The sequence below is a fragment of the Kaistella sp. SH40-3 genome (genome assembly GCF_030686865.1).
Lineage (GTDB): Bacteria > Bacteroidota > Bacteroidia > Flavobacteriales > Weeksellaceae > Kaistella.
The window spans coordinates 1-230,686 of sequence record NZ_JAQYUS010000002.1 but is presented as its reverse complement, the minus strand read 5'-3'; the positions used below and the strand labels follow the sequence as shown (position 1 = coordinate 230,686).

201 protein-coding genes, 7 tRNA genes and 2 pseudogenes (1 of these 210 cut by a window edge) are annotated in these 230,686 nt (G+C 34.6%); 126 read left to right on the top strand and 84 right to left on the bottom strand.

Going from position 1 to position 230,686, the window contains the following annotated elements; all coding sequences use genetic code 11:
* Together PUH65_RS04830 and PUH65_RS04825 are read left to right on the top strand one after the other, a co-directional pair.
* On the top strand, positions 1-381 hold the 3' portion of the coding sequence (locus PUH65_RS04830) for a hypothetical protein (RefSeq protein WP_305518650.1). The gene continues 162 nt to the left of window position 1, outside the view; the window shows 381 of its 543 coding nt (coding positions 163-543); the start codon falls outside the window, past its left edge; it ends in the stop codon at positions 379-381.
* Positions 382-517: 136 nt separating this feature from the next.
* Entirely contained in the window at positions 518-1,333 is an 816-nt protein-coding gene (locus tag PUH65_RS04825) for an alpha/beta hydrolase (RefSeq protein ID WP_305518649.1), read from the top strand.
* Positions 1,334-1,415: 82 nt separating this feature from the next.
* On the opposite strand, the gene PUH65_RS04820 is transcribed toward PUH65_RS04825, so the two are convergent.
* Positions 1,416-2,030, bottom strand: a complete 615-nt coding sequence (locus PUH65_RS04820) for a pyruvate decarboxylase (RefSeq protein ID WP_305518648.1) — start codon at positions 2,028-2,030, stop codon at positions 1,416-1,418.
* Between the two features lie 174 nt (positions 2,031-2,204).
* Between PUH65_RS04820 and rpsO the strand changes: the two genes are divergently transcribed.
* On the top strand, positions 2,205-2,474 hold the full coding sequence (gene rpsO, locus PUH65_RS04815; RefSeq protein ID WP_305518647.1) for a 30S ribosomal protein S15: 270 nt from the start codon (positions 2,205-2,207) through the stop codon (positions 2,472-2,474).
* 73 nt (positions 2,475-2,547) lie between these two features.
* Here the strand turns inward: rpsO and PUH65_RS04810 are convergent, their stop codons facing one another.
* Positions 2,548-2,790 (bottom strand): GlsB/YeaQ/YmgE family stress response membrane protein, encoded by a 243-nt coding sequence (locus PUH65_RS04810; RefSeq protein ID WP_305518646.1) that lies wholly within the window; start codon positions 2,788-2,790, stop codon positions 2,548-2,550.
* Between the two features lie 334 nt (positions 2,791-3,124).
* On the opposite strand from PUH65_RS04810, the gene PUH65_RS04805 reads away from it, so the two are divergent.
* The 3 genes from PUH65_RS04805 (at position 3,125) to PUH65_RS04795 (ending at position 5,980) form a co-directional block, all read left to right on the top strand.
* Entirely contained in the window at positions 3,125-5,389 is a 2,265-nt protein-coding gene (locus PUH65_RS04805; protein WP_305518645.1) for a polyribonucleotide nucleotidyltransferase, read from the top strand.
* A gap of 62 nt (positions 5,390-5,451) precedes the next feature.
* On the top strand, positions 5,452-5,784 hold the full coding sequence (locus tag PUH65_RS04800; protein WP_305518644.1) for a HopJ type III effector protein: 333 nt from the start codon (positions 5,452-5,454) through the stop codon (positions 5,782-5,784).
* A gap of 70 nt (positions 5,785-5,854) precedes the next feature.
* Positions 5,855-5,980 carry a hypothetical protein gene (locus PUH65_RS04795; RefSeq protein WP_305518643.1) on the top strand — a complete coding sequence of 42 codons (126 nt, stop codon included), beginning with the start codon at positions 5,855-5,857 and terminating at the stop codon, positions 5,978-5,980.
* Positions 5,981-6,023: 43 nt separating this feature from the next.
* Here PUH65_RS04795 and PUH65_RS04790 read toward each other — a convergent pair whose 3' ends face one another.
* Positions 6,024-7,013 carry a nitronate monooxygenase family protein gene (locus tag PUH65_RS04790; protein WP_305518642.1) on the bottom strand — a complete coding sequence of 330 codons (990 nt, stop codon included), beginning with the start codon at positions 7,011-7,013 and terminating at the stop codon, positions 6,024-6,026.
* A 134-nt stretch (positions 7,014-7,147) separates the two neighbouring features.
* Positions 7,148-8,098: an ADP-ribosylglycohydrolase family protein gene (locus PUH65_RS04785; protein WP_370692014.1), complete on the bottom strand. Its 951-nt coding sequence runs from the start codon at positions 8,096-8,098 to the stop codon at positions 7,148-7,150.
* Positions 8,099-8,762: 664 nt separating this feature from the next.
* Between PUH65_RS04785 and PUH65_RS04780 the strand changes: the two genes are divergently transcribed.
* The 5 genes and pseudogenes from PUH65_RS04780 to PUH65_RS04760 all read left to right on the top strand — a co-directional run bounded on the left by PUH65_RS04780 (position 8,763) and on the right by PUH65_RS04760 (position 12,353).
* Entirely contained in the window at positions 8,763-9,092 is a 330-nt protein-coding gene (locus tag PUH65_RS04780) for a single-stranded DNA-binding protein (RefSeq protein ID WP_125023517.1), read from the top strand.
* A gap of 80 nt (positions 9,093-9,172) precedes the next feature.
* On the top strand, positions 9,173-9,619 hold the full coding sequence (locus tag PUH65_RS04775; protein ID WP_305518641.1) for an HRDC domain-containing protein: 447 nt from the start codon (positions 9,173-9,175) through the stop codon (positions 9,617-9,619).
* Positions 9,620-9,745: 126 nt separating this feature from the next.
* A complete protein-coding gene (locus tag PUH65_RS04770; RefSeq protein ID WP_305518640.1) occupies positions 9,746-10,228 on the top strand; it encodes a GNAT family N-acetyltransferase in 483 nt (160 codons plus the stop codon).
* A 92-nt stretch (positions 10,229-10,320) separates the two neighbouring features.
* Entirely contained in the window at positions 10,321-11,670 is a 1,350-nt protein-coding gene (gene hisS, locus PUH65_RS04765) for a histidine--tRNA ligase (RefSeq protein ID WP_305518639.1), read from the top strand.
* Positions 11,671-11,936: 266 nt separating this feature from the next.
* Positions 11,937-12,353 (top strand): annotated as a pseudogene (locus PUH65_RS04760) (EamA family transporter).
* 7 nt (positions 12,354-12,360) lie between these two features.
* Here PUH65_RS04760 and PUH65_RS04755 read toward each other — a convergent pair.
* Positions 12,361-12,579, bottom strand: a complete 219-nt coding sequence (locus tag PUH65_RS04755; RefSeq protein ID WP_125023508.1) for a hypothetical protein — start codon at positions 12,577-12,579, stop codon at positions 12,361-12,363.
* A 147-nt stretch (positions 12,580-12,726) separates the two neighbouring features.
* Here PUH65_RS04755 and PUH65_RS04750 point away from each other — a divergent pair, with 147 nt between their 5' ends.
* The 23 genes from PUH65_RS04750 to PUH65_RS04640 all read left to right on the top strand — a co-directional run bounded on the left by PUH65_RS04750 (position 12,727) and on the right by PUH65_RS04640 (position 40,289).
* Complete coding sequence (locus PUH65_RS04750; RefSeq protein ID WP_305518637.1) at positions 12,727-13,518, top strand: class I SAM-dependent methyltransferase; 792 nt, start codon at positions 12,727-12,729, stop codon at positions 13,516-13,518.
* Between the two features lie 88 nt (positions 13,519-13,606).
* A tRNA-Ala gene (locus PUH65_RS04745) sits at positions 13,607-13,680 on the top strand.
* A 462-nt stretch (positions 13,681-14,142) separates the two neighbouring features.
* Complete coding sequence (locus PUH65_RS04740; RefSeq protein ID WP_034716917.1) at positions 14,143-14,418, top strand: hypothetical protein; 276 nt, start codon at positions 14,143-14,145, stop codon at positions 14,416-14,418.
* Between the two features lie 99 nt (positions 14,419-14,517).
* Complete coding sequence (locus tag PUH65_RS04735; protein ID WP_305518636.1) at positions 14,518-15,747, top strand: primase-helicase family protein; 1,230 nt, start codon at positions 14,518-14,520, stop codon at positions 15,745-15,747.
* Positions 15,748-15,971: 224 nt separating this feature from the next.
* A complete protein-coding gene (locus PUH65_RS04730; RefSeq protein WP_305518635.1) occupies positions 15,972-16,850 on the top strand; it encodes a toprim domain-containing protein in 879 nt (292 codons plus the stop codon).
* A gap of 245 nt (positions 16,851-17,095) precedes the next feature.
* Positions 17,096-17,554 (top strand): special sigma factor, encoded by a 459-nt coding sequence (locus PUH65_RS04725; RefSeq protein ID WP_305518633.1) that lies wholly within the window; start codon positions 17,096-17,098, stop codon positions 17,552-17,554.
* A complete protein-coding gene (locus PUH65_RS04720; RefSeq protein ID WP_305518632.1) occupies positions 17,547-18,695 on the top strand; it encodes a relaxase/mobilization nuclease domain-containing protein in 1,149 nt (382 codons plus the stop codon). The genes PUH65_RS04725 and PUH65_RS04720 overlap by 8 nt, the downstream gene beginning before the upstream one ends.
* A 22-nt stretch (positions 18,696-18,717) precedes the next feature.
* Positions 18,718-19,266, top strand: a complete 549-nt coding sequence (locus tag PUH65_RS04715) for a hypothetical protein (protein WP_305518631.1) — start codon at positions 18,718-18,720, stop codon at positions 19,264-19,266.
* Between the two features lie 486 nt (positions 19,267-19,752).
* The gene (locus PUH65_RS04710) at positions 19,753-21,312 is read left to right on the top strand and encodes a class I SAM-dependent DNA methyltransferase (RefSeq protein ID WP_305518630.1); all 1,560 of its coding nucleotides are present in this window, start codon (positions 19,753-19,755) and stop codon (positions 21,310-21,312) included.
* On the top strand, positions 21,302-22,528 hold the full coding sequence (locus PUH65_RS04705) for a restriction endonuclease subunit S (protein WP_305518629.1): 1,227 nt from the start codon (positions 21,302-21,304) through the stop codon (positions 22,526-22,528). Before PUH65_RS04710 ends, PUH65_RS04705 begins: the two co-directional genes overlap by 11 nt.
* Before the next feature lie 3 nt (positions 22,529-22,531).
* Positions 22,532-25,444, top strand: coding sequence for an NACHT domain-containing NTPase (locus tag PUH65_RS04700; RefSeq protein WP_305518628.1), 2,913 nt, complete (start codon positions 22,532-22,534; stop codon positions 25,442-25,444).
* Positions 25,445-25,491: 47 nt separating this feature from the next.
* Complete coding sequence (locus PUH65_RS04695) at positions 25,492-25,638, top strand: hypothetical protein (RefSeq protein WP_305518627.1); 147 nt, start codon at positions 25,492-25,494, stop codon at positions 25,636-25,638.
* 89 nt (positions 25,639-25,727) lie between these two features.
* Positions 25,728-26,396 carry a hypothetical protein gene (locus PUH65_RS04690; RefSeq protein WP_305518625.1) on the top strand — a complete coding sequence of 223 codons (669 nt, stop codon included), beginning with the start codon at positions 25,728-25,730 and terminating at the stop codon, positions 26,394-26,396.
* Between the two features lie 102 nt (positions 26,397-26,498).
* Positions 26,499-27,971, top strand: a complete 1,473-nt coding sequence (locus tag PUH65_RS04685; protein WP_305518623.1) for a hypothetical protein — start codon at positions 26,499-26,501, stop codon at positions 27,969-27,971.
* A gap of 50 nt (positions 27,972-28,021) precedes the next feature.
* Positions 28,022-29,818, top strand: a complete 1,797-nt coding sequence (locus PUH65_RS04680; RefSeq protein WP_305518621.1) for a hypothetical protein — start codon at positions 28,022-28,024, stop codon at positions 29,816-29,818.
* A 122-nt stretch (positions 29,819-29,940) separates the two neighbouring features.
* The gene (locus PUH65_RS04675; protein ID WP_305518619.1) at positions 29,941-30,285 is read left to right on the top strand and encodes a DUF3024 domain-containing protein; all 345 of its coding nucleotides are present in this window, start codon (positions 29,941-29,943) and stop codon (positions 30,283-30,285) included.
* A 331-nt stretch (positions 30,286-30,616) separates the two neighbouring features.
* A complete protein-coding gene (locus tag PUH65_RS04670; RefSeq protein ID WP_305518618.1) occupies positions 30,617-31,231 on the top strand; it encodes a DUF6088 family protein in 615 nt (204 codons plus the stop codon).
* Positions 31,221-32,216, top strand: a complete 996-nt coding sequence (locus tag PUH65_RS04665) for a nucleotidyl transferase AbiEii/AbiGii toxin family protein (RefSeq protein ID WP_305518617.1) — start codon at positions 31,221-31,223, stop codon at positions 32,214-32,216. The genes PUH65_RS04670 and PUH65_RS04665 overlap by 11 nt, the downstream gene beginning before the upstream one ends.
* A 6-nt stretch (positions 32,217-32,222) precedes the next feature.
* Positions 32,223-35,363, top strand: a complete 3,141-nt coding sequence (locus tag PUH65_RS04660) for a type I restriction endonuclease subunit R (protein ID WP_305518616.1) — start codon at positions 32,223-32,225, stop codon at positions 35,361-35,363.
* Positions 35,364-35,383: 20 nt separating this feature from the next.
* Positions 35,384-37,417 carry an McrB family protein gene (locus PUH65_RS04655; protein ID WP_305518615.1) on the top strand — a complete coding sequence of 678 codons (2,034 nt, stop codon included), beginning with the start codon at positions 35,384-35,386 and terminating at the stop codon, positions 37,415-37,417.
* A 6-nt stretch (positions 37,418-37,423) separates the two neighbouring features.
* Positions 37,424-38,656, top strand: coding sequence for an McrC family protein (locus PUH65_RS04650; protein ID WP_305518614.1), 1,233 nt, complete (start codon positions 37,424-37,426; stop codon positions 38,654-38,656).
* Positions 38,657-38,803: 147 nt separating this feature from the next.
* Positions 38,804-39,916, top strand: a complete 1,113-nt coding sequence (locus PUH65_RS04645) for a hypothetical protein (RefSeq protein WP_305518613.1) — start codon at positions 38,804-38,806, stop codon at positions 39,914-39,916.
* Positions 39,917-40,070: 154 nt separating this feature from the next.
* On the top strand, positions 40,071-40,289 hold the full coding sequence (locus tag PUH65_RS04640) for a hypothetical protein (protein WP_305518612.1): 219 nt from the start codon (positions 40,071-40,073) through the stop codon (positions 40,287-40,289).
* Positions 40,290-40,427: 138 nt separating this feature from the next.
* Here the strand turns inward: PUH65_RS04640 and PUH65_RS04635 are convergent, their stop codons facing one another.
* From PUH65_RS04635 to PUH65_RS04605, 7 genes are all read right to left on the bottom strand, one after another.
* Positions 40,428-41,387 carry a HipA domain-containing protein gene (locus PUH65_RS04635; RefSeq protein ID WP_305518610.1) on the bottom strand — a complete coding sequence of 320 codons (960 nt, stop codon included), beginning with the start codon at positions 41,385-41,387 and terminating at the stop codon, positions 40,428-40,430.
* Positions 41,377-41,706 carry a HipA N-terminal domain-containing protein gene (locus PUH65_RS04630; protein WP_305518609.1) on the bottom strand — a complete coding sequence of 110 codons (330 nt, stop codon included), beginning with the start codon at positions 41,704-41,706 and terminating at the stop codon, positions 41,377-41,379. The genes PUH65_RS04635 and PUH65_RS04630 overlap by 11 nt, the downstream gene beginning before the upstream one ends.
* Positions 41,693-41,905, bottom strand: a complete 213-nt coding sequence (locus PUH65_RS04625) for a helix-turn-helix transcriptional regulator (protein WP_076388416.1) — start codon at positions 41,903-41,905, stop codon at positions 41,693-41,695. Before PUH65_RS04625 ends, PUH65_RS04630 begins: the two co-directional genes overlap by 14 nt.
* A 261-nt stretch (positions 41,906-42,166) precedes the next feature.
* Positions 42,167-42,619 carry a DUF3853 family protein gene (locus tag PUH65_RS04620; RefSeq protein WP_305518607.1) on the bottom strand — a complete coding sequence of 151 codons (453 nt, stop codon included), beginning with the start codon at positions 42,617-42,619 and terminating at the stop codon, positions 42,167-42,169.
* Positions 42,620-42,627: 8 nt separating this feature from the next.
* Positions 42,628-43,995 carry a tyrosine-type recombinase/integrase gene (locus tag PUH65_RS04615; RefSeq protein ID WP_305518606.1) on the bottom strand — a complete coding sequence of 456 codons (1,368 nt, stop codon included), beginning with the start codon at positions 43,993-43,995 and terminating at the stop codon, positions 42,628-42,630.
* 362 nt (positions 43,996-44,357) lie between these two features.
* On the bottom strand, positions 44,358-46,034 hold the full coding sequence (locus PUH65_RS04610) for a formate--tetrahydrofolate ligase (RefSeq protein WP_305518605.1): 1,677 nt from the start codon (positions 46,032-46,034) through the stop codon (positions 44,358-44,360).
* A 238-nt stretch (positions 46,035-46,272) separates the two neighbouring features.
* Positions 46,273-47,019: an SDR family NAD(P)-dependent oxidoreductase gene (locus PUH65_RS04605; protein ID WP_305518604.1), complete on the bottom strand. Its 747-nt coding sequence runs from the start codon at positions 47,017-47,019 to the stop codon at positions 46,273-46,275.
* A gap of 388 nt (positions 47,020-47,407) precedes the next feature.
* On the opposite strand from PUH65_RS04605, the gene uvrA reads away from it, so the two are divergent.
* From uvrA to PUH65_RS04580, 5 genes are all read left to right on the top strand, one after another.
* Positions 47,408-50,239, top strand: coding sequence for an excinuclease ABC subunit UvrA (uvrA, locus tag PUH65_RS04600; RefSeq protein ID WP_305518603.1), 2,832 nt, complete (start codon positions 47,408-47,410; stop codon positions 50,237-50,239).
* A gap of 187 nt (positions 50,240-50,426) precedes the next feature.
* Positions 50,427-50,945, top strand: a complete 519-nt coding sequence (locus tag PUH65_RS04595) for a DUF421 domain-containing protein (RefSeq protein ID WP_305518602.1) — start codon at positions 50,427-50,429, stop codon at positions 50,943-50,945.
* Positions 50,946-50,970: 25 nt separating this feature from the next.
* Positions 50,971-51,468 (top strand): GNAT family N-acetyltransferase, encoded by a 498-nt coding sequence (locus PUH65_RS04590; RefSeq protein ID WP_305518601.1) that lies wholly within the window; start codon positions 50,971-50,973, stop codon positions 51,466-51,468.
* Positions 51,469-51,580: 112 nt separating this feature from the next.
* A complete protein-coding gene (locus PUH65_RS04585) occupies positions 51,581-53,140 on the top strand; it encodes an NAD(P)/FAD-dependent oxidoreductase (protein WP_305518600.1) in 1,560 nt (519 codons plus the stop codon).
* Between the two features lie 215 nt (positions 53,141-53,355).
* The gene (locus PUH65_RS04580) at positions 53,356-53,868 is read left to right on the top strand and encodes a hypothetical protein (RefSeq protein ID WP_305518599.1); all 513 of its coding nucleotides are present in this window, start codon (positions 53,356-53,358) and stop codon (positions 53,866-53,868) included.
* Between the two features lie 55 nt (positions 53,869-53,923).
* On the opposite strand, the gene PUH65_RS04575 is transcribed toward PUH65_RS04580, so the two are convergent.
* From PUH65_RS04575 to PUH65_RS04565, 3 genes are read right to left on the bottom strand one after another with little or no spacing between them, the layout of a single operon-like run.
* A complete protein-coding gene (locus PUH65_RS04575) occupies positions 53,924-54,172 on the bottom strand; it encodes a hypothetical protein (protein WP_305518598.1) in 249 nt (82 codons plus the stop codon).
* Positions 54,172-54,480: a thioredoxin family protein gene (locus tag PUH65_RS04570; protein ID WP_305518597.1), complete on the bottom strand. Its 309-nt coding sequence runs from the start codon at positions 54,478-54,480 to the stop codon at positions 54,172-54,174. Before PUH65_RS04570 ends, PUH65_RS04575 begins: the two co-directional genes overlap by 1 nt.
* Before the next feature lie 10 nt (positions 54,481-54,490).
* Complete coding sequence (locus PUH65_RS04565; RefSeq protein WP_305518596.1) at positions 54,491-55,129, bottom strand: peroxiredoxin; 639 nt, start codon at positions 55,127-55,129, stop codon at positions 54,491-54,493.
* A gap of 146 nt (positions 55,130-55,275) precedes the next feature.
* On the opposite strand from PUH65_RS04565, the gene PUH65_RS04560 reads away from it, so the two are divergent.
* The 4 genes from PUH65_RS04560 (at position 55,276) to murA (ending at position 58,523) form a co-directional block, all read left to right on the top strand.
* Positions 55,276-55,758 carry a heme-binding domain-containing protein gene (locus PUH65_RS04560; RefSeq protein WP_305518595.1) on the top strand — a complete coding sequence of 161 codons (483 nt, stop codon included), beginning with the start codon at positions 55,276-55,278 and terminating at the stop codon, positions 55,756-55,758.
* A gap of 15 nt (positions 55,759-55,773) precedes the next feature.
* Positions 55,774-56,184 (top strand): thiol-disulfide oxidoreductase DCC family protein, encoded by a 411-nt coding sequence (locus PUH65_RS04555; protein WP_305518594.1) that lies wholly within the window; start codon positions 55,774-55,776, stop codon positions 56,182-56,184.
* 387 nt (positions 56,185-56,571) lie between these two features.
* Positions 56,572-57,213: a DUF4290 domain-containing protein gene (locus tag PUH65_RS04550; RefSeq protein WP_305518593.1), complete on the top strand. Its 642-nt coding sequence runs from the start codon at positions 56,572-56,574 to the stop codon at positions 57,211-57,213.
* Between the two features lie 2 nt (positions 57,214-57,215).
* A complete protein-coding gene (gene murA / locus PUH65_RS04545; protein ID WP_305518591.1) occupies positions 57,216-58,523 on the top strand; it encodes a UDP-N-acetylglucosamine 1-carboxyvinyltransferase in 1,308 nt (435 codons plus the stop codon).
* An 82-nt stretch (positions 58,524-58,605) separates the two neighbouring features.
* Here the strand turns inward: murA and PUH65_RS04540 are convergent, their stop codons facing one another.
* A complete protein-coding gene (locus PUH65_RS04540; RefSeq protein ID WP_305518590.1) occupies positions 58,606-59,262 on the bottom strand; it encodes a GDSL-type esterase/lipase family protein in 657 nt (218 codons plus the stop codon).
* A gap of 593 nt (positions 59,263-59,855) precedes the next feature.
* Between PUH65_RS04540 and PUH65_RS04535 the strand changes: the two genes are divergently transcribed.
* Positions 59,856-61,550 (top strand): tetratricopeptide repeat protein, encoded by a 1,695-nt coding sequence (locus PUH65_RS04535; protein WP_305518589.1) that lies wholly within the window; start codon positions 59,856-59,858, stop codon positions 61,548-61,550.
* Positions 61,551-61,612: 62 nt separating this feature from the next.
* Here the strand turns inward: PUH65_RS04535 and ahcY are convergent, their stop codons facing one another.
* Complete coding sequence (ahcY, locus tag PUH65_RS04530; protein WP_305518587.1) at positions 61,613-62,926, bottom strand: adenosylhomocysteinase; 1,314 nt, start codon at positions 62,924-62,926, stop codon at positions 61,613-61,615.
* A 180-nt stretch (positions 62,927-63,106) separates the two neighbouring features.
* On the opposite strand from ahcY, the gene PUH65_RS04525 reads away from it, so the two are divergent.
* Positions 63,107-63,718, top strand: coding sequence for a 4'-phosphopantetheinyl transferase superfamily protein (locus tag PUH65_RS04525; protein WP_305518586.1), 612 nt, complete (start codon positions 63,107-63,109; stop codon positions 63,716-63,718).
* Here PUH65_RS04525 and PUH65_RS04520 read toward each other — a convergent pair.
* The 3 genes from PUH65_RS04520 to porU form a co-directional block, all read right to left on the bottom strand.
* Positions 63,694-65,955, bottom strand: coding sequence for an FUSC family membrane protein (locus PUH65_RS04520; RefSeq protein WP_305518585.1), 2,262 nt, complete (start codon positions 65,953-65,955; stop codon positions 63,694-63,696). The genes PUH65_RS04525 and PUH65_RS04520 overlap by 25 nt on opposite strands.
* Before the next feature lie 77 nt (positions 65,956-66,032).
* The gene (porV, locus tag PUH65_RS04515) at positions 66,033-67,157 is read right to left on the bottom strand and encodes a type IX secretion system outer membrane channel protein PorV (protein WP_305518583.1); all 1,125 of its coding nucleotides are present in this window, start codon (positions 67,155-67,157) and stop codon (positions 66,033-66,035) included.
* A gap of 25 nt (positions 67,158-67,182) precedes the next feature.
* The gene (gene porU, locus PUH65_RS04510; protein ID WP_305518582.1) at positions 67,183-71,076 is read right to left on the bottom strand and encodes a type IX secretion system sortase PorU; all 3,894 of its coding nucleotides are present in this window, start codon (positions 71,074-71,076) and stop codon (positions 67,183-67,185) included.
* Between the two features lie 160 nt (positions 71,077-71,236).
* On the opposite strand from porU, the gene gldJ reads away from it, so the two are divergent.
* Together gldJ and murF are read left to right on the top strand one after the other, a co-directional pair.
* A complete protein-coding gene (gene gldJ, locus PUH65_RS04505) occupies positions 71,237-72,844 on the top strand; it encodes a gliding motility lipoprotein GldJ (RefSeq protein WP_305518581.1) in 1,608 nt (535 codons plus the stop codon).
* Positions 72,845-72,908: 64 nt separating this feature from the next.
* Positions 72,909-74,183 (top strand): UDP-N-acetylmuramoyl-tripeptide--D-alanyl-D-alanine ligase, encoded by a 1,275-nt coding sequence (gene murF / locus PUH65_RS04500; RefSeq protein WP_305518580.1) that lies wholly within the window; start codon positions 72,909-72,911, stop codon positions 74,181-74,183.
* Here the strand turns inward: murF and PUH65_RS04495 are convergent.
* Positions 74,180-74,785 carry an NUDIX hydrolase gene (locus PUH65_RS04495; protein ID WP_305518579.1) on the bottom strand — a complete coding sequence of 202 codons (606 nt, stop codon included), beginning with the start codon at positions 74,783-74,785 and terminating at the stop codon, positions 74,180-74,182. The genes murF and PUH65_RS04495 overlap by 4 nt on opposite strands.
* Before the next feature lie 32 nt (positions 74,786-74,817).
* Here PUH65_RS04495 and PUH65_RS04490 point away from each other — a divergent pair, with 32 nt between their 5' ends.
* Entirely contained in the window at positions 74,818-75,204 is a 387-nt protein-coding gene (locus PUH65_RS04490; protein ID WP_305518578.1) for an SRPBCC family protein, read from the top strand.
* A gap of 52 nt (positions 75,205-75,256) precedes the next feature.
* On the opposite strand, the gene PUH65_RS04485 is transcribed toward PUH65_RS04490, so the two are convergent.
* The 6 genes from PUH65_RS04485 to PUH65_RS04460 form a co-directional block, all read right to left on the bottom strand.
* On the bottom strand, positions 75,257-75,952 hold the full coding sequence (locus tag PUH65_RS04485; RefSeq protein ID WP_305518577.1) for an ATP-binding cassette domain-containing protein: 696 nt from the start codon (positions 75,950-75,952) through the stop codon (positions 75,257-75,259).
* A gap of 209 nt (positions 75,953-76,161) precedes the next feature.
* Positions 76,162-76,235: transfer RNA gene (locus PUH65_RS04480), tRNA-Arg, on the bottom strand.
* A gap of 80 nt (positions 76,236-76,315) precedes the next feature.
* Positions 76,316-76,390 (bottom strand) — tRNA-Pro (locus PUH65_RS04475).
* A gap of 144 nt (positions 76,391-76,534) precedes the next feature.
* Positions 76,535-76,608 (bottom strand) — tRNA-Arg (locus PUH65_RS04470).
* Positions 76,609-76,690: 82 nt separating this feature from the next.
* Positions 76,691-76,765 (bottom strand) — tRNA-Pro (locus PUH65_RS04465).
* Between the two features lie 23 nt (positions 76,766-76,788).
* A tRNA-Ser gene (locus PUH65_RS04460) sits at positions 76,789-76,875 on the bottom strand.
* A gap of 132 nt (positions 76,876-77,007) precedes the next feature.
* Between PUH65_RS04460 and PUH65_RS04455 the strand changes: the two genes are divergently transcribed.
* From PUH65_RS04455 to PUH65_RS04440, 4 genes are all read left to right on the top strand, one after another.
* The gene (locus PUH65_RS04455; RefSeq protein WP_305518575.1) at positions 77,008-78,024 is read left to right on the top strand and encodes an N-acetylmuramoyl-L-alanine amidase; all 1,017 of its coding nucleotides are present in this window, start codon (positions 77,008-77,010) and stop codon (positions 78,022-78,024) included.
* A 114-nt stretch (positions 78,025-78,138) separates the two neighbouring features.
* Entirely contained in the window at positions 78,139-79,542 is a 1,404-nt protein-coding gene (aspA, locus tag PUH65_RS04450; protein ID WP_305518574.1) for an aspartate ammonia-lyase, read from the top strand.
* Positions 79,543-79,596: 54 nt separating this feature from the next.
* Entirely contained in the window at positions 79,597-82,512 is a 2,916-nt protein-coding gene (locus PUH65_RS04445) for a pitrilysin family protein (protein ID WP_305518573.1), read from the top strand.
* Positions 82,513-82,682: 170 nt separating this feature from the next.
* Entirely contained in the window at positions 82,683-84,053 is a 1,371-nt protein-coding gene (locus tag PUH65_RS04440) for a hypothetical protein (RefSeq protein WP_305518572.1), read from the top strand.
* 289 nt (positions 84,054-84,342) lie between these two features.
* Here PUH65_RS04440 and PUH65_RS04435 read toward each other — a convergent pair whose 3' ends face one another.
* From PUH65_RS04435 to PUH65_RS04420, 4 genes are all read right to left on the bottom strand, one after another.
* Positions 84,343-85,419: a GNAT family N-acetyltransferase gene (locus PUH65_RS04435; RefSeq protein WP_305518571.1), complete on the bottom strand. Its 1,077-nt coding sequence runs from the start codon at positions 85,417-85,419 to the stop codon at positions 84,343-84,345.
* Positions 85,416-86,414: a polysaccharide deacetylase family protein gene (locus PUH65_RS04430; protein WP_305518570.1), complete on the bottom strand. Its 999-nt coding sequence runs from the start codon at positions 86,412-86,414 to the stop codon at positions 85,416-85,418. The genes PUH65_RS04435 and PUH65_RS04430 overlap by 4 nt, the downstream gene beginning before the upstream one ends.
* Before the next feature lie 74 nt (positions 86,415-86,488).
* Entirely contained in the window at positions 86,489-88,630 is a 2,142-nt protein-coding gene (locus PUH65_RS04425; protein WP_305518569.1) for a S46 family peptidase, read from the bottom strand.
* Between the two features lie 74 nt (positions 88,631-88,704).
* Positions 88,705-89,841 carry an alpha/beta hydrolase gene (locus tag PUH65_RS04420; RefSeq protein ID WP_305518568.1) on the bottom strand — a complete coding sequence of 379 codons (1,137 nt, stop codon included), beginning with the start codon at positions 89,839-89,841 and terminating at the stop codon, positions 88,705-88,707.
* A 247-nt stretch (positions 89,842-90,088) separates the two neighbouring features.
* Between PUH65_RS04420 and glgB the strand changes: the two genes are divergently transcribed.
* The 4 genes from glgB to PUH65_RS04400 all read left to right on the top strand — a co-directional run bounded on the left by glgB (position 90,089) and on the right by PUH65_RS04400 (position 95,939).
* Entirely contained in the window at positions 90,089-92,167 is a 2,079-nt protein-coding gene (glgB, locus tag PUH65_RS04415; protein WP_305518567.1) for a 1,4-alpha-glucan branching protein GlgB, read from the top strand.
* A 47-nt stretch (positions 92,168-92,214) separates the two neighbouring features.
* Positions 92,215-93,621, top strand: a complete 1,407-nt coding sequence (locus tag PUH65_RS04410; protein WP_305518566.1) for a glycogen synthase — start codon at positions 92,215-92,217, stop codon at positions 93,619-93,621.
* A gap of 177 nt (positions 93,622-93,798) precedes the next feature.
* Positions 93,799-94,791 carry a DMT family transporter gene (locus PUH65_RS04405; RefSeq protein WP_305518565.1) on the top strand — a complete coding sequence of 331 codons (993 nt, stop codon included), beginning with the start codon at positions 93,799-93,801 and terminating at the stop codon, positions 94,789-94,791.
* Positions 94,792-94,976: 185 nt separating this feature from the next.
* Positions 94,977-95,939: a L,D-transpeptidase gene (locus PUH65_RS04400; protein WP_305518563.1), complete on the top strand. Its 963-nt coding sequence runs from the start codon at positions 94,977-94,979 to the stop codon at positions 95,937-95,939.
* Here the strand turns inward: PUH65_RS04400 and PUH65_RS04395 are convergent.
* On the bottom strand, positions 95,924-96,463 hold the full coding sequence (locus PUH65_RS04395) for a hypothetical protein (protein WP_305518561.1): 540 nt from the start codon (positions 96,461-96,463) through the stop codon (positions 95,924-95,926). The two genes, PUH65_RS04400 and PUH65_RS04395, sit on opposite strands and share 16 nt — an antisense overlap.
* A complete protein-coding gene (locus PUH65_RS04390; RefSeq protein WP_305518559.1) occupies positions 96,460-97,788 on the bottom strand; it encodes a PDZ domain-containing protein in 1,329 nt (442 codons plus the stop codon). The genes PUH65_RS04395 and PUH65_RS04390 overlap by 4 nt, the downstream gene beginning before the upstream one ends.
* An 88-nt stretch (positions 97,789-97,876) precedes the next feature.
* Between PUH65_RS04390 and PUH65_RS04385 the strand changes: the two genes are divergently transcribed.
* The gene (locus PUH65_RS04385; RefSeq protein WP_305518557.1) at positions 97,877-100,420 is read left to right on the top strand and encodes a phosphoenolpyruvate carboxylase; all 2,544 of its coding nucleotides are present in this window, start codon (positions 97,877-97,879) and stop codon (positions 100,418-100,420) included.
* 61 nt (positions 100,421-100,481) lie between these two features.
* On the opposite strand, the gene PUH65_RS04380 is transcribed toward PUH65_RS04385, so the two are convergent.
* Entirely contained in the window at positions 100,482-102,086 is a 1,605-nt protein-coding gene (locus PUH65_RS04380; protein ID WP_305518556.1) for a S8/S53 family peptidase, read from the bottom strand.
* 343 nt (positions 102,087-102,429) lie between these two features.
* On the opposite strand from PUH65_RS04380, the gene PUH65_RS04375 reads away from it, so the two are divergent.
* Both PUH65_RS04375 and galE read left to right on the top strand, forming a co-directional pair.
* A complete protein-coding gene (locus PUH65_RS04375; protein WP_305518554.1) occupies positions 102,430-103,557 on the top strand; it encodes a DegT/DnrJ/EryC1/StrS aminotransferase family protein in 1,128 nt (375 codons plus the stop codon).
* Between the two features lie 3 nt (positions 103,558-103,560).
* On the top strand, positions 103,561-104,580 hold the full coding sequence (gene galE, locus PUH65_RS04370) for a UDP-glucose 4-epimerase GalE (RefSeq protein ID WP_305518553.1): 1,020 nt from the start codon (positions 103,561-103,563) through the stop codon (positions 104,578-104,580).
* A gap of 73 nt (positions 104,581-104,653) precedes the next feature.
* Here galE and PUH65_RS04365 read toward each other — a convergent pair whose 3' ends face one another.
* The 4 genes from PUH65_RS04365 to pnuC form a co-directional block, all read right to left on the bottom strand.
* Complete coding sequence (locus tag PUH65_RS04365; protein WP_305518551.1) at positions 104,654-107,176, bottom strand: outer membrane beta-barrel protein; 2,523 nt, start codon at positions 107,174-107,176, stop codon at positions 104,654-104,656.
* A gap of 111 nt (positions 107,177-107,287) precedes the next feature.
* Positions 107,288-108,325: an endolytic transglycosylase MltG gene (mltG, locus tag PUH65_RS04360; RefSeq protein ID WP_305518549.1), complete on the bottom strand. Its 1,038-nt coding sequence runs from the start codon at positions 108,323-108,325 to the stop codon at positions 107,288-107,290.
* A gap of 22 nt (positions 108,326-108,347) precedes the next feature.
* Positions 108,348-109,124 carry a diaminopimelate epimerase gene (gene dapF, locus PUH65_RS04355; RefSeq protein WP_305518548.1) on the bottom strand — a complete coding sequence of 259 codons (777 nt, stop codon included), beginning with the start codon at positions 109,122-109,124 and terminating at the stop codon, positions 108,348-108,350.
* Positions 109,125-109,210: 86 nt separating this feature from the next.
* The gene (gene pnuC, locus PUH65_RS04350) at positions 109,211-109,882 is read right to left on the bottom strand and encodes a nicotinamide riboside transporter PnuC (RefSeq protein WP_305518547.1); all 672 of its coding nucleotides are present in this window, start codon (positions 109,880-109,882) and stop codon (positions 109,211-109,213) included.
* A gap of 185 nt (positions 109,883-110,067) precedes the next feature.
* Between pnuC and PUH65_RS04345 the strand changes: the two genes are divergently transcribed.
* Entirely contained in the window at positions 110,068-110,634 is a 567-nt protein-coding gene (locus tag PUH65_RS04345; RefSeq protein WP_305518546.1) for a DUF3365 domain-containing protein, read from the top strand.
* 414 nt (positions 110,635-111,048) lie between these two features.
* Positions 111,049-111,349, top strand: a pseudogene (locus PUH65_RS04340) (GIY-YIG nuclease family protein).
* A 186-nt stretch (positions 111,350-111,535) separates the two neighbouring features.
* Here the strand turns inward: PUH65_RS04340 and PUH65_RS04335 are convergent.
* The 8 genes from PUH65_RS04335 to PUH65_RS04300 form a co-directional block, all read right to left on the bottom strand.
* The gene (locus PUH65_RS04335) at positions 111,536-111,742 is read right to left on the bottom strand and encodes a DUF2892 domain-containing protein (protein WP_305518545.1); all 207 of its coding nucleotides are present in this window, start codon (positions 111,740-111,742) and stop codon (positions 111,536-111,538) included.
* Between the two features lie 25 nt (positions 111,743-111,767).
* Positions 111,768-112,073 carry a hypothetical protein gene (locus tag PUH65_RS04330; RefSeq protein WP_305518544.1) on the bottom strand — a complete coding sequence of 102 codons (306 nt, stop codon included), beginning with the start codon at positions 112,071-112,073 and terminating at the stop codon, positions 111,768-111,770.
* 56 nt (positions 112,074-112,129) lie between these two features.
* Complete coding sequence (locus PUH65_RS04325) at positions 112,130-115,375, bottom strand: efflux RND transporter permease subunit (protein WP_305518543.1); 3,246 nt, start codon at positions 115,373-115,375, stop codon at positions 112,130-112,132.
* A gap of 26 nt (positions 115,376-115,401) precedes the next feature.
* Entirely contained in the window at positions 115,402-116,478 is a 1,077-nt protein-coding gene (locus PUH65_RS04320) for an efflux RND transporter periplasmic adaptor subunit (RefSeq protein WP_305518542.1), read from the bottom strand.
* 152 nt (positions 116,479-116,630) lie between these two features.
* A complete protein-coding gene (locus PUH65_RS04315; protein ID WP_305518541.1) occupies positions 116,631-117,926 on the bottom strand; it encodes a TolC family protein in 1,296 nt (431 codons plus the stop codon).
* 284 nt (positions 117,927-118,210) lie between these two features.
* Complete coding sequence (locus tag PUH65_RS04310; RefSeq protein ID WP_305518540.1) at positions 118,211-118,645, bottom strand: OsmC family protein; 435 nt, start codon at positions 118,643-118,645, stop codon at positions 118,211-118,213.
* A 4-nt stretch (positions 118,646-118,649) separates the two neighbouring features.
* On the bottom strand, positions 118,650-118,961 hold the full coding sequence (locus PUH65_RS04305; RefSeq protein WP_305518539.1) for a rhodanese-like domain-containing protein: 312 nt from the start codon (positions 118,959-118,961) through the stop codon (positions 118,650-118,652).
* 249 nt (positions 118,962-119,210) lie between these two features.
* On the bottom strand, positions 119,211-119,819 hold the full coding sequence (locus tag PUH65_RS04300) for a Crp/Fnr family transcriptional regulator (RefSeq protein WP_305518538.1): 609 nt from the start codon (positions 119,817-119,819) through the stop codon (positions 119,211-119,213).
* A gap of 244 nt (positions 119,820-120,063) precedes the next feature.
* Between PUH65_RS04300 and PUH65_RS04295 the strand changes: the two genes are divergently transcribed.
* The 7 genes from PUH65_RS04295 to PUH65_RS04265 all read left to right on the top strand — a co-directional run bounded on the left by PUH65_RS04295 (position 120,064) and on the right by PUH65_RS04265 (position 128,175).
* Positions 120,064-121,749 carry an amino acid permease gene (locus PUH65_RS04295; RefSeq protein ID WP_305518537.1) on the top strand — a complete coding sequence of 562 codons (1,686 nt, stop codon included), beginning with the start codon at positions 120,064-120,066 and terminating at the stop codon, positions 121,747-121,749.
* Positions 121,750-121,910: 161 nt separating this feature from the next.
* Positions 121,911-122,933 carry a glycosyl hydrolase gene (locus PUH65_RS04290; RefSeq protein ID WP_305518536.1) on the top strand — a complete coding sequence of 341 codons (1,023 nt, stop codon included), beginning with the start codon at positions 121,911-121,913 and terminating at the stop codon, positions 122,931-122,933.
* Between the two features lie 2 nt (positions 122,934-122,935).
* On the top strand, positions 122,936-123,856 hold the full coding sequence (locus PUH65_RS04285) for a sialate O-acetylesterase (RefSeq protein WP_305518535.1): 921 nt from the start codon (positions 122,936-122,938) through the stop codon (positions 123,854-123,856).
* A gap of 111 nt (positions 123,857-123,967) precedes the next feature.
* Positions 123,968-125,326: an oxygen-independent coproporphyrinogen III oxidase gene (gene hemN / locus PUH65_RS04280; protein ID WP_305518534.1), complete on the top strand. Its 1,359-nt coding sequence runs from the start codon at positions 123,968-123,970 to the stop codon at positions 125,324-125,326.
* Positions 125,327-125,449: 123 nt separating this feature from the next.
* On the top strand, positions 125,450-125,962 hold the full coding sequence (locus PUH65_RS04275) for a GNAT family N-acetyltransferase (protein WP_305518533.1): 513 nt from the start codon (positions 125,450-125,452) through the stop codon (positions 125,960-125,962).
* Between the two features lie 107 nt (positions 125,963-126,069).
* Complete coding sequence (locus PUH65_RS04270; protein WP_305518532.1) at positions 126,070-126,507, top strand: carboxymuconolactone decarboxylase family protein; 438 nt, start codon at positions 126,070-126,072, stop codon at positions 126,505-126,507.
* Between the two features lie 111 nt (positions 126,508-126,618).
* On the top strand, positions 126,619-128,175 hold the full coding sequence (locus PUH65_RS04265) for a bifunctional UDP-sugar hydrolase/5'-nucleotidase (RefSeq protein ID WP_305518531.1): 1,557 nt from the start codon (positions 126,619-126,621) through the stop codon (positions 128,173-128,175).
* A gap of 3 nt (positions 128,176-128,178) precedes the next feature.
* Here PUH65_RS04265 and PUH65_RS04260 read toward each other — a convergent pair whose 3' ends face one another.
* Complete coding sequence (locus PUH65_RS04260) at positions 128,179-129,465, bottom strand: OFA family MFS transporter (RefSeq protein WP_305518530.1); 1,287 nt, start codon at positions 129,463-129,465, stop codon at positions 128,179-128,181.
* Between the two features lie 530 nt (positions 129,466-129,995).
* Between PUH65_RS04260 and rlmF the strand changes: the two genes are divergently transcribed.
* The 20 genes from rlmF to PUH65_RS04160 all read left to right on the top strand — a co-directional run bounded on the left by rlmF (position 129,996) and on the right by PUH65_RS04160 (position 147,285).
* Positions 129,996-130,988, top strand: coding sequence for a 23S rRNA (adenine(1618)-N(6))-methyltransferase RlmF (gene rlmF, locus PUH65_RS04255; protein ID WP_305518529.1), 993 nt, complete (start codon positions 129,996-129,998; stop codon positions 130,986-130,988).
* Positions 130,931-131,515 (top strand): GNAT family N-acetyltransferase, encoded by a 585-nt coding sequence (locus PUH65_RS04250; RefSeq protein ID WP_305518528.1) that lies wholly within the window; start codon positions 130,931-130,933, stop codon positions 131,513-131,515. Before rlmF ends, PUH65_RS04250 begins: the two co-directional genes overlap by 58 nt.
* A gap of 247 nt (positions 131,516-131,762) precedes the next feature.
* Complete coding sequence (locus PUH65_RS04245) at positions 131,763-132,329, top strand: hypothetical protein (protein WP_305518527.1); 567 nt, start codon at positions 131,763-131,765, stop codon at positions 132,327-132,329.
* Between the two features lie 174 nt (positions 132,330-132,503).
* Positions 132,504-133,145 carry a hypothetical protein gene (locus tag PUH65_RS04240; protein WP_305518526.1) on the top strand — a complete coding sequence of 214 codons (642 nt, stop codon included), beginning with the start codon at positions 132,504-132,506 and terminating at the stop codon, positions 133,143-133,145.
* 133 nt (positions 133,146-133,278) lie between these two features.
* On the top strand, positions 133,279-134,496 hold the full coding sequence (locus PUH65_RS04235) for a tRNA modification GTPase (RefSeq protein ID WP_305518525.1): 1,218 nt from the start codon (positions 133,279-133,281) through the stop codon (positions 134,494-134,496).
* A 157-nt stretch (positions 134,497-134,653) separates the two neighbouring features.
* Positions 134,654-135,229, top strand: a complete 576-nt coding sequence (locus tag PUH65_RS04230; RefSeq protein WP_305518524.1) for a pentapeptide repeat-containing protein — start codon at positions 134,654-134,656, stop codon at positions 135,227-135,229.
* A 203-nt stretch (positions 135,230-135,432) separates the two neighbouring features.
* Positions 135,433-135,858 carry an META domain-containing protein gene (locus PUH65_RS04225; protein ID WP_305518523.1) on the top strand — a complete coding sequence of 142 codons (426 nt, stop codon included), beginning with the start codon at positions 135,433-135,435 and terminating at the stop codon, positions 135,856-135,858.
* A gap of 141 nt (positions 135,859-135,999) precedes the next feature.
* The gene (locus PUH65_RS04220) at positions 136,000-138,282 is read left to right on the top strand and encodes a TonB-dependent receptor domain-containing protein (RefSeq protein ID WP_305518522.1); all 2,283 of its coding nucleotides are present in this window, start codon (positions 136,000-136,002) and stop codon (positions 138,280-138,282) included.
* A 1-nt stretch (position 138,283) separates the two neighbouring features.
* Entirely contained in the window at positions 138,284-138,772 is a 489-nt protein-coding gene (locus PUH65_RS04215) for a thioredoxin family protein (protein WP_305518521.1), read from the top strand.
* Between the two features lie 106 nt (positions 138,773-138,878).
* Positions 138,879-139,376: a thiol peroxidase gene (gene tpx, locus PUH65_RS04210; protein WP_305518520.1), complete on the top strand. Its 498-nt coding sequence runs from the start codon at positions 138,879-138,881 to the stop codon at positions 139,374-139,376.
* Positions 139,377-139,467: 91 nt separating this feature from the next.
* Complete coding sequence (locus PUH65_RS04205) at positions 139,468-139,881, top strand: SRPBCC domain-containing protein (protein ID WP_305518519.1); 414 nt, start codon at positions 139,468-139,470, stop codon at positions 139,879-139,881.
* A 65-nt stretch (positions 139,882-139,946) separates the two neighbouring features.
* The gene (locus PUH65_RS04200; RefSeq protein ID WP_305518518.1) at positions 139,947-140,360 is read left to right on the top strand and encodes an SRPBCC domain-containing protein; all 414 of its coding nucleotides are present in this window, start codon (positions 139,947-139,949) and stop codon (positions 140,358-140,360) included.
* Positions 140,361-140,406: 46 nt separating this feature from the next.
* Positions 140,407-141,267 (top strand): VOC family protein, encoded by an 861-nt coding sequence (locus tag PUH65_RS04195; protein WP_305518517.1) that lies wholly within the window; start codon positions 140,407-140,409, stop codon positions 141,265-141,267.
* Between the two features lie 21 nt (positions 141,268-141,288).
* Positions 141,289-141,714: an SRPBCC domain-containing protein gene (locus PUH65_RS04190; RefSeq protein ID WP_305518516.1), complete on the top strand. Its 426-nt coding sequence runs from the start codon at positions 141,289-141,291 to the stop codon at positions 141,712-141,714.
* A gap of 18 nt (positions 141,715-141,732) precedes the next feature.
* Positions 141,733-142,173 carry an SRPBCC domain-containing protein gene (locus tag PUH65_RS04185; RefSeq protein ID WP_305518515.1) on the top strand — a complete coding sequence of 147 codons (441 nt, stop codon included), beginning with the start codon at positions 141,733-141,735 and terminating at the stop codon, positions 142,171-142,173.
* Between the two features lie 111 nt (positions 142,174-142,284).
* A complete protein-coding gene (locus PUH65_RS04180; protein ID WP_305518514.1) occupies positions 142,285-142,710 on the top strand; it encodes a hypothetical protein in 426 nt (141 codons plus the stop codon).
* On the top strand, positions 142,707-143,351 hold the full coding sequence (locus PUH65_RS04175) for a DnaJ domain-containing protein (protein ID WP_305518513.1): 645 nt from the start codon (positions 142,707-142,709) through the stop codon (positions 143,349-143,351). Before PUH65_RS04180 ends, PUH65_RS04175 begins: the two co-directional genes overlap by 4 nt.
* Before the next feature lie 401 nt (positions 143,352-143,752).
* On the top strand, positions 143,753-146,611 hold the full coding sequence (gene gcvP, locus PUH65_RS04170) for an aminomethyl-transferring glycine dehydrogenase (protein ID WP_305518511.1): 2,859 nt from the start codon (positions 143,753-143,755) through the stop codon (positions 146,609-146,611).
* A 108-nt stretch (positions 146,612-146,719) separates the two neighbouring features.
* On the top strand, positions 146,720-146,971 hold the full coding sequence (locus PUH65_RS04165) for an AbrB/MazE/SpoVT family DNA-binding domain-containing protein (RefSeq protein WP_305518510.1): 252 nt from the start codon (positions 146,720-146,722) through the stop codon (positions 146,969-146,971).
* Entirely contained in the window at positions 146,965-147,285 is a 321-nt protein-coding gene (locus PUH65_RS04160; RefSeq protein ID WP_305518509.1) for a type II toxin-antitoxin system PemK/MazF family toxin, read from the top strand. The genes PUH65_RS04165 and PUH65_RS04160 overlap by 7 nt, the downstream gene beginning before the upstream one ends.
* A 178-nt stretch (positions 147,286-147,463) precedes the next feature.
* Here the strand turns inward: PUH65_RS04160 and PUH65_RS04155 are convergent, their stop codons facing one another.
* Positions 147,464-148,561 carry a hypothetical protein gene (locus PUH65_RS04155; RefSeq protein ID WP_305518508.1) on the bottom strand — a complete coding sequence of 366 codons (1,098 nt, stop codon included), beginning with the start codon at positions 148,559-148,561 and terminating at the stop codon, positions 147,464-147,466.
* 50 nt (positions 148,562-148,611) lie between these two features.
* Between PUH65_RS04155 and dgt the strand changes: the two genes are divergently transcribed.
* Together dgt and PUH65_RS04145 are read left to right on the top strand one after the other, a co-directional pair.
* On the top strand, positions 148,612-149,967 hold the full coding sequence (gene dgt, locus PUH65_RS04150) for a dGTP triphosphohydrolase (protein WP_305518506.1): 1,356 nt from the start codon (positions 148,612-148,614) through the stop codon (positions 149,965-149,967).
* 69 nt (positions 149,968-150,036) lie between these two features.
* Positions 150,037-150,933 (top strand): SPFH domain-containing protein, encoded by an 897-nt coding sequence (locus PUH65_RS04145; protein ID WP_305518505.1) that lies wholly within the window; start codon positions 150,037-150,039, stop codon positions 150,931-150,933.
* 78 nt (positions 150,934-151,011) lie between these two features.
* On the opposite strand, the gene PUH65_RS04140 is transcribed toward PUH65_RS04145, so the two are convergent.
* The gene (locus PUH65_RS04140) at positions 151,012-151,323 is read right to left on the bottom strand and encodes a DUF962 domain-containing protein (RefSeq protein ID WP_305518504.1); all 312 of its coding nucleotides are present in this window, start codon (positions 151,321-151,323) and stop codon (positions 151,012-151,014) included.
* A gap of 5 nt (positions 151,324-151,328) precedes the next feature.
* Complete coding sequence (locus PUH65_RS04135) at positions 151,329-153,017, bottom strand: APC family permease (RefSeq protein ID WP_305518503.1); 1,689 nt, start codon at positions 153,015-153,017, stop codon at positions 151,329-151,331.
* 127 nt (positions 153,018-153,144) lie between these two features.
* On the opposite strand from PUH65_RS04135, the gene PUH65_RS04130 reads away from it, so the two are divergent.
* The 4 genes from PUH65_RS04130 (at position 153,145) to PUH65_RS04115 (ending at position 161,987) form a co-directional block, all read left to right on the top strand.
* Positions 153,145-156,708 carry a gliding motility-associated C-terminal domain-containing protein gene (locus tag PUH65_RS04130; RefSeq protein WP_305518502.1) on the top strand — a complete coding sequence of 1,188 codons (3,564 nt, stop codon included), beginning with the start codon at positions 153,145-153,147 and terminating at the stop codon, positions 156,706-156,708.
* A 297-nt stretch (positions 156,709-157,005) separates the two neighbouring features.
* Positions 157,006-159,969 carry a tetratricopeptide repeat protein gene (locus PUH65_RS04125; RefSeq protein WP_305518501.1) on the top strand — a complete coding sequence of 988 codons (2,964 nt, stop codon included), beginning with the start codon at positions 157,006-157,008 and terminating at the stop codon, positions 159,967-159,969.
* Between the two features lie 76 nt (positions 159,970-160,045).
* Positions 160,046-161,821: a TonB-dependent receptor gene (locus PUH65_RS04120; protein ID WP_305518500.1), complete on the top strand. Its 1,776-nt coding sequence runs from the start codon at positions 160,046-160,048 to the stop codon at positions 161,819-161,821.
* Positions 161,822-161,913: 92 nt separating this feature from the next.
* A tRNA-Arg gene (locus PUH65_RS04115) sits at positions 161,914-161,987 on the top strand.
* 215 nt (positions 161,988-162,202) lie between these two features.
* Here PUH65_RS04115 and PUH65_RS04110 read toward each other — a convergent pair.
* From PUH65_RS04110 to PUH65_RS04100, 3 genes are read right to left on the bottom strand one after another with little or no spacing between them, the layout of a single operon-like run.
* Positions 162,203-162,625, bottom strand: a complete 423-nt coding sequence (locus PUH65_RS04110) for an organic hydroperoxide resistance protein (protein WP_305518499.1) — start codon at positions 162,623-162,625, stop codon at positions 162,203-162,205.
* A complete protein-coding gene (locus PUH65_RS04105; RefSeq protein WP_305518498.1) occupies positions 162,622-163,062 on the bottom strand; it encodes a MarR family winged helix-turn-helix transcriptional regulator in 441 nt (146 codons plus the stop codon). Before PUH65_RS04105 ends, PUH65_RS04110 begins: the two co-directional genes overlap by 4 nt.
* Positions 163,063-163,087: 25 nt before the next feature.
* Complete coding sequence (locus PUH65_RS04100) at positions 163,088-163,720, bottom strand: NAD(P)H-dependent oxidoreductase (protein WP_305518496.1); 633 nt, start codon at positions 163,718-163,720, stop codon at positions 163,088-163,090.
* Positions 163,721-163,892: 172 nt separating this feature from the next.
* Between PUH65_RS04100 and PUH65_RS04095 the strand changes: the two genes are divergently transcribed.
* A complete protein-coding gene (locus tag PUH65_RS04095) occupies positions 163,893-165,317 on the top strand; it encodes a T9SS type A sorting domain-containing protein (protein ID WP_305518495.1) in 1,425 nt (474 codons plus the stop codon).
* A 77-nt stretch (positions 165,318-165,394) separates the two neighbouring features.
* Here the strand turns inward: PUH65_RS04095 and fsa are convergent, their stop codons facing one another.
* On the bottom strand, positions 165,395-166,048 hold the full coding sequence (gene fsa / locus PUH65_RS04090) for a fructose-6-phosphate aldolase (protein ID WP_305518494.1): 654 nt from the start codon (positions 166,046-166,048) through the stop codon (positions 165,395-165,397).
* 172 nt (positions 166,049-166,220) lie between these two features.
* Between fsa and pheS the strand changes: the two genes are divergently transcribed.
* Entirely contained in the window at positions 166,221-167,231 is a 1,011-nt protein-coding gene (pheS, locus tag PUH65_RS04085; protein WP_305518493.1) for a phenylalanine--tRNA ligase subunit alpha, read from the top strand.
* A 100-nt stretch (positions 167,232-167,331) separates the two neighbouring features.
* Here the strand turns inward: pheS and PUH65_RS04080 are convergent, their stop codons facing one another.
* Both PUH65_RS04080 and PUH65_RS04075 read right to left on the bottom strand, forming a co-directional pair.
* Positions 167,332-169,764, bottom strand: a complete 2,433-nt coding sequence (locus PUH65_RS04080; protein WP_305518488.1) for a DUF5916 domain-containing protein — start codon at positions 169,762-169,764, stop codon at positions 167,332-167,334.
* Between the two features lie 121 nt (positions 169,765-169,885).
* Complete coding sequence (locus PUH65_RS04075; protein WP_305518486.1) at positions 169,886-170,653, bottom strand: DUF3108 domain-containing protein; 768 nt, start codon at positions 170,651-170,653, stop codon at positions 169,886-169,888.
* A gap of 141 nt (positions 170,654-170,794) precedes the next feature.
* Between PUH65_RS04075 and PUH65_RS04070 the strand changes: the two genes are divergently transcribed.
* From PUH65_RS04070 to xth, 4 genes are all read left to right on the top strand, one after another.
* Positions 170,795-171,847: an NAD(P)/FAD-dependent oxidoreductase gene (locus PUH65_RS04070; protein WP_305518484.1), complete on the top strand. Its 1,053-nt coding sequence runs from the start codon at positions 170,795-170,797 to the stop codon at positions 171,845-171,847.
* Positions 171,848-171,947: 100 nt separating this feature from the next.
* A complete protein-coding gene (locus PUH65_RS04065) occupies positions 171,948-172,280 on the top strand; it encodes a 2Fe-2S iron-sulfur cluster-binding protein (protein WP_305518482.1) in 333 nt (110 codons plus the stop codon).
* A gap of 126 nt (positions 172,281-172,406) precedes the next feature.
* Positions 172,407-174,932, top strand: coding sequence for a cation-translocating P-type ATPase (locus tag PUH65_RS04060; protein ID WP_305518480.1), 2,526 nt, complete (start codon positions 172,407-172,409; stop codon positions 174,930-174,932).
* Between the two features lie 74 nt (positions 174,933-175,006).
* The gene (gene xth / locus PUH65_RS04055) at positions 175,007-175,783 is read left to right on the top strand and encodes an exodeoxyribonuclease III (RefSeq protein ID WP_305518478.1); all 777 of its coding nucleotides are present in this window, start codon (positions 175,007-175,009) and stop codon (positions 175,781-175,783) included.
* Between the two features lie 68 nt (positions 175,784-175,851).
* Here the strand turns inward: xth and PUH65_RS04050 are convergent, their stop codons facing one another.
* The 5 genes from PUH65_RS04050 to PUH65_RS04030 form a co-directional block, all read right to left on the bottom strand.
* Complete coding sequence (locus PUH65_RS04050; protein WP_305518476.1) at positions 175,852-176,571, bottom strand: DNA-formamidopyrimidine glycosylase family protein; 720 nt, start codon at positions 176,569-176,571, stop codon at positions 175,852-175,854.
* 2 nt (positions 176,572-176,573) lie between these two features.
* Positions 176,574-177,683: a DNA topoisomerase IB gene (locus tag PUH65_RS04045; protein ID WP_305518474.1), complete on the bottom strand. Its 1,110-nt coding sequence runs from the start codon at positions 177,681-177,683 to the stop codon at positions 176,574-176,576.
* Positions 177,684-177,692: 9 nt separating this feature from the next.
* A complete protein-coding gene (locus PUH65_RS04040; protein ID WP_305518472.1) occupies positions 177,693-177,857 on the bottom strand; it encodes a phosphatidate cytidylyltransferase in 165 nt (54 codons plus the stop codon).
* 38 nt (positions 177,858-177,895) lie between these two features.
* Complete coding sequence (locus PUH65_RS04035) at positions 177,896-178,333, bottom strand: DUF6526 family protein (RefSeq protein WP_305518471.1); 438 nt, start codon at positions 178,331-178,333, stop codon at positions 177,896-177,898.
* Between the two features lie 179 nt (positions 178,334-178,512).
* Complete coding sequence (locus tag PUH65_RS04030; RefSeq protein WP_305518470.1) at positions 178,513-180,063, bottom strand: M20/M25/M40 family metallo-hydrolase; 1,551 nt, start codon at positions 180,061-180,063, stop codon at positions 178,513-178,515.
* A 130-nt stretch (positions 180,064-180,193) separates the two neighbouring features.
* On the opposite strand from PUH65_RS04030, the gene PUH65_RS04025 reads away from it, so the two are divergent.
* The 8 genes from PUH65_RS04025 to PUH65_RS03990 all read left to right on the top strand — a co-directional run bounded on the left by PUH65_RS04025 (position 180,194) and on the right by PUH65_RS03990 (position 187,369).
* Positions 180,194-180,538: a phage holin family protein gene (locus tag PUH65_RS04025; RefSeq protein ID WP_305518469.1), complete on the top strand. Its 345-nt coding sequence runs from the start codon at positions 180,194-180,196 to the stop codon at positions 180,536-180,538.
* A 76-nt stretch (positions 180,539-180,614) separates the two neighbouring features.
* The gene (locus PUH65_RS04020) at positions 180,615-182,477 is read left to right on the top strand and encodes a M1 family metallopeptidase (protein WP_305518468.1); all 1,863 of its coding nucleotides are present in this window, start codon (positions 180,615-180,617) and stop codon (positions 182,475-182,477) included.
* Between the two features lie 2 nt (positions 182,478-182,479).
* On the top strand, positions 182,480-182,980 hold the full coding sequence (locus PUH65_RS04015; protein ID WP_305518467.1) for a PH domain-containing protein: 501 nt from the start codon (positions 182,480-182,482) through the stop codon (positions 182,978-182,980).
* 106 nt (positions 182,981-183,086) lie between these two features.
* Positions 183,087-183,701, top strand: a complete 615-nt coding sequence (recR, locus tag PUH65_RS04010; protein WP_305518466.1) for a recombination mediator RecR — start codon at positions 183,087-183,089, stop codon at positions 183,699-183,701.
* 18 nt (positions 183,702-183,719) lie between these two features.
* Positions 183,720-184,259: a hypothetical protein gene (locus PUH65_RS04005; protein ID WP_305518465.1), complete on the top strand. Its 540-nt coding sequence runs from the start codon at positions 183,720-183,722 to the stop codon at positions 184,257-184,259.
* 12 nt (positions 184,260-184,271) lie between these two features.
* Entirely contained in the window at positions 184,272-185,081 is an 810-nt protein-coding gene (locus PUH65_RS04000; RefSeq protein ID WP_305518464.1) for a glycosyltransferase family A protein, read from the top strand.
* Positions 185,082-185,144: 63 nt separating this feature from the next.
* A complete protein-coding gene (locus PUH65_RS03995; protein WP_305518463.1) occupies positions 185,145-186,332 on the top strand; it encodes an NAD(P)-dependent oxidoreductase in 1,188 nt (395 codons plus the stop codon).
* A gap of 26 nt (positions 186,333-186,358) precedes the next feature.
* Positions 186,359-187,369, top strand: coding sequence for a hypothetical protein (locus PUH65_RS03990; protein ID WP_305518462.1), 1,011 nt, complete (start codon positions 186,359-186,361; stop codon positions 187,367-187,369).
* Positions 187,370-187,443: 74 nt separating this feature from the next.
* On the opposite strand, the gene secG is transcribed toward PUH65_RS03990, so the two are convergent.
* Positions 187,444-187,794 (bottom strand): preprotein translocase subunit SecG, encoded by a 351-nt coding sequence (gene secG / locus PUH65_RS03985; RefSeq protein ID WP_305518461.1) that lies wholly within the window; start codon positions 187,792-187,794, stop codon positions 187,444-187,446.
* A 304-nt stretch (positions 187,795-188,098) separates the two neighbouring features.
* Between secG and PUH65_RS03980 the strand changes: the two genes are divergently transcribed.
* Positions 188,099-190,426 (top strand): ATP-dependent helicase, encoded by a 2,328-nt coding sequence (locus PUH65_RS03980; RefSeq protein ID WP_305518460.1) that lies wholly within the window; start codon positions 188,099-188,101, stop codon positions 190,424-190,426.
* Positions 190,427-190,514: 88 nt separating this feature from the next.
* Here PUH65_RS03980 and PUH65_RS03975 read toward each other — a convergent pair whose 3' ends face one another.
* Genes PUH65_RS03975 through PUH65_RS03965 form a run of 3 tightly spaced genes read right to left on the bottom strand, consistent with a single transcriptional unit; the run spans position 190,515 to position 192,626 of the window.
* Entirely contained in the window at positions 190,515-190,796 is a 282-nt protein-coding gene (locus PUH65_RS03975) for a hypothetical protein (RefSeq protein ID WP_305518458.1), read from the bottom strand.
* The gene (locus PUH65_RS03970) at positions 190,720-192,138 is read right to left on the bottom strand and encodes a hypothetical protein (RefSeq protein ID WP_305518457.1); all 1,419 of its coding nucleotides are present in this window, start codon (positions 192,136-192,138) and stop codon (positions 190,720-190,722) included. The genes PUH65_RS03975 and PUH65_RS03970 overlap by 77 nt, the downstream gene beginning before the upstream one ends.
* A gap of 2 nt (positions 192,139-192,140) precedes the next feature.
* Entirely contained in the window at positions 192,141-192,626 is a 486-nt protein-coding gene (locus tag PUH65_RS03965) for a T9SS type A sorting domain-containing protein (RefSeq protein WP_305518456.1), read from the bottom strand.
* 157 nt (positions 192,627-192,783) lie between these two features.
* On the opposite strand from PUH65_RS03965, the gene PUH65_RS03960 reads away from it, so the two are divergent.
* The gene (locus tag PUH65_RS03960) at positions 192,784-193,485 is read left to right on the top strand and encodes a LytTR family DNA-binding domain-containing protein (protein WP_305518455.1); all 702 of its coding nucleotides are present in this window, start codon (positions 192,784-192,786) and stop codon (positions 193,483-193,485) included.
* 165 nt (positions 193,486-193,650) lie between these two features.
* On the opposite strand, the gene PUH65_RS03955 is transcribed toward PUH65_RS03960, so the two are convergent.
* The 4 genes from PUH65_RS03955 to rlmH form a co-directional block, all read right to left on the bottom strand.
* Positions 193,651-194,133 carry a serine hydrolase gene (locus PUH65_RS03955; RefSeq protein WP_370692013.1) on the bottom strand — a complete coding sequence of 161 codons (483 nt, stop codon included), beginning with the start codon at positions 194,131-194,133 and terminating at the stop codon, positions 193,651-193,653.
* A 74-nt stretch (positions 194,134-194,207) separates the two neighbouring features.
* On the bottom strand, positions 194,208-194,591 hold the full coding sequence (locus PUH65_RS03950) for a DUF3037 domain-containing protein (protein WP_305518454.1): 384 nt from the start codon (positions 194,589-194,591) through the stop codon (positions 194,208-194,210).
* Positions 194,578-195,357: a HipA family kinase gene (locus PUH65_RS03945; protein ID WP_305518453.1), complete on the bottom strand. Its 780-nt coding sequence runs from the start codon at positions 195,355-195,357 to the stop codon at positions 194,578-194,580. Before PUH65_RS03945 ends, PUH65_RS03950 begins: the two co-directional genes overlap by 14 nt.
* Before the next feature lie 95 nt (positions 195,358-195,452).
* Positions 195,453-195,926, bottom strand: coding sequence for a 23S rRNA (pseudouridine(1915)-N(3))-methyltransferase RlmH (gene rlmH / locus PUH65_RS03940; RefSeq protein WP_305518452.1), 474 nt, complete (start codon positions 195,924-195,926; stop codon positions 195,453-195,455).
* A gap of 30 nt (positions 195,927-195,956) precedes the next feature.
* Between rlmH and PUH65_RS03935 the strand changes: the two genes are divergently transcribed.
* Entirely contained in the window at positions 195,957-196,952 is a 996-nt protein-coding gene (locus PUH65_RS03935; protein ID WP_305518451.1) for a YihY/virulence factor BrkB family protein, read from the top strand.
* A gap of 50 nt (positions 196,953-197,002) precedes the next feature.
* On the opposite strand, the gene nhaA is transcribed toward PUH65_RS03935, so the two are convergent.
* The 3 genes from nhaA to PUH65_RS03920 all read right to left on the bottom strand — a co-directional run bounded on the left by nhaA (position 197,003) and on the right by PUH65_RS03920 (position 200,962).
* Positions 197,003-198,187 carry a Na+/H+ antiporter NhaA gene (gene nhaA / locus PUH65_RS03930; RefSeq protein ID WP_305518450.1) on the bottom strand — a complete coding sequence of 395 codons (1,185 nt, stop codon included), beginning with the start codon at positions 198,185-198,187 and terminating at the stop codon, positions 197,003-197,005.
* A 22-nt stretch (positions 198,188-198,209) separates the two neighbouring features.
* Positions 198,210-200,414, bottom strand: a complete 2,205-nt coding sequence (locus tag PUH65_RS03925) for a bifunctional (p)ppGpp synthetase/guanosine-3',5'-bis(diphosphate) 3'-pyrophosphohydrolase (RefSeq protein WP_305518449.1) — start codon at positions 200,412-200,414, stop codon at positions 198,210-198,212.
* A gap of 107 nt (positions 200,415-200,521) precedes the next feature.
* Positions 200,522-200,962 carry a hypothetical protein gene (locus tag PUH65_RS03920; protein ID WP_305518448.1) on the bottom strand — a complete coding sequence of 147 codons (441 nt, stop codon included), beginning with the start codon at positions 200,960-200,962 and terminating at the stop codon, positions 200,522-200,524.
* A gap of 164 nt (positions 200,963-201,126) precedes the next feature.
* On the opposite strand from PUH65_RS03920, the gene dacB reads away from it, so the two are divergent.
* The 3 genes from dacB to PUH65_RS03905 all read left to right on the top strand — a co-directional run bounded on the left by dacB (position 201,127) and on the right by PUH65_RS03905 (position 204,738).
* The gene (dacB, locus tag PUH65_RS03915; RefSeq protein WP_305518446.1) at positions 201,127-202,500 is read left to right on the top strand and encodes a D-alanyl-D-alanine carboxypeptidase/D-alanyl-D-alanine-endopeptidase; all 1,374 of its coding nucleotides are present in this window, start codon (positions 201,127-201,129) and stop codon (positions 202,498-202,500) included.
* A 10-nt stretch (positions 202,501-202,510) separates the two neighbouring features.
* Positions 202,511-203,677: a HAMP domain-containing sensor histidine kinase gene (locus PUH65_RS03910; RefSeq protein ID WP_305518445.1), complete on the top strand. Its 1,167-nt coding sequence runs from the start codon at positions 202,511-202,513 to the stop codon at positions 203,675-203,677.
* A gap of 119 nt (positions 203,678-203,796) precedes the next feature.
* Positions 203,797-204,738 carry a hypothetical protein gene (locus PUH65_RS03905; RefSeq protein WP_305518444.1) on the top strand — a complete coding sequence of 314 codons (942 nt, stop codon included), beginning with the start codon at positions 203,797-203,799 and terminating at the stop codon, positions 204,736-204,738.
* Positions 204,739-204,816: 78 nt separating this feature from the next.
* On the opposite strand, the gene PUH65_RS03900 is transcribed toward PUH65_RS03905, so the two are convergent.
* Complete coding sequence (locus PUH65_RS03900; RefSeq protein WP_305518443.1) at positions 204,817-206,430, bottom strand: M1 family metallopeptidase; 1,614 nt, start codon at positions 206,428-206,430, stop codon at positions 204,817-204,819.
* 115 nt (positions 206,431-206,545) lie between these two features.
* Here PUH65_RS03900 and PUH65_RS03895 point away from each other — a divergent pair, with 115 nt between their 5' ends.
* The 4 genes from PUH65_RS03895 (at position 206,546) to PUH65_RS03880 (ending at position 209,490) form a co-directional block, all read left to right on the top strand.
* Positions 206,546-207,571 carry a glutaminyl-peptide cyclotransferase gene (locus tag PUH65_RS03895; protein WP_305518442.1) on the top strand — a complete coding sequence of 342 codons (1,026 nt, stop codon included), beginning with the start codon at positions 206,546-206,548 and terminating at the stop codon, positions 207,569-207,571.
* A 25-nt stretch (positions 207,572-207,596) separates the two neighbouring features.
* Positions 207,597-208,358, top strand: coding sequence for a hypothetical protein (locus PUH65_RS03890; protein ID WP_305518441.1), 762 nt, complete (start codon positions 207,597-207,599; stop codon positions 208,356-208,358).
* Positions 208,359-208,445: 87 nt separating this feature from the next.
* On the top strand, positions 208,446-209,060 hold the full coding sequence (locus tag PUH65_RS03885) for a deoxynucleoside kinase (protein WP_305518440.1): 615 nt from the start codon (positions 208,446-208,448) through the stop codon (positions 209,058-209,060).
* 82 nt (positions 209,061-209,142) lie between these two features.
* A complete protein-coding gene (locus PUH65_RS03880; RefSeq protein WP_305518439.1) occupies positions 209,143-209,490 on the top strand; it encodes an arsenate reductase family protein in 348 nt (115 codons plus the stop codon).
* Between the two features lie 59 nt (positions 209,491-209,549).
* Here the strand turns inward: PUH65_RS03880 and PUH65_RS03875 are convergent, their stop codons facing one another.
* From PUH65_RS03875 to PUH65_RS03865, 3 genes are all read right to left on the bottom strand, one after another.
* Positions 209,550-210,452: a TIGR01777 family oxidoreductase gene (locus PUH65_RS03875; protein ID WP_305518437.1), complete on the bottom strand. Its 903-nt coding sequence runs from the start codon at positions 210,450-210,452 to the stop codon at positions 209,550-209,552.
* Between the two features lie 8 nt (positions 210,453-210,460).
* Entirely contained in the window at positions 210,461-210,769 is a 309-nt protein-coding gene (locus PUH65_RS03870) for a DUF493 family protein (protein WP_305518436.1), read from the bottom strand.
* Between the two features lie 69 nt (positions 210,770-210,838).
* Entirely contained in the window at positions 210,839-211,522 is a 684-nt protein-coding gene (locus PUH65_RS03865; protein WP_305518435.1) for a DUF4197 family protein, read from the bottom strand.
* A 206-nt stretch (positions 211,523-211,728) separates the two neighbouring features.
* Here PUH65_RS03865 and PUH65_RS03860 point away from each other — a divergent pair, with 206 nt between their 5' ends.
* The 8 genes from PUH65_RS03860 (at position 211,729) to PUH65_RS03825 (ending at position 224,639) form a co-directional block, all read left to right on the top strand.
* Positions 211,729-214,542 carry a SusC/RagA family TonB-linked outer membrane protein gene (locus tag PUH65_RS03860; RefSeq protein WP_305518434.1) on the top strand — a complete coding sequence of 938 codons (2,814 nt, stop codon included), beginning with the start codon at positions 211,729-211,731 and terminating at the stop codon, positions 214,540-214,542.
* A gap of 11 nt (positions 214,543-214,553) precedes the next feature.
* On the top strand, positions 214,554-216,020 hold the full coding sequence (locus tag PUH65_RS03855) for a RagB/SusD family nutrient uptake outer membrane protein (protein WP_305518433.1): 1,467 nt from the start codon (positions 214,554-214,556) through the stop codon (positions 216,018-216,020).
* Between the two features lie 21 nt (positions 216,021-216,041).
* Entirely contained in the window at positions 216,042-217,019 is a 978-nt protein-coding gene (locus PUH65_RS03850) for a LamG-like jellyroll fold domain-containing protein (protein WP_305518432.1), read from the top strand.
* 47 nt (positions 217,020-217,066) lie between these two features.
* Complete coding sequence (locus PUH65_RS03845) at positions 217,067-218,458, top strand: glucoamylase family protein (RefSeq protein WP_305518431.1); 1,392 nt, start codon at positions 217,067-217,069, stop codon at positions 218,456-218,458.
* A 16-nt stretch (positions 218,459-218,474) separates the two neighbouring features.
* Complete coding sequence (locus PUH65_RS03840) at positions 218,475-219,851, top strand: glucoamylase family protein (protein ID WP_305518429.1); 1,377 nt, start codon at positions 218,475-218,477, stop codon at positions 219,849-219,851.
* 114 nt (positions 219,852-219,965) lie between these two features.
* Complete coding sequence (locus PUH65_RS03835) at positions 219,966-220,676, top strand: prolyl oligopeptidase family serine peptidase (RefSeq protein ID WP_305518428.1); 711 nt, start codon at positions 219,966-219,968, stop codon at positions 220,674-220,676.
* Between the two features lie 12 nt (positions 220,677-220,688).
* The gene (bglX, locus tag PUH65_RS03830; RefSeq protein ID WP_305518427.1) at positions 220,689-223,019 is read left to right on the top strand and encodes a beta-glucosidase BglX; all 2,331 of its coding nucleotides are present in this window, start codon (positions 220,689-220,691) and stop codon (positions 223,017-223,019) included.
* 99 nt (positions 223,020-223,118) lie between these two features.
* Positions 223,119-224,639, top strand: a complete 1,521-nt coding sequence (locus PUH65_RS03825; RefSeq protein ID WP_305518426.1) for an FMN-binding glutamate synthase family protein — start codon at positions 223,119-223,121, stop codon at positions 224,637-224,639.
* 680 nt (positions 224,640-225,319) lie between these two features.
* Here the strand turns inward: PUH65_RS03825 and rplI are convergent.
* The 8 genes from rplI to PUH65_RS03785 all read right to left on the bottom strand — a co-directional run bounded on the left by rplI (position 225,320) and on the right by PUH65_RS03785 (position 230,411).
* Positions 225,320-225,850 carry a 50S ribosomal protein L9 gene (gene rplI / locus PUH65_RS03820; RefSeq protein WP_305518425.1) on the bottom strand — a complete coding sequence of 177 codons (531 nt, stop codon included), beginning with the start codon at positions 225,848-225,850 and terminating at the stop codon, positions 225,320-225,322.
* Between the two features lie 151 nt (positions 225,851-226,001).
* Positions 226,002-226,304: a 30S ribosomal protein S18 gene (rpsR, locus tag PUH65_RS03815; RefSeq protein ID WP_305518424.1), complete on the bottom strand. Its 303-nt coding sequence runs from the start codon at positions 226,302-226,304 to the stop codon at positions 226,002-226,004.
* A gap of 26 nt (positions 226,305-226,330) precedes the next feature.
* Positions 226,331-226,672: a 30S ribosomal protein S6 gene (rpsF, locus tag PUH65_RS03810; RefSeq protein ID WP_034720398.1), complete on the bottom strand. Its 342-nt coding sequence runs from the start codon at positions 226,670-226,672 to the stop codon at positions 226,331-226,333.
* A gap of 183 nt (positions 226,673-226,855) precedes the next feature.
* Positions 226,856-227,707 carry an urea transporter gene (locus tag PUH65_RS03805; RefSeq protein ID WP_305518423.1) on the bottom strand — a complete coding sequence of 284 codons (852 nt, stop codon included), beginning with the start codon at positions 227,705-227,707 and terminating at the stop codon, positions 226,856-226,858.
* Positions 227,708-228,384: 677 nt separating this feature from the next.
* Positions 228,385-228,750, bottom strand: coding sequence for a hypothetical protein (locus PUH65_RS03800; RefSeq protein WP_305518422.1), 366 nt, complete (start codon positions 228,748-228,750; stop codon positions 228,385-228,387).
* Positions 228,751-228,756: 6 nt separating this feature from the next.
* Positions 228,757-228,903: a hypothetical protein gene (locus PUH65_RS03795; protein WP_305518421.1), complete on the bottom strand. Its 147-nt coding sequence runs from the start codon at positions 228,901-228,903 to the stop codon at positions 228,757-228,759.
* 11 nt (positions 228,904-228,914) lie between these two features.
* A complete protein-coding gene (locus tag PUH65_RS03790) occupies positions 228,915-229,727 on the bottom strand; it encodes a transposase (protein WP_305518420.1) in 813 nt (270 codons plus the stop codon).
* Positions 229,728-230,033: 306 nt separating this feature from the next.
* Entirely contained in the window at positions 230,034-230,411 is a 378-nt protein-coding gene (locus tag PUH65_RS03785) for a hypothetical protein (RefSeq protein WP_305532367.1), read from the bottom strand.
* Between the last annotated feature and the right edge of the window lie 275 nt (positions 230,412-230,686).

Here is a 230,686-nt window from a genome sequence, read left to right as displayed (position 1 = left end):
AAAATCATTAAAATGGAAGTGATGAAATCTCCTAAAAATGGAGTAGACCTCTATGTGAAAACCTATCCGAATTTAAGTCAGTACGGATTAATATTGGTAGATATGACTTTCGATCATTTGGAAACTAAGACTCAAAATGAAATTCGGGAATTCCTGGGAGCAAATCCGAAAACAAAATTCTATGTCGATGGATTCTTAATTATGAACGATGATTTACTTATCGCTACAAAAAGCATTCATGAAATTGAATTGATTAATCCGAATCAGCAGGATTTAGACGAAGAAAAAATTATCAACCTCTGGACTTTACCGAAAGAAACCAGATTAGGATCTTTAAATCTTTCACGAAAAAAGATTCAAGTACAAGAAATCAGTAAATAATAGTTTTCTAAAAAGTGAACTAAAATAAAAAGGCAGTATTTTTTTTAAATGCTGCCTTTTTATTTGTCGAATAATATTTTTATAAATTAGATTCCTAGAAACATAATACTTCAAATCCATCATAAAATCAAAAATCATGAAAACTGTTTATTCTTATCTTGTATTTCTTGTGGTCTTCTTTAATTGTAGCACTACGATTCCACTATCTGTCGATAAAACTCCGACTCACGAAACACTCAATATAGAATCTAAGGTTTTAAAAGAAACCCGCGTAATCAATATTTGGGTTCCATCAGATTATTTTAAAGGTAGTGATTCTTATCCCGTTCTTTATATGCCAGATGGTGGTTTGAAAGAAGATTTTTCTCATGTAGCGAATACGCTGTCTGACTTAATTTTGGCGAATAAAATTCCACCAACAATATTAGTTGGAATTGAAAATACGGAACGAAGACGCGATTTAACTGGACCTACGCAAGTAGAAAAAGATAAAGAGATTGCGCCTGTGGTTGGTGGTTCTGCAAATTTCCGGAACTTTATTAAAACCGAACTGATTCCGGAAATCAATCAAAAATTTAGAACGACCTCCGAAAGAGGAATTATCGGTGAATCCCTTGCTGGACTTTTCGTTACGGAGACTTTGTTTTTAGAACCCAATTTATTCGATTACTATATTGCATTTGATCCTTCAATTTGGTGGAATAATTATGAAATTGAAAAAACTGCAAAAGATCAATTGGCAAAATTCCCGAACACCGAGAAACGATATTGGTTCGCTGGTTCTGATGCGCCTGATATCTACACGCACACTGAAAAATTAGCAAACCTCCTTAAAAATGAAAATCTTCCTAATTTAAAATGGAATTATTCTGCCGAGCCAAAGCAAGATCATAATACGATTTTCCGTGCGACCAAAGAGAAAGCAATGATTTGGACGATGAATAAGAAGTGATTTTATTGTTGCTGTTTTTATCACAGATCTGCATCTTTGAAATTTGAAAATCAGTGAGAGAAAGATAATTATGAGAGATTTCTCAATTCAAAACAAAATTCTGATTGTTCAAATCACTCAAAGCGCCTGCACTATCTGAAGAACGCAGTCGGAATTTTTTGCGCAAAATTTTATTGATGTTTTTCAGTGCACCCGTTGTTCCAATTTTGATGGAATTTTCGGCGGATCCTAAAAGCCGACCATTTCTTTTATAAGTATCGTAAGAGGTTTCGGCCAGCATATCACCAGATGCGTTATAAATCTTCATGCTTACAACCACTTGGTTAGAAAATACGTATTTTCCGATTCCCACTTTAAAATATTTAACCTTTGGAATAACTGCAAACTGCGCATTGTTGTTTTCGCAAAATTCTGAAATCAATTTTGGTACTGGATCATCAAAGGGAATGTTATAATCAACTCGAAGTAATTTATTACTTTTGGCGGTACTCAATTCATCTGATAAGGCAGAGAAAAATGCTGAGTACGTAGGTTCTTTAATTTCTTCAATATCAGGAAATACTTCAGGATTGAAATAAAGAATTTGAGCAGTTTTCACCTCTTTATTAAACAGACTGTTTTGCGCAGAAAGGGTTGCGTAAGTGGTTAACAATAATAATACTGCAATTTGAGTCCGAATTAAATAAAGATTTTTCATGGTTTTGTGTAGTGCAAAGATACTGCCATCCAATAATATAAGCAATATAATTTTAAGATTTTTTAACATTTATTAATTGGTTTCTAATTTATAAAAGCAATACTACTTTTCAGATTAAAAAAATAGTTGTACTTTTGCACCCGTTACATAATAATCATTTAAAATAATATTGGAATGTACTTAACAACAGAAACGAAGAAAGAAATCTTCGCAAAACATGGAAAGTCTCAAGCAGACACAGGAAGTGCAGAAGGACAAGTAGCCCTTTTCACTTACAGAATTAATCACCTATCAGGTCACCTGAAAAAGAATCACAAAGATTACGCAACAGAGCGCTCTTTAGTACTTTTAGTAGGTAAAAGAAAAGCTCTTTTGGATTATCTAAAGAAAAAAGATATTAACAGATACAGAGCAATTATTGCAGAACTTGGTTTAAGAAAATAATCATTTTCCAGTAAAAAATAAAAAGCAACTCAATTTTGAGTTGCTTTTTTATTGCTTAAAGTTCAAGATATTATTATACTTTCCCTCTCGTAAAGAGGTTAATAACTGCAAGTAAAACTATTGATCCCAGTGCGCCAGTTAAAATTTCCCCGACTATTCCATCGCCTAATCTTCCACCTAATATCCAATATCCGATTGCACCACCTATAATACCTACGATAATATTTCCTATTAGTCCGAGGCTTCCACCTTTAAAAATTTGTGCGCCTAACCATCCTGCAACTGCTCCGATAATTAATGTCCATAGAATTCCCATAATGTTAAATTTTTTAATGTTAGTTAATTTATTACGCTGAACGATATTCCAAATTTGTGCCGAAAAAATTTAAAACAAGCAAGATATTTGTTAATTAAAGAAAATAATTTTTATTCTAATTTTTTTTAAAAGTGAAAAGGTGTTATGATCGTTGTGTCGGTTTATTTTATGCACACTTAAAATGTTTGATTTAAAATCGCATCACTTTCTGGACCATATTCTTGTTTTACCATCCTCTTTTCACTCGATAAAATTCTGTATCTTTGCACACGAAAATTTAAATACATTAAATAATAACGCACTCAATACGGAGTGCCCAAGACGAACAAATTTTATGAATGCTCCACAAGCAATTATTGAAAAATTTCAATTAAGTGATGGTAGAGAAATTACCATCGAAACAGGAAAATTAGCGAAACAAGCAAATGGTGCTGTAGTAGTAAGAATGGGCGGAACAATGCTTTTAGCAACGGTTGTAGCCAGTAAAGACGCCAAACCAGGTGTTGACTTTTTACCTTTAACAGTAGATTACAGAGAGAAATTTTATTCAGCAGGGAAAATCCCGGGAAACTTTTTCCGTAGAGAAGCAAGACCATCTGACGAAGAAATTTTAACAATGAGATTAGTTGACCGTGTTTTGCGTCCACTTTTCCCATCCGATTTCCATGCAGAAGTTCAGGTGATGATTTCCCTGATTTCTTATGATAAAGAATGTATGCCGGAATCTTTGGCAGGATTAGCCGCTTCTGCAGCCATCGCAATTACCGATATTCCTTTCAACGGACCAATGTCTGAAGTGACTGTTGCCAGAATAGACGGTAAATTAGTGGTTAACCCAAGTATGGAAAATCTTGCAAAAGCAGATTTAAATATTATGGTGGGTGCAACAAAAGATTCTATCGTAATGGTAGAAGGTGAAATGGACGAAATTTCTGAACAGGAAATGATTGAAGCCATTAAATTCGCACACGAAGAAATTAAAGTTCAGGTAGCAGCGCAAGAAAGATTAGCCGAGAGAGTTGGTAAATCTCTTCCCAAAAGAGAATATTCTCACGAAGACCACAACGAAGAAATTCGTGAAAAAGTTTGGGCTGAGACTTTTGATAAAGTATATGAAGTTGCAAAAACTCCTTCTGCTAAAGAAGAAAGACATGACAATTTCCAGGCTGTTTTAGAAGAATTTTTATCTCAGTATTCTGAGGAAGAATTAGAAACAGTAACTCCATACGCAAAAATCTATTTCCACGATATAGAAAAAGAAGCAATGCGTCAGATGATTTTGAACGAAAAAATCCGTTTGGATGGAAGAACTCCGGAAACGATTCGTCCGATCTGGTCAGAAGTTGATTATTTACCTGGAGCACACGGTTCTGCAATCTTTACAAGAGGAGAAACTCAGTCATTGACTGCAGTAACTTTAGGATCTGTAAAAGATGCAAACATGGTAGACACGGTTGCCATTAACTACGATCAAAAATTCTTCTTACACTATAACTTTCCACCGTTCTCAACGGGTGAAGCAAGACCTTTAAGAGGAACTTCAAGAAGAGAAGTAGGTCACGGAAATCTGGCTCAAAGAGCTTTGGCGAAAATGATCCCTACAGAAAACCCTTACACCATCCGCATCGTTTCTGATATTTTAGAATCAAACGGTTCATCTTCAATGGCAACTGTTTGTGCCGGAACTTTAGCATTAATGGATGCCGGTGTACAGATTTCAAAACCGGTTTCCGGGATTGCAATGGGATTGGTAACGGATCCAAAATCAGGAAAATTCACCGTACTTTCTGATATCTTAGGAGACGAAGATCACTTAGGTGACATGGACTTTAAAGTAACAGGAACTGCAGACGGAATCACCGCTTGTCAAATGGATATTAAAGTAGAAGGTTTGACAATGGACATTATGGAAAAAGCATTAATCCAGGCGAAAGAAGGAAGATTGCATATTCTTAATGAATTATTGAAAACGCTTGACGCACCAAGACCAGACGTAAAACCACACGCACCGAAAATGGAAGTATTGGAAGTTCCAAAAGATTTCATCGGAGCGATCATCGGACCTGGAGGAAAAATTATTCAGCAAATGCAGAAGGATTTCGAAACGGTTATCGCGATTGAAGAAATCGGTGAGATCGGAAGAATCGAAATTTCTGGTGTTAGCAGAGAAAATATCAACGCAACGATTGCAGCGATCAACGAGATTTGTTTCGTGCCTGTAGTTGGAAGTGTTTATAATGGTAAAGTGGTAAAAGTAATGGACTTCGGAGCGTTCGTAGCGATTGCTAAAGGAACAGAAGGTTTGCTTCACATCTCAGAAATCGAATGGGCGCGTTTGGACAAAGTTCCTTACAACGAAGGCGATATGGTAGAGGTGAAATTCATGGGTTACGACGATCGTAAGAAAATGAAGCTTTCAAGAAAAGTGCTTTTAGATAGACCTGCGAGAGAGGAAAGACCGCAAGGTGATCGTCCACAGGGAGATCGTCCTCAATACAATGACAGACCGAGAGGAGACCGTCCACAAGGAGACAGACCTCAGAGAAGAGATGACCGACCGCAAAATAACGGCGGCCAAAATCCTGAAAATAACGGATAAAATAACAGAAACCACTTCAGAAATGAGGTGGTTTTTTTTATATTTAGTGAAATAATTTAACAATGATACTACAGCAATTAATACAAAATCCAGAAAACATAATGTTCAACGATGTTATTTCCTTCATCGATGAACGCTACGATTTCACACCCACAAAATTCACCAACGGAAATACTGTAAATGAGGCAGACAAAAATAATGGTTCCTGTAAAGTTTTCAGTTTTGCAAAATTGAATGATTTATCAAAAGATGAAACCTTGACATTATTCGGAGATTTTTACAGAAATGATGTTTTGAAAAATCCAACTGGAAGCGATCATCAAAATATTAGAAACTTTATGCAGTTTGGTTGGGATGGAATTTCTTTTGAAGGTGAAGCCTTGAAGCAGAAATAAAGAGGACAATTTTTTAAAAGACTTTGGCAAAGTAATTGCAAATAATCCTTCAAATAAAAAAAATACTATTATGAATCCAGCACTTTTAAGAAAAATTTTGATGTGGGTTGCACCACTTGCCATCGGTTATTTCATGAAGAAATATGAAACCAAACATGCTAAAAAACAACAGACAAAAGCAGTAGCCACAAGATAGCAAAACAAAAATTCCGTTTCAGAAATGAAACGGAATTTTTTATTTACAGATCGAAGGAATTAACCTCCCGATATTCTCTTAATAAATTTTCAAAGACTTTTTCGACTGGTAAGATTTCGTGAATTAAAGCAGAGACTTGTCCGATTTCTAATTCACCTTCGTCTAAATCACCTTCAAACATTCCGCGTTTGGCTCTGGCTCTTCCGAGGGTTTCTCTTAATGCTTCGGCATTGCGGCCTTGATCGTAGAGTTTTTCTAAATCGTGGAAGAATTTATTTTTCACCAAACGAACGGGCGCTAATTCTTTTAGGGTTAAATGAGTGTCGCCTTCATTTAGAGAAATAACTTTATTTTTAAAGTTTTCATGGGAACTTGCTTCGACAGTTGCAGCAAAACGTGAACCTATTTGCACACCATCTGCACCAAGAATCATGGCGGCTTTCATTTGTGAACCCAAAGCAATGCCGCCAGCTGCAATCAGTGGTTTTGAAATATGCTGTTTCACATTAGGAATCAAACAGAACGTAGTTGTTTCATCTCGTCCATTATGTCCACCTGCTTCAAAACCTTCAGCGACAATTGCATCAACTCCGGCTTCTTCACACTTTATGGCAAATTTGGTGGAGGAAACTACGTGAGCGACTGTCAAACCTTCTTTTTGTAAAGTGTCTGTATAGGTTTTAGGATTTCCGGCAGAAGTGAAAATAATCTTCACACCTTCTTCTAATATGATTTGAATAACTTCATCTAAATTCGGATAAAGCATCGGTACATTTACCCCAAAAGGTTTGCCGGTTGCTGCCTTACACTTTTGGATGTTTTCGCGCAAAATATCGGGATACATGCTCCCGGCCCCAATTAATCCTAAACCGCCAGAATTGGATACCGCAGAAGCCAGGTGCCAACCCGAATGCCAGATCATTCCGCCCTGAATAATGGGATATTTTATTTGAAAAAGGTTTGTAACCCTGTTTTGTTTCTCATTCATTTCTTTCATCTTTTTTGCTACACCAAAATCTAAAAATTTACTCATGTGGTAAATTTAATTAAATCAGTGAAGAGTAAAAAATGTTCTTAAGAAAATATGGAATTAAGATCACTTGTATTAATTACAAATGATGTTTTTTTAATACAAGAGGTTTTGTTTTCTACGGCGAAATCGAGATTTTAATTAGGGAGGATTTTCCTGGCCAGTCTTCCAGCCAGATCATCAATATCTTCTTTTCTGGCTAACTGTTCAACCCAATTTTCTGGAATAGTACCAAAACCATAAAGCAAGCCGGCAACTCCGCCAGTTATTGCAGCAGTCGTGTCAGTGTCCTCTCCTAAATTAACGGCTTTTAATGTGGCTTCTTTATAATTATCGGTGTTGAGTAAACACCAAATGCTCGCTTCCAAAGAATGAAGAACATATCCGCTGCTTGAAATTTCATATTCTCCTAATTCTGAAATATCATCTTTTAAAAGGCGATCAAAAAATGAGATCTCATACTGATCAATTGAAAGTGAATTTAAAAAGTCTGGGATTTCAGTTTGTAATTTTTGATAGATTTCGAATTTTTCTTTTCCTAAAAGAATTTCTCTTGTAAATTCAAGGTAATAAAAACATGAAATTACAGACCGAATGTGACCATGAGTTATTGAAGAAACTTTTTTCGTGATTTCATATCGTTCTGAAATCGGTAAATCTTTTATATAAAATAGAAGTGGTAAAATACGCATTAAGGAGCCATTTCCATTGGATGAAGCATCTGTGTTTCCAGCGAACTCTGGCACTTCTCCATGGGCAATTCGATTGATGGCTTCTCTTGTGGCGATACCGATATCGAAAACTTCACCGCGTGCTGTCCAAAAGTTTTCATGATACCATTTAACAAAGTTTCGAGCGATTTGGTTTAAATCAAAATCGTTGGTTAATGCTTCTGCTAAACAAAAAGTCATCGAACTATCATCTGAGAAAGTTCCGGGCGGTTGATTATATGTTCCGTACCCAATCATGTCTGTTACCAGGTTTTGAAGAATGGCTTCTCGGCTTTTGAATTCTACCGGAACACCGAGCGCGTCTCCTATTGCAACACCGAATAAGGCGGATTTAATTTGATAAGGTAAGTCCATCATATTTATCTTCTGAACTCAAATATAAAGAACTTTGGCTTATTTTTAAAATCTTGGTTCAAGATTTTAAAATTTAGAGATATGGTGATTATTTTTTTTCGAAATAACTTTGTAGATCCAAGTTCCGAGAAAGTATAATGCAGACAAAAAGGAAATGAGTATTAAGCCTCCCAAAATCCATCCGATATTTCCCATTACAAAAACAAATGAAAAGAAGTAAGTATCTAGACTTTCCATTGGGTTAAAAGAAAAGGGAACATTTTCTGGTTTAGATAGTAAATCTATGGCTGATATGCATAGCGAACTACCGATTATTATGCTCAGTAATCCAGAAAGTATTTTGTTTTTATTCATCTAATAATAAATTTAATTTAGAAAATTTGAATTTACTTGGTATCCCAATTCCGTGCTACATCCATTTTAATCTTGAAAAAATCCCAATTTATTATGTTAAGAATAGTAATTTGTAAAAAGAAATAATCTGAAACTATAAAAAATATAATTTTAAAATATTGGATAACAGGTCTATAAACGATACAAACGAATACAAATGACATTAAGCGGTTCATTACCGACTAAATTTTAAAATGCAGTGAACCTTTGCAACAGAGATTCGAGACAGATCAGTGAGACTCGATTCTAATGTTTAATTATAAAATCTAAAACCATGTCACTAAGAAACAAAGTTACCTTAATCGGTAGAACAGGAAAAGACGTCGAAATCGTACAATTCGAGAACGGAAAATTAGCGAAAGTAAGTTTAGCAACCAGCGATTATTACACCAACGCCATGGGCGAAAAAGTGGAAGAAACGCAATGGCACAATTTGGTCTGCAACGGAAAACTGGCCGACCTCATGGAAAAATACGTAGAAAAAGGGAAAGAGATCGCTGTAGAAGGCAAGATCGTGTACCGCAATTACGACGATAAAGAAGGGCAGAAACGCTATATCACAGAAGTTCGGGTAGATCAACTTGTTCTTTTGGGAAGTAAATAGAGGTGGAGCGATAAGCCGGATTTTATCCCATGGAATTCGGCTTGCTCGCCTTTTCAAATTAAAACTAAAAACACAATACCATGAAAGTTCAAATATTTAAAATACGATTGTCAGACGAATTTATTTACGCTGACCAAAAAGTGCTCGATCGTTTTCTACAGGAAAACAATATTCTAAAATACGAAACTGCCTTTGTAAAGGAGGACGAAAGTTACTGGTCGGTGGTTCTCTATTTCGAAGAATCAAAAGTACAGGTCAACGAACCGAAACCTGAAAAATATAGTGCCGCACTGGAAGAACTCAACCATGATGAAATAAAAATTATGGATTCGCTGAAATTATGGCGCTCGGAAAAAGCGCGTGAAAAAAGTCTGCCTGTATATTTGATTGCGACCAACAAAGAATTGTTTTCCATCGCCAAATATAAACCTGCGAAAAAAGAAGAATTGCTGGTCATCAAAGGTTTTGGTAAATATAAAATCGAAAATTATGGCGAGGAAATCATCGAAATTTTAGAAACGGTGTAAAAACACAAACTCTATATGTTTTTACAGAAACCGGAGAAGTTTTCTTCGGTTTTTTGATTTGTAGATTAGGCAAACTGGAGATTTTTCTTTATGTTTTAATTCCCCAAGTTTTTTTAAATTTATAAAATGGAAATTAATATTAGAAAAATTCAGAAGTCAGATAATACATTGTTGGCAGAAATAATACGCAGTTGCTTTCAAGATTTTAAAGTTCCTACCCCAGGAACTGTTTATGAAGATCCTACGACAGACCATTTATCAGAATTATTTACGGAAGAAAATTCAGCATTGTTCGTTGCCGAAGTCGATGGAGAACTGTGTGGTTGTTGCGGTATTTATCCTACTGAAGGTTTACCGGAAAAATGTGGCGAACTCGTTAAGTTTTATATTCACAAGGATTTTCGCGGAAAAGGTTTGGGCAAAAAATTAATGGAAGAAAGTATTGAGTTTGCAAAAAATGCCGGTTATCAATCAATTTATATAGAAAGTTTACCCGAATTTTCTACGGCAGTTTCCATCTACGAAAAGCAGGGTTTTAGTTACCTTGAAAAACCATTGGGCAATTCAGGACATAGCGGTTGCAACCTTTGGATGATCAAGCATCTTTAGGAGTTTAGATTAATAATTTTGTATTTTTGCAGACTGACGCAAGTTTATTGCCAGCATAATTACTCACTACTTATTATTCATTATCTATATCTATGAAACCCAGTTTAGCCAAAGGAACCCGAGATTTTTCTGCCGAAGAAGTTTACAGAAGAAAATTCATTATTAATATTTTACAGAAGAATTTTGAACTCTTTGGTTTTCAGCCATTAGAAACACCAAGTTTCGAAAATCTTTCTACATTAACGGGAAAGTACGGTGAAGAAGGAGATCGTTTGATTTTTAAGATTTTGAATTCCGGTGATTATGCGTCGAAGACAAAAGAGGAAGATTGGTCGGCTAAAAATTCGCAGAAACTGATTTCGCAGATTTCGGAAAAGGCGCTACGTTACGACTTAACCGTTCCTTTTGCAAGATATGTAGCCATGAATCACGGACAAATGACTTTCCCTTTTAAGCGGTATCAAATTCAGCCGGTTTGGCGCGCGGATCGTCCACAGAAAGGTCGTTTTCGTGAGTTTTATCAATGTGATGCTGATGTAGTAGGAAGTGTAAGTTTGTGGCAGGAAGTAGAATTGGTTCAATTGTATTTAAAGTCTTTTGCGGAATTAAATGTTAAGGTTGCACTTCATTTAAACAACAGAAAAATACTTTCTGGCTTAGCAGAATTTGCCGGAATTTCTGACCAGTTAATTGACTTTACAGTTGCATTGGACAAACTGGATAAAATAGGTAAAGAAGGCGTTGTTAAAGAACTGTTAGAAAAAAATATCAATCAGGAATCAATCGATAAATTAGATTTTCTTTTTAACCAAAGTGAAAATGCTCTTGAAAATTTAGCACAGTTAAAAGAAAAATTCCAGGGAAATGAAATCGGAACAAGTGGAGTAGAAGAACTGGAATTTGTTTTGACTCAATCCTTTGAATTAGGAATTTCCGAAGAAAGTTTAAAATTCGATATCACTTTAGCCAGAGGACTCGATTATTATACCGGAGCCATTTTTGAAGTAAAAGCCACAGATGTTGCCATGGGTTCCATTGGCGGCGGCGGTCGTTATGACAACTTAACCGAAGTTTTCGGCGTGAAAAACATTCCGGGAATCGGAGTTTCTTTTGGTCTCGACCGAATTTATTTGGTGATGGAAGAACTAGGATTATTTCCGGAGGATTCGGTGAAAACGGTGCAATATCTTTTTGCCAATTATGGAGAAAATGAATCTTTGGCCGCGATGAAAATTATCGGTCAACTTCGCGCGAAAGGAATTTCTGCAGAACTCTATCCTGAATCTGCAAAATTGAAAAAGCAATTTACCTACGCCGAAAAGAAAGGAATTCCAAACTTGGTTTTCTATGGCGAGCAGGAAATTTCAGAAGGAAAAATTACCGTTAAGGATTTGAAAACCGGAGAACAAATTATTCAGACAACAGAAGAGTTTCTGAGGTAGTGAACAATTAACCTTGTCAAGGTTCTAAACCTTGACAAGGTTGAGTTCGTAAAATTAAAGGATTAACTCTTGTTTGATATAAAAGCGTTTTTTTTTTAAACTTTGCTAATTGAAATCGAAGATTCGCCGAAGGCAAACGCTTTTGCGTCCAAAAAAAGCGCGAAAACACATTGCTGGAAATTTAATCTTTGTTCGTCATTTAGACGAAATTTAAGATTTTTATATAAGGAAGAATCGCCTTGTAACATAATTAACAACTCAAAAACATGTGGTGGATTTACGCTTTACTTTCGGCTTTCTTTGCTGCATTAACTGCGATTTTTGCGAAAGTCGGCGTAGAAAATGTAAACTCGAATTTGGCGACTGCCATTCGAACAGTGGTTGTTCTGGTTATGATTTGGATGATTGTTTTCTTCCGAAATGAATATAAAGCAATCGGCGAATTATCTTCCCGAAACTGGATTTTTCTAACCATCTCAGGATTCGCAACCGGACTTTCCTGAATCTTTTACTTTAAAGCATTACAAATGGGCGAAGTTTCAAAAGTTGCCGGAATCGATAAACTCAGTTTGGCCTTAACTATTATTTTTGCAGTCATATTTTTAGGGGAAACCTTAACCTGGAAAACAGCCGTTGGCGCAGGTTTAATTATCGCTGGAACTTTATTTTTAATCTGGAAATAATGGAAAATTAATCTTCCCAGCCACAAAGTTCTTTATCTAACGTCTGTGCTTTTTGAAGACTTACCTTGATGATTTGCGCTTTGCAATTAGACAATCCTCTGCAGTTTTTTAAATAATGGTATTTTTTGCCACCGCTGCTGTTGCAAAGATAAACATCGGTTTTTGTAACAAGAGTTCCTTGCCAATTTAAAATGACCATTAAAAAAAGGAGTAAAGATTTTTTCATTGATAGTAATTAAATTTCGACGGTTAGGGGATTTCCACTATTCTAAATTATTGGGTCCAAATATAACTAATACGTGGGAAACTTTTTTACCCAAAATCTTTAACCCAAAATTTGTTTTTAAATTTCTATTTTTACGGAAAACCTATCATGGAAAACTATCTCGACATTAATCGTAAATTATGGAATGCAAAAGTTGAATCGCACCTTAAGTCTGACTTCTATTTTGTAGATGAGTTTTTAAAAGGCCGAACTTCTTTAAACTCAATAGAACTTGACCTTTTAGGAGATATTAAGGATAAAAAAATCCTGCATCTGCAATGTCATTTCGGGCAGGATTCTATCTCACTTTCCCGATTCGGCGCAAAGGTTACCGGAATCGATTTGTCGGATAAAGCCATTGAAGCAGCAAAAGATTTAGCCGAGAAATGCGGAACAGATACCGAATTCATTGTTTCAGATGTTTATGATTTACCAAATGTTTTACAGGATAAATTTGATATCGTTTATACAAGTTATGGCACCATCGGTTGGCTTCCCGATTTGCAAAAATGGGCACAAGTCATTTCTCATTTTTTAAAACCCGGTGGCAAATTAATCTTTGTAGAATTTCACCCAGTCGTCTGGATGTACGATAATGATTTCACTTTTGTTCAGTACAGTTATTTTAATGATCAACAAATTATAGAAACCAACGACGGGACTTACGCAGACCGAACTGCAGATTTAGCCAATGAAGAAGTCAGTTGGAATCATTCACTTTCAGAAGTTTTGAGCAGTTTGTTAGATGAAAATCTGCAACTGCAATCCTTTCAGGAATACAACTGTTCGCCGTATCCATGTTTCCGTCATATCGAAGAAATCGAAAAAGGGAAATATCAAATTCCACAGTTCGGAAATAAAATACCGCTTGTTTACTCACTTGTCGCCGAGAAAAAATAATCTAGCAGAAAATTTCTTTTCAATCACAAAAATTTGTATCATTGCAAATCTAAAATTCAGAAATTAAAATCTAAAATTTTAGAAAAACGGGGGATTAGCTCATCTGGCTAGAGCGTTTGACTGGCAGTCAAAAGGTGGTCGGTTCGATCCCGATATCCTCCACGTTTACAAATTAGAAACTCCTGATAATCAGGAGTTTCTTGTTTTTTAAAAAATTATTTGTCTTGTATTTGTCTTGCAAAAGATAAATTCTCCTAAAAATTCCACAAATTTCCATTTTAGATTTTACTAACAATTAGTAAAATCAAACAGCTTTCAGATTAGCAATTTTCAATTTCAAATTCTTAATTGACTACCTCAAATTTAAAAAATTATTTTTTTTAATATTTACCCATTTTATAGGATTGTATTTCCTTAACATCCTTTAACATTTCCTTGAAACCACCTAACTCTTTTTTAATAGTATTTAATCCACAAGTACAATAGGATAGTTAAAGTTGTAGTAGAACGAATTCCAAAGCATAAAATTCTGGAGTTTCCAGTCTAATTTTGTCGTGTTCAAATCAAAGAAATAGTTGAATTCTCAACTTTTCAATTAATCACAAAATACAAAATTATACTATTATGCAAATTACTTTCGAAACATTACCAATGGCAATTGAAATCCTCATCAAAGAGGTAAGAAGTTTAAAAACGGATATTGATAAAAATAATTCTAAAGACAATGAAGGGAAAGTTGTTGATAGATTAGAAGCACGAAGAATTCTCGGAACGCATGGAAAAAGATTATCTGAAGCACGCTTTGCCCAACTGAAAAATGAAGGACGAATTACCACATACGGTTTTGGTGGCAAACATTTTTACAACGTGGAAGAATTAGAAAGTTTGAAGCGTAAATAATTCTGCCCATCCATTAAAAAGAAATTGATGATGTGAAATTTCATCAAATGTTTAAAGTTTCTTTTAACGATTCCGTATTACCATTAAAACTCCCGAAAAATGAGCAATAAAACTCCCTATTTAAGAGTAGGAACGACCTACTACAAAACCATAGAAAAACCATTGATTTCTGGTGATAAAATTTCCATATTAGTTCGATGGAATCGAGAAACTATAATTAGCGATCACGGAAAAACCTACGTTTCTAAAGTACCGAAATATGATGGATTTTGCTGTATTCCAGAGCATTTAGAATACAGGCAAATCGTTCAAGGTTTCTATAATAGGTACAATGAAATTCCATTTTTACCTTCATCTGGCAAGGAAAATTTAATAAACAGCATTCCATTTTCAATGAATTTTGTGGAGCATATTTTCGGTGAACAACTGGAAATGGGATTGGATTATTTAAAGATTCTACTGCAATTTCCAACACAAATTCTACCGATTTTATGCTTGGTTTCGAAAGAAAGAGTTACTGGAAAAACAACTTTTATTAAGTGGTTAAAAGAAATTTTTGGCTTGAATATGACTTATATTAAAGGAGATTCTTTCGGCAGCCAATTCAATTCCGATTGGGCAGCAATGTTGGTTGTAGCAATTGACGAAGTATTCTTTGATAAAAAAGAAATTACAGAACGATTAAAATATCTATCGACAACCAACAAAGATAAACTGGAAGCCAAAGGAAAAGACCGAGAAGAAGTCGATTTTTTCGCCAAATTTATTTTGTGTTCCAATAATGAAGAAAATTTTATTCAAATCGATGAAAATGAAATCCGGTTCTGGATTTTAAAGATCAATCCAATCAAGACTGAAAACACAGAATTTCTAAAGAATCTCATTTCAGAAGTTCCAGATTTTCTTCAGTTTTTAATTGAAAGAAAATTCTCAACTGAAAAGAAAACAAGAATGTGGTTTTCTGCGGATGAAATAAGAACAAAAGCACTACAGAAGTTGGTTTTCAAGAACAATAACAAGTTAGAATCGAAAACCTTAGAATTACTATACGAGTTCTTTGAAAGTAATGAGGATGAAGAAATTAGTGTAGTTCCGCAAGACTTACTCAACATGATGAACAAAATGTTTCGCCCAACTTATTGGACGAGAAGCGATATTCGAAATCTACTGAAAGAAACCTGGAAATTGGAGCCGCAAAAAAATGGCTTAACCTACATCAGATACGACATCGATTTTGCAGGAATATTCTATCAAACTAATTCAGTTGGTCGCTATTTCACCATAAAAAAGGTGTTTATCCTTAATAAATATGTTGAATTGTTGAATTAATTGATAATGAAAAGAAAATCAAATAGTTACGTCTCAACAAAGTTCTCAACAAACTTTTATATCCTCAATTTTGTTGAGCGTTTGTTGAGCAATAATAATAATCAAGTTTGTTGAATTGTTGAGTGTTTGTTGAGGGGGTAAATATAATATAATCAATAAGTTACACGGTTTCCTCAACAATTCAACAAAAAATCTCTCACCGAAAACCCGGAAAATATACAACAATGAATTGCAACCAATTTAATACAATCCCATTGGAAGAAGTCCTACTTTCTATCGGACACCTTCCAACAAAACAAAATGAAAAAGAAGCTTGGTATCTTAATCCATTTGCAACAGAAAACCACGCATCTTTTAAACTTAATAAACGCCTCAATATATGGTATTTATTTTCAGAAGGTATCGGAGGAAACAACACCAATTTTATGCAGAAATTTCTAAATACTTCCATCAGCGAAATTTTAATTTGGGCAGAAAATCAAAATTTTTCTTCTTTTCAAAATCAAAAAACTCCGAACAGAAAATTTGAAAGCCCATTAAAAACATACGAAATAACTGAAGTAAAAGAAATTGGACATCATGCTTTGTTAGAATATTTGAATAGTCGAAAAGTAGAAAATCAAACTGAATATATTAAAGAAATCCATTATCAAATGAATGATAAAAATTATTTCGGAATAGGTTTTAAAAATGATTCTGATGGTTATGAAATTCGAAATGCATATTCTAAAATTTGTTTGGGTAAAAAAGATATTTCAATCATAAATATTGACTCAAATTCAATCCGGATTTTCGAGGGCTTTTTTGATTTTCTTTCCTTTAAGAATGTTGAGAATTATCTGGAAAAAGAAGCTTCGGATTACCTCATTTTGAATTCAGTTTCTATGATTGTTAAAATTAAAAATACAATTAAAAATTATGAAAATATAGAACTCTATTTCGATAATGACGAAGCTGGAAATCGAGCCGTTGAAATGATAAAAAGTGAAAACGAAAATGCCGAAGATTGTCGGATTTTGTATTCCGATTTTAAGGACTTAAATGATTGGTTGATTCATGAAAATCCATCAAATGAAAGACAGTTGAAATACAAAAGAAGGTGAGGAAAATGAACACAGGTAAAATGAGATATAAAAATTATGGAGATTTCAGCCTGTGTTCTTTTTACGCAGGTGCAACCTAAACCAACCTGTGTAAAATAGATTCAGGTAGAATATGGTAGGATGTTAGTGCAAAAAGTACCCATTGTTTACAATAAGCGTTTCACGCTTTTTATAAAACTGGGATTTTTGATTTCTTCCTATCGTCAGAAATACAATTTACAGTAAATAACAAAAAAAATTAAAACATGAAAGAAGATTTTTTTAAAAAATTTGTACAAAAAGCAACACAGGAAAATGAGCAAAAATTGAATGCTGAAAAAAGAAAAAATCACTTCAAAGATTTAGGTCGAAAAGGTGGTTTGAAAAAGAAATCTAATCCGCAATTAACAAGAATAATTTCCTTCAGAATGACTGAAAATGAATATCAAATCGAGTTAAAAAAAGCCGAGAAAGTCAAGTTGAAATTATCAACTTTTGCCCGAATGGTTTACCAGGGAAAAGTGCTGAAAATTGACGAATTTAAAACCGATGAAATTTTGTTGGAATACGGAAATAATTTTAAAAGAATTAAAAATTTACTGCGCCACAGAGAATGGAATGTTTTCTCAAATAAAAAGAAAATTATTGTAGAGATCGAAGAGATAATTGAACTCATTCGTCAGTATTTATATTCTAAAAACAATCAAAAAATAGCGGATGAATAATTCAGCAGCAACTAGAATGATCTCTAAAATTGCATTGGAATATAATGGGAACGATAAAGGAATGGCAATCGCCGCAGCATCTAATTTTCTTTTGAGCAGCAATGCGGAACATCAATTCCAAGAAATGAAAACGGTAGCCGACAGAAATTCAAAAGTGAAAAAGTGGGCTTTAACTGGATATATTTCACCACCTACTGAAAACACAAAGAATTTATCAGATGAAGAACTAACAGAAATTGCAATTGAAGCACTGCACAAGATTGGAGTTACAGACAAAAACCAATACCGCTTGGACATCCATAACAGCACGAGGCAGAAACATATTCATTTTGTTGTGAATCGAATAGACATTAATGGAAAGTGTACCGTAAAAGCGCACGATGTAGGAAAGCGTTTTGGTGAAGCAGTGCGGCAAGTTTGTCGAGAGAGAAATATAAAAACCGATGTTGAGATTGGAATTGAAAAGAAGGCATTTATGTTGAAAAATCTTACTAAAAGTTTGAAGGGCTCCAATAATTTTGAAGACCTAATTTCAGAAATGAAGAAAAGAGGTTTTTTAACTGAACTTTCTAAAAATGAAAAAATTGGAATTTCGGGAATGCGAATCATTCTGGATAGCGACATCAATCATCAAACTGAGCGGCAATATAAGCCGGGTTATAAACTTTCGGAGATTTCGCCAACTCTAAAAATTGCTGAAATCAAAAGTGTTTTTGATTTAAAAAATATTGTGAATAAGGAATTAAAGGCATCTTCTTGTTTAAAAGAACTTCGGGATAATCTGCATCAGCAAGGCTGGGCGATGAAAGTTCAATATAAAAATGAATTCCGACCCAACCAAATTAATCAAGTTCAGGATATCTGGATCAAAAGAGTTGCAACCACAACTTCCAGTCAGCACAAAGACGGTCTATTTTACAATAAATACGATGGATTTTCTCTTTCTGCAATTGGTGGCAATTTTAAAAACATTGAAAAATTAATAAATGCTACCGTACAATCATCAGTTTTTCCTGTCAGTAGCACGAATGAAAATGTATTAGAAATTGCTTTGGAAACAGTTGAAGAAATCCTAAAACCAAATTACGTTTCACAAGCGGAAGATGAATGGTGGAAAAAAAAGAAAAAATTTAAACGATAAATCAAAATAAAATTTAATAGCAATGGAAAACAATAATCAAATTGAAGAACCAAAATCTGATGGATTTGAACTTTTAGAAAATGTGATCAGATCGAACGAAGACAACATAAAATCAAATAATAGTAGAATTGAAATTTATTCAAAATTAGCATTTGCGTTGGAAGATCACTTAAATATAATGGGTCAGACTCAATTAGATTTTGAAGCGGTTGGCGAGACATACCAAGATGCAATGAAATTTCATGAATTAGAATCTGTAAAAAGAACTGAATTCTTAAAAAATATTCCAACCAAAATCGAAGCAGTTCTTGCACCGGAAACAGTAGGACATTTTGAAAAGATAGATTCAAAAATAAAAGAAATGAAATTCTTAACATGGTCCGGATTTGGAACGATGATTTTAGGAATTCTGCTTTTCGTTATTTCTATCAACTTTGCTACGAATTGGTATAAAGAAAGCATTCGATCAAAAAGTGAACTTCGAGAAAATATTTTAAATGAAATTGCTGGTGAAGGAAAAAAAATATATGATGAAAATGAGGTGAAAGCTTTGAGTGAAAATACTAAATAGATGCAGTTATGGATTAAGAATAATCCTGAAAAAGCGGAAGATTTTTTAAGGTTTAAAGATGGGTATGAGGCGAAAAAGATTGAGAGATAATTGTTTCGCGTTTAGTTTACCACTGATTTTTATATTTATACATAAATGTCCAGTTTTTTAAATAATAAACTGGACATTCTGCTTTAATAAATATCTTTTAAAAAATCTTTAAATATATGTTTATCAATTTCTTATGTTTTATTGTTTCTCTGTAATAACGTGCTCACCTACCAAAATTTTATATAGGTGTGAATTTACGATCGTAGCACCAAAGTGACTGGCTACAGCCACAAATATTAATATTTCTAATTTTTTATTTTGAGTTATAAAATTAACAGGTGGAACAAAACCTTGGTCTATATTTTAAAAAAGATTTTCATTAGGAATATTTTATCCCTTCCGAACTCTTTTTCTTTACTTTCTTTTCGTATTTTTGAAAGATTACGTAAAAATTAAATGGCCAAAAAAATACAAACTAAATCGACCGAAGAAATCCTTTGGGATTCCGCTAATAAATTAAGAGGTTCTGTGGAACCTTCCGAATACAAACACGTTGTCCTCAGTTTAATATTCCTGAAATTTGCCAACGACAAATTCCTTCGTCGAAGAGAAGAACTACTCGCAGATGGCAAAGATGCTTTTCTGGAAATTCCGGAATTCTACCAGGCAGAAAATGTATTTTATTTGCCCGAAGAATCCCGCTGGACTTACATCATCGAAAATGCCAAGCAGGAAGATATTACGCTGAAAGTGGATTCTGCCCTGAAAACCATTGAGCGAACCAATAAATCTTTAGAAGGGGCGTTGCCCGATAATTATTTTTCCCGTTTAGGTTTGGATCAGTCCAAATTCTCTGCTTTGCTGGACACCATTAATAATATCGATACTTTACAAGATGAATCTCAGGATATTGTGGGGCGCGTTTATGAATATTTTCTTAGCAAATTTGCCATTGCCGAAGGAAAAGGAAAAGGCGAATTCTATACTCCGAAATCCATTGTAAACCTAATCGCAGAAATGATAGAACCTTATAAAGGGAAAATCTATGACCCTTCTTGCGGTTCCGGCGGTATGTTTGTGCAGTCGCTGAAATTTATTGACAAACACAAAGGAAATCAAAAAGACATTTCGATTTACGGACAGGAGTTGACCAACACCACTTTCAAATTGGCCAAAATGAATCTGGCGATCCGCGGAATTTCAGCCAATATGGGCAGTAAAGCAGCCGACACTTTTAGCGATGACCAACACCGCGGATTAAAAGCTGATTATATTATGGCCAATCCGCCCTTTAATTTAAAAGACTGGCGCGCCGAAAGTGAATTAACCGATGATCCACGTTGGGCAGGCTACAGAGTTCCGCCAAAATCCAATGCCAACTACGCCTGGATTCTGACCATGATTTCTAAACTTTCTCAAAACGGAGTTGCTGGGTTTATCCTCGCGAATGGCGCACTGTCTGGAAGTGGTGAGGAATATGAAATCCGGAAACAGATTATTGAAAATGATTTGGTAGAAGCGATTGTTATTTTACCCAGAGCGATGTTTTATTCTACTGATATTTCGGTGACGCTTTGGATTCTGAACCGGAATAAAACGGCAAGAACAGTAGAAGTAATTGATGATGTTAAGAAATATAGAAACCGCCAAAACGAAGTGCTGTTTTTGGATTTAAGGCAAAAAGGCGAACCTTTTGAGAAAAAATTCATCCAGTTTGGAGAAGATGAAATTTCGAATATCGCTAAAAACTTTCACAATTGGCAACAGGAAAACCATCAGGAAACCTATCAGGATATTCCTGAATACTCTTATAGTGCAACCTTAGAAGAAATCCGTAAGAAAGATTATTCTTTAGTTCCAAGTAAATATATTGAGTTCGTGAATCGTGATGAACAAATTGATTACGATGTACAAATGGAATCATTGCAAAATGATTTAAAACAATTATTTCAGGAGGAGAAAGATTTAAAAAGAGAAGTAGAAAACGTTTTTAAATCTTTGGGATATGAGTTATAAGAAATTAGGGGAATATATTCGAAAAGTTGATTTAAAAAACAGAGATGGGAAAATACTTAATCTGCAAGGTTTAAGTATGACGAAGGAATTTCGTAAATCTACTTCTAATATTATTGGTACAGATTTATCCACCTATAAAGTTGTTAAAGATGGCCAATTTTGCTGTGATTTCATGTCTGTTATCAGAGTCCATAAATTACCTGTGGTTTTGAACAATTTGGGTGAAGATGTAATTATCTCTCCCGCATATGTTGTATTTGAAATCAAAGATCAATCGCTGCTACTTCCAGAGTATTTAATGATGTGGTTCAGACGTTCAGAGTTTGATCGATATGCTGATTTTAGATGTGACAGTTCTATTCGCGGAGGATTTCAATGGGAAGAGTTGTGTGAGGTAGAACTTCCAATTCCTTCTATTGAAGAACAAAGAGAATTAGTAAAGCAATACCACACGATCAGCGACAAAATAAAAGTAAATGAGCAAATCTGTGAGAAGTTAGAAACCACGGCTCAAACTTTATATAAGCATTGGTTTGTAGATTTTGAGTTTCCTAATGAAGAAGGAAAACCTTACAAATCTTCTGGCGGGAAAATGGTTTTTAATGAGGACTTGGCGAAGGAGATTCCTGAAGGTTGGAAAGTAAAAGAAATTAAAGAGTTTGGTAAAATAATCACGGGGAAAACGCCTTCAAGTAATTATCCTGAAGATTTTGGAGATGATTTTCAATTTATAACTCCAGGAGATTTTTTAAATGAAAAAATAATAATTGAATCAAGTAGAAAGTTATCTTCCCTTGGTTGCAATAGATTAAAAAATAAGATAAATCCCAAAAACTCTATTTTAATAACATGCATAGGTTCTGATATGGGTAAAGTGTCGTTGAATTATGAAGAGTGTATTACAAACCAACAAATAAATAGCATCGTCGGAAATAGTAATTATTATTATGAATACTTATATTATAAACTAGTTGAAATAAAAGATATTTTAAAAAGTATCGCTGTTGGAGGATCAACTATGCCGATGCTAAATAAAAGTTCATTTGAAGAAATAAAGGTTTTAAAACCGTCTAATAATATTATTGAATTATTTCATAGTTCAATTTTAAATAATACTGAATTCTACTCTACTTTAAAACAACAAAATAAAAAATTTACTCAATTCCAATCATTGTTATTGTCGCGATTGGCGACTTTGGGGTATAAGAAACTATAAATTATGACAAAAAAAATTGAATTTACTAATGATATAAATGAGTTTCTTATACTTGTAGAAACTCTCTTGTCTAAGATTGGATATATTGATATTAAAACTTCCATCTCTAAAAAATATGAATTTGGAGTAGTTAGTTATAATGAAAAGACTCTTCTCAAATCAACTGCTCAGAAAATGTTTCTCACATTTTCTGAATTAAATGGGAAGCTTCATATGCTTCATGATGTTATTAAAGAAAGCATCATGCAAGATGATAATTTAATTATAGTTACCTCAAATGAAAAAATTTCTGAATATTTTAAGAACTGGATAAAAAGCGAGTTCCCAAGTAATAACGCTCAATTTTGGAATCATCAAGATTTAATTCAATTATTAGATGAACACTATATTGAGTATTGGGATGATAAAGATATGGTTATGAAATATTTTGAGGAAAAATTCAAAGTTACTCCTGAAAAACAAGATGACATAACAAAGTTTTTAAATTTGGATAAAAAGTATAAAAAATATCTTGATATTTTTATAGAGCCTAAAATTTTTGTTAATAGAGATAACAATGGTCGAAAAAGTAAAATAAAAATCTCACTTAATAAAATTACTGAAGAAAGTAATAATCTTATTCTTTCTGGTGATGCTGGAACTGGTAAGAGTACATTTTTAAAAGAAGTTGGTTTAAAAGTACTTCAAATTAACAAAGGAAATGGAAAGAAAACAATTCCCATTTTTATTAAAGCTATCAATATCAGCGAGAATGGTTTTAGTTTGATTAAAACCTTAAGAAAGCAAGTAGAGGAGAATACTTTAGAATTTGAAAAAATTATTGAAGATTATAATATTATATTACTAATTGATTCAATTGACGAATTTGAACTTGAAAAAAGGGAATTATTACTGAATGAATTAGATAATATTTATAAGTTAGGAATAAGATATTTATTAGGAACAAGAAATAGCCAAAATCTTCTTAAAAATAAGGTTTTAGAGGATTGCGAGATAGCAACATTGTATAATTTTGATCTTAATCAGATACGTCAATACTTAAGTAATTTTTTTAAGCATGACTTAGCTAAATCACAACAGTTATGGCAAAACCTTAAAGAAAATAATATATTAGAAAAAATTCCAACAACTCCGCTCACATTATCACTTATCTCGATTTTGTATGAAGAAAACGGATTTGAAATCCCTGCAACTTTGACAGATATTTATGATAATTTCAATACACTTCTTCTTGGAAGGTTAACAGTTAAAAATAGTTTAGATTTCTTAACAATTACTGTTAAAGAAAAAATACTTTCGTTATATGCGCTCTCCATAATCGAAAAGCCAAATAGAGGTCGATTAAAAAAACAAGAATTTATAACATTTTCGCAAGACTATTTTTCAAGTCAGGGAACTGCGGTTGATGTAAAGCAAATTCCTGATTTAATCATAAATCTTACTGATGGAACGGGCATTTTATATATTGATGAAAATGGTTTTGTAAATTTCACACATGATCATTTCTTAGAATATTACGCATCTCGTGAAATGTTTCTTTCTGAGGATCGCATTAAATTTGAAGATGTTATCATTGAAAAATTCATAGAGTATAATTGGCAAAATGTCGCTATTTTCTATACTGGTAGAACAAAAGATATGAAGTCTTTCTTAAGTAAACTTCTTGATAGAATTGATAAGTATCAATTTATTAATGAATACTTACTTTCTGTTTCAGGATTAGGCTATGTTCTTCAATCGCTTTGGTTGACAAACTCAGTTAATCGAAAAAAAGGAATCATTAAAGGATTGGATTTACTTCTAAAAGCCGATGTAGAGATAAAAAACTTATCGTTGAAAGAAAATCATTTTTTTAATGGAATTAATGAAAATATAATAGCGCTTTTAAATCTATCGTGGTTTTATAATAACTTTAATTCAATTTCTTTAAAAGACCCTCTCGAATTAGCTTTTGATGAAATTTATGCGGAATCTAAAAAATTGAAAGGTACCTTATTTACAAAGAATTATGTTTCAGAAATGTATAAGTTGTTTTGTATTGCAACTGTACTTCAGCACGGTAGAAATGGTAATAATAAAAAGATGGAAATTCTCTTTGAAGAAGAAAAAATATTAACTATTCCTCTATTTGTATATCTATTTGATAATGCGATAGCTCACTTTGAGCTTCATAATAAAGAATCGCTCAAAACAGCATATAAAGTAGAATCTAAAGTAAGAAAGTATACACAAGGAATTAAATATTATTTAGATAATGATACTTCAAAAACATCTTTTACTGATAATGAACAATTAATTATACCGAAAAAAGTTCATCTCATTACTGAGGGGCGATCGGACGCTATCATTATTATGCAAGCTTTTCTCGTATTGACAGAAAAAAGTGAACCGTATTGGAATATTGAATCTGTTGAAGAAAAACTAGGTGCAAAAAGTGGCGGTGCTAATGAATTAAATAAATATTTAACATCTTTAGGAAAAAATATTATTACAGATTATGATAAAGAAAATGTCCTTATAGGTATTTTTGATAATGATGAAAAAGGGTTTCAGGAATTTAACGGTCTCCGTAAAGAATTCGAGTTTGTAAATCCTTGTTTAAGAAAACATGAGAATTTAAATTTGTATGCTCTACTACTTCCAATTCCTAATGAGGAAGGATATGAAAATTATGAACAAGAAAAACAAAATTTAAAATATTTTGCGATAGAGCATTATTTACCGATCTCATTTTTAAAAGAAAATAATATGGTGAAAGATTTGCCTATTCCGGGAGTTTTTGAAATCAAGGATTCAAAAATTGACTTCGCTAATAAAATTAATAACGTTTATGATGTTGAAATTTTTAAAAATTTCAGATATCTTTTTGACGAAATTGACACTTTAAATAAAAGGAAAATAAATTATTGCTGTTAGATTACGCTACGTATAATTATAAAAATTACTGTACAATTATTATAACAGTGTTTTACAAAGCAACCATGACCGAAAACAAATATATCGAAAACAAACAACAAGTAACACCAGAAATAAAAAAAGGAGTGATTGCATTTCTTAATGCTAGTGAAGGTGGCAGTATTTATATTGATATTGAAAAGATGTTGATTTGAAAGTTAGTGTTTGTGAATAAACCAATAACTCTCTGAACTTCATTTTATTATCAAAATAGTCAACTTTGGAGTAGAAATAATTTAAAACTATGATACAATTTTCTGAAACTCATTCTTCATTTAATATTTCTTGGTGCTACAAAATTGATCCTATATTCCGGGTTTTAGGTCAAAAAGAACATCTTGATGATTTTTTTGAAAATGGAAACATTTTCATTTCCAGTTTTGAAAATTTTAAGAGTTATAAAGATGAAATGCAGGGGGATATAAGTGAAGGTCAGAGTTTAATAGGTGGTTTTGATAAAGAAGGTAATGGAAGTCACGTTTTTTATGAAGGTGGTGTGCAAGCTTTTATTTTGTGTACAACTAAAGTTTTATCAGATAAAGTTATTAAGGATTTTAATGGAGTCGGCGCTATAAAGATTGTGAATTCGGTTTTGTTTGCTAAAGAAATTGCCAGAAAATTACCGTTTGTAAATGCGGGAATTGAAGGGAGTTGTATTTATATTGATTCAAAGGTGCAGCATCTTGAAGATGAACAAAATGAACTGTTTCAAAAAATAAATTTTTCTGATCCATCTATGATCAATCAAACCATTACTGCTCTAACAACTGGCGTAGAACTTTTTATGAAATATAAAAAATATGAACATCAACAGGAGCATCGCCTTGCTTGGTTTTCGGAAAGGAAAATTAAAAAAGGAATTGTTGTGCACTGTCCTGAAGCTATTCAGTATTGCGAAAAGATTATATTTTAGTTGTAAGTGACAAAAGAAAAAAAGTTATAGAATTTCATAAATTATTGAAGGAATTTTGGCAATAATGAATAATTAAGAGAAATAAAAATACAAATGAATACAATGACAAATTTCAAATTACTTTTTTCTGATTATTTTAAAATTGATCAATCCGTAGTAAATAATTATGGAGCTTTAAATATCTGTTTAGCAGCAGATATGCCTTTATTTATAGATCCTTTTCTATTATTTGCATCTGATGATGAAGAATATCAAAAGCTACATCGTAGTTTAATTAATCATATTCTCATTCTGAAAGAAATTGCAATTAAAGATGAAGAAAATGCTGTGAATAATGGTATTTTCCGATTTCCAGAAATTAAACAAAATTGGCTAGGACTTTCTAAATTTGGAAATTCAGGAAGAGGATTAGGAAAAGACTTTGCAAAGAAAATAATCAGATCATTTAATGGGTTTTATAATTCATTTGGTGAAGAGCAAATTTCCGCAGAAACACATATTGAAAAATTAACTATTTTAAATCCAGGTATTGGCAGTGATTTTATAAGTGATTTTACAACAAATTTAATTCTGGATTACCTGCTTGAATATACACAAACATTTGCGTTAAAAAACTTATCAAAAGATCAAATTCGAGAATTTAGTATCAATTCAGTATTTGATGAAAAATTTAATAGATGGATGCCGAAAAAATATACTTTACCGTATCTTTATTTAGAAGATAGAGGTGATTTTATAATATTGACACCGTTAGATATTTTAACAAAGGATGAAGCTGCAATAAATAATTCAGAGTTTTATTCCAATTTTTTATCTGTAGCCAATTCTATAAAAAATATGGATTTAAGGAATTCAATTAACACATATTTTAGAAGTCAACTACCTAAAAAACCTACAGTAAAAGACAAAACTGCAGCTGTTAATAAAACAGTAATAAAATTCCCAGAGATTATTGATTATTACATCAAATCTAAAGAAGATAATAAAGAAAATGTTTCTAAACTTACGAAAGAAAGAATTGAGAATTTGACTTCTGAATTCATTATTGCTTTAACTTCATTAGGAGATGCTTTAATAAAGAAAAGTGATTTTTACAAAATATTACCAACTACTACCTATGAAGAATCTTTGAAAAGGGTTCACTTTTTAAAAGATGTAATTGAAAACAATGACGTCTATAAAACATTTTATAAGGATGGGATTGCGATTGCTAAAGAAGAAGTCATCCAAAGAATTTTTAGGCTAACATGGTATGCAACGCCTTTCGATGTGAATTCAGAAGTAAATAATGGTAGAGGTCCTGCAGATTATAAAGTTTCGTATGGAGCAGATGATTCAACGATTGTAGAATTTAAACTTGGAAAATCTTCCTCATTAACAAGAAATCTACAATTTCAAACTGATATTTATAAAAAAGCATCTAAATCGACAAATGATATCAAAGTAATTTTATGTTACACAGTTGGTGAAATTAAGAATGTGGAAAAAACGTTACAAAAATTGCAATTATTAAATCAAGAGAATATCATCATAATAGATGCATCTCCTAAAAAATCTGCGTCGGTGGTTAAATAAAATTATGTAGAAGATCAAAACTTTTACGAAAAACTAAAAAAAATAAACACATGACAAATGACGAAAAATTAAAAAATTTGATATTGCATGAGAATGCTTATTTTTTTAAAAAAGATAATATTGGATTTTTATCAAAAGCAAAAGTTTTACAAATATTCAAAGCTGCGTCAGAAGATAAAAAGAGTCAAAATTTATTAAAAGTAGAACCTATTTTAGAAATATTTGACAATGGTAGGGAAGCAAAATATTCTGTAATTGTTTTTAAATATGAAAAAAAAGCTCCTTTTATTGATGAACCTGTTGATAAATGGGAAGAATGGAAATTAGCATTCTTGTGTATCGTTGATTTTGAAGAATACATCGTTATCTCTCGACGTAACATTTCAAATATTTCTGAATATTTAGAAGATTTTCAACCACTTGATTATAGTGTATTGACATCAATTTTTTTAGATGAAAATACAACTTATGAGAAGTTTACAATGGATAATATTAGTATTGCGCCAAATGCAATGCGGCAAAAGATGTTAGAATCCACAAACTTGCAAGATATTTTATCAGGATTGGGTTTACAAACTTATACATTAAGTAATGCAAGAATTAGACAAGGAGATCAGCAAGTAGGTTTAGCGCTAAAAACGTCAAGAATTAATAATTTAGGAGAAAAAAAAGATATTTTTAGTTTGTTTAGGTGGGCAAATAATATGGTTACATTAATTGAAAATTGTCAACCAACAGAAGGTTTTTTAAATTCTTTTGCTAAACCAATCAATTTTAATGATTACAGCTCTTCTCTAACTCCAAATGCAATTCTTATTACATTAAGTAAATTATACAGTGATTTCGAAGCAAGCAAAATACGCCGATGTTTTATTAAGTATAAAGATAAAGAGAAGAATATTAATCTGTTAAGATTTTTAAAAGGGTTTGAAGCATATATGGAAATTGTGCAAGATGCAGGAGTTTATTCGATTCCTCATTCATCCATTGATGATTTACGTGTATCAAAGAATCTAAAATCAATTACTTTACAATCACAAAAACTTTCAAATATTTATATTGAATATGAAAATAATTTTACACAAAGAATTTTAGCAAGTATAAATTCTAATAATAGTTTTATAGTAACGTTTGAAGATGCTGAATTTATTTATACTAATCGAAAACTTTTTAAAGATAGCAGATTACTTGGTAATATTGATGCTCTACTGCAAATTTTTTTACCATTTACTGGATTACAAACTAAATCGTCGGAAAAGGGTGTATTTAATGCACAAAGTGTAGAATTCAGTACTGACAGTATTTTTGAATTTACAGAAAATGAGTTCTTAGATAATTACGATTATTTTGTATGTGATGACTTATCTCGTGAATGGGCTGATTTTATCGGTATTAGTGATTCGGAAATTGCATTTTTTCATGCTAAATCAAGTGATAAAATATTTTCGGCTTCAGCATTTCAAGATGTTGTTGGGCAAGCCTTAAAAAATTTAGGAAATCTCCTCCCTACAGATAACCAGTTTTCAATAAAAGAAAATATTTGGAATGATAATTACAATAACCACGGTTATAATACTCAGATAGCGAGAATTAGAACTGGGCAGAATTCAGCAGACTTAATTAGCTATTACAAAAAAATTAAATCTTATCCAAATATTGAAAAAAATATATATTTGGTCATAAATTTTATATCTAAATCCGATTTAGAAAATAATTTAATTAAACTGCAAAATGGTGAAGATTTTAAAGAACGTAATGAAGTTATACAAATTTTGTGGTTCATTTCTTCTTTGATCGCAAGTTGTACTGATGCAGGAACGCATGTTTTTATTTGTTGTAAACCTTAGTGATTAAATAGAAGTTAATTAAATGAAATGCACCGAATCAAAATAGAATACTAAATCTGTTATAAATATTTACTAAATTCTAATGCTTTCATTATTAAATAGTTGAATTAAAAAAAATAGAATTGGAGCAAAAAGATATAAATATCCAAGAACAGTATTTAAAAACCTTTGTAGAAACTCTGCGTCCACAGGATCCAGAAATCCGTAAGCAAGTCGACATTGGTTATTCCTGGGAAAATAATACCGCTATTTTATTTGAGATTCGCCCAAAATGGGACCATCCAGAAGAGTTGATGAATACAGAGTTTGCAAAAATCCGCTATACAAAAACAAAAAAAGAATACAAACTATATTGGATGCGTGGTACAGGAAAGTGGGAAATTTACGAACCTTTTCCTACCGCTACTAATTTACAAGAGTTGCTAAACGTAATAAGAGAAGATGCCCATTCTTGCTTTTTCGGATAAGCATCTATTAAATAAAAAGAAAATAAACCATAAAACTTCTTATTTTCCAAAATACGGATAAATAAGCACATTGTGATCTATCTATTTTGTATAGAATATTCAGAAACAGATTTCTTACTTAAAGTAGGTTATAAAGAATTGCAGGAAAGAAAATCTTCTTCAAACATGTTACAAAAAAGCGAAAATCATAACACGTTAAGAAGACGTGTTATAAAAAAGCCAAAAATAGAACATAAAGAAGTTAAGAATGAAGTACACCGAATTTAAAATAGAATACTAGATCTGTCACAAATATTTACTAAATTTGTGACAGATTCATTTTTAAAAAGCAATGGAAACCGCTAAAAGTCAAATAGAAACCAAGATCATAAAATCATCACGCGGCGAATTATTTTTCGCTGATGATTTCTCAAAATATGGTTCATCTGAAAATATTCGTCAGGTGCTTTCCCGTTTGGAGAAAGAAGGTGTTTTAGAAAGAATTGCGCATGGCATCTACTTAAAACCTAAAATAGATTCTTTATTAGGAACTGTTTATCCTAACACCGAAGAGGTTGCCAAAGAAATTGCCAAGAGAGACAAATCTCTAATTGCCCCAACTGGGGTTTTAGCACTTTTCCTTTTAGGATTAAGCAGTCAGGTACCCTTAAAAGCAGTATATCTAACCGATGGCTCACCCAGAGAAATAAAAATAGGAAAACGTACTGTTAGGTTTAAAAGAACAACTCCAAAAAGTTTTGCGATCAAAGATGAATTATTACATCTCATTGTCCAAGCTTTCAAAGAAATTGGCCAAAAAGAAGTGTCAGCTGATTTTCTAAATCGAATTAATCCTGCAGTTAAAAAATTAACTAAAGAAACGATAAAGTCACAATTGAAATACGCTCCGGTTTGGATTCAGAAAAATATAAATAACCTTTATCAATCAGCAGAAGATGTGGATTAATCTCGAAGAAAAACAAAAAATTCAGATTTTAGAACAGGCAGGAGGCGCTTTAGCTTTGCCCGCATTTGTTATTGAAAAAGACTGGTGGGTTTGTATCATCCTTAAAGCTGTTTTCCAATCTCAATACGCAGATTCTATTATCTTCAAAGGCGGAACTTCGTTAAGTAAAGTTTATAAGCTGATCGATCGTTTTTCGGAAGATATAGACTTAATTATCGACAGGCACTTATTGGGATTTGAGGAATTGGATTCAAAATCAAAGATTAAGCAATTAAGAAAAGCATCTGGTGGATTTATTATTAATGAATTCCGTGAAGAACTTATACTTCAGCTGTCAAATTTAGGAATTGATAATAGTCAGTATGAGATAAAATACAATGAAGTAATTGATGACACAAGTGATCCAAATACTTTGGAAGTTTATTATAACTCTGTGGTGCCTGTCAGCAATGCTTATATCCAGCAACGGGTGCTACTGGAAATGGGTGCAAGATCTTTGACTGAACCCATGGAAAAAAAACCTGTACTATCATTTATTGATGAGCAATATGCTGAACTTTCATTTTCTGAGCCAAGTTTTGATGTTCAAGTAGTGATTCCCACCAGAACTTTTATTGAAAAAACTTTATTATTACATGAAGAGTTTTCAAAACAAAAAGATAAAATCCGAACCGATCGTTTTACAAGACATCTTTATGATTTAGAGAAAATGATGGACACAGAATATGGTGAAGCTGGTATACGTGATCATGAACTTTTCGAAACAATCATTCACCATAGAAGAACGATTACGCCACTGCGTGGAATCGATTATTCCAATCACGAAAAAGGGAAATTAAGCATTTTGCCTCCTGCTGAAGTACTCAAAAACTGGGAAGCCGACTACAAAACAATGCAGGAAAATATGATTGTGGGAGAGAGCCTGCCATGGAAAAAATTGCTGGAACGGATAAAGACCATTCAAGATCGATTTAATAAAGTCTAATGAACTATGAAATACACCGAATCTAAACTCGAACAGGCGTTCATCCACCTTCTGAAAACAGAAAGATATACCTACGTTTCTGGTCAGAATATCCAGCGTAGCAACAATCAGGAAGTATTGATTAAAGAAGACTTGCGTAAATTTCTACTGAACCGTTATCCGGATTTAGAGGATCTTGAACTGGAAACAATCATCAACGAACTTTCTTTTCAATCTGCCTCAAACCTATATGAGAGCAATAAATACATTTGCAAATTACTGGCAGACGGTTTAATTTTCAAGCGGAATGATCCATCTAAAAAAGATTTACATATTCGGTATCTGGATCTAGATCCGGAAACTTTAGCAAAAAATAATTCTTTCAAAATTGTCAATCAGTTAGAAATACAGGGCAAAGAACTCCGTATTCCAGATTTGATTGTTTATATCAACGGAATTCCGGTGGTTGTTTTCGAATTCAAAACCACCATCGAAGAAGATATTAGCATCAATAATGCCTTCAAGCAATTAACAAAAAGGTACAGAAGAGATATTCCGGAGCTGATGAAATACAATGCTTTTTGCGTCATCAGCGATGGTGTAAATAACAAAGCCGGAACAATATTCTCTTCCTACCAGTTTTTCTATGGCTGGAATAAAATTACTGGCGACGAGAAAAAAGCTTTAACCGGAATTGATACCACAACTTCTATTGTTCACGGAATGATGAATCAGGAAAGGTTGTGCGATATCATTCATCATTTTATCCTGTTTCCGGATACTTCAAAACATGAACTGAAAATCCTGAGCAGATATCCACAATATTATGCAGCAAATAAACTCTTTAAGAATATATTGAAACACCGCAAACCTGAAGGTGATGGAAAAGGAGGAACTTATTTTGGCGCGACCGGATGTGGGAAAAGTTACACCATGTTATTTCTGGCTCGTTTGCTCATGCGTTCTACCTTATTTTCAAGTCCTACGATTGTGATTATATCAGACCGAACCGATCTTGATGATCAGTTATCAAAAGATTTCACTAACGCTAAGGATTTTATTGGGGATGAAAATATCATCAACATCACTTCTCGTGCGGATTTAAGATCCCGACTGCGAGGAAGAGAAAGTGGCGGCGTTTTCCTGACGACAGTACAAAAATTTGAAGAGGATCTGGAAATACTTTCGGACAGAACCAATATTATCTGTATTTCTGATGAAGCACACCGCAGTCAGGTTAACTTGGACTTGAAAGTAAAAATCGATGAAAACGGAGTGACAAAATCGTACGGTTTTGCCAAATATTTACATGATTCATTACCCAATGCAACCTATGTAGGATTTACCGGAACACCCATTGATAAAACACTCACCGTCTTCGGAGAGGTAGTGGATGCGTACACCATGTTTGAATCGGTAAATGATGAAATTACCGTACGTTTGGTCTATGAAGGACGCGCTGCCAAAGTAAATCTCGATCATTCAAAAGTGGTAGAGATTGAGAAATATTATGAAAATGCAGTAGCCGAAGGCGCTTCGGAATATCATGTGGAAGCAAGCCAGCAAGCTATTGCCAGAATGGAAGTCGTTTTAGGAGACAGAGATCGTATAAAAGCCATCGCACAGGATTTCGTGACCCATTACGAAAATAGGTTGGCTGAAAATGCTACTGTTGCCGGCAAAGTAATGTTTGTATGCGCCTCCAGAGAAATTGCTTACAAATTATTTAAGGAAGTTATTGCACTTCGTCCCGACTGGAATGATGTGAAAACACCTGATCACCTTTCTCCAAAAGAACAAAAGGAAGTGGTGCCTATCGAACGCATCAAAATGGTCATGACCCGTAATAAGGATGACGACGAAGATTTGTGGAATCTATTAGGAAATAAAGAAGGCCGAAAAGATTTAGATTTTCAGTTTAAACAGCTTCATTCCAACTTTAAAATAGCAATTGTCGTTGATATGTGGCTGACAGGTTTTGATGTGCCGTTTTTAGATACCATTTATATTGACAAACCATTGCAAACGCATAATCTTATCCAGACTATTTCTCGGGTGAATCGAAAATATGAAGGGAAAGATAAAGGTCTTGTGGTAGATTATATCGGGATTAAAAAGAACTTGAATCATGCCTTAGGAATGTTCAATTCCAGTGCAGCCGATGATTTCGAAGATATTGATAAAGCCATTATTCTGATTAAAGATCAATTGGATTTGCTTCGTCAGTTTTTTTATCAATTCGATTCCTCAAAATATTTCCAGGGAAATCCTGTGGAGCAGTTGCAATGCCTAAACAAAGCTTCTGAACTTGTTTTGCAAACTGAAAAGTCTGAACAGTTTTTTGTAGAAGTAACCAAGAAATTAAAAAGTGCTTACAATTTAGCATGTGGTGCAAATGATTTTACAGAAAGGGAAATTGATGAGATCCATTTCTATTTTGCCATCAAATCCATTGTCGTGAAATTAACCAAAGGCGAAGCTCCCGATACTGCCCAGATGAATGAAAAAGTTAGCAAGATGGTAGAAGATGCCATTATTTCTGAAGGGGTAGAAGAAATTTTCAAATTGGATGATAATAAAGCCAACGCAATTGATTTGTTTAATGATAAGTTTCTAGAAAAGATCAGCCAACTGGATTTGCCAAATGCCAAAATTAAAATTCTGGAGCGGCTATTAAAACAGACTATTTCGGATTTTAAAAAAGTAAATAAAATGAAGGGTATCGAATTTTCTGCCCGACTACAAAATATCATCAATCGCTACAATGAGCGAAGTGAACGCGATATTTTAGATTATGACGGAATTCAAACCGATACGTCGGAACAAATTTTAGATTTGATTTTAGAGTTGCGAAAGGAGATGGCCTCATTTGAAGATCTGGGAATTGATTATGAGGAAAAAGCCTTCTATGACATTCTGGATGCCATATGCCGTCAGTATGGTTTTGAATTTGACCAAGAGAAAATGTTGGACTTAGCCCGTGAAATAAAACATATTGTAGATGATACTGCAAAATATCCGGACTGGAGTGAAAGAGACGATATCAAAGCGCAGTTAAAAATGGATATCATTGTAAAACTTCATCAATTTGGTTACCCACCAATAACACAAGATGACGTGTATAAAAATGTATTGGAGCAGGCGGAGAATTTTAAGAAGAATAGGTAATTAATATAGAAAATATTAAAATGAGTTTATATAAAGATTTGCAAATAAAAGTTTATGATTGGTTAAAAGCTAAACATGATAGAGATCAAAATTTTACTTTTTCTTTACGCCAGAAAGCGAACAAAGGTGCAGAGTTAAATTACTTTATAGGAACAGAAAAGTCAAAATACTTTTCCACAACTTTTTGGTTTATTCCAGTTGCTTACCCAGGATCTTCAGGTGATCTCATTAATTTAGTAATTGATCTGCGAAAGAAAAAAATTGAGTTTTTTGTACAGTTTAATCAGACTAAAACACCACATGATAAGCAGAATAGACTTGCGTTAGAATTCATCAGAAGCTTAAAAGAAAAAGTTAAAAACGATTTTGACAATGTTTATGTAGGTTCGGATAAAAATAAAATGGAATTCTTTGGTGCTTATTCTACGCCAAAATATTCAGATTTTGAAGAAATGAAAGATGATCTTGAAAATATGATCAATAAAATAATTCCAATGATTGATGAGCAACTTGCACTTTTCAAATCTAATAATCCTGATTTCATTGGAGATAAATTTTCTAAAGAAGATCAAAAGAAAATGATTTCTAAAATGCATGATAGAATTGTGAAATATTCTGACCAAAAATACATTGAAAAAAGTAAGGGTGAGAAAAAGGAAGATGAAGAAGAATTATTTGTTGATTTTATTATAAACCCTAGTATTCCATTGAATCAAATTCTTTACGGCCCACCTGGAACAGGTAAAACTTATAACACTATTAATAAGTCATTGGCAATTATTGAAGGTAAAACAGACGAAGATTTATCAAATGAAGAATTAAATGAGGGAAGAATTACGTTGCATAATAGATTTAAAGATTATGTTGTAGACGGAAGAATAGTCTTTACTACTTTTCATCAAAGTATGAGTTATGAAGATTTTATTGAAGGAATAAAACCGGAAATTGAAGATGGAATAGACGGTTCCCGTACCGTTATTTATAATGTGCATGAGGGAATTTTTAAAAAAATTGCAGAAAATTGCAAGAATGAACATACCGTTTCGGATAATTACGGTTTTACTTTTGAAGATGCATGGGAAAGTCTAATCACAAAAAGTGAAACAAATGATAAATTTTTTCTAAATACATTATCATCTAAGGAGGGTTTTTTAGTAAAAGATTTAACCGAAAATGGAAATCTTAGACTTACAAATAATCTTGGAGAAAAAGAATATGTAGTTTCATTCAATAGAATGAAGAAACTTCAGGAAAAAATACAAAATTTAACTGTTGTAAAAAACATAGATAAAGAGTTTCGAGAAGTGATCGGAGGTATGAATTCTACAGCATATTGGTCTGTATTAAATTATATAAATAATTGGTTGAAAAATAATCACACCAATAAACAATACATTCCGTCTAATCAACCTTGTGTTCTTATCATCGATGAAATCAATCGTGGAAACGTTTCGCAAATTTTTGGGGAATTAATTACTTTGATTGAAGAAGATAAAAGGATTGGGATGCCCGAAGAGCTAGAAATTATTTTGCCATATAGCAAAAAACCCTTTGGTGTACCTTCCAATCTCTATATTATCGGAACTATGAATACCGCCGACCGAAGTGTGGAAGCTTTGGATTCTGCATTACGACGTAGATTTGTTTTTGAAGAAATGCCACCTTTATATCATCTTGAGGATTTGCAAGATGAAATTTTCGGTTTTAAATTATCAGATATTTTAAAAAGAATTAATCTTAGAATAGAAAAATTATTAGATAGTGATCACGCTATTGGACATGCTTATTTTATCAATAAAGATGAAAACGCAATGATCACTTCCTTTTATAAAAATATTATTCCACTACTTAAAGAATATTTCTTTGGTGATCATGGCAAAATCGGGTTGGTTTTAGGAAATGGCTTTGTTCAGAAAACTGAAATTGACTCTATATTCGCAGACTTTGAATATGACGGAAAAGACCAGTACGACGAAAAGGAAAGTTATACAATTATCGATCATTCCGATAATAAAAATACTTTCGAAATCGCTCTTTCAGAATTAATGAAATAAAATTCCGTGGATCTAAAAAGCATCGTAAGATTTGAACATGAGAAATTAATTTTCAACCTCAAAAATGAGGATGAAAAAAAACTGCATGATGCTTTGGAAAATTATTACGGTAATTATTCGCCTTTTTTCAAACTCATCAAAAATGGAGTTCAGTTTAATGAATATGTTGGCGTATTACAAATTGGAAGAACTAAAATTGAAATCCTTCCCAAAGCCGACAAAAATGGTGAAGAAAAGTGGAGGAGTTTACTCATTGATATGATTCGAACTGTTTGGGGGTTTAATGTGAAATCTACTGGATCTTCAACTCTAAAACTTAAATCCAATTCAATTTTGGATTTGTATTTTGAACTTTTCATCAATGAACTAGAACTTATTTTTCATCGTGGTCTCATTAAAAAATACAGTCAGACTGATGGCAACTTACAATCTCTAAAAGGTTCCTTGCAATTTTCTAAACATATTTCAAAAAACTGTACTCATCAGGAGCGTTTCTATGTGAAATATTCACACTATGAGAAAGACCATTTAATTCATCAAATTTTATTTAAAGCGCTGAACCTTATTAATCAAATTAATACTACAAATTCGTTAAAAAGTAAAATTGGAACATTGCTTTTGGATTTTCCAGAGGTATCGAATATAAAAATTTCTGAAACCGTTTTTTCCAAAATAAATTATGACCGGAAAAATATTCATTACAAAACCGCTTTAGAAATTGCAAAATTAGTTTTACTCAACTACCATCCGGATTTGTCAAAAGGAAAGAATAATGTTTTGGCATTAATGTTTGATATGAATTCCCTTTGGGAACAATTCATCTTTATGACTCTTCATAAAAAGATGAAAACGCATCAGATCACCTCTCAAGTGACAAAATACTTTTGGAAACCCACACAGGGTAGTTTATCAAAAATGCGCCCTGACTTAATCTTAAAGAATAGAATAACGCAAGAAACTATTGTACTGGACACAAAATGGAAGAATCTTAACGGTAGAAATCCTTCTCCGGAAGATTTAAGACAGATGTATGTTTACCATCAATATTACGATGCAACAAAAACTGCTCTCGTTTATCCCGGAGAAGAACATTTTATAAAAAGGGGAAATTATTTTAATACAGAAGTAAAAGCCGAGATATCCTTAAAAGAATGCAGTATCGTTCATGTTAAGACCGTAGATGAAATTGGTTTTTGGCAAGATGAAATAGTCGAACAAATTAAATCATTTTTGCGGTAATTGGATATAGCTTGTCTTAAAAGCTACGAACTTATTTTGTTTAGAAAATTTTGAAATAAATAGTGTTATTTTTCTATTTTTCTATTTTTTACGCTTTAAAATTTTTCGCTAATTTTACTATTGTACTTACAATTAATTTAAGGCGCAATGAAAAATTCAATCAAAATTAGCAGACAAGAATTGTACGAAAAAGTATGGTCTTTTCCATTAACGCAGTTGTGTAAGGAGTATAATCTATCAGATAATGGTTTAAGGAAAATATGCATAAAGCATGATATTCCATTGCCTGTTTCTGGACATTGGAGTAAAGTTCGATTTGGTAAAAAAGTTACAAAAATAAAATTACCGGCAAAAGATGAGACTAATATCATAATTGAAATAAAGCCATTTGAAGATAAATCATCACAGAGCTTTAAAGATTCATTATCAGAATTTCCAGATTTAATTCTTGTAATTCCTGATGAATTAAACAATCCTGACAAAATTACTAAAGCATTAAAACAAGATTTAAGCAAGAAAAAACCTTCTTCTCATGGGAATCGTGAAAACGTTATAGCAGCCAGTTATAATTTGGAAGTTCCTGATGTAGTAATTTCTAAAGATAACCTTAGTAGAGCTCTCCTAATTATAGATGTGCTCATAAAAAATTTTAGAATTTTAGGATTTAAAGTGTATTGTACTTTACAAGGACTTATTATTGAAAATGATGAAGGTGAAAAAAAGAAAATCAGTTTAACGGAAAAAAGCACAGCCAAAATAGTTGTGCAAGGAAATTACAATTGGGAGCGAAGGTTATTTTTTCCAAATGGAAAATTAATGTTGAGAATTGGAGAGAGCTATAGAATGGCAGAATTTACTGATACTGCAACCGAACCAATAGAAAACAAGATACGGAAAATACTTTTGCGTGTTTTACATAATTTTGAAAAAGAGAAACAAGAGCGATTTTTATCTGCAATTCACCACGCAGGCCGAAAAGAGGAAGAAGAAATTAGAAAAATTGTAAGAAAACTAAAAGAAGACGAATATCAAAGATTTATCAATTTTTATAATGAAGCCGAAAGGTGGAAAAAGTTTATGGTTCTAAAAGAGTTTTATGATTATAAAAAGCAAGTGAATCCAGAAGATAAAAATTGGTTAGAATGGGCTAAGAAAAAATTAGATTGGTATGACCCTTCAAAAAATGTTGATGATAGTTTGCTTGATGAAGTAGATAAAAATACTTTAGAATTAAGGAAAAGAAATCATTGGGGAAATTAACACTCCTGAATCTTTGAAAGAAATTGATGAATGAGACAACGAATAGTTTTTTACTAAAACGGTTTCCACTTTTCGTAGAAATTCTATATTAAACAAGTTTAAAACTTTTCAATTTTTAAAAATATTTCGGAAATTTACTGTGCAATTATAACCGATGAAAACAGAAAGCCAAATAGAAATTTACCAAGCCACTGATGGCTCTACTCAAATTAATGTGCAATTTGAGAAGGATACAGTTTGGCTTACTCAAGCGCAGATGGCGGAATTGTTTAGGAAAGGAAGAACGACTATTACAGAACATATTCAAAACGTGTTTTCGGAAAACGAACTGGTTCAAGAAGCAACATGTCGGAAATTCCGACACATCATTTAACAAGATTCTGTAGTTGAGAAAATACATACTTAGGAATTAACTTTTTACAATTACCTGTCAAGGTTTATCTGGTATGTTGAGTAAAATCTATTAGTTTTAAATCTATTTTTTTTAAACAATTTGAAGGCAATTAAAATTTTAATGATAAATAATTCCAAATTTTGTTTTCACAAGATCAGTATATCTTGTTTTTTCTTCATCAGGCAAAAAACTATGCTCTATAAATTTTAACCATTTTGGAAGCAATTTTTCAAATTTTTCAAATATATTTTCAATCACTTTCGGTTCTATTCCAGATTTGGCCATAGAAAGTTCAAAATCTTTTCTCGTGATTTTTTTCTTCTTTCCGTTTAGCGTTAAAGCGAGTTCTTCATCATCATCTTCATTTGCCAATTGGGAGGAAACAAGATCATAAGCAGGGCAAAGGGAATATTCCTTATTTACTTTTAAAAGTGAAAAATTTTTAAGGTGCATATCGTTGTTTCCTGTTAAAAAACTGAACAATACCAGTTCGTAGAAATCAACGATATCAAGACCAGAATTTACTGAATATTGCTTTATTTTTTTTGCAATTTGTTCATAAGATCCTTTATATTTCTGCTCGGTAAGCCGTTCTGTTAACTGACACATATCTTCCATGTGCAGTTTCTCTTTTTTGTTTCGGTCAATTCTTTTGGTGATATAGGCTAATTGACCAGACTTTAATTTTATCAAAGAATGTTCAACCGTTTTAATCTTTGAAATTTCAGCCAAATTCATCGTTAAATCTTCATTTTCTGGGAGATTTGCGAACTGTTTAGTTTGAGGTTTTAAAATATAGTCTCCCAAAACACCTACAATGGTAAACCTTCGTGAATTATTTTCATCCAAACTAATTTCAAGAGAAAGTTTTGGCTGTACACCTGTTACAGATCGCTGTGTTTTGATGATTTGTTCAGCAAATTCTTTTATTTTGTCATCTGTAAGATCTAGTAGAGGTGGTTCTAAAGTTCCAAAGAACTTTCTGCTGCATTTCGGGTGATAGTCTGATTTTCCTGCAGGAGTTTTCCGTTCAGTTTCGTCAATGATTTTATAACAGTATAAACATCTAATTTTCATCTCGTGCTATTTCTTGAATTGAAACCGCACCGATACAATCTTGGCAGGTTTTTAAAAGGATTTCCATTCGATCACGTGGATTTAATTTCCAATTTTTTTGTGCAATATCCAGCAACCAACCTTCGGGAATTAAGCCGTCAAAAAATGGAAATAAGTTAAGATCAGTGTATATTTCTTGCTGAATTGGAAGGGTAAGACTAATTGGTTCCGGATTTTTAGAATTAAGATAATCATAGTCGTACTGAAAATGATAACCTTCACTGTCTTCCGTTATTATTCCTGCAAGTTGATTGCGCATAAATACTTTACCGCTCTTCATTATTTACTATTTTGGTTGGTGTTAATTCATGTCCGAATAATGATAAAACCTGGTTCACTTTATCCATTCTCAAAGTTGGTTTGCCTTGTTCTAGTTCACGAATAAATCGCAAACCAACTCCTGCTTTTAAGGATAAATCTTCCTGGGTAAGTCCGGTTGATTTTCTTTTCTGTTTCACAAAATCACTTAAATTATTCATAAGTATTTATTCATTTTTTTAATGTCTTATGCAATCGCTTAACTTGATGAGTATTTGTGTACAAAAATTATAAAAGCGATTTCATAATATACCTTTACGGGTATAAATATAAGAAAATTTTTGATATTGTACCCAAAAGGGTATAAAATTATACAATTTAGCAATTTTATACCCGATAGGTACTTTTTTAGATGTAAATATAAATTGAAGTGGTTTTGTGAAAGTTAAAATTATTAAACAAAACAGTGCAACACTGACAAATTACTTTGAAAAATTCGCCCACAATTTGATAAATTCTTCATCTACGCTTTCCCTCAATTTGAAAGATTTCCAAGGTTTTTTTTTCGGCAAGCAAATTTCCAGTATTTTGTTTTCATCAAAATACAATTTTGATTTTTCATAAATAATTGCTTCCTCAATACTTCCCAAGTTTTTTAATTTTTGAGCCGTTTTTACACTTACGTTAAGAAGGGTTGCTAACCCCATTATTCCTTTAACTTTTTTAGTGATGAAAAGTTGATTTTGTGCTGTTCCTAAAAGATAGAAAAGTGCCTCAGAAGCCACCATGTTATTGCATTCAGTTTTTAAAGCTGAAATGTATTTTTCGGACAGACTTTTATCGGATAAATAAATTTTAATAGTACTAATGTCTGATTTATCCAATGTAGTAATTAATTCCCCGATCTCATCATTAAAGCCTTCAAATGCATTCATGCCTGTAATTATTTAAGGTTTTTAAATATTTGCAAAGCTCTTTCGATGGGTTTTGCTTTGATATATTGCAACAGCATTGCTTCTGTACTGTGTCCGCTGAAATACATAATGTCGGACGTTGGCCAAATTCCATAATGATTGGTGCAAAAACTTCTCCGAGCAGTATGTCCTGCTATTAATTTATGTTTTGGAAAATATCCAGGAACTCCTCTCCAAATTCCACTTTCTTCATCTTTTGGATCTGTTAATACTTTTACTCTCTTTACTCCTAAAACAGTTTCAGTAATTTTCGCTTCTTCGCACACAAGTTTTATATAATCATTGAATTTTTGATCTGATATTCTTCGAGGAAACTCGCCATTTCTCTTCTCAAGTATTCTTAAAACTCTACTGCTTAAAGGTAAAAGCATTTGTTTCTTCGTTTTCTTTTGAATAAAATTGATAAGAGTAACACCATTAATGGTTTTAAGCATTTCCTTATCGAACCGCAAATAATCAGAAATTCTTTGACCAGTTTCGTAACCAATTAGGAATAGATCTCTGGCATTATCTAAATATTCTGGCAGATCTTGTTTCTTTTCAATCTCTTCTATTTCATTTGGAGTAAGGTATGCTTCCAAAATTTCCTCAGGATTATCACGATTATCTGTGAAAGGATTTTTAATTTTTTCTAACTTAAATTTTACCCGATCAAGTTTCTCATAAATTTCTAAATCCAGTTCGTTGGATGCGTAGTAACAAATAGTTCTTAAAAAAGTAAGATCTCGAGAGATTGTCCCAGAAGCGTATTGTTTCTCGTTGGACCATTTTATAAACTCGTCTCGAAAATTGGTATTGATATCCGTGAGTTTTAATTTGATGTTGAGATCACTCTCATATCGCTCCAATTTACTTTTAACAACGCCCATTTTTTTTATGGTATTGAGAGCCAAGTTAGATTTGTAATTTTTATAATGTTCAAGAACTGCAATCAGATCGTTTCCTACTATTTTTACTTGATATTTCTTCTTTTTGAAGCCTGGATGTAAATATTCGCTGATGATATCCTTAAACCATTCTTTGGTTAAAGTTTCTGGGTTTTCAATCGCTCTAAATTCATCTATCACTAAGTTTCTAATGGTATTTTCTTCTGAATCTAAATCTGAAGCAACCTTTCTTTTATCTAAGTTTTTAGAGTTTTTTTCCTTTTCTCTTAAAATTGGGTCTTTATATGTCTTGCTAAAGTACTCCTTGTCAACAAAAAATCTTTTATCCTCCAAAAGTGCGTCAAAGTAGATATCTTTTGGTTTTTCGCCAAAGTCAATCCTATACTGAAACCGCGCGGTTAAGTAGCCTTTATTTTTTGTAGATCTGTATTTATAATGGAGTGTTGACATCGCAAGACAAGTTGTAAAAATTTGTCTTGTAAATGTATAATTAATTGAAATAGTATGAAAGTGTTAAAAATACAAATTATTTAAAATATTGATAATCAGCAATATAATTATTTTCGATTTCGTTAAATTTCATTAAATACAGCAAAAGTGGGGCGATATCCTCCACAAAAAAAGAGTTGCATTAATTTGTAACTCTTTTTTTTATGGCGCACATTTCCGGCTTTCCACTGCAATTCCTCACGCCTTGGCTTTCCCCGCGCTTGTTCCGGGATTTCCGTTGCAATCCGGGGCGCAATTCAGGCTGGAAACAAGATCAGTTTTAAATTCAACGGAAATCTGTCAGTTTTTGATAGATTTGGTTTTTAACTCAACCCTGTAATTTTTCCATTTTTATCGATGTGCATTCCTTCCGCCGCGGGAACATTAGGCAATCCCGGCATTCTCATCATGTCGCCTAAAACGGGAATGATAAAACCTGCTCCGGCAGCGAATTCAAATTCACGAACCGTAATTTTGAAATTCGAAGGCCGTCCGATTTTAGTTTCGTCGTCGCTTAAAGATTTCTGAGTTTTGGCCATGCAAATAGGCAGTTTGTCAAAATTTAATTCGTAAATAGTTTTGAATTGATTTTTCGCTTTCTGGGAATAAACCACACTTTCTGCACCGTAAACTTCTTTCGCAATGGTTTCAATTTTATGTTCCACAGAATCTTCAACGTTGTACAATGGTTTGAAATCGTTGCCACAATGAGCAGCACAGCGTACAACTTCTTCAGCCAGGTCGATCATTCCGTCACCTCCTTTTGTAAACTCATCTGCAACAATTGCTTTCACATTTAGTTTTGCACATGCACTTATTAGAAAATCAATCTCTTCCTGAGAATCTGTTGCAAAATGATTAATGGCAACGATAGGCTGCATTCCAAATTTCAGCGAATTTTCAATATGTTTCTCCAGATTTTCAAATCCATTTTTCAGACATTCTAGATTTGGATGTTCATATTCTCCTTTTTTCGCTCCACCATGATAACGCAGCGCACGAATCGTGGCGACAATAACATATGCATCAGGTTTCATTTTTCCGTAATGACATTTGATATGCAGGAATTTTTCTGCACCGAGATCGGCTCCGAATCCTGCTTCTGTTACCACATAATCTGCGAGGGAAAGTCCGGTTTTTGTAGCAATAATGGTATTGGTTCCTTGCGCAATATTCGCAAAAGGTCCGCCATGAAGAATCGCTGGATTTCCTTCTAAAGTCTGAACCAGATTTGGTTTAATAGCATCTTTTAATAAAATTGCCATCGCATTTTCCGCTTTTAGATCTCGTGCGAAAATCGGTTTTTTATCAAAAGTATAACCCACGAAAATATTTCCTAATCGGTTTTTCAAATCTTCAAAATCATTACTTAAACATAAGATCGCCATCACTTCACTCGCCGGCGTAATGTTGAAACCTTCTTCTCGCGTAATTCCGTTGTTAGAACCACCTAATCCCACGACAATATTTCGTAAGGAACGATCATTCATATCCATAACGCGTTTCCAAACGATGGTTCTTGGATCAATATTTAAAGAGTACACCTTGTTTTGTAAATTATTATCAATTAAAGCAGAAAGTAAGTTATTCGCCTTTTCAATCGCTGAAAAATCTCCAGTGAAATGGAGGTTAATATCAACCATAGGAATCAGTTGCGCATAACCACCACCAGCCGCGCCACCTTTAACACCGAAAACCGGCCCAAGCGATGGTTCGCGTAAAACCGCAATTGACTTTTTACCAATCTTACATAAACCGTCATTCAAACCAACAGAAACGGTGGTTTTTCCTTCACCGGCCGGAGTTGGATTGATGGCAGTAACTAAAATAAGTTTTGCTTTTTTAATCTTTTCTTCGTCGATATATTTTAAAGGAATTTTGGCTTTATACTTTCCGTAATATTCCAGGTCATCATGATCAATGCCTACTTTATCAGCAATATTTTTGATCAGTTGAATGTCGGCGGATTCTGCAATTTCTAGATCGGTAGGGAAACTCATATTCTGGTATTTTTAATTCACTCAAATTTAGTGGAAATCAAATTTTAAATCAATTTTTTATTCATGCTTTATATCAGTAGTTCTGTTTTTTACAAAAAAAAAGAATAGCAAATCTTCCGATTAACTATTCTTTAGCAAAATTTTATTCAGGCAGAAGCAACTAAATCATTTCTGCTCTTCTGATACTTTTTTCGCAGTTTCCCCGAACTTTAGACCTTGGAAAACTTTAAAAACTATTTTATCTTAATTTAATATCTCCGCCATCTGCCATAATGGTCTGACCTGTCATATACTGGCTGTCGTCGCTCAATAGAAAGGCCACAATTGGTGCGATATCGTTTTCAGGATCGCCAAAATGACTCAGCGGAATATGATCGGCAATTTGCTTGTACTGCTCCGGACTGCTTTCTCGCCATTTGATAACACCTTCAGTTAAAGCCAGTGGACAAACGACATTAACTCGAATATTATCTTTGCCCCATTCAGTCGCGGCAACACGGCTTAAACCTCGAATGGCTTCTTTGGCAGCGGCGTAACTTGCCTGCGAAGCCTGTCCGTTCAAGGCGGCACCGGATCCGAAATTGACCACCGAACCTTTCGATTTTTTTAATTCAGCATAGGCGGCTTTCATAAAATGAAGGGTTGCATTAAATCCAGTTCCAAAAGATAGAGCCCAGTCATCTGCCGTCAATTCCATCAAAGGTTTTTGGCGAGAAGCGTGTGCATTGTTGACCAATCCGGTTAGTTTTCCAAATTTTGAAACAGCCAACTTTACCGCTTCTTCTGCGACGGATTCTTTGGATACGTCACCATTTAGGAATACAATGTTTTGCGGACTTTCTTTTACTTTCTTTTGGCCGGCTTCTTCGTTGATGTCTACAGCAACTACAGAGGCACCACGTTTTACGAGAACCGATGTTAAGGCACCACCAATTCCAGACGCTCCACCTGTAACGATTACGACTTGTCCTTTCAAATTTTCCATAACTTTTTAAATTTTAAATGATTATTTCTCCAACTATAATAAATGCTTTTTCATTGCAAATAGTTGGTTTTTTTATTTAAGTAAAGGTAATGAATGATCGTGTTTAAAGAAATGCTGGAAAGGCGGACTTACATGTTCAAATGGAATAATTTCATTTTTTCACCAGAAGAATTTAAATTAAAAGAGCCTTTTTCGGCAATGTTTTTGATAGGTGAAGCGTCAAGAATTCTGCAAGATCGACATCAGTTGAAGAATCATATTCCGAAATTTTTACATCAATCCTCTTTTCGATTGAGTTAAAATACAACTTCGAATACTTACCTTATTATCCTCTAAAAAATCCGTATTTTTGCAGAATTCCAAAAATTCAAATTTTGGAACATTTAAAATGGAAGATCCTAAAGAATATATAGAAGTTTACGGCGCCCGTGAACACAACTTAAAAAATATCGATGTCAAAATTCCCCGCAATGAACTGGTTGTAATCACCGGACTTTCAGGGAGTGGGAAATCGTCATTGGCTTTTGATACGATTTTCGCGGAAGGTCAGCGAAGATATATCGAAACTTTTTCGGCGTATGCAAGACAATTTCTGGGCGGTTTAGAAAGGCCCGATGTTGACAAAATCGACGGACTTTCGCCCGTAATCGCCATCGAACAAAAAACGACCAATAAAAATCCACGTTCTACTGTTGGGACGGTGACTGAACTTTATGACTTTTTACGTTTGCTTTTTGCCAGAGTTTCAGATGCGTACTCGTTAACGACCGGACAAAGATTGGTCAGTTATACCGAAGAGCAAATTTTAGAGGCGGTGAAAAACAATTACAAAGGAGAAAAAGTAATGTTATTGGCGCCCGTAGTTAGTTCACGTAAAGGACATTACCATGAACTTTTTGTTCAGATGGCCAAGAAAGGATATGGCCAGGCGAGAATTGACGGTGAAATTCTCGATATTGAATATGATTTAAAACTCGACCGTTACAAAACCCACGATATCGATATTGTTATCGACCGTTGGATTATCGGCGAAAGTGCCTCTGAAGCCAGAATGGAACAATCGTTGAAAACTGCTTTGCACATGGGCGAAGGAGTGATTGGGATTCAAAAATTAGCAAGTGATAAAATAGAATATTTCTCCAAAAATTTAATGGATGCCGACACCGGACATTCATTGGCTTTACCGGAGCCGAACACGTTTTCATTCAATTCTCCGAAAGGCAGTTGTCCGTATTGCAAAGGGTTGGGAACGGTAAAAAAAGTAAATACTGATTATTTTGTTGAAAACCCAAAACTTTCTATAAATCAAGGTGGTTTACTTCCGTTAGAAGATATTAAATCGAACAAATGGATTCTGGGGCAAATTAAAAATATCTTGGAGATCTATGGGCTTTCGTTGGCAACACCGATCAAAGATATTCCTGAAGAAGCAATCCATTATATTTACAACGGTTGTCATAAAGAAATCAATAAAGATTTAAAACACGCCGGAATTAACAAGAAAATAAAAGTCAATTTTGATGGGCTGATTTCTTTAATTAACGATATGATCGATGACAAAGAAAGTTACGATGCTACTTTGTTGGAACGTCATTTCACCACGGAAGAAATTTGTCCGGAATGTAATGGAGCGCGTTTGCAAGCCTCGAGTTTAAGTTTTAAAATAGATGGAAAAAACATTGCAGAAATTAATGCTTTATCGCTTTTAGATTTAAAGGAATGGCTCATTCAGGTTGAAGATAAATTCAATAAAAACAATAAAATAATCGCTCACGAAATTCTGAAAGAAATCAAAACCAGATTGCAGTTTTTGCTTGATGTCGGTTTAGATTATCTGAGTTTGAGCAGAAGTTCACGAACGCTTTCTGGTGGGGAATCTCAAAGGATTCGTTTGGCAACACAAATCGGTTCGCAATTGGTGAATGTTCTTTATATTTTAGATGAACCTTCGATTGGTTTGCATCAAAGAGATAACGAAAGATTGATCGATTCTTTGAAAAATTTACGTGATATCGGGAATTCCGTTATCGTTGTAGAACACGACAAAGACATGATTATGGAAGCCGATGAGGTTTTGGATATTGGTCCGCGCGCTGGAAAATTTGGTGGGGAAGTTCTTTGGCAAGGAAAGCCAAAAGATTTATTAAATGCCGATACCATCACTGCAGATTATTTGACTGGAAAACGTAAAATCGAAGTTCCGGAAGTTCGTAGAGAAGGAAACGGAAAATCATTAGTTTTAAAAGGTGCGACTGGAAACAATTTGAAAAATGTGAATTTAGAAATTCCTTTAGGTAAACTAGTTGTTGTAACGGGAATTTCGGGAAGTGGAAAATCTTCTTTGATTAATGGAACTTTGTATCCTATTCTAAATCAGCATTTTTATAGAGCAGTTAAAGAACCTTTGCCGTACAAAAAATTAGAAGGAATTGATAATATCGACAAAATTGTAGATGTTGATCAAACGCCGATTGGTAGAACGCCACGTTCGAATCCAGCAACTTATACCGGAATGTTTACCGATATCAGAAATCTTTTTGCGGAACTTCCGGAGTCTAAAATCCGAGGTTATAAAGCGGGACGATTCTCCTTTAATGTAAAAGGCGGACGTTGTGAAACCTGTCAAGGTGGAGGTTTGAAAGTAATTGAAATGAATTTCTTGCCCGACGTTTATGTTCATTGTGAAACCTGTAATGGAAAACGATTTAACCGCGAAACTTTAGAAGTTCGTTACAAAGGAAAATCGATTTCTGATGTGTTGGAAATGACGATTGATGAAGCCACAGAATTCTTCCAGCCGATTCCGAAAATTTACATGAAAGTGAAAACGATGCAGGATGTTGGATTGGGATATATTACGCTTGGACAACAGTCTACAACATTAAGTGGAGGAGAAGCGCAAAGAATTAAACTCGCCACAGAATTATCAAAAAGACAAACCGGAAATACTTTATATATTCTCGATGAACCAACAACAGGATTACATTTCGAAGACGTAAAAGTCTTGATGGATGCGATTAATAAACTGGTTGAATTAGGAAACTCTTTCATCATTATCGAACATAATTTAGATGTAATCAAACTCGCAGATCATATTATCGACGTTGGCCCAGAAGGTGGATTCCGTGGTGGAGAAATTATCGCCAAAGGAACTCCGGAAGAAGTAGCAAGATCGAAAAAATCTTTAACTGCGAAGTTTTTGAAGAGAGAATTGAATTAGTCAAAAATATTTAAAAATGAAAAACCGAATGTGATGTTCGGTTTTTTTATTTTCTTTAATTTGCGAAAGTTTATAAATCTTTGACAAAGTTTTTTAGTTTCAAATAAAAATAAATTTTCAGATTATAACTCAAAGTGAAAAACTGAAAGTTAATTTCTTTTACTTTGTATTATAAAAGTAGAAAATAATGAATCCGTTTCTCGATGTCACTTTACGCAGTCTTGCCGTTTACCTTTTTATGTTTGGTGCAATTCGGATTTTTGGCAAGAATCAACTGTCGCAGTTAAATGCAGGTGATATTGTTTTACTTCTATTAATTTCCAACGCGGTTCAAAATGCAATGGTCGGTTCTAATGTAAGTTTAGAAGGCGGTTTGGTTGCAGCGCTGGTTTTATTTAGTGCAAATTTTATCATCAAAAAAATAATTTTTAAAAATCCGAGAATTAAAAGTTTAGTAGAATCTGATCCGGAGATTTTAATTAAAGACGGTATTGTAGATAATGTAAAAATGAAAGAACAGGAAGTGAGTTTTGATGAACTGGAAGAAGCCGTTCGTGAACATGGCGTTGAGAAAATTGAAGATGTAAAATTGGCGGTCTTGGAAGTTGATGGAAACATCAGTGTTATTTCTATGGATAAGGAAAATGGATCTACAAAATTTTCCCGACGTCGCCGAAAGTTCCCCCGAAAAAGCCATAAATATTAATCAGAAAATTTTAAGATACAAAAAAATGAATTACGAAATACGACCAATGCGCCCCGAAGATGGCGATAAAGTTTTAGAAATTTTTCAACAGGGAATCAACGGTGGAAACGCCACTTTTGATAAAGTTGCTCCGACTTGGGAAGCCTGGGATACCAAGCATTTTAATGTTTGCAGGTTTGTTTTAGAAGATGAAAATAATGAGGTCGTTGGTTGGTGTGCTTTGCAGCCGGTCAGCAATCGGGATTGTTTCAAAGGAGTTGCAGAAGTCAGTATTTATCTCGATGGTTCTGTTCAGGGAAAAGGGTTGGGTACGGTAATGATGAAAAAATTAATTTTAGATAGTGAAGAAAATAAGTTCTGGACTTTACAGGCCGGGATTTTCCCAGAGAATTTAGTGAGTGTGAAAATTCACGAAAAGCATGGTTTTACGATTGTTGGAACTCGGGAGAAAATTGGAGAGATGAATGGAAAGTGGCGGGATATTATCTTGCTTGAACGCAGAAGTAGAATCGTAGGAGTTTAAAGTATAATTTTTAGTTTTATATAATTTATATTGCATAAAAAAAACAGAAATTTGCAGGCTGAAAAATTTTGGCTCTTCAGAATCTTTCAAACTTTGTTCTTAATTATATCCAATGCCAAAAGAATTTCAATTTCAAGTATCGCCCGAAGCTGCAGCCAACGAAGATTTGTTAGCGCAACAAGTCGCCAGATTTTGTAAGATAAGTCTGAAGGAAATTCAGAAAGTAGTTGTTTTAAAACGCTCTTTTGATGCCCGACAAAAAGCGGTAAAAGTAAATGTGAAGGGAAATGTTTTTTTAGTTGGTGAAGATTATATTCCTGCTAAAGTTCGATTACCATATTATCCCAATGTTGCCAACAAGCAAGAAGTTATTGTAGTAGGAGCGGGTCCGGCAGGATTGTTTGCTGCTTTACAATTGATTGAGTTGGGTTTAAAACCAATCGTTTTAGAACGCGGGAAAGATGTTCGCGGTCGCCGTCGTGATTTGAAAGCGATTAATGTAGAGGGAATTGTAAATGAAGATTCAAATTACTGTTTCGGTGAAGGTGGCGCAGGAACGTATTCGGATGGAAAATTATATACCCGTTCAAAGAAGCGTGGCGATATCGATCGGATTTTAGAGCTTTTTGTGGGTTTTGGAGCGACGCCTGATATCATGGTAGATGCTCATCCACATATTGGGACTAACAAATTGCCCAAAATTATTCAAGATATACGCGAACAGATTATTGCTTCTGGCGGAGAAGTTTTATTTGAAACCCGCGTCACTGATTTTGTGGTGAAAAGTAACGAAATCCAAGGTGTTGTTCTTCAAAATGGAAACATCATTTCTGCCAATAAAGTTATTTTAGCAACGGGGCATTCTGCGCGGGATATTTTTGAATTACTGTATAAAAAGAATATTCTGATTGAAGCCAAGCCATTTGCTTTAGGTGTGCGGGCAGAACATCCACAAGAATTAATAGATAAAATTCAATATTCCTGCGACTACCGTGGTGAGTTTTTACCACCTGCACCATACTCTGTGGTGAAACAAGTGAACGGTCGTGGGATGTATTCATTTTGTATGTGTCCTGGTGGCGTAATTGCACCTTGTGCAACGAGTCCTGGAGAAGTCGTTACGAATGGTTGGTCGCCTTCCAAACGAGATCAGTCCACGGCCAATTCTGGAATTGTAGTAGAATTGAAATTAGAAGATTTCAAGCCTTTTCAACAATTTGGACCTTTAGCCGGGATGGAATTTCAGAAAGCGATCGAAAAAAAGGCCTGGCATTTAGCCGGTGAAACTCAAAAAGTTCCGGCGCAACGGATGGTTGACTTTACTCAAAATAAAATTTCACAAAATATTCCAAAAACCTCTTATGTTCCCGGAACCAGTTCGGTGGAAATGGGAGAGGTTTTCCCCGGATTTTTAAGTCAAATTATGCGTCAAGGTTTTTCAGAATTTGGAAAATCGATGAAAGGATATCTTACGAATGAAGCGATTTTGCACGCGCCGGAAAGCCGAACTTCCTCGCCAGTTCGTATTCCCAGAGATCATTATTCTTTGGAGCATCTTCAAATTAAAGGTTTATATCCCTGTGGCGAAGGAGCCGGTTATGCAGGTGGAATTATTTCGGCGGCCATCGATGGAGAAAAGTGTGCTTTGAAAGTTGCTGAAAGTTTAAAATAAATAAGAGATTCAAAAAATTCTAGTTATAAAATAAATGTTATGAATCAATTGTTTATCCTTCAGCAATTTAAATTAAGTAATATAAAGTTTGGTGTTATTTAATTTGAATACACGATTAGAGTTGTAGGAGTCTCATTTTAAATTTTAATAAATTACTATTTTCTCTAAATTGGCACTATCATTGGAAGTGTAGATTAAATCTTTAAATCTTAACAATGAACAATTTATTTAAAATAATATTAGGTGCTGGTTTAGCAATTACGCTAACCTCTTGTGGTGCCACTCAGGATGTTTATGAGAATAATCCCAATACCTATCCAAATAACAGAACGAACAATGGAACGGTTTACAGAGCCAATGATGGCCAAGTTTACAGAAGAGGTGATATTTACAGAGACCGAAACGGAAATGTTTATCAAAACGGTAGAATAATCAGAACTGGTGATGTTTATGGCAATCCTGGAATCTTAGGTAGAAATGGAAACCAAACGGTTTATTATCCAAATCAAAACAGAAGAAATTTACCTCCTGGACAGACCAAAAAAATATATGGTGGTAGCGCAAAAGATTACGCCAAAGGACAACAAAATAAAAGGAACAACCAGTGGAAAAAATATGATGATGACCGTGATGACCACAGAGACCGTAACCACAAAGATTATAAAAAGTACAAAAATAACAGCAATAAGAAATACAATAAAAAATATAAAGATCGTGATGACGATTAAAATAAAAAAGGCGGGAAATAATTTTCCCGCCTTTCTTCTTTATTTTTACTAAATACTACTTATCGATTGAGCCTAAAACTTTTTGTGCAAAAGAATTTAAGGCGTCTCTTTCAGCCATTCCGTTAGCAACATTTGCATGAACTTCGAGTGCGCCACAGATATTGGTAATCAACTCTCCGACCACATTCAAATCTTCTTCCGTTGTTCCCCGGAATTCAGAAAATGCTTCGATAACTTCTAAAGTTTTCTCTAAATTTTCTACAGACTGCGTTTGATAAAACTGTCTGATTACAGGTAATTTCATTAGTTCAGTTCTTTAAAAAGATTAATAAGACTTTCTGCCTGATTCGATTGAACCTGATTCACCAATTTACCGTCTTTGAAAATTGCGAACGTAGGTAAATTATCTACATTTGCTAATTTTCGGCTTTCAGGTAATTTTTCTGCATCAACATATAGAAAAGGAATATCTTCATTTTCCGCTGCTAATTTTTTGAATTTTGGTTTCATGATTCGGCAGTTTCCACACCATGTTGCACCATACTGTACAACTACTTTTTCATTGTCTGCTACAATTTGTTGTAGCGTATCTTCTGCTAATTCTGTGTACATAATTCTTTCTTTAGTTTTTGTGAGATGCTAAGTATTCTGCAGTAGATTCTCTATTTGCTTTCATTGCATCTTTTCCTTCTTCCCAGTTTGCCGGACAAACTTCACCATGTTTCTGCACGTGAGTGTAAGCGTCGATCAATCTTAAGAATTCTTTTACGTTTCTACCTAATGGCATATCATTTACTGCTTCGTGGAAGATTTTTCCGGTTTCGTCAACCAAATAAGTTGCTCTGTAAGTTACATTTGAACCAGTGAAAGATTCGTTTCCTTCTTCATCGTAATCGAAATCCTGATCAACGATTCCTAAGATATTTGCTAATTGTCTGTGCGTATCTGCTAAGATTGGGTAAGTTACTCCTTCGATTCCTCCGTTATCTTTCGCAGTGTTTAACCAAGCGAAATGTACTTCATTGGTATCGCAAGAAGCACCGATTACTTTGGTATTTCTTTTTTCAAATTCACCTAAAGCCTCTTGGAATGCGTGAAGTTCTGTTGGACAAACAAAAGTAAAATCTTTTGGATACCAGAATAAAAGAACTTTCTGTTCGTTTTTAGTTGCTTCTTCGAAGATGTTGATTTTCAAATCATCACCCATTTCAGACATTGCATCAATTGCGATGTTGGGGAATTTTTTTCCTACTAATGACATAATATTGTTGTTTTAAAATTTTCTAGTGCAAAAGTACAAAGTTTTTATCAATCATAAAAACTTTTTCGATTTATAAAATCTATAACTGCTACAGATTTTTCACATTTAAAATTAAAGTTATAAATTCACAAAACAAAATTTTCACCATGAAAAGAATACTGATAATTATCATTGTCGCTTTTATTTTGATTCAATTTTTCCCAATTGATAAGAGTAATCCGGTCGCTACACCTCAAATGGATTTTTTAACCATTAAAAAAACTCCAGAGAAAACTGCTACTTTGATTAGAAATGCGTGTTATGATTGTCACAGTAATGAATCAAAATATCCATGGTATGCAAATATACAGCCTATAGGTTGGTTTTTACAAGACCATATTCAAGAAGGTAAAAAAGAACTGAATTTCTCAACTTTTGCGACCTATGAAAAGAAAAGACAAGCCAAGAAAATGAAGGAAGCAGGTGAAATGATTGAAAAAGGTGAAATGCCGTTGGATTCCTATATTATTTTACATCCAGAAGCAAAATTAAGTGCGGCTGATAAAAAAGAAATGATTGATTATTTTAAAATGGTTGAGCAGGACATTCGAATCACGAATGATTTACCCGATGCTGTACAAAAACCTTAAGTCTAAAAATTGGTAATGACAAATATTGATACAGCGAAACATTATGTTTTCTATGATGGGGAATGTGGATTCTGCAATTTTTGGGTTCACTGGATTCTAAAAAAAGATTCTCAAAATAAATTTCTGTTTGCATCTTTGCAATCTGAATTTGGGCAACAGTTTTTGAGCGATAGAAATTTAGAATTAAAGAATCTGGATACTCTTTACCTCTGGAAACCCGAAAAATATTATTTGCAAAAATCACAAGCCGTTTTCAAAATTTCAGAAGTGATTGGTGGAGTGTATAAACTTTTGTCTTATTTTAGATATCTCCCCACAGGATTGACTGATTTGTTCTACGATAGAGTAGCAGCGAACCGCAAAAAACTGACTGCCGGGAATTGTGAAATTCCGACGGCGGAAGAAAGGAAGAAGTTTATATCATAAATGATATAAGTAGAGATTGCTTTTACGCTTTTCTAAAATAGCAGTTATGGTATCAAGGAATGGGCTTTAGCCCGTTTATCAATTAAGATTTTCCTTTGGATTTAGGCGAAAATTATTGCGTTTCGTGAAATGTTTTTTTTCTTATAATTAAAATTCCTGATTCTCATTTGTAAAATGGGTTTGAATTGATGAACTAGTCTGCGTGAGGGCGTAGGCGGAAATCCTTTTTTTTTGAGAACTTTTCTTTTCTGATAAAGTCTTTCTAAAAAAAAGATTGGAGCCGAAGACCGACCCGAGCGAGGGAAAAGCGGTGGACTAGGGGCACGCCCCAAAAAATAATCAGACAACTAAAACCATTAACCTTAACAAATTCTTATATTTGCACTTATGGAATATAATACGAGCAAAACTCAACTTCAAATGCCGGAATACGGTCGAATTATACAGCAACTCGTTGAGCGTTGCCAGGAACTCGAAAATAGAGACGAACGGAACGAGATGGCGGTAGCGATTGTAGACTTTATGGGTCAAAGAAACCCGCAACTACGCGATGAATCGAACTATAAACATAAATTGTGGGACCATCTTTTTATATTGGCAAAATATGATTTAGATGTTGATTCTCCTTACCATATCCCAACTGCAGAAGAATTGAAGGTGAAACCGAAAAGAATGGAATATCCGAAATTGCAGGGGGATTTTAAATTTTACGGAAAGAGTATTTTACAATTGATCGATAAAGCAATTGAGTTGGAAGCAGGTGATGAAAAAGACGCTTTGATTCAGGTGATTGCTAATAATATGAAAAAATCCTACAATGTTTACAATAAGGAACATGTGCAGGATGAGGTTATTTTCCGTCATTTAAAGGATCTTTCTAATAACAGATTAGATTTAACCGTTTTGGATTCTTTGGAGAAAAGTAAAATTTATTACGCGACCAACAGAAGCAATAAATCGAACCCAAGAAATAATCCGAAAAACCAAAATAACAGAAAGAATTTTCAGAATAATAAAAACCGGAAATAAGAATGAGCGGAAGTTTTCAAATTAAAGGAGGAAAGAAACTGCATGGCGAAATTACGCCACAAGGTGCTAAAAATGAAGCGCTTCAAATTCTATGTGCAGTGTTGCTGACGGATGAAGAAGTTCGTGTAAAGAATATTCCGGATATTCATGATGTAAATCGCCTGATTGAAATTCTGGAAGATTTCGGTGTTAAAATAACTAAAAACGGACATGGTGATTATTCTTTTCAAGCAGATGCAGTGAATTTCGATTATGTAAAATCGCAAGAATTCAAACAGGATGGGGCAAAACTTCGGGGTTCTGTAATGCTGCTTGGTCCCATGCTGGCCAGATATGGCGAAGCTTATATGCCAACTCCGGGTGGTGATAAAATCGGGAGACGCCGATTGGATACGCATTTCCAAGGATTGGTCGAATTGGGTGCAGAGTTTCATTATGACGAAAAAGAATATTTTTATACCTTAAAAGCAAAAGAGCTTCACGGTAAATTTATTCTGTTGGAAGAAGCTTCTGTAACAGGAACTGCAAATATTTTAATGGCTGCAGTTTTAGCGAAAGGAAAAACCAGAATTTACAATGCCGCATGTGAACCTTATCTTCAACAGTTGTGTAAAATGCTGAATAGAATGGGCGCTAATATTTCGGGGATTGGTTCTAATTTGTTGACCATAGAAGGTGTTGATCATTTGCATGGAACAGAACATACAATGCTTCCGGATATGGTTGAAATCGGCTCTTGGATTGGATTGGCTGCAATGACGAAATCTGAAATCACCATTAAAAACGTAAACTGGAAAGAACTTGGAGTGATTCCAAATACCTTTAAAAAATTAGGAATTCAGTTAGAAAAAAGAGGGGATGATATTTTCATTCCAGCACAAGAAAATTATAAGATTCAAAAGTTTATTGATGGATCGATTCTTACGGTTTCAGATGCGCCGTGGCCTGGTTTCACACCCGATTTACTTTCGATTATTTTGGTTGTTGCCACTCAAGCAAAAGGAACAGTACTTATTCATCAGAAAATGTTTGAATCCCGTTTGTTCTTTGTAGATAAATTAATTGATATGGGTGCGCAGATTATTTTGTGTGATCCGCACAGAGCGACAGTGGTGGGTCTAAATCACGAATACCCGCTACGGGGAACAACCATGGTTTCGCCAGATATTAGAGCAGGAAATGCACTTTTAATTGCAGCGCTCTCGGCAGAAGGAACTTCGGTTATTCATAATATTGAACAAATCGATCGAGGTTATGAAAATATCGATGGAAGATTGAAAGCTATTGGTGCTGACATTGAAAGAATTTAATGCTAAAAATATAGAGCAATCGGCTTATAATAAAAGCCATCTTCAGAAGAAGATGGCTTTTATTATTTAAAAATGCTGATGTTTATTTTAAATAAGGGTTCATTTCTTTAGCCCAAATTTCATAACCATTTGGTTTCATATGAAGCATATCTTCTAAAAATAGATCTTTTCGAGTAAGACCATTTTTATCGTTCATTCCTTTGGTAATATCAATATATTCCGCATTTTTTTTCCTATTCATAAACTTTTTAATCAATGAGTTTGTAGCGATGAACTGCGGCCACAACTTCTCCCGACTTGGCGACAACTTAATGGAAACATAATCAACCGGAATGTTCGGATAATACTTTCTAATTTCTGCATAGAAATGTTTGTAACGATTAAAAACCTGTTTGGCAGTAAGTTTTTCATTAGCAGCGAAATCATTTTCACCACAATAAATGATGATTTGTTTTGGGGAATAAGGTTTTAAAAGTTCATCTGAATAAAAATTGAGATTATATAAACTTGAACCACCAAATGCACGGTTAACAATTACCTTTCCCGGAAAATAATCTCCCACATCCTTCCACATTGTAAAAGATGAACTGCCGAGTAGAAGGATTGCATCTTTTTGTGGCGGATTTTCTTTATTGATTTGTTTAAAATGTTCGATGTCATTCCAAAAAGCAGGTTTGTCTTGCGCATTGAAAAGAAAAACAACAAAAAGAGTAACTACTAGAGCGAAGGTCTTTTTCATAAATTTAATTTTGGATCTTTTTTTAAGTCTTAATCGAATATAGATCATATTTCTAACAAATTTACAAAACTGTATTAGGTTCTGGGTAAAGAATCGAGAAAAAGAAATAGCATGAGAAAAATAAATTCCTGAAGTCGAATAAACTTGTAATTAAAAACTCCTTTAAATTGTAGTTAAAGGAGTTTAATCATTTGTGTTTTTAGAATCTCTCAATTTGTAATCATTTTAAATGATATCAAATTTTATTCTGCTTAATTTGTGTTAGGGCAAATGTATTACAATGGGAAAAGTAAAACGAATTTCTGGGGTGGACAAAGGGTGGACAAATTTCATAGCGAAATTATGATCCAGTTAAAAGTTTTAAAAACTTGATAAAGAGTGTTTTGTGTTAAGTGCCTGTTTTTTTTCCTCGTTCATTTTTTTTTAAATTAACTCTTTAATTTAAAACTTTAAATAAGTTACCCATCTAAATTTTTATTTAATGTGATTTTACATCGATGAAAGCGGTGTTTAACCTTATAAAATGGTATCTTTCCAGGCTGTAATTATTTGATCCTATGGATAAAAATTATTTTCTGACTTCACTTTTTTTAATGTTTCCTTTTTTCTTGCAAGCGCAAGAGATTCGGTTAAGTTCATCTTCTACTACCAATATGGAGTGGGAGAGTATTATTAATGACTTTCAAAATATTAAAGGTGATACTGTAGCCGCAAAAGTATTTTTAAAACCACTCAAAGATCGTAACTCAAAAAACGATCAATTTGTTTATAATGTGTTATTAGCGAGTGCTTATGCGAAAAATTTTGATGGAATTAATACGAAAAGCGATAATCTCTATAGCCACTCTATACGTAAAGGTGAAAAAATAAAAAATGATTATTTAGAAATTTGGGCAATCTTAAGTTATGGAGATTATTTGTATAAATTCCGACAAATGACCAAAGCCTTGCCGATTTATATTTTGGGAATCGATAAAATTGAAGAGGTTGACCCGAAGCAGATGTTATTTGCCGCAGAATCTTTTACTAAAATTGGTTTTTATATGGGAACCATTGGTGATAATTTGGAAGCCATCAAGTATTTGAAAAAAGCAAATGAATATGCCAAATCCGGAACAAGTGAAGCCGCAAAAATAAAAGACAATTTGGGTTTTTACTATTTCAAAATTGGCGATTTAGGTAATGCGGAACAATATTTTAAAGAGGCTTCGCAAATTGCAAAATCAATTGGTGATGAGATTAGATATGCAAAAACATTGGGGAATTTGGCTCTAATTCATGAAAGAAATGGTGAGTTTACAGAGGCTATTAAATTGCTTCTTGAAGATATTAAAATTTCTGAGCAGTATAAAAGTGAACAAAATACCATGTTTGCTTATACCGAACTTACCAGATTATTAATCGCAAACAACCAGATTAAAGAAGCCAAAGAAAGTGCGAAAAAAGCAGATGAAATTGCGAAATCAAGATCTTATTTCAAAATTAATGAACTCGAAATTTTAAAATTGAAATTGAATATTTTAAATATTGAGCAAAAAGAAGATGAAGAGTTAGAGGTGAGAAGAAGAATAGGGGTTTTGGAAGACTCTCTCAATAAAACCGAAGGTATACTTCCGCTGAATCAAGCAAACTGGATGTTGCAAAAAAGAAAATATCAACAAAATATTGAGGACACCAAAAAGCAACTTTCAGCAGCGTCTTTTTTGAAAAATCTGATTTTTGCAATCTCTGGTATTTTAATTCTATTTGTATTTTTAATGTTTATTAATTCAAAAAAAAGGGAGAAGAAGAAAAAAATTCAGACCGAAAGAAAGATTATTGAATATGAAAACGCCAAACTAAGAAACGAACAGAAATTACTGGATGCGACGCGAACTTTAGATGCGCAAATTGATTTCTTGAAGGAGAAAAATATACAGATCCAAAAACTTCATTCTGAAATTCAAACGATCAAAGAATCTAAATCTTCAACCACTGAAAAAGATCACGGCAAACTTGATGAAATTCTGAAATCACATTTGATGACCGAAGAAAACTGGTTGAGTTTTAAGCGGGAATTTAAAAAGGAACATTCTGTGTTTTATAACACACTGCAGGAAAGTTTTCCCGAAATTACTGATTCTAATCTTCGAATCATTTTGTTGCAGAAATTAGGATTCAGCAATTCTGAAATCTCCGGACTTTTGGGAATAACCGTAGATGCGGTGAAGAAATCGAAACAGCGACTGAAGCATAAACTTGGCGAAAAATATGATCTTCTCTTTAACATGATTGTCTCTGAAAATTAAATAAAAAAGAACGCTCTGAAAATTCAGAGCGTTCTTTGTATCTTAAAACTGGAAATCAGTTTTTAGTATCTGTAATATTCTGGTTTGAAAGGTCCTTCAACCGGTACACCAATATATTTTGCTTGCTCTTCTGATAAAGTTTCTAATTCTACTCCTAATTTTTTAAGGTGTAAAAAAGCAACTTTCTCATCTAAATGTTTTGGTAACATATAAACCTCGTTTCCGTAGGCTGCTGAATTGGTCCACAATTCGATTTGTGCCAAAGTTTGGTTTGCAAATGAATTACTCATTACAAAACTTGGGTGTCCTGTTGCACAACCAAGGTTGACCAAACGACCTTCTGCTAAAATAATGATTTCTTTTCCGTCAATTGTGTAAACGTCAACTTGTGGTTTTACTTCATATTTGGTATCGCCATAATTTGCATTTAACCAAGCCATATCCAATTCATTATCGAAGTGACCGATATTACAAACTACCGTTTTATCTTTCATTTTTTTGAAATGTTCTCCTTTAACAATGTTAAAGTTACCTGTTGTTGTAATAATGATATCTGCATTTGCTACTACGGTATCCAGTTTTTTAACTTCAAAACCATCCATTGCTGCTTGCAATGCACAGATTGGGTCAATTTCAGTAACGGTAACAATTGAACCAGCACCTTTGAAAGAAGCCGCAGTCCCTTTACCAACATCACCGTAACCACAAACTACCACTCTTTTACCAGCCAACATTAAATCAGTTGCTCTTCTCACTGCATCTACTGCAGATTCTCTACAACCGTATTTGTTATCGAATTTTGATTTTGTTACTGAATCATTTACGTTGATTGCAGGCATCACCAAAGTTCCGTTTTGCATTCTTTCGTATAATCTGTGAACTCCAGTTGTTGTTTCTTCTGAAAGTCCTCTAATTCCTGCAGTTAATTCCGGATATTTATCGAAAACTAAGTTGGTTAAATCACCACCATCATCTAAGATTAGGTTTAATGGTTTTCTGTCTTCACCAAAAAATACAGTTTGTTTAATACACCATTCGAATTCCTCTTCGGTCATTCCTTTCCAAGCGTAAACCGGGATTCCGGCAGCAGCGATTGCAGCAGCAGCGTGATCTTGAGTTGAGAAAATATTACAAGAAGACCAGGTAACATCTGCACCAAGCGCAACCAAAGTTTCAATTAAAACCGCAGTTTGAATCGTCATGTGAAGACAACCCGCGATTCTTGCTCCTTTCAATGGTTGAGAAGGACCGTATTCTTCACGAATCGACATTAGGCCTGGCATTTCTGCTTCGGCTAATTTAATTTCTTTTCTACCGTAATCGGCTAATGAGATATCCTTAACTTTATAAGGAATGTATTGTGTTGTAGTATCCATCTAATAAAATAAATTTGGCGCAAAGATACGAAATGTCTTTCTTTAAATTTAAATCATTTATGAAATAGAAGTTATCTTTTTCATCTATTGCCTTTTACTGGATTTAAATATCCCTAAAAGTAAAAATTGATTATTTGTTTATTTGAAGAATTGTGTAATTTTACCTGATAACAATTTTCAATGCCACTTTACAGAGATTTTTCAGATGACAAAGCGACTATTCTTCTATGGAAATATGATGAAGCGGAAGAGTTGAACCCTGAACTTTTAATTGAAAAAGAAAATTTAGAGAAGATCAAAGATTATCATCCGACCAAATTGAAGGAAACACTTTTGATTCGGAAAATACTGAAATCTGTTCTGCCCGATCATAAAATTCTATATAAAGGGAGAGTGCCTTATTTATCGCCAAATGATCATGAAATCTCAGTGACGCATTCTTTTCCCTTTGCGGCCTTAGCGATTTCTAAAAATAAAGTGGGAATTGATATCGAACCTTTTAATACAAAAATTTCCCGAATTCAACATAAATTCCTACGCGAAGAGGAGAGTGGTTTTATCGAAAAAAATAAAGAAGTTGCTTATCTGACTGTGATTTGGTCGTTGAAAGAAAGTATGTACAAAATTCATCATTCCAATTATTGGTCCTTGAAAAAACATTACGAAGTAAAACCGTTCAGTTTAGATTTTCCTTTTAATATTCAATGCAGAGTGCATGATGACAAGGTTTCTGATTTATATAAAGCCCGCGTAGAATTTTTCGAGAATTACTGTTTCACAATTGTGGACTGAATATCTGGTTCTAAATTTTCTACGACTTTTCGTTGCTCTCTTGCTACATCATAAATCAATTCCAGAATCTCCTTTAAATTTTTCAGTTCGGTTAAATGGGTGATTCTGCCCGGATCGCGTCGGTCGAAAAACTCATTTTCCTGCAACTCTTTTTTTCTTTTTTCGAGAAGGGTTTCTACAGAATCTTCCGGTTCTATTTTGCTTTCCTGTAAAATACTTTGATGAAGATTTTTCTGATTTAAAATTAATTTCGTTCGCACTAATTCTGCAGAAATCTTTAAATCCCAACCATTAAAATCAATTTCCGGATAATGTTTGTCGGTTTCTGAATATTGAGAAAATGAAGCGATATACGCTGTAATTAAGTGCGATGTGATGACAAACTGATGCAGATGTTCTAATTTTTTCTGTTGATTTTTCGGGTCAGAAATCATTCGCTGAAAATTATCAGAAAGATTGGCCAAGTCAATCACAGCCGCTTTTCTTTTAAGTTTATAATCTTGAATCCCGATATTTTCATCTTTAAAAAAAGCCATTGCAGCCGAAAAATATTTAAAATTACTCTCTGCAGATTTTTTCATAAAATCCAGATTATGGGTATGCTCCCAAACCGGTAAAACAAAATAGGAAACAACAAAAGCAACCACACCTGCGATAACGGTATCCAGAATTCGATCTTTAAAAATAGTATTTAAATTTCCTGGATTTAAAATATTAAAGGCAAGAAAAATATAGATCGTCATGAAAAATACGGCCACTGAATAGTTTGATTTCAGGAAAGCAAAACACAGGACCATGGCCGACATGAAAAGTACAAACAGCACATTCTCAAAAGGGATGAAATACAGGATTGCGTAGGCGACCAAGGCACCTGCTACCGTCCCATATAACCGTAAGAGATTCCTGTGTTTTGTGGTGGCATAGGCTGGTTTCAAAATCGCTACAATCGTGATAAATATCCAGTAAGAATGACCAATACCTAAAAACTGAAGTTGTGAAATAAAGTAACCAACAACTAAAGCAACGGTGATCCGAATTGCGTGCCGGAAGTGCGATGACTGCAAAGAAAAATTGGTAAGAAATATTTTGCTGTTAAGTTTCTCCTCGTCGGTCACAAATTTTTCAACGTCAAGTCCGGTTGAAAGACTTTTGGCCATTTTTAGATTTTGGCTGAAAACCTTGTATATGGTTTTGATTTCATCTGATATTACGGTGATTCTATTCAGGATTAAGCGAAGCGTCATAAAATCTTCCAGCGTGTCAGGCGTTAGTTTGCTGTTTCGCAAATCAAAATAATCGGTGTATATTTTTTCGAGAGATTCGTCGATATTGCGAATTGGTTTTGCTTTGGTTCCGCTTTGCAGTGCAATTCCGATGTTGCTCATTTCTTCGGAAAGCATCTGCAGATAATCTCCTAATGAGTGTAAAAATTCGGTCGCACCAAAATTTTCCTGAACCTTTCGGTAATCACTTTCCGAAGTCATCAGTTTTTCGTGCAGATCAATAGAATTAAGAAACATCAGCATCAGCAATCTGCTCGTAGTCGTAGATTCGTTTACGATTTTTCTTGTTTTAAAAACAGTTTCCCGTGTTTCTTCCTGAAGATTTTTGATTGAAATCTGTTTGGTAATAATCTGTGAATAAAGGCTGTCAAAATTGGGATCCTTTAAATAAAATTTGGATTTCAGGGAAAGGTATTTTGCGAGTTCAAGATAATTTTCACCAATCATCTGGCCCGCCAATTTGTAGGGCTGTATTTTAGAGACAATAAGAAAAATGAGAAAGTAACACATTGAACCTGCAAGAAAAATCAACGAACTTTTTAGGATATGATCTCCGGTCAAATGGCCATCAATAAAAATCGCCAAAACTACCAAAGATAAAGAACCAACTGCAGCCAACCGTTGGCCATAAACGCCGATCATGGTAAAGAAAATACTGAAAATAATAATTTCAGGATATATTAAAATTGGAAAGTTTTTTAGAAAACTGGCAACAAGTGAGATCAGGAAAAAAGAGATAATTGCCAAAATTAAAGCATTTCTCCTACGGATGAAAGGTCCGGGTTGATCCGTAAGCCCGACAAAACTGGTGGCGAGCGGAAAGAGAAAAAACTCCTTTAGTAAACCAAAATGAGCCAGAATTACACTGGGTAAAACAATGGCCAACGAAATACGTATCGCCGAGGAAATTGCCTGGCTGGTTGCAAATTTTTTTAATTCGGTTGCGTAATTCATTTTACAAATTTAAACTTTTAAGGTCAAAAAAAAAGCCTCAAAATGTTTGAGGCTCTATATTTTGAATTAAGTTATTATTAGTAATCCTGTGCGTTAGAAGATTCTTCGCCAATATTCCAAGTTAATCCAAATCTTAAAGTATTATCCAGAGCAGAATTAATTTTTGAAGTATTGATCAGGTAAGACATGTCAAGACCGAAAGACTGGTATTTTAAACCAACTCCAACTGTTGCATATTGTCTACCACCTTGCTCTACACTTTCATGGAAATAACCACCTCTTACTGCAAATGCGTTGTCATATTCATATTCGACAGCGCCACTGAACATCATGCTTTTTTCATTGCTGAATGATTTTCCAATTCCTTCCATTACTCCAACATTCGGAACATTTCCAGTTGCGTCCGGACCCGGAACTAAAAGTTTTGATGCTTCGAAGTTCACACCAACTCTGTTTAAATCATCCAGGAATAAATCATATCCTGCACCTAATTTTGCCATAGTTGGAAGGTAAGATCTAGATTCGTCGTCACCGGTGTAATCTAATCTAGGACCTAAGTTTTGAATCGCAAAACCTCCTTTTACGCGACCTTCAAAATCATTGATGCTGGTATGTTTTTCTGATTGAAAATATCCTGAAACATCAACTGCAAAAGAGTTTGCTGCTTTAAGTGTATTGTCAGAGTTGAATCCTCCAGACAAATCAGAACGGATAAATCGACCGGTAACCGCCATGGAGTAGTAGTCTGAAAGTTTTAAGCCATATGCAATATCGATTGAGAATTCATTTGGTTTTGCCGTACCTTCCTGCACAACTTCTGATCCTACTAATTTTGTAAGATCGACCGATCCCATGTTGAAATAGTAAATACTTGCAGAAATAGTCGCTCTTTCTTCATCTCCCAAAAACTGGTGATAAGCACCGTAAAGTAAAAACACATCGTTGGTTAATTTACTCATGTAAGGCGTATAGTTGATCCCGATTGCAGAAGTAGTTTTGCTGAAAGGATATTTCGCTGCGTTCCAAAATTGCGAAAAAGCGTCGGTTGTTGTAGCAACACCCTGATCACCCATTCCTCCTGCTCTTGCATCAGGCGATATTCTCAGGAACGGTGCGCCGGTTAAGACTGGCTGAATCTGCGAATAAGCCGCAACACTCATTCCTAATCCTAATCCTAAAAATAGTTTTTTAGTCAATGTCATAAAGTAAATTTTTTATCGTTATTTATTATTTTAATAATACCATTTTTTCTACCGCAGTCGCGCTTCCTTTGCATTTATCTTGGTTCTGGCTGCGTGCAAAAATTTTAAATATATAAGTCCCTTTTCCAACGGCATCGCCGAAATCATCATTTCCATCCCACTCAATCGCCGTTCTCGGTGTTCTGAAGCCTTGCAAGAAAGGTTCAGCAGTTACTGTCGTACTCAGCGTTCTTACCAGTTTTCCAGTGATGGTGTAAATCTGAACATTCACATCTAAAACATCATCACAATTATGTTCAAACTGAACATACGTTTTATTGGTAAAAGGATTTGGCCAATTTAACAATTTTTTAACAATTAAATTTTGATCGCTTTCGTCCTTAACTATAAAGTTTAACGTGGCAGTCGTTGAATTATTGTTAATGTCCCAAACTTTAAATGTTAATTGATGTTCACCAGGTGTTAAATTTCTGAAAGGGTAAGTTATGTTTCCTTTTTGATAATCTGCCAATGATGGATTTGTACAACCGTTTCCTTCACCAGAGAAATAGAAATCATTGAGCACAACCGTGTCGATAATTTTACCGTCTAGGATTACTGTAATATCGTGACCAATTCCCGAACCTGTAGAGTTAATTCCTTTGTCATCTGTTACGCAAGCCAAAAGCAGCGGGTTTTGATCGGTAATTCCACCATCTGCAAAATTGGTATTGTTCATGTATAATTTTACTTTCGGTGCCTCGTTGTCAGTAATTCCGTCTGGGTTTATTCCACCAATAGATTGCGTTTGATTCTCGAAAACATCGAAAACTTTGTTATCTGCATAAACCAAAATTCTGCCTGTTCCCGTTTCGTAATTAATGTCTTTTGGTACATAAAACTCTACTGAAAATACGCCGTTTACTGCAACACCGGAAGATTTCACAATCGGACTGCCTTCCTCGGTGTAAGTAAGCACTGGATTCATTTTTGGCATTCCGTCGTTGTTAAGTGTTTTTTTTGTCAGTCGCTTATCAAAAATGTTAACAGCAACTCTTCCATTAAAGTTTTCATCAATACTTCCGTCGGCTTTTGTAACGTGACCTTTTACTTTTACAAAATCTAAAGCCCGAAGTTGAGCCTGATCTGGAGATTCAATTTGATCGATTTTAATTAATCTTTTCGGACGGCTTAATTTCGTTGCAGGATCTCCCAGGAAGTTTACCTTTAAGTGATCGCTGTACGGTCCTTTTTGAATTTTGGCTTTTAAGAAAGCATCACCTAAATTTAAAAAATCATCATTAACCAATTCGAAAAGGTTTCTGGTAAAAATAGTTGTAAAGTCCTCACCATATCCAACGCCAATTGCTCTACTTGAAGTAATCATGGTTGAAGCGCCACCTTGTTTTGATTTCATCACTTGTTCTCCGGCAGAAAAAGTTCCCGGATCATCCCATAATGTAAATTCACAAGTTATGGTAGAAACTAATGGAAAACGGGAATAGATATTATTATAATTATTAAAATTCTGGATCTGATCAATCGTTAAAACCCGCTCCTGAGCCCAACCATTAATACCACCATGACCGAAATAGAAGAGATATAGACTATTGCCGACATCATTTGAAATCGCTTGATTTACTTGCGGGTATCTTTGTCCTCCTGCAGAAGTTTGCGCTGTAAAAGCATCTAAATAGAGTTTGCGGATATTATATTCTTTTCTTATAGTTCCCGTTTCAAAAACATTAAATAAGGAGGCATTCATCGTGTTGTGGAAAGGGAATTGATTATCGGCATCGTCATCAACCACGAAATCCATTTTCATTCGCCATTCCCCAAATGGAGTAGACTGTCCTGGAAGTGCGTTGTTATAAGCCAGTGTTTTGTCAATCAATAATTTTGCTTCTGTAACATTTGCTGCTGGTAGTCTACCAACAGGGAAGTTTGGTAAAGTAGCCGAAACTGTAACGGCTCCTAAATTCTGTGGACTGGTCATCGCGAAATAATCATCGGTAACAAAGGAATCAGAGTAATTGCTACTTTCTTCACTTTGGTAACTTGGCACTACAGAAGATCCAGGGTGATTTTTACCTTTGAAATCATAGGAAGTATCTCCCAAAATAAAAAGATATTTCAACTTACCAGCGGACGTATTAAGGCGGGTTGCAAAATCTCGGAAAGCAGTAATGTCTTTACCGCCGCTGCTGAATTCGTTATAAATTTTGTTAATATCAACGACAGCGACGGTGTATTTAGTTTGATAATAATTGGCAAGGCGTTGTGCTTGTCCCATCATTTCCGGAACAGTAATCATGAGATAATCGATGTTTTGCAAACCTGCTAAATCTTGGTTTTCAATTTTACCCACAAAAGTTGGGGCAAACGCTTCATTACTTTTAAAAGCAACGAATTCATTATAAAATTCATTACTGTTCGCAAGATAACCAAAATTAAAAGTAGAAGAATTTCCAGATTTGTTTACCTTTTTAACGACATTGGTAACATCAGAAACCTGCCAAACTTGCTCTACTGATGAAGCATCCGTCAAACTAAAAGTATAGATGTTATTGCTTCGCTCTTCGATTGCATAACTTCTAAAATTCATTTGGCTATTATTGAATTTTAAATCCTCTTTATATTGAACTTCGGCATAATCAAAGTAAAATTTTCCGTTAGGATTGCTTCCTGTGTTTGGTGCATAATTAAAAGAGAATTGGTTGCCAGAGAAATTGGTTTGTGTACCATTATAAACGATAGGCAAATATTCTCTTTTATCATCTGCCGACACAGTAAAAGTTGCTGGGTTGGTGTTATTAATATTAACAACGATTTTATTTCCCTGCGACTGATAAGCAATAAACCGTGATCGGTACGTAATTACATCCGTGGGTTGAATTGGAGACTTGGTGGTGAAAGTGATTGTTTTATTATCGGTAAAAGCATCTCCTGTCCAGATTCTACCAACTTTCATCAGATTAAATTTCTCTTCATTAATGAATTGAAAATCATCATAACGAGATATTATTGTTGAGTTCACCGATTGATCAATCTCTTGTATTCTTTTGCCGGGACCCGTATCAAAATTGATAAAATAATAAGAAAAATCGTCATAGATATTAACAAAGTTACTAGATTTGTCGGATCGTGTTTCAATTCTTCTATTTCCGCTGACAATATTGTTTTTGTAGATATTGAAACCGTTTGGTCCTTGCGCGTAGAAAAGAGCGTAATCGTCTTCGTTCCAAACACCATCATTTTCGCCCACAACCTGTATTGCATTTTCCTGCAAAGCACTGTAGCGTTGATCCAGATTATGTTCTGGCAGCATCAAACCGCCATTGCCATAGATTTTAAAATTTTTAGGATTAATGTTAGCAGGATTTATTCCGTTATCTCGAAGGAATTTTGCTGTGATCTTAAAAACTCCAGATTTGTCGACTTTAATTTTATAGAAATTGCCTTGCTTTAAAGGATTTTCGGAATCCCCTATTTTGCCAGCCCAATTTTTATTCTGCGCAACTTTTTCAGAATTAGTGATGGTAAAAGAACTTAATCGGTAAATTGATCCTTGTACGAATTTGAGAGTTGAAATACGAATGTTCGCACTTTTTTCATTGGTGTAAGGATTCGTATAATAACTTATTTCAGAATGATCTTCGGTCGGAAGATGATAATCACGGATGTCAAAAAGTTCCTTAGCACTAATTTTTTCCCAAACCAGATTAGAGATTTTTTGATCAACTCCTGAATACTTTTGTACAGAACGAAGAAAAATCCCGCCATCCTCATATGCGAAACCTATATTGGTGAAAAAAGGAACAGTGATTTTGTTGCTTCCATAGTCAATTACAGTGCTTTCTTTCCAATCTATTTTAATAGTTTGCGAGAATAAATTAGAGAGGGTAAGTAGAAATACTAAAAGAATTAAATTTCTTTTCATGTGCTTAAAAATTTGCCAACTACAAATTAAACGAAAATTATTAAATAATAATATGATACAATAAAATTAAGTTGTCAACGTTTACCAAAAAAGTCAATTTTTAATTTGATTATTAAATAATTTCTTTTTTCTTTGTACTTTGATAAATTCTATACTGACTATGAATAAACTAAGGTTGTTTACAATAATGGCATTAAGTTCCACACTCATTTTAATGAGTTGCGGCGGAGGCGGCAATTCCAAGAAGGGAGGTGGTACAAAGCGCTTTACAAGTAAAACAGGTTGGAAACCCAACGATCAAAAAGGTTGGTTCTTCACCGGAAAACAACAAAAACAGAAAGGGTGGCCAGGAATGGTTTATGTTGAAGGTGGGACTTTTACCATGGGATTGGTGAAGGATGATGTGATGCATGATTGGAATAATACTCCAAAAAGAATGCAGGTAAGCGCATTTTTCATCGGTGAAACAGAAATTACCAACTACGAATACCGAGAGTATGTTACATGGTTAAAATATGTTTTCCCTCCATCTGACCCAAGTTTTAAAGAAATTTATACTGGAGCACTTCCAGATACTTTGGTTTGGAATAATAAACTTTCTCGTAATGATTTTGCAGAAACCTATTTCCGTTCACCAGAATATGATTACTATCCAGTAGTTGGTGTTTCTTGGTTGCAAGCTTCTCGATACTGTGATTGGTTAACAGATCGTGCAAATGAAAAAGCATTAATGGAACAAGGTGTAATTTCTAAAGACTTATATACCAACGATTCTAATAATCAAGGAGCAAGTGCCTTTAACTTAGATAAATTTAAAGGGAATGATCCAGAAATGGAAGCATATATCAATAAGCAACGACTACAACAAAAAACAGGTATTAAAACCAAAAATGAAAGGCTTATTGCTGCAAACCGAAATGCAACGGCAGGTGTTGTAGAAAAATTCCGACTTCCAACTGAAGTAGAGTGGGAATTTGCTGCACTGGGAATGCAGAAAGAAAGAGAATATAACCTTTTTACAAGCAAAAAACCTGAAATTGATAAATTGAAAGGAAAGAAAGGTAGAGATCGTGGGATGTATTTGGAAAACTTTAAACAAGGAAGCGGAGATTATTCTGGTGTTCCAGGTTGGAAAAATGACGGATCGCCTACCACTGCAGATGTTAAAAAATATCCGTCTAATAATTTAGGTATATTTGGAATGTTTGGAAATGTTTCTGAGTGGACTGCAGATGTTTATAGACCTATTATCGATCAAGAGGCAAGTGACTTTAATTACTTTAGAGGAAATGTTTCTAAAGAAGTAATGAGAAATGCAGATGGAACTTTCAAGAAAATAGAAACTGCAAAATATGATACCCTTGCTGATGGACGTTTGGTTTACAGGGGTTTACCAGGTCAGTACGAAAGAGAAGTGGTTGCTGACAACAGAAACTTTAGAGATGGTGATTTCCAATCTTCACTAGATGCTGGTTATGGCCGTGCAGAAGACAGTTCTACGGTGGGTTATAATATGTATAATTCCAAAGACAAGAAATTTATTGTCGATGGAAGAGGTAGAGTAATTCTTCAGAAAGATAAAGTTTCCAGAACAACTGGTATTTCTAATGAAGTTAGAGTAATCAAAGGTGGTTCTTGGTTAGATGGAGCTTACTGGCTTGATCCGGGACAAAGAAGATACAGAGATGAAGGTAAAGCTTATGGCTGGGTTGGTTTCCGTGTCGCTCAAGATGCTAAATCAGCAGGTAAAGGCAGAACCAAAAGATAAAAATTTTAGTAAAATATTTTCCAAATCCTTCTGTAATTGCAGAAGGATTTTTTATTTTTGACCTATGAATGCAATTTCCTTTTATCCGCTTTTTTTAAAATGCGAAAAAGTTACCATCGACAGTAGAAACATTGAGAAAAACGATTTGTTTTTTGCTTTTTCTGGTGAATCATTTAATGCCGCAACATTGGCTGAAAATGCAATTGATATAGGAGCATTAGCGGTTATTGTAGAACAGAAAGAATTTGAAAATGAAAAACGAAATATTTTTTATGTTCCCTCAACTTTAAAATTCTTGCAGGATTTGGCTAAACACCATAGAAATCAACTCGAGATACCGATTATTGGTTTAACGGGTAGTAATGGTAAAACAACTACGAAAGAAATTATTCATGCAGTTCTATCGCAAAAATATTCTGTACAATATACTTTTGGAAACCTCAATAATCATATCGGCGTTCCCTTGACTTTGCTTTCGATTAAACCGCAACATGAGATTGCGGTAATTGAAATGGGTGCAAACCATCAGCAAGAGATTGAAATGCTTTGCGAGATTGCACAACCAAATTTCGGTTATATTACCAATTTTGGGAAAGCGCACCTGGAAGGATTCGGTGGTTTTGAAGGCGTGATTAAAGGAAAATCGGAATTGTATGATTATCTAAAAAATAACAATCAAACGATCTTGGTGAATGAAAATGATCCTATTCAAATTGAAAAGACCGAAGATTACGTGTCAAAAATTACTTTCGGCGCGACTACTTCTGATTATCAGTTTGAGGAATTTTCAAAAGATAATTTGGTGGGTTTAAGTTATCAGGGAAAGCAAGCATTATCGAAATTAACAGGGAATTATAACTTCACTAATCTGTGTGCTGCTGCGAGTTTGGGTTTTCATTTTGAGGTAGATTTTGATCAAATTAAAAGAGCCATTGAAAATTATCTGCCAACCAATATGCGATCGCAGGTTGTCGAAAAGAGTGGGAAAGTTTTTGTACTCGATACGTATAATGCAAATCCGAGTTCAATGACAGAATCTTTGAAAAACTTTAAAGAATTTCAGGGATCTAAAACAATCATTATTGGAGATATGTTGGAGTTGGGCGAGGAATCCGTAAAAGAACATCAGGCGATTCTTGCGTTGGCAAATGCTCTTAATTTTGATGAAATTATTACAGTCGGAAATGAATTTAAAAAAGTAAATAAGAATTCTAAATCTTTTGAAAATTCAAAGGAACTGTCAGAATATTTGAAATCAAATAAAATAGATTCTAAAAACATTTTGTTAAAAGCGTCTCGCGGAATTGCTTTAGAGCAAATTTTAGAGTTTATTGATTAATCTAAATTCCAGAAATCTTTTAAAATAAGTTTGATGTTTTCAAAAGTCATTGGGAAAACTTCAGACAGGATTTCCTTTTCATTTTTCCAGGAAACTTCCGAAATGCCTTCTTCTATTTGTGGAATTGGAGCCGAATTTCCAACATATGATATTTTAAACCAATAGGTAGTTTTCAGAATTTTTTCGCCATTTCTTTCGGTATAAATATGAAAAGTAGTGTTTAGAAATTCTTCTAAGATTAGTTCCTTCAGGCCTGTTTCTTCTTCTATTTCCCGCAAGGCCGCCTGTTCTAAAGATTCGCCTTTTTCTATTTTTCCTTTGGCTAAATCCCATTTTCCGATGCGGCGGATAAATAAAATTTCTTCTTTTTGATTACTCACAACTCCGCCAGCTGCTTCAATTACTTTAAACATTTGAGAAAAATCTTCCCAAATCTCTTGTAAATTATCACCATAAATATTAACTTCAGAACAAGACGTATTTTCCAAAAGATCTATTGCAATTTCTAAAGTAGAGGTACCTTCATATCTAAATCTCTTTTCGGTATTTTCTGGGTATTTAGTAATCGATAATTTTTTTTCATTCACAAAAACTTTATACATTTGCAACGTTTTAATAATACAAAAATATAAAAATGAATCTAGAAGGACGTAAGATAATCGTAAATAAATCGGGAAAAGAACTGGTTGAAATGTTAAACACACCAGAAGGATACCGAGAACTCATGCCCGATTCTTTACAGAGTTTCGAAGTTCGTGATCAAGGTTTTAAATTCAGTCTAAAAGGAATGCCAGAAATCGCTTTGGTAATTGAAGAAGTGACGGAAAATCAAGTGACTTTGAAATCTGCTAGTTCAAGTTTAGATTTTGCTTTAAAAGGAATGATGAATCCAGTTAATGAAAACCAAACTGAAGTTCAATTGCTTTTTGAAGGGAAATTTAATCCGTTTATTAAAATGATGGTTGAAAAACCTTTGAAAAACTTTATCGACGCTTTAACCGATAATATCGAAAAGATCTAAGAAATCAAATATATTGAAAAAGCCCTGAATATCTCATTCAGGGCTTTTGTATTTAATGAGTATACCTGGCGAATGCTTCTTCTAAACTGCTGTATTTGCCTTTAAACTCCTCAATATTGGAGTCTTGTATAATGTTGCCCTCGTGTATCAAAATGACGCGGGAACAGAGTGCTTCTACTTCCTGCATAATGTGTGTTGATAGAATTACCGTTTTTTCTTTCCCGATTTCTCTAATTACATTTCTGATTTCAATAATTTGATTCGGATCGAGTCCATTTGTTGGCTCATCTAAAATCAATAAATCTGGTGAATGTAAAATCGCCTGAGCCAAACCAACTCTTTGTTTGTATCCTTTTGAAAGTTGAGAAATCGTTTTTGTTTTTTCAGGTGTAATTCCAACCAGTTCGATTACTTCATCAATTCTTTCTTTTGAAACTTGATGAATATCTGCCACAAAACTCAAATATTCTTTTACATACATTTCATTGTAGAGTGGATTATTTTCTGGTAAAAAACCCATATTTTTTTTGGCTTCAATTTCATCTTCACGAATCTCCTTTCCATTAAAAAATATTTGTCCTTCATCAATTTTTACTGCGCCAACAATTGATTTCATTAATGTAGATTTCCCGGCACCATTTGGACCCAATAAGCCGATAATCTCAATCTTATTGATTTCAATATTAATATTGTTCAAAGCGGTTTGCAGGCCGAATTTTTTAGTAAGATTAATGATTTGTAGTGACATGAATTTTATTTAATGAAACGCAAATTTAGCAAATAGAAATTGATTTAGTTCTTATAAAAAAAACTTTTTGAAAACTACGTTTTGGCAATCACAGATCTTTAATATACTATTTTTGAAGGACTTAGTAAAATGCATCTTTAAGTGAAATAAGAGTGTTTTAAAATTTTAAACACAAAAAAAGACCGAGAAAATATTCTCAGTCTTTTCAGTGAGCGCGACAGGATTCGAACCTGTGACCGTCTGCTTAGAAGGCAGATGCTCTATCCAGCTGAGCTACGCACCCAATTTTGGGATTTTCAAACTCATCGTTGGAAAGATGAAGTTCTTTTAAAAAAAAAACTCTAGAAAGAGTTTTTTATAAAGTCGGGGCGGCAGGATTCGAACCTGCGACCTCCTGGTCCCAAACCAGGCGCGATGACCGGACTACGCTACGCCCCGAGTGCATTTTTAATATGGCGGAGAAAAAACTATTTACTCCTGTTGAAATTACTATGCGTCTGTTTATCAAACCTATCTTTCCAACTGAGTCAACTTCTCTACAATTAAACAAAAAAAGACTGAGAAAATTCTCGGTCTTTTCAGTGAGCGCGACAGGATTCGAACCTGTGACCGTCTGCTTAGAAGGCAGATGCTCTATCCAGCTGAGCTACGCACCCAATTTTTTGGGATTTTAAAACTCATCGTTGGGAAGATGAAGTTTTTTAAAAAAGAAAACTCTCGAAAGAGTTTTCTATAAAGTCGGGGCGGCAGGATTCGAACCTGCGACCTCCTGGTCCCAAACCAGGCGCGATGACCGGACTACGCTACGCCCCGAATAATTTTTTTTGCGAAAGTTGCGGAGAGTAAGGGATTCGAACCCTTGGTACCGTTTCCAGTACGCATGTTTAGCAAACATGTCCTTTCGGCCACTCAGGCAACTCTCCAGTGCAATATTTATAAGAGCTTCTGTTCTGTAATTGCGAGTGCAAATATAAAAGAGTTTTTGTTATAAACCAAAAATATTTCCTAAAATTTATTCGTATTTTTGAATCTAATTTTTAAATATTTTAAGTCGCATGCGTAAATCGTTATCTATCATATTCTTAAGTTTGCTAATTGTTTCTTGCGGAACACAAAAAAAAACACAAACAGTTGTTGCGAAACCAACATTACCTAAAGTTTCACCTGTAAAACCTGAAATTCCTGTTCACAAACCCAAGATAGAACATAACGGTGAACTGGATTTTTTCAAGGAAAATATCGGCGATATCACCAAAAACGATAATACGATAAGTTATGGTTCTATTGTTTCGGCAAATCCGAGTGGTTGTAAAGTGGTAAAAACATTTTTTCCGGCAGTTGCTCAAAATTTTAGACAGAAGTATATTATTTTACATTATACTGCTTTAGATGATGATAAGTCGTTGAATGTTCTTACTCAGCAATCAGTGAGCGCCCATTATTTAGTGAATGATTTAGGAGATAATGAAATCTACCAGTTGGTTGACGAAAATAAAAGAGCCTACCACGCTGGAATTAGTGCCTGGAGAAAAGACAAAATGCTCAACGATACTTCTATCGGAATTGAAATTGTAAATGCAGGTTATAAAACCGATGAAAGTGGAATTAAAATTTTCCCGGAATACCCAGATGCACAAGTGAAAAAAATTGCTGTTTTGGTCAAAGATATTGCAACCAGATATATGGTTCCGCCAACAAATATTTTGGGACACTCCGATATTGCACCTACAAGAAAGCAGGATCCAGGACCCAACTTTCCATGGAAAAAATTATATGATGAATACCAAATCGGGATGTGGTATGATGAAACCACGAAACAAACCTTTTATGATACTGCTGTTCTAGAGGATTATGCGATGCAAATGACTGTTCCATCTTTCGTATTTAAAATTCAGACTGCCTTGCGTGATTTCGGGTATGATATTAATCCAAACGGAACTTATGATGATGCTACTAAGAAAACAGTTGAGACTTTTCAGTATCATTTCCGCCCGCAAAATTATTCGGGAATGATAGATGCTGAAACTTGGGCAATTTTGCAAGCTTTAAACCTGAAGTATCCGAATAAATAAATATCTTTACGATTCTTAAAGTGAGCGAAAATAATCGCTCACTTTTTAGATATAGATTTTTAAATCAATTGAATAATTTAGTATATAAACTTAACTTCTCAACAATTTATTTTTATGGAAAATTTCAGAAATGAAAGCGATTTATTAGGGACATTACAAGTTCCTGCTGGTGCCTATTATGGAGTTCAAACCCAGAGAGCCATTGATAACTTTAAAATTTCGGGCCAAACACTTTCTTCTTATCCACATTTTATTAGAGGGTTGGGAGTGGTCAAAAAAGCGGCTGCAAAAACCAATTACGAATTGGGATTATTGGATGAAAATCTCTACAAATTGATCGCAGAAACTTGTGATGAACTTATTGCCGGAAAGTTGCATGAAGAATTTCCGATCGACATGATTCAAGGTGGAGCAGGAACTTCGGTGAATATGAATGCCAATGAAGTAATTGCTAATAGAGTTTTAGAAAAATTAGGAAAAGAAAAAGGTGATTATCAATTTTGTTCTCCAAATGATCATATCAACCTTTCACAATCGACGAATGACGCCTATCCAACATCATTAAAAATGGCTTTGCTTGCAATGAATGCTGAATTGGTTGAAAAATTAAAGAAAATTGTTGAAGCATTTCGTGCAAAAGGAAAAGAACTTGCGCCTGTTATCAAAATGGGAAGAACTCAATTGCAAGATGCAGTTCCAATGAGTATGGGACAAGAATTTGAAGCATACGCGGCAACTTTAGAAGAAGATATATCTAAATTAAATGCCAATTCCAATCTTTTTCTGGAAGTTAATATGGGTGCAACAGCCATCGGTACAGGTTTAAATGCGCCAGTTGGGTATGCGAATCTTTGTGCCAGAAACCTTTCTCAACTAACAGGGTATGCAGTGATCTCGGCTCCGAATTTAGTTGAAGCAACTCCTGATACTGGATCTTATGTGATTTATTCTTCGGCTTTAAAAAGATTGGCTGTGAAACTTTCTAAAATTTGTAATGATTTGCGTTTGCTTTCTTCCGGACCAAGAGCGGGATTTTTTGAAATCAACCTTCCGGCAATGCAACCAGGTTCTTCTATTATGCCGGGTAAAGTAAATCCAGTAATTCCAGAAGTGGTGAATCAAGTATGTTTTAAAGTTATAGGGAATGATTTAACGGTAACTTTCGCCGCAGAAGCAGGTCAGTTACAATTGAATGTCATGGAGCCCGTTCTTTCCCATTCAATCATGGAAAGTATGCTTTTTTTAGGAAACGCAATGGATACTTTAAGAGAAAAATGTATTGTTGGAATTACTGCCAACAAAGATGCATGCTTAAATATGGTTAGAAATAGCATTGGAATTGTAACGGCTTTAAATCCGTATATCGGTTATAAAAACTCCACAGAAATTGCTAAAGAAGCTTTGGAAACGGGTAGAAGTGTTTACGATCTAGTTTTGGAACGTGGTATTTTATCGGAAGAAAGATTAAATGAGATTCTTGATCCGGAAAATATGTTGAAACCGCAACAACCGATGTAACTTTCAGCAGAAATGGATGACTTATAACTAATAATCCATAATTTAAAATAATTAATGAAGAAGATCTTAACAACAATTGCAATGATCGGAGTACTTAGCATGAGTAACGCACAAAAATTTGAAACCACAAAATTAACAGACAACGGCGGTTATCAATACGAAACCGTAACCAATGATAAAACTGGGGTTAGGATTTATACTCTGAAAAATGGATTAAAAGTTTTCCTCGCGAAAAACGATGATGCTCCCAAAATCCAAACTTATATTCCTGTAAGAACGGGAAGTAATAATGATCCTGCCGATAATACAGGTTTAGCGCATTACCTGGAACATATGATGTTTAAAGGAACATCGAAATTGGCAACTGCAAACTGGGCAAAAGAAAAACCACTTTTGGATCAGATCTCTAATTTGTACGAACAGCACAAAGCAGAACAGGATCCAGAAAAAAAGAAAGCAATCTATAAAAAAATAGATGAGGTTTCCCAAGAAGCAAGTAAATACGCAATTGCCAACGAATATGACAAAGCGATTTCTTCACTTGGAGCTTCTGGAACGAATGCGCATACTTGGTTAGATGAAACCGTTTATAAAAATAATATTCCTAATAACGAACTGGAAAAATGGTTGAAAGTTGAGAAAGAGAGATTTTCCGAATTAACTTTAAGATTGTTTCATACCGAGTTAGAAGCAGTTTATGAAGAATTTAACCGTGCTCAGGATAATGACGGGCGCTTGGTGAATTACGAATTAATGGATGCGCTTTTTCCAACCCATCCAAATGGACAACAAACAACAATCGGAAAATCAGAGCATTTGAAAAACCCATCAATGGTGGCAATTCACAAATATTTTGATGAATATTACGTGCCGAATAACTACGCAATGGTTTTAGTTGGAGATTTGGATTACGACAAAACGATTAAACTGGTTGATCAATATTTCGGAAGTTTTGAATACAAAGAATTACCGAAAAAAGAAACCATTATTGAAAAACCAATGACCAAAATTGTAGAAAGAACGGTAAAAAGTCCTTCTACACCAAGGTTACAAATGTCTTGGAGATCTGATTCTTATGGAACTCAGAATGCGAGACTTGCAGATATCGTAGGAAATATCCTGACCAACTCTGGAGATTCTGGTTTGATTGATTTAAACATCAACCAACAACAGAAAGCTTTGCGAGCAATGGCTTACGAATCAGCGTTTAAAAATTATGGAAGTTTTTCATTAATTATCGTTCCGAAAAATGATCAAACTTTTGACGAAGCAAAAAAATTAATGTTGGATCAAATAGAATTAGTGAAAAAAGGAGAATTTCCAGATTGGTTGATTCCTGCAATCATTAATGATATGAAAATTCAGCGCATGAAAACCTATGAAACTGCTGATGGATTGGCAACGTCATTATACGGAAGTTACATTAACGACAGAACTTGGGAGCAAGAACTTAACGAAATTAATGAATATGAGAAAATTACAAAAGATGACGTTGTAAAATTTGCAAACGAATTTTTTAAAGACAATTACGTAATCATTAAAAAAGAAAAAGGCGTAAATGATAAATTGGTTCGTGTAGAAAATCCAGGAATTACCCCAATTAAATTAAACAGAGAAGAACAATCTCCTTTTTTGAAAAGTATTTTAGCAGAGAAATCTTCTGAAATTAAACCTGAATTTATTGATTATGCGAAAGTCATTAAAACTGATAAAATCAGTGGTAAAAAAGTAAGTTTCGTTCATAACAAATACAACGATATTGCCGAGGCGCATTTTATTTTCCCTTTCGGAAGTGATAATGATAAAGAATTAGGTTTGGCAACTCAAGTATTACAATATTTAGGAACCAACAAATTATCTGCAGAAGACTTGAGAAAGGAATTCTTCAAATTGGGTATTTCTAATGATTTCAGAACCTCACAAGATCAGTTAAGAATTTCTCTCAGTGGTTTAGAAGAGAATATGCCAAAAGCAATCGAGTTATTAAAAGACTGGATGAAGAATGCAAAACCTGATCAGAAAGTGTATGAAGAAAACGTAAAAACAATTTTAGAAGGTCGTGAAGTTGCTAAAAAAGACAAAGGTAGAATTATGGCTGCTTTGTCTAACTATGCTAAATATGGTAAAGATTCTCGTTTTTCAGATGTGCTTTCTAAAGAGCAGCTAGAAGCGATTAACTCTGTAGATATGACCAAAAAAATTCAGAATCTGTTAAAAATGCCTTATGAGATTTTCTTCTACGGTCAAGATTTTAACAACTTTAAAAGATATGCGAAACCATTTGTAGAAAAGGAATCGATTAAAGTTCCGGCGAAAAAAGAATATGCTGAACCAGCAACAAGCGGAAACGTATATTTTACGAATTACGATATGGTGCAAACCGAAATGAGTAAAGTAGCAAAAGGTCCGAATGTGAATTTAAGCAACCTTGGGAAAATCAGTGTTTTCAATGAATATTTCGGTAGAGGATTATCTTCAATCGTGTTCCAGGAAATTCGTGAAAGTAAGAGTTTAGCTTATTCAGCATATGTTTCTTATGCTTCCAGTGGAGAATTAAATCATCCTGACTATGTGACTACTTATATTGGAACGCAGGCAAATAAACTTCCACAAGCAGTTACTGCAATGGATGAGTTGATGGCTAATCTTCCTCAAATTCCAGCACAGTTTAACAATGCTAAAAATGCAGCGTTAAAACAAATTGCTTCTGGTAGAATCAATAGAACCAACATTTACTTCAATCAATTAAACCTGAAAAAGTTAGGAGTTGATTACGATTTAAGAAAAGATATTTATAGGGAGGTTGAAAAACTATCTTTGGCAGATCTAACGAATTTCTATGATTCACAAATGAAGCCATTGAAATACAACACCGCGATTATCGGTAAAAAAGAAAACTTAAATATGGATGCGCTTAATAAAATGGGCAAATTCCACGAAGTGACTTTAGAAGAAATCTTCGGATATTAATTCTTAAGTAAACTCATAGAAATGTAAAAGTGAAACTTCGGTTTCACTTTTTTTTGTTTATACTAAAATTTAAAAAAAATTGTTTTAAATGAGTGAGGCATTCTTTTAAATATATCGTTGCTTTTTGTTGTATTCAATTTTCTTATTGCTTTCAGGCTCAAGAATCTATATTGTTTAGCAACGATAAGTTTAGTGGAATAAGTTCAGTGGTTATTTCGCCGACTCAGCCGTTTCTGAATCCTAATCCTTGGGATGTGAATATTCTCGCTGAAGAGGTGTTTTTGCAAAATGATTATGGCTATATTTCTCAACAAAGTTTTTTAGGACTTCGAAATGCTGAAATAGAATCAGCCAGTATTAAACAGAACAGAACTGGGGAAAACACACCCAACATTTTTGATTTCTACAATAAAGAAGTCGGTAATTACCACTTAAGTTCCGATGTTTTGGGACCTTCATTTCAAATTAAATTTAAAATAAAAGAGAAGAATTTCTCCGCTGGAGTTTTCTCTAGATTACGAACTCAAAGTTCAGCAATTAAAATTGACAATTATTTAAGATTCGGAAACCAGAATATATTAGAACCAGAATTATATCATTTAAATCCGTTGAAAATAAATTTAATGAATTGGGGTGAAATCGGTTTAAATTTAACCACAGAAATATTTCCGAATTCAGATTACCAGTGGATTATTGGCGGAAATTTAAAATATGAAATCGGCTTAGATGCTTTGAAACTAGAAAGTAAACTTCCTTTTCAATTGTCGAGATCATCTACGGATGTGAATGGCATAAGTCAAAAATCGATTGTGGCTTCTGATTATGATGTGGAAACTAGTTTTGCTACGAACTATAATTTCGAGACCGAAAAGTATGAATACAAGCAGCGAGGTAAAGGATTGGGGTTGGATTTTGGGTTAACATTTTTGGATCGTGATGAAGATGCAGAAGATTATAATTTCAAAGCTAGTTTTAATATCATAGACTTTGGTTCTGTTCATTTTGAAGGAGAAAATCATCGTTTGCAAGGTTCACCTTTGGAACTTGAAAATAACCAAAACCTTAAAAATACAAAGTTTAAAAGTCCAGGGCAGTATTTGAAACTTTTGAGTAAAGAAGTTTACGGTGATGAAAATACTTCCTTCCAAGGAACTGATTTCATCATAGGATTACCAACAAGTCTTCATTTTAATGTAAGTAAAAATATTGGCGAACATCAATTTTTAAATGCCGACTGGATTCAGCGAATTCCTGTTTTCGAAAATTCTCTAAAACGCTCGAATATCTTGAATGTCTCTTACACCGTACAAAAACCAAGTGTTGGTTATGGAGCTTCGGTTTCGATGTATGAATACAGACAAATTCAGTTTGGTGGATATTTGAGAATTGGACCTTTGATTTTAGGTAGTGAAAATGTATTTCCTTTAATCTTTAAACAGAAGAAATTACATTCCGGTGATTTTTATATAGCAATTAAATTATATCCGTTTTGGGATAATGAGTTGAAGCGACACCGCAGAGCAAACTGTAATTGTAAATAAAATTATTCTATAATTTTCCTATTTCCTTATTTTTTGCAAGAAACCTCATTTAATAAATACCATCTATTTTATTAATGTTTTTAAAATGAAAAAGCATTTTATGTTTGAAAATAGGGTGATTTCGCCCTTTCTTAGTAAAGGTTTTTGTCGCATATTTGCAATGTCATCCATAACATAACACTCGTTATTTCGACATTGTAAAAAAAAACTGAACTAATAACTATGAAAACATTAATTCCGGAAATTTTCCGGAATTTTTTTTATGGGAATGGTTTCTCAAATAGTTTTTTTATGTAAAAATAGGATCACCATCTCCATCTTGAAAATTGAGATCGTAATTTTCGGGGACTAATTTCATCAAATTTTTATGGAACAGATATCTTCTTTCCGCCTCTTTTTTATAAATTTTAGGAAAACTTTTGGCGCTTAATTTTTCATTGAGTTTAGTGTGGTAAGAAATTAATGTTTTTATCTTTTTTTCTTGAATGAAATTTTCTAAAAAATAAGTGAAATCATCTAAATTACCAACAGAAAATAAATAAGGAATTTTCAAATTCAAATCTCTTGTCTGTAAAAGTGCAACTGTTTTTAAAACTTTATTTTCATCAAAAATCTTAATCCAATAATAATTAAATTCCTTAGAAATCGAAGAAAATTGATATTTATTTTCAAGTTCATTTCCTTCTAAAACCCAAGGATTCTTCATAATCCAACGGAGGTTTTCCACAGTTCTTTTTTTCGGAAAATGCTCGATAAATTTTTCGCTCTCTTCATCAATAATCTTGGAGATTTCAAAATTAACTTCTTTCTTTTTGGTTAATTTTAAACGAAATGAAATTGCAACATTCAATAAAGAATCTGTTATTTTTAATGCTGGTTTTAAGGTTCCAAATTGTGGTTTTTTATTAGGAAGCAAGGTTTCAAAATCTGTTCTGAAATAAAATCGTTTGCCAATTTTTGGGGAGATATATTCAAACTTTTTCGTCTTGGCATACAAACTTTCGGCTTCTTTGGTAAACTCGGTCAGGGCAATTTTTCCGTCGTATTTTTCAAAAATTTTGTCGAGTAATTGTTGGGCAATTCTTTTCCCACGAAAATTTTCGCTCACAAATATTGTGCTTAACCAAGCATATTTCAACGGATTCTTTTCCAGCATTAACTGATCGGGAAACGATCCTAAATATCCCGCAAGTTGATCACCTTCAAAAGCTAAAGTGAGCAAAATATCATCGTCGGCAGCGTTGGGGTTTTTAATTTGAGACAAGGCGCGATGTTTCGTAATCGGTAAAAAATCAAAAGATTGATAGGTTCCAGAAAGTACAAATTCTTCTAAATCTTTTTTATTGAGACATTTCAGCGTAATCATTTCCGGTAAATCGTATTTTTATTGAGCAATTTTTTAAGATTGAAATAGGCAATTTCTTCCTTTAAAATTTGATTCGCATCTTTTCCTTTTTCCATGGGAATTCGCTGCAAATTTTTGTCGAAACTATCCCGTTTTAATCCAGCAGAACCAAAACTACAAAATAGATCATTGGTAGAAAAAATTTTCTCAAAGAATTCCTGCTTTACACCGAAATCAGTGAACGGAAAAGCGAAACTTTCTGTGATGAAATCATTTTCATTTAAATAATCGTAAGATTGAGTCGTATTCAGAATTTGCTCTTCCAAATTTAATTCATGATAAAGTGGATGATCGAAACCGTGATTAGAAATCCCGAATCCTTTTTTAGTCACTGCTTTCAGTTGCTCTAAAGTCATATAAGGTTTATATTTGACGAGGAAATCGTTGAAGTTTTCTCTAAAATGTTTTGCTAAACCGTCTAATCTTTCCGGTTCAGAATATGTCATGCCATGGATTTTTCGAATGAATAGTTTTTTTAATTTATCATTTCCGATAATATCATCAAATACATTCAGCGGTTTTTTATCACTTTGCAAAATTCTTTCGATGAGTAAACTGGCTTTACAACGGTACATTAAATCTTTATTATCGATAAATTTAGGGTTAATAAAGTTGATGGCATAGATTCCTTTTCGTTCTAAAATAGGGACTACAACATCATGAAACTCAGACAAACCATCATCAAAAGTAAGTAAGGCAATTTTCTTTTTAGGTTTAAAATTTCCGTTTCTGAAATCTTTAAATTCATTCCAATTCAAGAATTGAAAATTTTGCGACAAAATTTCTAAATCTTTTTCAAATTCTTTTTCACTTTTATAATTGATGATATGCTTAAGATGAGGCAAATGAAAGTTAGAAACCGCATGATAAACAGGGATACAATAATCTAAAGGATAAGTTTTTTCAAAATCATCTGATTGAATTTTTGCAGAAAAATTGATGAGGTGCTTTTTCATTGCCATATTCAAATTTAGAAAAAAATCCCATGAATAACATCATGGGATTTATAAATGTTGATTTTTGTGAAAAATTACTTCACAATTTTCATTTCGTTCAGCAGCCATTTTGCGTCTGCATATTTATCAACAATGAACAGAATGTATTTGGTGTCCACCATAATATTTCTGCTAAAACGAGGGTCGAAATTAATATCACTCATTGTTCCTTCCCACTGTCTGTCGAAATTTAAACCAATTAAATTTCCTTTCGCATCTAATGCTGGACTACCAGAGTTTCCTCCTGTCGTATGGTTTGTTGCGGTAAAGTTTACAGGAACATCGCCCGTTTTATCTTTATATATTCCGTAATCTTTTGCATCATAAAGATTAACCAATTTTTTCGGAACATCGAATTCATAATCACCTGGAACATATTTTTCCATAGCGCCTTCTAAGTGCGTTTGGTACCCATAACTAACTGCATCTCTTGGATTGGAACCTTTCACCTGTCCGTAAGTTACACGAAGCGTAGAATTCGCATCGGGGAAGAATTTGCGGTTTTTATCTGTTTCCATTTGTTGCGCCATAAATTTCTTTTGAAGCACATCAATCTGTGCCTGAAGTTCAAGATATTTTGCATCTGTTGTTGTCATATAAGTTTCCTTCATTGCAGAAGTCAACTGAATAATCGGATCGTTTTTCAGATTTTTAATAAGTTCTGCTGGATTAGCAAATACTTTATCAATATCTTTTGTAGCATTTGCTCCATTAAGAGATCCTCTTCCTGTAATCACAGATTTTTTAGACCAGTTCTCTACGGTTGCTATATTTTTATTAACGTCTTTTAATTCATTGAAATTTGATGGTAAAAATTTTGCTGGAGTTTTGTCAGCATATAGAGCCAACAATTGTGCTGTAACTTTTGCATCTAATTCACCATCATAATCCTTGTAAATTCCACTTAATCTATTTTTGAAAGCAGTTAATGTTTGATCATTAATTTTTCCTGCTTCATAACTTTGCATAAAATTGAGATACTGATTTGCCAACGACAAAGTTTCTGCATTTCTCATCACTTCCGAATAGTAAGAACGGTTCAGTGAATAGGGAGACTGCTCGTTATATAAATTATTCAGTTGGTCAATCGTAGGTTTAATCGTAGGATTTTTTGCAATTAATGTTTGCTCGTATTTTTTCTTTTTACCTACAGCATCAGATTTTTTCAAACCTTCAACTTCACCAATCCATTTTTTCCAGTAATTGGCTACAGAAGCGTATTTTGATGCATATTTAATTCTGGTTTCTGCATTCGTACGCATTTTTTCGTTCAGTGTTTTCAAGGCAACTTCACGCACTTCAATCATTGCTGGATCAGTTTCTGTCATTACCTTTTCTACTGCAATTGCAGGTAAATATTCAGTCGTTCTCCCCGGGAATCCAAATACAAAAGTGAAGTCGTTTTCCTTTTTGTCTATTATAGAAATGGGTAAGAAATATTTTGGTTTGTACGGAATATTGTCTTTCGAATATTCTGCCGGTTTATTGTCTTTGTCAGCATAGATTCTGAACATGGAAAAATCTCCTGTATGTCTTGGCCAAACCCAATTATCGGTATCAGAACCAAATTTACCAATCGAACTTGGCGGTGCTCCAACCAAACGAATGTCTTTATAAGTCTCGATGATGAAAGCATAATATTTATTTCCGTAATACATTGGTTTAATGATTACTTTTTGCCAAGGTTCTAATTTGAAACCTGCTTTTACAGTTTCCAAATTTTTGTCAATCATTGCTTGACTTGCTTTATCATCTAAATTTTGTGTTCCAGCCAAAACTTGTCCGGTAACTTCTTTAATATCTGCGATGAAATCTACGGTAACACCAGGATTCGGTAATTCTCCGTTCATATCTTTCGCCCAGAAACCATCACTCAAATAATCATGTTCAACGGAAGAATGTTTTTGAATAATACCGTACCCACAGTGGTGATTCGTTAATAATAAACCTTGTGGCGAAATAATTTCGGCAGTACATCCACCATTAAATTGTACAACGGCATCTTTAATACTCGGTTTTGAGGAATCGAAAATTTGTTTTGCAGAAATTTTCATTCCTAAATCTTTCATTTCCTTTTCATTAAGTTCTGTGGGAATCCACATTCCACCGTACTGTTGGGCAAAAGCCATCACGGCAGGTAAAAGTATTGCAGCGAGCAATATATTCTTTCTATTCATTTTTCAAATTTGCCCTAAAAATAAGAAAATTTTAATTGATGAGGCAGAAACTTTGTCTTTAAAGTTCTCATGCATTAAATCTCAGAAGTTTCATTTTTTATGATCTCCGCTTTTTTCGACAGTTCTTTAGGATCATCTTCTGTATCATAGTACAACCATTCCATTGCTCGCGGAAATTCTTGAGACCAATAAAATTCCTGATGCTTTCCTTCAGGGTTGATGCTGATTTTAAATTCAAATTGCATCGAGGTTGCATTTTCCCACGCTTCCATTGTTTTTTCAAATAGATGAATTCTTTCCGTCATTTCAGATCCTTCTTGTTCGCCGCCGTAGAGATAAACTTTAATGTCATACGGATTTTTAAAGTTCATTTGCGGAAAATTATTCTCTGGATTCAGCCAAAGTGAAGGCGAGAAAATCATTAATTTAGAATAAACTTCCGGATAAAGAAAACCGCTGTAAATACTTATTAATCCACCTAAAGAACTTCCGCCAATTCCTGTAAATTCCCGTTCTGTTTTTGTTCGGTAAACGGAATCAACATAGGGCTTTAAAGTATCTGCCAAAAAGCGAACATATTTTTTTCCTTCTGCATTTTCGGTAATCGAATTATAGTCCAACACATATTCTTTAATTCGATCTTCACTGCCATTTTCGATTGCGATGATGATAACGTCGCCTCTTCCATATTCTGCCAGAATCGACATTTTTTTATCGATTTCCCAATTCCCATAAGCCGAACCTTCATTAAATAAATTCTGCGCATCCTGTAAATAAAGAACCGGATAAGATTTTGTGGTTTGATGATAATTGTAGGGCAGAAGCGCCCAGATTTTACGCGTTTTATTGAGTTGTGGAATAAAGAATTTTTCTGAAATTATTTCTACAATCGGGAAGTATTCCTGTTTGAAAGGTCCCCAATTTATCCTCCATCTTTCTACTTCATCCTCGGTTTTTAATTCCTTTTTTTTGATTTTGCGGTTCGGCGTAATATTTCCAAAACGGTCAATTTCTACGTTTTCCCAACCGCCACGCGTAAATTTATATTCGATGAGTTCCGGGAGTTTTTCATCATCTATCTCAATGAAATAAGTATTTTCAGAAATTTCTTTTAGTTCAAATTGTAAATCTCGTGGATTCCATTTGTTAAAATTTCCTGTAATAAAAACTGGTCTTTCATCATCTTCCCTGGATTTTATCGTAAATCTCATACGCTTTGGTCTTTTTTTTAAAAGTTAAAAGTAGGTAATTTATTCAAAATGTGTTTAAACCAAATAATTCGATTTTTTAATATTCTTAAGTTAATGATTATAAGTGCAAAACATTCGTCAATATTCTAACTTTTCAAAGACGATATTCCGTTTTTTACCTTTATTTTGAATATATTTGAGGGTTAAAAAATCATCAAATACTTTTTTGGTTTTTACTTAAGTTGCAAACTCTGAAAATTCTGCCATCATGGAAAATGTTCATCCTTATTCCTTATTTACAGACCAAGATATTTATCTTTTTCGAGAAGGAAATCATCACAAATTATACGAAAAATTTGGTTCTCATTCCGTTGTAGTTGATGGAATAGAAGGTGTTTATTTTTCAGTCTGGGCTCCTTTTGCAAAAGAGGTTTCTGTTATTGGTGATTTTAATAAATGGCATTCAGAAACCCATAAGTTATTACCAAGATGGGATGAATCTGGAATTTGGGAAGGATTTATTGCTGGATTAAAATGGGGCGATGTTTATAAATATGGAATTCGAACCAATAAAGGTGTTTTGCTCGAGAAAGGAGATCCGTTCGCCGTAAGTTGGGAGCAGAATCTACAAGCTGGATCTTTAGTTTCCACAACTTGGTTTGAATGGAATGATAACAATTGGATGTCGGAAAGATGGAAGAAAAATTCTTTGAAAGCACCGATGTCGGTTTACGAAATTCACCTCGGTTCTTGGATGCGCGGCACAGATGATCCTGATAAATTCTTTAATTATAGAGAAATTGCCGAGCGACTTGTTCCCTACATCAAAGAAATGGAATTTACGCATGTAGAATTCATGCCCGTTATGGAATATCCATATGATCCGAGTTGGGGATATCAGGTGACGGGATTTTTTGCAGCGACTTCGCGTTTTGGCTCGCCACAGGATTTAATGTTTTTAATTAATGAATTGCACAATAATGATATTGGTGTTCTTCTGGATTGGGTTCCATCTCATTTTCCGGGTGATGCCAATGGCTTGCACTTCTTTGATGGAACTTTTTTATACGAACATGAAGATCCAAGAAAAGGTTTTCATCCAGACTGGAAATCCTATATTTTCAATTACGGACGACCGGAAGTGAAATCGTTTTTAATAAGCAACGCCCTATTTTGGCTCGATCGTTATCATGCTGATGGACTTCGAGTGGATGCTGTAACATCGATGTTGCATTTGGATTATTCCAGAAATGAAGGCGAATGGGAACCAAATATTTATGGTGGAAATGTCAACTTAGAAGCCAAGAAGTTTCTGCAAGATTTTAACAAAGCAGTTTATAAAGAATTTCCAGATATCATTACCATTGCCGAGGAAAGTTCAGATTTTCCAATGTTGACTAAACCCGTTTATGACGGAGGAATCGGTTTCGGTATGAAATGGATGATGGGTTGGATGCACGATACTTTAAACTATTTTAAAGAAGATCCCATCGACAGAAAATACCAGCATAATAAACTGACTTTCGGCTCCATGTACGTTTATAATGAAAACTACATGATGCCACTTTCTCACGATGAAGTCGTTCACGGTAAAGCCAGTTTGATTTATAAAATGCCTGGCGACGAATGGCAGAAATTTGCAAACCTTAGAGCGCTCTATCTTTATATGTTTACGCATCCTGGTGCAAAACTACTTTTTATGGGTAATGAATTTGCGCAGACTAGAGAGTGGAATTTCACCCAAAGTCTAGATTGGCATTTGCTCGATTATTCTGTCCACAAGGGAATGCATGATTTCGTTAAAAAATTAAATTATCTATACCGAAACGAAACCGCACTTTACGAAAATAATTTCTCACCCGATGGAATGGAATGGGTTGAAGCTAACGATGCTGATAATTCTATTTATATTTATTTAAGAAAAGGTAAAAGCGAAGACGATGTTTTAATGGTTGTTTTAAATTTAACACCAAGAGTTTTCGATTATAAAATCGGTGTTGATGAAGGAACAAATTGGGAGGTAATTTTGAATTCTGATGATGAACAATTTGCCGGAAGTGGCGTTATTGCAGAAATCGTAGATGAAGAAGATGATGAATGGATGTATAAACCTAATGCAATTGTCCTAAAATTACCACCACTTTCTGGAGTTATTTTAAGACAGAAAAAAAAGGAAAAGAAAGCAGCAACGAGAAAAATAACTTCTGTTAAAAAATCAGTTTCAGAAAAAACCATACCAGCAACTGCAAAAGTTGAAACGAAAAATAAAACGGAAAAAAAATCTCTGGTAGCGAAAAGTAATCCATTGAAAACCAATGTGGTAAAAAAAAATAACTCCCACAGTTAAATAAAATACAAAATAAAAATGGCCACTTTAAAATCTGAATTTTTAATATGAAAATATTTAACCTTTCGATCGAATGTTATCCTGTTGCAAAAGTCGGTGGACTTGCTGATGTGGTGGGAGCATTGCCCAAATATTTAAATAAAATTAAAGGGGTAGAAGCGAGCGTGATTATGCCGTGGTACAATAAACCTTTCGTGCATGAACACAGTTTTGAAATAGTTTTTGATGGTTGGATTCATCAGCACAATCAAACTTTTCAGGTGATGGTGATGAAGGAAACATCAAAGGTTTTAGGATTCGATTTATATTTAGTGAAAATCCCGGGGCTTTTGGATCGCGATAATCCTTATGGATATTGGGATGAGAGTCAGCAGTTTCTGGCTTTTCAACATGGTGTTTTGCATTGGTTAACGGCGATGAAGATTCGTCCAGATGTTTTGCATTGCCACGATTATCATACGGGCTTGGTTCCTTTTATGATAGAAAACTGTCCGGAGTTTGATTTTCTGAAAGGTGTGAAAACAATTGGGACTATTCACAATGGAGAATATCAAGGACAGATGAAATGGGATATGGCGAGTTATTTCCCTTGGTTTGATGGTGGAAAATGGGGATTGCTCGATTGGGATGGGTACATCAATCCATTAGCAACCATGATTAAATGTTGCCATGCTTTCAATGCTGTTTCTGGTGGTTATATGGATGAACTTTTTGAAAGTTTCCGTGGTTTAGAAACTTTGGTCCGACAGGAGCACGCCAAAGCAAACGGTATTATCAACGGAATCGATAATGAAATTTGGGATCCTGAAATTGATCCATTCTTGGCCTTTAATTATAGTAAAGAAAATGCTGATTCCGGAAAATGGAAGAATAAAAAAGAAATGTGTGAAGAATATGGATTAAATCCAGATTTGCCACTTTTCAGTTTTATCGGAAGATTTGCTGGTGAAAAAGGCGCTGATTTTCTGCCTGAAATAGTCTCGAAAAGTATTGAAGAAACGTACGGTGGTTTAAATATTATCATTCTTGGTTCTGGCGATAAAAACATTGAAAATCATTTGACAGAACTTTCCTATAAGTATTCAAACTTCGCTTTGGATGTAGGTTACAAAGAATATTTATCTCATAAAATCTATGCTTCTTCCGATTTCTTATTAATGCCTTCACGGGTTGAACCTTGCGGACTGAATCAAATGTACGCTATGCGTTACGGAACAGTGCCAATTGTTCGATATATCGGCGGTTTACGAGATACGGTAGAGGATATTTCAACGGGCGGCAGTGGAATTAATTTTGGTGAAGCCAGTGCAAATGCAGCAGTTCATGCGATGCATCGTGCGTTACATATTTATCATAAAGAAGGTTTAATGGAACAGTTGGTTCAGTCGAATATGAGTTTTGATTTCTCCTGGGAAAATTCTGCGCAGAAATATTTGAATCTCTATAAAAAATAGTTGTGTCATCGATTTTAGTAAAAATTAAATCTTTCCATTTTTTATAAAAAGGTTTGAAGTTTAAGTAAAGATATTTTGAGTATTTGGTATTGCCGTACTTTAAAAGTTATGCTTTTTATTCTTCGCTCTGTAGGCTCACAAATTTATAAACCGTAAGTTTGCAAGCTGAAAAAAATTATGGAAAAGAAAAATATGTTAAAAGGGGTCTTGTATGTTGCACTTGGAGCAAGTATTTTCGGTATGCTGGCCACTTTTGTTAAATTGTCATATCGAGACGGATACACTACTTCTGAGGTTACCACGGCACAATTTGTTTTAGGATTAATGGGCTTATTGATTTTAAATTTAATCCAGAAAAAAACTTCTAAAAAACCACTTTCTCACCCCTCTTCAAAGGAAATCAAAATGTTGATGCTGGCAGGAACCTCTTTAGGTTGTACCAGTTTATTTTATTATTTATGCGTTCAATATATTAATGTATCAATTGCGATTGTTTTATTAATGCAATCCGTTTGGTTTAGTGTTGTTATCGAAAGTATGATAGCGAGAAAATTCCCTAATGCTAAAAAAGTAGTAGCGACTGTTATTGTTTTGGTAGGGACTTTCTTCGCAACAAACATGATTAATTTAGATGTTAAATTAGATTTGAACGGTGTTTTTTGGGGATTAATGGCGGCGGCTTCTTTCAGCGCAACGATGTTTACCTCAAATAAAATAGCAACCCATGTTCCGGTGCTTAAGAAAAGTTTAATTATGCTTTCTGGTGGAGCGGTAATCGTATTTATTTACCTCCTTTTTGCACAAATCGGACCCTTGCATTTTGATGTTTTAAAATCATTTTATTTAAATTTTACCGATAATACAGACCATATCAAACCGTTTGATTTTTCTATATTTTATACTTATGGTTTTATTCTGGCTTTATTTGGAACCATTATTCCACCAACATTATTCAATCTCGGATTTCCTAAGACAGGTTTAGGTTTAGGAAGTATTGTTTCTTCTCTCGAACTTCCAGTTTCAGTAACCATGGCCTTTATTTTATTGGGCGAACAGGTTATTTTAATTCAATGGTTAGGAATTGCTTTAATACTTTTTGCAATCGTACTCATGAATTTGCCACCCAAAAAGAAGGACTTAAAGCCTGATTATATTAAAATTGAGAAATAATAGTATCGAATATTAAAGAAAGTAATTTTACTCGTATATTTCTTATTTTGAGTCCTTTATATTAAAGGACTCAATTTGTTAAAAACTGGTTCGGGTCATAAATTTAAATAGTTCCTTTGAAATAGTCTCATTATCTTTGTTAGTGGTACTGTTATTGCAAAGTACCTGCTTATTTAAAAAAAACCATGTTGACATTTTCTCAAAAAAAACTCTTTAATCTGAGTGCTTTAGTCTTGATGATTTCCTTCGCTGTTCGATGTGAAAAAGGCCAATCTCGTGTACAGGAACTTCAGACTAAAAAAAATGATTCTTTAGCAATTGCCAAAAAAGATTCATTAATTCAGGATTCTATCAAAAAGAATACTATTGTTTATCAATCTTTTATTTTTCCGAAAAACAAGAAAGATTCGGCCATGGCTGCTTTTAATAAAGAGTTTTCTAAAGAAGATCAATATGTTATTTTGGCTTTAAACCGCTTGGATTTAAAGAATAAATGGCGCGCCGATACCTTAATGATTCCAGATAAAATAGATGCAACATTAATGAGTTATTCGCCTTTTCCAAGAAATTTAGATCGTTTAAAAGACGTGAAAAAAATCGTGTTTTTCTCATATCCAATTCAAGCCTATGCTTTATATGATCATGGAAACTTAGTGAAATGGGGACCTACGAGTATGGGATCAAAAACTGCACAAACCAAACGTGGATTAATGTTTGCCAACTGGAAAAAAGAACTGGCGATTTCTACCGTTTCCAGCGAATGGAAATTACCGTATAATTTTAATATCCATAATACTTTAGGAATCGGTTGGCATCAATATGATTTACCTGGCTATCCAGCTTCACATTCTTGTTTACGATTGTTAATGGACGATGCTAAGTTTTTATATGCTTGGGCAGATCAATGGATTTTAAATAAAGGTGGTGCGACCGTAAAAGCCAACGGAACTCCGGTAATTGTTTTTGGTGATTATAAATGGGGCGCAAAAAAACCTTGGAAAAACTTAAGTACAGACTCGAAATCAGACCATATTTCTGTGGAGGAAATGAATGCGATTATCGAACCCGATCTTTCAAAAATTTTAGAAGAACAAGCTAAACGAGATGAAGTACTCGCAACTCTGGATAAATCTCAACCTTTCACTTGATAATTTTCAAATTTACGGATAGATTCTTCTGCGAATTCGCGAAGTTGTTGCATTTGTTTTTTACCTTTCCATTTTCCGATTCTGGCGGCACTAAAGGTTAAAGCCAGGCAAACGAGCATAATAATAGAAAAGGTAAATGCCCAGGGGAAATCATTACTTTTAATTTGTTTTTCCACATACCATATCGTGATTGCGACCATCCACATAATTCCGAAAATGAAATTGAGAAACATAAAGAAAGTCCAGACAGAAGCAGTGGGACCGAATATTCCACGAATAACGGTTTTGTTTTCTTCCGGGTCAGTTTCTGTTCGGAGGGATAAACACGGTTTCCAATAATTATCATTTGGGGTTCGCACGCTGATGAGCGAAACTTCTTTATTCACATTTCCCTCAAATTCTCCGTTACGTTCTTTCAAAAATTTTTGCAAATAAACTGCGTATTCTTCCCGCGATAATTCAGTGAATATTTTAAATCTGGGTCGGGAGCGAATATTATCGATTACGGTTTCTTCAACTTTCATTTTTGGTAGGGAATAGGGTCAACTAATGTAATGATAAAATTCAGAACCTGTTCATTTCTTTCTACTTCTAACTGAATTTTTGTTCCATCTTCTTCTTTAAAATAATTATTTATTTTCTGCATCGTCATATTACCAACAGGTTTTTTATTGATGCTGATGAGTTGATCATTTTTGCGAATACCCGCAATATAACACGGTGAATCTTTTCGGCAGCCTGCCACAGTAAAGGTTGGTTTCAAAGAAAAGTTGTACTGAAATCGCTCTCGCTGTTCTTGAGTTTCCGTATTTCCAGGGAAGTTTGCACTTTTTTTGGTTTCAATCGTTACCAGATCTTTTTGCCAGGTCATACCGGTTTGCTGAACATCCAGACCACTATTGTTAAAGAGGAAAGGGTCGTTGTAGTTTTTGTTTTTCTTCAATAAAAGTTTTTGATGTGGATAATCGAAAATAACGGTAAAGCGTTTTAGGATTTCATTTCCAATAGAACCTTTTCGATTGGGAACTAATCTTAAATGTTGAATAGAGTATTCATCGGGCATTGCAGCGAGTGGTTGATCAAATGTAAAGTCGCCCAAAGACAAACCACGGATTCTACTTCTTTTACCAAAAACATCTCCATTAAAACCACGACCTAAATAATCATCAATGTTTGGACGGTTGTATTCGAAGTTTTCAATCAGTTTAGGGAAAAGCCAAACTGCATCACTATTTCCAAGATCAACCAGCAATTTTGAATTGGCTTTTTTGTCTGCCATTTCCACATCGACCATCATGTAAGGTTTATTTCCTTCAATCGTTATGGGAAATTCTGTAAACCTTTTTTGTCGATTATTAAAGATTTTCTCCTCATTATAAATGGTAATTTTTTTGGAAGTAAAATTGATTTCAATGCGATGATTTTTAAAGAAATGATAGCCAATAATTCCGTTGATAGGAATGCCAACATGTGAAGAGAAATTAATCCTTTCATCTAGAATAATAAAAACAGTATGTTGATAATCTTTGTAGTCTTTTCCAATGTTGATGATATTGTTTTCAGATTTTAAACCTTCAATATCCAGACTTTCACCCAGACCAGAAAACTTAATTTTTTCAACTTCATTAAAGTTGACTTCTTTATCTTCTAAACTGAAAAGAATCGTTTCACTCACACCAGAATCCAGTAAAAAAGTTAAATCAACACCATTAATATTTACGGGAATAAAAACTAAATTATTAATCAGTTTAAAAGGAATGACAGTTTTTTTAGGATTCGAAATTTCAAATCCATTTTGTCCGAAGGAGAAGGTGTAAAATAAAAGAAACAGGATTGTTAGAAATTTCATCTAATGAAGATACAAATTTCAACTCAAAATCATATTTTTTTTATTTACTTTCAGCGTTTTAAAAATAAAATTGCCCTAAATTTGTTAGATGCTACACGAAGAAAAAAAAGAAAAATTCCGCCAATTGGTCGAGAATAAATTCCAGATTTACAACTCGCTTTTCATGAGTTTGCCCTATGATAAAATGTCGAATATCGGCATGTTGCTGCCTTTTCTTTATGAGGAAAGCAGACTGGGTTATGAAGCCGAGAAAAATCCTGAAGAAATTGTAGAAGAGTTTTTCAGTAAACATACCGAACTGAAAACCGAAGAACAGAAAACAGAATTGCTTTTTAAAATCATTCAGTATATCGAACGGCAAGTGGTATTATACGATAGCATTGAAGATGCAGCATTTCCACAACTGCATTCTGAAAGTGATGCGGGAACCATTCTTCAACTTCATGAGCGTGCTTTGCAGGAACATCAGTTAGAAACCACGAGAAAAAAGTTGAAAGATTTTGCCATTAAAGTAGTTTTTACGGCGCATCCAACACAGTTTTATCCTAATTCTGTACAGCGGATTTTGCATGATTTACGCACCGCAATTATTAATGATTCGGTGACCGATATCGACATGCTTTTGCAACAGTTAGGCAAAACGCCTTTCCTTAATAAAGAAAAACCAAGTCCTTTAGATGAAGCATTGAGCATTATTTTTTACCTTCGATATGTGTATTACGACACCATTGGTGAACTATATAAAAAATTGAAGAACTCGTTTAGTACGCAAAACTTTACTCCAAATACAGATGTTATTCAAATGGGATTTTGGCCCGGCGGTGATCGCGATGGAAACCCTTTTGTAACTGCAGAAATTACGCAGCAAGTCGCTCAGGAACTTCATCTTTCCATATTGAAATCCTATTATGCGCATTTGAAAAATCTGAGAAGACGACTGAGTTTCCGTGGGGTTTCTGAAATTTTAGATCGTTTAAGTGATGAATTGTATGATGTTATTTTTAAACAAGAAAAAGATATTTCAACCGAAGAGATTTTAGCAAAAGTAAAAGAAGCACAAAAAATTCTTCTCGAACAGCATAATGGACTTTTTAAAAATCTGTTAGAAGATTTTAAAGATAGGGTCAATATTTTCGGAACTCATTTTGCGACCTTGGATATTCGCCAAGACAGTCGTGTTCATCAACAAATCATTGATGAAATTATTGCTAAAAAATCAGATTTAAATATTAAATCTATTTCCGAACAGGAGAAATTAGATTGGCTTTTAGATACTCATGTTATTTTGAATCCAAATGATTTTGAAGGAATTACCAAAGATACTTTACAAAATATCTATAATATTAAAAGCATCCAACAGAAAAACGGCGAACGCGGAATGCACCGCTACATTATTTCTAATTCAGATCATATCAAAGAAGTACTGAATGTTTACGCACTCTTCCGACTTTGTGGTTATAAAGAGGAGGAAATCAAAATGGATATTGTTCCGCTTTTCGAAACCATGGAAGGTTTAGATGCTGGCGAAAATGTGATGAAACAATTATATGAGCTTCCGATTTATAAAAAGCATTTGGAAAGACGCGGAAATGAACAAACCATTATGCTCGGCTTTTCTGATGGAACAAAAGACGGTGGCTATCTAAAAGCCAATTGGGAAATTTATGAAACCAAAGAGCAGTTAACCAAGATTTCTGATGAGTATGGAATTAAAGTTATTTTCTTTGATGGTCGTGGCGGACCGCCTGCAAGAGGTGGCGGAAAGACTCACGATTTCTATGCTTCTCAAGGGAAAACAATTGCCAATCATCAAATAGAATTAACGGTTCAGGGACAAACGATCACGAGTGTGTTTGGGAATAAAGATCAGGCGAAATATAATTTTGAACAATTATTAACGGCCGGAATTGAAAATGATGTCTTTAAAAATGCTAAAAAAGATTTAACCGAAAAGGAAAGAAAACTCATTGAAGAATTAGCGGAAATCAGTTATAAAAAATATTCTGATTTAAAAGCGCATCCACGATTTGTTCCTTATTTGCAGGAAATGAGTACGCTCGAATATTACGGAAAAACCAACATCGGAAGCCGCCCAACCAAGCGAGGAGTTGGAGGCGAACTAAAATTTGAAGATTTGCGCGCGATTCCTTTTGTTGGTTCTTGGAGTCAATTAAAACAGAATGTTCCCGGCTTTTTCGGTTTCGGATTTGCCTTAAAAGAATTAAAAAACCAAGGTCGATTTGATGAAGTGAAGAGCATGTACAAAGGTTCTGATTTCTTTAAAACTTTAGTGTTAAACTCCATGATGAGCATGAATAAATCGTATTTTCCACTAACTTCTTATATGAAGAAAAATGAAAAATTCGGCGAATTCTGGACAATTCTTTTTGAGGAATATAACCTCTCAAAAGAAATGATGCTCGAGTTAACAGGATTCCGCGAATTGATGGAAGAAGAACCACTTTCTCAAATGTCGGTGAGAATTCGGGAAAGAATTGTTTTACCACTGTTGAGTATTCAGCAATATGCTTTAATCAAAATTCAGAAAAACGAAGGAAATCGGGAAGCCTACGAAAAACTCGTAATGCGATCCTTATTTGGAAATATTAATGCGAGTCGAAACTCGGCTTAAAAACAAAAAGACCTTCCGAAAATGAAGGTCTTTTTTTATGACATAAAAGGAAATTAAACTCTTATTCTTTAATCAATTTTTCAATGTATTGATTTTTTTCTGTTTTAACTTTTAAAAAGTAAACTCCTTTTTCCAATCGTTCGATATTGTTGCTTTTGTCATTTTTCATTGCTTGAACTTTCTGTCCTAAAGTATCATACAATTCCACAGAAATAATTTTTTCATCGGTTTTAATAGTGAACGTTTTAGAGACAGGGTTTGGATAAATTTGCAATGTCAATTTCTTGTCAGAATTGACTGCTGCTAAAGTCGTATTCCAAGTTTTGCCAAAATTCAAAATTCCATATCCTTTTTGTGGATCGGTACCTGGATAAAGAGATGCGTTTTGACGGAGTAAATTACTGAGTTCATCTACCGTTTTTGTCGGCATTGCTTCAATCAAACAGGCGACTCCACCAGCGGCAAGAGGTGTGGCGAATGATGTTCCGTTGCTCGTGGTTACTGAATTGTTGTAACCCATATATGTTGAAGTTCCTCTTGCGCTTCCATCGGGTTTAATTACTCCGACCGCATTTGGACCAAAGGAAGAAAAGGTTGAACTGGAGCCAGTTGAGGCTACCGCACCCACCGTAAATACTTTAGCATTATCTGCTGGAGTAATGATGTAATGCCAAGGTTTTTGCGCTTCATTTCCAGCCGCAGCCAAAACGAAGATTCCTTTTTCGGTCGCGATTTGTGCGGCTCTAGCGATGAAAGAAGTGGTTCCATTCATATCAGAATATAATAAATTATAACGCGAATCGTCGAAATCATAATAACCCAATGAAGTCGTAATTAAATCTACTCCTTTTCGATCTGCTTCTTCCGCCGCTTCTGCCCAATACAATTGCTCTTCGGGTATTTCGTTGTAAGCATCTTCAGTTGCATAAAGGTAAAAATTCGCATCGGGTGCTGTACCTACAAAACTATTTTGTACATAACCTGCAATAACGCCTAAACAGTAAGAACCATGGGCGTTTAAGGAAGTGTTGTAAAAGTCGTTGTTTTTGCTGATGAAATTATAACCGCCTTTGATTTGTCCGTTATTTCTAATCCTTGCATAAACTGAACCTGTGTCTACAGTTGGAAAACCGCTGTCGATAACTGCAATGGTAACGCCTGTCCCCGTGTAACCTGCAATATGTAACGGACGAAGATTAACCTGATTGATTTGTGCTAAACTTAACCCATAATTAAAAGTGGTTTTCGCGATTGCATTATTAAATTCGTCAAATTTATTTACTTTTTCTGCATTGCTTTTTCCACCATTCGGATGTTTAATAAAACGCTCTACAGATTGCACATACGTTTGGTTTCGAAGGGTTTCAATTTGTGCTGCAGTTGCATTCACCGCAATACCGTTCATCCATTTAGAATAATCATCCACGGTAAATCCTAAATTTTTTATATTTTGAATATACGAGGGCTCGATCGGCGCATCTTGATCGTTCAGTGCGATGGCGAATTTGGTTCTTCTGTCTAGCGATTTTTGCGATAATTCTGAAAGCGGATTTGCATAAAACGCTGCTTTATTGGGTTTGTCTTTAAAGAAGACAAAAACAAGTTCTGTTTGTGCCTGAGTAGAAATGAATAGTAAGAAGATAAAAACCGATAGAAATTTTTTCATTTTATTAATTATTAAAGTATAACAAAAATAGAAAAATACTAATGATTTTTCAGTGTTTTTGTTGAATATGTCTTAACGGTGGTGTATGATACGCGTTTTGTTTCCGTTTTTATCAATATATCGTTTGCCGCATCTGGAATTAAATCATCATATTTTGAAAATTCTCATATAACAAACTTTGTCATAGACTAACAAACATTCAAGCGAATTAGTTTTTTAAAAAACTTAATTTTAGTAAATTTGAGGAAATATTTTTTTTATGAAATCGCCATTAATGTTCTGTAAAAAATACTAAAGAAGATAAGCGATTGCATATGACCAATAAAACCAATAAAATTTTCATATGAAAAAGATTCAGATGGTTGACCTTCAAAGTCAATATTATAAAATAAAGTCAGAGGTAGATAATGCAATTCTCAATGTTTTAAATACTGCAGCATTTATTAATGGACCTGAGGTAAAATCTTTCCAATCCGAATTAGAAACTTATCTTGATGTAAAACACGTAATCCCTTGTGCAAATGGGACTGATGCTTTGCAAATTTCTTTAATGGCTTTGAATTTACAGGAAGGTGACGAAGTGATTACCTCCGATTTTACTTTTGCAGCAACCGTAGAAGTCATTCATTTATTAAAATTAAAATCGGTTTTAGTGGATGTAGATTACGATACTTTTACCATCGATACCGAAAAACTAAAAGCAGCAATTACGCCGAAAACCAAAGCGATTATTCCAGTTCATTTGTTTGGTCAATGTTCTAATATGGAAGAGGTTTTAAAGATTGCCAAAGAACATAATCTTGCGGTGATCGAAGATAATGCCCAAGCAATTGGCTCTGAATTTACTTTTTCTGATGGAACCGTGAAAAAATCTGGAACGATGGGAATTATGGGAACGACTTCTTTCTTTCCTTCCAAAAATTTAGGATGTTATGGTGATGGTGGTGCAATTTTCACCAATGATGATGAACTCGCACACAAAATAAGAGGCATCGTAAATCACGGAATGTACGAAAGATATTACCACGATGAGGTTGGCGTAAATTCCCGTTTAGACAGTATTCAAGCGACGGTTTTAAGAAAAAAACTAACTTTATTAGATACGTATAACGAAGCGAGAAGAAAAGCAGCGGACTATTATGATGAAGCATTTGCCGATTGCAAAGACATTTTAATACCGACAAGAGCAGAAAATTCCAGCCACGTTTTTCATCAATATACCCTGAGAATTCTGAACGGAAAAAGAAATGAATTACAACAATTCTTAACGGAGAAAGAAATTCCAGCCATGATTTATTATCCGGTTGCATTGAGAAAACAAAAAGCCTATTTCCAGGAAAGTAATGATGCTGATTTTGTAAATACCGATAAATTATTGGAGCAAGTTATTTCTTTGCCGATGCATACCGAATTAGATGATGAGCAGTTGAAATATATTTCAGATGCGGTTTTGGAATTTATGAATAAGTAGTTAATGAAGACAATACTCGTTACCGGCGGTCTCGGTTATATTGGTTCTCACACGGTGGTAGAACTTTTACAAAATAATTTTCATGTCATCATTGTTGATGATATGTCAAATTCGGAGAAATTTATTCTAGATAATATTGAGAAAGTCGCAGGTAAAAGACCCGTTTTTTTTCCATTTGACTTAAAAAGAAAAGAATTGCTTTATCAAGTTTTTGAAGCGTACGAAATCGATGGCTGTATTAATTTTGCTGCCTTCAAAGCAGTAGGAGAGAGTCAGGAAAAACCGTTGGATTATTATGAAAATAATTTATTTTCTTTAATTAATATTCTTCAGGAGTTTAAAGCCAGAAATATTTCTAATTTCATTTTTAGTTCTTCCTGTACGGTTTACGGTCAGGCAGATCAACAACCGATTGATGAAAATACGCCGTTGAAAATGCCGGAATCATCTTACGGAAAAACCAAGCAAATGGGCGAGGAGATTCTGAAAGATTTTGCTACGGCGTACAAAAAGAAAGTTTCTTTGCTTCGGTATTTTAATCCGATTGGTTCGCATCCAACGGCGTTATTAGGTGAATTGCCAATTGGAGTTCCCAATAATTTAGTTCCTTATGTTACGCAAACGGCGTCTGGAATTCGTGAAAAACTTTCGATTTGGGGAAATGATTATGATACGCCAGATGGAACTGCAGTTCGTGATTATGTTTATGTCGTTGATTTGGCAAAAGCCCACGTTAAAGCCTTGCAGAAATTAATGGCTGAAAATTCGGATACAGTAATTGATATTTATAATTTAGGAACCGGAAAAGGTTCTTCGGTTTTAGAAGTTGTAGAATCTTTTGAAAGAGCGAATGAGGTGAAAGTTCCTTATCAAATCTGTGAACGAAGAGCAGGTGATATCACTATCGCTTATGCAAACGCAGACAAGGCCGAACGAGAACTCGGTTGGAAAGCCGAAACATCTTTAGATGAAGCCTTGCGCACCACCTGGGAATGGCAGAAGTATTTAGAAAGCAGAAAGTAAAACTATATTATACAAAAAATCCTGAAAAATTAATTTCAGGATTTTTTGTATCTCAATTGTAATTCTTTAAAAATTACATCGGTGGGCCTTGATCGTCACCACCTTGACTATTCGCGTTAATATCTTTTTTACGTTTCGGTGCATCTACTTTCTCACCTTGTTTGAAACGGTAAGTCAACGAAACATTGAAACTTCTTGGGTTCCACCTCATATAGGAGTCTTTTTCAAAACCCGAACCGAAACTGGTTACATTTCTACCTCTGGTTCCTAAAATATCCTGAATATTAAATGCGATGGTACCGTTATTTTTCCAGATGGTTTTGTTGGCTCCAAAATTTAAGACATACATATCTTTGCTTAGGCTGGAAGCGGTTTTTTGTCCACCTCTGAAGAAACCTTGTACTTGCATGCTCATCGTTTTATCGATTTTGAAAGTGTTGGTTAAACGAATTCTGGTTGAGAATCCTGAACCATCAAAAGATAATGGTTTATCCATTCTTGTGGCATCAAAATAAGAACCTTCTGATTTATATCCGAAAAGATCTGCACTCGCCATAATTTTATACCAAGGGAATAAATCAGCAGTTACGTTAAAATCTAAACCGTAACTCGTTTCACTTCCTACATTATTAGGGGTGGTAATTAAAACATCTGAACCGACTGCTTCACGCAAAACCACAAATTTAACATCGTCCGTAGTTTTTCTAAAATATAAAGTTGGATTGATGGTGAATTTTTTCTTCTGAATGGCGTATCCTAATTCGAAAGAGTCGATGTAAGACGGATTCAAATCACCATTACCCTGAAATAAATTTTGACGGTTTGCCAACGAAGTCGGGTAAGGAATCAAGAACCAAGAACGTGGTCTGTTAATTCTTCTGGAATAATTCAATAATAACTGATCGTTGGTACTTCCTAAATCATAACTCAAAAATACACTTGGGAAAAATCCTAAGTAACTCTTTTTGTTTGAATCTTTTGCGCCAGTATATCCTAAATAACTAATTTCGATGTTTGATTGCTCTGCTCTTAAACCAACTTGGTAACCTAACTTATCAACTTTACTTTTAAACTGCGCATACCCAGCATTAATCATTTCATCGTAAACAGTATTACCACTGTATTTTTCTGCAACGCCATAATTTAAAAATGAATCTGTTTCTTTATTCAGGAAATCGTAATCATTCACATTATTATCAATTCGGTAACCTGCTTCTAATTTCGATTTTTCCCCGATTGGCAATTCATAATCGATTTTACCAATGATTGATTTGTTAATGGTATTGTTATCCCCTAAACTTCCATATTGAAAAACAGACGAATTGTATTGTCTGGAATCTTCCGTCGATTCATTATTGCTTCTCTGTACACTTAAGGATAATGAAACGTTATGCCCATTGGTATTGAACTTATGATCTAAACCAATATCACCTTGCAATGAAAGGTTGTCACCCGTACCTAAAGCATTGGTTTGCGAGTAATCCGTTAACACTCTGGAAGCATTATAATTAAAGTTATCTACTTTATTATCGCTGTTACTATCGGAACTTCTAATCATACCCGAAAGGTTGAAAGAGGTTTTTTCCGTTAAATCAACTGCAAATCCTCCGGTCGCATTATAGTTATTGCTTTCACTTTTGTTACGTGAATTTTGTTCGAAGTATCTGGTTGTTGCAAGACTCGTTTGATCAAAAAATCGAGTATTACTATCATTTTTTCCTTCTCCTTTTCGGTAACCACCGCCACCATTAAGGAACCAAGTCCAGTTGCCTTTTTTCCAACTCAAATTTGTATTTAAATTAGTACTTGGTAAATATCCTAAACTTCCGGTAACGCTACCGTTGAAACCCATTCCTTTGGTTTTCTTTAAAATAATATTTAAAATCCCTGCAGTTCCACTCGCTTCAAATTTTGAAGAAGGATTGGTAATGACTTCAATTCTTTCAATTTGATCTGCGGGGATCGATTGCAAACCACCTGGGCCACTATCAATTCCAAGAAGAGCAGATGGTTTTCCGTTGATTAAGAATTTCACGTTAGAGTTTCCTCTCATCGAAACTGTACCATCGGTATCAACATCTACAGAAGGAACATTAGCTAAAACATCTTGCAAATTCCCACCTTTACTAAGAAGGTCGGAAGAAGGGTCGTAAACTTTTTTGTCGAGTTCTACACGGTACGGTTTTACCGCCGTCGCTGTAATGGTAACACCTTCGATGTCTTTGGTTCTACCGTTAGTCGCAGAACTTTCAGAAGTTACCGTAAAATTACCAAGATTTCCCGCAGTCGAGATTTGTTTATTTAAGGTGGTCTTTTTAAAGTCAATCGCTTCAATTGCGATATCGTAATTCCCTGGAGTCAGTTCTAATTTGTATTCTCCTTTCTCATTGGATAAAGCCGCATCGCTGAAAAGTTTGTTCGCTTTATTGCTGAAGGTTATTGAAGCGTAAGGAACAGCGTTTTTTTGTTGGTCAACAATTTTTCCGCTTACGTTTACTTTCTGCTGTGCGAATGCTAAACTCGCTGCGCCTAAAACGAAGGCAAGTCCTAAAGTCCTTTTTTTAATAATTGATGAAATCTCAATTTTGTTTGTCATAATTTTAGTTTAAACTATACTGATTACTTTTTTTAACAATAGTTAAATGTCTGTTTGATATTTTTAAATTTTAATAAGAAAATACTTCTTTTTTTTCTTTTAAGAATGCTATTATTTAATGTTTTTAGAATTCAGCCAATCCTGATACGCCTTTGCATTCACCGCATGTTCTGCCGCACTTGCTGTAAATTTATGGAATCCAAATCGCGCCGGATCTGCACACATATAAATGAAATCATTCTTTTGTGCATTTAAAACAGCGTCAACCGAATTTTTATCCACCATGCAAATTGGTCCTGGAGGAATTCCCGCCGAGAAATAAGTATTGTAGGGCGAAGGCTCGCGAAGATGTTTAAAGAAAACTCTTTTGATCGGATCACCCTGAAAATTATTGGCTTTACTCACCGCATAAATTACCGTTGGATCACTTTGCAGTTTCATGCCTTTTCGGTAGCGGTTTAAATATAAGCCGGCAACCGTTTTCATCTCATCCGGTTTGCCGCCCGTTTCTTTATATACTAAAGACGCCAAGGCGTAAATCTGATCACGGCTTAGACCTAAACTTTGTTCTTTTGCTTTTCTTTCGGCGGTCCAAAAACTATTGTAATCGTCTTCAAATTTTTTAAAGAATTCAGCGGGAGTTACGGTCCAGAAGAAGTTATAAGAATCAATGAAGAAATATTTTTTTAAATCTTCTGCGTTGCTTAAACCTTTTGTGGTTGCTATTTTATCTAAATCTGTGGCAAAACGCAAAGAGTCCAGTTCTGTTTTTTTAGCCACTTTTCCCACCATTTGATAAACGGTAAAGAAATCTCCAATTCTAAAAGTGTTTTCAGTTTGATTTCCGGCTTTAATCATATTGACCAAATCGGTATTATTGGTTCCGGATTTAATTCGATATCGACCAGCGCTGAAAAATTTATCCATGTTTTTATCCTTCGCAACTTCGGCAAACTGTTCCTTGTTTTTTAAGTAAGGAGTAATGGAATCTAAAATAGAATTGAAATTAGCAGAATGCGGAATCAGGATATAACCTTCTTTGTAAACGTTATTTCCATAATATTTTTGATAAAATTTTAACCCAATATAAGTTCCAATATAGGAAATAATAAAAAACAGGATCCAAATAACTGTCTTGCTATTTTTCATAGAATTGCGATTTCCTTTTATGTTATAAATTGATTTTACCTTTAAATACTTGTTTTGCCGGACCTTCTAACCAAATGTTTTTGAAAGTTTCGCCGTCCTGTTCTGCATATACTTTCAACTTTCCACCCAAAACATTTACATGAACGGAAGGTTTATTTTTATCTTTTAGAAAAACCAAAGCCGAGGCTGTTGCTCCTGTTCCACAACTAAAAGTCTCATCTTCAACACCTCTTTCATAAGTTCTGATAAAGATTTCGTCCTCCGAGATTTCTTCAACAAAATTCACATTGATTCCTTCCTGACAATAAGACGCAGAATTTCTTATTTTGTTACCGTTTTCGAAAACTTTATATTTTTCTACGTTTTCTACAAAAGTGACGTAATGCGGCGAACCTGTATTTAATTCAAAATCACCATCCATTTTTTTAATGGAATCTACGTCAATCATTTTCAGTTTAATAATGCCATTATTGATTTCTGCTTCGTGTAACCCGTCGATTGCGGTAAAGGTTGTTTGATCTTCAAACACGTCCAGGAAATGAGCAAACGCCACAAGACACCGTCCGCCGTTTCCACACATCGTACTTTCGTTTCCATCGGAATTATAATAGACCATTTTGAAATCAGCCGTCGGATCGTTTTCCAGTAAAATCAATCCATCGCCACCGATACCAAAACGGCGGTCGCATAAGGTTTCAATAATTTCTCTCTCTTTAGGAAACTGTAAATCACGGTTATCGATCATCACGAAATCGTTTCCGGTTCCCTGATACTTAAAAAAGTCAATAGTATTTTGCATAAAAAAAAGGTTTTTATCCCTTGTAATTTTGGGAGAGCAAAGATACTTAATTCTTTATCAATAGGGGAAAGTGGAGATAGATTAAATCAGTTGCTGTGATGGATTCGATGGTCTTTTTTCCATTCGAAATAGCCCACAATTGCCATGGCTGTAAAAACCATATATTGGATTGAAGTAATTCCCAAACCTTTATAAATCATCATCGGAATACAAATCAAATCACCTACGATCCAGAAAATCCAGTTTTCGATTTTACGTTTTGCCATGAGCCACATTCCAACCAAGAAAATCGCCGTGGTGAAAACATCCAGCCAGTTCGCCCAATCCAAATGATACAAGCCAAGTTGCACATTCTCCATTGAGAAATGATTGTCGATATAGGGTTTGTAATAATAAACGATGGTAACTAAAATTAAACTGATCAGAAATAAAATCCCGGAGAAAATCCATTCTTTTTTTGTCGCCCAGGATACTTCAACATGAACGTGATCTTCAGAACTTTTAGCCCACAAAACCCAGCCGTAAAGGCTCATCACGGTGTAATAAAAATTAATCATCATGTCGCCGAGCAAACCGAAATTGAAGAGGATATATACGTAAAGCGCTGTAGAGATTATTCCAGTTGGATAAACCCAGATATTTTTTTTAATGGAAAAATAAACACTCAGGACTCCAAAAATAGTGGCAATCGCTTCGAGCGCAATTTGAAAGTTATCGTAGGTTTCGTAAGGTTGCAGAAAGAGTTCGTAGAAATTCATGAGTTCAAAGATAAGTTTTTCTGAAAATAAAAACGAGTGTAACTTAAGTCACAGATGTTGTTGAAAAGTCGTCCTATCTTTGAATCAAATTAAGAGTCATGAAATCGCCATTTAGTAATTTGTAATCAAATATAAATAAAGATTTGCGATTACATTTGACATTAAAAAACGATAAATATTTACAAATGAAAAAGATAATATTGTTAAGTAGTTTCGGTTTTTTATTTCTACAGTGCGGAAATAAATTCGTTCATGAGGAAATTTCAACAAAAGAAGTCGCAACAATCAGCTCTGATTCACTTCACAGTTATGCGACCGAAACCAAGAAACTTTTGATGAAAAATGTAGGCGAGCAAATTCAGAAAGGCGGACCGGAATCGGCTTTGGAGTTTTGCAATATCGAAGCAATGCCTTTAACAAAATCGATGTCAGATAAACACGGTTTGGTGATTTCCAGAGTTTCTGATAAAAATAGAAATCCAAAAAATATTGCCAACGCAGAAGAGTTGAAGTTAATTGAGCAGCATAAAATACAATTACTAGCAGGTGAACTTTTAAAACCCGTTCGCACCGAAACGCATTACTATGAACCTTTGGTTACGAATGCAATGTGTTTGCAATGTCATGGTGAACCTAGTAAAAATGTTCAACCAAAAGTGGCCGCGAAAATTGCAGAATTATATCCAAATGATTTAGCCATGGGTTATAAAGAAAATGAAGTCCGCGGACTGATCAGTATTAAAACTAAATAGTTTATTTCCATATTTTTATTTGTTAAGATAGACCGTCGCATTTATGTGGCGGTTTGTTATTTTTATTATATAAAGTTTGTCACGCTGGAAGCGTCTCTGGATAAAACAAGGCAGAGATTCCTCCGGAATAATAAATGATCTTCAAAAGTTCCCCATTTTGTCGCGCTGAAAAGCATCTCACACACAACCGACGTAGAGATTTCTCAGAATAACAATTGATTTTTAAAAAGCCACGATATTTGTCACGCTGGAAGCGTCTCAGTGCAGAGATTGACTTTGTCGAAACGCTTCGTTAGGTTTCCTCCGGAATTACAAAAGGAACCAACAAACTGCAGAGCCAGAAGTATGAAAAAGTTGATCCTTAAAAACTTAGCAGTAATCTATAATTTACTAATTTCGTAAAAACACATTGCCATAATTGAATTCACAGAAGGTATTTACGATTTTTACGTATATATTTTAACTAATAAAAATAAGACCGTTTTATATACTGGGGTTACAAACGATATAAGACGAAGGTTTGAAAGAACATCGAGAAAAAAAGAATCCAAAAAGTTTTACTGCGCGATATAATGTTGAGTTTTTAATTTACTATGAACATTTCGGTTGGATTCAACTAGCATTAGCAAGGGAAAAAGAGATCAAAGATTTACGAAGAGAATTAAAATTAGATCTGATTAAAAGTTTTAATCCTGACTTAAAATTCTTAAACTAGCATTTTGAGATTCCTGCGGAATGACAATGATCGTTACAAAACCACCATGTTTGTCATGCTGGAAGCGTCTCTACGTAGAGATTCCTTCGGAATGACAAAAGTGTAAATGACAAAATCCCTGTAAAATTAATTGCAGGGATTTGCTATGATTAACCTTGACAAGGTTTTACAAAAGTTTGTACAAATTTAAACTCCACAAGATCCTCCTTCATTCGTATATCCCAATTTCCCTAAAATCTTATCGAGCAAACACCAATTCGTCATCGATGATTGGAGTAAATTAATTCCCACAAATCCAGTTAACCAAAGCCAATTCTGGCTTACGTAAATGGATAAAAGGATACTTGCCAAAATCATTGTTCCGGCGAAAGCGTGTATTATTCTAGTTTTCATTTTATTTATTTTAATATTTATATTTTTAAAATTGTTGTTCCAAATTGATCAAAGCAATGTGTACTTTGGATAATGTTTCTTGCCCTGAATTGAATTCTTCAATTTTTTTTAGAATTAAAGGCGTGTTTTCTTCTGGTACAAAAACCGTGAATAATAAAGAGTCTGTTTCTGCATAGGAAGAAGCAAACCAATTATCTACGACGCTGCTTTGAATGTCATTTTTGAAACCTTTTACAGTACTGTAAGTAAAAGATTTTGCTCCTGATTTTACCAGAATATTTTTGATTTCGCTTTCAAATTCCTTGATTGCGGTGATTAATAATAATTTCATAATTGATGTTTTTAAAATTCTCTGCCGAAATATTTTCCAGCAGAGAAATAGGTTAATTAATCCTGAAGGTCTTCGTCAATAGAAACAGATTCTGATTCGATGACCGCAGGTTCGTTATGCGCCCATTTTTTCTTTTCAGACATATAATAAATCAATGGAATCACGATCAACGTCAAAAGCGTAGAAACGATCGCTCCAAATACCAATGAAATTGCCAATCCCTGGAAAATCGGGTCGAATAAAATAACGACTGCTCCAATTACAACTGCTCCAGTTGTTAATAAAATCGGTGTTGTTCTCACTGCTCCGGCTTCGATGATGGCTCGTTTAATAGGTTCCCTTTCTTTCAATCTAATTTCTATAAAATCAATTAAAAGTATAGAGTTCCTCACCATAATTCCAGCCAAGGCAATCATTCCAATAAATGAAGTTGCGGTAAAGAAAGCGCCCAACAACCAGTGTCCGAGGACAATTCCCACCAATGAAAGTGGAATAGGGATCATCATCATAATTGGAGTTTTGAAGTTCTGGAACCAACCCACGATCAACATATAAATAATCAGAATCACCACTAAAAATGCCACTCCTAAATCCCGGAAAACTTCCAAAGTAATTTGCCATTCACCATCCCATTTCACTGTGTAATCTGATTCGTCTTTTGGTGCATTCATGTACAATTCATTCAATGAATATCCCGCCGGAAGTTTGATGTTTTTCAATTTTTCATCCATTCCCAGAATCGCGTAGGCCGGACTTTCTAATCCTCCCGCCATATCTGCGAGAATATAAACCACGCGTTTCTGGTCTTTTCTGTAAATTGATTTTTCCAAAGTTTCGCGTTGAACTTTTACAATATCACTCACAGGAACCATTCCGGCCTGACCTTTCACTTTTAAATCAGTAATATCAGAAATACTGGTTTTGTCGCCCTCATTGAGTTTCATGACGATGTCAATTGCGTCGTTCGATTTTGGATCAAATAGGTTTCCGACCGAATGTTCGCCAATCAAATAAGTTAGATTTCCAATAATTTGTTGAGGTGCAACACCGTTCAACATTGCTTTTTCTTTATCCGCTACGATTTTAAATTCCGTTTGTGGAGATTCCACCATCCAGTCCACATCTACAACATCGTCTGTATTGATCAAGATTTTTTGAACTTCATCAGCGATGCGAACTTGCTCTTCATAATCTGGTCCGTAAACTTCAGCAACAATGGTTGATAAAACGGGTGGTCCAGGTGGAACTTCTACGATTTTCACATTTGCGCCATATTTTTTTGCAATCTTGTGAATCTCCGGACGAATTACTTTTGCCACATCGTGACTTTGTAAATCACGATCTTCTTTATGCAAGAGATTCACCTGAATATCCGCAGTATTGCTGCTTCCACGCATATCGTAATGACGAACCAAACCATTAAAAGTAATCGGAGAAGCGGATCCAATATAAGATTGGTAATTCACCACTTCTGGAACGGTTTTCAGATATTGCGCGATATCTTGCGTTACTGCCGCAGTTCGTTCTAAAGTCGTTCCTTCCGGTAAATCGATGACAACTTGCACTTCATTTTTATTATCAAATGGAAGCATTTTTACTGCGACCCATTTTGCCGCAAAAGCAAACATGGAGATCATCAATAAAACACCCGTAATTCCGAGCATCGTCCATCTTTTCTTTTTGTTATCAAGCAAAGGCTGCTCAATCTTTTTATAAATTTTATAGATGAAACCTGTTTCTAAACCTTGCTCTTCTTTATGTTCCTCGCTGTCTTTTACTTTTAATAAATGGAAACCTAGATAAGGCGTAATTGTTAAAGCAATAAAAAGAGAAAGCAACATCGCAATGGAAGCACCAATCGGCATTGGCGACATATAAGGCCCCATCATTCCAGATACAAATGCCATGGGTAAAATCGCTGCAATGACCGTGAATGTTGCTAAAATCGTCGGGTTACCAACTTCATTAATAGCGAAAATAGCGGCTTGCTTGAATGGTAATTTCTTCATGTGGAAATGCCGGTGCATATTCTCCGCAATAATAATACTGTCATCGACGACGATTCCCACTACGAAAACCAGGGCAAAAAGCGTAATTCTGTTCAGCGTATAACCCAACATATAATAGGCGAAAAGTGTCAAGGCAAAGGTTAATGGCACAGAAAAGAAAACGACTAGACCGCCTCTCCATCCCATTGCGAGCATCACCAAAAGCGTCACTGCAACAATCGCAATTCCCAAGTGGCTCATTAATTCTGATACTTTGTGAGAAGCCGTTTCACCATAATTTCGGGTCACTTCTACATGCACATCATCTGGAATTAAAGTTTTCTTTAAAGATTCCACCTGATCCAAAATCTCCGCAGAAATATGCATCGCATCGGCACCTTTAACTTTAGAAACAGAAAGCGTTACCGCAGGATATTCCGATAAAAAATTCTTGCCTTTTTCAGTCGCATTTCCGTAACCGAAGTTCACGTAATTCTTTGTGGAGGAAGGTCCGTCTTCAATTTTTGCGACTTGTTTTAAATAAACCGGCATATTTTGAGAAGTTCCAATCACCAGATTTCCAACATCTTCAGCAGAATTTAAAAACTCACCGGTTGTTACCAAATATTCCTGATCGTTGCTGGCGAAACTTCCAGATTGCGAACTTCCGTTATTGGCCTGAATCATTTGCATAATCCCTAATGCATCAACATTAGATTCCGCCATTTTATCTTTGTCAACTACCACTTGCAACTGTCGGCTTCTTCCACCAATCACGTTGGTTAGGGAAACGTCTTTAATTTTTTTGACTTCAGAAGCGAGTTCTTCGGTCATTTGTCTCAATTGAAAATCGCTGTATTTTTCGCTCCAAAGCGTCAATCCCAACATCGGCACGTCGTCGATGGAGCGGGTTTTAATCAAAGGTTCATAAACTCCTTTTGGAAAGATGTTTTTATTTTTCATCATCTCATCATAGAGTTTTACATACGAACGTTCGGTATCTTCGCCGACGTAAAACTGAACGATTATCATGGCTTTTCCGTTCATGGCCATACTGTGGACGTGCTCTACACCTTTGATGTTGGAGATTATTTTTTCTAAAGGTTTCACCACACGATTTTCTATTTCCGTTGGATTTGCGCCCGGATAACCAACCATTACGTCGGCCATCGGTACAATAATCTGTGGTTCCTCTTCTCTTGGTATTAATGTCGAACTGTACATCCCAATCGCCATCAACGCGACCATCAAAAGAATTGATAGTTTTGAATTGATGAAGACTTCGGCAATACGTCCTGCTATTCCTTGTTGCATAATTTTAATTTAAATAATTGAGGAAATTATTGTTTTACTTTTGCTCCGTTATAGAGTTTTCCTTGCGCTGAAACGATGTAAGGTTCTTTTGCGGTAAGTCCAGATAAAACTTCGAATTGGTCGCCAAAATCTTTTCCTATTTTCACCCAACGAAGAACTGCGGTATTATTTGAACTGATTGTATAAACTCCCGTCAACTGACCCTTTTCTACCAAAGCAGATTTAGGAATCATCACGCCTTCCTGAAAATCCTGATTTACTTTCCCAGCATTTTTAAATGGAAATTGAATATTGACAAACATTCCCGGTAATAAATTTTGACTGCCCGAAACATTGACTTTCACCATATATTGTCCACCCGTATTCGTGGAAGATTTACTAATTTCGGCAACCGTTCCGCCAACTTCTTCGTTTGTCGATTTTAAAGTAATTTTCACTGGCATTCCTTGCGTAATTTGAGTAATATTTTGCTCCGAAACCAAAACCTGTGCTTGCAAAGAAGATGGTGACTCGATGGTTAACAAAGGCATTCCCGGACTTGCCATATCGCCTTGTTCTGCATATTTCGCCGTGATTACTCCGGAAATTGGAGCCGTAATATTCGTGTACCGATACTGAGAATTTACTTCACTTTTCATCGCTTGTGCGGCTTGCAAACCGGCTTGAGCCATTTCGTAGCGCGCTCTCATATCATCAAGTTCTTTTTGAGAAGCACTTTGATTTTTATATAAATTCGAGAAACGCTCGTAATCTTTTTTAGCAATATTATAACTTGCCTGCGCTTGAGAAATTTGCGCATTGGCTTGTCCACCTTTTGCCTGAATATCTGTGGAATTGATGCTTACCAATAATTGTCCGGCACTTACGTTTTGTCCAACTTCGGCTTTCATTCCGGTGATGTAGCCCATCATTCTGGTACTTACATTGACGGTATTTTTCGCGACTAATTTTCCACTGGCACTTGCATAAGCACCTTCGGAATTATTTCCGGATTGATTTACGGTTACTTGGATCGGCGTCTGCTTCAGTGTTGCATCTTTTTCGTCTGCCGAGCAACTCATGGTTAATCCTAAAAGTAGGACGGAGTAAACTAATATTTTCATGTTGATATTTTTTAAGATGATAGATTAAAAGATGATAGATAATAGACTGATAGATAATAGACTGATAGATAATAGACTGATAGATAATAGGCTGATAAATAATAGATGTTTACAATTTGGTCTATTATCTACTCGTCTATCTTCTATTTGTCTCATTTTAAAAATTTAAAGTATTCCAGCGCCGAATTATATTCGAAAATCGCTTGTTGATATTCTAATTCTTTCTGCGACATTTGAGTTTCTGCGGACAATAAATCAGATGATTTTTCTAAACCTTGATCATATCTGTTTTTACGGATTCGGTAGGCTTCTGCACTTTGATCCCAGGATAATTTGGTCAAAGAAACTTTGTTGTCCGCATCTAAAACCTGGCGATACGATTTATTCAGTTCTAACTGATTCTGTTTTTGATATTGTTGAATTTCAGTCTGTGCTTTTGATAGATCTGCTTTGTAAACTTCTTTTTCACTTTTGGCTTTATAACCATCGAAGACATTCCAGGATAATTGCAATCCGACCAAATAGCCATTACCATTGAATTTATAGACTTTGTTGTCATTTAATTCAAAACTTCCAAAGGCATTTAGTTTTGGTAAAAATTTTGCGTCGGCAGATTTCATCAAATAATCGTAGGCTTCCAACGATTTTTCATACGCTTGCAAATCTTTTCTGTTTTCATTGAGTTTTGGATTTTGCTCTAAGATATTTTCCTGATAAGAAAATTCATCCATCGGTTTGAAAACTTTATTTTCAGAATCTTCATTCAATAAAAAATAAACATAATCCGAAGCATTTCTCACATTCGATTTCGCGTATTGAATCTGACTTTCAATTTCAGAAACTCTTACATTCATATACAAAACTTCAGATTTCTGGATCATTCCGTTTTTGTAATAATTATCGATCACTTTTTTGTTGGCAAGGGTTGTATTTTTTGCTTCTTCCAAGACTTTTACCACTTTATAAGCCATTTGCAATTGGAGATATCCTTTATTCAATTCAAACTGAAGATATTCTTTCGTCCGTTCTGCTTTAATTTTCAAAACATCCACTTTTACTTCTCCCGCTTTTTTCTGATAAACTGCATCTTTATTAAAAATGGGTTGCTGCACTTCCAATTTAGTGGCGAAATTGAAAACATTATCAGGATTATTTAAACTTGCTGGATCAAAATCCATCATGGTAATTCTGGATTGGTTGAGTTTTGTGCCAAATGCCATTAAAGGACTATTGGTCGCAGTTCCCGTGTAGGAGGCAGTTACGTTGGGCAAATACATCGCGCGAGTTTGCAATAATCCGGCTTCTGCAGAATTCACTTCATCATTTGCCAATTTCACGGAGAGGTTTTGACCTTCAATTCTGGTTTCTAAATCTTTTTTAGAAATTTGAATGGTGTCTTGTCCGAAAAATTTTGTTGAAATAAAGAGTAAAAACAATATCTTTTTCATAAATCTTAATTTGATGACAAAAGTATGAAGGTAAATAATCGTACACAGTGACAAATGTTACACAGAATCTATTAACATTGAAATTAGCATTGAATTATTCAGCACAGATTCCACAGATTTCCACGGATGATTCTTTATTTTTGGATGACAAAATTTTTACTGAAAATAGAATCTGTGAAAATCCGTACAATCTGTGTGCGTTTTAACCTTGACAAGGTTAAGTTCATATGAAACAAAACCCCGAAAAATCGAGGTTTTATTGCTGAATATATATTGGTGTGTTTTTAAGAAGTAACGATGGTCGTAGTCATCGTGATTTTCGATTTAATCGAATTAGAGATCAAACAATGCTGTTCTGATTTTTGCAAAATGCGTTCTGCTTTTTCCCGGTCGCTTTCATTAGTGATAATGACAGTTGGTTCCAGGATTACTTCTGTCATTAAGAATTTACCTTCGACCTGTTCGAGTTTTCCGGTTGATTTACAAGAGAATCCAGTGAATTCTAATTTAGAATTTTTCGCGATGGATAAGAAAGTCGTCATCAAACAACTTGCAACTGCAGAGGTAAATAAATGTTCCGGCGACCAAATTCCTTCCACGCCTTTCGGGAATTGTGGCGGAGTAGCGATTTCTACTTTGGTTGACAATTCTGGAGAACTCATTTCACCTTGTCTGTCTTTCGTCCACGAGATATCTACGTTATAAAAGTGTGTATCCATGATTTTAAATTTTACCGTTTAAACTTCCCCAACCACCACCATTGTGAACGTCGGTATAGCCATTATTTAAAAGAATCGTTTTCGCGGATCCACTTCTCATTCCAGAAGCGCAACATGTAATGATGGTTTTGTTTTTGTCCTTTAATTTTGAAAGATTATTTTGAAGTTGATCTACCGGAATATTGATGGAACCTTTAATATGTCCACCCGCAAATTCCCCTTTGCTGCGAACATCAAGGATAATTGCACCGTTTTTTACAAGCGTTGCGTAATCTGTTTTTGTGAAGCCGAAAAATTGATTAATAGTATCTAACATAATTTTGAGTATTTGATTAATTTAATACTGCAAATTTAGGTTAGGGAAATTGAGACTACAGTAATCTACATCACAGAAGTTCAATTTTTTTCACCGCAAAAGCGACAAAAGACAAATGTTGAAAAATAGATTTTCAAAAGAGGGCAAAAAGTAAATTCAAAATGATGTTATCATTTTGCAAACTTTTGATTTGCTTAAATTTTTAATAAAAACTTTTGACTCTTTTGCGGTAAATTTTTTTTGAAAGAATTATAGAAGTTCAATTTTATTTCGGGAAAGAATTAAAAGATGGTCTTTTTCCATTTGTTTTAAAACACGGCTTGTTGCTTCCCGTGTAATTCCCAATTCATCGGCTAATTGCTGATGGGTAACCGAAATTTCTTTCGAATTATACAGTTGAGTTTTCTGTTTGATGAGGTGTAAAAGTCTCGTATCAATTTTTTGAAAAGCCACCGAATTCACAACATCCAATAACTCTTCAAAACGTTTTTGATAAAGATCAAAAATAAATTCCGTCCAGTCTGGATATTTTTTTACCCATTCTTTGGCTTTGTCGGCTGGAATCAACATGATATCCGCATCTTCTTCCACAATGGCTTTTATTTTAGAAGTTTCATTTTTCATTCCCGCGAAAATAGAAACGATGCAACTTTCGCCTGGAGTTAAATAGTAGAGTAGGATTTCGCGACCGTCTTCTTCAGTCCGAATGACTTTGATACTTCCAGAAATGACCACCGGAATATGTTTAATGTAAGAATCCATATTAACAATGGTTTCTCCGGCAACAAAATGTTTCAGGTTACCAGTATCTTCAATTTCTTTCACTAAATCGGACTGGAATATATCTTTTAAAATCATGGCTTAAAGTTAATAAAATTTCTCTTCCTACTTATTAATTTAAAAGCCATCTGCAATCACTTGCTGGTGTTTTATGAAAATATTCTTTTCATCCCTTTCTTTTTTCATTATTAAAGTTTTTACGTTTTCATTATGAAAGTCAGTTTTTTACTGATTTGGAAAGACTTTTTCCAAAATAAATTGCCGAAAAATAGTTAATCATTGCTAAATTTTTATATTTTTGGGAATCTTAAACAAATAAAAAATGTCAAATCTTTGGAGAACCAAACCTCTGAGTCAACTTTTGTCAGAATCTGACGAGACCTCAGACGGTTTGAAAAAAACATTGTCGTCTGCTTCTTTGGTAGCCTTGGGAATCGGTGCAATTATTGGAGCCGGACTCTTTTCGATCACGGGACTTGCAGCAGCAAATTATGCGGGACCTGGAATCATGATTTCCTTTATTATCGCAGCCATTGGTTGTGCTTTTGCCGGCTTATGTTATGCGGAATTTGCCTCAATGATTCCTGTAGCAGGAAGTGCTTATACCTATTCTTACGCAACAATGGGTGAGTTTATCGCCTGGATTATCGGATGGGATTTAGTCTTGGAATATGCCGTGGGAGCCGCAACCGTTGCCTCGAGTTGGTCGGGTTATCTCGGGAAATTCTTGGAAAGTTTTGGAGTTTCACTGCCACATAATTTAATGATGACGCCGTTTGACAGTTATATTGTCGATGGTGTTACGCATACCGGTTTAATTAATCTTCCGGCGGTTTTCATTGTAAGTATAATGTCAATGGTCTTAATTAAAGGAACAAGTGAATCTGCATTTGTCAATACTTTAATTGTTATTCTTAAAGTTTCAATTGTAATTATATTTATCGTTGTAGGTTGGAAATATGTAAAAGCAGAAAACCTTACCCCACTTATTCCTGCAAATACAGGAAAGTTTGGTGAATATGGATGGTCCGGAATTATTAGGGCCGCCGCGGTCGTCTTCTTTGCTTATATAGGATTTGATGCAGTTTCAACCGCTGCACAGGAAACAAAGGATCCGAAAAAATCAATGCCGATCGGTATTATGGGATCACTTATTATCTGTACGGTATTGTATATCATTTTTGCTTACGTAATGGTAGGTGTTGTGAACTACAAAGCGTTTACTGCCGGTGGTGGTGGAGATCACTTAGCGCCAGTTGCAATTGCAATTGAAGCAATGGGAAGCGTTGTAAATGGGACGATGGTTCCAGCATATCCTTGGTTGAATACCACGATTATCTTAGCGATTTTATTGGGTTATTCATCAGTAATTTTAGTAATGTTAATGGGTCAAAGCCGTGTATTCTACTCGATGAGTAAAGATGGTTTGTTGCCAAAAGTTTTCAGCGAAGTTCACAAGAAATTTAGAACACCTTATAAATCCAATCTTTTCTTTTTGGTATTCGTGAGTTTATTTGCGGCCTTTGTTCCGGGAAGAGTAGTAGGAGAGATGACCAGTATTGGGACTTTGTTTGCCTTTATCCTGGTGTGTGTTGGTGTATTGGTTTTAAGAAAAACGCAGCCAGATGCACCACGTGCTTTTAGAACACCGCTGGTTCCATTAATTCCGGTTTTAGGAGTTTTGGTATGTTTAGGAATGATGGTTTTCTTACCATTTGACACCTGGATTCGTTTGGTATGTTGGATGATGATTGGTCTGGATGTTTATTTGTACAGAGGAATTAAAAACTCATTCTTAGGAAAAGCAAACAAAACCACTGAGGATCCGAAAAACTATACGGTAACAGCGATTTCCGGTATTTTCATGACCGTTCTTCTTGCAGTGTTGGCTTACTTACACCATCAGAATGCTGAGGTTGATGATAGCGGATTAATCATGTTCTCTGTAGCGATGATTATTGTACACGCAATTTTATATGGCTATTATTTCTTTAAGTATAAAAAATAATCAACTGTATATCTATTTTAAACCCCGTCTTTTAGGCGGGGTTTTTTTGTTTTATGTTGAGGTTTATTAATGAATTATTAACGTTGATTTTTTAATATAAAGATTCTGATATTCAATATTAATAGTGAGGGATTTTTAATTTTTAGTTAAATTTGTATGATATGAAAAAACAAATCGGTTTCTTATTATTCCTTTTTTACTTCACTTTTTCTTTTGCTCAAAAAGTAGAAATTCAAACATTATTAAAAGATCAAATCTCCATTCGCGCTTTGCAGATTTATGATGACAAAGTTTGGTATGCTGGAACAGATTCAAAATTCGGTTTTGTCAGTTTAAAGGATTCTGCAGATAAAAAGCAAATGAAATTATCTGATGAAAAATTAGAATTTCGAACGTTAGCACAAGACCGTAAATACTTTTACACGATTAATATTTTAAGTCCGGCTTATTTGTTCAGAATTGATAAGAAGACATTGAAGTCAAATCTTATTTCGAGCGATACTATAAAAACTGCATTTTTTGACTCCTTTATTTTTGATAAATTCGACAGAGGAATTGCAATCAGTGATCCAGCTGTCGACGGAGGTTTTAATGGAAAAATATTTGGAGAGAAACCTGAAAGTATTAATAAAAAAAACTCCTTCCCAAAATACTTTCCGGGTGAAGCGCATTTCGCGGCAAGCAATACCAATATCGCCACAAATAGCGGTAAAGTCTGGATTGCAACTGGCGGAATGACAGCAAGGATTTTTAAATTTTCCTGGAACAATCCCACGAAATGGCAAGTTTTTGAAACGCCTTTTATTCAGGGGACTTCTTCCCAAGGAATTTATTCTATAGATTTCTACAATAAAAATTTCGGGATCGCAGTTGGTGGAGATTATACCCAACAAGCAGAAAACATAAACAATATTGCAACTACAAATGATGGAGGAAAAACTTGGCAAATTCAAGCCTCTGGAGAAAATGGTGGTTACAAAACCTGCGTAAAGTTCAGACCGAAATCCAAAGGAAAAGACATCATTGCTGTTGGTGATCAAAACATTGAATTCTCTAATGATTACGGAAAAACTTGGACAACCATTTCCGAAGAAAAAGGGTTGTACTCTTGCGATTGGATTGATGAAAACACTTTAGTGTTTGCGGGGAAAAATAGAATTATTAAAATGAAAATAAATTTTTAGAAATGAAAAAGATCAACTTTTTACTCTTATTGATGGTACCATTATTTGGTTTTTCACAGAAAATAAGAGTCTTCGTTTTGGCAGGACAAAGCAATATGAATGGTTTTGGTTTTACCAAAGATTTACCTTCAGATTTAAAATCCTTTAATGACGTTTATATTTTTCAAGGTAAAGCCGTTGCAGATGATGAAACCAATGGTGGGGTAGGAAAGTGGGAGGTTTTGAAACCGGGACACGGTCATCAATTTAACACCGATGGAAAAACCAATCAACTCTCAGATCGTTTCGGTCCTGAATTATCATTTGCAAAAAGAGTGAAAGAATTGTACCCGAAAGATAAAATCGCATTGATTAAATATGCCAGAGAAGGAACGTCAATCGACAGTTTAGCGCGTGGTCCCTTCGGATGTTGGGATTCTGATTACTTTGGGAAAACGGGTGGGAATCAATTCAAACATTATTTAAAAACGGTTCAGAATGCTTTAAATAAAATCGATTTTCAGAAAAATGAAGAAGTGGTAATGAACGGAATTATCTGGATGCAAGGTGAAGGTGACGCAAGTTTTACGGAAGAAATTGCCCAAAACTATTATGGTCATTTGGTTACTTTATTTAAAGGTTTCCGGGCGAGTTTACGCGATGCCGATATTCCTGTAGTGATTGGCAAAATTTCAGACTCTGGAAAAGATCCGAGCGGACGAGTTTGGAAAACCGGAGAGTTAATTCAATATGCTCAAGAAAAATATGCGGCTCACGATAAAAATGCAGCCATTGTAAGAAGTACTAAAAACTACAGTTACGGCGATGATCCTTGGCATTATAATTCAGCAGCTTATATTGATTTGGGAAAAAATTTCGCTGATGAAGTTTACAAATTGCAGCAGAAAAGAGAAATGATTGTAGGAAAAATAAAAATACAATGATGAAATTTATCAATCGCAGAGAATTTAGGTTTCATTTAATTTAAGTTAAATTTGCACCAGAAAATTCCAGTTGGAATTCTAGCGATTTTAATAAAAAAAATTGAGAAATAAATGAATTCTTTAATCGATAAATACAATATTCCCGGCCCTCGATATACTTCTTACCCAACCGTTCCATTTTGGGACGATGCGAGTTTTACAAGTGAACTTTGGCAGCAGTCGGTCATTAAAACTTTTAATGCAACCAATGATTCGGAAGGGATTTCAATTTATATTCACCTGCCATTTTGTGAACAACTTTGTACATTCTGTGCGTGCCACAAAAGAATTACGAAACAACATTCTGTAGAAACTCCTTATTTGGAATCCGTTTTAAAAGAGTGGGATTTATATATTAAATTATTTGGCAGAACTCCAAAAATTAAAGAATTGCATTTAGGTGGTGGAACACCGACTTTTTTCTCGCCTGAAAATTTAAGAATTTTACTGGAAGGTATTTTTGCCAAAGCAGATATCGCCGAGAATCCGCAATTTTCATTTGAAGGACATCCAAACAATACGACCAGAGAACATTTGCAGACTTTATACGATTTAGGTTTTCGCAGAGCCAGTTTTGGTGTTCAGGATTACGATCTTCAAGTTCAGAAAGCCATCAACAGAATTCAGCCTTTTGAAAATGTAAAGAATGTGACAGATATGGCGCGGGAAATTGGCTACGAAGGCGTTTCTCACGATTTGGTTTTTGGACTACCTTTTCATACTTGGGAGAAAATGGAATACACGATTCGTAAAACTTTAGAATTGAAACCCGACCGTTTGGCGTTCTACTCTTATGCTCACGTGCCTTGGATTAAAGGGGTGGGACAGCGAGGTTTCGATGAAAATGATTTGCCAAGTGGCGAAGAAAAAAGGAAATTGTATGAAAACGGAAAAAAATTATTAGAAGAATTGGGTTATATCGAAGTAGGAATGGATCACTTCGCTTTGCCGCACGACGATCTTTATCAGTCGATGGTTTCGGGAGATATTCACCGTAACTTCATGGGTTATTCCTCCAGCAAAACACAATTAATGGTTGGTTTAGGAATGTCGGCGATTTCAGATTCCTGGTATGCTTTTGCACAAAGCAATAAGAGTGTGGAGGAATATCAGAAACTGGTCGAAGATGGAATTATTCCAGTTGTTAAAGGACATATTCTGAATGAAGAAGATTTGTTAATCAGACAGCATATTTTAAATTTAATGTGCCGTTTAGAAACATCATGGGATTTACAAACCAGTTTCCCAGAAATCGAAAATGCCTTAGAATCATTAAAAGAAATGCAAGCCGATGGATTGGTTGAGATTTCAAATAACACCATAAAAATCACAGACAAAGGTCGCGCATTTACTAGAAATGTCGCAATGACTTTTGATTTAAGAATGCTTCGAAACAAGCCCGAAACCCGGATTTTTTCCATGACCATATAATGTAAAAAGCGATTTGAAAGAGTCGCTTTTTTTGTTTAATGATATTGGAGTTCGATCATTTTTTGGTTAATCTTTTGTTTGATTATCTTTAAGAAAATAATTATTTATAAAAAATTTCTTTCTATGACTATAACTAATAGCACTCTCGATGATATTTCAGAAATCTTCAGGCTTTATCAACTCGCAACCGATTATCAAAAAATCACTTTTCCCGGAAATGTCTGGCCAGAATTTGACCAAGATTTTATCGCCACGGAAGTAGTCGAAAACAGACAGTTCAAAATTGTGATCGACCATAAAATAGCTTGCATTTGGGCAATCACTTATAACGATGCACAAATTTGGGAAGAACGCGAAAACAATGATGCAATCTATATTCATCGTATCGCCACCAATCCGGAATTTAGAGGAAATAATTTCGTAAAACTCATTGCGGAATGGTCGAAAGAATTTGGTAAAAAAGAAAACAAAAAATTCATTAGAATGGATACCTGCGGACAAAATGATCGCTTAATCAACCATTATAAAAATTGTGGCTTTAATTTTCTAGGAATGAAAAAGTTGAAAGATTCTTCTGAATTGCAAGCGCATTATCAAAATGCAAATGTTTGTTTTTTTGAGATAGAACTGAAGTAAAAACCTTATTTAATAGGATTGATTGATATAGGCCGAGCCTAAATCTGATTTTTTCTATGCTTTTAAATAAATTGTTAGGTCAAATTTAATTTTAAAATTATAAAGAAATGGAACCCAGAATAAATGTCTCAAAAGTAGATCCCAAAGCCTACGAAGCCATGATTGGTTTAGAAAAATATCTTGCGCAAAGTGGTTTAGATGAAATCCTTTATGAACTCATTAAAACCAGAGCCTCGCAAATGAATGGTTGTGCCTATTGCATTAATATGCACACAAGAGATGCGATCGAACTTGGAGAAACACCACAGCGATTATTTCTATTAAATGCCTGGCGCGATACCGAACTTTTTACAGAAAAGGAAAGAGCAGTTCTGGCCTTAACAGAAGCAATGACTTTAATTACAAACGGTCATGTCCCAGACGATGTTTACAAAGAGGCCGAAAAACAATGTACACCAAAGGAACTCGCCGCAGTAATCATGGCAGTTGTCGCCATCAATGGTTGGAATAGAATTGCCATTACCACAAGATTGTCTTTAGATTAAAATTTTTAATTATTATTTTTTTCCAGCAGACTTTAGGATGAAGAGGGCATTTTTATTCTTAATTTGTGGGACTGATTATTAATTAATATCTTGTATCTCAAACAAATACCTATGAAAACAAGATTTCCTTTCTACGCTTCAATTCTTGCCTTGGTTTTAGTTTCCTGTAAAACGGTAACAATTCCTTCAAATGCAATCGTGGACGATGGTAAAATAACCATCACTTTTGTCCAGATCAATGATGTCTATGAAATTGCCCCAATGCAAGGTGGCAAGGTTGGCGGAGTAGCACGGGTCTCCACTTTAAAAAAAGAGGAACTCGCCAAAAATCCTAATACTTTTATGGTAATGGCAGGTGACTTTTTAAGTCCGTCCGTTTACAACAGTTTGAAATATGAAGGCAAAAGCATTCGCGGAAAACAAATGGTTGAATCCTTAAATTCTGCCGGGTTAGATCTTGCAGTTTTTGGAAATCATGAGTTCGATATTAAAGAAGCAGAACTTCAGGACAGGATTAATGAGTCAACGTTTAACTGGGTCGCTTCCAATACTTTTCATAAAACAAAATCAGGCATCGCTCCATTTGTAAAAACAACTTCGTCCGGTAAAGAGCCTTTCCCGGAAACTTATATTATGGAAGTTCAGGATCAGGACGGTACCAAAGCAAAAATCGGATTTATCGGATTGACTTTACCCTTTAATAAAGCAGATTATGTCTCTTATACCGATGAATTTGAGGCTGCTGAAAAATGGTACAATCAATTAAAAGAATCTTGCGATGCCGTTGTTGCGCTTACCCATCTCGCCGTGGAGGAAGACAGTGTTTTAGCACGTCGACTTCCGGGACTGGCTTTGATTATGGGCGGACATGAGCATGATATGCAGTTTAAAAAAATAGGCGATATTTATATTACAAAAGCACATGCAAACGCAAAGTCGGCTTACGTAAATTACCTCACCATCGATGTGAAAAATAAAACTACTTCTGTTGTTCCCGAATTGAGAATGATTGATACGACCGTTGTAGAAGATCCTGAGACGGCTTTGGTCGTAAAAAAATGGATGGACATTGGTGAAAAAAATTATGAGGCGCTTGGCTTCAATGCAAAAAGAGTCATTCGAGAAGAAGGTGAACCTTTAGATGGTCGGGAAGAAATGATTCGCAGCGGCAAAACAAATTTAACCCGCATTGCAGTTTCAGCCATGGAAAAAGCCGTTCCTACTGCGGATGTGGTATTGCTGAATTCCGGTTCAATTCGCGTTGATGATGTCCTTCAAATGCCGGTAACGGAATATGATATTATTCGAACTTTGCCTTATGGTGGTGCGATTATGGAAGTTGATATGCGCGGAAATTTATTAACTAAAGTTTTAGAAGCGGGAAGAAATAATGTCGGTTCCGGAGGATTTCTACAATATTCATCGTCTGTCAATTATAATCCAGCAACAAGAACGTGGACTTTGAAAGATGCGCCCATCAATCCGAAAAAATCCTATCATGTTGCACTTGCAGATTTTTTAATGACGGGTGGTGAAGCGAATATGGGCTTTTTAAATAAAGACAATCCAGACATCATTAAAATTTATCCAACTCCTACAAGTTCTACTGATTTAAGATCTGATTCAAGGTTGGCAATCATTAAATATATGGCAGAATTGGGGAAATAAATTCTATTTATTATTTTTTGAAATAATGGTTTTATTGCTTAGAAATAAAGTAATTAAAAATCCTATACTCAATAAAATAATTCCGGTCAGATAAGTTCTTGGGCCAATTAATTCTGGATTCGTGGTGTAGGAATCGCGAATAAAAGCAGCGACTTGTGGTCCAACAATTCCACCAAATGACCAGGCAGTTAAAATAACACCATACATTACTGGCATTAATTTTTCCTTAAAAACATCGAGGATATACGACGGCATTGCACCAAATCCTCCGCCGTAGCAGAGTAGGATATAGCAGACTAATACTCCGAAAATCCAAGGATTACTGGTCAACATCAATAAAATAAAAACGATTATTTGTGAACCCAAAAGCAAACGGAAAACTTGTATTCTTCCCAGTTTATCCGATAATCCGCCCCAAAGAAATCTACCGATTCCATTAAACAAAGAACTGATGGCGATGAGTGTTGCACCGGCGATTGCAAGATTTTCCACATTCATTTCCGGATTTTTTAAAAGAAGTAAATCCTGCATCATTGGAGATTGCATGCTGACAAACATAATTCCGGCGGAAATGTTTAAAAAGAAAACCAACCACATTCCAATGAATTTTTTAGAAAGTACACTCTGTTTTAAGGTTAATTCATTTTCAATTTCTTGATTGAATTTTTTGTTTTCAGGAACGATATATCCTTCAGGAATAAAACCAGGCGATGGATTTTTCATGGATAAACCTGCGGGAATCCCAATGAGCAGAAGGGCTAAAGAAATGTACAGAAAAGTCTGAACCATATTTCCATCTGTTATTTTGATGAAAATCGGAGCAATAAATTTCGACATCATGAGTGCACCTAATCCAAAACCCATGACGACCATTCCGGTAATAAATCCTTTTTTGTCGGGAAACCATTTCGAAACCGTGGCGACAGGCGTTACGTAACCTAAGCCTAAACCGATTCCGCCAACAAAGCCGAAGCCAAAATAGAAGAGAGGTAAACTGCTGATCGACATTGCATACGCACTTATTAGATATCCAAAGCCGTAAAGCAGTACTCCGATTGTGGCGAGTTTTCGTGGACCAAATTTCGGCAAAATCAATCCACCTAATGCGGCAGATAAACCCAGGAAGAGAATCGCAATACTAAAGATCCACATGGTTTGCACGTTGGTCCAGCCATATTCCAGCATGATTGGTTTTTGAAAATAACTCCAGGCGTAAACCGTTCCGAGTACGACCTGTAGCAACGTTCCCATGATTGCAATGAACCAGCGATTTGAATTTTTGTTTTGCATCAACAGCGTTTTTGTTTCGATAGTAAATTGAAGTTTAGTACATGACAGAAAAAACATTATTGAATTTTTTAACCACAAAAGTCACAAAAACAGAAAGTATAAAAACATACTTTTAAAGTTAAAATAAGTGGAACGCTATTGCATTCACCCTTTTTAACCTTTAATACGAGGTTTTTTTAATCTTCAAAGTGGAAAAACTTTTGTGCCTTTTGTGGTTAATTATTTTTTGTGATGTACTAAAAAAATCAAGTTTAAATTTACCGCTATTTCCTGCAAAACCATTTTTAGTCAATATGATTTTATACATGTTAACACCGATTTCTTGGTTTGGTTTTTTGATGAATTAGAAAATATAAAGTGAATTCCAACTTTTATTAAATAAATTTAAAAGATGTTTTAATTGAATCCGTGAACATAATTATTGGTAAACATGTTTGTTAGGATTCGTAAATACTTTTTTCGTTCTTTGCACTTACGAAATTGAAGATTTTGAATCATCAAAATTTCATCAAAAAAAATCAACTTTAATTATGTCAGCAGAAAAAAATATACAAGAAAAAGTAAGACTTCATATCCGAAATAAAAATCGGGAACGATATGATTTAGATGCTTTGAAAATCGCAGTTCCTGAATTAGCAGATCATATTACCACGAATAAATATGGCGCAGAATCAGTTGATTTCGCAAATCCTGTTGCTGTTAAATTGCTTAATAAAGCGTTACTGAATCATTATTACGGAATTAAAAACTGGGATTTCCCCGAAGATAATTTGGTTCCGCCAATTCCGGGTAGAGCAGATTATTTACATTATATGGCTGACTTGTTAGGTCAAAGTAATTTTGGCGATTTGCCCGAAGGAGATAAAATTACAGTTTTAGATATTGGTGTGGGCGCAAGTTGTATTTACCCAATCATCGGTGCTGCAGAGTACGGCTGGAATTTTATTGGGTCTGATATCAATGAAGATTCTGTGGAATCGGCAAGAAATATTGTCAATTCAAATTCAAATCTTGAAGGGAAAATCGACATCAGATTACAGGAAAATTCAACATCACTTTTCAAAGGAATTTTAAATACCGACGAAAAAATAGATTTCTCGATGTCTAATCCGCCTTTTCATTCTTCACCTGAGGAAGCGCAAAAAGGAAGTCGCCGAAAAGTAAAAAATCTTTCAGGTAAAAAAATAGTAAAAGTTGAACTGAATTTTGCCGGAATCAGCAATGAATTAATTTACGAAGGTGGCGAATCGAAGTTCATTCACAGTATGATTATCGAAAGTCAGGACTTTGCTAAAAATTGTTTTTGGTTTACCACTTTAGTTTCGAAACAATCGAACTTAAAAGGGATTTATAAAACCTTAAATGAACTGGAAGTTGCTCAGGTAAAAACCATTCCCATCGGAACCGGAAATAAATCAAGTCGAATTATCGCTTGGTCATTCTTATCTAAAGAAGAACAAAAAGAATGGCGAGAAACGAGATGGAGAACGGCAGAAGAGAAGCCGGAATCAATAAGCGAATAGGCTTTCCTATCTGGATTTTTAATTTAATCAAAATGAATTTACCTCCTTATCAAAAATTCCCAGAGTTAATTTCAGATACTATTGTTCTGCGAAATATTCAGCAAGATGATATCGCAGATCTGGTTGAAATATCTTTCTATAATGCCCGTCCGGCTTCTACCACTGAAGATGCCGCGGAAATGCAGAACAAAATTAATTTAGATTACCAAAATGGCTCATCAATTCACTGGGGAATTGCAGATAAAAAGACGAATAAAATATTGGGAACATTAGGCTATTATCGTGGATTCGAAAATGGAGTAGGAGAACTTGGTTGTGTTCTAAAACCTGAATTTCGGGGAAATGGGTTGATGACTGCGGCGATTCAACTTGCAGTTGAATTTGGAATTAACGAGATGGGATTAACCAAAATCGGTGCGGTTACATCCAAAGAGAATGCTCCTGCAATTCAACTTTTGGAACGTTTAAATTTTATTAAAACTAAAGACCTCGACGATGATGAAATTGAATATCTGTTTGTTAAATAAACGATTATCCTAATTGCTGAAATCTCTTTCAACAATTTTCATCCATCTTTAACAAAGAATATCTTTGCAAAATGATTGTAATAATTAGTACAGGTTTATCTGGTTTTTTAACCACTTTCTGTTTGAGAAAAGTGTTTAAATTAACAATTTAACCGCGAATAAATTCTAAAAACAGCAAATCTTTAATAATCACAGTAAGTTTTAAAAACATTTTTTTTAGTATTTTAGTTCACTAAAAAATCATCCTATGAAAAGACTTTTATTTACTATTTTCTTATTGATTACGATTTCTTTATTTAATGCGCAACCACCGATTATAAAAGAGACGCTGAATAATCCTTTAAAGCCAACCTATCAAAATTTCAACAACAGAAAGCAAACGCTTCTTGAAAAGGAGATCATTATTCTGGGAGAATTTAAAGGTTTGACCATTGAAAAAATTACATTGAAAGATACTTCCAATCAATCTTCGCTGTCGGTTTTAGGTTTAATGACTTTCAGCGAAACCTTCGATCAGATCTCAAAGAAAACAACGATTCTGGAAAAAGAGGATTTGTCTAAATTTATCGATGCTTTAGAAAAACTGGAAAAAAATACTTCTACAAAACCTGAGAATGAAACCAAATTCAAATATTTAACTTCAACAAATATTGAGGTTGGAAGTGTTTACAATCAAACTTTAAAAAATTGGGAGCATTATCTGAAAATCCCACAGTCCACTTTTAATCAAACTGGCATGGGATTTAAGACCATTGAATTAAGAGATTTCATAAAATTATTGAAAAAAGCAGAACAGCATTTACAGAAGCAATAGTTGAGTAAATTTTAAAAAGTCCATCGATTTGATGCCTCTATTTTTACTTTCTATTTTTCTATTTTCTACAATGTTAATCAGTTTCAATATTGTAAGGGAAGATTCTTATACGTAAGAAAACTTGTGAATTTTGCAATGGCAAAGATTAATTTTCAGCAACAATCTATCTAATAAATGAAAAGAACTTTATTATTTTTAACTCTATTCTTATCGATTTCAGTTTTTGCTTGTAAATGTAACGAGCCAACCATAAAATCTTCTTTTGAATCTGCAGATTTTGTTTTTATTGGAGAAGTTTATGATGTGAATACCACGTATAAAACGGGATATATGGAAGTTGAAAATGCATTGTCCAGAGTCAAAATTGATCAAATTTATAAGGCTCCCGGTGATAATTTCAAAAGTACCGAAGTTACCTTTTTCGGTCAGCAGTTTAATTCCTGTGATTTAATGTTTCGGACGAAAGGGAAGTATTTGATCTTTGCTTACATCGAGCCAGATACCACCTTTTTTTATTCTTCGCATTGTTTAGCAACGAAAATACTTAGTCAGGTAAGCGCATCAGATTATCAGTTATTAGAGGATTTGCAAAAGGAATATATAAAAGAAATGAATGCTGAAATTCCTGAAGATTATGTGTACTCGATCGAACTTAGAAGTCCAGATAAAATTATTAATGACCTTAAGTTTCAGAATAAACAAGCCTTAGCAGAAAATAAGAATCTGAAAATTTATTTGATTCTTTTAGCCGTTTTGCTATTCATAAGTTTGATCGTTTTAGTATTAAAATTATTAAGAAAAAAGAAAAATCTCTAGCGCTATTTTTTTCTAATTTATAGCAATATTAATTGTAATTTATGTCCTTTAAAGTTATCTCTTTTCTGTGAATAGAAAAGAGTTTTTTATGCGTAATCAATCAATTAAAATACTGCTTAACTAATTCAACTTTATGAAAAAAACAACTTTACTTTTTGCCCTACTTTTTACGGTTATTTTGTCTGCACAAATCAGATTTGAAAAAGCCTATTACATCGATAATGCTAATAATAGAGTCGAAGGTCTCATTAAAAATGTTGACTGGAAAAATAATCCCGCTTTCTTTGAATATAAATCAACAGCAGATTCCGACATTAAAACAGTCACTGTAAAAGATGTGAAATTATTTGAAATCTATGACCAGTCGAAGTTTGTGAGCAGTACAGTTGATTTTGATAAATCCAGTATTAACATTAGAAACTTAAGTGAGAGTAAAGAGCCAGAATGGGTGCAGCGACAGTTGTTTTTAAAACAAATTGTAAGCGGTCCGGCGAATTTATATCTGTACGCAGAAGGGAACGATAACAAGTTTTTTTATCAAAAAGGAGATGATCAAATTAAACAGTTGATCTACAAACCTTATCAGGTTGAACTCTATCAAATAGGCTACAATGAATCCTACAAACAGCAATTAACAACTGCTTTGGCTTGTGGAACGATGAATAAAAACCAAATCAATAATACGCCTTACCAACAGAAAAATTTGGTTGATTTATTTACGAAATATAACCAATGTTCTGATCCAAATTACGAGGTTATTGAAGTAGAGAAAAAACCAGGGAAAGTAAACCTGGCAGTTCGCCCAAGAGTTAATTTTGCTTCTTTGCAATTGAGAAATTCTACAGCCAGCGATCTTTTTGATTTTGGAAACACCACAGAATTTGGAGTTGGAGTAGAGTTAGAATATGTATTTCCTTTCAATAAAAGTAAGTGGGCAGTTATTCTGGAACCTACTTATAGAACCTATAAAGCAGAAACGATGACCGAGCCTTACTATATGGCAGGAAACAAATTGTTTGCTTTTGCTGATTATAATTCGATTGAAATACCGATTGGAATTCGCCATTATATGTTTATTGATTCGAAATCAAAAATATTTCTCAACGGCCAGTATATCTTTGATGTGGCTTTAGATTCGTCCCTGAAAGTGCTGCGTGCTGATGATTCGTTAAGTCAAGATATAGATGTAAAGGCTTATGCTAATTTTGCCTTTGGTGCTGGATACAGTTACAATTCTAAATATGGGGTTGAAGTTCGATATTTTACAAGCCGTAATATTGCCAGAGGATATGCGAATGTAAACAGTTCTTATAAAAATGTATCGCTCATTTTGAGTTATAATCTTTTTTAAAATCTTAAACTGGAGTTTTAAAGAAAATTTGAATAGGAAACATTTCTTATTCAAATTTTCTTTTTAGGGTACTAAGTTGCTACAGTCGAAAAGAACTAAATCACTAATTTTGCAGAACTTTTTAAAAAGTATCATTAAAAAATAACGAAGCAGATTTATGTCGCACGCATTTTTCCAAGACCACACTTTTGACAAACTCGATTTTACCCAAGAACCTTTACTTAAAGGCGAATATGAAAACTGCACTTTCACCAATTGTAATTTTGAAGAAACCAATCTCACCGAATTCAAATTCATCGATTGTGAATTCCGAGATTGTAATTGGAGTTTAGCACAACTTCATGGAACGGTTTTGCGCGAGGTTAAATTCAAAGACTGTAAAATGTTGGGAATTCAGTTTGAGACCTGCAATGACTTCGGACTTTCCTTTTCGTTTGAAAATTGTCAGGTGAATCATTCGACTTTCTTCCAGATGAATATTAAAAAAACCATTTTCAGAAATTGTCAGTTACGTGAAATCGACTTTTCAGAAAGCAACTTGACCAATGTGATTTTTGACAACTGCGATCTGGCGCAAGCCATTTTCATCAATACCATTTTAGATAAAGCAGATTTTCGTACGGCTTATAATTACTCGCTTGATCCCGAAAATAACCGAATTAAAAAAGCCAAATTTTCAATCTTAGGAATTTCGGGACTTTTAGATAAATATGATATTGTAATTGAAGAATAAGAAAATTATTTTAAATATTAAACAGTTGTTTAATGTTCTTGCGCTCATAACGTTACCTGTTAATAAAGAAAAATTGATTCAGTTTTTCTTTTTTTTCTTTTAAACTAGCATGATAGTTGTACCCGTTGACGAACAGAAAGAATGTTTCTTTTAAAGGAGATTCATGTCAAATTCTGTAATAATCTCAAAAAAATAAAATTCTTATGAAAAAGCAAACATTATTATTAATCGCATTCATTTCAGTATTTCTAATGTCATGTTCAGCAAATATGATGGGCGACAGTTCAAAATTATATGACAATGCATGGGAATTAGAATATATTACTGGACCAAGAATCACGTTCCAGGGATTATTTCCAGATGAAAAACCAGCGATCACTTTTAACAAATCAACAAATACAGTTTCTGGAACTACGGGTTGTAATGGTTACAACACTGATTATACGCTGAATGGAAAGATGATTTCGTTTGCCGTACCTGCAACTACAACCATGAGATATTGCGGTGATGGGGAAGTAGTATTTTTGAAATCAATGAGTGAAGTTACCAGTTATAGAATGACCACTGATGGTAAACTGGAACTTTTAATGAATGACGTCGTTATGATGAGGTTCAAAAAAGCAATGTAATTAAAAACACACTTTTTAAATATTTGAGCAGGATTAATTTCCTGCTTTTTTTGTTTAAAGTTAAATGATATTCTTTTCTAATTTATTTGTTAGATTAATCTAACTTTAGTAGTTTTGCATGCATAACTTAAATATTTTTTAATGAGAAGAAGATTTTTATCTTTTGGATTTTTGATGATTGCAGGTTTTTACTTTGCACAAAATGCATCAATTACCGGTCAACTTACCGGAGAAGGAATACCAAAAACTGCTGTCGGCGTTTATTTAGAAGGAACAGATTATTCTGCATTTTCCGATAGTTTGGGTGTTTATAGATTTACAGATATTCCGATTGGGACTTATAAAATGAAATCCCGATTAGATGGTTTCGTGCCATTTACAAAAACGGTAAAACTAAAAGAAGAAGATCTTACCGTTGATATTCCATTGATTTCAAATGAAAAATCAACCGATATTGAAGATGTTGTGATTACAGGAACTTTAAAAGCCGTGCGCAGATCTGAAAGTCCCGTGGCGGTGGAAGTTTATTCGCCAACTTATTTTAAGAAAAATCCAACACCGAATATTTTCGATGCTCTACAAAATGTAAATGGAGTTAGGCCACAACTGAATTGTAATATTTGTTCCACCGGAGATATTCATATTAATGGTTTAGAAGGCCCGTACACCATGGTTTTGATTGATGGAATGCCGATCGTAAGTTCACTCGGAACCGTTTATGGAATGTCGGGAATTCCAAATTCATTGGTAGAAAGAATTGAGATTGTTAAAGGTCCGGCCTCTTCTCTTTATGGAAGTGAAGCAGTTGGTGGCTTAATTAATATTATTACTAAAAACCCAACAAATGCACCTTTATTTAATGCTGATTTATTTTCTACAACTTGGGGAGAATATAATGTAGATGTTGGTTTTAAATTTAATGCGGGGAAAAAAGCGCAAGTGCTCACCGGAATTAATTATTTTAATTATCAAAATAAAAGCGATAATAACCACGACAATTTTACCGATGTTACTTTACAGGATCGAATTTCCGTATTTCAAAAATGGAATTTCCAACGGAAAGAAAACCGTTTATTTACCGTAGCCGGTCGATATATGTACGAAGACCGATGGGGCGGCGATATGCGTTGGAATAAATCTTATCGGGGCGGCGATGAAATTTATGGTGAAAGTATTTATACCAACCGCACAGAATTATTTGGAAATTATCAGTTGCCGGTTAACGAGAAAATGTTTTTCGGATTCTCTTTGGTGAATCACGATCAAGACAGCCGTTATGGCGAAACTTCTTATATCGCAAACCAAAAAATTGCTTTCGGTCAGTTGACTTGGGACAAGAAATTAGGAAATCACGATTTGTTGGCAGGTGCAGCAGTTCGTTATACTTACTATGACGACAATACCGCCGGAACATCAAACGGATTAGGAGAAAATGAGCCCGAAAAAACTTGGCTTCCCGGAGTTTTCATTCAAGATGAGATTGCTTTAGCCGAGGATCATAAATTGCTTTTAGGTTTCCGCTATGATTACAATAATATCCACGGAAATATTTTTACGCCGCGGATGGCTTATAAATGGTCCATCAATCAAAATAATATTTTTAGACTGAATGTCGGAACGGGATTCCGAGTGGTGAATCTCTTTACCGAAGATCATGCTGCTTTGACTGGAGCAAGAGATGTAATTGTTTTGAATGATTTAAAACCGGAGAAATCCTATAACGCCAACCTCAATTATATTAAAAAAATGTATTTCGGTACTGGTTCTAATATGACTTTAGATGCCAGTGCTTTCTATACGTATTTTACCAATAGAATTGTACCTGATTACGAAACAAATACCTCTCAGATTATTTATGATAATATTGATGGACATGCAATCAGTAAAGGTTTCAGTTTGAATTCAGAACTTAATTTTTCTAATGGTTTAAAATTTATTTTAGGGGGAACTGTAATGGAAAATACCATTACAACAAATGGATTTACAGAACATCAGATCTTAACCGAAAAATTTATGGGAACTTGGGCAGTTTCTTATAAAATCAGACCTTGGAATACCACCATCGATTATACTGGAAATATTTACAGTCCAATGCGTTTGCCTTTGTTAGGCGAGTTAGATCCAAGGAAACCTTATTCGCCGTGGTGGAGTATTCAGAATATTCAGTTCACTTACAATGGTTTTCAGAAATTTGAAATCTATGCAGGCGTAAAAAACATTTTAAATTGGACTCCCAATAAAGGAAATCCTTTTATTATTTCCAGAGCCAATGATCCATTTGACAAAGAAGTCGAGTTTGATTCAAATGGACAAGCAATCGCAACACCTGGGAATCCTTATGCCTTAACCTTTGATCCTAATTATGTTTACGCACCCAATCAGGGAATCCGTGCGTTTTTAGGAGTCAGATTTAATATAAAGTAAGATGATGAAATCACTGTTAAGTTTACAAAAAACGATTTTTATTGTATTATGTTTTTTGAGTTCAATGATGGCTTTTTCACAAATGAAAAGCCATCCTCTTGAGCGTGTTGAGCAGTTGCAGAAAATAGAACAGAAAAATGTAGTGGTTTTCCTTCATACCGATTGGTGCAATTACTGTAAAGCGATGCAGAGTAAAACTTTTAAAGATAAAAACGTGCAGCAATTATTAAGTGAGAAATTCTATTTCGCTGATCTTAATGGTGAAGAAAAAGAAGAGATCAACTTTGCAGGAAGTGTTTTCAGATTTCATCCAACCGGCTTTAAAACGGGTTATCATGAATTAGCCGCATCTTTAGGAAATATCGAGGGTCAAGTTTCTTATCCGACTTTGGTAATTTTAAATCCAGAGAATGAAATTATTTTTCAATACAATGGCTTTATGTCCGCAAATCAAATCGTCGGAGTTTTACAAAAAATTGAAAAAGGATAATATCTTTTACCCAATGAATACATTTAATTAAGATTAATTTAACTTTCAACATTCCTTGATTGATGAAAATTTTCCTAATTTTGAATCAATATAAATAAATAAAATTATGGCAAATATTACATTACATGGCAACCCAGTTCACACAATCGGTAATTTACCTGAAGTAGGAAGTTCTGTTAAAGACTTTAAATTAGTGAATGTTGATTTAAAAGAACAAACCAACCAAGATTTTTCTGGTAAGAAAACCATTTTCAATATTTTCCCAAGTATCGATACGGGTGTTTGTCAGGCTGCTGCAAGAAAGTTTAATGAAGAGGCTTCTGGTCTTGAAAATACAGTAGTGTTAAATGTTTCTAAAGATTTGCCTTTTGCCTTAAACCGCTTTTGTGCAGCCGAAGGTTTGGATAATGTGGTTAATTTATCAGATTACCGCGGGACTTTTGGTGATGATTATGGCGTTAAAATTTCAGATTCTCCAATGGCAGGTTTGTTAAGTCGTGCCGTAATTGTGGCAGATGAAAACGGAAAAGTGCTATTTACAGAACAAGTACCGGAAATTGCACAGGAACCGAATTATGAAGCGGCTTTGAACGCTTTAAAATAACCCCAGAATAATTGATAGAAATTCTTGTCAGGTCTAAAAACTGACAAGAATTTTTGTTTAATGATAGTACTTATAATTAAAATTTGGACCTATGGAACCTATAAAAATAGAAATAACAATTTTGAAACCCGTTGAAAAAGTATGGGAATGTTTTACCCAACCCGAACACATCGCTCAGTGGAACTTTGCCAGTGAAACCTGGACTTGCCCAAACGCCGAAAATGATTTGCAAATTGGCGGCGAATTCAATTACCGTATGGAAGCAAAAGACCAAAGTTTCGGTTTTGATTTTAAAGGAATTTACGATGAGGTTGACCCTTTTGAAAAAATTAGTTATCATTTAGAAGATGGCAGAACAGTAAAAGTCCTTTTTGAAAGAATTGATGAATCTACAACGAAAGTAACCGAGATTTTCGAACCCGATCCGTCAGAACCTATGGAAATGCAACGGGAAGGTTGGTACGCAATTCTTGATAATTTTCATAAACATGTAGAAAATCATTAAACACCTATTTCTGCAATTTTAGAAAATTTAAAAATTATTCCGTATTTTTATAAAAAATAATCTATATGGAGCCCATAACTATTAACATTACAATTCTAAAACCCATTCAAAAGGTTTGGGATTATTTTTACAATCCAAAGCATATTGTAAAATGGAATTTTACCACTCCGAACTGGCATTGCCCAAAAGCCGACATTGATTTCCGCGAAGGTGGTTCTTTTGATTATCGATTAGAATTTAAAGATAAAAGTTTCGGATATAATTTCTCTGGAAATATTCTGGAAATTAAAGATAAAGAATATGTAAAAAGTACTTTGACAGACGGCAGAACCATTGAAGTCATTTTTAAAAAAGTGGATGAAAATGCGACAGAAGTTATTCAGGTTTTTGAACCGGAAGAGCAGTATTCCAGAGAAATGCAGCGAACAGGTTGGTATGCAATTTTAGACCGTTTCCATAAATATGTCGAGAATAATTAATACATTTAACAGCATTTTTTAATGCTGTTTTTTTAATTTAAAAAATATGAACAATAATATATTCCCGTGCCTTTGGTTCAATGGTAACGGAAAAGAAGCAGCCGATTTTTACTGCGAAACTTTTGGTGGGAAAATTACCGCTGATACTCCTGTCGTTTTAAATTTGGAATTATTTGGGCAAAAACTGATGTTTCTTAATGCCGGTCCACAGTTCGAAAAAAATGCCTCTATTTCTTTCATGTTTATTTGTGATACCGAAGATGAGGTTCAGAAATATTGGGAAAAACTTTCTCAAAACGGAACTGTTTTAATGGATCTGGGCGAATATCCCTGGTCGAAAAAATACGGTTGGGTTCGTGATCAGTTTGGCGTAACCTGGCAAATTAATTTATCAGATAAAAAAAGTGAGCAGAAAATTATTCCAACATTGATGTTCATTCATCACAACAACGGAAAAGCGCAGAAAGCCATGGATTTTTATACTTCGGTTTTTCCTGATTCTAAAATTGCAGGTGTTTTAAAATATGGAGAAGGAAATGAAAGTCATGAAATCGCTCAAAATGTTCAGCATGCTCATTTCGAGATTGATGGTTATTCGCTCTTCTGTATGGATAATTCTTACGATCATCAGTTCGATTTTAATGAAGGAATTTCTATGGTCGTCATGACAGAAGATCAAATACAGACCGACCATTTATGGGATTCACTCATTGCAGATGGCGGCCGACCGTCGATGTGCGGTTGGTTGAAAGATCAGTTCGGTGTTAGTTGGCAAATTGTTCCTAAACGGTTATTAGAACTAATGAATGATTTCGATCACCCACAAAAAGCCCAAAAAGTAGTAGAAGCCATGATGGGCATGCAGAAAATTGAGATTTCAGATTTAGAAAATGCTTACAATTCGTAGAAAATTAGAAACAGTAAAGACATGAAACTCTTAGTTTTTAAAATACAGATTACCGCTCCGGCCGAGAAAGTTTGGGAGGTGCTTTTTACTCAGGATTCTGAACGAAATTGGGCTTCTGCATTAAATGAAGGAACTTATTTTGAAGGAAATTGGGAAGAAGGAAGTACGATGCGGTTTCTTGACCAGGATAATAATGGTATGTATAATTTAGTTACAAGAAATTATCCGGGTAAGGAATTGGCGATGAAACATTTAGGTTGGATTTTAAATGGAGAATTAAGTCCCCAGAATTGGGAAGATCCAACAGTAACTTATATTTTAGAACCCAGCGAAAGCGGAACGCTCTTATGTGCAGAAGTAAATTCTTTAGATGAATTTGTAGATTTCTTCAATTCTAAATATCCGCAGAATTTTGAGAAAATAAAAGAACTTTCAGAGAAAGAATAAGAATTTAAATTGAAAATTATGGAAACTTTAAATTACGAAATTCATATCAATGCGCCCATTCAGAAAGTTTGGGATTTGCTTTGGGATCAGGAAACCTACCCAATTTGGACCCAGTTTTTCATGCCGGATTCTCAAATGAAATCCGATTGGAAAATAGGCGGAAAAACCTACTTTCTGGATAAAGCCGGCAATGGCATGGTCTCGACCATTGAAAGTTTAGATGAACCGCATGAAGTTGTTTTCCGACATTTGGGAACGCTAAAAGATGGAGTAGAAGATACCGAAAGCAAAGAAGTGAAAGACTGGAGCGGTGCTGAAGAGAAATATTTTCTGCGATCCATTGATGAAAACACAACAGAAGTCCGCGCGATAACTCATATTAATGGTGAGTATGAGGAACATATGAACAACGGTTTTAATCAAGGTTTTGCGATGCTGAAAAATCTTGCCGAAAGCTAATGAAACTATTATCCATTAGTGCTGTAACATTTGTTCCTGCGTTAATTGTCCCCAGATTAGTATTCCGTTTTTGAGACTTTCTCTTTTCTGGGAGTTTGGTAATGGGTGTTCATGGTTTTTACAGGTGTCATTCATTTTAAATATCAGAAAGGAATGGTGATGATGATTCCTGAGATCATTCCGGCAAAAATGTTCCTCGTTCACTTCACGGGAATTTTAGAAATTACTGCCGGAATTGGTTTGATGATTCCCGCGCTTCGGGAAAGTACGGCATTTTTGTTGCTATTGTTTTTCATCGTAATATTTTTTGCGAATATCAATTCTTCTAAGAAACATATCCATCTTTTTAAAGCAGATTTTACCGGACAGGAAATGGCTTATCTGTATAAAGAACGGCTTCCCATGCAAATCATGCCGATTGCATGGCTTTGGTTTTTTGGGATTTATTTTGGCTCATATCAAAGGCGGAACACTTTTAATTTCTTACTTTTGCTGTTCCAATTACGCAGGCCGGAATACGCTGCCCGATTCGCATGAAAAATTACTATTATTTTCTCGGTGTCAAAGAAAATGCTTCAGAAGAAGACATCAAAAAAGCGTACCGCAAACTGTCCTTAAAATACCATCCCGATAAAAATCCTGACGACGATTTTTTCGAAATCCGTTTCATGGAAATTAAGGAAGCCTATGAAATGCTCATCGATGCTGAAAAACGCAGGATCTACGATGATAATTTAAGTCACCAAGAAAGAAGTTACCGACCGAATCTGCCGCCTGCCATCAAATCTTTTACGGTAAATAAAGTGCGTGTTCAAAAAGGGGAAGAAGTGATTGTTTCGTGGCAAACTCAAAATGCGGACATTGTGAAAGTCTTACCATTTGGTTTGCAGAAAGGTTATGGTGAGAAAATAATCAGGATTACAGAGTTTCAGGATGGAAAGTTTCAACTGTTATTGCATGTGACCAATTCACTATTGAATAAAACAATCGTTCAGGGAATTACGATTTCAGAGATCTTCGAGAATAAAAGTGAGGAGTTTAGAAGTGATGTCGAGAATTTATTTAAACCGGAAAAACCTACCAGAACTAATCCTCAAGGAATGTCCAGAGGTGCCCGAATTTTTCTGTTCCTTCTTTTTATTGCCATCATTATCGTAGCAATTTTTAAGAACAGATAATTTAAAATTTCTTTAGAAGAAACTTAAACCATTTTAAGACGTCCGGGACATTTTTTGCATCTTTTTCCTTTCTTAAATTTTTTACAGCAATTCTTTTTACCACAAGACAGTTCCTCTTTAATTTCACTAAAGGGCATCAGGGGCGATACTTTAAAAGGGATAATCTGACCATTCATGTTGCAAATGTAAATTTAATTTAGAATAAATCAAAATAAGAAATGTTAAAATTATAAAACATTTTTTTTGGGTAAGATATATTTTAGAACGTAAAGTCTTGTACCATTTGCAGATCAGCAAATCGGTCAATCATCTTAACTAAATGAGATTTATCAATTGTGGTAATGCGTAAAAATTTGTATTTTTACGAACCTTTATTTCAGAAATAAATCTAGTAAATATATATGAATACCACACAATTTGTAAATCGCCACATTTCTTTGAATGAAGCCGATACACAAGCAATGTTAGAGAAAGTAGGCGTTGCGAGTTTGGAAGAATTAATTGGTCAAACCATTCCGGATTCTATTCGGTTAAAGCAAGAACTCAACATTTCAGAGCCACTTTCGGAGCAGGAAATGTTAGCACATTCCAAAGATCTGGCAAGTAAAAATCTGATGTTCGATAACTATATCGGTTTCGGATACCACAACACTGTTTTGCCAAGTGTTATACAACGTAATATTTTAGAAAATCCTTCCTGGTACACGGCTTACACGCCTTATCAGGCAGAAATTGCGCAGGGTAGATTAGAAGCACTTTTAAATTTTCAAACCGTAGTTTGTGATTTAACAGGTTTCAAAATAGCAAATGCTTCACTTTTAGATGAATCAACTGCTGCGGCTGAAGCAATGCACATGTTCTTTGAAAGCAGAACCAAAGATAAAAAAAAATCTGGTGCACAGAAATTCTTTGTTTCAGATTTAGTATTTCCACAAACGATTGCTGTTTTGAAAACAAAAGCGGAAGGTTTAGGAATCGATGTTATTGTGGGCAACCATAAAACGCATCAATTCAATGATTCTTATTTCGGAGTTTTATTGCAGTATCCGGGTAAAAACGGAATTGTTTTAGATTATTCAGAATGCATTCAATACTACAAACAATTTGAAATACAAGTTGTTGTTGCGTGTGATCCAATGGCTTTAGTGAAATTAAAATCACCTGCAGATATGGGCGCAGACTGTGCCGTAGGAACTACACAACGTTTCGGAATCCCGATGGGTTACGGTGGTCCTCATGCTGCATTTTTTGCCTGTAAAGATGACTACAAAAGAGATCTTCCGGGTAGAATTATCGGAGTTTCCCAAGATGCTTATGGAAAGAGAGCCTTAAGAATGGCGCTTCAAACAAGAGAGCAACACATCAAAAGAGAAAAAGCAACTTCGAACATTTGTACAGCACAGGTTCTGTTAGCCGTAATGGCAGGAATGTACGCTGTTTATCACGGACCAAAAGGCCTGAATTTTATTGCCGATCAAATTCATTTTAAAGCGATTGCCTTAAGAAACGGATTGGCTACTTTGGGTTATGATATTGTAGAAGAACCAATTTTCGATACCGTGAAATTCAGAATTCATGAAGATGATAAAACCAGGTTAATGCGCGTTATGCGGGACCGAAAAATAAATCTTAATTATTTCTCAGAAGGTATCGTAAGTATCTCTTTAAATGAATCTTCAACCATGGCAAAAGTTCAATATTTATTTGATGCTTTTGCAGGATTTTTAGACAAACAAAGTTTTAAACTTATCTTTAAAGATGAGGTTGAAATTCCACAGGAATTTTTAAGAACCGACGAAATTCTAAAAGAAGAAGTTTTCAACAAATACCATACAGAAACCGAATTGATGAGATACATCAAGCGTTTGGAAAGAAAAGATCTTTCGCTTACGCATTCGATGATTTCACTCGGTTCTTGTACCATGAAACTGAACGCTGCAACGCAAATGTTGCCTTTATCTTGGTCAGAGTGGGGAAGTGTTCACCCATTTGTACCAACTGAACAAGCCGGAGGTTATCAGTATTTAATTAAAGAATTAGAAAAAGATTTAGCAGAAATCACAGGTTTTGCCGGAACTTCATTGCAGCCAAATTCTGGTGCGCAGGGAGAATATGCGGGTTTAATGGTGATTCGTGAATATCACAAATCCCGCGGCGAAGGTCACAGAAACATCGCTCTTATTCCGCAATCTGCACACGGTACCAATCCTGCCTCTGCCGTAATTGCCGGTATGAAAGTAGTGGTGGTGAAAAATCTTGAAAACGGAGAAATTGATTTCGAAGATTTAAAAGCAAAAGCCGAATTGCACAGCAACAATCTTGCTGCAGTAATGATTACCTATCCTTCAACTTACGGTTTCTTTGATGATAATATTATTGAAATCACAGATTTGATTCACTCCCACGGTGGACAGATTTATATGGATGGCGCGAATATGAATGCCCAGGTCGGCTACACTTCACCAGGAAATATTGGTGCCGATGTTTGTCACCTGAACTTACACAAAACCTTTGCTATTCCTCATGGTGGTGGTGGTCCTGGAGTTGGTCCGATCTGTGTTGCCGAACATTTGGTGAAATTCTTACCGAGCAATCCAAACATTAAAATCGGAACCAAAGAATCAATTGATGCCATTTCTGGAGCGCCTTACGGTTCTTCTTTGGTTTTAAATATTTCTTACGCTTACATCAAAATGTTAGGAACTTTTGGTTTGAAAAAAGCGACAGGTCATGCGATTCTTAATGCCAACTATTTGAAAGAAGTTTTAGGAGAGCATTTCCCCGTTCTTTATTCGAACAGAAAAGGAAGAGTTGCGCACGAATGTATCATTGATTTCCGTCAGTTTAAACCACTTGGAATTGAAGTTGCCGATGTTGCAAAGCGTTTGATGGATTACGGTTACCACGCTCCAACAGTAAGTTTCCCAGTAGCAGGAACCTTAATGATTGAGCCGACTGAATCTGAAAGTAAAGCAGAATTAGACCGTTTTGCTGAAGCATTAATTTCAATTAAAAGAGAAATTGATGAAATCGCAGAAGGTAAATATGATACCGCAAATAACGTTTTGAAAAATGCACCGCATACAGAACAGGTCGTGATTTCCGATACTTGGGACAGACCATACAGCCGTGAAAAAGCGGCCTATCCTTTGGACTGGGTTCGTGATCAGAAATTCTTCGCATCCGTTTCCCGTGTTGACGAGGCGTATGGCGACAGAAATTTAGTGTGTACCTGCGCACCAATCGAAAGTTATATGTAATCAAAAATTCATAAAGACAAAATTCCTGAAAGTGATCTTCAGGAATTTTTTTTTATTTAATTTTTGCTAATGTTATAATTTTGTTATAACTTTAATAAAATATTTTTTATGAAAACTAAATTAAGGAAAATAGGAAACTCATCAGGAATCATTCTAAGTAAAAGAATCTTGGAGCAACTTGATATTGAGGACGAAGATGAATTACAATTGGTGGTTGAAGATGGCAAAATTTTAATTGAAAAAGTATCAGATGTGCGAACGAACTGGAAAGAGCAATTCTTGCAAGCAGGATCTTTGAAAGATAATGATCATGAAATGACTTTTTCTAATCAATTTGATGAAGAAGAATGGACATGGTAAAGAGATTTGAAATCTATTTTGTAGAATTTGATCCTACAAAATGTTCTGAAATTAGCAAGACAAGACCCGGCGTAATTCTGTCGCCTGATGAAATGAATGAAGCTTTAAATACTGTAATCATCGCACCTTTAACTTCTACTCTGAAAAATTATCCTTCCAGAGTAAATTGCCTGGTAAAGAATAAGAAAGGGCAGATTGCATTGGATCAAATTCGGTGCGTTGATAAATCCAGACTTAAAAATAAATTAGCTAAACTTTCAGAAAATGAGCAAACTGAAGTATTAGAAATTTTGCAGGAAATGTTTTCGAAATAATTTTATTTTTTATTTGGGCAGACATTTCCGCCTTCCACTCCCGCTTTTTTATTCCACTTCATTCCATAAAAAGAGCTCCGTTCAAGTCGGGCTGCAAGATCCCGCTTCTAAAAAACCTGGGGTTTTAATATTAGTTTTATATTTCTATCAACTATCAACTATCAACCATCAACTATTCTCACATCCCAAATTCCACCGTATACTTTTTATCAAATTTCCATTTACCATTAACAAATTCGGCAGATAAAGTTCCGTCGCCACTTGGGTCAGAAAAATCGGTGAAGTAAACGTCATCGTAGTTTTTATACGTTTTCATCTTGCTGTATTTCCCGGGGAAGAAATGATCCAAAACATCCTCTTTTATCGGTGCTTTCTCGGTCGTATTATAAACCAGAACTTTTATATTTTTTGGATTAATCGCTTGGAAATATTCGCAGTTGGTAAGAATCTCTACAAATGAATATTTTGATGATGATTTCGGATGGTCAACTAAGGTTTCATACATCGCTGTAAATTTATCAGTACCCGATTTATACTTAGGATTAGCATCATTAAAGTCAGAAATTTCGTCACCATCCGTATCTGCAGCATTTGGATTTAATCTTACGAATTTTTCAAACAAATCATTGAAACCATCTTTGTCACTGTCTTTTTTAATATCATTTAAATTAATGGAAAACTGAACGCCATCTTTAATCACTTCATATTTTGGCAACATCGGAACTCTGGATAAACGTTGAATATCAACCAAAGTTCCATTCATTACAAAATGATTTTCCAGCAGAAATTTTTGGTCTTTCCCGTAAAAATTAGGCAGATAAACGTTCTGGGTTAATCCTAAAAAGTAAGGTTTGAAATCAGAATTATTTTTTTCAATAATCCACAATCCATATTTATTTTTGGCCAAAGCATAATTTTCTTGAAGCGATAAATACTTAAATTCCGGTAGGGCTGCAATCCATTCTGCAAATTTCTTCTGATATTCTGGAGAGTCAAAATAGTTCTTTTCTGTTGCCTGGAGTGCTTCCGTAGTTTTTAAATCGTAATTAAATTTTTGAAAATCCGTAAGATCTGTCATTTTAATATGAGCCGGCAAATTTCTCAGAATTTCTTCGTGCGTAGGAGGATCCGTTGGTTTTACGGCATCATCGTAATTAATTCCTTCGTTGAGTATAAAGCATTGTTGCTCGGTGTTTTGTTTGGAGTCAATCTTAGTCTCGGAACTTTTATTACAGGACAATAGGATAAAAGGCAACAGCAAAATATAAACTTTCATATTAAAAACTTTTATTAGTTAAATTTAAGACTTATTTTTGGGTTAATATTATGATATTAAACAGCCTATTTACCCATCAGCGAACCGGAAATCATCCGGCAACTTCGGCTTCGCGTACTGATTTTCAAAGAGATTTTGACCGTATTATTTTTTCTGCTTCTTTTCGGAGATTACAGAATAAAACTCAGGTTTTTCCTTTGCCTGGAAGTGTTTTTGTGCATAACCGCCTCACGCACTCTTTAGAGGTTTCTTCTGTCGGCAGAAGTTTGGGTTCTGCTATGGGAGATTTTATCTTTAATAATTTTAAAGAAGATTTAGATGAAAACGCCCAGAATTTCTATCAGCATAACTTGCATAATGTCATCGCCGCGGCCTGTTTATGTCACGATGTAGGAAATCCTGCTTTCGGACATTCGGGTGAAGATGCCATTGCCAGTTATTTTGAGAAAAATGAAAAAGATTTAAAAGGAAAATTCAATGAAAAGGAATGGGCAGATCTGGTGAATTTTGAAGGAAATGCAAATGCAATACGGGTTTTAACGCACCAACAAATCGGAAAAGATGAAGGTGGAACTCAGTTAACTTACACCACTTTGGCGAGTATTGCAAAATATCCTTGTGAAGCGATCGCGAAGAAAAAGGGAATTATTCACCGTAAGAAATTTGGGTTTTTTCAAAATGAAAAAGAAACTTTTCTGAATATTGCAAAATCGGTGCATTTACATCAGGAAAGTGATGAGCCTACGATTTTCAAACGTCATCCTTTTGTGTGGCTGGTCGAAGCCGCAGACGATATTTGCTATAATATCATCGATATGGAAGATGCGCACCGACTGGGAATTGTTTCAACCAGCGATTGTGAAAATCTGTTTTTTGAACTCATTAAATCAGAAAACCAAAACACGAAAAGGGTAGAAGATAAGTTGGCAATTTTGACCAATGCCAACGAACGGATTTCTTATTTGCGGGCGAAAGTCATCAATGCTTTAATTAACAAATCCATTCAGATTTATCAGGAACGTTTTATGGATATTATGCATGGAACTTTAGATAAAGCCTTGCTCGATATTTATAAAATGGATAATCCCTCTTTGCAGGAAATTGAAAACTTTTCCATCGATAAAATTTACAATCACAAAAATGTCATCGAAATAGAAAACGCCGGCTATAATGTAATGTATGAATTACTCGATCATTTTATTCCATCGATTTTAACACCGAAAGATGAACGGAAATCTTATGATAAAATGGCCCTGAAACTTTTACCAAAACAGTTTATTTATGAAGAGGGAAGTGATTATCAAAAGGTTCTGGGAGTCATCGATTTTGTTTCGGGGATGACTGATAATTTTGCCACTGACCTTTACCGAAAAATCAAAGGGATTGATATTGGAATGACGATGTAAATTCGCCAAATTTTAATTATCTTTATCGGAAATCAAAATGATTTAATAAAAACCATTAAAAAAATTCCAATGACTTATTTAGGATTTATTATCTTTTTCGGGCTGGTTGTTTTATTTGCCTCATTCTTTACAGTGAAGCAGGCAACAGCAGCAATTGTAGAGCGTTTAGGTAAATTTCACACGGTGCGCCAATCGGGTTTGCATTTAAAAATTCCATTCATCGACCAGGTTGCAAAAAGAATGAACTTGCGAATTCAGCAGTTAGATGTAATTATCGATACCAAAACTTTGGATAACGTGTTTATCAGAATGAAAGTTTCTGTTCAGTATCAGGTTATTGCGTCTCAAGTTGCAGATTCATTTTACCGATTAGAAAATCCGGAAAACCAAATTACTTCTTACGTTTTTGATGTGGTGAGAGCAGAAGTTCCAAAGTTGAAACTGGATGACGTTTTCGTAAGAAAAGATGACGTTGCAATTGCTGTAAAAGGAGAACTTCAGGAAGCGATGCAAAGTTATGGCTACGATATCATCAAAGCCTTGGTAACGGATATTGATCCAGACGAACAAGTAAAACACGCGATGAACAGGATTAATGCTGCAGAGCGTGAAAAAACTGCCGCAGAATACGAATCTGAAGCCCAAAAAATTAGAATTGTTGCTGTTGCAAAAGCAGAAGCAGAATCTAAAAAATTACAGGGTCAGGGTATTGCCGATCAGCGTAGAGAAATCGCTGCCGGTTTGGTAGAATCTGTGAAAATGTTAAACGAAGCAAATATCAATGCGCAGGAAGCCTCTGCTTTAATTGTGGTAACGCAGCATTATGATACGCTACAAGCAATTGGTTCTACGAATAAGAGCAGTTTGGTTTTACTACCGAATTCGCCTAATTCAGCGAGCACTTTGTTAAATGATTTAATGGTTTCAATGGCTGCAACTCAGCAAATGGAGCATATTAAACAATAAATTTGAAATCAAAGATTTGAAATAGTAAAGCCAACTTTTAGGAGTTGGCTTTTTTTATGTTGAAGAATATAAGTCTTGCTAGATTTTGAATTTTTGTTTTCCTGTCAACAATTCAAAGAACAATTTAAAGTCGGCAAGGAAATTCCATAGTGGATATTTAAAACTGGTAGGCTTGTTCATTTCAAAGATTAAATGACTCAACCAGGCAAGTCCATATCCAACAATCGGAATGTACCATAGGAACCTTTCTTTACCCGATTTAAGGACATAAAATAGCACCAAAAGAATAATTAAAATTCCTAAAAAATGAAAGATGCGTGTTCCTAATTTAGAATGTTCAGCAAGATACAATTGATAAAATTCTTTAAATGTTTTAATTTTATTATTCATCTTTATTAATCTAAATCGCCATTCAATTCTTTATTCAGTTTGCTGTTTTTATAACCATAGGAGAAATAAATCACCAAGCCGATTGCGAACCAAACTGAAAACCAAAACCAGTTGTTGTGCGTCATTCCAGTTAAAAGATAGAGACATGAACTTAAACCCATGAGTGGAATTAAGGACAGGTTTTTTACGAATGCTAAAATGCAAAGTCCGATATTAATAAGGAGGAAAAAGAACATTGATATTCTGAATTCACTTTCTGTGGGATCTTTCCAATCCATTAAATTATTGAAAAAAGCAGGTTGCCAAAAATAGAAAAATGTTAATCCACCCAGGAATAAAACTGGAAATATTATTTTGGAATTAATATAAGGCATGTGAAATCTTCCGGGTAATTTTTTCTTCGCAGGAAGTAATAAAACTCCACCGCAAACCAATACAAATGCGAAAATGGTTCCGATACTTGTGAAATCTAAAATGAATGACTTATCTGTGAATAAAATCGGAACTCCAACTACAATCCCAGTCACAATCGTTGCGTAAGACGGAGTGTTGTATTTTGGGTGAATGGTCATGAATTTTTTCGGCATCAAACCATCACGACTCATTGCATACCAAATTCTTGGTTGTCCCATTTGGAAAACTAATAAGACGGTCGTAATTGCAATAATCGCGACAAAAGAAACCGTTAGTTCCATCCAGGCGAGGTTTGCATTTGTTTTTTCGAAAATAAATGCCAAGGGATCACCTACGCCTTCAAATTTTTTATAATCGACCATTCCAGTAAGAACAAGCGTTAAGACAATATAAATCACCGTACACAAAACCAGCGAAATGATCATTCCTCTTGGTAAGTTTTTTTGTGGATCTTTGGTTTCCTCGGATAAGACACTTAAGGCATCAAAACCAATATAGGCAAAGAAAACTCCTGAAACCGCGCTCATTACTCCCGCAAAACCGTTTGGCATAAAAGAAGCGACTTGTGTTGTTGGATTGGTGGGCATCCAATTATCTACATTGACATAAGCGATTCCAACTAAAATAATCAAAACGATAACCGCCAATTTCATTAAAACTAAAACGTTATTGAAATTTTTACTTTCACGAACACCGCGATAAACTAACCAAGTAATTAATCCATTAATAATTAATGCTGGAATGTCTAAAATGATTTTTAGATTTCCTATGACCGGTGCGTTTTTCCAAGCATTAACTAGTCCTAAATTTCCAGAACCTGCTTCAAATGCTTTTTTTGCTTCGGGATAACTGGTAGATAAATATTCAGGAATAAAAATTCCGATTCTGCTCATAAAACTGGTGAAATAATCAGACCAGGAAAAGGCAACGTAGATATTTCCAAAAGAGTATTCCATGATCAAAGCCCAGCCGATAATCCACGCAATCAGTTCGCCGAAACTTGCGTAAGCATAAGTATATGCGGAACCCGCCGTGGGAATTCTACTCGCAAATTCTGCGTAACACAACGCGGTAAAACCACAGGCAAAACCACAAATAATATATAAAACGATGACTCCGGGACCCCCACGAAATACGGCTTCACCCAAAGAACTGAAACTTCCAGCACCAATAATGGCAGCAATGCCGAAAAATACAATATCCCAAACTCCTAAAACTCGCAGTAATCCAGAGGGTTGACTGCTTTCTGAATATTGTTTTCTTCTGAATAATTGATTCATCTTCTATCTTTAATTTACACAAATGTAACAGAAAATTTTAAAAAAAATATTTTTTTAAAATTTATATACTAAAATAGAAGAAAAATATGTTTTAATAAATAACGTATTTTTGAAAAAAAATCATTTGATGAAGAAGTTTTATTTTTTACTATTTTTTTGTTTATTCACGCTGGGTTTTGGGCAGTCTGTGCAGTTGTACAATCCTGCTGATAAGGTAGATTATCTGGCGGATCAGTATTTTTGCGTGGGTGAAAAATTTAATTTACAAGTAGATGCAGTTTCCAGTTCAACAGGAGATTATGCAATGACTAGTGTTTTTCCAACTGATTTCGGGCTTTCTGCAGGATCAACTCCAATTGTTTTTCCGGCTGCGGGTGCTGATAAATTTAGCGAGGCATTTCCCATAGGTTTTAATTTTAGTTTTTACGGAAAGACTTATTCTAAAGTTGTTCTCGGAAGCAATGGGCGTTTGGTTTTTACGAATGATCCGGAATTAGAAAACCTTAAAAATAATACGGTTTATACCGATCGTACTTTCAGCGGAGTTCCAGCTTATAATACTTACAGCAAATTGCCTTCTGCGGATTACAATAAGGTGTACAAAGCCAATCCTGCACAGGAATTAAATTTAGCACAAATATTTTTTGGTTATACCGATTTGGTTCCCCGTTCGGTAAATGGTTCAGTGACCTATCTGTACAAAAGTGTTGTGATAAGTGGCGTTAATGGTTTGATGGTTTCTTTTCAAAATCAAATTAGAACCAATGGAACTGGTGGAATTTCAACAGTGCCTTATTTGAGTTATGTATTGCTTTTAGAAGATGGCAGGGTAATCATTTATGTGAATAATAAAAGTGAAATTAATTATAATGCAATTTTAGGAATGCAGAATGATGACGGCACGAAAGAGAAAGTTCCAAAGCATAGTAATACTGCTTATGATTATAATAACGGACCGTGGAAAAGTGAAGGGAAAGCCTGGCTTTTTACACCGAATCAAAATCTAACCCCAGTTTTTAAATGGTTTAGAAATGGCAGCCTGATTACAGGAGAAACTTCAGCTGCATTAAATAATTTTACTCCTAATGATAACGACGTTTTAAAAGTAGAGGTTTCTTATATAAATCCCGATACGGGTGCGCAAATAGGTGCAGTGGTTTCAGATGAGGTTCAATTTAAAAGTTTAAAAACTCCACAAATCAACATTATTACTTCAACATGTGCGCAGATTGATTTAGAAACCCCTTTCATTCCTGATGTCACTTATGAATGGCGAAAGGTTGGCAATGCAACAGTTTTGTCCACAACCAATAAATTATCGGTAACATCAACTGGAGACTATATTGTAAAAATAATACGAAATGGTTCGGCAGGTTTATGCAGTTTAGATTCTGCGCCGATTTCATTGGTGTTGAACAGTACTTTTCCTCCTTTTAATAACAGTCCGAAAATCATTTGTAAAACCGATGGAAGTACGCAAGCAACCGTGAATTTATATGATTACTATCCGGCAGATCCAACTCAATATACTTTGAGATTTCAGGAAAATGGAGTCGATTTACCAAGCCCAAATAATGTACTTACGCTGAATGCAGATCAAACCAGAACCATTAAAATTGATGCGGAAAGTTTGAATACAACCGCATCTTGTAGTTTTACTGCTACTTTTGATCTTACCTTTATTTCATTGCCAGTTACGAATACAGAATATTCACCGACCAATCTTTGCTTCGGAAGTAATACTTACAATCTTCTCGCTTTTGAAAATCAATATTTTGCTGGCAAAAATTATCAGTTCACCTATTCTGTTAATGGTGGAACTTCTTATCAGACTTTGACTTCTGTAAATCCGCAAGTTAATAATCCGGTATTGGTGAAAATAAAACACCCCAATTCTACTTGTGAAACGGTGGTGAAATTGAAATTTAATTTTAATACAAAAGTTATTGCTAATACGCCGGTCACTCAATTGCCATCGCAATGCGCAAGTTCCACTCAGACATTTGATCTTGCTTCTTTAATTCCCGAGATTAATCCAGATCCGAATGTTACCATTACTTTTCATACCAATTTGCAAAACGCAATCGATGGAGGTGGAGCAGTAACTTATAATTTTAGAAGTGGAATGGGTTATACTACTTTGTACATTAGGGTTGTAGATAATGTAACGGGTTGTGTCTCTCCAGATCATCCAGATTTTACCGTATTGGTTTACCCAAGACCAAACTTATTGTTGACTTCTATTTCTAAAGCCAATTGTACAGGTGATACCATTTTTAGTTTAACTCAAAATCCCAATGTATTAACGGATGCTCAGTTACCCGTTACCGTTGCATTAGAATATTATTCCTCTAATGGAACTTTACTAACTCCTAGTCAAATTGCTAATTACGATGCTAGTGTTTTTGGACAAAATCCATATATAAAAGTCAATTATAATCCGACTTGTAACGGAACAGTCACTTTTAATTTAACCTACAATCCAAAACCTGTTTCAATCAAATCCCAGATTTTAATTTGTGCAGAAGTAAATTATTCTCTGCAAAACTTTAAAAATGAAGTTATTGCAAATCCCGCTAATTATACGTTTACGGATCTTTCGAACAATCCGCTGCCGGCTAGTTTTAGTTTATCTTCTTTGCCGTTAACCGTAAATTATTTAATGAAAGATAATACGACGGGTTGTATTTCTGATCCGCAAACTTTAACTTTTACACAAGGTGGGAGTTCTGCATTAAGTGCTACAGAAACCGATTACACTCTTTGTGATACTGATTTTGATGGTATAACTCCTTTTAATTTAGATTCGAAAAAATCGATTTTTACGACTGATGCTTCTGCGAATTTTGAGTATTTTAAAGATTTAAATCTTACGCAATCCATCAGTTCAAATTACACCAATGAAACTGCTTTCGCTCAAACAATTTTTGTTCGCATTACGCTTCCGAATTTTTGTCCATCAACAGCGAAAATTAATTTGAAAGTTAATATTCCGAACAAGTCAACAACGCTTCAACCAGAATATTTTATTTGTTCCGGTGAAACTTTAGTCATTGATGCAGGAACTGAAAACACGATTTTTACCTGGAGCGATGGCAAAGGAACTGGTCAAACTGCTTCTTTTACAAAACCTGGTAATTACTCCGTCGTTTTACAAAAGGGAATTAATGGTTGCCCGTACACCCATAATTTTACGATTTCAGATATCAATCAGCCGAAAATTCAAGTCATCAACCAGACTAATAATTCCATAGAAGTTATTGCTGAAGGTGGTTCAAAGCCTTATACGTATTATTTTAATGGGGTTCCGCAATCTTCAAATATATTATTAAATCCGACCCAAAGTTCTTACGAGATTCAGGTAAAATCAAATACCGGTTGTTTAGGTCCGCCAAAAATGGTGTATTTCATTAAAATTAATAATGCCTTTAGTCCAAATGAGGATGGGATTAATGATGTTTGGTGCATTGAAAATTTAGATAAAATGCAACAGGTTTCCATCGTGATTGTGAATCGAAATGGGACCACAGTTTTTGAATCCAATAACCCAAGCAAAAGTGAATGGGATGGTAAACAAAATGGCAGAGAATTACCAACATCATCATATTGGTACGTTATTTCTTGGTTTGATGGAGTGACGCAAAAAACGGAACAAAGACAAGGCTGGATTTTATTGAAAAACAGAAATTAAGAAACGAAATCTTTTATTGTAAAAACTAAAATCATAAAGTCAAAAGATGAGATGAACACAAATTCATTGTTTTTTTTATGGTCATTTTTCTAAATGTAACCGTTTGGAAATTTTGACTTTATGATCAAAAAATCTAATTATTTCAAAGTTATCCACATTTCCACAAGCAACAAATAAACTTGTACAAACAATAACTTTTCGTTATTTTCGTTGATTAAATGTGGAAATCATTCTAGACGCTTAAGTCTTTGATTTTCCTCTTTATTAATTCTAAAACTTTCCGAAAATCAGGATTAAATGAATTCAAAAAAAATCTTAATTGCCACGGCATTTCTCTATTTCGGATTATGCGAGGCACAACAATCTCAATATTTCAGCGACCGCGAAAACTACCGTTTCAACCTCGCAGAAAACCTTTACCAAAATAAAATTTACAACGCTTCTCAATTCGAATATGCCCGACAGTATTTTTATAATCAGTCGATGTCGAATTCTAAAAAAGAAGCCGCACAGTTTTTCGATAATGTGATCGGCGTAATTTTGCGCAAGAATCATGCAGAGCAAGGTTTAGATGCATTCATCAAAGAATATCCGAACTCAGCGTATTTTGCACAGGCGAATTTACCGTTGGCCGATTTCTATTTGGCTCAAAAAGATTTTGATAAAGCTTTAGAAACTTTACAAAATGTAAATCAATACCAACTTTCAAAGGAAGAAAACACGCAGTATATTATGAAACTTGGTTATGCCAAATTCATGACTGGCGACTCTAATGGCGCGATTGAAGCATTAGATGAAGCCTATAAATCTGCAGAAGGTTCTGATAAAAATGATATTGGTTATATGTTGGGACATTTGTATTATGCCGATGGACAAAACGATAAAGCCTTTAATTATTTTGATGAGATCAAGGATAATGAAAAATATGCTCGGGTTGTAAAACCGTATTATGTACAATTGTATTTTAATGATAAGGATTATGATAAAGCAATTGTAGAAGGCAATGCGTTGCTTAATGAAAACATTTCGGCTGATTACAAAACAGAAGTTCACAAGATGATTGGCGAAAGTTATTTCATGAAAGGGGATTACAGTTCTGCTTATCCGCACTTGAAAATTTATTTAGACAGCAAAACGAATCCATCAGAAAGCGACTTGTACGAAATGGGATTTGTTTCCGCCCATTTAAAAAAATATGATGAAGCGGTTTCTTATTATAACCAGTTGTTGAATAGCAATTCGGCGACTTCACAAAATGCGTATTACCAGTTAGGAAATGCCTATTTAGAAGTTGGTAAAAAACAGGAAGCGCTTTCTGCGTTTCGTTCTGCATATCAAATGACTTACGATGCAAAAGTTCAGCAACTCGCTCATTTACAATATGCAAAGTTGAGTTATGAAATCGGAAATCCATTTGAATCGGCCTCAAACGTGATTCAAAGTTACATTACGAAATATCCGAAAAGTGCTGACACTGCTGAAATGAAATCACTTTTGGTGAAATCTTATTTGTACTCAGGTGATTATAAAGGGACTTTGGCAGCCATTGATAAAATGCCGAATTCTACACCAGAAACCGATAAAGTAGATCAGGAAGTTTCTTATTTAATCGGAACTGAAGAGTTTAATAAAGGAAATTTAGATGCTGCTGAAAAATATTTTCTACGAAGTTTAGAGTTTAATATTAACAAAGAATTCAACTCGAGAGCTTTGTATTGGTTGGCTCAAACGTATTATCAGAAAGCAAATTATTCCTCTGCAATTGTCCGTTTTGAGAAGCTTCAAAAAGAAAATTTCCCCGAAAAACAGCAGTTAAATTATGATTTGGGATATGCTTACTTTAAATCAAAGAAATTCGACAAAGCAAAAGAATATTTTACGGCTTATTTAAAAGATCCGAAACCCGAATTTAAAAGTGACGCTGAACTTCGCTTAGCAGATACTTATTATGCAAATAATGAGTTGAATGAAGCAATTGCTATTTACGATAAAACCGAAAATGCAGACGATTATACTTTATTCCAAAAAGCGATGGCTCTAGGATTTAAAGGCGATACCGAGGCGAAAATTAATGAATTGAAGAAGTTGCTGAATCAGTATAAAAACTCAGAATATTTCGACGATGCACAATATGAAATCGGAACGGCATATGCGGCAAATGACGATTATAAAAACTCGAACGATTATTTCAGCCAAGTCATTAAAACCAGTACCGATAAGGATTTGGTAGCCAACGCTCAGATTTACCGCGCTCAAAATTACATAGATCAAAACGAAGATACAAAAGCATTAACGGAATTAAAATCACTCGGAAATCAATATAAAAACACGGCATTTGCAAGTAGAATTGTTTTGGCTGCAAAACCTATTTTCATTAAAAAAGGAGATGTTTCCGGATATGAGAATTTCGCCCAAAGTTTAGGCGTAAGAATCGATGCTACAGAGATTGATGAAATCAACATGAATCGTGCAAAAACCTTTTACGCGAGTAAAGATTACAAGAATGCAATTCCGCTCTATGAAAAATATTTAACGCAAAATCCTACTGGTGACGGATTGTACCAAGCACAATATGAATTGGGCGAAAGTTACTTCCAGACTCAGAACTTAACGAAAGCATTATTGGTTCTACAGGAAGTTGCTCAGGTTCAAAACGATTATCAGGAAGATGCGCAAACCAGAATTACGCAGATTTATTTAGCGCAGAACAATACGAATGAGGCTAAGAAATATTTGGTAACGCTTTCTAATTCGACCAATGTAAATGTGAAAAACTTTGTCAATGTTGAATTAATGAAAATTTACGCCGACGAAAAAGATTTCAAAAAAGCAGAAATGCTGGCAGATTTGGTTTTGCAAAATCAAAAAAATTCGGCTTCAATCAATGAACTGGCAAAAGTGATTAAAGCCAGAAGTTTGATGAACAACGGAAAAGATAACGAGGCAAAAATTGCTTACACGGCTTTAGAAAAATCGTCGAATACAGAAGTTGCTGCCGAAGCTTTATACGCCAAAGCCTTTTATCAAAACAAAGGGAAAGCATTTAAATCCTCCAACGAAACAATCTTCAAACTGGCAAATAATTATGCGTCAGAAGAGTTTTGGGGTGCAAAATCTTTGGTATTAATGGTTAAAAATTATATTGGCTTAAAAGATAATTACCAGGCGAGTTACACCGCGGATCAAATTATCGCTAATTACGGAGATTTTCCAGAAATCGTAACCGAAGCAAAGGATTTAAAAAAGCAAATTAAAAAGTAAATCCGAAAGCCACGAAGTGGCGCAATAAAATAGCATAGGGTAAAACCCTATGGAAATTGAAAAAGAAATTAAATCAATGAACAAACGAATTCAAATATTATCCCTGTTATTTTTAGGATTTTCGCAAGTTGCATTTTCTCAAATTCAAGATGAGAAATTGTTTCTAAACAGAAAGCGCGAACCAGAAGTGAAGAAAATCGAGAAGAAGAAAACTTCCATCGAAGCAGAAAAAAATTATCCACCCGAAGAAAAATCTGCAAATCCGCCGACTTACAATATTACAAATGTTCCGGCGTCATCTGATTTTAAAACGTCGTTGATTCAAGGTGAAGATATTTCGCCAAAATTCGAGGCAGAAAATCAGAATAATTATTTCCAGTTAGGAATGGGGAATTATGGAAAGATTTTAGCCGACGGTTTAATTTCTACCAAACTGGAAAACGATAGGGAAGTTGGTGGAGATGTGCATTTTCTTTCTACCAATGGTTTAAAGAACGTTTATAATTGGGATTCTAAACAAAGTTCTGCAAATATTGGTGCCTTTTTAAATTCTTACGGAGAGTTAGGAAAGTTCAGTATCAATGCTGATTATGGTTTAAATGATTATAATTATTACGGAATTTACGCAATCGATCCAGGATCTTCTAATATCGATTTGAAACAGAAAACCAACCGTTTTAAAGTGAATGGTTATTATGATTTTTATTCCAATGAAATTCTGAATGATGTTCGACTGAAGTCATCTTTCTTGAGTGATCATTTTGGTTCAAAGGAAAATCAGGCTGAAGTTTTAGTGAATCTTTCAAAACACGGCGTGGATCTTCCCGCTTTTGATGATGTTCGATTTAATGCTGATTTGGGTTTAAATTTAGAAACCGTAAAAACGGATTTTGATATCATCGATAAAAATTCTTCTCAATTTCTGAATGCGATTTTAGCACCGAAAATGACTTTCTTCAAAGGGAATTCTTATTTAATGATTGGTTCTGATTTTTCATTTTTAAATGCTAAAAACTCCAATCTGATTTTGGCAGAACAGATGAAAAATTCTAAAACCTATTGGTTCCCGAAAGCGGAATTACAGTTTGCTGCCGCTGATGAATTCAAATTCTATGGTGGGATTACTGGAGGTTTGCACCTCAATACCTACGCTGATTTATTGGAGCAGAATCCTTACTTAATTTCTGACCAGGAATTGCGTGCGACAGAAACCAAGTATAAATTCTACTTTGGTTTGCGTGGCGATATCGATCAGCAAATTAAATATGATTTCAGTGCAGGTTTTGGGAAGATGAATGATATTTTATTTTTCAGAGCCAACGAATTATTTAATGATGATGTAAATGATAAGCGTCCGGCTTATGATTTTGCAAATACCTTCTCTTCGGTTTATGACAATGGAAAGGTGAGTGAGGTAAAAGGGAGTGTTCAATTTTTCCCGTTGGCGAATTTGGCTTTAGATGGTGAATTAAATTTTGCTAAATATAATTTAGATAATAATAAAAATATTTACTACAAACCTTTGATCAAAGCGAGTTTAGGTGGTAAATATTCAATGTTAGATAAAAAACTGACTTTAGGTGCGAAAGCAATTTTTGGCTCAGATATGACAACGAATTCATTTGAAGTGAATAATGATGGAATTAATCCCAATAATTATATCTCCACAGAAAATACAAATGACAAAGTTGGTGGATTTGCAGATTTAAATTTGTCTGCAGAGTACAAAGTTCACAAAAATTTCAGTATTTTTGCACTCGGAAATAATCTACTAAACACCCAGTATCAAACTTACAAAGGTTACAAAGTTTTGGGAGCACAGATTTTGGGCGGTGTGAAGATTAGTTTTTAGGGTGAATTTCTTCGAGTGAATGGTGATTTCTAAAGTCAATTTAAAAAATTAACTATTGACCATTCACAGCAAAGCAATTGACCATTAAAAATGGCTGCGTAGTTCAACTGGATAGAATATCAGATTTCGGCTCTGAGGGTTGGGGGTTCGAATCCCTTCGCGGTCACAAAAAAAGGATAAAATTAATTTTTTATCCTTTTTTGTTTTTTTAGATTTACTCAATTTAACTTGAGCAAATCTGTTTAATATTCTCTGTAGATTATTTCAAAAAGAAACGGCAAAACTTTAATGAGTTTTGCCGTCTTTAATAATTGAATCTCAAAACAGATTCAATTTTCTATATAATTGATGTGTTTCTAAAAAAAATTACTAGAACAGAAATTAATTATTGGTCACCGAAAGTTTAACCTCAATATTGTTTCTTGTTGCGTTTGAGTACGGACATACTTGATGTGCTTGCTCTGTCAGCGACTGCGCTTCTTCTAAAGTAACGCCTGGAACATTTACGTCTAATTCAACAGCCAAGCCAAAACCTCCGTTTTCAATTTGGCCAATGCTCACTTTTGCCTTAACAGTAGTTTCTCCTGTTTCAATTTTTGATTTCTTAATCATTAGGTTTAAAGCGCTGTCGAAACATGCTGAATAACCTGCTGCAAATAGCATTTCTGGATTGGTAAAATCATCACTTTTACCGCCTAACGATTTTGGAGTTCGAACATCAAGTTCCAGAATTCCATTTTCACTTTTAATGTGCCCGTCGCGTCCGCCTGTTGCAGTTACGCTTGTTGTATATAATGTTTTCATTTTTTATTTTCTACGATATTTAAAATTTTGTCGACTGTTTCTTTAAGGCCTAAGAGGTCATCTTCAGATAGATTGAGTTTTTCCGCCATTTTACCCGGAATTGAGCAAGCCATTTTCTGTAAAACTCTTCCTGTTTCGGTTAAGAATACTTCTACAACTCGTTCATCTTCCTTTTTTCTTTTTCTTTGTAAATAGGATTTTACTTCTAACCTTTTCAATAAAGGCGTCAAAGTTCCACTATCTAAAAAAAGTTTTTCACCAATTTGATTAACCGTAAGTCCGTCATTTTCCCACAAAACCATCATCACCAAATATTGAGAATAAGTAATGTCGAGTTTCTCTAAAAAAGGACGATACATCGCTGTAATCTCTTTCGAGATAACATAAAGTGGAAAACAAATCTGGTTTTCTAATTTTGGGGTTTCTTGATTTTCCATCGGATTGGTGATTTAATAAAGGATTTTATTTTGAAATGATAAATTCCTCCATCGGAATTCTCACTTTCTTCATATGAGAAAGATAATCTTTTTCAATATCTCGGTAACCAAGGTAGAGTAGACTCACACTTTTTAAACCTAAATCTTTCAAACGCAATATTTCGTCAACTAGTTCATTGCTGAAACCTTCTGCTGGCGTACTATCAATTTTTAATTCTGCTGCTTGAGCCATTGCTAAGCCTAAAGCGATATAGGTCTGCCGAGCCGTGTGAGCAAAATTCTCTTCAGCAGTTTGAGCGTTATAAATCTCTTTCAACTTATCGGTATAACTCCCGAATCTGCCTCTTGGTAATTCTCTTACATCGGTGTGATAATCATAAACTTTATCAATTTTTTCATCCGAATAACGATCCCAAGCCGCAAAAACCAAAACGTGTGAACAGTCTTTCATTACTTCCGGATTCAAAGCACCCTGAACCATCTGTTCTTTTACTTCCTGATTTTCCACCACAATCACACGGAAAGGTTGTAAGCCAGAAGAAGTTGGAGCCAGTCGGGCCGCTTCTAATATTTTATTAAGATCTTCTTGTGATACTTTTTTTGATGAATCATATGCTTTTACTGCATGTCTCCATTTTAAATTTTCTAATAATGACATATTTTTAAATTTTATCCTATTTTGAATTGCAAATATAGTGAACAATTATATTGCGCGCAATTTAATTGAGCGTTTTTTTTTTTAATTAATTCTCCTTTATATCTTAAATAAGGTTATTTCACCCCCAATTAAAAGTATTTTAATATCTAAATTTGCGGTACACACAAATGAAATGAAAAAACTCTCTTTTTTATTGATTACCCTCTGCGGTATTCAAGTATTCGCGCAACTCAATTTATCGAAAGATTCCTCCTTCGGAAACAGCGGAACTTTTACGACAACGTTTAACTCAGATCAAACGATCACCCATAGCAATACCGTGGTTTTGCAGGATGATTCTATTTTGCAGATCGTAAGTGTTGTTGATAACAGTTATGTTTTTAAACTCAAGCCAGATGGAACTTTAGATTCAAGTTTTGCCAATAATGGAAAACTAGAACTCGGTACGAATAATTTTTTGAACATCGTTTTGCAAGGCGATAAAATCATTGTCTATTTGGGTCCGAAATCTGCCTCTTATAACAATAGTTATGTAGATTCAAAAATTGTGAGATATCACAGCAATGGAGCAATAGACACCACCTTTGGGAATAACGGAGTATTGAATGAAGTCACAGAAAGTATAAATCCTCAATCATTAAGTGTTTTGGTTCTTGCAGACTTAAGTTTAATGATAACGAATTCGCCAGAAACTTACCCGAAAAAATATACAAAAGATGGTCAGTTAGATAGTTCTTTTGGTGCGAATGGAGTTATTAATTACAATTATCATTACCCAATCGGGCAGTTTTCAAACGGAAAAATTACGACTTGTCATGTGAGTTCCCTTTCATCATCCGTGTTTTCCTTTTTTGATATCAATTCCTTGGCAACAAATACGGTATTGGATTTAAATCAGCAATCCTGCCATCACAACAATGGTTTTCTTATTCAGAACAAAAATAATATGTCTACTAGAACTACGAAGGAGGGAATGGTTTATTCTGTGTTTGAATATCAGAATTATCCACTGCCAGATTTTAGCAGATTGGTTGTGATGAAATCTGAAAGTTTAGATTTGAATTTTAATGGTGAAGGTTTTATAACTTCCGAAGATAATGAGCAGTTTTTAGATGTTGGTTTTAGAAATAAAGTCTTTTTTGTTTTAAACCAAAAAGCAAATCAGAGATCTTTAAACGCTTATTCTGAAACAGGGGTTTCTTTAAAAATTAACAATAGCAGAGATTTCGCTCTTTCTTCAGGACATGAAATTGAGATGAAAAGCAACTATATTATCGTAAATTCTATTGTTGCTGATGCTAATCAAAATTTAACCAAACTTAAAATTGAAAAATTTTTAATTACGAATGATTTACTTGCGACAACAAATATTCTAAAGAAGAAAATCACTGTAGAAAATCCAGTTAGAGATTTTTTAAATATTAAAAATGCAGAAAGTGCTGAAAGTTTTGATCTCTATGATATGACAGGAAGAAAAGTCCTTTTTTCTAAAAGTTTAGAAAATATCAAAACTTCAAATCTTCCAAGAGGAAATTATATTCTAAAAATTAACTTTAAAAATGGAGAAAATTTTTCCCAGAAATTAATTAAGAATTAGCAAAAATCATTTTTATATATCAAAAAAACCGTCTGAAGATTCAGACGGTTTCTATATTTAAAAAAGAAAAACTCTTCTTAACCTAATTTTTTAGCATCAGCAACAAACTGCGCTAAACCTTTATCAGTCAATGGATGATTCAATAAATTAAGAATTGAATCTAAGGGTGAAGTAATCACATCAGCACCGATTTTTGCACAGTTGATAATATGCATTGGCGAACGAATTGAGGCTGCTAAGATTTCGGTATCGAACATATAGTTATCAAAAATAATTCTGATTTCTTCGATCAAATTCATTCCATCTACCGAAATATCATCTAATCTTCCTAAGAATGGTGAAACATAATTTGCTCCTGCTTTTGCGGCCAAAAGTGCTTGTCCAGCAGAGAAAATCAAAGTACAGTTGGTTTTGATTCCTTTGTTTGAGAAATATTTTAATGCTTTAATTCCATCTTTAATCATCGGGATTTTCACCACGATGTTCGGGTGAATTGCGGCCAATTCTTCCCCTTCTTTAATCATTTCTTCATAAGTTGTGCTAAGCACTTCCGCGGAAATATCGCCATCTGCAATTTCGCAAATAGTTTTGTAATGGTTTAAAATTGCTTCTTTTCCGCTAATTCCTTCTTTAGCCATTAGCGATGGATTGGTTGTAACGCCATCTAAAATACCTAAATCCTGTGCTTCTTTAATTTGCTCAAGATTCGCAGTGTCGATAAAAAATTTCATATTACTTTTGTTTGTGCAAAGATAAGATTTTCAGCTTCAAATAAAAAGTGATTCTAGTCTAATAATGGTGAAGATTTTTATTCAAAAAACATTTAATTAAACTTTACTTAAAATCCGCTAAGGCCTTTTAAACGAAAAACCGTATTTTTGCACTCACTTATATTAAAATGAAATGTTAGAAAAGATTGAGGACTTATTGGTTGAAGTAGCGAATTTCAGTTCAACGAATAAAGATGAAATTGAACAATTCCGTATTCAATACAGCGGAAAGAAAGGAATTTTAAATGATATTTTTTCGAAATTCAAAGATGTTCCCAACGAACAGAAAAAAGAATTCGGACAAAAAATCAATACCTTAAAACAAGCAGTAGAAGCAAAGTTGGAAGGTTTAAAGAGCGCAACAACTTCCAGCATTCTTTTTGAAAAAGATGATTTATCCAAACCAGGTTTCCCTTCAGAGTTAGGAACGCGTCATCCAATCAATTTGGTGAAAAACAGAATTATCGAAATCTTCAGATCAATCGGTTTTGCTGTTGCAGACGGACCGGAAATTGAAGATGACTGGCATAATTTCACTGCCTTAAATCTTCCGGAATACCATCCGGCGAGAGATATGCAGGATACTTTTTTCATCGAAACCAATCCGGATTTATTATTGAGAACGCATACTTCTTCGGTTCAAATCCGTTACATGGAAGAAAATGAACCGCCGATGAGAATTTTATCTCCAGGTAGAGTTTTCAGAAATGAAGCGATTTCTTCCCGTTCGCATTGTATTTTCCACCAAATCGAAGGTTTATATATTGACCAAAATGTAAGTTTTGCAGATTTAAAACAAACCATTCAGTTTTTCACAACAGAACTTTTCGGGAAATCAAAAATCAGATTAAGACCTTCTTATTTTCCATTTACCGAACCAAGTGCAGAAGTAGATGTTTATTGGGGTTTGAATTCTGAAACCGATTACAGAATTACCAAAGGAACAGGTTGGTTAGAAATTATGGGTTGTGGAATGGTAGATCCTGCCGTTTTAGCAAACGTGAATATTGATGCTGATAAATATTCCGGTTACGCTTTTGGAATGGGAATCGAAAGAATCGCAATGTTGATGTATCAAATGAGCGATATTAGAATGTTCTTTGAAAATGATAAAAGAATGTTGGACCAATTCAAGACTCTTTAATTAAAGAAAAATTCAAGTTTATTCGTTCTGAATTGGCTTTAAATAAAATAGAAAAACTTCCGGAATAATCTGGAAGTTTTTTCGTTATAAAGGTGGAAGTTTAAAATTGGTCTTTCTTTTTAAACCAATTTTTCGCCTGATTATAATTCAGATAATAAGTTAATTTCAACGAGATATTATTAACCATCGGTTCATTAAATAAAGTGTTGAAGTTATCTTTAAACTTCATTCTCGAAAGTCCCAAATAATCTTCCACCGCATTTCTGTACATTAAAGTCAATTGACTTCCCGGCGCAAACCACCATGAATAGCGTAAATCTACATTCCAGGAATTATACGTTCCATTTAAATTTTCATTGAATTGATTCGTAGAAGTTAAAGTTCCATCTTGATATAAAGTATAGAAACTTTTATAAGTTACATCTGAATAATAATGACGAAAAGCCAATGAAAGCGACATTTTATCATTAAAAGTATATTGTGAAGTCAAACTGTTTTCATACGTGTTTCGCTGGCGTTTTCCCATGTAAATTTCATTGTCTTCTTTTCCTGCAAAACCAGTTTCATTATTGCTGAAAGAAGGATTAAATCGCCAAACAGTATTGAATTTGTCGGAGAAACGATATCTTAAATACATTGAAGGACTTACAAGATTTCTCCCTTTTTCATTATAAGCGTAATAATCAAAATTCAAATTATACTGAAACTTTTTTCTATTGTCACTTTCAGTCCAAATCCAGGTATTTAAATAAGAAGGTGTTTTTAAAAATCTTCCTTCTGTTCGAGGTTCATAGATGTCATTTTCACCAAAAGGCGTAAATTCAAAACCGCCACCATAACTTCTGAAATTTTTTGTTATAAACTGATTATTATGATTAATCACCAGATTTGTAAATAAATAGGGTTGTAATCGATGATAATAATTGACGTTAAAATTCAGATAAATATTATTAAATTTTTTCGTCGGTTCCAAAATTCGATAGCCATAATAAGCATTGTAATTTGCGAAATTAGTTGACGTAGAAAATCCTAGATCATTAATATCCCAGTTTTTTGTCACGAAATTTCCATCAAAATTAAATTGATTTTTACCGGAATTTTTTGCGAAACCAACTTGTCCTCGAGAACCGAATTTTGTTCCATCGTCCATCACCCAACTTCCTTTGATAGCGCCATAATAATTGTAGATATTCTTTTTATCATTAATATTCCACAAAAAAGCCGTAGAATTTGCATCCCGAAAATTACCGTCTCGAACAACATTCGTGTTGACTAATGTTACCGAAGAATTCTCATGAAACCTTTGATCCAAAACCAATACATTATAATTCGTCCAAGGTTCTACAACTTCTTTTCTGGTTTCACCGGTTTTTTCATTTTGAATTTGGGCTTCCATTTTTTCGGTAATTCCATTAAAAAATCCGATTCCTAAACCTTTATTGGTTCTTCCGGAAATTTTAAAAGCATTGAATAATTTTACTTTAGCAGGATATTCGGTTACTTTTTCATCAACTGAAGTCTCTGGATATTTCGATGGATTTCCACCAATTCTTCTCGAATAAAAAAGATTTCCTTTATTAAAAAGTTCGATTCCTTCAGTGAAAAATGAGCGTTGTTCGTCAAACTGTTGTTCGAAAGGACCTAAATTTAAAATAGAATTATCGAAATTGGTTTGTCCAAAATCTGGAATCAAAGTCATGTCAAAAGTAAAGGCATCATTAATTCCGTATTTGATATCCATTCCTCCATTAAAATTGGTAGTTGTTTTGCCATCAAAATTATTTAAATAAGTAGAGAAATAAGGCGTTAACGATAATCGTAAAGGAGGTTGAATATTTTCTATTCCATCTAAAATTCCGTCGTACATTAAATAAGTTGCTTTTTTATTATCAACGAAATTCCAAGTTAAATTCTGATTGGTTTTCTGAATCAGTCTGACGAAATTAATTCCCCATTTCTGAATATCTTTCTTTGGGAAACGCAGTTCTGAATAAGGGATTTTCATTTCAACAGTCCAACCGTTTTCATTAATCTTAACGGCTGAAAACCAAACGGCATTCCAGGAAAAATCATCATTTGCAGTTGACATAATTTTTGCATCTGCCTGCACGCCGGAAGCCTGTACGAAGAATAAAACCGCTTGCTGATGGTCATCATAACCATTAATGGTAATTCCGAAAACATCATCATTTCCGATATTATCTCGTTCTGCCAATTGTTTTTGAATATTTTCTGGATTGGGATCATACATCGTTGCACCGAAATAAATTCCCGTGTCATCATAAAGCACTTTTACGGTAGTTTTAAAATCCTGAGGTTCCGGTTTTCCGTTAGTTGGATTTCTCTCAATGAAATGTTCTGCTATCGCAGCATTTTTCCAGACTTCTTCATCCAGGATTCCATCGATTTTTGGAGCATTGTTTATTTTAATAATATTAATCCTCTTTCTGGAAATACTGTCTTTTGCAACAGTTTGCGAATTTGCCTTTATAAAAAAGAGGGAAAGTAGGAGTGTAGTGAAAAGGAGTTTCATTCAATAGTTTAGAAATAAGACAACGAAAACTTAAATAGTGTTACATCTCTTTTAAAAAAAAACAAAAAAAATAAACGAACCTAGATTCGTTTATTTAATTCTTAATGATTTACCTAATATTTTATTTTGTGAAATTGAGAGGATATTTTACATTCGAATAGGAATCAATATCTGCTTTCAAAGAACCGACGACTAATTCTGCTTTGATTGCAAGTGGCACGTGATTTTTGTCGTTGCTCACCCAAAGTGTTACGCCTTCTTTATCTTTAAATACGCGACCACTCATTACTTGCGGAACAATTTTTAAACTGCTGATATATCCGAATTTAGTTTTTATTCTTTCAATTCCTACAACTTTTACCTGAAAAGGAAACATTTCATCATCAATCCATATATTGAGTTTTTTCACAGTCCCGACTTTTAATTCACTTTCATCCAAACTTCTTAAATAATAAAAAGCAGACAACATATCTTGAATTCCGGTGACCGAATTTAACGATTTCGTAATGTTTTTTTCTTTATCCGTTAAAAGTAAAGTTTGATTACTATGGTTAAAAACCGTTTCATAATGCTGTGTATAATTCCCTTCTTTTACATCTCTGACATAAAAACTTGGTAAACCCGTATTGTAATTGATGAAACTTTCGTACTTATCTTCTACTTTAAAAAACGCCCGAACTGCTCCTGTTGTCTTACCTGTACCTTTCACATAATAATGAGGTTGACCTTTGTATGTCGTTTTTAAAGTCGTTAAATTTGCTGTTCCCGCGTTCAGAAGTCCATAGTGAATTCGGTAGCGCAAAACCTCTCCAGATTGAATATTTTGAAGTTTTTGAGCGTTCCCAAAAGTGATTGTTAAGAGTATAAATAATGATAGAATCTTTTTCATGCCTTTGCTTTTGCAAATAATTTGCCACAAAGATAAAACAATGCTTTTATTCGGTTTCATTATGACAAAAATCATAAAGAGGCTCCGCATAGTACTTTTAATTTTTGTAAATTTGTGGGATTATTTCCAAAATTTAGATTGATGATTACTACTGATATATTGATTATAGGAGCCGGCCCAACCGGACTTTTTACTGTTTTTGAAGCAGGTTTACTTAAGTTAAAATGCCATCTTATCGATGCGCTTCCGCAGCCAGGCGGTCAGTTAACCGAGTTGTATCCTAAAAAACCTATTTTCGATATTCCGGGATTTCCGTCCATTAACGCTGGGGATTTAGTAGATAATTTGATGGAGCAAACCAAACAGTTTCAGCCCGGATTTACCTTGGGAGAAACGGCTCAAACTTTAACCAAATTAGAAGACGGCACTTTTGAAGTGATTACCAATAAAGGTACTGTTCACCGTGCTAAAGCGGTTGCGATTGCCGGTGGTTTGGGAACTTTTGAACCGAGAAAACCCGCTCTGGAAAATTTGGCAGATTACGAAGAAAAAGGCGTGGAATATTTCATCAAAGAACCTGAGCATTTCAGAAATAAAAAAGTGGTCATCGCCGGCGGTGGTGATTCTGCTTTAGACTGGAGTATTTTCCTGGCAGATATTGCAAGTGAAGTGACTTTAATTCACCGTAGAAATGAATTCCGTGGAGCGCTGGATTCTGTCGAAAAAGTTCAGGCTTTAAAAGATCAGGGGAAAATTCACATGATGACTCCGGCAGAAGTAGTGGGTTTAAAAGGAGACGGGAAATTAACCGCAATTACCGTAGAAAAAGAAGGGGAAACTTTCGATATTGCAACGGATTACTTTATTCCTCTTTTTGGTCTAACACCTAAATTAGGAGATTTAGCAAACTGGGGACTGGAAATTGAGAAAAATGCAATCAAAGTAAATAATGCTTTGGATTACCAGACCAATATTCCGGGAGTTTATGCGATTGGTGATATCAATACGTATCCCGGAAAATTGAAATTGATTTTATGCGGTTTCCATGAAGCAACTTTGATGTGTCAAAGTGTTTACAATATGCTGAATCCAGGTAAAAAATTCGTTTTGAAATATACAACGGTAAGTGGAATTGACGGTTTCGACGGAAGTCGTAAAGAAGCAGAGAAAGCAGTCGTAATGAAAATCGACTAGTTTCAAAAAGAGCGAACTAAAAAATTAAACAAGCCACGAAGTGGCGCTTTAACAAAGAATAGGATAAAATCCTATTGATAAGATAAGATACAAACAAGAGATGCAAGATATTAATCTTAAAATTACCGATAGAAACGGCGATATTCACGAAGTGGTTGCGCCCACTGATATGTCGATGAATTTGATGGAAGTGATTCGGTCTTATGAATTGGCAGAAGAAGGAACCATCGGAGTTTGCGGCGGTATGGCGATGTGCGCTTCGTGTCAGGTTTACGTAGTGGAAGGTTCTGATAAATTAACCGAAATGGGTGCTGAGGAAGATGCGATGTTAAGTGAAGCATTCCATGTTCAGGACAACAGCCGTTTGGGGTGCCAAATTCATATCACTCCAGAAGTCGACGGTTTAGAAGTTGCAATCGCGCCGTATCCATAACAGAAATCGTTCTTTATAAAAGTTTAAAGGGAAGAAAATTTAGTTTTTCTTTCCTTTTTTATTTTCAAGGTATGACTGAAAATTACTCGATACTTTTCTTACCTTTAGTAGACCAATATTCAATAGATGTCTTTTCATATTCCCGAACATTTAAAAGGTTTAAACGACGAAGAAGTTCAACGTTCTCATCAGAAATTTGGTTTTAATCAAACGAAGCAAATTGAGAAAAGCAGTTGGCTGAAATTGCTTTTCGACATCCTACGTGAACCGATGTTGATTTTGTTAATCATCATTGCAATTATTTATCTGGCTGTTGGAAATTATGGCGAAGCCTTGTTTATGTTGGCAGCGATTATTTTGGTTTCCGGCATATCTTTTTACCAAGATAACCGAAGTCAGAAAGCGCTGGAAGAATTAGAAAAACTCAATGAACCTTTAAGCCGCGTTATTCGAAACTCTAAGATTGTAGAAATTCCTACGTATGAAATTGCAGTTGGAGATTTATGCATTACGGAAGAAGGAAAAATGATAAACGCCGATGGTAAAATTGTTCACAGCAATGATTTCTCCGTGAATGAATCCTCGCTTACGGGTGAAAGTTTTTCTGTTTTTAAAGATAATACTTCGGAAGACCGACAGGTTTATAATGGAACTTCCACCGTTTCTGGTTTGGCTGTTTTTGAAGTGGAACATATTGGTAAAGAAACGAAACTCGGTAAAATTGGTGAATCTATTTCCGCCATAAAAGATGAGAGATCTCCGCTGCAAAAGCAGATTGAACAGTTTCTAAAATACATGGCGATTATCGGAATTATCGTTTTCCTTTTGGTTTGTGCCGTTAATTATTACCATACTCGAAATATTGTTGATTCCTTATTAAATGGATTGACTTTGGCAATGTCGATTTTACCTGAAGAAATACCAGTGGCTTTTACAACTTTTATGGCACTCGGCGCCTGGAAATTAATGCGGGATGGTATCATCATTAAGAAAAGTAATATCGTTGAAACCTTAGGAAGTGCCACCGTTATCTGCACTGATAAAACGGGAACGATAACGGAGAATTCAATGCATTTGAAAGCAGTTTATGATTTTAAAAGCGACAAAGTTTTTAATGATAATCAATTTAATGAAGAATCAGTTTCAGAACTCATTCAATATGCGATGTGGAGTAGTGAACCAGTTCCTTTTGATCCGATGGAAAAATCGCTTCATCAGGTTTATGGTGAAACTCAAAAAGTAGATCGTCGTCCGGAATTCGAGATGTTTCATGAATATCCACTGGACGGAAAACCGCCGATGATGACACATCTTTTTAATAATAAAAAAGGCGAACGAATCATTTCGGCGAAAGGGGCTCCTGAAGCCATCATTAATGTTTGTCAACTTTCTGAAGAAGATCAAAGTAAAATAAGAAAGAAAATTGATGATTTTGGAAAGCAAGGTTATCGCATTCTCGGTGTTGCAAAATCGAACTTTCAAGGAGATGATTTTCCAAAAAAACAGCAGGATATCCAATTTGAATTTCTCGGAATGGTTGTTTTCTACGATCCGCCAAAAAAAGGAATCGACGAAGTTTTTAGAAAATTTAAAGAAGCCGGAATTAAAATAAAAGTGATTACCGGTGATAATGCTCAAACCACAAAAAGCATTGCTTTACAAGCGGGCATTACAGGGATTTCAGATCCAGTTAGTGGCGATGTAATTAGTCATCTGAGCGAAGAAGAATTAATGAAAGTCGTTGAGCAAAAAGTATTATTTACCCGAATGTTTCCGGAAGCGAAATTAAGAGTTATAAATGCTTTAAAAAAGAATAATGGAGTAGTCGTAATGCTTGGCGATGGCGTGAATGATGGACCAGCCTTAAAAGCCGCACACATTGGAGTGGCGATGGGCGAGAAAGGAACTGAAATCGCAAAAGCAGCTGCTGCAGTTATTTTAACGAATGATGATTTGGGAAAACTGGTAACTGCGATTGCCGCCGGACGTAGGATTTATACCAATATTAAAAAAGCAGTTCAGTATATTATTTCGATTCATATTCCGATTATTTTAACGGTTTCTTTACCGCTGTTTTTAGGTTGGGCATTTCCGCAAATCCTTACGCCGGTTCACGTTATATTTTTAGAATTGGTAATGGGTCCAACCTGTTCAATCGTGTATGAAAATGAACCGATGGAAAAAAATACGATGACTCAAAAACCACGTCCAATTTCGGAAACGTTCCTGACGATGCGTGAACTGGTGATTAGTATTATTCAGGGATTAATGATTACTGCAGGCGTTCTTTTCATTTATCAATTAACCTACAGAAATGGAGGTGACGAAGATCTGACGAGATCGATGGTTTTCACCACTTTAATTTTTGCGAATATCTTACTGAGTTTTGCGAACCGATCGTTCTATTATACGATGTTTGAAAGTTTTAGAAATAAGAATAATCTATTAATCTATATCACTTTTGCTACTTTGTTGGTGTTAATGATGATGCTTTATTTTGAACCGGTCACTCAATTCTTTAAATTAACTTCTTTGAGTGTAAACCAACTCTTAACGGCGGGTTCGGCAGCAATTATTTCAGTCATGTGGTTTGAAATTTATAAATTGATAAAGAGGACTTTCATTCTTAATAGAGATAAAAATTCGCATTAATTATATCTTCTTCCTCTTTCATTAATTTATATTGAATCAAAATATTTTTAATAATTTTATATAAAGTATTGATTATGAAAATTGCAACCTACAATGTAAATGGAGTAAACGGCAGATTGCCGGTTCTTTTAAAATGGCTCAGCGAAGAAAAGCCTGATGTCGTTTGTTTGCAGGAATTAAAAGCGCCACAAGAAAAATTCCCTGAAGCAGAAATTTTAGAAGCAGGTTATCACGCCGTTTGGGTCGGACAAAAAAGTTGGAATGGAGTAGCAATCTTAACTAAAACTCAAAAAGCAACTGTTATTAGAACTGCCTTGCCAGGTGACGAAAGTGATGAACAAAGCCGATACTTAGAAGTGAAGGTGAATGATTTAACAATAGTTTGTGTTTATGTGCCTAATGGAAATCCAACTCCCGGTGAGAAATATGATTATAAATTGAGATGGTTGGAAAGACTCGATGCTCAAGCCGAACTTTTAATCAGTTCTGGAAAACCGGTCATTATCACCGGAGATTTTAATATTATTCCAACCGAAAGCGATGTTTACAAACCGGAGAAATATAAAAAAGATGCTCTTTTTTTACCTGAAGTTCGAACTGCTTTTCAGAATTTAATTTCGCAAGGTTGGACCGATGGTTTGCGACATCTTTATCCCACAGAAACCATTTATACTTTTTACGATTATTTCAGAAAAGCCTATGAAAGGAATGCAGGAATGCGGATTGACCATTTTTTGCTTTCTCCCGAACTTGTCCCAAATTTAAAAAAGGGTGGAGTTGATAAAGAAGTACGTGGTTGGGAAAAATCGAGTAATCATGTTCCGACCTGGATTGAGTTGGAGAATATTTAATTCATCTCTCTCTTAAAATCAAAAAAATCTCTTTACATAAAGAGATTTTAAATTTTTATAATTGAAGATTAGTACAATTTCTGAACTTTTTCTACAACGTATGTTTTACGTTTGATTTTTGGAGCGACATATTCTAAAACATCCTTGCCTTCCCATTCCTTTTTCTTGTAAACGGAACTGGAAGATTTCCAGATTTTCTGTTCGATTAATTCTACAGATGCTGTTGAGAATTCTTTAATAATCTGAAGTAATTCTTTAATTTTTTTTGCTGGAATTTTATCAACCATACTTTCAGGATGAATTTTACTTAAGAATAAAACTTCATTTCGAATGATATTTCCCAAACCAGGAAAAACGTCTTGATTCAAAAGCACGTCACCAATTTTCTTATCGCCATACTTTTCCAGTAGAAGCCTTTGTGTTTTATCTGATTTGTATTTTTTCGAAAACACATTGAGTTCCTGATCAAAATCGTGATCTTTCTCTAACTTCTTAATTTTAACGACATAGAAATTAATAAATTCATCGCCGAAGAACAGTGGAAAACTGGCATTAACTTTCTTGGTTTCATTAATCAGAAAACTACCAAATAACCCGAAGTGCACAGTAATCAAAAATTCTTTAAAATCGAGTAGAAGGAGTTTTCCATACGTTTCAATCGAAACCAATTTCTTTCCCGAAATTTCTTCTGCGAAAGGATTATTGTAACCATCACTTTCGGTGACTTTTTTACCTTCAAATTTTTCGAGTCTCTTTTTAAAAACAACAATGGTTGGTCCTTCCGGCATAATTAAAGTTTTTCGTTTTGTAGGATCTTCATCACCATTTGTTCTTCTTTAGCCAATCCACTTTTACCATCATCAACTTCTATTTCATCTAATTCTCTTAAATATTTTTTAATAGAATCGTTTTCAAACATATTGATAATGAGCGGATGTATATAGTATTTTCGACAAACAGTACTCGTATTTCCTAATTCGCACGCGACCAAATCAATCGCGCGTTTTATCTTAGATTTTTTCTTTTCTTCAATTTCCTCCGCTTCAATTGCTTTAAAAGCAATCAGCGCATTCACCGTTCCAGACCAGGTTCTAAAATCTTTCGCCGTAAAATCTTCACCACTAATTTCCTTAATGTATTCATTCACCATTCCGCTTTCTATAGCGTGTGCGTTCCCATCTTCATCGTAATACTGAAATAGTTCTTTGCCGGGGATTTCTTTGCACTTTTTGATTGCTCTCGCGAGTTTGGCATTATTCAAATCAATTTTATGGTGAATTCCTTTTTTCCCTTTAAATGAAAATTGAATTTTTTTAGTTCCTATTGTAACATGTCGATCTTTTAAAGTTGTTAACCCAAATGATCCGTATAATTTTTCATAAATGTTATTTCCAATTCGGATGTTGGTTCTTTCCATCAGACTTACGACCAACGCTAAAACTTTTCGTTTGTCTAATTTTCTACGCGCCAGATCTTTTTCTAAGGCTAAACGAATCTTAGGTAAAGCCTCACCAAACTGCAGCATTCTGTAAAATTTTGTCCTTTTTCGAAGGGCGTTCCAAATTGGATGGTAGCGGTATTGTTTTCGTTGTTTAACGTCCAAACCAGTTGCCTGTAAATGACCGTTTTGCAAAGCACAGATCCAGACATTTTCCCAAGCGGGAGGAATCGCCAGTTGCTTAATACGTTGAATTTCTTCTTCGTCTTTAATCTTCTGATCGCGGGTAAAGTAAGCGAATTTTTTGCCTCTTTTCCTGCGTGCGATTCCTGGATTTTCACGGTCGCTGGTGTAAACTAAATTTACGGCCTTCGCAGATTTTTCCGGATCCTTCATGATTTTCACCATTTTCGAAGGACTTATTTTCTTGATAAGTTCGAGTGAAGGAGTTGCCGTTTTCATTGCATTAAATTATTTTTTACCTCTCGTGAATAAAAATATAATTAGCGCAATTACCGCTCCTACCAAGAAAAATGCCCACCACATTCCGGCTTTAAAAATGGTTCCAATTGCTTCACAACTTGTCAGAGACATTAATGCAAATACGGCTAATGTAAGAAATGTAAACTTTTTCATAATTTTATTTTTTAATGTTAATGTATATAATTTTTAAATTAAACTCTACTGTTATCGGCTTTCCAATTGGTAATTGACTTTTTAATTTCGTCTGCTGAAATATTTTGTTGAAGCGCTTTTTCTACTAAGATTCTGAATTCATCATCATAAGCAAAACGAAGCGCTGCAATTTGACCAAACGAAAGTTGAGATTCTACTTCGTCCGAACTTTTACCAAATAGTTCAAAATATCTTAATCTGAATTCTAATCTCACAATTCGATCTTGGTTTCCTAAAGCGTAATGTTGTCTTACCATTAAAGCCAAATAAATGAAGAGGAAAATTACGACCGAAAATAATATCCAGATTAATTGTTTGGGTTCATCATTGAAAATCTTCCAGATCCCCAGTATTTGTAGGAACCCAAGTAAGGGTAGATAAATAAAATGATGGGGCGGATAAAATTTAATGTAATTGTTATAGTTTTGATTCTTCATGAATATTTGCAATCAAAAACTCAACCATTCTAAATAATCGCTATTGAAAATCGCAACTTTTTGACAGATTAAGATATTTTAAATAAAAAGAAAAAGCCGGTAAAATCCTCAACGCTATACGTTTTAGAAATTACCGACTTTTTATTTGAGATTGCTTTTTAAAATCAATCAAGAAGACCTTAGTCTAAACCACCTTTTCTGGTTGGTTCTTTCATTTCTGGCCATTTCGCTGGTTCTCCAGTTCTTGGATTAATTGGCATTTTAATTCTTTCTGCAGATGCTTTTTCAGGATCTTCACTTGCCATGTACGTTAAGATTGCGATTGTTGCAACGTTACTTTTTAAATCATCAAAAACGATTTTGTCGTACGTGTCTCTGTTGGTATGCCACGTGTAAGAGCCGTAACTCCAACTTAATGAACTCAACATAAAAGCAGGAACTCCCGCAGCAATAAATGAAGCGTGATCAGATCCGCCACCGCCAGGAAATCCTGGGTATGAAGTTTCGATTCCTTTGGTTAATTCTTTTGGAACAGCGCTTAACCATCTTCCCATGTAATCATAAGAATTCAAGAAACCTTGTCCGCTAATATTTGCGATTCTTCCAGTTCCGTTATCCTGGTTGAAAACGGCCTGAACATTTGGCATTTCATCTTTGTGATCCCAAACGTAACCACGTGAACCGTTCAAACCTTGCTCTTCGCTTCCCCAAAGTCCGACAATAATTGTTCTCTTTGGATTAGGGTAATATTTTTTAAGAATTCTTGCCACTTCCATCATGGTAATGGTTCCGGTGCCGTTATCGGTAGCGCCAGTTCCGCCATCCCAAGAATCGAAATGCGCAGAAAGAATAACATATTCTTCAGGTTTTTCAGATCCTTTAATGACTGCAACCGTGTTGAAAGTTGGAGCAATTCCTTTATCTTTTGATTGTGCATTAATTTTTAATTTCGGAGTTTTTCCGTGCTGAATCATTCGGTATAATTGTCCGTAATCTTCTAAGGAAATATCTACAACAGGAATCGTTTTTGTTCCGGCAGCAAAAATTTTATTTACCCCAAATCCTCTTGACCAATAAGAAGAAACGATTCCGGCAGCACCGGCTTTTTCTAATTTTTCATTTAAAGATTTAGAAGTTTCTCCAGTTGCAGCAATTGATTTTCTCCATTCTTCAGAAGCCTCTGTAGATTCTTTTTTCATTTTTTCAAATGATTCCGGCGTTGCAAATTCTTTCCAGTTGTATTCAGGTCTTCCGGTTGGTTGGTATTGAGAAACCATGACCAATTTTCCTTTTACTTTAGGAAGCCAAGCGGTAAATTCTTCTTTGTTTTTAAACATTGGCAGCATCACTACATCGGCTGTTAAACCTTTTGCAGAAGTTGCCGGACTCCAAGCCAACTGCATTCCTTCGATTGATTTTGCATAAGGAGAAACCATTTCGATGGTTGAAGGTCCTCTTTCCCAAGATTTCCATTCGCCCCATTTTTCGTTCTTAGCATCGATTCCCCAGTTCTGAAAACGTTTTACCGCCCAGTCATGTGCTTGTTGCATTTTTGGACTTCCGACCAATCGTGGCCCGATGTCGTCCATCAATTCGTACGCAAGTGTTTCGAGTTGTGAGTTTTTGTAAGTTTCGTCCATAATTGATTGTACCATTTGGTCTTTCGTTTGAGCATTTAAGCCCACCGCGAAAACCGTAGAAACCATCAATAATTTTGCATAGTTCTTCATTGAATATAATTTTTGCGATGAAGATAATAAAATTTATTCTAAAGAACTGTCTATTCATCAGAGAAAAGAAATTATCATTGAAGTTCTTGCTTAGTCACTTTAATTTTTTAATTTTATAAAAAAATAGATTATGAATTTAATTATCCGATTATTAGTAACGGCAATCGTTGCTTTTGTCCTCACAAAAATCCTGAGTGGAGTTCATATTGACTCCTTCGGTTCTGCCGTAATTTTCGCTTTGGTTTTAGGAGTTTTAAACCTAATAGTTACTCCGATTTTAAAGATTTTGGGCTTGCCATTAACCATTCTTACTTTAGGATTTTTCTCTTTAGTAATTAATGCGTTGGTGATTTTATTGGCTGCAAAATTTGTAGAAGGAATGGCAATTGATGGATTTTGGTGGGCATTTATTTTCAGTATTGCTTTATCACTAATCACCTCATTGGTTAACGGAATTATTGCTCCGAGCGAGTAACCAATAAAACAGTAAATTTATAAACGGTTCGATTTTTTTGAACCGTTTTTTAATTAATAATATTTAAATAAAATTAATGCGTACCATCGTAACTTCGATACTATTTGTATTTTGTTCCATTCAAACCTTTTCTCAGGATTTATATACTCCCAGAAATATCGCCAAAGCCTATGAACAGAAAACCCGTTCACTTGACGGAAAACCGGGTTCGAATTATTGGCAGAATTCAGGAGATTACACCATCGATTTCAATGTAAACCCAACGACCAAAGTTGTTTCAGGAAATGAAACCATTATTTATAGTAACAATTCTCCAGATACTTTAAAATCAGCCGTCATTCGATTTGTAAATAATGTTCACAAACCAACTTCTCCCAGAGCAGCAAAAGCCTCACCTGATTTTTTAAGCGAAGGTTTGAAAATAAAATCGCTTTCCATTAATGGAGAAAACTACACGGTTAATTCTGAAGATTGGGAAACGTTCTATGATTTAAAATTGAACAAAGCACTTCTTCCGAACTCCAAAAACACCATTAAAATAGAATGGGAATTTCCTTTGTCAAAGCAAAATGGAAGGGAAGGTCAAATTGATGAAACCACATTTTTCTGTGCGTATGCTTACCCAAGAATTTCGGTCTATGATGATTATAATGGCTGGGATAAACTTCCACACAATGGTCGCGCTGAATTTTACAATGATTTCAGCAATTATAATATTTCTGTTACCGTTCCCAAAAACTACGTTGTTTATGCCACGGGAGTTTTACAGAATCCTGAAGAAGTTTTACAACCCGGAGTTTTAAAGAAATTTAAATATTCATTAATCTCTAATCAGGTGATTCACGTTGCTACAAAAGACGATATTGAAAAACAAAAAGTAACCAAGCAAAACGATTTTAATACTTGGAAATTTAAGGCTGAAAATATCACGGACTTTACTTTTGGATTGAGTTCAACTTATGTTTGGGATGCTTCAAGTGTGAAATTGAAATCAAAAAGAGTTAGCACGCAAGCCACTTATAATGCAGGAACAAAAGATTTTGAAAAATATGTAGAATGGGAACGATACAGCATCAAATGGTTTTCTGAAAACTGGCCGGGAATTGAATATCCTTTTCCAACCATGACCGGTTTCCAGGGATTTGCCGATATGGAATATCCGATGATGGTTAATGATACTGCGATTCCTGATGATTTTGCCGATTCTCGTCAAACCGTAGATCACGAAATTGCACATACTTATTTTCCGTTTATGATGGGAACCAATGAAGCGCGTTATGCCTTTATGGATGAAGGTTGGGTGACGGCTTTCGAATATTTAATTGGTGAAGCCGAAAACGGAAAAGCCTTTAATGATAAAATGTTTACTGATTTTCGCGTTAAAAAATATATCAATGATCCGTCAACAGAACAGGATCAACCGATTATCTCGATGAGCAGCCAACTGACGGGAATTGGTTACGGAAGCAATGCGTATATAAAACCGGCTTTCGCGTATTTATCTTTGAAAGATCTGCTTGGAGAAAAGTTGTTTAAAGAAACGCTTCATTATTATATGAATACCTGGAAAGGAAAACATCCGACGCCGTGGGATTTCTTCTACAGTTTTAATACTGGAAGTGGACAGAATCTAAATTGGTTTTGGAACAACTGGTTTTTCAGTAATAATTACATCGATTTAAAAATTAATTTGGCGGAAGTTTCTGGTAAAAATTTGAATTTAGCGATTGAAAATGTTGGTGGATTTGCCATTCCATTCGAAGTAGAAATTACGTATCAAGACGGAAAAATTTCTAAAAAACATATCACGCCTGAAATCTGGAAAAACAATAAATTGTATCAAACGGCGATTGAAGTAAATCAGAACGTAAAATCCGTAAAAGTCGATGGCGGAATTTTCATGGATTATACGCCGAATGATAATGTATATACTTTTTAAAAATGATGAATGTGAAAGAATTCAGCACTGCGAAAATGGATAACACAACAAAGATCATAACAGTAATTGTTTTGTTTTTTCTACTTCTGTTGCCATTTTCAACCTTCTTATCTGATCAGCCACAACCTGTCTTTTTAGTAACGAGTTTTGTTTTGATGTATGGCGCTATTTTTATTTCATACGGATTTATACCTAAAAGAATCGCAGTTTCTGATGATCAAATTTTAATTAAAAATTTATTTGGTCCAGTTTTAATCAACATTGATAACATCGAAACGATTGCTAAGATTGAAAAATTAGGCTTGAATTTGAGAACTTTTGGAGTTGGCGGACTGTTCGGTTATTTCGGCTATTTTAATGGTAAAGATGTTTGGTATGTGACCAACAGACATAAGAAAGTAAAGATGATTTTAAAGTCCGGAAAAGTATATATCATCAGCCCTGAAAATCCTGATGATTTTGTTAAAGAAATTGAAAAGAGAAAGAGTGAACTAGAACGGTAACAATATCGATTTATTGGTCTTTTTTCATTTTTAAAAAGCCCTAATTTCCCACCAATCTTGTACAACTAAACTTGCAAAATCTTTATTTAAACTATATTTTTGTGAAATGGATTATCCGAGCAAAGTATTAGCAAAAGCCGTAGATGAAATTTCTGGTTTACCTGGAATTGGCAAGAAGTCAGCGTTACGTTTGGCTTTGCATCTGCTCAAGCAACCCCAGAGTCAGGCGATTAGTTTGGGTGATTCTTTAAAAAAGTTAGTCACCGAAATTAAATATTGCAGAGATTGTCATAATTTTTCAGATTCCGAAATTTGCGAAATTTGTTCAAATCCTAAAAGAACTGAAGAGTTACTTTGCTTAGTAGAAGATGTTCGCGATGTTATGGCTATTGAAAATACAGGAAAATTCCGGGGAAAATATTTAGTATTGGGTGGTAAAATTTCTCCCATGGAAGGAATTGGACCGAATAAGTTGAATATTTCATCCATCGAAAAAAAGTTAGAAAGCGGCATCGTGAAAGAACTTATTTTCGCTTTAAGTGCCACCATGGAAGGCGATACTACAGCTTATTATATTTATAAAAGATTCAAAAATTCATCCGTTCGTTTTTCTACCATAGCTCGTGGGATTTCAGTAGGCGATGAGTTAGAATATGCGGATGAGATTTCATTGGGAAGATCGATTCAGAACCGTTTGCCTTATAGTGAAAGCAGTTCTTAATATTTACGAAAATTACCAATGCAACTACTCAATACTATTCCAGTTTCTATTAAAAATATCCTTCAAAAATGGGGTGTTTTTTTTATGTATCTCTTTGTTAATGGGTTGTTTGTAATAAAATATGGTGGCCAGTTTTCCTTGTATTTATTACCTATTTATATTATCGCTATTTTCTCCATTAGTGTACTTTACATTAAAAGTGATCTGAAAGAGATTATTTATAAATATTTATACTGGATTTTAGTGGCGGTCTTTTTCCTTTTTAGTATTGGACTCAATTATTATGTTGACGGAAATTCATTAAATGTCGACCGTTGGGACGCGATGGAAGTTGGGATTAAAGCCATTTTCAATAATGAATATCCTTATAATATTAAAGATTTCTTAGGCAGAGAATCCTCCAACTTACCCTTTTTAATGATCCTAGGAATGCCGTTTTATTTCCTGTTCGGAAGTGTTGGTTTCTTGCAATCGTTTAGTTTTCTCCTGTTCTCTTATTTGATTTTTAAAGTTTTTGATAATTATAAGTTTGATTTTCATTTTAAAAAGAAATTTTAATATCAACCTGAAATGATTTCCGTAGTTATTCCCATGTATAATGCAGAACTCGTTATTCTTAACGCTTTAGAGTCTGTAAAAAAACAAACTTTTCCAACGGAAAGATTTGAGATTATTATTGTGAATGATGGTTCTACCGATAAAAGTAGGGAAGTGGTTGAAAATTATATTCAGGAAAATTCAATTCTTAATATTAGCTTGATTAATCAAGAAAATGGTGGCGTTTCAAAAGCCAGAAATGCAGGATTAAAATTAGCGAAAGGTCATTATATCGCTTTGTTAGATGCTGATGACGAATGGTATCCTACGAAAATAGAAAGGCAAATGAGTTTCTTAGAAAGTAAAAAATTTGAAATTGATTTTCTGAGCTGTCGACGGAAAAACCACGATATCCTTTATCCCTATAAAGTCGGTGAAAATAATCTGGCGAACATTTCTTTCGGTAACTTAATGTTTAGAAATGAAACCCAACCTTCAACCGTTATTTTTAAACGAAAGGTTTTAGATAATAGTGGGTATTTTGATGATAATCAGCGATATGCCGAAGATTTAAATTATTGGCTGAAAGTTTCTGAGCATAACCAAATGTCGATTTTGAATGAAGAATTGGTTTTGGCTGGTGCCGGAAAAAGAACGTTTGGAGTTTCAGGTCTTTCCGCAAATTTAGAAGAAATGGAAAAAGGTTTTCAGAAAAATCTGAAAGAAGTTTTAAGCGCAAAAAGAATTAATTTTATAGAGTACGTAGGATATTATCTTTTTTATAAATTGAAATATTTAGTAAGAATCAGTCGGAATCAATTTTTGAAATTACAGGGAAAGTAACTACTTTTGAAGCACGTAACAGTTTTAAGATGGTTCATTTATAAAGAAAATATCTTTGTTTTTTTGAATAAGTTAAAATATAAAACCCGAACTTTGGGAAGTAACAAAAGCATGAGTTTGAAAAATATATTAATCACCGGAGGAGCCGGATTTATCGGTAGTAATTTAGCCCTGAAATTAGTAAGTCGTGGTTATAGTGTTACCGTTTTAGATAATTTATCGGAACAGATTCATGGTGCAAATCCAGAAAAATCTTCATTATATCAAAGTATTTTAGGAAAGGTAATTTTCATTAAAGGGGATATTACACAAAGAAAAGACGTAGAACAAGCAATTGAAGGTCAAGATGCAATTATACATTTAGCAGCAGAAACGGGTACAGGTCAGTCCATGTATTCGATTGAAAAGTATAATCATGTTAATGTTTCCGGAACAGCTTTGCTTCTGGATATTTTGGTCAATCAAAAGAACTCGGTTAAGAAAGTTGTTTTGGCTTCTTCCAGAGCGGTTTACGGTGAAGGAAAGTATGTTAATTCTCAATCGAAATCTTTTTATCCAAAGAGCAGATCTGTGGAATTAATGCAAACTGGAAACTTTGAAATGATTAATATAAGTGGTGAAATCCTAAAACCATGCGCAACTGACGAAAATTCAAAATTACATCCAACTTCTTTTTACGGATTAACCAAACTTCAGCAGGAACAAATGGTTAAAATGGTTTGTGAATCCATTGGGATTAATTTCGTAATTCTGCGCTACCAAAACGTTTTCGGCGTGGGACAATCATTGGTCAATCCGTATACTGGAATTTTATCTATTTTTTCTAACCTGATTTTAAACGGAAAAGCGCTCAATATTTTCGAAGATGGTTTAATGACTCGAGATTTCATTAACATCGAAGATACTGTTGAGTTAACTATCAGAAGTTTAGAATTAGCAATTGCTAATAACGAGACGATTAATATCGGAACTGGTATTGCGACCAATGTGTTAAAGGTCGCAAATGTTTTGGCAAATGCTTATGAAAAGAATGTTCCAGTAGAAGTTAGTGGCGATTTTAGAATAGGCGATATCCGGCATAATTTTGCAGATTTAGATCAAGCAAAGCGCCTTTTAGATTTTCAGCCAAAAGTGAGTTTTGAAAAAGGAATTCGGGATTTTACAAATTGGGTTTTACAGCAACCACGTATTGATAGTCATTTCAATCAATCTTTACAAGAAATAAAAGATAAAGGATTTTTGAAATCATGATTTTGCAACGTAAAAAAATACTGTTTTTGTCTGCTAACTTTTTCGGTTATGAACAGGCAATAGCAAAACGACTTAGGGAGTTGGGAGCAGAGGTAGATTTTTTTAATGAAAGACCTTCAGATTCCGTTTTGTCCAAAGGGATTATTCGGGTCAACAAGAATTTTTATTTCAGGAGAATTAATTCTTACTATCAAAAAATTAGAAAGGAGACCAAAACTCGGAATTATGATTTTTTTCTTTTGATCAAAGGAGAAACGATTCCATATTTTTTCCTGGAAAAATTTAAAAAATACCATGCTTCTGCAAAAATGATTTATTATTCCTACGATGCAGTAGAAGAATACCCAAAATCATTAAAACTCTATTCTTATTTCGACAAAAGTTTCACCTTCGAACCAAAAGACGCGCACCGATATAATCTGCATTTCAGGCCTTTGTTTTTTATTAATGATTATGCTAATTTAATTGAGAATGTTCCGCTCAAATTTGATCTCGTATTTATCGGTAGTGCGCATACAGACCGTTATTTAATCGGTGAAAAAGTTACTGATTCGTGTAATAAAAAAAATCTTAAAACCTATTTTTATTATTACGCACCAGGAAAAATTGCATTTTTATTAAAGAAAATTTTTGATCAAAATTTAAAGGAATTTGACATCAATAAATTGAGTTTCAAAAAACTAAAACATTCCGATATTGCTGAAATTTATGCACAATCGCGTTCTGTTTTAGATATTAATAAACCCTTTCAAGATGGTTTAACCATGAGAACTTTTGAGACTTTAGCCTCTGGTAAAAAACTTTTGACTACCAATACAGATATTAAGAATTATAGTTTCTTTAATGAAGATAATATCTTTGTCTTGGATCGTCAACAATTAGACGTTGATGCAGGCTTTTTTAAGTCAGATTTTAAGAAAATAAATCCCGAAATTTTAGAAATGATGACCTTGGATTCCTGGATCAAATGCTTATTTCTAGAAGACCAAGATGAGTATTGGAAAAAATATCATTCCACTTTTCAGACCTCCAATTAATTAAAATAATTATTAAGCCAAAAAAAGAGATATTCAATTGAATATCTCTTTTATATTTAGTAAAAATACTTCTCTTATTTATCTGCTGGAGCAGGAATCGGCATTGTTACGGCATTGTTAGTTCCAGGCGCAGTTTGAGGTGCTGGTGCTTCTGTTTTTGCAGGAGCCGCTTTCTGAAACGCTTGACTTGGTTTTGCAGTCAAAATAACGCTTAACAAAATCAATACAACGATAATAATTCCTAAAGTCCAAGTAGCCTTTTCCATAAAGTCATTGGTTCGCTGAACTCCGAATTGGGCAGAAGAAGTTCCACCGAAAGTTCCTGAAAGACCGCCACCTTTTGGGTTTTGTGCCATTACCATAATGATTAGTAAGATACTCGCAATCATGATAAGAACCATGAATAATGTAAATATAGTGCCCATTTTTTGTTCTGAATTTTAGTGTGCAAATATAAGATTATTTTTGTTAAATCTTTACTTTAATGAAGAATTGTTGCGTTTTTATAGAAATATATAAATTCTAATGAATTGTTAAAACATTAATTAAAATTAACCGTCTTTTCCTAAGTAAATATCTAAGTCATAAGTTTGAGGTTTTATGTTTTGTGAACTTCTGGTTACAATGAAGACTACAACTAATAGTGAATTTTTCTATATTTAAATTTAAAATAGTGATTTTTAAAAAGGCTATAAAATATGTACCTTTGTCAGTCAAATTTTTACATAAATGGAGTACTTAAAAGGATTAAATGAAGCGCAGTATGAAGCCGTAACAACACTTGAAGGACCTTTGATGGTGCTTGCTGGCGCTGGTTCCGGAAAAACCCGAGTTCTCACTATGCGTATCGCTCATTTGATTACCAACTTGGTGGATCCTTTTAATATTCTGTCTTTAACTTTTACCAATAAGGCCGCAAAAGAGATGAAAGAAAGGATTGCGAAAGTGGTTGGACAAAGCGAAGCAAGATCACTTTGGATGGGAACTTTTCACTCTGTTTTTGCCAGAATCTTACGATCGGAAGCACATTATATTGGTTTCCCTTCTAACTTTACAATTTACGATTCTCAGGATTCTTTAAATGTGATTCGAAAAGTTTTAAAAGAACTCAAAATTGATTCTGATTTATACAAGCCAAAGAAAGTTCAGGCAAGAATTTCTTCTTATAAAAATAACCTCGTAACGGTAAAAGCCTATTTCAATAATCCCGAACTTATGGAGGCCGATGAACGCGCCAACATGAAAAATATAGGGGCGATTTATCAAAAATATGTAGAGGTCTGTTTCCGAAATGGAGCCATGGATTTCGATGATTTACTTTTAAGAACCAATGAATTGTTGACCAGGTTTCCGGAAGTTCTAGCGAAATACCAAGATCGGTTCCGTTATATTTTAGTTGATGAGTACCAGGATACGAACCATTCGCAATATTTAATTGTGAAAGCTTTGGCGTCGAAATTTGAAAATATCTGTGTGGTAGGAGACGATGCACAATCGATTTACTCTTTCCGTGGTGCAAATATTTATAATATTTTAAACTTTAAAAAAGATTATCCCGATGCGGTGACCGTTTCATTGGAACAAAATTACCGCTCCACTCAAAACATCGTTAATGCTGCAAATGTGGTAATTTCGAAAAACTTACAGCAGTTCAAGAAAAATGTTTTCAGCGATAATGAAGAGGGTGAGAAAATTAAAATTTATCGTTCCCTTTCAGATGCTGATGAGGCCAATTTCGTAGCTTCTAATATTTGGGAACAACACAATTCTGATCAGAAAAGATTTACAGATTTTGCTATTTTATATAGAACAAATTCTCAAACCCGGGCTTTTGAAGATGCTTTGAGAAGGAAGAATATTCCGTATAAAGTTTATGGTGGATTGTCTTTTTACCAAAGAAAAGAAGTAAAAGATCTCATCGGCTATCTTCGGATTTTAGTCAATGAAAATGATTCTGAAGCGTTGACTCGGATTATCAATTATCCGGCACGTGGAATCGGGGAAACGACTCAAAATAAATTGATTGTCTTTGCAGATTCTCAAAATGTGTCGGTTTCTCAGGTATTAGATAATCTTGGTTTTTATGCCCCAAACTTAGGTTTAAATAATGGCATCTTAACCAAACTTGCAGATTTCTGGTCCATGATTAAAGCATTTCAGGTCATGTTAAAAACTGAAAATGCGTACAATGTGGCGATGGAAGTTGCCAAGAGAAGTGGAATTATTAAATTTTTAAAAGACGATCAAACACCCGAAGGAATTTCGAGAGTAGAAAACATTCAGGAGTTAATGAACTCTATGCAAGGTTTTATTGAAGAACAGCAGCAGTTAGAGGACGGTGACGCCTCACTTTCTAGTTTTTTAGAAAACATTGCATTGTCTGCAGATACGCAAACCGATAAAAATGAAGATGGTGACCAAGTTTCATTAATGACGATTCACCTTTCAAAAGGTTTAGAGTTTCCAGTTGTTCACGTGGTTGGTTTAGAGGAAAATCTATTTCCAAGTTTTATGAGTTCTTCCACGCGTGAGGAATTAGAAGAAGAACGAAGATTGTTTTATGTAGCCTTAACTAGAGCAGAAAAGCAAGTGTTTTTTACGTATGCAGTTTCCCGTTTTCAGTGGGGGAAAATAACGAGTGCGGAACCTTCCCGTTTTTTAAGTGAAGTTGATGAACAATATCTGGAATTTATTAATCCAGCAACTGAAAGTCGTTTCATGAATAATTCTGGTTTAAAATCGAATATTTTCGATGATGAACCTGCAGAACCGAGATTCTTTAAAAAGAAAGAACCGAAGAAAACCATTGAAAAAAATGAGCCTACTCCGATTCCACAAAATTTAAAACCGGTGGCCACGGCGAGAATCATTAATCCAAGCGGAAACTCTTCGCAAGATATCGAAGTTGGAGACCGCGTTCGGCACGATCGTTTTGGTGTAGGAGAAGTTATTTTCCTGGATGGAACGGATGCGCAAAATATAAAAGCAAAAGTGAAATTTCAGCATGAAGGCGAAAAGAACTTGATTCTGAAATTTGCGAAACTGACGAAGATTTAATTAGTAATTTTCTCGGACTATAATAAAAAAAGAGCTTTCAATTTGAAAGCTCTTCTGTTTATTGGTTTTAAAAGATTTAACTTTTTTGTTAATCCACCATTGTTGGCTTGGGTGGTAATTTTATATCGGTATTTTGTTTTTTATACGCTTCATTCTCTTTTTTTGCTTGTGTTTCTTGCGCTGCACGCTGTTTATCTGCTGCTTGAACTTGAACTTTGTATTGATTGTATGGAATACCGTTTACCAAGGGATTATGCGGATCTTCTTTACTTATGGTTTGCACTTTGCTGATTTTATCCGCATCTGTTTTTTGAGCGTAAATAATTGTTGTTCCTATTATGAATGCTGAGGTGATGATTACTTTTTTCATGATATTTTATTTTTTTATTTGTGAAGTAAGTTGATAGCGAAAAGGTAGAACCACGAGAAAATAAACTATTCGATGGCTTGCCAAATTGTAAACATTGGATTTTCACCTTTTGTCCTTTAAGCAATTTCTTTTCTAATTTTACAGAAAGATCACTGTAATATTGTCCAATAACTGCACTATTACCATATGCGTTTTTTCTTGATAACTCATCTATTAAAATAACAAGAGCCGTTTGATCTCCATTTACTGTGTTTTTTTCTAAATAACCTATTTGTGCCATGATAGAGTAATAACCTGTAATGGGAATTGTGTATTCTCCCGTTGTGGTATTGTAATTAGCACCGCCCGTTTCTTCAATACCTGTCCAAGAATTGATTGTTGATGTAATTCCAAGCGGTATTACTTGATTACTTCCGTCAAGACTGCTAAAATGTACAAACGGAGTAACAAGATCTTGCCAGGTTGCATTTCCCAAAGCATCACTTGCTAAGACTTTACCATCACCTTCTCCAATATTGTATAATTTTAAAGGTCCGTAAGTAAATAAAGCGGTCCCGGTATTATTTGACTCAAAAGAACCAGCTGTACCAGTACCGTAAGAAGATCCACGAACGGATGTACCAGTATCGGTGGAACCATAAACTCCATAAGCGTTCAGTGCGAAACCATAAACTCCAGCACCTCCATTTCCTGCACCTATTACGTAACCATTTACTCCAGCAGAAAAAATTCCATCTGGGTTAGAATTTGCCGAACCTAGTACTCCAATACCACTACCACCAGTAGAATTATTTTTGCCACTAATTGCAGCAGCAGTATTTGTTAAAGAGGTATTTTCAAAATATCCAGCTTGATTTATGGAAGCACCTGTATTTGATATTTTAAAGGGTATTGCATCTGCAGACGATGTTCCCGCATAAGGCAAAGTAAAACCCGAATCACTTCCAGATTTTTTCGCATAAAGAGCGTAAGGAACGCTTAAGAGTTGTGTTGTTCCAGCTATGGAATAACTTGTTCCACCTGCAGGATCGGTTTCTGTTTTAATGAAATAAGAATCTGAAGACCAGTCAATTCCAGAAATAGTTCCAGTGATTACGGTTCCAGAGCCAATTTGAATTGATATTAATCCATTAGCATTCGTGGTGGGAGTTTGAGATTCTGAATAAACTACTGTTCCAGCAGCAGACGTTTTCAAGACGCTGATTTTTACTCCAACTGTAGCGTTTGTAATTAAAGTACCAGAAGCATTTCTAATAACAGCTTGGTAAGAAAGTTTTTCCGGTGCCTGTGCACTAATGATAATGCAGAAAAGCAATGCGAAGATTTGTAGTGATTTTTTCATGACTATTTGTTTTTAATTATTTTAAAGGTTTTTACCATTTTTCCCTCACGCGAAATAGAGAGCATATACAACCCGGAGGAAAGAGTGGAAGTGTTAATTTCTGTTTTCAGGTTTTTCAGTTCTCCTTTATTGATAATTCTGCCAGTTCCATCAAATAATTGATAAGAGGATTTTTCTAATTTTTCAGAATTAAAATCAACAATTAGAAAATCTTTTACAGGATTAGGATAAACGGTGATTTTGTTCTGTAAAGAATTTTCATTGGTTGCGAGCGGGAAAATTTCATAAGGTTGTTGAACTCCCGCATTTACTTTTCCCGTTGCAGATTCCTGGGTCTCGTAAAATATTTGCCCTACTGAATAGGCGACTGATCCAGCAGCAGACTGGGCATTGTTCCCCGCTGCTAAAATGGACTGCTGTGCTTCACAAATTCCAGAGATACTTATGAACAGCACCATTAGGATTGAAGATAAATAGTAGTTTTTCATCGTTTTTAAAGTTAGGTTAATTAGTATTTTGGTGATGTAAAGTTTTACCTTTTTTAGAAAGTAAACAATACCAAATCGACGAACGACATTTTAAATAGATGAGCGGTGAAGTTTCAACCTTTTTCATTAAATTTGAAGTAAACTATAACCTAATGTAATGAAAATCAATGCTGTTATTGTCGATGATGACGAGATTGACCGATTGACGGTTTTATCGTTTGCCAAAAGATTTCCTATTTTAAATATCATTGGAGCATACGCTTGTGCAGAAGATGCATTGGAAGCAATTGCTAATAATAGTATAGATATATTGTTTTTAGATATTGATCTTCCAGGTAAATCAGGCGTTGAATTGCGAAAAAGCGCCAAAGACATTCCTGCATGTATTTTTATCACCTCGTATCCGGAATTTGCTGTTGAAAGTTATGAACTTGATACTTTAGATTTTATTGTAAAACCCATTAAATTAGACCGTTTCGAAAATGCGATTAAACGCGTTGAAGAATTTATGGAAATAAGACAAAAGGCTGATTTGTTTGAATCGAGTATTGGTGGCGATAATATTTATATTAAAGAAGGCCATGATCAGACGAAAGTAAAACTCCACGACATTCTTTATATCGAAGCATTGAAAGATTATTCCCTCATCATTACGACCCAGAAACGACATTGCGTCTTATCGAGTATTGGCAATCTCTTGAGAGAATTTCATTTTCAGTCATTTATAAGAGTTCACAGGAGTTTTGCTGTTCAAAAACAATTTGTTCATAAAATAAGTACCACCGAGATTATTTTGAGCAATGAAATGGTAATCCCAATCGGACGTAGTTTTAAAGAAAATGTGAATCTACTGGTATGAAATGGTTTTTACTTTTTTTAAATTTAATGGCCTGCGTGTTTTTAAATGCACAGCAAAAACCTAATTTAAAAAAGTATAAATCCAGTTACGATAAACTCAAAGCCTGGGAGAATTACTGCAAAGCCATAAGCGAAGAAGGAAATTACCATCTGCTAACCGACGCTGCTAATCATCTAATCCAGAGGTCATTGTTAAAAGATTTTTGCAGGTAATCAGATTTTCTTTTGCTAAAGGTTCGCTTGTCCACCCAGTTCCGATATAAGTTGAAACTTTATTATTAACATTAATGTATCCTTCCTGCGCTGCAATTCCTGTCACAGCCGAGGTAAGTGTTTTGCCTGCGCTTGCCCAATACCAAGGCGAAGTAGAAAGATGTCCATCGAAATAATTTTCCATCACAATCTTGCCGTTTTGCAGAATCATAAAACTTTTAGAATGTTTCAATTCCAGATAATCCAGTAAATCTTGAACTTTCGAATTGTTCCATCCTAAACTTGCAACGGATTTTGTTTGCCAATCATTTCCCGAAATTGGTGGAAAATACATGGCTTCCGATTGAGGGTTTTCTGGTGGTAAAGAATATTCGTCAGAACTGCAGGCAAAAAAAGTAGAAAGCAGGAGGAGTAAGATGAATCTTTGAAGTTTCATGGCGTTTTTTTAGTGATAACTTTAAGATTATAAAAATTGGAATTAGTCAAATTAAGTAATCAGTTTTAATGAAGTTATTTCACCAATTCCAAAAACAACCTTTCAAATGTTTCATCTAAATCCACAGTTTTCCCTGGGTGCGGACGGGAAGTCTGAATCACGGAACTTCTAACCGCCGTCAACCATCGGAATCGTTCGGGAATATCGAGCAGAGCGATTGGTCCGCCTTCTTTTTCGCCTTTCACAACGTGTTTGAAATTTTCTAAATTTTGAAAAACATCCTGGTAATCGAGTTCGGGATTCATCGATTTAAATTTCTCGTTACAAAGATGGAATTCAAAACGAATGTATTTTTCCCTCTTCGAAAACATGATTAATCCGATATTGAAAAATTCTTCTCTTTCAACTTTCGGAACGAGGCGAATGACGGCGTATTCGTAAATTTTATTTTCTTGCATTTTTCGCTTCGTTTATAAAGTTTACAGAATGATCGCGGCGTGTTTTCAAAAACTTGAAATACACTTCTTTTATTTGTTCCGGCGAATCGTCGGTGTCCTTCCAGTCCAGCCAATCCAGTGGAATTAGTTCTACAATGGCGTGTAAAATTTCATCGGTTAAAACGGATTTCGCAAACTGATCTGCTTCGTCCAACATGGTGGCTTGGGAAAGGAGTACGTGATCTTTTATATAAGCAAATGGACTTAAAGCATGTTTCTCAAAATTCATCCAGGAATGATGAAAATATAAAGATGCGCCATTATCAATCACCCATAATTCTTTGTGCCACATCAAAAGATTGGTGTTCTTGAAAGTACGGTCGATATTTGTAATGTAGCCATCCAACCAAACAATTTTTGAAGCCAGAAGTGGGTCAATCTTAACCGAAGGGTCGTATGCAATCGCACCGGATAAAAAGTGGAGTCCTAAATTTAAACCTTCCGAAAATTTCAGTAAATCCTGAATTTCTTCGTCTGCTTCTGCCCGTCCAAAATCCACATCGAGGTTGGCGAAAACCAATTCGGGAATCGGTAAACCTAACACCTGCGCAATTTTTCCGCCCAGTAATTCAGAGATCAACATCTTCACGCCGTGACCTGCGCCTCGAAACTTTAAAACATATTTAAAATCATCATCGGCTTCTGCCAGAGCGGGCAAAGAGCCGCCTTCTCGCAAAGGCAGAATATAGCGCATTACCGTAACGGTTCGTAAGGACAAATCTTCCATAGGTCACAAAAATAAACATTAAAAACTTTATAAATAAATAAAATTAAAAGTGAGAAGTAAAAGCCGTAAATAATTAAATTTTAGAATAAATCTAATTAATCATTGTGATAGGGTTTTCCCTGAAGAATCTGGTCAGCGCGATAAATTTGTTCTACGAAAAAAAGACGAATCATTTGATGCGTAAAAGTCATTTTAGAAAGCGACATTTTTTCATTGGCTCGCTCGTACATTTCATCTGAAAAACCATAAGCACCGCCGATGATGATTGAAACTTTCTTTACCGAGGAACTCATCCAACTGTCGATTTTAGCCGCAAATTCACGACTGGTAAACTGTTTTCCTTTTTCGTCGAGCAGAACAACCGTGTCAGAATTTTCAATAAGATTGAGGAATAATTTTCCCTCTTCCTTTTTGAGTAAATCAGGACTTACGTTTTTGGCGTTTTTTACATCAGGAATTTCGATGATCTCAAAATTCCAATATTTTGGTAAACGGTTTTGATAATATTTTACCAGATTGGTAATTTCTTTATCATCGGTTTTGCCCATGCAGACTAAATTAATTCGCATTTCTTATCTTTGTTTTGCAAATATAAATTAATGGGCATTAAAACTCCGCAATTCATCATTAAAATAAGAGATTTTCTGGATGAGATTCACATTCCCTTTTTAGGGATTTCTCTTTGGAAAATGTTTGAAATTTATGGACAAGGTGTTTTCAAAATGCAGATTGGCCGAAGCGCTGCCAGTATTTCCTGGAGTTTCTTTTTGAGTTTATTTCCCTTTATTTTATTCCTTCTTTCGTTGTTGCCGTACCTTCCGCATTACGATAAACTACAGTTTTACATTTTTGAAGTGCTGATGCACAATATATTACCTGCGAATATGCAAAGTGATGTTACCGGTTATATTCAAAATTTTATTATTCCAAATATTAAAAACATCAGTAATCTGACCATTGTCTTTGCCATGGTTTTCGCTGTTAATGGAACGCATTCTTTGATTAATGGTTTTAATATCAATACCAATTTGCAAAGAGGAGCCGTAAAAGAATATCTTGTTGCATTCGTCATCACCATTGCGTTTATTGTGCTGATTATCGCTTCTCTATTGGGTGTTTATTACAGTGAAGTCGTACTAAAATTATTCACTCCTGAAATTAATATTTCCTGGTTGGTCGATAATATGTCGAAAATTATTGGGTTTATTTCGTTCCCGATTTTCTACTTTATATTGCTGGCTTTATTTTATTGGGTAGGTTGCTTAAAGATTACCACTTTTAAACAGGCGATTCCGGGTGCGATTTTAACCACGATTTTATTTGTTTTACTAACGTATTTTTTTGCAATTTATGTAAGGAATTTCGCGCGTTACAACGTTTTGTATGGTTCGATTGGAACGATTATTTTGGTTATGGTTTGGGTAAATATCAATATCATCCTCATTCTTTTAGGAAATGAACTGAACATTGCCATCAAGAGAGTTCGGGTCGAAAAAATGATTGCGGAGGAAATGACGTCCAGTAATTTGCAGTTCACTTCAGATATGGATTCAGAAGCCGATGAAATCGAGGATCGTCATCACATTAAAATGTAACTATAAAAAGAACATGTGATGATAATTTCCATTAACAAAAAGGAAATTTATTAATTTTCTGCTTCTTCCAAATTCTCTCTTTTCTTTCCAATATACCTTAACAAAGAATAACCTGCGAACCCTGAAATTATGGACGCAACCAGAACGGCAAATTTCGCTTCATCCTGAATTTCTGCGTGTCCTTTAAAGGAAAGTAAGGCAATGAAAATCGACATGGTAAAACCAATTCCAGCCAGAAGTCCGGCACCCAACATTTGAGACCAGGAACTTTTATCGGGCAAACTGCTTATTTTTAGTTTAATGAAAATCCAGGAAAATAAGTTGATTCCAATGATTTTACCAAATACGAGTCCTAAGATAATTCCGTAACCAAAGTTGCTGAACAGTCCATCAACCATTCCATCTTTAAAGGTGATATTGGTATTTGCCAAAGCAAAAATCGGCATGATGAGGAAGTTAACAGGTAAATGTAATTTCTGCTCCAGTTTTTCTAAAGGTGATATTTCAGTTTCAGAAGTATTTGTTGGGATTGTAAACGCCAATAAAACGCCCGCAATCGTTGCGTGAATTCCCGAATGATGCATGAAGTACCACAAAAATAAACCGGGAATAAGATAGAAAATATGCTTCTTAAATTTAAATAAATTCAGCAATATTAAGATTACAACCATCAAGGCGCTTAATCCTAAATAATCCCAGTGAAGTTGGTCGGTGTAGAAGATCGCAATTACCATAATTGCTCCTAAATCATCCACGATTGCCAAGGCTGCTAGAAATATTTTCAAAGACAATGGTGCGCGTTTTCCCAGCATCGAAATGATGGCTAAAGAGAAAGCAATATCTGTTGCCATCGGGATTGCCCAACCTTTTCCGTACTCTGTTCCGTGGTTGAAAAAATAGTAAATCAGTCCAGGAACAACCATTCCGCCAACCGCAGCAATAATGGGAAGCGACGCTGATTTAAACGTTGAAAGTTCACCTTCTACGATTTCTCTTTTAATCTCTAAACCTACGAGTAAAAAGAAAATTGCCATCAAACCGTCATTAATCCAAATACTCAAAGGATAATTGAGGTGAAATAAATCAGTTCCAATTTGGGTATCCAATAAATTTTGAAAGGAAACTCCCATTGAGGAATTCGCGATCAGAAGCGATACCAGCACACAAAGAATTAAGATGATTCCCGAGGATTGTGAACTGTGAAGAAATTTTTTAAAATAGTCGGTAATGAGCATAGATGTTTTTTAGAAGGTGTTTTTACATTCGTTTTACACGAGAAACACCGTTAATGTTTTTAAGTTGTTTGAAGGTTTCGTCTAATTGGCTGCGGTTTCTTACTTCTAGATTAATGCTGCCCAAGAAGACACCGTTATTCGATTCAATCGACATGCTTTTCATGTCCATATTCATATTATTACTGATAACAGCTGTGATGTCGTTGATCATTCCCATTCGGTCGAGACCTTCAATTTCAATTTTGATTCTGTTTTTGAAACTTTCTTCGTTCACCCATTTTGCGGGTAAAACTCGGTAATCGTACTGAGCACGAAGGTTGATGGCGTTCGGACAATTGTCATTATGAACTTTAATTCCTTCGGAAATAGTGATGAATCCAAAAATTTTATCGCCCGGAATTACACTGCAACATTTTGCATATGAGTAATTCATTTTCTGTTCATCTTTACCGAAAACAATCATATCGAGATTGGTTTCCGGCGTTTCAGAATAGACTTCATTTTTGGCCGGCGACTTACGGAAACGCTGCATGATATTACTGAAGATTCCTTTGCCTTCCGTATATTTTTTAATGTCGCCAATGTCTAAATCACCGTTTTGAAATTTCAGAAATAATTCCTGGGAACTTTTTAAGTCGAAGAATTTCTGCATCTTATTCAGTTCCTCATCATTGAAATTCAGTTTTGCATGGCGCATTTTTCGCTGCAAAATTTCCTTTCCTTCCTCAACTAAGGTGTTTTTTTCTGAATTAAGAATTGCTTTAATTTTCGATTTTGCTTTTGAAGTCACCACAAAATCCAGCCAGTCAACTTTCGGTTTTTGGTTTTGTGAGGAAAGAATATCGACTTGGTCACCGTTCAACAGAACATAAGAAATCGGTACTAATTTACCATTCACTTTTGCGCCCAGACATTTCGTTCCTAAATCGGAGTGAACTGAAAAAGCAAAATCCAAAGCGGTAGAACCGATTGGCAGAATTTTTATTTCACCTCTTGGTGTAAAAACAAAAACTTCTTTTGAATATAAATTGAGTTTAATGTCATCTAAAAGTTCCGTCGTAGAAAGTGATTCCTGATTTTCTAAAACTTCACGGATTTCTCTGACCCAACGTTCGAAGTTTTTTTCATCAGAAGTTTGTCGAAATCCTTCTTTGTATTTATAATGTGCCGCAACTCCTTTTTCTGCGATATCGTCCATTCTTTCGGAACGAATCTGAACTTCGATCCATTTTTTGTCTGGACCTAAAATCGTAAGGTGCAAACTTTCGTAACCTGTGGAACGCGGCTGCGAAATCCAGTCGCGCATTCTCTGTGGATTGCTGTGATAAAGGTCTGTAACGATCGAATATATTTTCCAGGCGAGAAATTTCTCGTTCTTCGCATCGGATTTATAAATAATTCTGATGGCGTAATTATCGAAAACTTCATCAAAAGAAACGCCTTGTTTCAGCATTTTCCGGTAAATAGAAGAAATTGCTTTTGCCCGACCTTTAATCGAAACATTTAGATTTTCATCTTCTAACTGTTCGAAAACTTCTTTCTTAAATTCTTCAATATATTTTTCTCTACTTTCCTTGGCAAGTTCTAATTTCTCAGAAATATCAAAATAAACTTCAGGATTATTAAACTTTAACGAAAGATCTTCTAACTCAGATTTGATATTGTATAAACCGAGACGGTGGGCGAGTGGAGCGTAAATATAAACAGTTTCCGAAGCGATTTTTTTCTGCTTTTCCGGTGTCATACTGTCCAGCGTTCGCATGTTGTGAAGCCGGTCCGCAATTTTAATTAAAATCACGCGGAAATCTTCGGAAAGTGTCAATAAAAGTTTACGGTAATTTTCAGATTGAATCGAGATATTCTGGTGATTCATGACCGAGATTTTGGTCAAGCCATTTACAATATCGGCTATTTTTTTTCCGAATATTTTATTAAGATCCTCGTAAGTGTAATCAGAATCTTCAATAACGTCGTGAAGCAAAGCGCACGCAATTGATGTTGCACCCAATCCAATTTCGTTCGCTACAATTTTGGCAACCTCAATCGGATGATAGATATACGGCTCACCGGTTTTTCTCCGCTGATCTTTATGCGCATCTAAGGCAATATCAAAGGCTTTTCGAATGAGTTTATTCTTTTCCTCATCCAAATTACGATAGGTATTCGTAATCAAATCTTTGTACCTCGCGAGTATTTCTTTATTTTCCTGTTCTAAATCGTAAACCATTTGTGAAAGCCAATTAAGACACGAAATTAAGAAAAAATGAGCAAATATTGAGTTAAAATTGTAAATAATAATTCCGTTTCATTATCTCTGAAACGGAATTATTTTTTTTATTCTTTTTTACCGAAAACTACTTCTGCATTTATCCCTTCAGATTGACCGCGATAATTATTGTCTAACGGTTTGTAAATTTCTGCTTTTGCACGCAGGGAAACAATTTTTTTTAGGTATTCTAGAGATCTGGCTTCTCGGAATTTGATGTTTTGGAAATAGTTTTCATGAATACATTCATTATTAGAAAAAACCTTTTTAACTATTTCCATCTGTTCTGGAGTTTTAATTTTTACACTAACTACTAAACTATCATCTTCTAACGTTGTTTTATCCTTAAAAAAATATTGCCATATCGACGTTTTTACTTCTTTAGGAATATGCCTATCATGCACGTAGGTAATATATTCAGAATTACTGAAACCTGCATTTTCTAAGTCTTTGGCAATTGCGTGAGACTCGCTTTGGCTTTTAAATAAGCCCGTGATGATTGTTGCCATTTTCTAAATTTTTGTTTTACTATGCAAAGTTTAGTAATTTAATGTGAAAAATGCAACTAAATTCGATAGTTATTATATATCCTTTACTGCTATAATGATTATTTGTTAAAGTCTTTAACAGTGCAAAAAAAATATTTCTTTATATTTGAAAATAAAAAGTGATTATGAACAAGTTGGTTCCTTTTGTTCTGTTAGTTTGCCAGTTTTATTTCACGCAAAATATTTCCCAAAGTTTAGATTTAGCAACCAAAAAACTGCTGTCTTCTGCGCCTGCATATTCTGCGAATTTATCAATTTATGTTGCTGATGAAAATGGGAATTTCATCTACGAAAACAATGGAAATAAAGGACTTTCAACAGCATCAACCCAAAAAATATTTACGGCTGCTGCTGCATTGGAAACTTTAGGAAAGGATTTTCAATTCTTAACAACAGTTAACTATTCAGGTAAACTTTCAAATGGAAAATTAGAGGGTAATCTTTTGATCACTTCTACTGGCGATCCCACGCTTGGGAGTTGGCGATATGACGGTTATAAGCCCGAAAACTTTAAACAAAAATTAATACAATCTTTAAAGGATAAAGGCATCTCTAAAATTGCTGGAGATCTCATTATTGATGATTCCTATTTTGATTTCCAAACCATACCGGGTGGCTGGCCTTGGAATGATTTGGGGAGTTATTATGGCACGGGAGTTTGGGGAGTTAATTGGCGAGAAAATCAGTTCGATATCCAAATGAATGGCGGCGAAATTAAAAATATCAATGTTGATTTACCCAATGTTTCCTGGGTGAACGATATAAAAACAGGTGGCAATTCTGATCAAAGTTTCATCTATACTGCACCACATTCTGAGGTCGCTTATATCAATGGAAAGTTACCTGCCAAAGGAGTTACGGTTTCTGGAGCAACTCCAAATCCGCCCTTAACTTTAGGACAGGAAATCAAAAATTGGTTTGCTGAATCTGGAATTGAATTCAATGGAAAAATCACCTCGAGGTCACAACAAAGAATTGCGGGAGAGAAAAAAACTGTAATACTCAAGAATAATCTTTTGCTGGAATATAAGTCGCCGACTTTAGATAAAATTATTTTTTGGTTTATGCGCAAAAGTGTGAATTTTTACGGTGAAACTTTAATTAAAACTTTAGGAAAAGAAAAGAAAAATGAAGGGAGTTTCGAGGCAGGAATTTCTTATTTAAAAGATTTTTGGAAAGCGAAAGGAATTAACCCTGTTATGATTAACTTTGCCGATGGGAGCGGACTTTCACCGCAAAATTATGTTTCAGCAAGAGCAGAAGTACAGTCTTTACTTTACAGCAGAAAACAAGTTTGGTTTAATGAGTTTTATGATGGATTTCCCACGCAAGCAAACGGTATGAAAATGAAAAGTGGAACCATGAAAGATACCAAATCATTTGCAGGCTATCATACCTCCAAAGGCGGTAAAAAATATGTTTTTGCGGTCATTATTAATAATTATGCAGGCGGTAATATTAGCGATGCGCTTTATCAGGTTCTTAATGTTTTGAAATAGGAATGTTTTAATGAAGAAAAGAGGAGTTTTTTCCAAGCTCAATAACTGGATTATTTATATTTTGCTTACTGCTGCTGTTGCCGCAGTGGTTGTTGCCTCCGTAATTCTTATTGATTATCTGAGAAAGGAAGAGATTAAAAGAATCGAACTTTTCGCAACGGCCATGAAATATCTGCAAGAAGAAGGCGCTCAGGATCCCATGATTTTAGATTTAATTCTACAAATTAATGAATCAAACAGTACAATACCAATCATTATTACTGATAAATATAAGAAACCATTAGGTGTAGATTTTCAAAGAAATATTCCGGAGAAAATCCTGAATAATCCAAAAAAAATGCAGGCTTTGGTGAATAAGATGGCGAATTCTTATAAACCGATTGAACTGCAAATGCCCGATGAAAATAATCAGTATGTTTATTATACCAACTCCGATTTACTGAACAATTTGCGGTATTCGCCTTATATTTTAGGCTCTTTGATTTTGGCTTATATTTTCTTTTCTTTTTGGTTTTTGCGAACGATTAAAAAAACTGATGAAGGTTATGTGTGGGCTGGTTTGGCTAAAGAAACCGCGCATCAAATCGGAACTCCTTTATCATCCATGATCGGTTGGATCGAGATTCTTCGTATGGAAAATGAAAACAGTGTGGGTGTTAAAGAAATCGAAAATGACATTAATCGACTGAAAACGATTTCTGAAAGATTTTCAAAAATAGGTTCCGTTCCAGAATTGAATGATTTGAATATTAATGAAACGGTAAAACAGAATTATGATTATTTAAAATCGAGAATTTCAAAAAAAGTAATTTTCATGTTGATTCTTCCAAAAGAGCAAGTTCTGATTCCACACAACCGAATTCTATTGAGTTGGGTTATTGAAAATATTGTGAAGAATGCCGTAGATGCCATGAAAGGTGAAGGGCGCTTGGAAATTGAATTGTACGAAAAAAATAAAAATACGGTCATCGATATTAAAGATTCCGGTTCTGGTATGACAAGAACTCAGGCAAGAAATGCTTTTAAAGCAGGCTATTCTACTAAAAAGAGAGGGTGGGGATTAGGTTTGTCTTTAGCAAAAAGAGTTGTTAAAGAATACCATCGCGGTGATATTAAAATCGCAGTAACTGAAATAGGAGTTGGAACTACTTTTAGAATTACCATGAGAAATTCTTAGTTTTTAAAAACCCATTAAATAATTTTCGTCATTATAGGTGAAAATACGGTTTGTTATTCGTAAGTAATATGAATTAATTTGTATAAATTCGTATAAAACAAACTAAAAACCTATTGAAAATGAAAAAATTAATTCTGTCCTGCTTTCTCGCAGGATCTGTTTTAGCGAACGCGCAAATTTTTGATCTATTAAAAAATACAGTAAAAGACAAAGCGACAAACATTGTTGGCGACAAAGTAATTGGTGCGATCACAACCGAAACCATCACGACTAATTTTAAAGACTGTAATAAAATAGATGTTAAAAATGCAGACTTTGGAAAAAATGAAAAATATACTAATCTCTGTAATATTCCTTTCTCACCTTCTGAAGGTTATCTTCTAAAACCCGGATTTTATACAATCGAACTCAAAAGTTTTTGTCTGCATGCCGGAACTTACGCGCCGAGCAAAGGCGATGGTTATTTGTACGGTCCACTAAAAGGGCAGAAAAAAGACCTGGTTAATTCGCTTATTAAAAATTGGTATAACAATCAAGATATTCCACAACAAAAAGTACAATCGCTGGTTTGGGGCGTTATTGCCAAATCAAGTTTTAAAAACATGAGTCCAGATTTGCAGTTAGTTGCAACAAGGCTATTAAGCAAAAATGAATTGCTAAGTTTATCTAAAATGGGTTTAGATTTTGTGCCCGCAAGTGTGATGTCTAAAGCGAAAGGTAATTTGCCAAAATCAGTTCAAATGGTTTTAGAAGCTGAAAATCAAATTAGAAGTTTTTTCAGTTCTTCTTCCTCAAATTATTCAGAATTAGAAAAACTTGCTTTGCTTACAGGCGTAAATCCTGTAACGTCGGAAATTTCTTACGGAACCTGGGGACTTCATCCAAATGGATATTGGACTTCTTACCAGCCACATGGTTACCGACAAATGACCGTGAGGATTTTTGTACCAAACACCCTAACTTCTGTTAATTATATTCCTTCTGATGATGTAGCAGTGCCTGCAAACACAGGGAGCCAGCGATTGATGGTTTCAGATGTTTTGAATTGTAATCCACAATAAATTTAGTTGGATATAAATTAAAATGCCGCTTCATAAAGGAGCGGCATTTTTCTTTTTAAAAGAATATTGATTTTGCTTTTAATCTTGAGGAGAATAATAGATGTAATAATTTTGATCAAAATGAACAGGATTTGCAGATTTTAATTTCACTGTTTGCCACTGATCGGTTGGATTTATTTCTTGAGTTCCATTAATTCTAATGGGTAGTTTTAAGTTTTTTACAGCCGCATCATATCTAAACTTCAACGTATTTCCAGTTTGTGAATATTGCAATGTTGGGATTTGAGTCGTTCTTAAATATTGATCAAAAACGGTAGAGAAATCAATTCCTGATTTTGCGGAAATGTAATCTTCAACTTGTTTCGTAGTCACTGTTTGGTGGTAGAAATCTTTATTTAAACCTCTTAATATTTCTCTGAATTTTTCATTGTTATTGATAACCTGGCGAATGGTATGAATCATGTTCGAACCTTTGTAATACATATCGCCACTTCCAGATTTCGCCACGCCGTAAGGCGCAATAATCGGTTCATCGTTTCTGATGTTTTTTCGAATTCCAAACACATATTTTTCAGCCGACGCTTTATCCATATAATTCTCTACAAATAGTGTTTCAGAATAGTTAGTGAAACTTTCGTGAATCCACATATCTGCTTTATCTTTTGCTGTTATATTATTAGCGAACCATTCGTGACCACTTTCATGAATGATGATGAAATCCCAGTTTAAACCAACGCCACTTCCAGATAAATCCCGACCTAAATATCCGTTTTCATAGTTGTTTCCATAACCCACACCACTTTGATGTTCCATGCCGAGGTAAGGCGTTTCTATTAATTTAAAAGAATCTTCATAGAAAGGATAGGGTCCAAACCAATATTCAAACGCTTTCATCATTGGTTTAACTTGCTGAAATTGTTTTTTTGCTTTTGCTAAATTATAATTCAAAACCCAATAATCGAGATCGAGTTTTCCTTTTTCTCCTGCATAACTTTCTTTAAAATTTACATATTTCCCAACATTAGGAACGATGGAGTATAGGTTGATCGGGTTTTTAACTTCCCAGGTATAAACGATTTTATCTTTATCTGCTTTCGTAGCAATTAATCTTCCATTTGCAACGCCGACCAAATCTTTAGGGGTAGTGATTTTCATAATCATACCATCATCAGGTTCGTCGCTCCAAATATCTTTTGATGGTAACCAAACCGAAGCGCCAATTCCTTCTTGTGCTACGGACATCCAGGGGTTTCCCTGATTATCTTTTTTGAAAACCCAGCCGCCATCCCAAGGTGCATTTTTTGCAATAATCGGATTTCCAAAAAACTGAATGGTGAATGAATGTGTTTCTCCTTTTTTGTACTCTTTTTTAGTTTGAATGAAAATAAAATCACCGTCTCTTTTCGAGGAACATAATTTTTCGTCGGAATCAATGATTTTATAATTCATCGGTTGTTGTAAATCGATTTGAAATAGAGGATTGCTAACATCTTTCGTTATTTCAAAAGTAATTTTATTGGTTCCAGAAATCGATTGATTTTCAAATTTTGGTTCCACTGAAATTTCATATTTTTTAACATCCCAAAAATTCCGGAATTCCGTATTAGAACCTTTCAGAGTATCTTGTTTTGTAAATTGCTGAGCAGATAAAATTCCAGAGATCAATACAAAAAGAGCAAGCGTTTTTTTCATTTCGAATAAATAATTGTAGCAAATATAATTATTATTTTGCTTGAGGAATTTTGTCTTTAAATTTATGGCTCGTTATGTGTAAGTAAAATTCAGTATTTTTGAAAAAATTTATTTAATGAAATTTAGAATTATTTCCACCGTTTTTGCACTTGTTTTTTTAATGTCTTGTAATAAAGACAATGAAATTCTTAATACTTTAAATGACTATAACCTGTCTATGGAAAGCAAAGGTTATCATTTTGGTGACGCTTTGGAACTTCCGAAAGAAGTAACCGATAATGCTGAAAGTATCTCAATTAGTTTTGGCGATAAGGAAACATCAAAGTTGGTAGTTGATCCCGCATTTTTTACTTTAGGTGATAATCCTGTTACTTTTAATATTAAGAAAAAAGGAGGCGAAATCCTTAATCAAGATGCAACCATTAATGTGTTTGCGAAAAATCCTGAAGCAAAATTGACTTATGAAATCGTAAAGGAATATCCACACAATCCAAACAGTTTTACCCAAGGTTTTCAAATCGAAGGAAACACTATTTATGAATCTGATGGACAATTAGGAGAATCCAGAATTTGGAAATATACCCTTGGAACAACGACTCCGATTGCACAAACAACTCAGGCGGATGATGTTTTCTCTGAAGGTTGTGCGATTGTAGGTGATAAAATTTACCAGTTGACGTGGAGAAATAAAAAAGGATTTCTATATGACAAAAATTCTTTGAAATTATTAAGCGAATTTCCTTATCCAAATGTTATGGGAGAAGGTTGGGGTTTAACTTATGACGGCAAAAACCTGATTGCTTCTGATGGAACAAAAAATATTTATTTCCTCAACGCTTCTGATCCATCGAAAATGGTTCGCTATATTTCTGTAGCGGGAAATACAGAAGCGTATGATCAACTTAACGAACTGGAATATCACAAAGGATTCATCTATGCAAATGTTTGGCAGAAACCGATTATCCTTAAAATTAATCCAGCAAATGGAGAAGTAGTTGGCAAATTTGATTTCACCGATCTTGCAAAAATTAACACCAAAGATGAAACCAACGATGTCTTAAATGGGATTGCATTTAAAGGAGATAATATGTTGATTACAGGGAAATTGTGGTCGAAAATTTATGAAGTTTCGATTAAGTAATTAAATGTTGAAAGTTTGTAAAATATTGACCTTACTTTTATTTTGCACACTTTCTGCGCAAAACAAACTTCCGTTTGAACATTTAAAATTAGCAGATGTAAATGATTTTTTCGCCGACGATTACGGCAATGTTTATCTCTACAAAAACGATAATTTCAGTTTTACAAAGTATGATTCTCTGGGAAATCAGAAAGCCAAATTGATGCTGACTTTACCATTTCGTATTCAGTCGGTGCAGAATCCTTTAACCATAGCTTCATTTTCTGAAAATGCACAGGAACTCAAATTCTTTGATCAAAATTTAAGTGAAATTCAAACCATTAATTTTCGTCAGAAATTTGGCTTTGTAAAAATCGCTTATGTTGAGGATTTACAGCAAACTTGGTTGTTAGATGAAAGTACGAAACGCTTGATCCAGTATAATTATCGAGATCAAAGAGTTATCAATTCGGTTTCGTTTGATATTAATTTTGAAGGAATAATGGATCTTTTAGTTTTTGAAAAGCAGGCGTATTTTCTGTATGATAATCGGGTAGTCATTTATAATTTTAAATCAGAAAAAATTGCGGAATTTAATTTGTTCAACGGAAGAAAACTCAGGCGGGAAAATGAACAGATTTTCGTTGTTTCTAAAAATGACATTCAGAAGATTGAAAAGTCTGCTCTAAAAACTATTTTTGCGACAGAGAATTCCCAAATTGTGGATAAAAACTCTGCTTCTTATTTTGTTATCAAAGAGAACAACCTTTATCTTTACCCCATCAAAAAAGAGGTCGAAATCAAATAAGAATTTTCTAGTATTAAAGTTTATTCTTATTTAAAATCACTCACTTTCTGATTAATAAATTACTGATTCATTAAATAAAATTACGAAATGCACATTGCTGTTACAGGAAATATCGGAGCGGGTAAAACAACCTTAACCACTATGTTATCAAAACATTATGGTTGGGAAGCGCAATTTGAAGATGTAGACCATAATCCTTATTTGGAGGATTTTTATGCTGATATGAGTCAATGGAGTTTTGCTTTGCAAATTTATTTTTTAGGCAGTAGATTTAGGCAGGTTAAAGAAATAAGGGAAAGTGGGAAAAACATTATTCAGGATCGTACGATTTATGAAGATGCCCATATTTTTGCAGAAAATTTAAATGATATGTCCTTATTGACAGATCGTGATTTTGCTAATTATTCCTCTGTTTTTAACTTGATGAAAAGTTTTGTTTCGGCACCTGATTTGCTTATTTACTTAAAGTCAGATGTTCCAAATTTGGTAAAGAAAATTTACAAAAGAGGACGTGATTATGAAGCCTCAATATCGATCGAATATCTTTCTAAACTGAATCAGAAGTATGAAAAATGGATTTCTGAGTACCAAGAAGGGAAATTGTTAATCATAGAAGTTGATGATTTAGATTTCGTAGAAAGACCAGAGGATTTCGGGATTATTCTGGAAAGAATTGAAACCGAATTGCACGGATTATTTTAAAGTTTATTTGATAAACGAGGAATAAATAATCTGATTTTTTATCATTCCTAAATTTTACGGTTCAATTTTTAAATCTAAAAAAATGATTAAAATTCTTCACAATAATTCCTGTTCAAAAAGTCGCGGAATCTTGGAGTTTCTAGATGAAAACGGAGTGGCTTTTGAAATTATTGATATCATCAACGAGCCTTTAAGTGAAATGGAACTGCGCACAGTCCTTAAGAAATTGAGTTGTCCCGTGAAAGATATTGTACGAACAAATGAAAAACTTTACCAGGAAAAGTTTCGTGATAAAAATTTGAATGATGATGATTTAATTCAAATGCTATTGCAGAATCCATCACTTATTCAAAGACCAATTATTATTAAAGGTTCTGTTGCAATGATTGGAAGACCAATTGAAAATGTGAAATTTTTTATTGAAAAATAATATTATATATATATATTTGAAGAGTGAATTTTTGAAATTCGACTATTTTGTTTAATTACTTATCTCTTTTTAACTAAAACATCAAACACCTCATCGAGGTTGGTATATTTAAAATCAAATCCTACCGATTTGATTTTTTTGTTATCAGCGCGGGTTCCTTCCAGAATAATAGAACTCATTTCGCCGAAAATAGATTTCATTATAAATGAAGGCACATTAAAGGGAAGAAAAAAATTATTGGATGATTTCGCCAGTTTTTTCATAAACTCCTTATTTGTTGGAATTTCATCTGCAACTGCATTGTATTTTCCATTCATTGATGAATTTTCAACTGCTTCCACGTACATGTTGACTAAGTCATCAATATGAATCCAATTCATCCATTGTTTTCCAGATCCAACTGCTGAACCAATGTTCAAATCCACTGTTTTTTTCAAGAGGGGAAATGCTCCGCCTGATTTTGCCAAAACCATGGCAGTTCTTAAACACACAACACGTTCTGCAATTTCAGAAAATTGAGATGCAGCTTTTTCCCATTCATCAGAAAGTTTTGACAGGAAATCATGATGAATAATTCCTGACTTTTCCGTTAAAATTTGGTCAGATGTGAAAGTTCCATAATAATTAATCCCAGATGAAGATATAAAAGATTTCAAATGAATCCCTTTATTTATACAGTATTTCCGCAATAAGTTTGCAGAATCGATTCGGCTGGAATACAATTCTTTCTTATAATCCTCAGTCCATCTTTCACTAATATTTGCACCTGCTAAATGAATGATGCAGTCTAAGTTTTCAAACGCTTTTTCATCGATTTCTTTGTCGGCAACATTCCAGTAAAATTCGTTTTCGTTCTCGCTTTTGGAGCGGGTTAAAACTCTTACTGTATGGTGATTCTGAGTTAATTTTTTGACTAAAGATCGCCCGACCAATCCAGTTCCGCCCGTGATTAATATATTCATTTCCTGAATTAAAGAGACATTACACCTTCTATTTCGCCCACTTTCTTATAGATTTCAATTACATGTTCGGCATCGAGCACAAAAGCCGTGATGCTAAGCGAAGTGTATTTTGCATTTTTACTATCTCGTGTTGTCAGTGTAAATTTCATATCGTCAAAAACCCGATAAATTTCAGTGATTTTTTTCTCTTCATTAATGATAATGAATTTAAAAGGATAATCTTCGGGGAAATTATGATTTACTTCTAGTTTCTCTTTTAATGAAACATAGAAATCTTCAGGACTTTTATGATCTTCGTTTTCAATAAAATTAGCCATTTTACATTTTTTTAGTTAAAAATAAATCCGGCATAAACCGGAATTCAAAGGTAGGTAATTATATTTTTTTTATTTGGCTTCGTTTAAGGAATTAAGAATAGTGTTTGCATTTTGTTGCTCGTGATTTTCAATGATATTAAAAAGCCCATTAACCATTTGTTGAGCCGCAAAATTACTGATGCTGCTTGTTGCTAAATTAGTAGTGTTTTGATTTCCTAAAATATTTCCTAAGATACTCGTTCCTGATAAAGCAGAATTTAAAGATTGTACCAATCCAAACTCATTAAGTTTAGCATCAACTTTTGGAGCAATGGCTGCCATTAGTTGAGCAGATGTTCTTTCTTTTAAGATTTGTGTTGCAGCACCGCTTCCGCCCTGTACAATTCTGGCCGCGTCTTCAGCAGTTAATGAGTTTACTGCATTTGTTAAAATTGGTCTAGAAGTATCGACCGTAAATGCTGCTGCTTTTGCGATATATTCTTTTTCTTTTTGAACCAAATTACTCAACCCTATTTTCTGCAAAGTATTATTGATGTCTCTTAATTGCTGAGGTAAAGCAGCATCTATTAGTTGATTAGCAAGGAAGCTGTCTTGATTGCTAAAAATGTTAAGGCCTTTGGTTATTCCTCCTAGTAGAATTTGTTTTAGAATTGTTAAGCCTACACTAGATGTTGCCAATGCAACACAAGATTGTGTAGTAGTTGCCAGGGTTGCAATAGCCATGGTTGCTACTAAAATTGTATTTTTTCTCATGATGATATTATGAATGAAGTTAATTTATTTAAATGCTCTCAAATAATAAGCCAAATCAGATATGATCAATACATGATATTTTAACAGAAATTAAAATAATTGTATTATTCTTAACATTGTGAAAATTTATTTTTAACTTTGGTACACTACAAAAACGACGATGAACAATAAGTAGTTTCAAATAAATAATAGATAAAACTTTATATATGAAAAACAGTAATCTAAAGTTTCCTTGCTTAATCGCTGCACTATACTTTGGTATTAATGTAAGCGGACAGGAAGCCCGAAAGGACACCGCAATCAAAGAACAACAAATTGAGGAGGTGGTGATGATCGGTTATGGAACCAGAAAAAAAGTCGATAATACGACTGCGATAAGTTCCATCAACGCAGAGGAATTAACCAAAACCAAAGTTTTAAACGCAACGCAGGCAATCCAAGGTAAAGCCGCCGGGGTTACTGTAATTGCATCTGATTTACCTGGTTCAACCCCATCTGTTATTATTAGAGGATTGGGTACTGCGCTGAGTGGTAGAAATCCATTATATGTAGTCGATGGTCTTTTTGCCGACAATATTAATAATATCAACTCCAATGATATTTTAACGTATGATGTTTTGAAAGATGCATCTGCATTGGCAATTTACGGTAACAGAGCGGCAAATGGAGTAATCATTATTACTACAAAATCTGGAAAAGGTAAAGGCATATCCGTAGAATATGATGGTTTGACAGGAGTAAGAATGCCATTGAAAAAAGTGAAAATGGCGGGAAGTAATCTATTTTCCTATTATACCAATACTGCTTTAGGCACTACGAAATTTTCTCAGGATCAACCCATTAATACCGATTGGTTTGAAGAGATAACAAGAACTGGAACCTATAATCAACATAACTTATCTTTATCAGGATCATCTGAAAACGCAAAGTATTTCTTGAGTTTAGGAAATTATGATGAAAAGTCAATTCTGAACGGTTCAGATTATAACAGAAGCACGGTTAGAACGAACAATGAATTTAAAGTAACCAAAGGAATTGTATTGACCCAAACCTTATCAGTTGCTTTTACCAATGTTTCTCCAAAACCGCTAAGTGCATTTACTGCGGCTTACAAACAGTCACCAATTGTACCGGTTTATTTTCCTAGCGGGCAATACGGAGTTTCGTATGTTGGTGCAAATGGTTTTGCATCGCCAACTGGATCTTCCTTTAACAACGTAGGAAACCCTGTTGCACAACTCAATTTCTTTAATGAAAAACAGAAATCAATGCAATTGCAGGGAGGTTTAAAATTAGATCTTAATTTAATGAAGAATCTTAAGTTTACTTCTCAATTCTCGGGAGAATACTATAATTTTAAAAGTTACAACTATGCAGATTTGTTGAGTATTTGGTTAGCAGCTGATCCTACCAGAATAGCAGCGAATTACAAACCAACGGATAATGTGAATACTTTATCGAATACGAAAACCGATTACTTTAACTGGAGTTTAACTAATTATTTAACCTACGCAAAGAAATTCGGAGTTCATGATGTTGAAGCCACAATAGGAACAGAAGCAGCAGTTAGAGATGGGGAAAACTCATTAACGATGAAGCGGAAAAATATGGTTCTTAACAGCAATTACTGGGATTTAGCAGGAACCAATTATTTGGATCAACTGATCTCTTTAAACAGTGTTAATGGTAATAAAAATACGACTAATTCATATTTTGCCAGAGCACAGTATAAATTAATGAACAGATATTTATTGACTGCAACGATTAGAAGAGATGGTTCGTCACAGTTTGCAGATGGTCAAAAATGGGGAACTTTCCCTGCATTCGGTGCAGGCTGGGTTGTTTCAGAAGAATCCTTCCTGAAAGATGTTTCTTTTTTGAACCTATTAAAATTAAGAGGTGGATGGGGTAAATTAGGAAATCAGAATATCCCAACCAATTATTTACCATTTGCAAGCGGAGATCGTTATAATTATGCTTTCGGTGGGAATGCAATTTCTAACGGAACAACTTTAGATAAAATTTATGACCCTAATCTTTCTTGGGAAATCACGGAAGAATCAAGTGCGGGTCTAGATTTCGAAATGGCAAATAGAAGACTAAAAGGTTCTGTAGATTTATATAACAGAGTTACCAAGAACATTATTTTAGCAATGGTTCCAGTTTCAACTTCTGGAATTTCACAAAATGGGTTCGCACATTTAGGAGAAGTAACAAACAAAGGTTTCGAAGTAATGCTTAGTTGGGATGATAAAATCAATGAAGACTGGAGTTATAACCTAAGTGGAAACTATTCACACAACAAAAACAACTTAAACAAACTGTCAGATGAAAATGTGAGTCCTATTAGAGGAGGCGGTTTAGGAAATGGTCAGTATACCAAGTTGCTTAATGATATCGCAGTTGGTCAACCATTAGGTAGTTTTTGGTTATGGGAAGTAAGTGGGATTGATGCTAACGGAAAATTCACTTACGTAGATACCAATGGAAATGGAAAAATGGGTGCTGATGATTTAAATGATCGTAAGTTTTTTGGTTCTTATATGCCAACTTCTACGTATGGGGTTAATGTAGGTCTAAAATATAAACATATTGATTTATCTTTAAATGGCTACGGAACATTTGGATCAAAAGTGTATAATGGTAAAAAAGCACAGCGTTTCTCTGGGGAAAACGTTGAATACAGTTTAGCAACCGATTTCTACAGCAGCACCAATACTGGTTCTGCGAATCCTGCACCTTTCAATGCAGTGCCAATTGCTTCTAACTATTATTTAGAATCAGGTGATTTCTTTAGAATTAATAATATTGCATTGGGGTATACCTTACTTAAACCAGTTGATTATTTATCTTCTTTAAGAATTTATGTAAGCGCAGTTAATCCATTTATTACACAAAAGTTTAGTGGATTTTCTCCTGAACTCAATGGAAACGGTGATCCTTATGGTTTAACAGGTATTGAGTTAGATGCTTATCCAACTTTAAGATCTTTTGTATTAGGATTAAACTTGAAATTTTAAAATTTAAAAAAATGAATAAGAAAATAATAATAATATCATCATTACTTTTGTTCTCCCTCTCTACTCAGAGTTGCCGTAATGATTTTTTAGATGTAAAACCTACAGAAGCAATTTCAACCGACGATCTTTCTTTGCTAAATAACGATGCCGGTGCCGAAAGTTTTGTTTCTGCGATTTATGCCAAATATTTAGATTGGAATATCAGTTCATTTTCCTGGATTGGGGTCACAACCATCGCTTCAGATGAAGCAGATAAAGGGTCCTCACCTGGTGATACCGGAGGTGACAAAGATTTATTAGATGCACTCAACTTTACTGCAACTGCTGGCTCTTTTCAAGATGTTTGGCAAGGTCATTATCAGGCGATCAACCGATCTAATCAGGCCTTGTCTTATTTACCTTTGCTTACCAACGCTAATTCGGATCTTAAAAACAGATTGGCTGGTGAAGCGAAATTTCTGCGTGCATTTTCCTATTTTACTTTAGTGAGATCTTTCGGTGGGGTTCCAATTGTAGATCATGTACCAACCGCGGGAAATGAAGCAGACCGAACAATGTTGTTGACCAGAAAATCTAAAGATGAAGTTTATAACTTTATTATGAATGATTTGAATGATGCCATTGCTGCTTTGCCAGATAAAAATTCGTATTCTGCTGCAAACAAAGGTCGTGCTTCAAAAGGTGCTGCTTATGCACTTTTGGCGAAAGTAAATCTTTACCAAAAGAATTGGCAAAAAGTGGTTGACAATTGTAATTTAGTTACAGGGTATTCATTAACTCCTAACTTCGCAGATATTTACAAAGTTTCCGGCGAAAACAATCAAGAATCTATTTTTGAAATCCAAGGAAAAGGTGGTCCTGGTCAGCCAGGTATTCAACAATATTCTCAAACCCAAGGTGCTCGTGGCGCCGGTGGTTGGGGCTGGGGTTTTGCAACTCCGTCTCAGAATTTAGTTGATGCATTTAATGCTGAAGGGGATACCGAAAGAAGAGATGCAACAATTATTTTTAGAAACTCCACGTTATATGATGGTAGAGTAGTTCCTGCAACAGTAGAAAATCCTTTCTATAATTATAAAGTATATTCTTCTAATTATTCTGGTGACGATTATTCAGATGCCAATATCAGATATTTAAGATATGCTGAAGTTTTATTAATGAAAGCAGAAGCACTGAATGAATTAGGTCAAACTGCTGCAGCAATTCCTTTCTTAAATCAAGTTAGAAATAGAGCAGGATTAGCCAATACAACAGCAGTTTCGCAAGTTGATGTGAGAACTGCAATTTGGAAAGAAAGAAGATTAGAATTAGCTTTAGAACATGATCGCTGGTTTGATTTGGTAAGAACAGGTCAGGCACAAGCAGCCATGGCAGCAGACGGAAAAACCTTTATTGTAGGGAAACATGAAGTCTTTCCTTTGCCAAGTAGTTTTATTTCAGAAGCCAAAGGTTTATCTGCACAAAATCCTAACTATTAATTTTCAAAAAAAATAGTCAATATGAAAAATAGAACTTTAATAAAATATATAGGGGTAGCATTATTAATGGGTACTCTTGCGCAGAGTTGTGAAGACAGTATCGATCGGGATAATCTGCCAGTGCCTTATGCACCAATTGGTGGCTATGAAAATTCAGATGATATTGCTGCTGCAAATCTCGTAACCAAACTTAGTTTTGAAAATAATCTAAACGACAGCCGTACCAATATGACCAATGCTGTCGGAACTAATGTTCAATTTGGCGTTGGTGCAAAAGGAAATGCTTACAACGGTTCCGATTCTCAGAAAAGATATGCAGTTGCAGATGTTTCTTCAGCAATTACAGGTCTAAGCGCCTTTACTTTTTCCTTCTGGATGAAAAGTGCGAACACGGTAGATCCTGCAACTCCAGGTCAGGGAAAAGGTGCTCAGGGAATTTTCTCAATCGTAAGACCAACAGAGTTTTGGGGAGGTATTAATTTATTTATTGAGAATCCCGACAACGCAAATCCCGATCGAATCCGTTTAAAACTTTCAGTAGAGAACGGCAGACCTGGTGTCGCTTGGGGTGGCCAAAGTGTAATGATGAATATCGATGGCAGCAAAAATAAATGGATTTATGTAACCATTGCTTACGATCCAACGGTTAGTAAAGTAAGTGCTTACCTGAATGGTGAACCGGCGGCTAATCTTACTGGTTACGCTTATGCTCCAGCAGAAGGACTCACAGGTTCTGCACCTTGGTTTGCTAACGACCCAGGTGGAATCGATAATCCAAACGGTGCTTCTGGATACGGTGCAATTCAAATGATGGGGACGAATGGCAAAGTGGTCATTGGAACACATCAGTTTGATACTAATCCGCCACTGAACAATGGTTCACCTCAAGATTGGGCGACCAGTTTTACTGGAATGTTAGATGAATTTAGAATCTACAACGTTCCATTGAAAAGTGCAGATGTTTCTGCATTATACAAACTGGAAAAAGACAATAGATAATCTCATAATAGAGCCATCGAAAGGTGGCTCTTTTCATATAGAATCAAATGAAAAAAATAATCCATTTACTCGCAGGTTCATTTTTAATTGTTGCATGTTCGCGCGATTCACCACCTAAAAGTGGGGGAACTCCTATTGGCGGCGGCACTACTGAACCGCCAGTCACAACGGTTTACACCGATCCCCAAATTATAGAAATGACTCAAAAGGAAGTCACTAAATATTTCTGGGATTACGCTGAGGTCAATTCAAAGTTAGCCAGAGAACGGTACCATACCGACAATCCCGGAACCGATGCCGCAACCGTTACAACGGGCGGATCTGGTTTTGGTTTAATGACGCTTCTGGTAGCCATTAAAAATGGATATATTCCTCGCGCAGAAGCCGTCTCCAGATTAACAACTTCTCTTAATTTCTTACAAAATGCCGATCGATTTCATGGCGCTTGGTCTCATTGGATTAATGGGAATAATGGAAAAGTGATTCCTTTCGGAACAATGGATAATGGAGGAGATTTAGTAGAAACAGCATTTCTTGTTGAAGGTTTAATTTGTGTACGAGAATACTTTAAAACTTCTACAGTAGCAGAAGAATTAGCACTGTCCCAAAAAGCAGACGCTCTTTGGAAAGGTGTAGAATGGAATTGGTACACCCAAGGTCAAAACGTTTTGTATTGGCATTGGTCGCCAAATTATGATTTTCAAATGAATCTTAAAATTCAGGGTTATGATGAAACCATCATGACTTATATTTTGGCAGCAGCATCTCCCAATTATTCGATTGATAAATCTGTTTACCAACAAGGCTGGGCGAGAAACGGAAGCATTAAAACTTCTGGATCACAATATGGGATTCCTTTAATCGTCAATCACAATGGTGCCAACGGAACGGTAGGTCCAATGTTCTTTTCACACTATTCTTTCCTCGGTTTAGATCCGCGTGGACTTACAGATGAATATGTGAATTATGGTGATGCTACGAAGAATCATGCTAAAATTATGAACCAATATTCCATCGAAAATCCAAAAGGTTGGAATGGCTACAGTGCCAAAAACTGGGGGTTAACCGCTAGTTATAGCCGAAATGCAGATGGTTCTACAGGGTACTCTGCGCATCAACCCAATAATGATTTAGGCGTTATTTCTCCAACTGCTGCGATATCGAGCATTGGCTACGTCCCAACAGAAAGCATGAATTATTTAAGGTTTTTATACAACGAAAATTATTCAAAATATATTGGCATAGCAGGACCTTATGATGCGTATTCAGTACATTATAATTGGGTTACCCCAAGATATTTAGCAATTGATCAGGGAACAATTTCTCCTATGATTGAAAATAACAAATCTGCTTTTCTCTGGAATTTATTTATGAATGCTCCAGATATTAAGCAAGGTTTAATTAAATTAGGATTTCATTCAACCCAACATGGGTTTTAAAAATTAAAAAATAGATATGAAGAAAGTGATGCTCCTTGCCGGAGTTGCTGTAATGTTTTTAATGTCGTGTGAAACTACACAGACCGTTCGTAAATCAAATGACAGTCATTTGATTAGTAATGCAGATGAGGTTTTAATGAATCGAGTTCAAAAAGATGCCTTAAAGTATTTTTGGGATTATGCTGAACCGAATTCTATGTTAGGCAGAGAACGTTACCACGAGGACGGAATTTATCCGCAAAATGATAAAAATGTAATTACCACCGGAGGGTCAGGATTTGGGATGATGACCATTCTGGTTGGTGTCGAAAGAAAGTTTATTCCACGGAAAGAAGCAGTGAAAAGACTAACCACAATGGCAGATTTTCTGGCGAAATCCGATCGTCATCATGGTGCGTGGTCGCATTGGATCAATGGTGAAACAGGCAAAACGGTTCCTTTTGGTAAAAAAGACAATGGGGGAGATTTAGTTGAAACTGCTTTTTTAGTGCAGGGAATTATTTCGGTGCGGGAATACTTTAAAAATGGAAATCAAGAAGAAAAAATCCTCGCCCAAAAAATGGATGACCTCTGGAGAGGAGTCGAGTGGAATTGGTACACCAAGGGTGGTGAAAAAGTGCTCTATTGGCATTGGTCGCCAACGTATGGTTGGGATATGAACTTCCCTTTGAAAGGATATGATGAAACTTTAATCACTTATATTTTAGCAGCATCTTCCCCAACGCATTCCATCGATGCGGAAACCTACTACAATGGTTTTACGCGAAATGGAGAATACCTAACAACCAATACAAAATACAACTTGCCACTTTACGTGAAACATAATGGTGCCGAAGAATATGGTGGACCACTTTTCTGGGCGCAGTATTCTTATCTCGGTTTAGATCCAACAGGATTGTCTGACCGATATATTAAAAATTATTTTGATTTGAATAGAAATCATGTGCTGATCGATTATGAATATTGTGTAGAAAATCCTAAGCATTGGAAAGGATACGGCCCTAATTATTGGGGACTTTCTGCAGGTTATACCAGAAACCAAGATGGTTCGGTAGGATATACCGCGCATAATCCGAAGAATGATCATGGCGTTATTACTCCAACTGCGGCGTTGAGTAGTTTTCCTTATACTCCGAAAGAATCCATGGATTTTTTGAGGTTTTTGTATAATGAAAAACCAGAATTCATTGGTTCTGCGGGTCCTTATGATGCAACTTCTATAAATTACGATAACTGGTTTACGCCTCGGTATTTGGCAATTGATCAGGGAACTATTTCGCCCATGATCGAAAATTACAGAACAGGACTCATTTGGAATCTATTTATGAATGCCCCCGAAATTAAAGCGGGTTTAAAGAAACTTGATTTTAAATCGAGCAAGCATTCTTTATAAAATTCTATTTTCCAATTTTGAGACAATAAAAAAAATGCTTAATATTACGTTTCTGTAAATTAGTAAGCACTAACTTAAACTTTCTAAATAGAGTTTAAAATAAATGAAATACACATGAAATTCAAATATCTGTTACTGGCAATTCCTCTATTTTCATTGATGGGAAATGCACAGGAAATTAAAGCCGAACTGAAGAAGGAAGTCAAAAAAGAGCAGAGGATTTCTTATATTTTAGACTATCCAGAAAATGCGAAAGGAAAAGTTCCGTTGATGGTTTTCCTCCATGGCTCTGGTGAAAGAGGAAATGATTTGGAATTGGTAAAAGCACATAGTCCTTTTACCTACAAGAATTTATTTCCTGAACCCGTCGCTATTTTAGCACCGCAATGTCCGAAAGAGGTGTGGTGGGATACTGAGGCGGTTTATTATTTAATTAAAGAAATCCAGGAAAAATATCAAATTGATGATTCCCGAATTATGCTCACCGGTTTATCCATGGGTGGTTGGGGAACATTAAAATTAGCCATGGAACACCCTGAGCTTTTTTCAGCAGTTGTTCCAGTTTGCGCTCCTATTGACCGATTGATGAAAGTAAGAGTTTCCCAATACAAGGATTTGCCAATGAAGATTTATCACGGTGGAAATGATGATATTGTTTCGCCGATGAATTCCATCGAAATTTATCAGGAAATTAAAAAAGTGAATAAAAATGTAGAACTCACCATTTTCCCAGATGATAATCACAACTCCTGGGATTCTACCTATTCTAATCCGAAATTATATGAGTGGATGCTCACTCAAAAGAAAAATATAGTAAAGAAATAAAAAGAAATTAAAATGAAAAAATTAGTTTTAATCGCTGCAGCATTGGCATTCACGCCTTTGACTCAGGCACAGGAAATGGTCTCTAAGCCAGTGCAGTCTTACCAAACTGCGCAATATAAAGCCAAGAAAAAAGTTTTCGTTGATGCGCTTTTAGCAAAGATGACCCTCGACGAAAAAATCGGACAACTCAATTTGCCAAGTGCAGGTGACTTCACCACAGGGCAAGCCCAAAATTCTGACATTGGAAAAAAAATAGAAGAAGGTTTGGTCGGTGGACTTTTCAATATTAAAGGCGCCGATAAAATTAGAGCCGTACAAAAAATCGCAGTTGAAAAAAGCCGTTTAAAAATTCCTCTCATTTTTGGAATGGATGTTATTCACGGTTATGAAACTAATTTCCCAATTCCCTTAGGATTATCTTCTTCTTGGGATATGGATTTAATCCAGCATTCGGCCAGAGTTGCCGCCAAAGAAGCAACCTCTGACGGGATTTCCTGGACGTTCTCTCCAATGACTGACATTTCCCGTGAACCAAGATGGGGCAGGGTTTCTGAAGGTTCTGGTGAAGATCCATATTTAGGAAGTGAAATTGCAAAAGCAATGGTGTATGGTTACCAGGGAAAAGATCTTTCTTTGAGCAACACTATTTTGGCATGTGTTAAACATTTTGCATTATATGGCGCAGGAGAAGCAGGTCGGGATTATAACACGGTTGATATGAGTCACCTCAGAATGTTTAATGAATATTTCCCGCCCTATAAAGCAGCAGTAGATGCTGGAGTAGGAACAGTTATGGCCTCTTTTAATGAAGTTGACGGCATCCCGGCAACAGGAAATAAATGGCTTCAGACTGATGTCTTAAGAAAAATGTGGGGATTTGATGGGTTTATTGTAACCGATTATACCGGTATTAATGAAATGACCGATCATGGAGTGGGTGATTTACAACAAGCTTCTGCAATGGCACTCAACGCCGGAATCGATATGGATATGGTGGGCGAAGGTTTTTTGAAAACATTAAAAAAATCATTAGCAGAAGGAAAAGTAACTCAAGCCTCAATCGATATGGCTGCCAGAAGGATTTTAGAAGCAAAATATGATTTAGGATTATTTGAAAATCCTTACCGATATGGTGACGCTAAATTAGCAGCCAAAGAAGTGTACAGTATGGAAAATAGAAATATTGCCCGTAACACTGCTGCACAATCGATGGTTTTGATGAAAAATGAGAATCAGGTTTTACCATTAAAAAAATCAGGAACTGTGGCTGTAATTGGACCATTGGTTAATAACGCATTGAATATGGCTGGAACCTGGAGTGTAGGTGCTAAACATGCCAACTCCGTTTCTTTGATGAAAGGACTACAGGATAATCTAGGAAAGCAAGTGAAATTCCTTTCTGCAAAGGGAGCAAACATTGACTACAGTGAAAAGTTAGAAAACATCTACGCTGCACACGGAAAGTTAACAGACCGCGATTCGCGTTCCAAAGAGGAGTTGCTTAAAGAAGCAGTTTCAATTGCGAATCAGTCAGATGTTATTATTCTGGCCATCGGAGAATCTGCCGAGATGAGCGGCGAATCTTCTTCCAGAGCAAACATTGATATTCCACAGTCTCAGGTTGATTTATTAATAGAATTAAAGAAAACCGGTAAACCAATTGCAATGGTACTTTTCACCGGAAGACCTTTGGCTTTAACTAACATTAAAGATATGCCAGACGCTATTTTAAATGTGTGGTTTCCAGGAACAGAAGCAGGAAATGCAATTACAGATGTGCTTTTCGGAAAAGTAAATCCGTCGGGTAAATTAACAATGACTTTCCCAAGAAGTTTAGGACAGGTTCCACTTTATTATAATCACAAAAATACCGGTAGACCTTTGAGTCAGGAAGAAACCGATAAATGTGAATATCACCGATTCCGTTCTAATTTTATGGATGAATGCAACACACCGCTTTATCCATTTGGTTTCGGTTTAAGTTATACGCAGTTTAATTATTCAGATATTACTGTTTCTAATCTTAATCCGAAAGGCAATCAAACCATTCAGGCATCAGTTACACTTACCAATACTGGGAATTATGACGGAGCAGAAGTGGTGCAGTTGTACATTAGGGATATTGTGGGAAGTATTACCAGACCAGTAAAAGAATTAAAGGGCTTTCAAAAAGTGTTTTTAAAGAAAGGGGAATCCAAAAAAGTCACCTTTAACATCTCTCCAGAAGACCTTAAATTTTATAATAATGCACTGAAATATGACTGGGAGTCTGGCGACTTTAATATCATGATCGGTACTGATTCTGAGCAAGTAAAGACCACAAAAATTACTTGGTGGAAGTAAAATAGAAATTACCTATCAAACCGTTTTCAAAATTAATGAAAGCGGTTTTTTTTGTCCACTTATTATTATTATTTTTGGGCAAATAATAAAAGATTTATAATGAGAGAAAAATTCATCAGGTGGGGAATCGTACTTTTGGTGGTTACATGGGCAATTTCGATATTAATCAAGACCCATTATTGGATTCCGATTCTACTTACTTGTATTTATTTACTGGGACTTTATAACAGTTTTCAGACGAAGCATGCCATTCTTCGTAACTTTCCGGTGCTGGGTTATTTTAGATATTTTTTTGAAGAGATTTCGCCAGAGATGCAGCAATATTTCATCGAAAGAGAAACTGATGGTAAACCTTTTCCGCGAAATGAACGTTCTGCTGCTTACAGAAGAGCAAAAAATATTAGTGACACTGTACCTTTCGGAACACAACTCGAAATTAATAATAGAAAATATGAAGGAATAAAACATTCCATCTATGCAAAATCTCCGGGTGAAGAATTGCCAAGAGTTTTGGTAGGTGGTGATCAGTGTACGCAAAAGTATAGTGCTTCTCTTTTTAATATCTCGGCGATGAGTTTCGGATCATTAAGTGACCGCGCTCAAATGGCTTTGAACCGTGGTGCAAAAAAAGGAGGCTTTTTTCATAACACTGGGGAAGGTGGGATTTCACCTTATCACTTAGAAGGAGGTGACCTTTGCTGGCAAATCGGTACCGGATATTTCGGTTGTAGAGATGACCATGGTCGTTTCTCGCCAGAAATTTTCAAGAAAAATGTTTCCCTTCCGGCCGTGAAAATGATTGAAATTAAAATCTCTCAGGGAGCAAAACCAGGACATGGTGGTGTTTTACCAGGTTCTAAAAATACGCCGGAAATTGCCGCAATTCGCCACGTACAACCAGGAATGACTATTATTTCTCCGCCCTCACATTCAGCCTTTTCTGATGCCGCGGGGTTGTTGAAATTCGTTCAGCAATTAAGAGAACTTTCTGATGGAAAACCAGTTGGATTTAAATTGTGTATCGGTGATACCAAAGAATTCGAAGATATTTGTGCACAGATGAATGTGTTGAAAATCTATCCGGATTTTATTACCGTAGATGGAGCAGAAGGAGGAACAGGAGCCGCACCACCAGAATTTTCAGATGGAGTAGGAATGCCTTTAGAACCTGCATTAATGTTTGTTAATAGAACCCTAAGCAACTTTAATGTTAGAGATAAATTGAAAGTAATTGCAAGTGGTAAAGTATTGACTTCTCTCGATATCTTGAGAGCGATTGCAATGGGCGCAGATATGTGTAACAACGCACGTGGATTTATGTTTGCCTTAGGTTGTATTCAGGCACTTAGATGTAATTCTAATACTTGTCCGACCGGAGTAGCCACTCAGGATAAAATGTTGATCAAAGGTTTAGATGTTACCGATAAGAGCGAGCGTGTATACCACTTCCACAAAAACACATTGCGTACCTGTAACGAGTTAATTGGAGCCGCAGGTAGAACAAAATACGAAGAGGTTGATGCGAGTATGTTTATGCGTGGCGATGAGTTCGAACATCTTGCCGATTATTACTTCCCAGATATTTTAGGAAATGTAAAAACTCCAGCAGGAAAATATTAAAATTAATAAGGACATTCCATTTTTATAAAACCAAAACTTCAGGATTATTCCTGAAGTTTTTTTGTGCTTCTATCTTAAAAAGATTACAATAAGTAACGGTCTTTAAACCGCAAAAGAGGCAAAAGTTTTACTTAAAATAAGCAAATCAAAAGTTTGTAAAAGCATGATGAAATAATACTTCTACCGTTTTGAATATCTTTTTGTTTTATTTGTCTTTTGTGTCATTTACTTCTTTTATTTAATCTTCTTTGATGAAATCAGTGCATCTTCAGTTTGCGGTTGAAAAGAACAAGGATTTTAATTTTCAGTTCGTTACTTGGATTCTAAATATTAATGACAAATGTATCTCACATTAAAGGAACAAGAATTTTAATAGAAACAATTACATTAAATAAAAGATTAACGTAAAGTTAGTTGCTTCCTCTGTTTGTTTTGGTGACAGCAGTATGAACCTTGTCAAGGTTTAAAACCTTGACAAGGTTAGGCAAAACAATTATTTTCCACGTTCTTTTCTAAATTGACTATTGACTATTGACTATTGCCTATTGACTATCTTCCATTACTATCCGCCTAATACCATCAACTAAAACCTACAACCTAATCCCCACATCCTATCTCTCTATAAAACAAAAAAAATCCGCTATCAAAAAGATAACGGATTTAAATATTTAGAAAAACTCTTATGCTTCTTCAGCTGGAGTTTCTTCTGTAGGTTCAACTGCTTTTGGTTTAGCAACTGGTTTAGGTGCTTCTACCACTGGTGGCGCATCAGAAACAACTTCGAATTCGTAGTTGTATTCTACCTCTCTGTGAAGTCTAATTATAGCACTGAATTTACCAGTTCTCTTAATATTGTTCCCAGGGATTTTGATGTATTTTTTATCAACTTGTACCCCTACTTTAGATAATTCTTCAGAAAGGTTTGCGTTGTTGATTGATCCAAATAATTTGTCACCTGATCCAACTTTAGTTGCAATAGTGATATTGGTTTTTTTCAATTGTTCAACAATTGCATTTGCAGCCGCTACTAATTTAGCTTCTACGTCTTTTCTAGCTTCAAGAGTTGCTGCTAGATCTGCTTTGTTTTTTGGTGTAGCTAAAAGTGCTAACCCTTGTGGTAACAAGAAGTTTCTTGCATAACCTGGTTTTACACTTACTGTATCAAACTCTAAACCTAAGTTTTCTACGTCTTTTTTTAGGATAATGTCCATTGTTGTTGTCCGTTTTTGTTTTAGAAGAAAAGAGTATTATTCTTTTTCTTTAAAAATCGTTAGAATTAATTTTATAAATCAGCAACAAAAGTTTTAAAAAAGAAACTTAATCTGATTAAGTTTCCTTTTTTATTCTTTTATCTTTTTGGTCTTATTTCAAAAGATCCGCAACATAAGGCATCATTGCCAAGTGTCTCGCTCTTTTAATCGCTGCAGATACTTTTCTTTGGTATTTCAAAGAAGTTCCTGTGTATCTTCTTGGTAAAATTTTACCTTGTTCGTTTACGAACTGAAGAAGGAAGTTTGCATCTTTATAATCAACATGCTTGATTCCGAATTTTTTGAATCTACAGTATTTTTTATCAGATTTTGTGTTAATGTCTAGTGGAGTTAAGAATCTCACTTCTGATTCACCACCTGCTGAGGCTTGTTTAGCCATATCATCTATTGCCATGTCTTTCTTTGTTTTGAGGGTTAAAATTAAACTTTCGCAGTTTTCACTTTCGTTCTTCTTGTTACTGCATACTCGATCGCATGTTTGTCAAGTTTTGTAGTAAGGTAACGGATCACTCTCTCGTCACGCTTGTAAGCAAGTTCTAAATCTGCTACTACAGTTCCTTCACCTTTGAATTCGATCAAAGTGTAGAATCCATTCTTTTTTAATTGAATTGGATACGCCAATTTTTTTAGTCCCCAGTTTTCTTTGGCAACGATTTCGCAATTGTTTGAAGTCAATAAGTCTTCGAATTTTTTTACTGCTTCCTCCACCTGTGCGTCAGATAGAACGGGAGTTAAAATGAAAACAGTTTCGTAATTGTTCATAATGTTAATTAAAATTGTTAATTATTTCGAGGTGCAAAAATAGAACTTCTTTTTCTATCTCGCAAGAAAATAACTTATTAAAGGTGATTTTTTGTAAGATTACAGAAGGATTCAGAATGTTACTTTTAGTACAAAAAATTTACATTCCTTAAAACCGCTATTTCCAGTAATGCAATTCTATGTTTAGGAATAAGATGTTGCTGGCTGTCTTTTGTGAAGTTTTAGTTTTAAAATTATCCAGGTGCTTAGAACAAATGGAGCAGTAAGGGCAATAATGCCCAATTTTGAAAATCCTACATTTAAAATTACAGAGATCATGGTGGCGATTGAAATCCAAAAAAAGGAGTTTCGTTTTTCGTCCGCTAATGCAATCGCACAAAGGATCGCATTATATCCCATAAGTCCAGCATTAATAACAGAAAAAGGTTCTTTAAGAATTAATCCAAATAGAGAACCTAAAATCGCTGCATAAAGCCCATAAACAGCCGAACGTTTAGAGTTTACTAAAATTGCAAGAAGAAAAAGCAAACCAGTTATGGTATTATCCTGAAACATTACTTGTCCAAAACTTTTTGCTGAAACAAACAGGAAATTAAAAGTTTGTTCAGGCGGAGTAGTGGAAGATAGAAATGGAACTTTAAGAATGAGCAACAGCAGGTACATTGCGATCCAGCTGATGATAATAAACGGAGCGGTGAAAGGGGGAATTATTTTTTTTAAATAATAATAGAGAGGAGTTGTCAATGCGGAACCAATGATTAAAGCAAAGAACGTTGTCGTGGTAAAACCAAAAAAATACCACATCGCAATTCCGGTTAGTGCACCATTTAACCCATAAAGTCCATTTTGAATATCCTCAGTTGAATATTTAAAAATCTGAGCAGTACCTATACTAATTATGGTTCCTAAAACTGCTGCTGCACCTAAAATTGCGGAATTGTAAAAGATCCCAATTAAAAATAAAAGACCTGAATAACTATTGTTTTGGAACATGACCTGTCCTAAACTTCGCAAAATAGATTGAATGTAGTTCATTAAGTGTTGTGAAAGATGTTTTCTATTTTTTTATTAAAATATTGTGTTTTGAAACTTTAACTGTATGCCATTTCTATTGGTCGATAAAAGTACAAAATTTAATACTTGCTAGATGTTTAATTAAAAAACATCAATAACATTTTGATGGCGGTTCTCCCTTATAATTTCAAGAAGTACTTGGAATTTATCACCAAAAAACCAATCTCTCTTAACTTGCTTGTCAATGGTTACCCTTATTACCTGCAGTCTTTTTGTTTGTTTTTTTCAATTAATTCAAATTTATCCTGCTGTTTTTCCCACGATTTAGTAATCAAGTTAAGAATCATTAATGGTGGTAAATAATAGAAAATTCCTATTACAGAAAAATTATATAAAGTTTCAATAAGAGTGTTTTCAAGAATATTAGAATCTTGACTTGAATATTTTAGATTAAGCGACCAAACAATTAGAAATAAAAGTAAACACAGACTAACTTGAACAAGAAAGGATTTATTTAGAGTTTTTACAATATCCTTTAGATTAAAACTCCTTAAAACTCTTTCCGATATTACAACGAAAATGATTGGAAGTAAGAAAAGCAGAATGGTGAGAATAATTGTCGATAGCATTTCTTTAATTTTCTTTTAGCAATGGTTTGTTTTAAGATTCTGACTAATGTTAATTTTATTTATTGAAAATCAGTTGGTTATAAAACTTAGATCTTCATTAGTCAAACCAAATTTAGTAATTTGTTTTTGAATCCTCTTTACCATTCCCATCTTTCTTTTTTCGTCAAGGAAAAGGTATTGAGTGGGTGGATTGTAATTCTGACCTTTTACCAGCATATTCCAAATAATGACCGCCAGTTTTCTGGCCAAGGCAGTTACAGCAGTGGCTCGTCCTTTTTTATAATTGATCCTCTTGAAGAAGTCAACCAGCCAGCCTTCTTTCAGATTCCCTATTGCATTGGCCGTGTTTCGAAAAGCAATTTTTAGTCTTGAACTGCCTTTTGGAATGTGATGAGACAAGACCTTTCCACCGCTTATTTTGTTGTTGGGAGCCAACCTGAGCTATGCGGTAAATTGCTTGGCTGTCGGAAACTTTCGGACTCCTTCCAAACCAATTTCACTCATGATGGCCATAATTAAGCCTTCATTAGTTCCTTCAACTGCCATTAAATCAATCCCCTCAAAATATTGATAAGAGAGAAGATTCATATCTGTTTGTGCTAAACCATTTTTATTTTTTCGTTTGTGCTTTTTTTTTCAATGAAGTGTTGTTTTTTATGATGGTCATTATCAATTAATTCTTTCAATAATTGATCAATTTGAACATCCGTATCCTCAATTTGTTGTTGTAAATTCCATTCCTGTTGTAAAGCGAAAAGATAATCTTTTCGACCATTAAACTGTAAGGCTTTAGCAATCTCTTCTTCAGATTTGCGGCAGTTGTAATGACGCAATTTGGCGAGATTTTCACCTTGGTGCTCTCCGTTTAAAAAAGCTTCAATAATAGAGGAGCCAGTAAGACCGACAATATCTCGGACTACGACTTCCAAACGCATATTCATCAACCGCAGGTATTTTTGCATTCTCTTAATACAGGAGGCATTTTGGTTGAGCAGGTTTTGTCTGTGTCGTGAATAAGTGCGTAGCGTATCGGTATCAGAGTCTGGTAGAAAACTGGCAGAAAGCAAACCAAGGGAATGCAACTTCTGTATCCATTGGCAGTCCTTGATATCGGTTTTTTTGCCTTTGATGTTTTTGGTCTGTCTGCCATTCACCAGTATGACCTCAAAACCTTGTCCCACAAGGGTGGAAAATAAGTTTTGCCAATAAGTTCCCGTACTTTCCATCGCAATGGAGCAAACTCCTTTTTTACGAAGCCAGTCACACATCTCGAACTGATCTTGACTGTACACTCCAAATTCTTTTACATCTTCGGCATTCTGACCTACCGCCACCCAGTGACTTCTGCTTCCAATATCAATTCCAGCTGCATTTGGATGAACTACTTCTAATGAAATTTGATTTTTTTCCATGATACAAATTTTTAAAAGTTAAACAATGAAAACTCCAGGGATTGTGTCTTTGAGATTTGGAATTATTCTGATCGGGATGTCTGCCGTAGCAAGACTCACCATTTAACTCTAACACCGCCAAAGATATTACTACCAAAGGCTTTTACACAACCTTACCTTGATTGCACAGGGGTTCTGAGACACCATTGTTTAAACCGGTCTTTACAAGGAGCAGTATAAAGGTAAAAAAAATTGCTTTTGGGTGGGATTATTTTCTTCGTTAGCACGAAAACTCAACTGTTTTTCATGGTAGGGGGATTGCACATGTTATCTGGAGTCCTTTGTTTCCTCAACTTTTATTTTTTTCATTACAATTAAAGAATCACACGTTCTCAAAAATTTTACAAATTTTTCAGTTTCCACCTTATTAATTTTAGTGCTTTCATCATTAAAAAAATAATTATAAGTTATGTTTAAAACTTTTGAATTTGTTTTCAATATATATTTTTCAGGAAAATCAATCGAATTTGTAATTGTTCCGATATATTTTTCATTATTCTTAAAATCATTGATTCCATTTTTGAAATAAGAATTATTAATTGTCTGCCAATCTTCATGATTCAAAGTAATTCTCAAAGTATCAACAGTGTCTTCTTCAGTAAAAGAATAACTTCTAAAATAAATCACAGACTTTTCTTTAGTCAATTTATGTGATGTATCGTTATGGCTATTAATACTTATTATTTCTTTTAATTCGTCATTTTTATTACAACTTAAAAGAAATAGAAAAAAACTTAAAAGCAATATCTTTTTTAGAAACATTTGATATATTTTATTTTATATCTCATTTTTGTGGATTACAGATAACGGTTGGGTATTTCTGCAGGCGGGATAAAAATACGAAATCTTTCTACTTGCTAAAAATTGAATTAATCGCGAAAATCTTCGATGAAAACTTCATACCCGCTTGTAGAAATACT

What these genes read in the sequence shown, in the direction of transcription:
- PUH65_RS04825 (WP_305518649.1), top strand. Translation starts at nt 518, where the DNA reads ATGAAAACTGTTTATTCTTATCTTGTATTTCTTGTGGTCTTCTTTAAT.
- PUH65_RS04820 (WP_305518648.1), bottom strand. Translation starts at nt 2,030, where the DNA reads ATGAAAAATCTTTATTTAATTCGGACTCAAATTGCAGTATTATTATTG.
- rpsO (WP_305518647.1), top strand. Translation starts at nt 2,205, where the DNA reads ATGTACTTAACAACAGAAACGAAGAAAGAAATCTTCGCAAAACATGGA.
- PUH65_RS04810 (WP_305518646.1), bottom strand. Translation starts at nt 2,790, where the DNA reads ATGGGAATTCTATGGACATTAATTATCGGAGCAGTTGCAGGATGGTTA.
- PUH65_RS04805 (WP_305518645.1), top strand. Translation starts at nt 3,125, where the DNA reads ATGAATGCTCCACAAGCAATTATTGAAAAATTTCAATTAAGTGATGGT.
- PUH65_RS04800 (WP_305518644.1), top strand. Translation starts at nt 5,452, where the DNA reads ATGATACTACAGCAATTAATACAAAATCCAGAAAACATAATGTTCAAC.
- PUH65_RS04795 (WP_305518643.1), top strand. Translation starts at nt 5,855, where the DNA reads ATGAATCCAGCACTTTTAAGAAAAATTTTGATGTGGGTTGCACCACTT.
- PUH65_RS04790 (WP_305518642.1), bottom strand. Translation starts at nt 7,013, where the DNA reads ATGAGTAAATTTTTAGATTTTGGTGTAGCAAAAAAGATGAAAGAAATG.
- PUH65_RS04785 (WP_370692014.1), bottom strand. Translation starts at nt 8,098, where the DNA reads ATGATGGACTTACCTTATCAAATTAAATCCGCCTTATTCGGTGTTGCA.
- PUH65_RS04780 (WP_125023517.1), top strand. Translation starts at nt 8,763, where the DNA reads ATGTCACTAAGAAACAAAGTTACCTTAATCGGTAGAACAGGAAAAGAC.
- PUH65_RS04775 (WP_305518641.1), top strand. Translation starts at nt 9,173, where the DNA reads ATGAAAGTTCAAATATTTAAAATACGATTGTCAGACGAATTTATTTAC.
- PUH65_RS04770 (WP_305518640.1), top strand. Translation starts at nt 9,746, where the DNA reads ATGGAAATTAATATTAGAAAAATTCAGAAGTCAGATAATACATTGTTG.
- hisS (WP_305518639.1), top strand. Translation starts at nt 10,321, where the DNA reads ATGAAACCCAGTTTAGCCAAAGGAACCCGAGATTTTTCTGCCGAAGAA.
- PUH65_RS04755 (WP_125023508.1), bottom strand. Translation starts at nt 12,579, where the DNA reads ATGAAAAAATCTTTACTCCTTTTTTTAATGGTCATTTTAAATTGGCAA.
- PUH65_RS04750 (WP_305518637.1), top strand. Translation starts at nt 12,727, where the DNA reads ATGGAAAACTATCTCGACATTAATCGTAAATTATGGAATGCAAAAGTT.
- PUH65_RS04740 (WP_034716917.1), top strand. Translation starts at nt 14,143, where the DNA reads ATGCAAATTACTTTCGAAACATTACCAATGGCAATTGAAATCCTCATC.
- PUH65_RS04735 (WP_305518636.1), top strand. Translation starts at nt 14,518, where the DNA reads ATGAGCAATAAAACTCCCTATTTAAGAGTAGGAACGACCTACTACAAA.
- PUH65_RS04730 (WP_305518635.1), top strand. Translation starts at nt 15,972, where the DNA reads ATGAATTGCAACCAATTTAATACAATCCCATTGGAAGAAGTCCTACTT.
- PUH65_RS04725 (WP_305518633.1), top strand. Translation starts at nt 17,096, where the DNA reads ATGAAAGAAGATTTTTTTAAAAAATTTGTACAAAAAGCAACACAGGAA.
- PUH65_RS04720 (WP_305518632.1), top strand. Translation starts at nt 17,547, where the DNA reads ATGAATAATTCAGCAGCAACTAGAATGATCTCTAAAATTGCATTGGAA.
- PUH65_RS04715 (WP_305518631.1), top strand. Translation starts at nt 18,718, where the DNA reads ATGGAAAACAATAATCAAATTGAAGAACCAAAATCTGATGGATTTGAA.
- PUH65_RS04710 (WP_305518630.1), top strand. Translation starts at nt 19,753, where the DNA reads ATGGCCAAAAAAATACAAACTAAATCGACCGAAGAAATCCTTTGGGAT.
- PUH65_RS04705 (WP_305518629.1), top strand. Translation starts at nt 21,302, where the DNA reads ATGAGTTATAAGAAATTAGGGGAATATATTCGAAAAGTTGATTTAAAA.
- PUH65_RS04700 (WP_305518628.1), top strand. Translation starts at nt 22,532, where the DNA reads ATGACAAAAAAAATTGAATTTACTAATGATATAAATGAGTTTCTTATA.
- PUH65_RS04690 (WP_305518625.1), top strand. Translation starts at nt 25,728, where the DNA reads ATGATACAATTTTCTGAAACTCATTCTTCATTTAATATTTCTTGGTGC.
- PUH65_RS04685 (WP_305518623.1), top strand. Translation starts at nt 26,499, where the DNA reads ATGACAAATTTCAAATTACTTTTTTCTGATTATTTTAAAATTGATCAA.
- PUH65_RS04680 (WP_305518621.1), top strand. Translation starts at nt 28,022, where the DNA reads ATGACAAATGACGAAAAATTAAAAAATTTGATATTGCATGAGAATGCT.
- PUH65_RS04670 (WP_305518618.1), top strand. Translation starts at nt 30,617, where the DNA reads ATGGAAACCGCTAAAAGTCAAATAGAAACCAAGATCATAAAATCATCA.
- PUH65_RS04665 (WP_305518617.1), top strand. Translation starts at nt 31,221, where the DNA reads ATGTGGATTAATCTCGAAGAAAAACAAAAAATTCAGATTTTAGAACAG.
- PUH65_RS04660 (WP_305518616.1), top strand. Translation starts at nt 32,223, where the DNA reads ATGAAATACACCGAATCTAAACTCGAACAGGCGTTCATCCACCTTCTG.
- PUH65_RS04655 (WP_305518615.1), top strand. Translation starts at nt 35,384, where the DNA reads ATGAGTTTATATAAAGATTTGCAAATAAAAGTTTATGATTGGTTAAAA.
- PUH65_RS04645 (WP_305518613.1), top strand. Translation starts at nt 38,804, where the DNA reads ATGAAAAATTCAATCAAAATTAGCAGACAAGAATTGTACGAAAAAGTA.
- PUH65_RS04640 (WP_305518612.1), top strand. Translation starts at nt 40,071, where the DNA reads ATGAAAACAGAAAGCCAAATAGAAATTTACCAAGCCACTGATGGCTCT.
- PUH65_RS04635 (WP_305518610.1), bottom strand. Translation starts at nt 41,387, where the DNA reads ATGAAAATTAGATGTTTATACTGTTATAAAATCATTGACGAAACTGAA.
- PUH65_RS04630 (WP_305518609.1), bottom strand. Translation starts at nt 41,706, where the DNA reads ATGAAGAGCGGTAAAGTATTTATGCGCAATCAACTTGCAGGAATAATA.
- PUH65_RS04625 (WP_076388416.1), bottom strand. Translation starts at nt 41,905, where the DNA reads ATGAATAATTTAAGTGATTTTGTGAAACAGAAAAGAAAATCAACCGGA.
- PUH65_RS04620 (WP_305518607.1), bottom strand. Translation starts at nt 42,619, where the DNA reads ATGAATGCATTTGAAGGCTTTAATGATGAGATCGGGGAATTAATTACT.
- PUH65_RS04615 (WP_305518606.1), bottom strand. Translation starts at nt 43,995, where the DNA reads ATGTCAACACTCCATTATAAATACAGATCTACAAAAAATAAAGGCTAC.
- PUH65_RS04610 (WP_305518605.1), bottom strand. Translation starts at nt 46,034, where the DNA reads ATGAGTTTCCCTACCGATCTAGAAATTGCAGAATCCGCCGACATTCAA.
- PUH65_RS04605 (WP_305518604.1), bottom strand. Translation starts at nt 47,019, where the DNA reads ATGGAAAATTTGAAAGGACAAGTCGTAATCGTTACAGGTGGAGCGTCT.
- uvrA (WP_305518603.1), top strand. Translation starts at nt 47,408, where the DNA reads ATGGAAGATCCTAAAGAATATATAGAAGTTTACGGCGCCCGTGAACAC.
- PUH65_RS04595 (WP_305518602.1), top strand. Translation starts at nt 50,427, where the DNA reads ATGAATCCGTTTCTCGATGTCACTTTACGCAGTCTTGCCGTTTACCTT.
- PUH65_RS04590 (WP_305518601.1), top strand. Translation starts at nt 50,971, where the DNA reads ATGAATTACGAAATACGACCAATGCGCCCCGAAGATGGCGATAAAGTT.
- PUH65_RS04585 (WP_305518600.1), top strand. Translation starts at nt 51,581, where the DNA reads ATGCCAAAAGAATTTCAATTTCAAGTATCGCCCGAAGCTGCAGCCAAC.
- PUH65_RS04580 (WP_305518599.1), top strand. Translation starts at nt 53,356, where the DNA reads ATGAACAATTTATTTAAAATAATATTAGGTGCTGGTTTAGCAATTACG.
- PUH65_RS04575 (WP_305518598.1), bottom strand. Translation starts at nt 54,172, where the DNA reads ATGAAATTACCTGTAATCAGACAGTTTTATCAAACGCAGTCTGTAGAA.
- PUH65_RS04570 (WP_305518597.1), bottom strand. Translation starts at nt 54,480, where the DNA reads ATGTACACAGAATTAGCAGAAGATACGCTACAACAAATTGTAGCAGAC.
- PUH65_RS04565 (WP_305518596.1), bottom strand. Translation starts at nt 55,129, where the DNA reads ATGTCATTAGTAGGAAAAAAATTCCCCAACATCGCAATTGATGCAATG.
- PUH65_RS04560 (WP_305518595.1), top strand. Translation starts at nt 55,276, where the DNA reads ATGAAAAGAATACTGATAATTATCATTGTCGCTTTTATTTTGATTCAA.
- PUH65_RS04555 (WP_305518594.1), top strand. Translation starts at nt 55,774, where the DNA reads ATGACAAATATTGATACAGCGAAACATTATGTTTTCTATGATGGGGAA.
- PUH65_RS04550 (WP_305518593.1), top strand. Translation starts at nt 56,572, where the DNA reads ATGGAATATAATACGAGCAAAACTCAACTTCAAATGCCGGAATACGGT.
- murA (WP_305518591.1), top strand. Translation starts at nt 57,216, where the DNA reads ATGAGCGGAAGTTTTCAAATTAAAGGAGGAAAGAAACTGCATGGCGAA.
- PUH65_RS04540 (WP_305518590.1), bottom strand. Translation starts at nt 59,262, where the DNA reads ATGAAAAAGACCTTCGCTCTAGTAGTTACTCTTTTTGTTGTTTTTCTT.
- PUH65_RS04535 (WP_305518589.1), top strand. Translation starts at nt 59,856, where the DNA reads ATGTTTCCTTTTTTCTTGCAAGCGCAAGAGATTCGGTTAAGTTCATCT.
- ahcY (WP_305518587.1), bottom strand. Translation starts at nt 62,926, where the DNA reads ATGGATACTACAACACAATACATTCCTTATAAAGTTAAGGATATCTCA.
- PUH65_RS04525 (WP_305518586.1), top strand. Translation starts at nt 63,107, where the DNA reads ATGCCACTTTACAGAGATTTTTCAGATGACAAAGCGACTATTCTTCTA.
- PUH65_RS04520 (WP_305518585.1), bottom strand. Translation starts at nt 65,955, where the DNA reads ATGAATTACGCAACCGAATTAAAAAAATTTGCAACCAGCCAGGCAATT.
- porV (WP_305518583.1), bottom strand. Translation starts at nt 67,157, where the DNA reads ATGACATTGACTAAAAAACTATTTTTAGGATTAGGATTAGGAATGAGT.
- porU (WP_305518582.1), bottom strand. Translation starts at nt 71,076, where the DNA reads ATGAAAAGAAATTTAATTCTTTTAGTATTTCTACTTACCCTCTCTAAT.
- gldJ (WP_305518581.1), top strand. Translation starts at nt 71,237, where the DNA reads ATGAATAAACTAAGGTTGTTTACAATAATGGCATTAAGTTCCACACTC.
- murF (WP_305518580.1), top strand. Translation starts at nt 72,909, where the DNA reads ATGAATGCAATTTCCTTTTATCCGCTTTTTTTAAAATGCGAAAAAGTT.
- PUH65_RS04495 (WP_305518579.1), bottom strand. Translation starts at nt 74,785, where the DNA reads ATGTATAAAGTTTTTGTGAATGAAAAAAAATTATCGATTACTAAATAC.
- PUH65_RS04490 (WP_305518578.1), top strand. Translation starts at nt 74,818, where the DNA reads ATGAATCTAGAAGGACGTAAGATAATCGTAAATAAATCGGGAAAAGAA.
- PUH65_RS04485 (WP_305518577.1), bottom strand. Translation starts at nt 75,952, where the DNA reads ATGTCACTACAAATCATTAATCTTACTAAAAAATTCGGCCTGCAAACC.
- PUH65_RS04455 (WP_305518575.1), top strand. Translation starts at nt 77,008, where the DNA reads ATGCGTAAATCGTTATCTATCATATTCTTAAGTTTGCTAATTGTTTCT.
- aspA (WP_305518574.1), top strand. Translation starts at nt 78,139, where the DNA reads ATGGAAAATTTCAGAAATGAAAGCGATTTATTAGGGACATTACAAGTT.
- PUH65_RS04445 (WP_305518573.1), top strand. Translation starts at nt 79,597, where the DNA reads ATGAAGAAGATCTTAACAACAATTGCAATGATCGGAGTACTTAGCATG.
- PUH65_RS04435 (WP_305518571.1), bottom strand. Translation starts at nt 85,419, where the DNA reads ATGATTACGCTGAAATGTCTCAATAAAAAAGATTTAGAAGAATTTGTA.
- PUH65_RS04430 (WP_305518570.1), bottom strand. Translation starts at nt 86,414, where the DNA reads ATGAAAAAGCACCTCATCAATTTTTCTGCAAAAATTCAATCAGATGAT.
- PUH65_RS04425 (WP_305518569.1), bottom strand. Translation starts at nt 88,630, where the DNA reads ATGAATAGAAAGAATATATTGCTCGCTGCAATACTTTTACCTGCCGTG.
- PUH65_RS04420 (WP_305518568.1), bottom strand. Translation starts at nt 89,841, where the DNA reads ATGAGATTTACGATAAAATCCAGGGAAGATGATGAAAGACCAGTTTTT.
- glgB (WP_305518567.1), top strand. Translation starts at nt 90,089, where the DNA reads ATGGAAAATGTTCATCCTTATTCCTTATTTACAGACCAAGATATTTAT.
- PUH65_RS04410 (WP_305518566.1), top strand. Translation starts at nt 92,215, where the DNA reads ATGAAAATATTTAACCTTTCGATCGAATGTTATCCTGTTGCAAAAGTC.
- PUH65_RS04405 (WP_305518565.1), top strand. Translation starts at nt 93,799, where the DNA reads ATGGAAAAGAAAAATATGTTAAAAGGGGTCTTGTATGTTGCACTTGGA.
- PUH65_RS04400 (WP_305518563.1), top strand. Translation starts at nt 94,977, where the DNA reads ATGTTGACATTTTCTCAAAAAAAACTCTTTAATCTGAGTGCTTTAGTC.
- PUH65_RS04395 (WP_305518561.1), bottom strand. Translation starts at nt 96,463, where the DNA reads ATGAAAGTTGAAGAAACCGTAATCGATAATATTCGCTCCCGACCCAGA.
- PUH65_RS04390 (WP_305518559.1), bottom strand. Translation starts at nt 97,788, where the DNA reads ATGAAATTTCTAACAATCCTGTTTCTTTTATTTTACACCTTCTCCTTC.
- PUH65_RS04385 (WP_305518557.1), top strand. Translation starts at nt 97,877, where the DNA reads ATGCTACACGAAGAAAAAAAAGAAAAATTCCGCCAATTGGTCGAGAAT.
- PUH65_RS04380 (WP_305518556.1), bottom strand. Translation starts at nt 102,086, where the DNA reads ATGAAAAAATTTCTATCGGTTTTTATCTTCTTACTATTCATTTCTACT.
- PUH65_RS04375 (WP_305518554.1), top strand. Translation starts at nt 102,430, where the DNA reads ATGAAAAAGATTCAGATGGTTGACCTTCAAAGTCAATATTATAAAATA.
- galE (WP_305518553.1), top strand. Translation starts at nt 103,561, where the DNA reads ATGAAGACAATACTCGTTACCGGCGGTCTCGGTTATATTGGTTCTCAC.
- PUH65_RS04365 (WP_305518551.1), bottom strand. Translation starts at nt 107,176, where the DNA reads ATGACAAACAAAATTGAGATTTCATCAATTATTAAAAAAAGGACTTTA.
- mltG (WP_305518549.1), bottom strand. Translation starts at nt 108,325, where the DNA reads ATGAAAAATAGCAAGACAGTTATTTGGATCCTGTTTTTTATTATTTCC.
- dapF (WP_305518548.1), bottom strand. Translation starts at nt 109,124, where the DNA reads ATGCAAAATACTATTGACTTTTTTAAGTATCAGGGAACCGGAAACGAT.
- pnuC (WP_305518547.1), bottom strand. Translation starts at nt 109,882, where the DNA reads ATGAATTTCTACGAACTCTTTCTGCAACCTTACGAAACCTACGATAAC.
- PUH65_RS04345 (WP_305518546.1), top strand. Translation starts at nt 110,068, where the DNA reads ATGAAAAAGATAATATTGTTAAGTAGTTTCGGTTTTTTATTTCTACAG.
- PUH65_RS04335 (WP_305518545.1), bottom strand. Translation starts at nt 111,742, where the DNA reads ATGAAAACTAGAATAATACACGCTTTCGCCGGAACAATGATTTTGGCA.
- PUH65_RS04330 (WP_305518544.1), bottom strand. Translation starts at nt 112,073, where the DNA reads ATGAAATTATTATTAATCACCGCAATCAAGGAATTTGAAAGCGAAATC.
- PUH65_RS04325 (WP_305518543.1), bottom strand. Translation starts at nt 115,375, where the DNA reads ATGCAACAAGGAATAGCAGGACGTATTGCCGAAGTCTTCATCAATTCA.
- PUH65_RS04320 (WP_305518542.1), bottom strand. Translation starts at nt 116,478, where the DNA reads ATGAAAATATTAGTTTACTCCGTCCTACTTTTAGGATTAACCATGAGT.
- PUH65_RS04315 (WP_305518541.1), bottom strand. Translation starts at nt 117,926, where the DNA reads ATGAAAAAGATATTGTTTTTACTCTTTATTTCAACAAAATTTTTCGGA.
- PUH65_RS04310 (WP_305518540.1), bottom strand. Translation starts at nt 118,645, where the DNA reads ATGGATACACACTTTTATAACGTAGATATCTCGTGGACGAAAGACAGA.
- PUH65_RS04305 (WP_305518539.1), bottom strand. Translation starts at nt 118,961, where the DNA reads ATGTTAGATACTATTAATCAATTTTTCGGCTTCACAAAAACAGATTAC.
- PUH65_RS04300 (WP_305518538.1), bottom strand. Translation starts at nt 119,819, where the DNA reads ATGATTTTAAAAGATATATTCCAGTCCGATTTAGTGAAAGAAATTGAA.
- PUH65_RS04295 (WP_305518537.1), top strand. Translation starts at nt 120,064, where the DNA reads ATGTCAAATCTTTGGAGAACCAAACCTCTGAGTCAACTTTTGTCAGAA.
- PUH65_RS04290 (WP_305518536.1), top strand. Translation starts at nt 121,911, where the DNA reads ATGAAAAAACAAATCGGTTTCTTATTATTCCTTTTTTACTTCACTTTT.
- PUH65_RS04285 (WP_305518535.1), top strand. Translation starts at nt 122,936, where the DNA reads ATGAAAAAGATCAACTTTTTACTCTTATTGATGGTACCATTATTTGGT.
- hemN (WP_305518534.1), top strand. Translation starts at nt 123,968, where the DNA reads ATGAATTCTTTAATCGATAAATACAATATTCCCGGCCCTCGATATACT.
- PUH65_RS04275 (WP_305518533.1), top strand. Translation starts at nt 125,450, where the DNA reads ATGACTATAACTAATAGCACTCTCGATGATATTTCAGAAATCTTCAGG.
- PUH65_RS04270 (WP_305518532.1), top strand. Translation starts at nt 126,070, where the DNA reads ATGGAACCCAGAATAAATGTCTCAAAAGTAGATCCCAAAGCCTACGAA.
- PUH65_RS04265 (WP_305518531.1), top strand. Translation starts at nt 126,619, where the DNA reads ATGAAAACAAGATTTCCTTTCTACGCTTCAATTCTTGCCTTGGTTTTA.
- PUH65_RS04260 (WP_305518530.1), bottom strand. Translation starts at nt 129,465, where the DNA reads ATGCAAAACAAAAATTCAAATCGCTGGTTCATTGCAATCATGGGAACG.
- rlmF (WP_305518529.1), top strand. Translation starts at nt 129,996, where the DNA reads ATGTCAGCAGAAAAAAATATACAAGAAAAAGTAAGACTTCATATCCGA.
- PUH65_RS04250 (WP_305518528.1), top strand. Translation starts at nt 130,931, where the DNA reads ATGGCGAGAAACGAGATGGAGAACGGCAGAAGAGAAGCCGGAATCAAT.
- PUH65_RS04245 (WP_305518527.1), top strand. Translation starts at nt 131,763, where the DNA reads ATGAAAAGACTTTTATTTACTATTTTCTTATTGATTACGATTTCTTTA.
- PUH65_RS04240 (WP_305518526.1), top strand. Translation starts at nt 132,504, where the DNA reads ATGAAAAGAACTTTATTATTTTTAACTCTATTCTTATCGATTTCAGTT.
- PUH65_RS04235 (WP_305518525.1), top strand. Translation starts at nt 133,279, where the DNA reads ATGAAAAAAACAACTTTACTTTTTGCCCTACTTTTTACGGTTATTTTG.
- PUH65_RS04230 (WP_305518524.1), top strand. Translation starts at nt 134,654, where the DNA reads ATGTCGCACGCATTTTTCCAAGACCACACTTTTGACAAACTCGATTTT.
- PUH65_RS04225 (WP_305518523.1), top strand. Translation starts at nt 135,433, where the DNA reads ATGAAAAAGCAAACATTATTATTAATCGCATTCATTTCAGTATTTCTA.
- PUH65_RS04220 (WP_305518522.1), top strand. Translation starts at nt 136,000, where the DNA reads ATGAGAAGAAGATTTTTATCTTTTGGATTTTTGATGATTGCAGGTTTT.
- PUH65_RS04215 (WP_305518521.1), top strand. Translation starts at nt 138,284, where the DNA reads ATGATGAAATCACTGTTAAGTTTACAAAAAACGATTTTTATTGTATTA.
- tpx (WP_305518520.1), top strand. Translation starts at nt 138,879, where the DNA reads ATGGCAAATATTACATTACATGGCAACCCAGTTCACACAATCGGTAAT.
- PUH65_RS04205 (WP_305518519.1), top strand. Translation starts at nt 139,468, where the DNA reads ATGGAACCTATAAAAATAGAAATAACAATTTTGAAACCCGTTGAAAAA.
- PUH65_RS04200 (WP_305518518.1), top strand. Translation starts at nt 139,947, where the DNA reads ATGGAGCCCATAACTATTAACATTACAATTCTAAAACCCATTCAAAAG.
- PUH65_RS04195 (WP_305518517.1), top strand. Translation starts at nt 140,407, where the DNA reads ATGAACAATAATATATTCCCGTGCCTTTGGTTCAATGGTAACGGAAAA.
- PUH65_RS04190 (WP_305518516.1), top strand. Translation starts at nt 141,289, where the DNA reads ATGAAACTCTTAGTTTTTAAAATACAGATTACCGCTCCGGCCGAGAAA.
- PUH65_RS04185 (WP_305518515.1), top strand. Translation starts at nt 141,733, where the DNA reads ATGGAAACTTTAAATTACGAAATTCATATCAATGCGCCCATTCAGAAA.
- PUH65_RS04180 (WP_305518514.1), top strand. Translation starts at nt 142,285, where the DNA reads ATGGTTTTTACAGGTGTCATTCATTTTAAATATCAGAAAGGAATGGTG.
- PUH65_RS04175 (WP_305518513.1), top strand. Translation starts at nt 142,707, where the DNA reads ATGAAAAATTACTATTATTTTCTCGGTGTCAAAGAAAATGCTTCAGAA.
- gcvP (WP_305518511.1), top strand. Translation starts at nt 143,753, where the DNA reads ATGAATACCACACAATTTGTAAATCGCCACATTTCTTTGAATGAAGCC.
- PUH65_RS04165 (WP_305518510.1), top strand. Translation starts at nt 146,720, where the DNA reads ATGAAAACTAAATTAAGGAAAATAGGAAACTCATCAGGAATCATTCTA.
- PUH65_RS04160 (WP_305518509.1), top strand. Translation starts at nt 146,965, where the DNA reads ATGGTAAAGAGATTTGAAATCTATTTTGTAGAATTTGATCCTACAAAA.
- PUH65_RS04155 (WP_305518508.1), bottom strand. Translation starts at nt 148,561, where the DNA reads ATGAAAGTTTATATTTTGCTGTTGCCTTTTATCCTATTGTCCTGTAAT.
- dgt (WP_305518506.1), top strand. Translation starts at nt 148,612, where the DNA reads ATGATATTAAACAGCCTATTTACCCATCAGCGAACCGGAAATCATCCG.
- PUH65_RS04145 (WP_305518505.1), top strand. Translation starts at nt 150,037, where the DNA reads ATGACTTATTTAGGATTTATTATCTTTTTCGGGCTGGTTGTTTTATTT.
- PUH65_RS04140 (WP_305518504.1), bottom strand. Translation starts at nt 151,323, where the DNA reads ATGAATAATAAAATTAAAACATTTAAAGAATTTTATCAATTGTATCTT.
- PUH65_RS04135 (WP_305518503.1), bottom strand. Translation starts at nt 153,017, where the DNA reads ATGAATCAATTATTCAGAAGAAAACAATATTCAGAAAGCAGTCAACCC.
- PUH65_RS04130 (WP_305518502.1), top strand. Translation starts at nt 153,145, where the DNA reads ATGAAGAAGTTTTATTTTTTACTATTTTTTTGTTTATTCACGCTGGGT.
- PUH65_RS04125 (WP_305518501.1), top strand. Translation starts at nt 157,006, where the DNA reads ATGAATTCAAAAAAAATCTTAATTGCCACGGCATTTCTCTATTTCGGA.
- PUH65_RS04120 (WP_305518500.1), top strand. Translation starts at nt 160,046, where the DNA reads ATGAACAAACGAATTCAAATATTATCCCTGTTATTTTTAGGATTTTCG.
- PUH65_RS04110 (WP_305518499.1), bottom strand. Translation starts at nt 162,625, where the DNA reads ATGAAAACATTATATACAACAAGCGTAACTGCAACAGGCGGACGCGAC.
- PUH65_RS04105 (WP_305518498.1), bottom strand. Translation starts at nt 163,062, where the DNA reads ATGGAAAATCAAGAAACCCCAAAATTAGAAAACCAGATTTGTTTTCCA.
- PUH65_RS04100 (WP_305518496.1), bottom strand. Translation starts at nt 163,720, where the DNA reads ATGTCATTATTAGAAAATTTAAAATGGAGACATGCAGTAAAAGCATAT.
- PUH65_RS04095 (WP_305518495.1), top strand. Translation starts at nt 163,893, where the DNA reads ATGAAAAAACTCTCTTTTTTATTGATTACCCTCTGCGGTATTCAAGTA.
- fsa (WP_305518494.1), bottom strand. Translation starts at nt 166,048, where the DNA reads ATGAAATTTTTTATCGACACTGCGAATCTTGAGCAAATTAAAGAAGCA.
- pheS (WP_305518493.1), top strand. Translation starts at nt 166,221, where the DNA reads ATGTTAGAAAAGATTGAGGACTTATTGGTTGAAGTAGCGAATTTCAGT.
- PUH65_RS04080 (WP_305518488.1), bottom strand. Translation starts at nt 169,764, where the DNA reads ATGAAACTCCTTTTCACTACACTCCTACTTTCCCTCTTTTTTATAAAG.
- PUH65_RS04075 (WP_305518486.1), bottom strand. Translation starts at nt 170,653, where the DNA reads ATGAAAAAGATTCTATCATTATTTATACTCTTAACAATCACTTTTGGG.
- PUH65_RS04070 (WP_305518484.1), top strand. Translation starts at nt 170,795, where the DNA reads ATGATTACTACTGATATATTGATTATAGGAGCCGGCCCAACCGGACTT.
- PUH65_RS04065 (WP_305518482.1), top strand. Translation starts at nt 171,948, where the DNA reads ATGCAAGATATTAATCTTAAAATTACCGATAGAAACGGCGATATTCAC.
- PUH65_RS04060 (WP_305518480.1), top strand. Translation starts at nt 172,407, where the DNA reads ATGTCTTTTCATATTCCCGAACATTTAAAAGGTTTAAACGACGAAGAA.
- xth (WP_305518478.1), top strand. Translation starts at nt 175,007, where the DNA reads ATGAAAATTGCAACCTACAATGTAAATGGAGTAAACGGCAGATTGCCG.
- PUH65_RS04050 (WP_305518476.1), bottom strand. Translation starts at nt 176,571, where the DNA reads ATGCCGGAAGGACCAACCATTGTTGTTTTTAAAAAGAGACTCGAAAAA.
- PUH65_RS04045 (WP_305518474.1), bottom strand. Translation starts at nt 177,683, where the DNA reads ATGAAAACGGCAACTCCTTCACTCGAACTTATCAAGAAAATAAGTCCT.
- PUH65_RS04040 (WP_305518472.1), bottom strand. Translation starts at nt 177,857, where the DNA reads ATGAAAAAGTTTACATTTCTTACATTAGCCGTATTTGCATTAATGTCT.
- PUH65_RS04035 (WP_305518471.1), bottom strand. Translation starts at nt 178,333, where the DNA reads ATGAAGAATCAAAACTATAACAATTACATTAAATTTTATCCGCCCCAT.
- PUH65_RS04030 (WP_305518470.1), bottom strand. Translation starts at nt 180,063, where the DNA reads ATGAAGAACTATGCAAAATTATTGATGGTTTCTACGGTTTTCGCGGTG.
- PUH65_RS04025 (WP_305518469.1), top strand. Translation starts at nt 180,194, where the DNA reads ATGAATTTAATTATCCGATTATTAGTAACGGCAATCGTTGCTTTTGTC.
- PUH65_RS04020 (WP_305518468.1), top strand. Translation starts at nt 180,615, where the DNA reads ATGCGTACCATCGTAACTTCGATACTATTTGTATTTTGTTCCATTCAA.
- PUH65_RS04015 (WP_305518467.1), top strand. Translation starts at nt 182,480, where the DNA reads ATGATGAATGTGAAAGAATTCAGCACTGCGAAAATGGATAACACAACA.
- recR (WP_305518466.1), top strand. Translation starts at nt 183,087, where the DNA reads ATGGATTATCCGAGCAAAGTATTAGCAAAAGCCGTAGATGAAATTTCT.
- PUH65_RS04005 (WP_305518465.1), top strand. Translation starts at nt 183,720, where the DNA reads ATGCAACTACTCAATACTATTCCAGTTTCTATTAAAAATATCCTTCAA.
- PUH65_RS04000 (WP_305518464.1), top strand. Translation starts at nt 184,272, where the DNA reads ATGATTTCCGTAGTTATTCCCATGTATAATGCAGAACTCGTTATTCTT.
- secG (WP_305518461.1), bottom strand. Translation starts at nt 187,794, where the DNA reads ATGGGCACTATATTTACATTATTCATGGTTCTTATCATGATTGCGAGT.
- PUH65_RS03980 (WP_305518460.1), top strand. Translation starts at nt 188,099, where the DNA reads ATGGAGTACTTAAAAGGATTAAATGAAGCGCAGTATGAAGCCGTAACA.
- PUH65_RS03975 (WP_305518458.1), bottom strand. Translation starts at nt 190,796, where the DNA reads ATGAAAAAAGTAATCATCACCTCAGCATTCATAATAGGAACAACAATT.
- PUH65_RS03970 (WP_305518457.1), bottom strand. Translation starts at nt 192,138, where the DNA reads ATGAAAAAATCACTACAAATCTTCGCATTGCTTTTCTGCATTATCATT.
- PUH65_RS03965 (WP_305518456.1), bottom strand. Translation starts at nt 192,626, where the DNA reads ATGAAAAACTACTATTTATCTTCAATCCTAATGGTGCTGTTCATAAGT.
- PUH65_RS03960 (WP_305518455.1), top strand. Translation starts at nt 192,784, where the DNA reads ATGAAAATCAATGCTGTTATTGTCGATGATGACGAGATTGACCGATTG.
- PUH65_RS03955 (WP_370692013.1), bottom strand. Translation starts at nt 194,133, where the DNA reads ATGAAACTTCAAAGATTCATCTTACTCCTCCTGCTTTCTACTTTTTTT.
- PUH65_RS03950 (WP_305518454.1), bottom strand. Translation starts at nt 194,591, where the DNA reads ATGCAAGAAAATAAAATTTACGAATACGCCGTCATTCGCCTCGTTCCG.
- PUH65_RS03945 (WP_305518453.1), bottom strand. Translation starts at nt 195,357, where the DNA reads ATGGAAGATTTGTCCTTACGAACCGTTACGGTAATGCGCTATATTCTG.
- rlmH (WP_305518452.1), bottom strand. Translation starts at nt 195,926, where the DNA reads ATGCGAATTAATTTAGTCTGCATGGGCAAAACCGATGATAAAGAAATT.
- PUH65_RS03935 (WP_305518451.1), top strand. Translation starts at nt 195,957, where the DNA reads ATGGGCATTAAAACTCCGCAATTCATCATTAAAATAAGAGATTTTCTG.
- nhaA (WP_305518450.1), bottom strand. Translation starts at nt 198,187, where the DNA reads ATGCTCATTACCGACTATTTTAAAAAATTTCTTCACAGTTCACAATCC.
- PUH65_RS03925 (WP_305518449.1), bottom strand. Translation starts at nt 200,414, where the DNA reads ATGGTTTACGATTTAGAACAGGAAAATAAAGAAATACTCGCGAGGTAC.
- PUH65_RS03920 (WP_305518448.1), bottom strand. Translation starts at nt 200,962, where the DNA reads ATGGCAACAATCATCACGGGCTTATTTAAAAGCCAAAGCGAGTCTCAC.
- dacB (WP_305518446.1), top strand. Translation starts at nt 201,127, where the DNA reads ATGAACAAGTTGGTTCCTTTTGTTCTGTTAGTTTGCCAGTTTTATTTC.
- PUH65_RS03910 (WP_305518445.1), top strand. Translation starts at nt 202,511, where the DNA reads ATGAAGAAAAGAGGAGTTTTTTCCAAGCTCAATAACTGGATTATTTAT.
- PUH65_RS03905 (WP_305518444.1), top strand. Translation starts at nt 203,797, where the DNA reads ATGAAAAAATTAATTCTGTCCTGCTTTCTCGCAGGATCTGTTTTAGCG.
- PUH65_RS03900 (WP_305518443.1), bottom strand. Translation starts at nt 206,430, where the DNA reads ATGAAAAAAACGCTTGCTCTTTTTGTATTGATCTCTGGAATTTTATCT.
- PUH65_RS03895 (WP_305518442.1), top strand. Translation starts at nt 206,546, where the DNA reads ATGAAATTTAGAATTATTTCCACCGTTTTTGCACTTGTTTTTTTAATG.
- PUH65_RS03885 (WP_305518440.1), top strand. Translation starts at nt 208,446, where the DNA reads ATGCACATTGCTGTTACAGGAAATATCGGAGCGGGTAAAACAACCTTA.
- PUH65_RS03880 (WP_305518439.1), top strand. Translation starts at nt 209,143, where the DNA reads ATGATTAAAATTCTTCACAATAATTCCTGTTCAAAAAGTCGCGGAATC.
- PUH65_RS03875 (WP_305518437.1), bottom strand. Translation starts at nt 210,452, where the DNA reads ATGAATATATTAATCACGGGCGGAACTGGATTGGTCGGGCGATCTTTA.
- PUH65_RS03870 (WP_305518436.1), bottom strand. Translation starts at nt 210,769, where the DNA reads ATGGCTAATTTTATTGAAAACGAAGATCATAAAAGTCCTGAAGATTTC.
- PUH65_RS03865 (WP_305518435.1), bottom strand. Translation starts at nt 211,522, where the DNA reads ATGAGAAAAAATACAATTTTAGTAGCAACCATGGCTATTGCAACCCTG.
- PUH65_RS03860 (WP_305518434.1), top strand. Translation starts at nt 211,729, where the DNA reads ATGAAAAACAGTAATCTAAAGTTTCCTTGCTTAATCGCTGCACTATAC.
- PUH65_RS03855 (WP_305518433.1), top strand. Translation starts at nt 214,554, where the DNA reads ATGAATAAGAAAATAATAATAATATCATCATTACTTTTGTTCTCCCTC.
- PUH65_RS03850 (WP_305518432.1), top strand. Translation starts at nt 216,042, where the DNA reads ATGAAAAATAGAACTTTAATAAAATATATAGGGGTAGCATTATTAATG.
- PUH65_RS03845 (WP_305518431.1), top strand. Translation starts at nt 217,067, where the DNA reads ATGAAAAAAATAATCCATTTACTCGCAGGTTCATTTTTAATTGTTGCA.
- PUH65_RS03840 (WP_305518429.1), top strand. Translation starts at nt 218,475, where the DNA reads ATGAAGAAAGTGATGCTCCTTGCCGGAGTTGCTGTAATGTTTTTAATG.
- PUH65_RS03835 (WP_305518428.1), top strand. Translation starts at nt 219,966, where the DNA reads ATGAAATTCAAATATCTGTTACTGGCAATTCCTCTATTTTCATTGATG.
- bglX (WP_305518427.1), top strand. Translation starts at nt 220,689, where the DNA reads ATGAAAAAATTAGTTTTAATCGCTGCAGCATTGGCATTCACGCCTTTG.
- PUH65_RS03825 (WP_305518426.1), top strand. Translation starts at nt 223,119, where the DNA reads ATGAGAGAAAAATTCATCAGGTGGGGAATCGTACTTTTGGTGGTTACA.
- rplI (WP_305518425.1), bottom strand. Translation starts at nt 225,850, where the DNA reads ATGGACATTATCCTAAAAAAAGACGTAGAAAACTTAGGTTTAGAGTTT.
- rpsR (WP_305518424.1), bottom strand. Translation starts at nt 226,304, where the DNA reads ATGGCAATAGATGATATGGCTAAACAAGCCTCAGCAGGTGGTGAATCA.
- rpsF (WP_034720398.1), bottom strand. Translation starts at nt 226,672, where the DNA reads ATGAACAATTACGAAACTGTTTTCATTTTAACTCCCGTTCTATCTGAC.
- PUH65_RS03805 (WP_305518423.1), bottom strand. Translation starts at nt 227,707, where the DNA reads ATGAACTACATTCAATCTATTTTGCGAAGTTTAGGACAGGTCATGTTC.
- PUH65_RS03795 (WP_305518421.1), bottom strand. Translation starts at nt 228,903, where the DNA reads ATGAATCTTCTCTCTTATCAATATTTTGAGGGGATTGATTTAATGGCA.
- PUH65_RS03790 (WP_305518420.1), bottom strand. Translation starts at nt 229,727, where the DNA reads ATGGAAAAAAATCAAATTTCATTAGAAGTAGTTCATCCAAATGCAGCT.